Here is a 219,419-nt window from a genome sequence, read left to right as displayed (position 1 = left end):
TGCGGCAGGTCGCGGCGCCGCGCAGCGGCCGGCAGGTCCGGCGCCTAGGAAAAGACCCTATGGCACGACGCTTGCGACGGGTTAGGCTGCGCCGTCCGAGACCCGGAAGACATATCCGGACCGATGGTCAGGCGCGCATCCGCCGCTCCGCACCAGGGTCGAAGGCGGGATCGGATTTCCAGGGGAGTACCACCACGATGGACCGCAGAATTTTCATCAAAGCAGGCGCCGGCGCCGGACTTGTCGCCGCCTCGGGCGGCCTTGCCGCCCCGGCGCTGTCGCAGGGAGCGGCGGCGAAGACGCTGCGCTTCGTGCCGCAGGCCAATCTCGCCAACTTCGACCCGATCTGGGGCACGCAATATGTCGTGCGCAATGCGGCGGCGCTCGTCTGGGACACGCTGTATGGCGTCGACAGTACCCTGACGCCCCAGCGCCAGATGGTCGAGTCGGAGGAGGTCTCGTCCGATGGCTTGACCTGGACCTTCAAGCTCCGCACGGGACTGAAATTCCACGACGGCTCGCCGGTCCTCGCCAAGGACTGCGTGGCCTCGCTCATTCGGTGGTCATTCCGCGACCCCATGGGCCTGATGATCAAGGCCATCCAGGAAGAGATCGTCGCCGTCGACGACCGCACCTTCCGCTGGAAGCTGACCAAACCCTATCCGAAAATGCTCTTGGCGCTGGGCAAGAACAACTCGCCCTGCTCGTTCATCATGCCGGAACGCATCGCCAAGACCGATCCTTTCCAGCAGATCAGCGAGTACATCGGTTCCGGACCGATGAAGTTCGTCCGCAACGAATGGGTTCCCGGCGCCAAGGCGGTATTCGAGAAGTTCGCCGACTATGTGCCGCGCGCCGAGCCCGCCTCGTGGCTCGCCGGCGGAAAGCGGATGCTGGTCGACCGGATCGAATGGGTCATCATGCCCGATCCGGCCACCGCGTCTGCCGCCCTCCAGAACGGCGAGATCGACTGGTGGGAGAACCCGATCGCCGATCTGGTTCCCGTGCTCCGCCGGAACCGCAACATCCGTGTCGACATCGGTGACCCGCTCGGCAATATCGGCGCCTTCCGGCTCAACCACCTGCATCCGCCGTTCAACGATGTGCGCGCCCGTCGGGCCATCCTAATGGCGCTGGATCAGGAGGAGTTCATGCGGGCCATCGTCGGCTCCGATGACAGCCTCTGGAAGCCCCTGCCCGGCTATTTCACTCCCGGTACACCTCTCTACACCGAAGAGGGAGGCGAGATCCTGAAAGGGCGTCGCGACATCGAGGGCGCCAAGCGCCTCCTCGCCGAGAGCGGCTACAAGGGCGAGCCCGTTACGATGGTGGTCGCCCAGGACCAACCCGTGACCAAGGCGCAGGGCGATGTCGCCAACGAGCTGCTCAAGCGGATCGGGATGAATGTCGATTTCGTGGCCACCGATTGGGGGACTACCGGTCAGCGGCGCGCGCTGAAGACGCCTCCGTCCCAGGGTGGCTGGAACATCTTCTTCTCGTGGCACGCCGGTGCCGACTGCACCAACCCGGCGGGCTACACCGCTATTCGGGCCAATGGAGAACGCGCCTGGTTCGGATGGCCGGACGTGCCCGCCGTGGAGGCTGAGGTGACGGCCTGGTTCGAGGCAAAGAACCTCGACGAAGAAAAGGCGGCGATCGCCCGCCTCAATAAGGCTGCGCTGGACAATGTCGTCTTCGTGCCGCCCGGGTTCTTCCTGACCTACACGGCCTGGCGCAGCAACGTGACCGGCATCACCAAGGGGCCGCTGCCGTTCTTCTGGAACGTGGCCAAGGCCTGACGTGGTTTCCCTGAACCGGGGGGCGGCTTCGTCCGCCTCCCGGTTCCTCACATGAGAAGATCCTGTCGATGTTCGTCTACATTGTCCGCCGCATCGTCGCGACGATCCCCGTCATGGCCGTGGTGGCGCTTTTCGTCTTTTCCCTGCTCTACATCGCGCCCGGAGACCCGGCGGCCGTCATCGCCGGCGATCAGGCGACGCCCGATGACGTGGAAAAGATCCGCCAGAGCCTCGGCCTCGACCGCCCGTTCCTGATCCGCTTCGGCGAATGGGTCTGGCAGATCGCCCGCTTCGATCTCGGCACCTCCATCTTCACCGGCCTACCGGTCACGCAGCTCATCGCCCAGCGCATCGAGCCGACGCTGTCGCTCATGGTGGTGACGCTGATCCTCGCCGTCACCGTCGCCGTGCCGATGGGCGTCATCTCCGCCTGGAAGGCCGGGACGCTGATCGACCGCGGCATCATGGCCTTCGCGGTGTTCGGCTTCTCGGTGCCGGTCTTCGTCGTCGGCTACATCCTTGCCTACATCTTCGCCCTCGAGCTCGACTGGCTGCCTGTCCAGGGCTACACGCCGCTCTCGCAGGGGCTCTGGCCCTGGTTCCAGAACCTCATCCTGCCGTCCATCGCGCTGGGCATGGTCTATATGGCGCTGATCGCCCGCATCACCCGCGCCACCATGATGGAGGTCCTGCAGCAGGACTACATCCGCACGGCCCGCGCCAAGGGCATCGGCGAGCGCGGGGTCCTGTTCCTGCACGCACTCAAGAACGCCGCGGTTCCGGTCATCACCGTCATCGGCATCGGCGTCGCGCTGCTCATCGGCGGCGCCGTGGTCACCGAGAGCGTCTTCGCCATTCCCGGCCTCGGCCGCCTAACGGTCGACGCCATCCTCAGGCGCGACTACCCCGTCATCCAGGGCCTCGTCCTGCTGTTCTCCTTCGTCTACGTCCTGGTCAACCTCGCCGTTGACCTCGTCTACACACTCGTCGATCCGAGGATCCGCTATTGACCGCGCATAGCTCCGATACCCCTGCCGCGACGGCGCTGGCCGACGACGCATCCGGCGTCGCTGCCGAGCCGAAGACCCGCGTCGGCCTCGTCCGCCTGGTGCGTCGCTACCCGACCATCACCATCGGCGGCACGCTCGTCATCGCCATCATCCTCATGGCCATCTTCGCGCCCTTCCTCGGAACGAGCGACCCCACGGCCATCTCGACACGTATGCGCACCCGCGAGCCGTCGGCGCAGTTCTGGTTCGGCACCGACATGCTCGGCCGCGACATCTATTCGCGCGTGCTCTACGGCGCCCGCGTCTCGCTGATCGTCGGATTCTCGGTGGCGATCCTCGCCTCCGTCTTCGGCCTCGCCATCGGCCTCATCGCCGGCTACATCCGCGCCGCCGACGCGATCATCATGCGCGTCATGGACGGCATCATGTCGATCCCCTCCATCCTCCTCGCCGTGGCGCTGATGGCGCTGACGCGCGGGTCGGTCGGCAATGTCATCCTCGCCATCACCATCGCCGAAATCCCCCGCGTCTCGCGTCTGGTGCGCGGCGTCGTGCTCTCGCTCCGCGAACAGCCCTATGTCGACGCGGCGGTCGCCGCCGGCACGCGCACGCCGATGATCATCGTCAAGCACATCCTGCCGAACACATTGGCCCCGATCATCGTGCAGGCGACCTATATCTGCGCCTCCGCCATGCTGACCGAGGCGATCCTGTCGTTCATCGGGGCCGGCACGCCGCCGATCATCCCGTCCTGGGGCAACATCATGGCCGAGGGCCGCGCGCTCTGGCAGGTGAAGTTCTACATCGTGCTGATCCCGGCCATCTTCCTGTCGGTCACCGTGCTCGCCGTGAACCTGCTCGGCGACGGCCTGCGCGACGCGCTCGACCCGCGCCTCGCCAAGCAGTTCTGATCTCCCCTGCCGGTGCCCGGGTGCGGATTGCGCCGCGCCCGGGCGCCGTTCCGGCCTGCCGGCGGCAGCGGGAACTGCGGCACGACCGCACGGCGGACTGGCGGCCCGAAAAAAATGCCTTATTTGAGAGGCTCAATACGGTTACACTGACGGTCCGTTCGCGGCATGACGTCATCTGCGACCGGGCGGCCCCTCCAGACGGCGATCATGAACAACGTGTTCGACATCTACACGATCATCTTTTTGGCCCTCGCGGTCTTCATCTTCTTCCGCCTGCGCAGCGTGCTGGGGACGAAGACCGGTAGCGAGCGTGACCCGTTCCAGCCGCGTGATAACAGTCGCGACCTGCCTCCGGGCGCCCGCCCGCCCGCCCAGGGCGGCGAGGTCATCCCCATGCCTGCGCGCAACGGCGCCGCGCCCATGGCGTCCCCGGTCCCCGTCGATCCTGCTGCGCCGCGCTGGGGCGATCTTGCCCTGCCGGGCACGCCGCTCGCCCGCGGCTTCGACGCCATCGCGTCCCGCGACCCTTCCTTCGACCCGGCCGGCTTCATCGGCGGCGCCAAGGCGGCTTACGAGATGATCGTGCTGGCCTTTGCCGGCGGCGACCGCAGGATGCTTCGCGACCTCCTCGCCAAGGATGTGTTCGAGGGCTTCGAGGCGGCCATCCGTGATCGCGAGACGCGCGGCGAGCAGGTCGAGACCCGCTTCGTCGGTATCGAGAAGGCCGAGATCGTCGACGCGCAGCAGCGCGGCGACCAGGCCCAGGTGACGCTGAAGTTCGTCTCCCAGCTCGTCACCGCGACGCGCGACCGGGCCGGCGCCGTCATCGACGGCTCGCCCGACCGGGTCACCGACGTGACGGACGTGTGGACCTACGCCCGCAACGTCACGGACCGCGACCCGAACTGGCGCCTGATCGCCACCGAAGCCGGCGGCTGAGCCGGCCTTCCATCGTCCGGGGGCCAACCATGAGGCATCGCCCGATCCTCCGCCTTGCGGCAGCGGTCTGGGCGGTGGCGGCCCTGACGGCGCCCGGCCCGCTTCATGCCGGCTCCAACGACCTTCTGCTGATCCTGAAGGTTCCGCCCCCCGCCGCGCCGGACGAAGCTTCCGTTCCCGCGAGCCCCGCCGCCGAAGCACCGCCTGCGGCGACCGGCCCTGCGCCCGCTGACCCTTCTCCGGCCGCTGCCATGGCGAGCCCTGCGCCGGCGGAGGCCTCGCCTGCTCCCGCCACCGAGGCGGCCCTGCCGCCGCAGCCCGAGGCCCCTGCCGCGGGCGCCGAGGCGGCGCCGACCGCGCCGCCACAGCCGCACATCTCCGGTTTTCCCTTCGTCTTTCCGGAGACCTGGAGCGAGGCCGGCAGCTTCGCCGCCCTGCCGGGGTGGGCGGAGGACCGCCAGGACCTGACCTTTCGCGCCTTCCGCATCTCCTGCCGGCAGCTCATGGCGGCCCCCAACCCGCCGCGTTCGGCACCTGACATCTGGCGCGCGCTGCGCGATATCTGTCCGCGGGCGCTCGCTCTTTCCGATCCCCTTCCGGTGGAGGCGGCGCGCGCCTTCTTCGAGACCGAGTTCCGCCCGGTGCGCATCGCCCGCTTCGGCGAGCGGATCGAGGAGGACGGCTTCCTCACCGGCTATTACGAGCCGGAGGTCCCGGCATCGCGGGAGAAGACCGAGGTCTTTACCGCCCCCTTCCTGACCAAGCCCGACGACCTCACCTCGGCCCGCGGCCACACGGCAGGGTTTGACGCGCGCTCCGGCGCCGGCCGCTGGGTCGGCAGCCGTTTCCTGCCCTATTTCGACCGCGGCGAGATCGAACAGGGCGCGCTCGACGGCCGCGGCCTCGAGATCGCCTGGGCGCGCGATCCGACCGATGTCATGTTCACCCAGATCCAGGGCTCGGCGCGGTTGCGTTTCCCGGACGGATCGACGCTGCGCATCGGCTATGCCGCCCACAACGGTCACCGCTACGTGCCGGTCGGCCGCGTCATGATCGAGCGCGGCATCGCCACCCGCGAGCAGATGTCGATGGACTTCATCCGCGCCTGGATGGCCGGCAACCCGGACGCGGCGCGCGACGTGCGCTGGCAGAACCGCTCCTATGTCTTCTTCCGGGTCAAGAGCGAGCTTGCCGCCGAGGACGGACCCATCGGCGCCCAGGGTGTGCCGGTGACCGACTGGCGCACCATTGCCGTCGACCGCAACGTCCATGCCTATGGTACGCCCGTCTTCATCGACGCCCTGCTGCCGACCGGCCCGACGGAGACCGGCGAGCCGTTCCGCCGGCTGATGGTGATGCAGGATACCGGCTCGGCCATCGTCGGGCCGGCACGCGGCGATCTCTACATCGGCACCGGCTTCGAGGCCGGCTCGATCGCCGGCCGCATCCGCCACCGCGCCCACTGGCATGTGCTGCTGCCCAGGAGCCTGTCGCCGGAGGCGGCCGTGGTTCCGGTGCCCGAGCCGCGGCCGGAGAGGCCGCGATGAGCCGCAGGCCAAAGGGGCTTTCCGCCGAGGATCGCCGGCTCTGGACCCATGTGGCGGCGAGCGTGAGGCCGCTCGATCCGGCGCGCCGGATCGCCGACGCCGAGCCGGTTCCGGAAGAACCCGTTGCCGCCGCGGCGCCACGTCGTTCGGCGCCGCCGCCGGTGGCCGCAGCGCCGGCCGTGCCCCAGCCGCCGCCGCTCGCCGCCATCGAGAAGGGGTTGAAGCGCAAGCTGGTGCGCGGCCGTCGCGAGGCCGATGCCCGCATCGACCTTCACGGCATGACGCAGGAGGCGGCGCACCAGCGGCTGATCGGCTTCCTGCGGCAGTCGCAGGCCGCGGGCCACGGCCTCGTCATCGTCATCACCGGCAAGGGCGCGCCGAAGCGGCTGCGCGAGCTGGACGAGGACCCGTACCGCCCGGACCCCTATGCCAGCCGCGGGGTGCTGCGGCGCGTCGTGCCGCATTGGCTGGCCCTGCCGGAGATGCGGCCGCTGGTCATCGGTTTCGAGGAGGCGGCCATCGGCCATGGCGGCGCCGGCGCCCTCTATGTCCGCATCCGCCGCCCTTGACGCGGCGGATTTCGCCGCGCTGTGGCCGCCGCGCTCTTGACCGGCGCAGCCTGCGCGTGGATCGTCCCGCCATCTCCCGGACCTTGAGAGAGAGACGACCAGCCATGCGGACCCGCCTTTTCGCCACAGCCGTCGCGACCGCGCTGTGTGCCTCCGCTGCCGGTGCGCAGACCCTCGCCTATCGCGACGCCGGACCGCGCGGCCTCAACGGCTCGACCTACACGACGGGGCGCGTCCCCGGCGATTCCAGCGCCTCTGCCTCCGAGGATCTCAGGCTGCGCGGACCGGCAGGAGCCCTGTTCTTCCGCGATCCGCGTTTCCAGAACCGGCTGCTGCCCTGCGACGAACCGGGGGCGCTGGAGCGCATCCAGGAGACCTTCGCCGAGAAGGAGGCGCGCTTCTGGAATTCGTCGCTCGCCATCCGCGGCTTCGACCGCGTCCGGCTGGTGAGCAGCAATCCCTGGGGTCAGAACAACATACCCCGCCGCTTCTGCTCGGCCCGCGCCCATCTCTCCGACGGCCGCGTGCGCACCGTCAGCTACGCCATCCTTGAGGATCAGAGCATCATCGGCGCCACCTGGGGCGTGGAATGGTGCGTCCACGGGCTCGACCGCGGCCGCAGCTTCGACCCGGCCTGCCGGATGGCGCGGCCCTGAGCGTCAGTCGCGCCAACCTGAAATAAGTTCTTGATTTGTTCTCAATCTGCGGTTAGGGTTGCAGCCGCTGAGAGGGGGAGGTTGCCCATGGTCGCCCGCATGCTCGCATGGTGTCGCGTCGTTGCCGCCGCATCCCTCCTCGCCGCCTCCGCGGCCGCCTCTCCGGCCCTCGCCCAGGCGCGGCCCGGCGCAACGCCCGGCGAGTTCGACTTCTGGGTTCTGGCGCTGAGCTGGTCGCCGTCCTTCTGTGAGGCGACGGGCGAGCGCACGTCACGCTCCATGCAATGTGCCGGCGACCGGCCCTTCCACTTCGTCGTCCATGGCCTGTGGCCGCAGTTCCACCGCGGCTTCCCGGAATATTGCCAGGTGCCTGCCGGCGAGCTGGAGCGGCGCACCGTCAACGCCATGCTCGACATCATGCCGGCCCCCGGCTTGGTGCGCCATCAATGGGCCAAGCACGGCACCTGTTCCGGTGCACGTTCGCCGGGCGCCTATTTCGAGCAGGTGCGGCAGGCGCGCGCCAAGGTGCGCATCCCGACCGAATACGAGAGCATCGCCGAGCCGCGCATGGTGACGCCGGACGAGGTCGAGGAGGCCTTCGTGCGCGCCAATCCCGGACTCACCCGCGAGATGATCGCCGTGCAATGCGACAATCGCCGGCTGCGCGAGGTGCGGGTCTGCATCGGCCGGGACATGAACTTCACCGCCTGCCAGGAGATCGACCGCCGCGCCTGCCGCCGCGACCGCTTGGTGATGCCGCCGGTTCGCCCGGGCCGCAGCTGACGGATATCCGCGCGGCGCGTTAACCCCTGAATCGCACCGGGAACGGACCATGTCCGAATCAGGTCCATGACCCCGTTTCCTGATTGTCCGCTGCGACCTGGGGCTTTTTGGAGGGTTCGGCGGGCCTGACGGTTCCGCCGCGGCACCGTTCCGGTCGCTGCGGGCCATCCGTTCCTGAACCGCCCGTCCCGTTCCGGGAGCCGTAAAGACGCGCGGGCTCGCAACACGGCGAACCCTGCCGGACGCCGCATCGGCCGGTCGCGCACTATGGTGTTAACGCCTGGATCGCGGCGGGAACGGACCATGTCCGAATCGGGTCGCAGGCGACGTTCGCTGTCCGTCCGGCGGGTGCGACAGCCCATCCGGAGGGGCGATGCTCGCACCGGCGCATCATCGTCGCATCGCTGCCCGCAAAAGGCGGCCGTGCCCGTTAACCCATGCGTCCCGCGCCGGGACACCTCAGGCGAGCGCGCTCAGATAGCGCACCGGCCGCTGGCCGATCACCGCCTGCGCCGCGTGCAGGATGGCGTTGGTATCGATGCCGTGGTGCCGGTAGAGATCGTCTACCGTGCCGGTCTGGCCGAAATGCTCGACGCCGAGCGAGCGGACGCGGTGGCCATGCACCGCGCCGAGCCAGGCGAGGGTCGCCGGATGGCCATCGATGACGGTGACGAGGCCGCAGTCGCGCGACAGGGGCGCGAGCAGCCGCTCGACATGGCTCGTCGCGCCGGCATGGCCGCGCTGGCGGGCGCGTTCGGCCGCCGTCCAGCCGGCATTGAGCCGGTCCGCTGAGGTGATGGCGAGCACGCCGACGTCGCGATGCGTCTCGGCGAGCAGTCCCGCCGCCGCGATCGCTTCCGGCGCCACCGCACCCATATAGGCGATGACGACCTCCGCATTGGGGCCGGGCCGGCGCATCCAGTAGCCGCCGTTGATGACGTCGGCCGCAAGCCCCGCGTCCATGGCGCGCTGCGGCTGGTCGATGCTGCGGGTCGACAGGCGCAGATAGACCGATCCGCCGGTCTCGTCGCGCAGCCAGGTCTCCTCGTCCGGGTCGCCCTCGCCGTCGCGCTGCATGTAGTCGAAGCCGAAGCGCATGATGGTGGCAAGTTCGTCGACGAAGGCAGGCTCGAAGGCGGCCAGGCCGTCCTGCGCCATGCCGATCAGCGGCGTGCCGATCGACTGGTGCGCGCCGCCCTCCGGCGCCAGTGTCACGCCGGACGGCGTCGCCACCAGCATGAAGCGGGCGTCCTGGTAGCAGGCATAGTTCAGGGCATCGAGGCCGCGCTGGATGAAGGGATCGTAGAGGGTCCCGACCGGCAGGAGCCGCTCGCCATGGATGGAATGGGCGAGGCCGAGCGCCGAGAGCATGATGAAGAGGTTCATCTCGGCGATGCCGAGTTCCACATGCTGGCCCTTCGGCGAGAAATCCCAGGTGAAGGTGGAGGGAATGCGCTCCTGCCGGAAGGTGTCGGCCAGCGCCTCGCGCGCGAAGAGGCCGCGGCGGTTGACGAAGGCGCCGAGATTGGTCGAGACGGTGACATCCGGCGAGGTCGTGACGATGCGGTCGGCGAAGGGCTCGTTGCCGCGCGCGATCTCGTTGAGGATCAGGCCGAAGCCCTGCTGCGTCGCCATGGCCGGCTGCATCGGCACGGCGAGCGTCGCCGGGATCGGCAGCTTCGCCCCCCGATAGCGCCGGCGTCCGCGCGCCGCGAAGGGCACGGCCTTCAGGAAGGCCTCGATGTCCTTCGCGGCCACATCCAGACCCTCGAACCTCTCCCACTCGAAGCCGGGCCTGACGCCCATGTTGGCGCGGAACGCCTCCATCTGCGCCGGCGTCATCAGCCCGGCGTGGTTGTCCTTGTGGCCCTGGAACGGCAGGCCGAAGCCCTTGATCGTGTAGGCGATGAAGCAGACGGGCCGGTCGTGGTCGATGCTCGCGAAGGCCTCCAGCAGCGAGGGCAGGTCGTGGCCGGCAAGATTGGTCATCAGGCGGGCGAGTTCGGCATCCGACCGCCGCTCGACGAGCGCCGTCACCGCGGCCTGGTCGCCGATGTCGTCGAGGAGACGCTTCCGCCAGGCTGCCCCGCCCTGGTAGCAGAGCGCCGCGTAGAGCTGATTCGGACAGGAATCGATCCAGCGGCGCAGCGCCTCGCCGCCCGGTTCGGCGAAGGCGGCCTCCAGCAGCTTGCCGTACTTCAGGATCACCACGTCCCAGCCGAAGTTGCGGAACATGGATTCGAAGCGTTCCCACAGGCCCTCGCGGACGACGGCGTCCAGGCTCTGGCGGTTGTAGTCGACCACCCACCAGGTGTTGCGCAGGCCGTGCTTCCAGCCCTCGATCAGCGCCTCGTAGATGTTGCCCTCGTCCATCTCGGCATCGCCGATGAGGGCGACCATGCGCCCCTCCGGCCGATCGAGCCCCCAGCCGTGGGCGCGCACATAGTCCTGCGCCAGGGATGAGAACAGCGTCTGCGCCACGCCGAGCCCGACCGAGCCGGTGGAGAAGTCGACGTCGTCGATGTCCTTGGTGCGCGAGGGATAGCTCTGCGCGCCCTTGTAGCCACGGAAATTCTCCAGCTTCTCCCGCGTCTGGTTTCCGAGCAGGTACTGGATGGCATGGAAGTTCGGGCTCGCATGCGGCTTCACCGCCACCCGGTCCTCGGGCCGGAGCACGGCGAAGTAGAGCGCCGTCATGATGGTGGCGAGCGAGGCCGAGGACGCCTGGTGGCCGCCGACCTTCAGCCCGTCGCGGCTGTCGCGCAGGTGGTTGGCGTTGTGGATCGTCCAGGAGGCAAGCCAGAGGATCTTCCGCTCCAGCGCGGCGAGCATCGCGAGGCGGTCGGAGGCAGTGCGTTCGGTCATCGGCGGACATCCTGGAATGGCCGCGCGATCATGCCAAGAAGGCGTCGCAGCCTCCTGCCAAATGTCATCTGACATCTGCGACACAATTGGCAGCATCTGCTAATCAAACCCGAAACACTGGCAGAAAGTACCCATCATGAACCTCGATGCCATCGACCGCCGCATCCTGTCGGAACTCCAGCGCGACGGCCGCATGACCAACCAGGCGCTGGCCGAGCGCGTCGGCCTGTCGCCGACGCCCTGCCTCAGGCGCGTGCGGCGGCTGGAGGAGGACGGGGTCATCGGCGGCTATGTCGCCGTCGTCGACCAGCGCGCCGTCGACCTGCCGGTCAGCGTCTTCATCTCCATCAAGCTGGAGCGCCAGCGGGAGGAGGATCTCGACCGCTTCGCCGAGGCCGTGTCGCGCTGGCCGGAGGTGATGGAGTGCTACCTGATGACCGGCCAGCGCGACTATCTGATGCGCGTCGTCTGCGCCGACCTGCCGGCCTACGAGCGCTTCCTCAAGGCGAAGCTGACGCGGCTCGACGGCATCGCCTCCATCGAATCGAGCTTCGCGCTGGGCCAGGTCAAACACACGAACGTGTTGCCGATCAGCTGACGGCGGGACGGTCGCGCGGCGACATGCGCCTTTGACAGACGGGGGCGAGCCTCTAACCTCGAAGGGCCATCCAGCGAGGTCGAAGCCATGTCGCGCCTGTCCCGCCGCACCGTCCTGACCATGGCCGCCGCCTCGGCGGGCGCCGGCCTGTTCGGCCCCCGCGCCGGGGCGCAGGCGGGCACGGAAAGCCACGGCATCTCCTATTTCGGCGACCTGAAATACCCCGCCGGCTTCGCCCATTTCGACTACGTCAATCCGCAGGCGCCGAAGGGCGGGACCTTCGTCCACACCGCCTCGAGCTGGGCCTTCAACCAGAACCCGACGACCTTCAACACCATGAACACGCTGGTGCTGCGCGGCGACGCGCCTCCCGGCCTCGACGGCATTTTCGCCAGCCTCATGGCCGGCGGCGGCGACGAGCCCGATTCCATGTACGGCCTGGTGGCGGAGAAGGTCGCCATCTCCGAAGACGGCCTCGTCTATCGCTTCACGCTGCGCGACATCGCGACCTTCCACGACGGCTCGCCCGTCACCGCCGAAGACGTCGCCTGGTCGATTATGACCCTGAAGGAGAAGGGCCACCCGCTGTTGCGCGTCGTGCTGCGCGACGTCGCCGGCGCCGGCGCCGAGAGCGCCAAGGTGGTGGCGGTGACCTTCGCCAAGGGCCGGTCGCGCTCGCTGCCGCTCACCGTTGCCGGCCTGCCGATTCTGTCGAAGGCTTGGTACGCCAACCGCGACTTCGAGGCCTCGACCATGGACGTGCCGCTGGGGTCCGCCGCCTACAAGGTCGGGCGCTTCGAGGCCGGCCGCTTCATCGAATACGACCGTGTCAGGGACTGGTGGGGCGAGATGCTCCCGGTCTCGGTCGGCCAGAACAATTTCGACACCCTCCGCGTCGAGTTCTTCCGCGACCGCGACGTCGCCTTCGAGGCCTTCAAGAGCCGCACCTACACCTTCCGCGAGGAGTTCACCTCGCGCGCCTGGGCGACGCAATACGACTTCCCCGCCGCCCGCGACGGCCGCGTGGTCCGCCGCGAGGTCGCCGACGAGACGCCGTCCGGGGCGCAGGGCTGGTTCATCAACACCCGGCGCGAGAAGTTCGCCCACCCGAAGCTGCGCGAGGCGCTCGGCCTCGCCTTCGACTTCGAATGGACGAACAAGAACGTCATGTTCGACAGCTACAGGCGCACCCATTCCTTCTTCCAGAACTCGCCGATGATGGCGGTGGGCAAGCCCTCGCCCGAGGAACTCGCCATCCTCGAGCCCTTCCGCGGCAAGGCGCCGGACGAGGTCTTCGGCGACCCCTATGTGCCGCCGGTCTCCAACGGCTCCGGCCAGGACCGCGCCCTGCTGCGCCGCGCCACGCAGTTGCTGCGCGAGGCCGGCTTCACCCTGAAGGACAACCGCCTGCTCGACCCGGCCGGCAAGTCCATGACGGTGGAGTTCCTCGACTACGACAACTCGCTGGAGCGCCACACCCAGCCCTTCGTCGCCAACCTGAAGCGCCTCGGCATCGAGGCCGCCATCCGTCGGGTCGATTCCGCGCAGTACCAGTCACGCCTGAAGGACTACGACTTCGACCTGACGATCCGCCGCTACTCGCTCTCCCTTACCCCGGGCGAGTCGCTGCGCACCTTCTTCGGCTCCGAAAGCGGCCGGCAGCCGGGCTCGCAGAACCTCGCCGGTATCGCCGATCCCGTCGTCGATGCGCTGATCCAGAAGATCCTCGCGGTGAACTCGCGGCCCGAACTGACGACGCTGTGCCTGTGCCTCGACCGGGTGCTGCGCGCCGGCCGCTACTGGGTTCCGAACTGGTACAAGGCCTCGCACTGGATGGCCTACTGGGACCAGTTCGGCTTTCCCGAGAAGAAGCCGAAATACTCCCGCGGCGTGCCCGCGACGTGGTGGTTCGACCCGGCCAGGGCGGCGAAGCTGGAGCGGCCGTGATCTGCGCCGCTATTCGTGCCGCAGCGCCTCGATCGGATTGAGCCGGGCCGCCCGGCGGGCCGGGAAGAAGCCGAAGACGATGCCGACGAGGGCCGAGAACACGAAGGCGACGGCGACGATGCGGCCATCGACGATGAAGGGCACCTCGAGGAAGATCGCCGCGACATAGGCCATGGTCAGACCGAAGGCGATGCCGACAATGCCGCCGAACAGCGACAGGGCGACAGCCTCGATCAGGAACTGCGACAGCACCTGCCATTCCAGCGCCCCGATAGCGAGGCGCACGCCGATCTCGCGGGTGCGCTCGGTCACCGACACCAGCATGATGTTCATGATGCCGATGCCGCCGACGAGGAGGCTGACCGCGGCCACCGCGCCGAGCAGGGCGGTGAGCATGGCGGTGGTGCCGGCGGCGGTCTGCGCCATCTGCCGCATGTCGCGGACGGTGAAGTCGTCCTCGCGGCCGACCGCGATGTTGCGCCGCTCGCGCAGGAGGCGCTCGATATCGGCCTGGACGCGCTGCGTGTCGACGCCGTCGCGGGCCGAGACGGCGATGCGCGGCACGTCGGTATTGCCGGCGAGCCGGCGCTGGAACATGCGCAGCGGCACCAGCACGACGTCGTCCTGATCCGTGCCGAAACTGCTCTGGCCCTTGGATTCGAGAACGCCGATCACCTCGCAGGAGACGCCGGCGACGCGGATGTTGCGCTCGAGCGGGCTCAGGGGCCCGAACAGCCGGTCCCGCACTGTCTTGCCGAGGATGCAGGCGGCGCGGCCGGCGCGGATGTCGCTTTCGAGGAACGACCGGCCGGCGACCAGCGGCCAGTCCTGCGCGATGAAGAAGGCCTCGTCGGTCCCGGTGACCGTGGTGATGCGGCTCTCCGTGCCGAAGATGACGGTGGCCGACTTCTGCGCCAGCGGCGCCGCCGCCCTGAGGCCGCCGATCTGGGTCTTGATGGCCTCCACATCGCGGATGGTGAAGGCGCGGGCGTCGGAACTGGCGCGGCCGGGGCCCATCTGCCCGCGGTTGACGTGCAGGAGGTTGGTGCCGAGCTTCGACATTTCCTCGGTGACGCGGGCCGTCGTGCCGTTGCCGATGGTGACCATGGCGATGACCGCGCCGACGCCGATGACGATGCCGAGCACGGTAAGGAACGAGCGCAGCGCGTTGCGCATGATCGCCCTGAGCGCCAGCTTGACCGATTCCAGGAACATCAGCCGGCCTCCCCGCGCAGGCGGTCGCTCTCGACGCGGCCGTCGACGAAGCGGACGACCCGCCGCGCATGGGCCGCGATGTCGTCCTCATGCGTCACCATGACCACCGTGATGTGCTGGTCGCGGTTGAGGCTGGTGACGAGCTCCATGATTTCCCGGCTGGTGCGGGTGTCGAGGTTGCCGGTCGGCTCGTCGGCGAGCAGCAGGGCCGGATTGGTGACGATTGCGCGGGCGATGGCGACGCGCTGCTGCTGGCCGCCCGACAGTTCGCCCGAGGTGTGGTGCTCGCGGCCCTTCAGCCCGACCCGGTCGAGGGCGTCCATGGCGAGCGCCCGGCGTTCCGCCTGGGGCGATCCGCGGTAGATCAGCGGCAGCTCGACATTCTCCAGCGCCGTGGTGCGGGCGAGCAGGTTGAAGTGCTGGAAGACGAAGCCGATGAGGTTGCGCCGGATCAGCGCCCGCTGGTTGCGCGCCATCTGGCCGACCTCGACGCCCTGGAACAGGTAGTCCCCGGCGCTCGGCGTATCGAGGCAGCCGATGATGTTCATCGCCGTTGATTTACCCGACCCGGAGGGGCCCATGATGGCGACGAACTCGCCTTCCTCGATGATCAGGCTGACATCGTCCAGCGCGTGGACGGCGACCTCACCCTCGCCGTAGATCTTGCTGACATGCTCCAGCGCAATGAGAGGCGGCGAGCCCGGCGGCACCCTGTCCGGGGCCATCGTCACCGCCCCGTGCCCGCCTGGTCGACAATCACGGCCTGTCCCTCGGCCAGCGGGCCCTCGCGCACCTCGGTGCGCCGGCCGTCGCTGACCCCGATGACGATCGAAACCGTCTCGGGCCCGTTCGCACCCTCGATCCAGACCGTCCGGTTCGGACCCGTTGGATCGCGCGGGCTGGTCGTTCTCTGCGGCGGCCCCGGCATGAGGCGGCTGAGAAAGCCGCGCTGGTCCCGCTGGGTGGTTGGCGGGCGATAACGCAGGGCGGCGTTGGGCACGAGGAGGGCGTTCGCCACCTCGCTCGTGCGGATCTCCGCCGTCGCGGTCATGCCCGGCCGCAGCAGCAGCTCGGAATTGTCGATGACGAGGATCGCCTTGTAGGTGACGACGCCCTGGATGGTCTCGGAGGCGAACCGGACGTCCTTGATCGTGGCGGGAAACTTGCGATCCGAAAAGGCGTCCACCGAGAAGCTGGCGCTCTGGCCCGGCCGGACCTTGCCGACATCGGCCTCGTCGACGTCGATCTGCAGCTCCATCTGCCTGAGGTCCTCAGCGATGGAGAACATGACCGGGGCCTGCATGGTCGCCACCACGGTCTGGCCGGGATCGACGTTGCGCTTCAGCACCACGCCGTTGATCGGCGAGCGGACCACCGCCTTGGCGAGATTGGTCTCGTTCAGCCGGAGCTCGGCCTCGGCGGCGCCGACATCGGCCTGGGCGCTGCTCAGCGTGGCGACGGCCCGGTCATACGTGGCCTGGGCGACGTCGAGATCGTGGGCCGAGGCGATGGAGCGCTGGGCCAGCGTCCTCTTGCGGGTGAGGTCCCGTTCCGTCTGCAGGATGGTCGCCAGCGCCTCGGCGACGCGCGCCTTCGCGGCCTGGAGCTTCGCCCGCGAGTTGTCCACGGTGGCGTTCAGCTTGTCGGTGTCGATCTCGGCCAGCACCTGGCCGACGGTCACCGGGGAATTGTAGTCGACCAGCACGCGGCGGATCATGCCGGTGATCTCGCTGGAGACATCCACCTTCTTGGTCGGCTGCACCGATCCGGTGGCGGTGACGAGCACCACCAGCGTGCCCCGCGCCACCGGCTCGGTGACGTAGCGGACGGCGCTGCCCGCGCCGCGCAGCGTCCAGAATCCCGCGAGCCCGGCGATGGCCAGGGCGCCGATCACGCCGAGGGAGAGGCCCCACAGCCGCAACCGGCCCGATCGTCCGCCGGTGCGGGTGCCGAGAACTGCCTGGATGTCCGGCCGGCCGGGTGTGGTCATCTGTGTCCCTCGGATGGCGGGCGGGAGGCCGGTGACGGCGGTCTGGTCGCCCGAGCCTGTGGTGCTATCCTGGGCGCGCGCCACGTCACCCGCCATTTTGCGGTCTTCTCGCTAGCATTCCTGGTGTCCGCGGCCGTTGATCGAGAACAAAGCCCGCCCCGGATCGGCCGATGCCACCTTGCGCGGCGCGGCCGGCTGGGTCCTCATGGCGTCATGCGTTTCGCCCTGCGTCGGCGGCGCCCCGAACGGATCGCTGGAGGAGCCCCATGTCGAGACCCTGTCGCCTGTCCCGCGCCCGCCCGGGCGCATGGGTCGTCGCCGCCCTGATGGCTGCCGCCGGTCTGACGGCCGGCGACGCCGCCGCCGCCAGCATCCAGCGCGGCCAGACGCTGGCCCGCACCTATTGCGCCACCTGCCACGCCATCGACCGCACCTCGCCGAGCCCGCTGACCATCGCGCCGCCCTTCCGCGAGCTGCATCGCCGCTATCCCGTGGAGAACCTCTCCGAGGCGCTGGCGGAAGGCATCATGACCGGCCACCCCTCCATGCCGCAGTTCCGCTTCGACCCCGACCAGATCGAGGACTTCATCTCGTTTCTGAAGAGCCTCGAGCCGAGGCGCAGGTGAGGGCCCCCTGGTCGCTGATCTGTGTATCAAAGTTGACATTTGGGAGGCGGTCTGTGTATCTTGATGCACATGGTCGAGGTGCGCCAGACGGAGGTCTTCGTTGCCTGGGTGGCGGCGCTTCGTGACCTTCAGGCGAAGGCGCGCATCGTTGCCCGCATTCGCCGGATGGAGCTTGGCAATCCGGGCGATGTGAAGCCGATCGGCGGCGGCGTGAGCGAAATGCGCATCACCCACGGACCGGGCTACCGGCTTTACTTCACCCGCCGGGGCGGGGCGATCGTCATCCTGCTCTGCGGCGGCGACAAGAGCACCCAGCAGGACGACATCAGGCTGGCGCAGCAGATGGCGAGGGAGGTCTGACCATGGCGATCCGGACGATGAAGTTCGACATCCTCGACCACCTGCGGACGCCCGAGGAGCAGGTCGCCTATATCGAGGCGGCACTCGAGGAGGGCGATCCCTCCTTCATCGCGGCGGCCATCGGCGACATCGCACGCGCCCGCGGCGTCACGGCCTTCGCCGCCGAGACCGGCCTCAGCCGCGAGGCCATCTACAAGGCGTTCAGGGTCGGCGGGAACCCGACCCTCGATACGCTGTCGAAGGTGACCTCGGCGCTCGGGCTGCGCCTGACAGTGACGCCGGCGCGCTGAGGCGTTCGATGCGTGCTTGGGAAGAAGATGGTGCTGCGAGAGAGGATTGAACTCTCGACCTCTCCCTTACCAAGGGAGTGCTCTACCACTGAGCTACCGCAGCGAAGGCACCCGAAGCGCGAAACGGTGCGCGGTGCGAACGGGACGCTTCCCTGCCACAGGGGGCGGCGCGATGCAAGGGCCGGGCGGCGCTTTGGCGAAACCGTTGCGCCGGTGCGGTCCCGCGGCCAGATTGGCGCCGGGCGGCCGTCAGCCGGCGGCAAGCCCCGCGGACAGGGATCGGCATCAGGGACCAAGCGGCATGAATGAGGGGCCGGAAGGCGGCGGCGGACCGAAGGTCGGGGACGAGGCAGACGCGCCGGTCTCCGAGACGAAGGCTGCGGGCAGACCCGCCGCAGGCCCTGCCGATGCCCGTGCGGCGCGTCTCGCCGCCCAGCTCAAGGCCAATTTGCAGCGCCGCAAGGCCCAGGCGCGCGGCCGGGCCGCGGGGCCGGACGAGGCCGAATGAGGACACGCGGCGGGCCGCGCCGACGCGCGGCATGTTTCCGCCGCCGGGCCTTCCTTGTTTCGCCCCGTTTGGTCGGCTAGACGAATGCCGGGCCGCGGCGGCACCATCGTGCAAGAGACCTGCGCGATTCGACGCCCGGGGCGACCTCCGCTCCAGCCCTCCCTCCGAGGAGTTCCGCATGGACCGCATCCGCATCACGGGTGGCCGCCCGCTTCACGGCAGCATTCCGATCTCGGGCGCCAAGAACGCCGCGCTGCCGCTGATGATCGCCTCGCTCCTGACCGAGGACGAGCTGACGCTGGCCAATGTGCCGCGCCTCTCCGACGTGTCGAACCTCGCCCGCATCCTCGGCAATCACGGCGTCGACGTCACCATCGCCGGCAAGCGCAACGGCGACGAGGTGCTCACCGGCCAGACCGTGCGCCTCAACGCCCGCTCCATCGTCGATACCACGGCGCCCTACGAGCTGGTCTCCACCATGCGCGCGAGCTTCTGGGTCATCGCGCCGCTGCTCGCCCGCATGGGACGCGCCAGGGTCTCGCTGCCCGGTGGCTGCGCCATCGGCACGCGCCCCGTGGACCTCCTCCTGATGGCGCTGGAGTGCCTCGGCGCGAGGATCGACATCGATGCCGGCTATGCCGTCGTCTCCGCCGAGAAGGGCCTGAAGGGCGCCGAGATCGATTTCCCCAAGGTGACGGTCGGCGGCACCCATGTGGCGCTGATGGCCGCCGCCCTCGCCGACGGCACCACGGTCATCCACAATGCGGCGCGCGAGCCGGAGATCGTCGACCTTGCCGACTGCCTGGTGAAGATGGGCGCGCGGATCCGCGGCCACGGCTCCTCCACCATCGAGATCACCGGCGTGTCGCGCCTGCGCGGTGCGCACCACGCGGTGGTCGCCGACCGCATCGAGACCGGCACCTATGCCATGTGCGTGGCCATGGCCGGCGGCGACGTGCTGCTGGAGGGCGCCCGTCCCGAACTGTTGCAGTCCGCCCTCGATGTGCTCGCCGAGGCGGGCGCGGAGATCTCCTCGACCAACGAGGGCATCCGCGTGAAGCGCAACGGCCACGGCCTCGAGCCGGTGACGGTGACGACGGAGCCCTATCCGGGCTTCCCGACCGACCTGCAGGCCCAGCTCATGGGCCTGATGACGCGTGCCAAGGGCTCCTCGCGCATCACCGAGACGATCTTCGAGAACCGCTTCATGCACGTGCAGGAGCTTGCCCGGCTCGGCGCGCATATCCACCTCGACGGGCAGACCGCGACGATCGAGGGTGTGGAGACGCTGAAGGGCGCCCCGGTCATGGCGACCGACCTGCGCGCCTCGGTGTCGCTGGTGATCGCCGCGCTGGCGGCGCAGGGCGAGACCACCGTCAGCCGGGTCTATCATCTTGACCGCGGGTTCGAGCGCCTGGAGACCAAGCTCGCAGCCTGCGGCGCCGATATCGAGCGCCTCTCCGCCGGCTGAGGCTCACCTTCCGTTACGTCAATATTTTCGCAACCCGACGCTGCGATGATCACCGCCGTTCTGTGAGGTGGCGGCGCCGCGATGGCCAGTGATCGACGATCCAGCATCAAAGACCGGCGCGCCGGCGGCCGCCGCCAGGATCTGCGCTACACGGCGCGGATCGAAAGCCTTGCCGACGGGACGGAAATCCCCTGCACCCTGTTGGACGTGTCGCAGACGGGGGCGCGGCTGGTGGCGCGGGAACCGGAGCTTGTTCCCGACGAATTCCTGCTGAGGCTCGCCGTCGGACGTCAGGCGCTCCGGCACTGTGCCGTGGTCTGGCGCGACGGCGCGAATATCGGCGTGCGCTTCATCGTAGCGCCGGACCCCGAACCCTGACATTCCGCGATGCTCAGGGAAAAGGCGCCCCCTTGCGGGAGCGCCTTCGCCGGCATGGCCGAAATCAGGGTCGAGGTCAGCTGCAGCGGCGCTCGCGGCGGATGACGACGGTGCCGTTCGGGCGCTCTGAGCGCACGGTGATGTCCCGGCAACGCTCGCGGCTGCGGCCGTAACGCTCCGAGCGGCCCTCGCGAATGACGACGCGGTCGGGACCACGGCGCTCGCCGACGATTTCGCGGTCGGGGCCACGGCCGCGGCGATAGCCCGGACGGTCCTCACCGGCGCGCACCGAGATGCCGCTCTCGCCGGCGCGGATGCGCAGGTCCTGTGCGAATGACGGGGTGGCGAAGAGAAGTGTGGCGGCAAGCGCGCCGAGCGACAGATATTTCATGGGGTCCTCCCGATGGTCAGGACACCGATAACGAACGGTATCCCGGAAGGTTCCTCGTGCTGGAAATGCAAATTGTATCGTGCCGTCGAGACAACAACGCCCGCATGCCGGATCGACATGCGGGCGCTAGAAAGTGGTGCCAGACGAGGCGCCACGGCTGCCATACCATCTCGTGTTGGAAAACGATAAATACCCTGAAATGAGACGTCAGGCGCCCTGATGTGGAGTCTCTGTCGCGGACTTGGGCGGCGACGGCCCCATCTGCGCGGAAATCCCTGGAGATTTCGATGCAAGTGCGCCAAGCCTTTAAGGCGGGAACCGACTTGCCAATGGCGGTACCCGACATCATTCTTGGCCTGAAGAGACGATATTCTGGTCAATGTCGGCTAAAGACGCAGGAGACGCGCCATGTTCAAGAAAATCCTCGTGCCCGTCGACATCCACGAGCCGGAAGTCGCAGCACCCGGCGTGATGGCCGCGACCGAACTCGCGAAGACCTATGACGGCGAGATCAGGCTCGTGCATGTGCGCGCGATCCTGCCGACCGGCTCACTCGACTCTGTGCCGCACGACTATTACGCGAAGCTCGAGGCCCATTCGAATGCCGGCCTGGAGGCGGCGGCCACGACGGTGGCGCTGCCCGCCGACCGTGTCTCGACGGCGAGCCGCATGGGGTCGGTCCATGACGAGGTGCTCGACGAGGCGAAGTCCTGGGGAGCCGACCTCATCGTTGTCGGCGCGCACCGGCGCTCCATGGCGAGCTATCTCCTGGGCTCTTCCGCTGCCGCCATCGCCCGCCACGCCACTTGCGCCGTGTTGATCGTGCGCAGCGACAAGGCAGCCAAGCTGTTTGGTTGAGGGGCGGGACCGTCGACGGCGGAGCCGACAGCGCGGAGTTGAGGAAGGCTTGGGACGTTTCAGCCGGAGGCTGAGCGACGTGCTGTTTTGGCATCCGCCGGCTGGCCGTGTTGGGATTTTCGCCCAATGACCACATCGGATACCAACAAATCGGTTGGATGCAACCGGCTGGCGTCGGACCCAGCAGGACCACCAGGCAACAAAAAAGCCCGGCGAACCGGGCTTTTCTGCGGGTTTCTGGACGATCTTTGATCGTCTGAAACATGAAATTGGTGCCCAGAAGAGGACTCGAACCTCCACGCCTCGCGGCGCTGCTACCTGAAAGCAGTGCGTCTACCAATTCCGCCATCTGGGCGAAGGCGGCTCTCTTAGCGAGCCGGGCGGGGCGCGTCAACGTGCCTGTGCATCAAAACGCTCCGGGCGACGTCAGGGCGCGAAGACGAAGACCCGTTTCGGCACGAGTTCGCCGCGTTCCACCTCGCAGAGGGCGATGGGTTCGCCCCCGGCCGAGGCCCAGGCTGCGCCCTCCACCGGGGCGTCGCGGCCGCGCAGGATGGTGCTCTGGCCGCGCATCAGCCGGGCAGCGATGTCGCGGGTGACCTTCACCTCCGGCACCTCGGCCAGCGCGGCCTCTACCGGCAGCAGGGCATCCTCCAGCGTCTGGCCGGCGATCTTCCCGTCGGCGAGCTCGCGCAGCTCCTCCAGCGTCACGGTGTCGTCCTCGCCGAAGGGACCGACGCGGGTGCGGCGGAGCGCCGTCACATGGCCGAGGCAGGCGAGGTCGCGGCCGAGGTCGCGGGCGATCGCCCGGACATAGGTGCCCTTGCCGCATTCGGCCTCGAACTCGGCGGCGTCCGGCGAGAAGGCGGTGAGGCGCAGGCTGTCCACCGTGATCGGGCGGGCCTCCAGCGTCACCTCCTCGCCGTCGCGGGCGAGGTCGTAGGCGCGTTCGCCGTCCACCTTGATGGCGGAGAACTTCGGCGGCACCTGCATGATCGTGCCGGTGTAGCGCGGCAGCAGCGCCTCGACCGCCTCCCGCGTCGGCCTGAGGTCGGAGCGGGCCGTCACCTCGCCCTCGGTGTCGTCGGTCGCGGTCTCGGCGCCCCAGGCCACCGTGAAGCGATAGGTCTTGCGGCCGTCCATGACGAAGGGAACGGTCTTCGTCGCCTCGCCGAGCGCGATCGGCAGGATGCCGGTGGCGCGCGGGTCGAGCGTGCCGGCATGCCCACCCTTCTTCGCGTTGAACAGGCGGCGGACCTGCGACACCGCATGGGTCGACGTCTGGTCGAGATCCTTGTCGAGGACGATCCAGCCGTGGACGTCGATCTTCTTCGAACGGGGCTGGTTCAAGCGCCGTCCTCCTTGTCGATGTCCCGGCGCACCACGTCGCTGTCCAGCAGCCGGTCGATGCGCGAGCCCTCCTCGAAGGAGCCGTCGATGCGGAAGCGCAGGTCGGGGGCGAACTTCAGGTTGGTGCGGTGGGCAAGCTCGCCGCGCAGGTAGCGCTTGTTGCGGGCGAGCGCCTGGATCACCTCCTGCTGGTCCTTGCCGCCGAGCGGCATGACGAAGCAGGTGGCGATCTTGAGGTCCGGCGACATCCGCACCTCCGGCACGGTGACGACGTGCTTCTGCAGGACGGGATCGTGGACCTCGCCGCGGGCGAGAACCTCGGCGAGGGCGTGACGCATCAGCTCGCCGACGCGCAATTGCCGCTGGGACGGGCCGGAGCCCGTTTCGAAACGCTTGGCCATGGGTGTCATGTCCTTCTCCCGGGATCGGACCGGGTGGAAGCTGAAAAGGAGGCGGGCACATACACCCGCGGGAGGGAAAAGGGAAGGGTAGGCCGGGTCTGCGTGCGACCGTTCAGCGATCCTCTCCTGCACGTGGCAGGTGCTTGAGGATCGTCGCGAGCACGGCGTCCATGGCGCCCAAGACATCGGCGTTCCAGAAGCGGACAACTTCGAAGCCTTGCGATCTCAGGAAAGCATCGCGCCGGAGATCATGGGCCGACTCGCTATGCTGGCCGCCATCGACCTCGATGACGAGTTTCATCTCACGGCAGACGAAATCTGCGAAGTAAGGGCCGATCGGTTCCTGCCGAACAAACTTGCGGCCCGCGAGGCGCCGATCCTTGAGCTGGTTCCACAGGCGCTTCTCGGCCTCCGTGGAGACACGACGAAGCTGGCGTGCGCGGCCAGTGGTGAACGGCGAAGGCCCCCGGAAGCGAAGCGACATGGCGTTGCCCCTCACCCTTCCCTCTCCCCGCAGGCGGGGAGAGGGGAACTCCAGCGTCGCGTCCATCGGCTATTCGCGCAATACGGGAACAAACTTATGTTACAATCTTTGGATCGAGCATGAGCCTGCTCAGCATCCGCTGCTCCGTGACAAACGCTTCGGCCATTGGAACCCTCTCCCCGCTTGCGGGGAGAGGGAAGGGTGAGGGGCTGTTTAGCACTTCACCCCGGCCATCGCCCGCTCGGCCTCGCCGATGGCGTCCGCCGTGCCGACGTGCAGCCACAGTCCGTCAAGCACCAGGCCGAAGAGCCGGCCCTGTGCCAGTGAGGCGCTCCAGAGGGCGTTGAGGGAGAACACCTCGCCATCCGTGCGGCCGGCAAAGTCGCTCTTCCGCATGATCGCCGCTCCCGCATAGGCGAAGGGCGCGCGCGGTGCCGCGCCGCGGCGGGTCAGGCGGCCCTCGGCATCACGGAAGAAATCGCCCGGCCCGTCGAAGCCGACGCTCCCCTCGAGTGTCGCGAGCAGCAGGAGGGTGTCCATGCGGGCGGGATCGAAGGCCTCGATCATCCGCGTCAGATTGGAGCGGCCGCGGTCTGTCCAGAAGGAATCGGCGTTGCGGATGAGGAAGGTTTCGCCGAGATGCGGCAGGGCGCGGGCGACGCCGCCGCCGGAATCGAGGATCGCCCGGCGCTCGTCGGAGATGACGATGGCGGGTCGGGTGCGCCCGGCGACCGCGGCCTCGATCTGGTCCGCGAGGTGGTGGACGTTGACGACGGCGCGCGTCACCCCGGCCTCGGCGAGCGGATCGAGCACATGGTCGAGAAGCGTCTTGCCGGCCACTTCCACCAGCGGCTTCGGGATGCGGTCGGTGATCGGCCGCATGCGCGTGCCGAGGCCCGCCGCCAGCACCATGGCCGTGTCGATGGCGCTCACGGCGGCGGCACGCGGTCGTCGACCCAGCGCTTCACCTTGGCGAGCGCAGGATGGGAGAGGCAGCGCTGCAGATAGGCCCAGATGCGCGGCAGGTGGGCGAGGTATTGCGGCTTGCCGTCGCGCTTGTCGAGGCGGGCGAAGATGCCGAGGATCTTCGTCGCCCGCTGTGCCCCCATGATGGCGTAGAGGCGGGCGAACGCGGCCATGTCGAAGCCTGGGTCGTCGGCCCTGCGGGCGGCCGCATAGCGCGACAGCAGCTGCAGCTCGAGCTCCTCGGCAACCGTGACGCGGGCATCCTGCAGGAGCGAGGCGACGTCATAGGCCGCGGGCCCCATCACCGCGTCCTGGAAGTCGATGAGCCCGACGCGCTCGACGCCCTCCCGTTCGGCGAGCCAGATGAGGTTGGGCGAGTGGAAGTCGCGCAGCACCCAGGTCTGGGGCGAGCCGGCCACCTCGTCGAACAGTTCGGCCCAGCGCTGCAGGAAGACGTACTTCTCGCTCGCCGGGATGCGCGCATCCTTCATCGGCAGATACCAGTCGAGGAGCAGTTCAACCTCGATGGTCAGGGCGTCGCGGTCGTAGGGCGGCAGGGTATAGGCGCCCTTCGGCGTGCCGAGGGTCGCCGGCCGTGGCCGGGCATGGATGAGGGCCAGCGCATCGACCGCCGCCATGTAGCGCTCGGCGACAGGCGCTCCATCCTTGACGACGCCGTCGCTGCCGAGGTCCTCGATGATGAGGAAGCCCTGGTCGAGATCGATCGCCTCGATCTCCGGCGTCGACAGGCCGATGTCGCGCAGCCCCTCCGCCATGCCGACGAAGGGCACCATGTCCTCGGCGAGATGGGCGATGCGGCTGTAGGGCAGGCCGTTCTTCATCGGCGGGCCGTCCGGCTTCCTCGGCGCATTCATGAGGACGGCGCGGCGCTGGCCGTCGAGCAGGCGTTCGTAGGAGCGGGACGAGGCGTCGCCCTGCAGATGGCGGCGCAGCGAGCCGCCCCAGCCGGCATTGGTGAGGAAGGCGCGCAGGGCCGTCATGCGGGCGAGCCGGGGCGCCCAGGCGCCATGGCCGGTCAGCACCACGTCGCGGGCGTTGGGGCCGCGGCCGGGCACCAGCGACAGCTCGATCTCCAGCCGGTCGCCCGACAGCGCGCCGCCGAGGCGGTCGGGCCACTCGACCAGCAGCAGGGCCTTGTCGGAAACCTCGTCCCAGCCGAGTTCGGCGATCTCGTCGTGGGAGGAGACCCGGTAGAGGTCGGCATGGACGACGGGCAGGCGCTTCAGGTCGTAGGGCTGCACGAGGGCGAAGGTCGGGCTCGGCACCTCCAGCCGGTCGTCCTCGGCGATGGCGCGGATGAGCGCGCGCGCCAGCGTCGACTTGCCCGACCCGAGGTCGCCCTCGAGCGTGACGATGTCGTGCGGCTGCACCGCCATGGCGAGATCCATGGCGAGCTGGCGCGTCTCGTCCTCGTTGGCCAAAAGGCGGCTGATGCGGAACGGCTCGGTCATTCGGCGGCCTTGGAGAAGTCCTCAAGATGGGCCGGGAACGTGACCTTCACCTGCGTGCCGCTGCCGGGCGCCGATTCCACGTCGATGCGGCCGCGATGCAGATGGACGAAGCTCTGGACGATGGAGAGCCCGAGGCCGGCGCCGCGATGGCGCGTACCGGTGGTGCGGGTCTCGAAGCGTTCGAACATGCGGCCGACCATGTCCGGCGCGATTCCCGTGCCCTGGTCGCGCACCCTGAAGATGATCTCCTCGCCCTCGCGGGCCGCATCGAGGACGACGAGGCCGCCGCGATCGGAAAAGCCGATGGCGTTGGACAAAAGGTTGAACAGCACCTGCCGGACACGCTGGGCGTCGGCGCGGAACGTGCCGATGTCCTTGGCGATCCGCATCTCGATGCGGATCTGGTTCTCCGCCAGGCGGTCGCGGACGGCGTCCACCGCCGCCTGCATGGAGCCGCGGATGTCGACCTCGGACAGTTCGAGCTGCATCACCCCGGCATCGATGGTGGCGAGATCGAGGACATCGTTGATGATCGACAGGAGCGAGGCCGAGGAGGCGCCGATATAGCCGAGATATTCCCGCTGCTTGTCGTTGAGCGGACCGATCGAGGGGTCGTCCAGCACCTGGGCGAAGCCGATGATGGTCGTGAGCGGCGTGCGCAGCTGGTAGGAGACGTGGTGGACGAAGTCGTTGCGCAGCTTGGCTGCCGACTCCAGCGCCTCGTTGCGCTCGGTCAGCGCCCGCTCGACCATCACCATGTTGGTGACGTTCCGGAAGGTGACGAGGGTCGCCCCGCCCGGCAGCGGCGCGGTGATGGTGTCGAGCACCGAGCCGTCGTTGCGCTCGATGCGGACCGCGTGCTGGCGGCGCTCATAGGCGAGGGCGGTGACGGCGGAGCGGATCTCCGTCCAAACGCCGCCGTCCCGGACATAGGGCATGCACAGGGCCGCGATCTGGTCGATCCGCGGCCGGTCGCCGAGCGCCGCTGCATCGAGCTCCCAGAGCATGGCGAAGGCACGGTTGGACAGCGACAGGCGCCCGTCCGGGCCGAACACGGCGACCGCCTCGTCGAGATGGTCGATGGTCTCGCGCTGGACGCGGCCGAGGGCCTGCACCTGTGTCTCCAGCTGCAGGCGCTGGGTCAGGTCCTCGAAAACATAGGTGACGCCGCCGGCCGGATCGGGGTTCTGCACGACGCGCAGGAAACGCCCGTCGGGGAGCGGCCATTCGAGGATTCGCGGCTCGGTGTCCACCGCCTCATAGACCTGATGCAGGGTCTTCTTCCATTCCCGGTAGTTGGGCTGCTCGGGAAGCAGCCGGCGCTCGCGCAGCCGGTCGAGGATGTCGCCGTCGGTCGGCCCTTGGTGCAGGAAGGCCGGCTCCAGGTCCCAGAGCTGGCGGAAGGCCTCGTTGTTGAAGACGAGGCGCTTCCTGGCGTCGAAGATAGCGACGGCGGTGGCGAGCTGGTCGAGCGTGCGTTTGTGCGTCTCCATCTCGACGGAGAGTTCCGCCCGGACCGTCTCGAGCTCGGTGACGTCGATGGCAAGGCCGGCCGCGCCGGTGCCGGCGGGCTTCTCGATGACGTCGAAGATGCGGCGTTCGCCGGCGGCGACGGCCGCCACGCGGCGGGCGAAGGGCATGCGCGCCGTCCTGCAGCGCGCCGCCTCGGCGCGATCGGCGGGATCGAGGAGTTCCGTTCCGGCCGCGACCGCCTGCGGCCCGTTGGGCGCGTCGGTGGCGGCGGCATAGGCCGTGTTGACCCAGGTGATGCGGCCTTCCGCATCGCGCAGCCAGACCGGCATCGCGACGGCGCCGAGGAAGGACCGGATCGCTTCGGTTTCCCGGACCAGCGAGTCGTGGCTGGCGCGCAGCTTGATGAGATCCTCGCGCACCCCGGCGACGAGGCGCAGGCGGAGCACCGCCCGTCCGCCGATCGGCCGGCCCTCGGCCTCGATCGGCTGGCCGGACTGGCTCAGCACATCGAGCCGGAAGGGCGTGCCGGAGACGCGCAGCGCGTCGACGGCCCGCTCCAGTTCGGCCGCCCTGTCGGCCGGCAACCAGGAGCCGAAGGCGAGCACCCGGCGCGGCGCCGGAAGGTCGGTGAACAGCGAGGCGTCGCCAGCGATGTCGGGCTCGTCCCGGTCGCCGCCCCACACGACGACGACGTGCGGGTCGAGAGTGAGAAGCTCGGTGTTGCGGTCGAGCGCCAGCCTGAGCTCGTTGATCTCCTGACGGGCGCGATGGTTGGCGGCCGCGGCGCGCGAGCGCGTGCGCAACAGGGCGATCCCCGTCATCACACCGAAGATGACGACGCCGACATTGAGCCCGAACGCCGCCCATTCATGGGCGCGGATCGTGCCGAGGACGTCGGCGAGGCCGGGCATGCCCTCATTGGCCGAGGCCAGGGCGGTGGTCGCCAGCAGCATGGCCGTCGTTGCCGGAAGGAGCCGTGAGCGCCGCCAGGGGCGGGTCGGCTCCGGCTCGCTCGCCAGTCCGGATGCGTCGTCGACCTGGTCCAGGCCCGGCATCGGGTGTCCTCACGTCCGCGCTACGGCATGCGGACCGCCGAAGCGGGTTCGCGGCGTGCCGCCTCGCCGCGAATCACGACCAATCTAACCCTGCGGTGACTCGCGGTCTAAGAGTCCAGAACGGGAACGGAGCGAGGAAAAGTTGCACTGTGTCGCAAGGGCCGCGGCGCGTCAGATCGCCGGCAGGTCCCGCCGCATCGTCACCGCATCCGCGGCGCCCGCCGCAGACCGGTAATAACCCTTGCGCCGGCCGATCGGCCGGAACCCCTGGCGGGTGTAGAGCCTGATCGCCGCCTCGTTGCCGGCCTCGACCTCGAGGAACAGGCTGCGCACGCCGGCGCGCATCAGGTCGGGCACATGCGCCGCCAGCAGCCTTGCGCCGAAGCCCCGGCCCCTCAGGCGCGGAGCCACGGCCACTGTCAGGATCTCCGCCTCGTCGCCGACGACGCGGCTGAGGATGAAGCCCGCCACCGCCCCGCCCTGCCGTCGCCTGACGACATGGGCGATGATCGCCCGGTCGGCGAGCATGGCCGCAAGGTCCTCGGCCCCCCATCCGCGGTGGAAGGAAGCGGCATGGATGGCGGCGAAGGCGTCGCAGTCGCTGCGGTCGGCGCGCTCGACGACCGGCGCGCTGCTCTGCGGCCACCAGGCGAGGAGGTCATAGATCGAACTCATGCACGCACGCCCTGCGGCCTGGCATCGACAGCCTTGAGGTAGAGCGGCCGACAGGGGAACAGGGCGGGGTCGGCGGCAGCGCCGAGGCGGGCGAGCACGTCGATGTCGGGCGCCGGCCGCGCGTCGAGGATGACCGGTGCGGAAGCCCCGGACGGCCAGGTGCCGAGCACGGCGTCGGCCCCGGGCCCGACCAGGGCCACCGGCTGACCGGAGGCAAGAAGCGCGGCCTCGCCGGCGGCGAGATAGGCCGGCGCGGCAATCACGCTGCGATCGTGGGCGGTGAAGGCGGCATAGACGTGGCCGTGGCGGGCATCGATGGCGGCGAGCACGGCAAGCGGCTCGACGACGGCCAGATAGGGCTCAGACAGCGCGGCGAGGGTCGAGATGCCGACGGCATCGCCCCCTGTCGCGAGCGCCATGGCGCGCGCCGCCGATATTGCGACCCTGAGGCCGGTGAAGCTGCCGGGGCCGGTGGTCGCGACGAAGCGGCGGCAGGCGCCGGGGGCGATGCCGGCGGCGGCGCAGGTTTTCGCCACGAGGGGAATGAGGCGCTCGGCATGGCCGCGCTCCATCGGCTCGCAGGCGCGCGCCAGAACGGTTCCGGACGCACTATCCAGAACCGCGACCGAACAGGCTGCCAGAGCCGTATCGAGGGCGAGAACGAGCATGCGCCGGTGCTACACCTTCCGCGCCGGGGCGGAAAGGGGCGGCGCGCCGTCCCGCGTCAGATCGCCTGCACTTCCCTTACATCGGGAAGGAAGTGGCGCATCAGGTTCTGGATGCCGTGCTTCAGCGTCGCGGTGGATGAGGGACAGCCGGCGCAGGAGCCCTGCATGGCGAGATAGACGATGCCGTCCTTGTAGCCGCGGAAGGTGATGTCACCGCCGTCGGCGGCGACCGCCGGGCGCACCCGCGTCTCCAGGAGTTCCTTGATCGTGTCGACGGTGCCGGAATCGGCGGGATCGAAGAACTCCTCGTCGCCGTCGGGCGCCAGCGAGGTGTCGGCGCGCAGCAGCGGCTGGCCCGACATGAAATGCTCCATGATGGCGCCGAGGATGGCGGGCTTCAGATGCGGCCATTCGGCCGCACCCTTGGTCACGGTGATGAAGTCGTTGCCGAAGAAGACGCCGGCGACGCCGTCCACGGCGAAGAGCTTTTCGGCCAGCGGCGACTGCCGTGCCGCTTCCGGATTGGGCATGTGGAGCGTGCCCGTCTCCAGAACGGTGCGGCCGGGCAGGAACTTGAGGGTCGACGGATTGGGGGTGGCTTCGGTCTGGATGAACATCGCTCTCTCCACGAACGCCCGGTTCAAGGCCGGGGCCGATTGGAATGATTCAATCGAATACTTCCAGACGACATGTGGCCCCGGGAAAGGCCGTCGTCAACCATCCGGTGGCTGGTCTGTCGCGGCACCGGTCAGGCCAGCGCCTCGATCTCCTCGTCGGAAAGCTGGCCGGGCACGATGGCGACCGGAATGGGGTAGGAGCCGGCCGTGCGGGCGAGGCTGGAGACCAGCGGGCCGGGTCCGTCCTTGCCGGAGCCGGCGGCGAGAACGAGGATCGACACGTCCGGGTCTTCCTCGATCTGGGTGAGGATCGCCTCGGCCAGCGTTCCCTCCCTCACGACGAGTTCCGGCTCGACGCCGACAAGCTTCATCGCCCGGTCGGCCGCAGCATCCAGCTTGGCGCGGGCGTCCGCATGAGCCTCGGCGCGCATGACGTCGGCGACGCCGAACAGCGCCTGACCGTCGCCGATCTTCGGCTCGATCACCGCCAGCATCTGCAGCCGGTGGCCGGTGCGCGCGGCGCGCCGCGCCGCGAAGACGATGGCGCGGTCGCATTCCGCCGTGTCGTCGATGACGACCATGAACTTGGGCGTATGGCCGGACTGGTAGGCTTCGCGCTTGCGGGTCATCGGGGCCTCTCTGCACCGCAACAAGCGCTATGTCGCACCCCGGCCCCCGGCTTGGCAAGCGTGGCTCAGCCGACGGCGATCAGTCCCGCGAACAGGGCGAGAGCAGTCGCTGCGACGCGCGAAACGCCCCTGCGGGCAGCGCCGGAGCGCGCAATGCTGGCGCCCAGCAGGATCCACGCGCTTGCGGCGGCAATGATGAGCAGCACGAAGCCGGCAAGATGCAGCCAGGGGGCCGGTTGCGACAGCGGCAGCACGACAAAGGCGAAGACCGCCGCCTTCGGGTTGAGCAACGTGGTCACGAAGACCTTGCCGATGCCGATGGTCCCGGCCGCCGCCGCCAGATCATCGCGCCACTGCCACAGGCGCAGCGCCGCGACGAGCAGGTAGGCGCCGACCGCGAGCCTGAGGACGGCGTTTAGCAGCGGCGTGGTGAGCAGGATCTGCCCGAGGACCAGGTGAAGCATGCCGATGGCCAGGAGATAGCCGGCGATCTCGGCGCCGATGAGCGGCAGTGAACGGCGGAATCCGGACAGCGCCCCGGACGCCGCGAGCAGCGTGTTGGTCGGGCCTGGTGTCGCCAGCAGGGCGATGACGGCCAGGGTGAAGAAGACGGGGTCCTGCATCGGGGGGCTCCAGGGGCGATCGGCGGCGCATGCTCATGCACGCTGTGGGAGCTCAATCGCCCGGGAACCCCTCTCCGGCATTGATGTCGATCAGCCGCGGCGCCTCCGGCGCGGCAATCCTTCCAAAGGACGGGCTTCGCTGCTATGTGCGGGCCATGACCGACACGCCGCTCGACCTCATCCGCAATTTTTCGATCGTGGCCCATATCGACCACGGCAAATCGACGCTTGCCGACCGCCTCATCCAGGTGACGGGCGGGCTGACCGCGCGCGAGATGACCGAACAGGTCCTCGACAACATGGACATCGAGAAGGAACGCGGCATCACCATCAAGGCGCAGACCGTGCGCCTCGACTATCCGGCAAAGGACGGCAAGACCTATGTCCTCAACCTGATGGACACGCCCGGCCACGTCGACTTCGCCTACGAGGTGTCGCGTTCGCTGGCCGCCTGCGAGGGCTCGATCCTCGTGGTCGACGCCTCGCAGGGCGTCGAGGCGCAGACCCTGGCCAATGTCTATCAGGCGCTGGACGCCGGCCACGAGATCGTCCCGGTGCTGAACAAGATCGACCTGCCGGCCGCCGAGCCGGACCGCGTCAAGCAGCAGATCGAGGACGTCATCGGCCTCGATGCCTCCGAGGCGATCGAGGTCTCGGCCAAGACCGGCATCAACATCGAGGGCGTGCTGGAGGCGATCGTCACGCGCTTGCCGCCGCCGAAGGGCGACCGCGCCGCCCCGTTGAAGGCGATGCTCGTCGACAGCTGGTACGACCCCTATCTCGGCGTCGTCGTGCTGGTCCGCATTATCGACGGGGCGATGAAGAAGAACCAGCGCATCAAGATGATGGGCACGGACGCCGTCTACGACATCGACAAGATTGGCGTCTTCACCCCGAAGATGAAGGACGTCACCGATCTCGGCCCCGGCGAGGTCGGCTTCATCACCGCGTCGATCAAGGAGGTCGCGGACACCCGCGTCGGCGACACCATCACCGACGAGAAGAAGCCGACCGCCAAGGCGCTGCCGGGCTTCAAGCCGGCCCAGCCCGTCGTCTTCTGCGGCCTGTTCCCCCAGGACGCCGCCGATTTCGAGGACCTGCGCGCCGCCATGGGTCGCCTCAGGCTCAACGATGCCAGCTTCTCCTTCGAGATGGAGAGTTCGGCGGCGCTCGGCTTCGGCTTCCGCTGCGGCTTTCTCGGACTTCTCCACCTCGAGATCATCCAGGAGCGGCTGGAGCGCGAGTTCAACCTCGACCTGATCGCGACGGCCCCCTCGGTCGTCTATCAGATCCTGCAGCGCGACGGCACGCTGATCGAGTTGCACAACCCGGCCGACATGCCGGACCCGATGAAGATCGAGATCATCTCGGAGCCCTGGATCCGCGCCAAGATCATGACGCCGGACGACTATCTCGGCTCGGTGCTGAAACTCTGCCAGGACCGCCGCGGCGTGCAGATCGACCTCACCTATGTCGGCTCGCGCGCCATGGTCACCTACGACCTTCCGCTGAACGAGGTCGTCTTCGACTTCTATGACCGGCTGAAGTCGATCTCGAAGGGCTATGCCTCCTTCGACTACCAGATCACCGACTACCGCGAGGGCGACCTCGTGAAGATGTCGATCCTCGTCAATGGCGAGCCGGTCGACGCGCTCTCCATGCTGGTCCACAAGAACCGCGCCGAGAGCCGCGGCCGCGCCATGTGCGAGAAGCTGAAGGACCTCATCCCGCAGCACCTGTTCAAGATTCCGATCCAGGCCTCCATCGGCGCCAAGGTCATCGCCCGCGAAACCATTTCGGCCCTGCGCAAGGACGTCACCGCCAAGTGCTACGGCGGCGACATCTCGCGAAAGCGCAAGCTTCTCGACAAGCAGAAGGAGGGTAAGAAGAAGATGCGCCAGTTCGGCAAGGTCGACATCCCGCAGGAAGCCTTCATCGCCGCCCTGAAGATGGATAGCTGAGGCGCGCCTGACCGCGGTTACGGGATGATTGACGGAAGGCGGGCTTTCCCGCCGACCGGTTCACCGATCCTTCGCGGATCCGTGTTTCCCTGCCGTGAATGAGTTCTCCATCCGACCTGCCCGACGACCTCCATCAGGCCATGATCCGCGAGTTTGCCGGCGAGCCGATCCGCTGGTCGGGCCAGCCCTCGGCCCGCTCCGCCTTCTGGCGCTCCGCCGGCGTCTGGCTCTTCGCCGTGCCCTTGACGGTCTTCGCCCTGTTCTGGGAGTGGCTGTCGCTCGGCGGCTTCTTCGGCCTCGGCGGTCCGAAGGGGCAGCAATGGTCGTGGTTCGGCGCCTTCTTCGTGCTGTTCGGCCTGCCCTTCGTCGCTGCCGGCCTCGGCATGATGGCCGCGCCTCTATGGCTCGCGCGCCGGGCGCGGCGCAGCGTCTGGGTGATCACCTCCCGCCGCATCGCCTGCCTGACGCTCGGCCGCCGCGGCGTCACCGTGCGCAGCATCTCGCCGCGCGACCTCTTCGCCGTCGAGCGGACCGAGAAGCCCGACGGCTCCGGCACGCTGAAGCTGATCTTCGGCGAGGGCCGGGATTCGGACGGTGACAAGGTGGAACGGTCGGAGACGCTTCAGGGCATCCGCGACGTGCGTCGGGTCGAGGATGCCGTGCGCCGGTTGATGGAGGAGGGCCGGGTGTCCCCGGCCTGATTCCTCAGCCCCGCCCGCGCCGGCTCTTCGATGGCCGCACCATCGCCGAGAGCCAGTTGGCGATTTCCGTGCGCCGGCGGCCGGTGTCGAGCAGTTCCGCGTCGAGCCCATGGCGCCAGGCGGCCGGCGCGTGCGCGGGATCGGCGTCCAGCGTGTCGAGGTCGGCGCGCCAGCGTGCGAGCGCGTCCATGTCCTCGAAGAAGCCTTCCTCCACCAGGCGCGGGCCGATGGCGCCGCCGATGGCGGCGACCTCGGCGAGCGAGAACTCCGGGTGATATTGCACGGCCCAGGCGACCGCCTCGCCGACACGGATCTCCACCGCCTGCACCTCGCTCATGCCATTGGAGGCGAGCAGGGTGGTGCCCGGCGCCATCGTCTCCACCTCGTCCTGGTGGACGGCGGGTGCGTCGAAGACGATCGGCCGGCCGGCCAGCATGGGATGGGCGCGGCCGGTTTCGGTGGGCATGATCCTGCGGGCGAAGCCCATCTCGCGGCCCTTGGGGTTGCGGCGGACGACCCCGCCGGCTGCCGTTGTGAGGACCTGAAGCCCCCAGCAGGAGCCGAACACCGGCGTTCCCGAGGCGAAGACCTGCCGGGCAAGGTCGATCTGCGCGCGGATCTCCGGCGTCATGTCGTAGATGTTGAGCGAGGAGCCGGTCAGCGCCACGCCGTCATAACTCTCGAGCCCGCCGGCATCGGGGAGATTGGCGCCGGCATCGGCGGGAAAGCAGATGTCGACGACCGCATCTGGCGCCAGCGCCTTGAGAACGTCGGCATAGGCCTGTGATGGGGTCGCGCCGCGGCTCGCGGCATGTCGGGTGCGGTCTGCGGCGGTATTGCCTTCGACGACGAGGATGCGGAGGGACATGAAAGGCCTGCAGCGCGGGAATGGAACAGGTCCTCAGATGGCATATCGCGGCGCCGAGGAAAATGGGGCGAACCCATTGCCGGCGATGCGCCAAAGGAACATTGTGCGGTGAACGCACAGACATATGAGCCATCGTGGACCAGCCGGCCCCTCCCTTTCGCCAGATCGACCGCGATCACATGCTCGGCCTTGAGAAGGGCCTCGCCGTCATCGCCTGTTTCGACGGCGGCCACCCGCGGCTGACGATCGCCGACGTCGCCCGCATGACCGGCCTGACGCGCGCCACCGCCCGGCGCTGCCTCATCACCCTCGCCCGCATCGGCTATGCGGAGACGGACGGGCGCTTCTTCACGCTAACGCCGCGCGTCCTGAGGCTTGGCTATGCCTATCTGTCGTCGACGCCGCTCACTGCGGTGCTCCAGAGCGCGCTGGAGCGGCTGAGCGAGGAGATCGGCGAGAGCTCGTCGGCCTCGATCCTCGACGGCCGCGAGATCGTCTATGTGGCGCGGGCCGCCACCAAACGGATCATGTCGGTGGGCCTCGCCATCGGCGCGCGCCTGCCGGCCACCTGCACCTCCATGGGGCGCGTCCTGCTTGCCGCCCTTCCCGAGGACGAGGCGCGCCGGCGCGTCGAGGCTTCCGACCGTCGGGCGCTCACCGCCCGCACCGTGACCGATGCCGGGGCCATCATGGCGCTGATCGCCGCGGCCCGCGCGGACGGCCACGCCATCATCGACCAGGAGTTGGAGGTGGGTCTGACCTCCATCGCCGTGCCGGTGGTCGACCGCGCCGGCCGGACCCTCGCCGCCATCAATGTCGGCACCCAGGCCGCCCGCTTTCCGCCGGACCTGCTGCGGGCCGGGCTCTTGCCGAAGCTGAAGGCCGTTCAGGCGGATCTCGCCCGCATCCTGTGAGAAACCGCCTGCAAGTCCCCGCCAGGCGAAGCCTGTGGGCTGTGCGGGACTTCCGGTTGAAATCCCCGCCCTCACCTGCGAGCGTCGCCGCCGATGCTCGACGCCGCGAAACCCCAGCCCGCCGTGACCCCGCCCGCCGAGGCGGACAGCCGCGTCACGCCGCTGATGGAGCAGTATATCGAGATCAAGACAGCCAATCCGGACTCGCTGCTGTTCTACCGGATGGGCGATTTCTACGAACTGTTCTTCGACGATGCCGTGCAGGCCTCGCGGGCGCTCGGCATCGCGCTGACCAAGCGCGGCAAGCATCTCGGCGAGGACATTCCCATGGCCGGCGTGCCGGTCCATGCGGCGGACGACTATCTCCAGCGCCTCATCCAGCTCGGCTTCAAGGTGGCGGTCTGCGAGCAGATCGAGGACCCGGCGGAGGCGAAGAAGCGCGGCGCGAAGTCGGTGGTGAAGCGCGACGTCGTCCGTCTCGTCACGCCGGGCACCCTGACCGAGGATTCGCTGCTGGAGCCCCGCCGCAGCAACTTCCTGCTCGCGGTCGCCCGCGCCAGGACCTCCGCGGCCGGCATGGCCGATGCCTATGGCCTCGCCTGGGTCGACATCTCGACCGGTGAGTTCCGCGTCGCCGAGACCGATGGCGGTCGCCTCGCCGCCGACATCGCCCGCATCGATCCGCGCGAGATCGTTGTCTCCGACGCGCTCTATGCCGAACCCGCCCTCGCCGAACTCTGGCGCGGATTCAAGGCCGTATCGCCGACGCCGCGCGACGTCTTCGACGGGGCGATTGCCGAGCGTCGACTCTCCGCCTATTTCAACGTCGGCACGCTGGACGGCTTCGGCGCCTTCTCGCGGCTGGAACTGACTGCGGCGGCGGCCGTCACGACCTATGTCGAGCGCACGCAGATCGCCACCCGCGCGCCCCTGTCGCCGCCGGTCCACGAGCCGGCGGGTGCGGCGATGCTCATCGATGCCGCGACGCGCGCCAATCTTGAGCTCGTCCGCACGCTCGGCGGCGAGCGGCAGGGCTCGCTGCTCTCCGCCATCGACCGCACGGTGACGGCGGCCGGCGCACGCCTGCTGGCGGCGCGGCTCGCCAGCCCGCTGACCGATCCGGCGGCGGTCTCCGTCAGGCTCGATGCGGTCGAGGCGCTGGTCGAGGCGCCGGCGTTGCGGGCCGAGGTGCGGTCGCGGCTGCAGAACGCGCCCGACATGGCGCGGGCGCTCACCCGCATCGCCATGGATCGCGGCGGGCCGCGCGATCTCGCGGCCATCGGCCAGGGCCTCGTCGCAGCGGCGAGTCTTGCGGCCCTCATCGGCGACCTCGGCTCAGGCGAACTCGCCGATGCCGCCGTCGGGCTCTCCTGTCCGGATGATGCGCTGCCGGCTCATCTCGCCGCGGCGCTCGCCGACGACCTGCCGCTGATGAAGCGCGACGGCGGCTTCGTGCGCTCCGGCTTCCTCGCAAGCCTCGACGAGACGCGGGCCTTGCGCGACGAGAGCCGCCGCGTCATCGCATCGCTCCAGACCCGTTATGCAGAGGAGACCGGCATCCGGGCGCTGAAGGTCAAGCACAACAACGTGCTCGGCTATTTCGTCGAAGTGGCGCAGCAGCATGGCGAGACCTTCCTGAAGGCGCCCCTGAACGAGACCTTCATCCACCGCCAGACCATGGCCGGGGCCATGCGCTTCTCGACCACCGAGCTCGGCCAGCTCGAGGCGAAGATCGCTGGCGCCGCCGACCGGGCGCTGGGTCTGGAACTGGAAGTCTTCGCCGACCTGACCCGCCGGGTTCTGGAGCGGGCGGAGGACATCCGCACCGCGGCCCATGCGGTCGCCGTGCTCGACGTCGCGGCTTCCAACGCCACCCTTGCGGCGGAGGAGGCCTATTGCCGGCCGCTGGTCGACACTTCGCTCGCCTTCGCCATCCGGCAGGCGCGCCATCCCGTCGTGGAACAGGCGATCCGCGGCCGCACGCCCTTCGTCGCCAATGATTGCGACCTGTCGGGCTCGGACGGCAAGGGCACGGATCCGCGCGGCCGCATCTGGCTCGTCACCGGTCCCAACATGGCCGGCAAGTCGACCTTCCTCCGGCAGAACGCGCTCGTCGCCGTCCTCGCCCAGTCGGGGGCCTTCGTACCGGCCGCCGCCGCCCATATCGGCATCGTCGACCGGCTGTTCTCGCGGGTCGGCGCTGCGGATGACCTCGCCCGCGGCCGGTCCACCTTCATGGTCGAGATGGTCGAGACGGCGGCGATCCTCAACCAGTCGGGGCCGCGCGCACTGGTCATCCTCGACGAGATCGGCCGCGGCACGGCGACCTTCGACGGCCTGTCGATCGCCTGGGCTGCGGTGGAGCACCTGCACGAGACCAACCGCTGCCGGGCGCTGTTCGCCACCCATTTCCACGAGCTCACCGTGCTGTCGCGCCGGCTGGAGCGGCTCTCCAACGCGACGATGCGGGTGAAGGAATGGCGCGGCGACGTCATCTTCCTGCATGAGGTGACGGAGGGCGCCGCCGACCGCTCCTACGGCATCCAGGTTGCGAAGCTGGCCGGGCTTCCCGCCACCGTCGTCGAGCGCGCCAAGCAGGTCCTTGCCGAGCTCGAGGCGACCGACCGGTCCGCGCCGACGCGGCGGATGGTTGACGACCTGCCGCTCTTCGCAGTCGCGCCGCGTCCCGCCGCCGCGCCGCTCCCGCCCGATCCGGCCCTCGACCTTCTCGATGGCATGGACCCTGACGACATGACGCCGCGCGAGGCGCACGAGGCGCTCTATGCGCTGAAGGCGAAACGCGTCAGGACGCCCTGATCCGGTTCAGCGCCAGCAGCAGCGCCGACCAGCACAGGGGAATGGCAAGGCCGAGGATCATGCCGGTCCACACCCGGCCCTGCAGGGCGAAGAGGTGCATGACGAGCAGGTAGCCGGTGAAGCCGAAGATCATGGTCATGCCGTTGATGAAGGCGGCGGCCACCGCGGGGCCGCCGAGGCGCCGGTGCATCAGCAGGATGAAGCTCGAAAAGCTCGCCGGAAAAAGGGCCACGATGCCAGTGGCGGCCGGCCCGACGCGCTCGGAGACCAGGATGACGCCGACCACGACGGAGACGACGATGGCGGCGCGCAGCGGCACGTCGTACCACCGCCGCCGAACCGGCGGCGGCCGGTCGCCCCTGCGCCAGGACCATGTCAGCGCGCCGGCGGCGGCGAAGACGACGAGGTTGAGGACGAGAGCCGAGGCGATGGTCCAGTCGAAGGCCCTGACCGCCAGCACGGCGGCGAGCCAGGCGGCGACCATGCCGGCATAGGCGGCGACGAGGCCGGCGCCGCGGCGGGCGAGGAACGCATAGGCGAGCGCTGCCGGCACGATGGCGACATTGCCGGCAAGGCTCGACAGGGCTGCCTGCGCGATGAAGGCCGCGTCATGGTCGAGGGCGAGGAGCACATAGGCCGGACCCGTCGACACCGGGAGCGCGAGAACCAGGGCTGCGATGAACGGCCGGGTCCGCTCGGCGACCAGCGATGCTGCGACCACGATGATCGCCGTCGTCAGAGCCTTGAGGATGAGAGAGACGATGAACACGGATGCGGGCGCCGGCGGGGATGGGTCCGAGGCTCTACCCGTTTCGTGCGTTTGCAGGCAGCCGTCTCAGTGCAGGACCCGCCCGCCATTGGCGTGCATCTCCGCGACGAGGGCGGCGACGCCCTCCAGATGCGGATTGAAGGCCAGCGCCGCCTCGAAGGCGATCAGGGCCTCGGTCTCGCGGCCGTGCTTCAGGCAGATCTGGGCAAAGCCCGACAACGCGCCGAAATGCCGCGGCTCGCGGGTCAGGGTTTCCATGACGTCACGCACCGCGCGGGCGTCGTCGCCGCGGATGAAATGCAGCGTAGCGCGCTTGTTCCAGGCCTCGGACCATTCGGGGCGGGCATCGACCAGCGCGTCGAGCACCAGTTGCGCGACGTCGTAGTCCTTCAGGGCGATGGCGTTGATCGCCTGCTCCATCGCCTCGTCGGCATAATCGTCCTCGTGATTGGTCCACACGGCCCAGATCAGGTCCTGCAGCTCATAGGCCGGCTGCTGCGGCCGGAACCGCGCCAGATCGCGGAACAGCGCGTCGAGGCGCTTCGGCTGGCCCGGCGCCGGCTTCATGGCGTCGAGCTTCAGCACGAGTTGCAGGCATTCGTCGAAGGCGATCCTCTCGGACACGACAACTCCACCTTGTCCCGGCGGAAACCGGATGGGAACCAGCTTACCCCGGCATCCGCGAAGGGCAAGACATCAGCAGCCTGGCGGCGAATTGCGGCGGATCGTTGCCGCCGCCTCAGGCGGCGTGGGTGGTCGGCGACTGCGCCAGAAGGCCACGCAGCGTGGCCTCGTCACGGGCGGCCCTGAGCTTCTGCGCGTTGGCGGGATCGCGGGTCAGCCGGGCGATGCGGGAGAGGGCCTTCAGGTGGTCGGCGCCGGCGCCCTCCGGCGCGAGCAGCACGAAGACGAGATCGACCGGCTGGCCATCGATGGAATCGAAGTCGACGGGCCGTTCCAGCCGCGCGAAGAGGCCGACCACGCGCTGCAGTTTCGGCAGCTTGCCATGCGGGATGGCGATGCCGCCGCCGGCGCCGGTCGAACCGAGGTTCTCGCGCTCCACGAGGGTGTGGAAGATCTCCTGCGCCGGGCGGCCGGTCAACTGGCCGGCATGGGCGGCGATTTCCTGGAGCAGGTGCTTTTTCGATTCCGCCCGCAGGGCGGGGATGATCGCGCCTTCGGCAATGATGTCAGGAAGCGGCATGGGCTGGCTTCTCGAAAAAGGTGCGGTCCGATTCGTCAGGTCCGCCACTAATCTCCATGCAATGACGGTGCCATGACGGGTTCAGGCGGAGCCATTCGACACGGCTGGCGGATCGATCCAGCCCACATGGCCATCGGCGCGCCTGTAAACCACATTCACGCGGCCGTGAACAGCATGGAGGAAGACCAGAGCGGAAGCGCCCGTTACATCCAGTTCCAGAACCGCGTCGGCGACCGTCATGCGCTTCAGCGACGTGGTCTGCTCGGCGATGATGACCGGCTCGAAGGCGCCCTCCGCCTCGTCGTCCGGCGTTTCCCGCGGCGATTCGATGACCACATAGGGCGTCTCGACGCCGATCTGCTGGGTGTGGTGCCCGGACTTGTCCTTGAGCCGGCGCGCATAGCGCCTCAGCCGCTTCTCGATCTTGTCGACGCCAAGGTCGCACGCGACATAGGCATCGGCCGCGAAGGCCTCGGCCTGAAGAGTCGCTCCGGTGGGCAGATGCAGGGCGGCGATGGTGCGGAAGCCGTGGGCTTCCTTCTCGACGGTCACGTGACCGGATACCCGCCCGTCCAGATATCGCTGTGATGCGTCTCCGACACGTCCTGCGATCCGTTCGCGCAAAGCCTCGCCGATGTCGAGGTTCTTGCCGGAAATGCGCAGAGCCATGGGGCTCCTCCGATGTTCTGTTCGTGTTCAGCACCGCCGAATGGCGGGGCTCCGAAGCCGTCTTCTTATGCTCCATGGGGTAAGGACTGCATGGGGACAAGTCAATGCGACCACCGGTCCTTCCCATGCTGCACTTGCGTCGGCAACCGATGTCGGGCACCGCTGGAGGGCCGCACCGGGTGACCGCAATCCTCGACGGAGGCGCCGCTGGATGACACGCGACAGGGAGCTGTTCGAAAAGTCCTCCGGGAGCCGGTTCGCGCTGCCGGTCTGGCTGGATCGCGCCCTCTCGTGGGGTGTTGTCACGCATGACCCGGAGGTGGCGCGCCGCCAGCGACTGACCAATGTGGCGACCTACGCGACCATGGCCAATGCCGGCTCGCATCTCGTGTCGAATGCCCTCCACGACCTCACGGGCATGATGGTCATTCACATCTACAATGCGCTGGTGGTGCTGGCGGTGATGGGCGTTCCGCGGCTGCACCGCCGCGGCCCGCATGCCGGCGCCATGGCGCTCCTGGCGCTGATCACCCTCGGCAACACCTTCGTGGCCGTCATGATGGGGCGGGACAGCAGCCTGCAGGTCTATTTCACGTTCATGCCCGCCGGCATCATGCTGCTGGTCGGTGTGGAGAACCGGCGCATATGGCTGCCCTTCGTGGTCGCCGCCGCGGGCGCCCTGCTGGCGACCCTCTATCTGTTTCCAGCCGAGGGGTTCGTGGTGCGCGGCGACACGGTCATCCGCCGGTCGCTGGCCAGCCACGCCATGATCAATGCGATGCTGGTCAACGGCGTGCTGATCTTCTACGCGCTGACGGTCCTCCGTCGCGCCGAGGCCGATCTCAAGCAGGCGCTCGGCCGCTCGGACTCGCTGCTCTCCATCCTCATGCCGAAGCCGATCGCCGAGCGACTGAAGGGCGATCCGGAGCGACCCATCGCCGACCGGCTTGACGACGTCACCATCCTGTTCGCGGACCTCGTCGGCTTCAGCGAGGCGGCGCATGACCAGCCGCCGGAGGATGTCGTCGCCTGGCTCGACGGGCTGGCGCGGGCCTGGGACGAGGCCTGCGAGGCCGAGGGCATCGAGAAGATCAAGACGATCGGCGACAGCTACATGGCCGCGTCGGGCATCGGCGAGAAGCGCGGCGATGCGACGCTGCGCATGGGGCGCTTCGCCCTCGCCATGATCGCGCGCCTCGAGGTGCATCCGCCGCTCGGCGGCCGGCGGCTGGCGCTGCGCGTCGGCATCCACCGCGGCTCCGCCACCGCCGGCGTCATCGGGCGCTCGCGCATGGGCTACGACCTGTGGGGCGATGCCGTGAACACGGCATCGCGCATGGAATCGACCGGGTCGCCCGGTCGCATCCATGTGAGCGAGGCGTTCCGCAGCGCCGCGGGCGAGGCCTTCCTGTTCGAGGACCGTGGTCTGGTCGAGGCCAAGGGCATCGGCCCGATCCGGACCGCGTTTCTTCTCGGCCCGGCGGCGTGACGCCTTATCCGGCGGCCTGCTCGATCGCAGCCGGACGCTCGATGCAGTAGTAGCCAGCCAGCCGGCTGACATCGCCCTTGCGCAGCCAGTCGTTGAGAACGCGGCTCGCGGTCTCGCGTGACACACCGGCCATGGCCGCGATGTCGCTCTGGCTCAGTTTGACCTTGATGAGCGTCCGCCCCGGCCCCACCGGCTGGCCGAAACCTTCCGCAAGGGCCACCAGGGCAACCGCAACGCGGCCCTTCACCGGCATGAAATTGGAGCTGGCGAGCGCCAGATTGGTGTCACGCAGGCGGCCGGCGAGCAGGGCCGCCACCATCCGCATGCTGGCGAGATCACCCGCCACGAGGTCGTCGAAGACGGCGCGCGAGATGAAGCGCAGCCTGGAGGCCCTCAGCGCCGCGACGGAGGCCGAGCGCGGCCGGCCGTCGATGAGCGAGAGTTCCCCGACCACCGTGCCGGGCCGCAGGATGGCGAGGATGCGGTTGATCCCCGATTCCGACGCCATCTCCACCTTGAGAATGCCCTCGTCGATCATGTAGCAGCCGTCGCCGGGGTCGCCGGCGATAAACAGCGTCTGGTCGGGATTGAGCTTCACCGGCGTCGCGCGGGCGACGAGCCGGGCCGTGACATCGGCCGGCAGGGCCGAGAAGAACTCGGGTCGTCGGGGCGGTTCCGGTTTCATGCCGCGAGGCTACAGCGTGGTTCGCCCGTGGCAAGGGCCGGCGCGGCGAGCGTGGGCGGCCGGATGGCCACCCACGCCGCGGACCGGAGGGCGTCAGATCCCGGCGGCAACCGTCGCGCCATGATGCGGCAGGTGCCATGCCGCGGGCGGCGGAGCCGGGCGCCCCTCCGGAGCCGGAGGGAGCAGGTCCTGGAAAGGTCCTGCGAGCGAAAGGGCAGGCGGAGGGCCTCGCCCACCGCCTGCCGTCATGTCTGGCGGTCAGTTGCAGACCTGAACGCGCCGGTAGATGCCGTAGGCCGGGTCGAACTGGCGAACCCAGCCGCAGGCGACGATCGGCGCGCCGATCGCGACGCCGTAGCCGAAGTGGCGGTGACGCCAGTGGCGGTGACCGTGGTGCCAGGGGCGGTGGAACCCGCCGTGGCGATGGAAGCCGCGATGGCCGTGGAAGCCGCCGCGGAAGCCGCCCATGCCGCCGCCGCGGAAACCGCCGCCGCCGCCTCCGCCGTGGAAGCCGCCGCCTCCGCCTCCGCCGTGGAAGCCGCCGCCTCCGCCTCGCCCGCCACGGGCCTCGACCTCGGTCATGGCGAAGCCGACGGTGCCGACGATGGCGAGGGCGGCGGCGGCGAGGATCCTGGTGCGCGTGCTGGTCATGAAACTCTCCTGGTGGTTTGGCCGAAGCCCGATTGCTTTCGGTGATCGGACAGTCGCAGGAGAGAGGGTGCCGTGATGTGATCGCCGTCACGCTTCGGACGTTTGCCGGCAGCGGGCGTCAGCGGTCGGGAACGAAGGGCGTTCCGAGTGCGGCAGGCGTCTGACTGCCGCCCCGACGCCCCAGGCTGATGGCGACCAGGACGAGGATGGTCGCGACATAGGGCAGTGCCGACATGGCCTGGCTGGGGACGCCCCAGCCGCGCGCTTGGGCGTGGAGTTGCAGCACCGTGACCCCGCCGAAGAGATAGGCGCCGATGACGGCCCTCAGCGGCAGCCAGCTCGCGAAGACGACGATGGCGAGCGCGATCCAGCCGCGCCCGGCCGTCATGCCGGGCGACCAGAAGGGCGTATAGGCGAGCGACAGATAGGCTCCTGCAAGGCCGGCGCAACCGCCGCCGAACAGCACGGCGAGGAAGCGGATCCTCAGCACCGGATAGCCGAGCGCATGGGCTGAGGCATGGCTCTCCCCGACAGCCCGGAGCACCAGCCCGGCGCGGCTCTTCCACAGAAACCACCAGACGCCGACGGCAAGAAGCACCGAGGCATAGACGACCGGATCCTGGGCGAAGACGACCTTGCCCACGATCGGCAGGTCGGAGAGCCAGGGCACGACGATCTTCGCCATCGGGTCGCGCCGGGCGCCGACGAAATCGCGACCGATCAGGCCGGAGACGCCGATGCCGAGGATGGTCAGGGCAAGGCCCGTCGCCACCTGGTTGGCGGCCAGTCCGAGGGCAAGCACGGCAAAGACGGCGGCGAGGATCATGCCCGCCGCGATGCCGGCGAGGACGCCGACCAGCGTCGAGCCGGTGAGAACGGCAGCGGCAAAGCCGGTGGCGGCTCCGACGATCATCATGCCCTCGACGCCGAGGTTCAGGACGCCCGCGCGCTCGACCACGAGTTCGCCGAGGGCGGCGATGAGCAGCGGCGTCGCGGCGGTAATGATGGTGAGGAGGATCGCCTCGGTCATGCCCATCAGGCAGCCCTCGCGGAGGACACGAGGCGCAGCCGGTAGAGAAGGAACGTGTCGCAGCCGAGCACAAAGAAGAGCAGGAGCCCCTGGAAGACGCGGGTCACGTCGAGGGGAATGCGCATGGCGATCTGCGCGTTCTCGCCGCCGATGAAGGTGAGCGCGAGGAAGAGGGCGGCGACCAGCGCGCCGAGCGGGTTCAGACGGCCGAGGAAGGCGACGATGATGGCGGTGAAGCCGTAGCCGGGCGAGATGGAGGGCTGGAGCTGGCCGATTGGTCCCGCAACCTCGATGATGCCGGCCAGCCCGGCGAGCCCGCCCGACACGGCGAAGACGAAGAGTGTCGTCTTCGCGGGGTCGAAGCCGGCAAAACGGGCGGCGCGCGGCGCCTCGCCGACGAGGCGGATCTCGAAGCCCTTGAGCGTGCGCGCCATCATCAGCGCTGCGACAAGCGCCACCGCCACGGCGATCAGGAAGCCGGCATGCATGCGGCCGGCCTCGAAGAGCAGTGGCATGGTGGCTTCCGGCTCGAAATTCACCGACTGCGGGAAGTTGAAACCCTTGGGGTCGCGCCAGCGTCCGCGCACCAGATAGTCGAGCACGAGTTCGGCGACATAGACCAGCATCAGGCTGGTCAGGATCTCGTTGACCCCGAGCCGCGCCTTGAGAAGCGCCGGGATCAGCGCCCAGGCCATGCCGCCGAGAACGCCGAGGGCGAGCATGGCCGGCAGCACCCAGGGGCCGTTCGGTGTGCCGTGGGTGGCGAGCGCCAGCCAGGAGCCGAAGACGGCGCCCATGACGAGCTGGCCCTCGGCGCCGATGTTCCAGGTGTTGGCGCGGTAGCAGAGCGTCAGGCCGACGGAGATCAGGACCAGCGGCGTCGCCTTGACGGCGAGCTCCTGCAATGCCCATCCGTCGCTCAAGGGGTCGATGAAGAACACCTTCAGCGCCGCAAGCGGGTTCTTGCCGAGCAGGGCGAAGAGGATGGCGCCGGCAACCAGCGTCAGCGCCACCGCCGCCAGAGGCGAGGCGAGCGAGAGCCAGGCCGGGCGTTCGTCGCGGCGTTCGAGGATGAGCCTCATGCGAGCGCCCCGTGGATGCCGCCCATCATCAGGCCGACGGTCTCCCTGTCGAGGTCGGCGGTCGGCTTCGCCGCGCTGAGCCGCCCTTCGGAGATGACGGTGAGCCGGTCGGCGAGTGCGAAAAGCTCGTCGAGGTCCTGGCTGATGGCGAGGACCCCAGCCCCGCGCGCCGCAAGGTCGATCAGGGCCTGTCGGATGGTCGCCGCGGCCGCGGCATCCACGCCCCAGGTCGGCTGCGCAACGACCAGCAGCGAGGGGTCGCGCAGAATCTCGCGTCCGATCACGAATTTCTGGAGGTTGCCGCCGGACAGCGCCTGCGCCTCCGGGTTCTCGCCGCTCATCCTGACGTCGAAGGCCTTCACGACCCGCCGGACCCAGGCCGAGACGGCGGCGCCGTCGATCAGTCCGCGCCGGAGGAAGCCGTTCGTCGCATGGCCCGAGAGTAGGGTGTTCTCGGTCAACGCGAAGCGCGGGGCGCAGGCATGGCCGAGCCGCTTCTCCGGCACGAAGGCGGCGCCCATCCTGCGGCGGGCGGTGATGCCGAGCCCGCCGACCGGGCGGCCGTCGATGGTCACAGCCTCGGGGGCGCTCGCCTGTTCCCCCGACAGGGCGGCGAAGAGCTCGTCCTGGCCGTTGCCGGCGATCCCGGCGATGCCGACGATCTCGCCGGAGCGCACGGTCAGCGCGATGTCCTTCAACGTCGTGCCGTGGGTGTCGGCCGAGGCCAGCGACAGGCCCCGCACCACCAGCCGGTCGGGGCCGGTCACGTGGGCCTTGGCGCGCACCTCCTTCACCTCCGTGCCGACCATGAGGCGGGCAAGGCTCGCCGCCGTCTCCGCGCGGGGACTGGCGGCCGCTACCACCTTGCCGAGGCGCAGGATGGTGGCCCGGTCGCAGAGCCGGCGCACCTCGTCCAGCTTGTGCGAGATGTAGAGGATGCTGCGGCCTTCCGCCTTCAGCGTCTCGAGCGTGATGAACAGACGGTCCGCCTCCTGCGGGGTCAGCACCGAAGTCGGCTCGTCGAGGATGAGCAGCTTCGGGTTCTGCAGCAGGGCGCGGACGATCTCAATGCGCTGCCGCTCGCCGACCGACAGCCGCCACACCTCGCGCTTTGGCTCCAGCGGCAGTCCATAGGCGCGCGACAGGCGCGCAACGTCCTGTTCGATGGCCGCCATGGGCGTGCCCGCGGGCAGCGACAGGGCGACGTTCTCGGCCACTGTCAGTGCCTCGAACAGCGAGAAATGCTGGAACACCATGCCGATGCCGAGCCGCCGGGCCTCGGCCGGGCTGGCGATGGTGACCGGCCGGCCCTCCCAGGCGATGCTGCCCTCCGAGGGTTGCAGCAGGCCGTAGAGGATCTTCACAAGCGTCGACTTGCCGGCGCCGTTCTCGCCCAGCAGGGCATGGATCTCGGCGGGGGCGACGGAGAGGTCGACATGGTCGTTGGCAAGAAGCGCGCCGAAGCGCCGGACGATGCCCCGCGCCTCCAGCAGCGGCGCCATCAATAGACGACCTTGTCACACTTGGCGGCCCATTCAAGGAAGACGCCGCGCGCCTCCGCGGAAGGCTGGTGGTCCATCCGCGCCATGGTGATGGCCGGGGCGCGCTTCATCTCCTCGTAGAAGGGCGCGTCGTCGAAGCCGATGGCGGCCGCGTCTTCGCGGGTATTGGCATAGACGATGCGGTCGAGCCGGGCCCAGAGCGCCGAGGAGAGGCACATGGGGCAGGGCTCGCAGCTCGAATAGAGCGTCGCGCCCCTGAGGTCGAAGCGGTTCAGCGCCGTGCAGGCGCGGCGGATGGCGACGACCTCGGCATGGGCGGTCGGGTCGTTGGTGGAGGTGACCTGGTTCCAGCCCTCGGCCACCACCTTGCCGTCCATCACGACGACGGCGCCGAAGGGTCCGCCGTGGCCGGCCTGCATGTGGGTTCGCGACAGGACGACTGTGCGGGCGATGAACAGGCTGTCGAGATCGGCGCTCATGACGCGATCTCACGCGGGCGGCGGAGCGAAGTCAATTCGTGGGATCGTTTGAGTGCGTTGGAGCCCTGCACAGCGTGAAGTGCGTCCTTCGAGGCTCGCCTTGCAGGCTCGCACCTCGGGATGAGGGCGGTGGAGACCGGCATCGGCCCTCTCGACGGGACAGCGGTATTGCAAAGCGCTTCCTTCCTCATCCTGAGGTGCGAGCACAGCGAGCCTCGAAGGACGCACTTGGCTGCTGCAGCCGAAATCAACCCGGAAGGCGTGCCTCCGCGCCCGCCAGCCTGCCCTTTCAGAGCACCCCGCCCTCGCGCATCGCGGCGATCTCGGCCTCCGAATAGCCGGCCGCCTTCAGCACGTCCTCCGTATGCTCGCCGAGCCTTGCCCCCGTCCAGCGGATGGCGCCGGGGGTGCGGGTGAGCTTCGGCACGATGCCCTGCATCAGCATGCGGCCGAAGTCCGGGGTGTCGACCTCCATCACCATGTCGCGGGCGCGGAAATGCGGATCGGCGGCCACAGCCGCCGCGTCGTTGACGCCGCCCGCCGGAACCGAGGCGCCGTCGAGAAGCGCGAGCAGTTCGTCGCGCGGCTTCGTGCTCGTCCAGTCGCCGATGATGCGGTCAATCTCGGTCTGGTTGTCCGGATGGCCGCGCGCGCCGTGGGTCGAGAAGCGCGGGTCGTCCATGAGGAAATCCATGCCCATGACGGCGAACAGCCGCTTGCAGATCGTGTCGGCATTGGCGCCGATGACGATGTGGTGCCCGTCGAGGGTCGGATAGATGTTGGAGGGGGCAAAGCCCGGCGACGTCAGTCCGGTGCGGCCGCGCACATGGCCCGTCACCGAATATTCCGAGATCACCCCCTCGATGGAGGCAAGGATCGCATCGGTGAGGCCGACGTCGATCACCTGCCCCCGTCCGTCGCGCGTGCGCTGGTGGAGCGCCGCGAGAATGCCGAAGGCGGTGTAGATGCCGGCCAGCGTGTCGCCGATGGACAGGCCCGTTCGGGTCGGCAGCCGGTCCGGATAGCCGTTGATGGTGCGCATGCCGCCCATAGCTTCGGCGACGGCGGCGAAGCCAGCCTTCTCGGCATAGGGGCCGTACTGGCCGTAGCCCGAGACGCGGGCGATGATCAGCTTCGGATTGATGGCGTGCAGCGCCTCGACGGTCAGGCCCCATTTCTCCAGCGTGCCGGGCCGGAAGTTCTCCAGCAGCACGTCGGCATCCTTCAGGAGCCGGCGCAGGATGTCCTGCCCCTGGCTCTTCCTGAGGTCGATGGTGACGCTCTTCTTGTTGCGGCCGATGACCGGCCACCAGACGGAGGCGCCGTCCTTCTTGGCAAAGCCCCACTGCCGCATCGGGTCGCCCTTGCCGGGGTCCTCGAACTTCACGAGATCGGCGCCCATGTCGGCGAGGAGCTGGCCGCAATAGGGCCCGGCGATGAAGGAGCCGAGCTCGATCACCCGGATGTCCGAGAGGGGGCCGGCGGTCGCAGGTTCGGTTGAAGCGGTCATGGCAGGGTCTCTCGCGGCGATGCCGGAGACCTAGCCGCGACCGGGCCGTCGGGCAATGTGCGACCGGCAGGGCACCCGTGCCGTCAGTGCGTCGTCTTGCGGCTGGTTTCCAGGTGCCGCGACCAGCGCGACAGGCCAAAGCAGATGATCCAGTAGATCATGCCGGCAAAGGCATAGGCCTCCATGTTCATGCCGACCCAGGCGGGATCGGCGAGCGAGGCCTGGGCGATGCCGAGCAGGTCGAAGATCGAGACGATGGAGACGAGCGAGGTGTTCTTCACCAGGGCGATGAACTCGTTGGTCATGGCCGGCATGGAGATGCGCAGCGCCTGCGGCAGGACGATGAGGCCCGTGGTCTGCCAGTAGCCGAGCCCCTGCGCCGCCGCGGCCTCCCACTGGCCCTTGGGGATGGCCTGCAGGCCGCCGCGCACGGCTTCGGCCATGTAGGCGGCGATGACGAAGGCAAGGCCCACCAGGGCGCGAATGAGCCGGTCGACATCCCAGCCCGCCGGCATGACCAGCGGCAGCAGGAGCGAGGCGAGGAAGATCACCGTGATGATAGGCACGCCGCGCCAGAACTCGATGAAGATGGTCGCGACGAGCCTGATGACCGGAAGCTCGGACTGGCGGCCGAGGGCCAGGAGGATGCCGAGGGGAACGGCCAGCACGCCGGCATAGATCGACAGGAAGACGGTCAGCATCAGCCCGCCCCACTGGCGCGTCTCGACCCGCGGCAGGCCGATGCCGCCGGCCAGCAGCCAGGCGCCGACGACGAGGAGTGCGGCCCAGAGCAGCGGCACCGTCAGCGCGCGGCGCGGCAGGGCCGGCCAGAACGAGGCGAGGACGGTTCCGATCAGCAGCAGCCCGGCGAGGTTGACGCGCCAGCGTTCGGCCGGCGGATAGAAGCCATACATGAACTGGCCGAAGCGGGCCTTGACGAAGACCCAGCAGGCGCCGCCGCTGGTGCAGTCGGCCCGCGTCGTGCCGGCGATGTCGGCGTTCCAGACGGCCCAGCGCAGGATCGGCACGGCCATGGCGACGATGGCCGCCATGCAGACGAGCGAGACGAGGGTGTTGAGCGCCGTCGAGAAATAGTCGGCCTTGAGGCGGCGCAGGAGCGAGGCGCGGACCGGCATGACGCCGAGAGTGCTGGCGGGGGCTGTCATCGCGTCACCAGCCGCGTCTTCGCGTTGTACCAGTTCATGAAGCCGGACACGGCAAGTCCGAGGGCCAGGTAGATCGCCAGCGTGATGGCGATGATCTCGATCGCCTGTCCGGTATTGGTCAGCGCCGAGCCGACGAAGACGCTGACGAGTTCGGGAAAGGCGATGGCGGCGCCGAAGGAGGAGTTCTTCAGGACGTTGAGATACTGGCTCGTCAGCGGCGGGATCATCACCCGCATGGCCTGCGGGATGACGACGAGGCTGAGCGCCCGGTTGGGCCTGAGGCCCAGCGCATAGGCGGCCTCCCACTGGCCCTTCACCACGGACTGGATTCCGCCGCGCACGATCTCGGCGATGAAGCCGGCGGTGTAGGTGGTGAGCGCCGCGAACAGCGCCACGAACTCCGGCACCAGCACGAAGCCGCCGCGGAAGTTGAAGCCGCGCAGGGCCGGCACGTCCCAGGCGCTCAGGGCCGCGGCGATGCCGAAGGCCGCTGCAGGCAGGGCGACGAGCAGGGCAAGGCCCGTGGCCCAGACCGGGAAGATGATCCCGGTGGCGTCGCGCCGGCGCTTCGCCCAGATCGCGATGGCGGCCTGTGCCACCATCCCCGCCAGCACGACGAGCGCGGCGATGCGGAAGGCCGAGCCGTCGGTCGGCACGGGGATCGTCAGGCCGCGATTGTTGAGGAAGGCGACCGAGAAGATGCCGATGGACTGGCGCGGTCCGGGCAGCGCGGCGATGACGCCGAAATACCAGAACAGCACGAAGAACAGCAGCGGGATGTTGCGGACGAACTCGATATAGGCGCCGGCGAGGCCCGACAGCAGCTTGTTGGTCGACAGCCGGGCGATGCCGACGACAAAGCCGAGAAGCGTCGCCGCGATCACCGCGACGAAGGTGATGACGAGAGTGTTGGCGACGCCGACCCAGAGCAGCGCCAGGATGTTGGAGGCCGGCGTGTAGTTCGTCAGCACGAAGGACACGTCGATGCCCGACGTGCGCCACAGGAAATCGAAGCCGGAGGCCATGCCGGCATTGACCATGTTCTGCGAGGCGTTGCGCACGATGAGGACGATCGCGCCGGCAAGACCGAGCAACAGGGCCGCCTGCCAAAAGATCTCGCGCACGCGCTTGTCGTAGAAGTAGCGGGTCACGTCACCGGGCCGGGCAGCTGGGAGGGAACGTGGCCTCCCGCCGGAGCGGGAGGCCTGTCAGGAGCGGCTCAGGCAGCGGTCCTCACTGGAACGGCGGCGTGAACAGCAGTCCGCCGCGGGTCCACAGGGCGTTCTGCCCGCGCTCCAGGCCGAGCGGCGATCCCTTGCCGACGGTGCGCTCGTAGCTTTCGGCATAGTTGCCGACCTGCTTGATGACGTTGAACATCCACTCGTTCGGCACGCCGAGCATGGCGCCGAAATTGCCGTCGGCGCCGAGCAGGCGGCGGATCTCGGCATTCTTCGAATTGGCGCGCATGTCGTCGACATTCTTGCTTGTCACGCCGAGATACTCCGCGGCGATCATGCCGTTCAGAACCCAGCGCACCACGGCCTGCCAGCGCTCGTCGCCCCAGCGGGTGACCGGACCCTGCGGGTCGTTCGAGATGGTCTCGGTCATGATGAAATGCTCGCCCGGCGTCTTCAGCTTGATGCGCTGGCCGGCGAGCGCGCCGACGCCTGCGGTGTAGCTGTCGCAGCGGCCGGCATCATAGGCGGCGATGGCGTCGTCGTTCTTCTGGAAGTTGATGATCGAGACCTTGATGTTGCGCTCGCGGAAATAGTCGGCGGCGGTGCGCTCCTCCGTCGAGCCGGCAGCGACGCAGATCGAGGCGTTCTCGAGATCGGTGGGCTTCTTGGCGCCCGAGGCGGTGCGCACGATGAAGGTCTGGCCCTCGTAGAAATTGATGCCCTGGAAGTTCACGCCGAGGGTGGCGTTGCGCGAGTAGGTGATGGTGGTGTTGCGCGACAGGAGGTCGACCTGGCTCGACTGCAGCACCGGCCAGCGCTGCTGCACGGAGGTAGGCGTATAGCGGACCTTGTTGGCATCGCCGAGCACGGCGGCGGCCACCGCGCGGCAGAAGTCGACGTCGAGGCCGGTCCACTCGCCCTTGTCGTTGGCAAACGAGAAGCCGGGGATGCCGAGATGGACGCCGCACTCCAGGTGGCCGCGGGCGCGGATCGCGTCGAGGGTCGGCGAGGGGGCGAGCTGCTGGGCGGCGGCAGCGCCGGCGCCGAGCGCGAGGATGGCGGCAGCGAGGGCGCCGCGGGACAGGGTGGTCATGGGACGGACTCCATCAGAACTCCGGCCGAAGGGACTGCCGGAGAATAACTGTCGTCACAGTCGGAACGGGCGAGGAAAGAGTCAACTGTCTCGCGTGCTGTGACGACAGCGCTTTTCACTTCCGGCGCGCGGGACATTCAGCTCCGTACAAAGCCGACGATGTCCTTGACTGAATCCATCACCGGCCGGGCGATGGCGCGGGCGCGCTCAGCGCCAGTCGCGAGGATACGGTCGATCTCGCCGGGATCGGCGACGAGGCGCTTCATTTCGGCGGTGATCGGCGAGAGCTTGGCGACGGACAGGTCGGCCAGCGCCACCTTGAAGGTGGAGAACTGGCCGCCACCGAACTCGGCGAGGACCTCCGCCTTGGAGCGGCCGGACAAGGCGGCAAAGATACCGACGAGATTGTCGGCCTCGGCGCGGCCCTTCAGGCCGGCCTCCTCCGAAGGCAGCGCCTCCGGGTCGGTGCGCGCCTTGCGGACCTTCTGCGCGATGGTGTCGGCGTCGTCGGTCAGCGCGATGCGCGAATAGTCCGACGGGTCGGACTTCGACATCTTCTTGGTGCCGTCGCGCAGGCTCATGACGCGCGTCGCCGGCCCGATGATCACCGGTTCGGTGACCGGGAAGAAGGCGTCGCCATGCCCAAGCTCGGCGATGCGCCCGGCGTAGTCGTTGTTGAACTTGATGGCGATGTCGCGGGTCAGTTCCAGGTGCTGCTTCTGGTCTTCGCCAACCGGCACGTGGGTGGCGCGATAGGCGAGGATGTCGGCGGCCATCAGGCTCGGATAGGCGAAGAGGCCGAGGGAGGCGTTCTCCTTGTCCTTGCCGGCCTTGTCCTTGAACTGCGTCATGCGGCTCATCCAGCCGATGCGCGCGATGCAGTTGAACACCCAGGCGAGCTCGGCGTGCTCGTGGACCTGGCTCTGGTTGAACAGGATGGAACGCTTCGGATCGATGCCGGCGGCGATATAGGCGGCGGTCACCTCGCGGATCGCCTTTTGCAGCGCCTTCGGGTCCTGCCAGACGGTGATCGCGTGCATGTCGACGACGCAATAGATGCAGTCGTGCGTCTCCTGCATCGCGACCCAGTTCACCAGGGCGCCGAGATAGTTGCCGAGGTGCAGGTCGCCGGAAGGCTGCATGCCCGAGAAGACGAGCGGCTTGAAGGTCGCCATGGTGGTGGAATCCCAGAGCAGGGGCGGCCGTCTGCCGCTCCGAAGGCGCGCTTCCTCGCATGGCCTGCGGGGCGATTCAAGGCTGACGGATCAGCCGTGGTTCGCCTGGCATGGCAGGACAAGCAGCCATGTGGTAATACATCCCTTGTATGAAGTATTACTGGAGGCCTGCCGATGGCGACGACGGTGACGCAGAAGGGTCAGGTGACCATCCCGAAACGGGTGCGCGACGCGCTCGGCATCGTGCCTGGCAGCAAGGTCGAATTCGCCCGCACCGCGGATGGCCAGATCATCATGATGAAGGCCGGACAGGCTTCCGCCCGGAGCGTCCTTGCCGGCCTGCGCGGCAGCGCTGGGCCCGGCTTGACCACCGACGAGATCATGGCCATGACCCGTGGCGATCCCTCTGAATGATCCTCGTCGACACGAATGTCCTTCTGGACATTGTCACCGACGATCCGGTCTGGGCGTCATGGTCGACGGCCCGACTCGACGCGGCCCTGATTTTCGGGCCGGTCGCAGTCAATGATGTGGTCTATGCCGAACTGTCCGTCCGCTTTGCGCAGATGCAGGACGTGGACCGGGTGCTGGAAACCGCAAGGCTGACCCTCGACCCCATCCCGCGCAACGCCCTCTTTCTCGCCGGCAAGGCCTTCGAGGCCTATCGGCGCGCGGGCGGAATGCGAACCGGAGTGCTGCCGGACTTCTTCATCGGCGCCCATGCCGCCGTGCGCGGCTGGCCAATGCTGACGCGCGATGCCCGCCGCTACCGACGCTATTTTCCGGAACTGGAACTCATCGCCCCGGGTTGAGGCTATTCCGCCAGCACGCGCGTCGGCGGGAAGACCACCTCGACCAGCGTTCCCTGGTTCGGCGTCGAGGAGATGCCGAAACTGGCGCGGTTGGCCTCCACCAGCGCCTTGGTCAACGGCAGGCCGAGGCCAGTGCCCTTCGCAGCGCGCGGATTGGAGGTCGCCACCTGCCGGAACGGCTCCATCGCGGCCCTGAGCTCGCTTTCCGTCATGCCGATGCCGGTGTCGCGCACCCTGAGCACGGCCTCGCCGGCATCCGACAGCCCCGTCGAGACGATGATCTGGCCGCCGGCCGGCGTGAACTTCACCGAGTTGGACAGGAGGTTCAGAACGATCTGCCGCAGCGAGCGGGCATCCGCCACCACATTGGGCAGGCGTGGCTGCAGCGAGGAGCGGATGATCACCCGGTCGCGGTTGGCCTGCGGCTGCATGGTGGCCACCGTCGACTGCACCATCTCGTTGAGGTCGACGCTGGTGAAGGCGAGTTCCAGCTTGCCGGCCTCGATCTTGGACAGGTCCAGAAGGTCGTTGATCAGCGACAGGACATGGCCGCCCGAGGCGTGGATGTCCTTCAGGTAATCGCGGTAGCGCTCGTTGCCGACCGGGCCGAAGCGCTCCTCCATCATCACCTCGGAGAAGCCGATGATGGCGTTGAGCGGTGTGCGGATCTCGTGGCTGATCTTGGCGAGGAAGTCGGATTTCTGCGACGAGGCCTGCTCGGCCTGCCGCTTGGCGGCGATGAGGTCCTCCTCGGCCTTTTTCCACTGCGTCATGTCGCGGAAGACGGCGGCGAGCTTCGGTTTCGACGCGGGGCCGGTGCGGCCCATGGTCATGTAGAGCGGGATGAGGCCGCCCTGCTTGACACGGCCGATGATCTGCCGGCCGTCGTTGAGCACGCTGGCGACACCGTTGGACAGCAGGCCGTCGCAATAGTCGAGCGCCGAGCGGTGGCTCTCGGGGGCGAACAGCGCGGTGATGGAGCGGCCCTTCACCTCGGCGGATTCGTAGCCGAACAGCGCCTCCGCCGAGCGGTTCATGCTCTCGATGGCGCCGTCGGCCGTGACGATGACAATGCCGTCGGTCGCCGTATCGAGGATCTGCTCGACCTCGTCGAGCCGGCCGCGCAACTCGCTCAGGGTCGCCGATTCGTGGTCGGCCACAGTCTCGAGGACGGGCTCCACCCGGCGCAGCGAGAACAGGAAGGCGGAATCTCCGGCCCAGGCGATGCGCGAGAGGTTCACCTCGACGGGAACGGCCGAGCCGTCCTCGGTGGTCAGCGTCACCGCGTCGCTGCCGGTGTCGTCCGGGCCTCCGGCGAACAGACGGGAAATGCCCCCTGCGCGTTCCAGGTCGGCGGCATCGGCGAAGCCGATCCAGTCCAGCAGGGTGCGGTTGGCGAAGAGGATGGCGTTGCCGCGATGGACAACGAGGCCGGCCGGAACGCGGTCGAGCAGGCTCGCGAGATCGCCGGAGGGGTCCTGCTGCGGGACGGCATCGGCGCCGAAAGCGCTCGGCAGGGGTCCGAAGGGTGTGCCGGACTCGACGAAGCGGGCCACAGGGACGTCTTCCGCAGGGGTCGCCGGGGCCTCCGCGGTGTCGGCGACCGCACCATCCGGCAGCGCTTGGGCCGCGGGCTGGTCGATCGGCGTCGGGGTCGTCTCGTCGGTCGGGGCGGTCGGGACAACGTCGACCTCGGCCCTGACCTGCTCGACCGGAGGCGGCAGCGGCTCCGGGACCCTGGTCGCGGCCGGATCGGTCGTCGCCTGCTCCTCATCGGTGCGGGCGCCGAGGGCGCGCGCGATCTCGCGGAAGGCGTTGCGCTCGCCCGGAGAGAGTTGCGGGCGCTTGAGATCCTGGCCGATCGACGTCCTGAGGGCGACGACATTGGGCGGATTGGTGTGGACGGTGAGGATCGGACGCGTCTCCGCCGGCGGCGCGCGGGGGCTCTCCGGTTCCGCCGGGCTCTTTTCGGCAGGCTGATCCGGCAGGCTCTGCGGCGCAGCCGCAGAATCGTCAAGAGCCGCATCGGCCGTCTGGTCCGGGCGGTCGTCAGTGTCAGTGTAGGAGACAGTCTCCGACGCATCGACGGCTGGCTCGTCCTGCACCGGTTCAATTTCGGCCGGAACCGGATCGTCTGTCGCGGGCAGAGCATCGGTGTCACGATTTTCGACAGATTCGGTCGGGGTGGACTCACCCGGAGCCTCGCCGTCGGAAGCCTCGTTCACGGCGGCTTCGGGAGCATCGACCGGCGCGGCCACGACAGGCTCTTCGATCGCATCGGGCGCGGCTTCTGCTTCCGGATTTTTTTCGGCAGGCGTCACGACGGCCAGGGCCGCCGCCGTCGTCGCCGGTTCCACGGCGGCCAGTTCCTCGACAATCAGTCCGAAGCCGGCATAGCCCTGGAAGCCGCCGTCGCGCAGGGTCGGAAAGGCCGCGAGCGTCACGGCGAGGCGCCGCCCGCCCGAGCCGAGGGGCCAGATGGCGGGCACACCGCTGAAGGGGCGCCGCGCCGCCACCGCCTCGGCGAGAGCACCCTGCGGATCGAGACCGAAGCGGCGCACCGCGTCATCGAAGGTGGCATCCGCAGGGGCAGCCACGCTCTCGGGCGCAATGGCGTGGAACCGCAGGTCGGCGTCGAGGCGCCAGGAGAAGCGCTGCGGCACCGCGAGATCGTCGACATGGTTTGCCGGCGCGGCGATCTCTTGCGGCTCCTTCTGGGCGGCTTCGGATGGAGCGGGCCCGGTGGCCGTCTCTGCCTCGACCTGCACGGGCGTGGCGATGGGCGCTGCGGCCAGCGTTCCAGCCTCGGGCTCGGGCTCAAGCACTGTCGCGACCGGATCGACTTCGGGGGCCTTAATCGCGGTCGGCTCGGGCGCTCCAGGCTCCCCGACCGGCACCGCGATGGTTGGGGCATCAGGCGCCTCGGGCGTCGGGGCATCGGTCGCGGCGAGGGCTTCTTCCGCCAGGGCCTCCTGCCCGGGAGCATCGGCGGCGGCCGGCGGTTCAGCGTCCGCTTGAGACGCGGCGGCTGGAGCGGCCGTCTCCTCCGCCCGAGCATCGGCGACCGATGCAACGAGGCGCAGCCCCTGCACGGTGGTGGCTTCGGATGATGCCGCGAGGACTGCCACCGTCGCATCGGCGCCGGGAACGGCGACGAGCGTCATCGGCCCGTTGACGAGTTGGATGGTCGCGCGCCCCGTGGCGGTTATCGCGGCGAGGGACGTGTCCGTGTCAGGTCCGAGGAGGTCGCGCAGCGGCGTCGACGCGAGCGCGGCAGCGCCCCCGCTTGCTGCGAGCGGCGTCCCGGCGGCGTCGAAGGCCAGCGCCGGCAGCTTGAAATCGGTTACGAAGGCGATCACCGCCTCGCGCGGCGAGCCCCGGCGCATCGAGGGCAGGCGCAGGGCGATCAGCCCGACATCGCCGGCCCGCAGCCGCCAGGCTTCCGCCGCGACACTCTCGGAACCGAAACGGCCGGCGACACGCATGCGCTCGGTCCGCGGCGTTCCGTCAGCCGGCAGCAGTGGCGCGAGCCGGGCGACCTGGCCGGCAAAGGCATGGGTCGTGGCATAGTCGCGCTCCATGGCGATGGCGACGCCGGTCGCCCCCATGGCGCGCGCGCCCGACAGATTGGCAAGGATGAGCTTCGAGGCGTCGGACGACCAGATCCACCAAGGACCGGGTTCGCCGATGAGACGCGCGACATCCGGCTCCGACAGGATCGTCGACAGACTGGAAATCTGGGATGTCATGCAGTCGATCCCGTGCGCGAGGCGCGGCGCGCCACCCGGGCGTCCGCATTGGTGAAGGATGTGTTGACAGATTGTGTCGGAACAGAGCCGAAACGTCCACGCCGGGCAGGACGTTACCGGACGTCAACCGGTCGTTAGGGTTAATCCGGCCGGCGACACCGACCGTCAGATGGCACTGCCGTAGCGTCACGCCGCGCGGCCATGCTAGGGGAGCGCGCCTCACCCATGAAAGCCGCGCTTCCCATGATCGACAAGCTCCGATCCCTGATCGAACACCCCCGGTTCGAGCCGTTCATTGTCGTCCTCATCGTCATCAATGCCGTGACGCTCGGTCTGGAGACGAGCCCGACGGTCATGGCGAACGCGGGCGGACTGCTGCACCTCATCGACAACGTGATCCTTGCCGTCTTCGTGGCCGAGATCGCCGCGCGCATTCTGGTGAAGCGGGGCGCCTTCTTCCGCGATCCCTGGAGCCTGTTCGACCTCTTCGTGGTCGGCATCGCGCTGGTCCCGACGACCGATTCCCTCTCGGTGCTGCGCGCGCTGCGCATCCTGCGCGCGCTGCGCCTCGTTACCGCTGTGCCGTCGCTGAAGCGGGTCGTCGGCGGCCTCATCGCCGCCCTGCCGGGCATGGGGTCGATCAGTCTCTTGCTCGGGCTGATCTTCTATGTCTTCGCGGTGATCGTCACCAAGCTCTACGGCGAGGCCATGCCGGAGCAGTTCGGCTCCATCGGCGCATCCGCCTACACCCTGTTTCAGGCCATGACCTTTGACGACTGGTCCAACGGCATCGTCAAGCCGCTGTCGGACAAAGGCTTCGCCAGCGGCTGGTTCGTCATGATGACCTTCATGATCGTCTCCGCCTTCATGGCGCTGAACCTGTTCATCGGCGTCGTGGTCACCGCCCTCGATGCGGAGACTGACGAAACGCAGCCGAAGCTGACCCACCCCGCCGGATCGGCGGCGGAGATTGCGCGGCGTCTCGACGCAGTCATGCAGGAACTCGCGGCGCTGAGGAGCGAACTCGGGAGCCGGAGCCAGACCGGCTGATAGCGCCTGCGATCCGCCGGGGCCCTTGCGGCGTATTTCCGGCTATCCACAGGCTGCGGCGTCCCGCTTTCGCCCGGGCGCTGTCAGGATTACAGATGAAGGTCGGAAGCGCCGCACACGCCGGCGATTCGGGAGGTTTGCATGACCGGCAAGACCCCTGGTTCCTATGAAATCCCCCAGGAAATGCGGGAGTTCGCCGAAAAAAGCGTCGAGCAGGCGCGCAAGGCCTTCGACGGCTTCGTCGGGGCGGCGCACCGCACGGTGTCCGGGATGGAGGATTCCGCCGGGACGGTGCAGTCCAGCACCCAGGATGTCGGCCGCAAGGCCATCGCGTTTGCCGAGACCAACGTCGCTGCCAGCTTCGTCTACGCCCAGCGTCTCGTTCAGGCGCGCGACGTGGCCGAGGTCATGCAGATCCAGAGCGAGTTCCTGCGCGACCAGATGAAGACCATGACGGAACAGGCGCGCGAACTGGGGACGTCCCTGACGCCGCGGGCGAGCGACCGCAAAGTCTGATACCGGCTCAGTGCCACATTGTGCGCTGCAATATATTGTTGCAATGCACAAGGCGATGGTCTATGTAACGACCATACCGGATCCGCCAGCGTGGAGTCCGGGCGCCACTGTCAACTCCAGCGGGGAAGAGGCAGCGGCGGCAAGACCGTTCAAGCGTCCCCGCGAGGAGACCACCATGACTCAGGCTGCTAAAGCGCCGAAGACCGACAAGCCGGTTGCCGCTTCCCAGACGTTCCCCTTCGCGACCTTCGACATCGCCAAGTTCGAAATGCCCAAGTTCGAGATGCCGAAGTTCGACGGTGCCGCCTTCGACCTCTCCAAGGTCGAGGTTCCCGCCGCCATGCGCGAGGCCGCCGACAAGGCCGTCGCGCAGCTGAAGGACGGCTACGCCAAGCTGAAGGCCGCTGCCGAGGAGACCACCGATCTCGTCGAGGACACCTACACGACGGCCTCCGCCGGCGTGAAGGACTTCAATCTCAAGGCGATCGAGGCCGCTCGCATCAACATGAACGCCGGCTTCGATCACGCCCGTGACCTGATGGGCGCCAAGTCGCTCGCCGAGGTGATCGAGCTGCAGTCGACCTATGTCCGCAAGGTGTTCGAGGCGATGCAGACGCAGGGCAAGGATCTTTCGGCCGTCGCCCAGAAGACCGCGACCGACACCATCGAGCCGGTCAAGGAGAAGGTCGGCAAGGTGATCAAGACCGCGACCGTCAACTGATTTCGCTGTCCGCCCCGGCGGACGCGCGCATTCCTCCCCGGTCGCGTCCTTGCAGCTGCGACCAGAACCTTGAGCCCGGGCTTCGGCCCGGGCTTTTTCATCTCCGGTTCTTCGATTCCCTCTTCCTCTCAGAGGCTTGAAGAAATCGGCCAATCCGTGACGAAGGTCACGCGGCGCGCCTTGCATTGCCCGGACCTTCGGACTAGGTTGCGCGCCGCTCGGGAGGGTTTCCCTTCCCCGCATGTGCAGCCGTAGCTCAGTTGGTTAGAGCGCCAGATTGTGGCTCTGGAGGTCCCCCGTTCAATTCGGGGCGGCTGTACCAAACTTCCCGAAAGCCTGTGTCGGTCGGCCGCGTCGTCGCGCCGAATCCGCCATCGCCCGGGCCGAGAGCCATGGCGTGCATGCATCTGCAGGAGCCCGCCACCGGAATGATGGCGGGCCCACGGCTTGCAAGAAGGACGTCTGTCCCCGCAACCTCGATCAGGGTCTGAACTCGTAGCCCGGTCCGATGGCCGCGTCCGCCGGGATCGGCGGCAGGTCGCTGAACAGGGCCGGATGGTCCTGCATCACTTTGACGATGTGCTTCGGTTCGAAATGCTTGTTGACGTCGAAGGTCGCGCGCAGGAAGCCGAGCCGGTGAAGCCTGTCGAGCGCCTCCCACATCGCGCGGTAGTTGTTGGCCGACAGGCGTCGGTCTGCCTGCTGGATGTTGAACTCCATCGCAGTCTCGGCGATGTCCTGCCTCAGTCCCGGAATCCAGCGGGTGGCCACTTGCGCCGCCGGCTTCGGGTTCTTGCGCATCCACTGATCGGCCTCCGACACGGCGATCAGGAACTTCTCAATGGTCGGTCCATTGGCGGCGACCCAAGGCCTGAGGCCGACATTGAAGCCGACATAGGCGATGGCATCACCGCCGCGGATGATCTCCACCGCGCCGGGAACGTCCTTCAGCGCGACGATCGGCCAGGGGTCCCAGCCGGCGAAGGCGTCGATGCCCTTGGCGAGAAGCGCCACCGTCATGTCCGGCGGCGGCGTGTTGACCAACGTCACGTCGGCCGGCGTCAGTCCGCCCTTTTCAAGCAGCGCCAGGACGTAGAGGTGGTTGATGGTGCCGAAGGAGGCGGCGATGCGCTTGCCCTTGAGGCTGGCGAGATTGCCCCTGGTGATTCCGGAATCGCCGCGAGCGACCAGCGCCATTGTGGCGTCCGATCCGCGGGCGGTCGCCTTGCCGGAGTAGTTGCCGAGGGCGACGAGGTCCATGCCGCGCACCACGGCGCCGATCATCGGCACGCCGACCTGCACGATGTTGCTCTCGCCGGCCTGCAGCGCGTTGAGCGCATCGACGCCAGTGGCGTAGGGCCGTGCGATGTCGACGTCGAGCCCCTGCTTCTCGAAGAAGCCGCGCTCGAGCGCGATCGGCAGACCGATCTGGTCGATGCCGGTGACCATGCCGGCCTTGAGCTTGGTCATCTGCTGGGCATAGGCGAGCGCAGGCGCTGCGAGCAGCGTTCCGGCGACAGCCGTCCGTCGGGTAATCATGGTCATCCTCCCTGTTGCAGTGGCTCTATCCGCCTCACCCAGTAGTACCGGGCGATGGCGCCGAGTTGGTTCTTGTCGATGCCGCGCACCTCGACGCTGTTGCCCTCCGTTCCGGAGACGCGCCCGTAGCGCTGGAACACCAGGATATGAAAACGCTCGGGCGCGAAGGGCAAGGTGATCAGCGCGTTGACGCGCTGGCGATCGGGAAAGCCGCCGGCGACCTTGCCCGGCGCAATCGCGAAGAGCCAAGCCTGCCACAGGAGCCATGCGACGGCGAGTCCGAGAAGGATCAGGCCGCGCCTGGAACCGAGCGCCGAGCGGAGCAGCGTCATGCCGACCTCACCAGCCCGAGGACCTTGCCGGACAGCTCCTTGAAAGCATCGTCCACCATCATCCTGTCCCAGACGCGGGGACGCGCCAGCGGCACGTCGACCTCGGCCAAGACCTTGCCCTTCGACAGAACGATCACACGGTTGGCAAGGAACACGGCCTCCGGAACGTCGTGGGTGATGAAGACGACGGTGGGGCGCCGCTCCTCCCAGATGCGCGAGAGTTCGTCCTGCAGCGTCATGCGCGTCTGCGCGTCGACGCTGGCGAAGGGCTCGTCCATCAGGAGGACGTCCGGCTCGTTGGCCAGCGCCCGGACGACCCCGACGCGCTGCTGCATGCCGCCCGAGAGCTCGTTCGGATAGCGATCGGCGGCGTGGGAGAGACCGGCGAGAGCGAGGTATTCGCGCGCGATCGCATCGCGCTCCGCCTTCGGTACGCCGCGCATCTTCGGGCCGAAGCCGACATTGTCGAGAACGGTTTTCCAGGGGAAGAGCGCGAAGGACTGGAACACCACCCCGCGGTCAGGTCCTGGTCCCTTCACTGGTTCGCCGCCGACCAAGATCTCGCCGCCGGAATGCGGGATGAAGCCGGCCACCATGTTGAGGATAGTCGACTTGCCGCAGCCAGACGGACCGACGATGGAGACGAACTCTCCGGCCGGCACCTCCAGCGACACATCGCGGATAGCGGTCACGTGCTCGCCCTTGTAGGCGTCGAAATAGGTCTTCGCGAGATTCTTCAGACTGAGCGACTTCACTGCGTGACCAATCCCCAGCGCCGGCCGGTCGCCCGCTCGATGGGAGCGAGCACCCAGGCATCGACGATGTACCAGAGGATACCGAGCACGATCATGCCCAGCACGATTTCGGTGACCGATCCGGCGCGGCGGGCATCGAACATGAGGAAGCCGATGCCGCTTGTGCCGACGATCATCTCCGCGGCGATCAGCGCCCGCCAGCCGTAGCCGAGGCCGTTGCGCAGGCCCGTCATGATGTTCGGCAGTGCGCCGGGGACCACCACTTCGGTGAGGATGCGCCAGGGCGGCGCGCCGAGGCTCTGGGCGGCCCGGTGGAGCTCGATCCGCACCGAGCGGACGCCGAGCACCGTGTTGAGGATCACCGGGAACAGCACGGTGTAGACAATGACGAAGGTCATGGTCGTCAGGCCAAAGCCGAACCAGATGATCAGGATCGGCAGCCAGGCGATGTCGCCGATGGCCTGGAAGAACAGCAGCACCGGCCAGAGCGCGCGGTGGGCGCCCTTGCTCAAGCCAACCCACAATCCCAGGGGCACGCCGAGCCCGATGCCCACCGCAGCGCCGATCGCGAGCCGCGCGACGCTGTCGCCGAGATAGTCGGGAAGGATGCCCTTCTCCATCAGCGCGACGAACTTGGCCCAGACGTCCGGCGGCGAGGGGAAGAAGGCCGGGGGAAAGGGCCCCCAGGCGGCGACCGCCCACCAGATCGCCACCACCGGAACGAAAGGCGCCAGCGTCTGCAGGACCGGCCATTTCACGGAGGTCCGGAGGCAGAAACTCCAGAGGGGCAGGAGGGCGTTCATGCGCTGACCAGCCCCCAGCGCTCGATGGTCGCCCGCTCGAGCGGCACCAGGATCAGCCTGTCGATCAGCAGCCAGAGGGTGCCGATGACGATCATGCCGAGGACGATGACCTCGGTCTGGTAGAAGTCGCGGGCGACGAACAGCATGTAGCCGAGGCCGACATCGGTGGCGATCATCTCGGCGGCGATCAGGCCGCGCCAGGCGAAGCCGAGGCCGGTGCGGATTCCGGTGACGATGTTCGGCAGCGCGCCGGGCAGCAGCACGTCGGTGAGCATGGCCCCGCGGCGGGCGCCGAGCGAGGCGGCGGCATGGCGCAGCGGCATCGGAATGGTCGAGACGCCGAGCAGCGTGTTGTAGGCGACAACGAAGAAGACGGCGTTGAAGATGACGAAGACGATGGCGCCGAAGCCGTAGCCGAACCACAGCGTCGCGATGGGGATCCAGGCGATGCCGGCGAGTACGGAGAAGAATCGCATCAGCGGCGTGAGGAAGGCGGAGACGCCCCGGCTAACCCCCATCAGGATGCCGAGCGGCACGGCGACCAGCACGGCCAGCACGGTGCCGATGGCGACGCGCGAGACACTGGCGGCAACATGCCGCAGCAGCGTTCCGTCAAGCAGGCTGTCGATTCCCGCCTTGCCGACCGATGCGACGCTGGGGAAGATCTGCGGCCGGACGCCGAGGGCGGGCACGACCACGGCCCACAGGGCAACCAGCACAGCCAAAGGCGCAACGAAGATGAGGGCCGCATTGACGCGGCTTGTCCGTCCCATCCGTCCTCCCATCAGGCGCGGAACGTCCGCGCCCCTGCTGCGCTGCGCTCCCTTTGGCTGGTCCGGTCGAGCGGACCGCGGAGACGTCATGACGCGACACGAGAGACTTCAGGCGAAGCCGCCGGAATGCAAGATGCCGCGGGGCGCATGGCTCACCTGCAGGCCACAATGCCGCACGGCGGCGACCGGCGAGCCCCCGGCAAGCGACGGCTCTATCACACTCTTCAGGACGCGGCCGTGCCCGCCAGATAGGCGACGAGCTTGCGGCCCTCGCTTTCGTTGTGGGTCCAGGCCTCTCTCTGCGCGCGTTCCGGATCGCCGGCGAGCAGCGCCTCTGCCATCGGCGCATGCTGTGCGACGATGGCGAGGAGGTCGTCACCAAGAAGCTGGTTGCTGATGGCGATGACCATCCGCACCTGGTTCTCGACCTGCACATACTGGTTCAGCAGCCGGGCATGGCGCGCCCTCTCGACGATGGCGCGGTGAAAGGCGAAGTCCCTGTCGTTGACGGCGTCGGTGTCGCCGCTCTCGGCGGCGGTGCGCAGATCGGCCATGGCCGCCGCAATGGCCTGCCGCCCCTCGTCGTCCGGATGTTGCGAGACCAGGCGCGCCGCCAGCCCCTCCAGACTGCCGCGCAGCGTCCAGAGCTCCCAGGCGTCCTCCGCCGTGATGCTCGCCACCTGCCAGCCGGTGTAGGGCACCTGGACGAGGATGCCCTCGGCGGCGAGCCGGTGCATGCCGGTGCGGGTCGTCGCGCGAGAAACGCCGAGTTGCCCGGCGAGGGCGGCCTCGGTCAGCCGCGCGCCCGGCGCCGCGCCGCCGGACAGGATGAAGCGACGCAGGTTGTCGACGGCCTGATGCTCGGCCGACTTCTTCTCGACGCGCACCAGGCCGGATTTCAGGGTCATCGGACGCTCCGCTCGCGTGCGCTCAGGCCGCCACCGTCCGCAGCACGGCGTCGAGTTCGGTCAGTAGCCGGTCGGCATGGCTCTTTGCAAACACCAGCGGCGGGCGGATCTTCAGCGTATTGGCGTGGTAGCTGGTCGCCGAGATCAGCACGCGGCGCTCGCGCAGCCCGTTGACCACGGCGAGCGCCGCCTCGCGGTTGGGTTCCTTGGTGGCGCGGTCGCGGACCATCTCGACGCCGATGTAGAGACCGGTTCCCCGCACGTCGCCAATGACCTCGTACTGCTTCGCCAGCGCCGCGAGACCGTCGCGCAGATGGCGACCGACCGCATCGGCATTGGCCATCAGGCCGTCCTCGCGGATGACGTCGAAGGTCGCCTGCGCCGCCGCCACCGCCACCGTGTTGCCGCCGAAGGTGTTGAAGTAGCGCATGTCCTGGCCGAAGCGCTGGATCACCTCGGGCGCCACCGCGATGCCGGCGACCGGGAAGCCGTTGCCCATCGGCTTGCCCATGGTGACGATGTCCGGGTCGATGCCGTGGCGCTGGTAGCCCCACAGATGGGTTCCCGAACGGCCGAAGCCGGACTGCACCTCGTCGGCGATGAACAGGCCGCCGGCCTTGCGCACCACCTCGGCCACCGGCGCCAGCAGCGTCACCGGATCGGAGTAGATGCCGTCGGAAGAGAACAGGGAATCGGCGATGAAGGCCGCGAGGCCCTCGCCGCGGCGCTCCAGCTCGCGCACCTCGTGCGCCACCTGCGCCGCCATGCGTTCACCCAGCGTCGCCGGGTCGAGGCGATAGGAATCCGGGCCGTCGACGCGCCGCACCCAGGTTCCGAGCCGCGATTTCTCGCCCATGGAGGGCGAGAAGCTGGCCGTCAGTTCCGAATTGCCGTGATAGGCCTCGGAGGTGACGATGATGCCGCTGCGGCCGGTGTGGTGCTTGGCGATGCGGACGGCGAGATCGTTCGCCTCCGAGCCGGTGCAGGTCATCATCAGGTGGCCGATGCGGCCGCCGAAGGTCGGCAGGATGGCCTCGGCGAAGTCGAGAATGCCGTCCTGCAGGTAGCGGGTGTGGGTGCACAGGATGCCGAGCTGGCGCGACACGGCTTCGGCGACCTTAGGATGGGCGTGGCCGATGGAGACGACGTTGTTGTAGGCGTCGAGATATTCGTTGCCCTGAGAATCATAGAGCAGCACGCCCTGGCCGCGGCACACCTCGACCGGGTTGGCGTAGAAGAGGCGATAGGCCGGTCCGAGCAGCCGCTGACGCCGCGCGATCATGTCGCGCGTCCGCTGCGGCACGCCGCTCGCATTGTCCGGGTCAAAGGCGTTGACCATATTGCCGGGCTGCCGGGCGGTGGCGGTGGTGTTCATGGCCTTGTCCTTGTCATCCGTGCCGGGGAAGGGGTGAAGCCGTCGTCGACGGCAAGAAGGCCGCGCTGACCTCGTCGGGGTCGCGATCGAGGAACCAGCCGAGTTGCCACCAGCAGGGCGGGGTGTTGCGCAGGATGTAGGTCGCGTTCTGCGGGAAGATGCGGGCGAGCCAGGTCGACAGGAGGATGCGGGCTATCACCCGCCCCATTGTCAGGTGCGGGATCAGCGCGAGTTCCTCCTCGGTCAGGTCCGCCACCGCGAGATAGCCGCGCAGGAGGTCCCGCCCGGCACCGAAGGCGTCCTCCACCGGTGTCAGAGGCAGCTGGTTGAGCAGGGCGGTGGAGACGTCGACGGCGATCGCCGTGCGCACCGCGTCACCGAAATCGATGATGCCGTTCACGAAGGCGGGATTAGCGTGGTCGACGACGATGTTGGAGCGGCTGAAATCGTTGTGCAGCACCTGGCGGCGCAACCGGTCGAGACCGGACGCGGCCGCCGCGAACCTGTCGAGCGCGGTCTCCAGCAGCCTGCGCTCCCCGGCATCGTCGACGCCCGACAGCAGCGGCGCCAGCAGCATGAGGTGCTGCACGTCCCATGCGAGCACCCGGTCCTCCCCGGGATGGCGGAAGTCCGCGGTGGCGAGCCTGAGGCGGGCGAGGATCTCCCCCACCCGCTCGCGCTCCACCGGCGAAGATGTGGTGCTGTCCAGCGGCGTGCCTTCGAGGTAGCTGACCACCCGCACGATACGATCAGTGCCGTCCGATGCACGGTAGAGCGACCGGAGGTCTCCTGCTCGATCGACGAGGACGCGCGGCACGGGCACCCCCGGCGCGTGCCGCTCGATATGGCGGAGAAGGTCGATCTGGAAGTCGATCTCGACCGGTTTTTCCGCGGGATTGGCGATCTTGAGGACATAGGCCTCGCCACCGGCCGTCCTGATCCGGAACGTATCGTCCTTCTCCGTGTCGAAGCGTCGGAATGCACCCTCGAGCCCGTAGCGCTCGCGCGAGACCTGACGCACTTCCGCCTCGCTGAGATGCGCCGCAGAGGTATCGAGGCCGCCGCCCGACAGGATGGAAGGAACAATCATGTGCTCGACACCAGAACCGCTGGCTCGGATAGCCGATTGTCGACAATCGTTCAACTGATGAGGAGCGCCGGCATCGACGGGAGGCAGATCCAACCTCGTTCCCAGGAAGCTCGGTTCTCCGACGCAAGAACGCCGGGGCTCAGCCCCGGCGTTCGATAGGTCAGCGATGTGGTTGTCGGCGTCAGAAGTTGCCGGCCTCGCCCTGGCGATCGGAGCGGGCCTCGCCGGCACGCTCGACGACGACGGGAGCCTGGTAGTCACGGCGGGCGGTGAACTCACGCGGCGCCTCGCTGCGCTGGGTGACGGCGACGTTGGCCGAGGCATCAATCTGGGCGAGAGCCGGGACGGCGGCGGCGAGGGACGCCAGAACGGCGGCGGTGAGGATGAACTTCTTCATGACTGGTCTCCTGGGGGAAGCCGGCGGGCCTTTGGCGGCCCTGCCGGTGAGGATGCGGGCGGACCCGCGTGGGTAGGGACGGCGGCGATCAGAAGTTGCCGGCCGGACCCTGGCGGTCGCTGCGGACCTCGCCCGCACGCTCGCCCATGACGGGAGCCTGATACGCGCGGCGGGCGGTGAACTCGCGCGGCGTCTGGGTCTGGTACTGGGTGACCGTGTTGCGCGGGGTCGCCTCGACCTGGGCGAGAGCCGGGACGGCGGCGGCGAGGGGCGCCAGAACGGCGGCGGTGAGGATGAACTTCTTCATGACTTGTCTCCTGGGGGAAGCCGGCGGGCCTTTGTCGGCCCAGCCGGTCGGGATGCGGGCTGACCCGCATGGGTAGGGACGGCGGCGATCAGAAGTTGCCGGCCGGGCCCTGACGGTTGATCCGGACCTGCTCGCCACGGTTCAGCGCGGCGGGAACCTCGATGACGCGGCGGGAGGTGAACTCGCGCGGCGCCTCGCTGCGCTGGGTGACGGCGACGTTGGCCGAGGCATCGACCTGGGCGAGAGCCGGGACGGCGGCGGCGAGGGGGGCCAGCAGGGCGCCGGCAAGGATGAGCTTCTTCATGGTCATTCTCCGTTCGAACCCGGGCGGGGAGGGACACGCGCCGCCCGGAAAGTGTTGCTGTGTCGGCGGGAGGTGTCCGCCGTCGACACCGCTGAATTGGGCCCTCAGCCTTTCACTTGCCAATCACGAGATTGAGAAATTGCAATGTTGGGAGCATCGATAGATTTGCATCATTGCACAGTCGCAATTTCGTGAGGATAAATCGCGAGGCCGTGATCGACGGCATCTTGCGGCGCAGCAGAACGTGCCAGGTGCTGCGGAGGCTGCCGCGGGATGCGATGAAGGCACTCTGCCGGACGCCGTCCCGAAAACGAAAAAGGGCGGCCCGCCGGGCCGCCCTTTCGTGATCTGGTCTGAAGGTGCGTCTCAGGCTGCGCCGTAGCCGACCGTGCCCTTGATCTCGAGGAACTCCTCAAGGCCGAACTCGGCATATTCGCGGCCGTTGCCAGACTGCTTGTAGCCGCCGAACGGCGCACCGGCATCCCAGGCGGGATAGTTGATGTAGACATTGCCTGAGCGCATCTGCGCGGCGATCTTGCGGGCCTTCTCGAGCGATCCGGACTGCACGTAGGAGGCAAGCCCATAGGGCGTGTCGTTGGCCCGCGCGACGATCTCATCCTCGCTCTCGTAGGGAAGGATCGCCAGGACGGGTCCGAAGATCTCCTCCTTCGCGATGGTCATGTCGTCGGTGACGCCGGCGAAGACGGTCGGCCGCACATAGTAGCCGCGGTTGAGGCCCTCGGGCCGGCCGGTGCCGCCGGTCACCAGCTCGGCGCCCTCCTTGATGCCGCTCTCGATCAGCTTCTGGATCTTGTTGAACTGGATCTCGCTGACCACCGGACCCATCCAGCTGTCGTCCGCCGAGGCCGGTCCCACCTTCAGCTTGTCGGCGACCTCTTTCGCGACCTGCTTGGCCTCGTCGTGCTTGGCGGCCGGCACGAACATGCGGGTCGGCGCGTTGCAGGACTGGCCGGAGTTGCGCATCATCCCCTCGACGCCGAGCTTCACCGCCTTGGCGAGGTCGGCGTCGGGAAGGATGATGTTGGCCGACTTGCCGCCGAGCTCCTGATGGACGCGCTTGACCGTGTCGGCCGCCGCCTTGGCGACGAGCACGCCGGCACGGGTCGAGCCGGTGAAGGACACCATGTCGACGCCGGGATGGCGGGCGATCGCCTCGCCGACGGTGGGACCATCGCCGTTGACGAGGTTGAACACGCCCTTCGGTACGCCGGCCTCATGCATGATCTCGGCGAAGATGATGCCGTTGAGCGGTGCGATCTCGCTCGGCTTCAGCACCATGGTGCATCCGGCGGCGAGCGCCGGGGCGACCTTGCACATGATCTGGTTGATCGGCCAGTTCCACGGCGTGATCATGCCGACGACGCCGATGGGCTCCTTGGAGATGAGGGTCGTGCCGCGCAGCTCCTCGAATTCGAAGGTCTCCAGCGTCTCGATCATCTTCGACAGATGCGCCGTGCCCATGCCGGCCTGCGCGGTGTGCGCCAGCTTCTTCGGCGCGCCCATCTCGCGCGAGAGCGCATCGGCGACGTCCGCGAAGCGCTTGTTATAGACCTCCAGCAGCTTGCGCATCAGCGCCAGGCGCTCGGCCTTGGTGGTCTGGGAAAACGTCTTGAAGGCCTCGCGCGCGGCCTTCACCGCCTTGTCGACGTCAGCCTCGGTGCCGAGAGCGATCTTGGTGAAGGGCTCTTCCGTCGAGGGGTCGATGACGTCGAGCGTCGCCGTGCCGGTGGGGGCGACCCATTCGCCGTCGATATAGAATTTGAGATTGTTGGACATCGCGTTCGTCCTCCGAAACTGCCAGACGCGGGAACCAGATTCCGCAAACAGAACTGGCCGGGCGCGCAAACTGCCACCATTCCCCCGTATCGCGCCAGCCCCGGTTCCGGCAGGGCTCCCTTTCCGGTCCGATCCGAGCCAAAGAGAAAGGCCGCGCCCTTGCGGACGCGGCCTTGGCTTGTCGCGGATGTGAGACGATTAGCGGCCGGCGCGTGCGCGGGCGCGGATCATGAAGGCGTCGAAGGTGAACTCGGCGACCTGCCACCACAGATACTGCTCGGAGCGCGTCGCCTGCATCGCGTCGATGATCTTCTTGAAATCGGCGTTCCGGGCGCTGATCTCGCCGTAGAGCTGGTTGGTCGCAGTAAAGGCCGCTTCCATCACCTCCTGCGGGAAGGGACGCAACTGCGTGCCGGCGGCGACGAGGCGGCGCAGGGCGGCCGGGTTCTGCAGGTCGTACTTGGCCTGCATGACCGTGTTCGCCGTGGCGCAGGCGTTGTTGAGGGCCGCCTGGTATGACTTCGGCAGGGCGTTCCACTTCTCCAGGTTGATCATGGCGTGGACGGTCGGGCCGCCTTCCCACCAGCCGGGATAGTAGTAGAACGGCGCCACCTTGTTGAAGCCGAGCTTCTCGTCGTCATAGGGGCCGACCCACTCCGCCGCGTCGATGGTGCCCTTCTCCAGCGCCGGATAGATGTCGCCACCGGCGACCTGCTGCGGCACGACGCCCATCTTGGCCATGACCTGGCCGGTGATGCCGGCGATGCGCATCTTCAGGCCCTGCAGGTCGGCGACCGTCTTGATCTCCTTGCGGAACCAGCCGCCCATCTGCGCGCCGGTATTGCCGGCCGGGATCGCGTGGATGGTGTACTTCTTGTAGAACTCGTTGAAGAGCTCGTTGCCGCCGCCCTGATACAGCCAGGCGTTCATCTGGCGGGCGTTGAGGCCGAAGGGCACGGCCGTACCGATGGCGAAGGTCGGGTCCTTGCCGACATAGTAGTAGGAGCAGGTGTGGCACATCTCGACCGTGTTGTTGGACACGGCGTCGAGGGCCTGCAGGCCGGGGACGATCTCGCCGGCGGCGAAGACCTGGATCTGGAACCTGTTGTCGGTCAGTTCGGCGACCTGCTTGGAGATGGTCTCGGCAGCGCCGTAGATCGTGTCGAGCGACTTCGGGAAGCTGGACGTCAGGCGCCACTTGATCTCGGGCGAGGACTGCGCGACGGCGGGAGCGGCGACTGCCGCTGCAGCGGCAAGGCCGGCACCCGAAGCGGCGAGGAAATTGCGGCGTTTCATGCGTATCCTCCAGGGGGAATGGCAGCGAAATCTCAAGGTTCCGCCGAAGGCGCCATAAGCCGAAGGTCGCTGCACCGGAGCAACGCCTTTGCTGCAATGCAGCTTCGCGTTAGCCTTCCGGCCAATAACAGGGCGCGAACGTGAAAAGGCGCTTTGTCGGCCCTTGCGGCTGTGACCATCGGCAAGGTGGCGCCGCAGCCTGACCGGGCTATAGTTGAAAAAAGAACGACATATCCGGGGGAAGCTGCATGCAGGGTTCACAGGCCTGTTCCGAACGCTTCATGCTCGTGGGGCCTGAACGTGTCTTCTATGCGGGCCTTCTCGGCCGGCCGAAACGGCGCACCCTCGGGTCATTCATCGTTTTTGCGAGCATGCAGGGGGGGTTGAGGCTTTCGGTCGCAGGCGAGCCCGACCGTCTGGTCGAGGCGGCCGTCATGCCGGCCTATCGCGAGCACAGCATCGAGCCGGAACATCCATCGGTCATCGGCGTCCTCGTCGAGCCGGATTCGGTCGACCCCGCGGCTCTGGACCGCATGGCCGCCGAACTCGGTGCCCTCGCGGAGGGGGACCTCGCCGACCGCCTGCGGGCCGCCCATCGGCGCCTGCGGGCGATGCCCCTTAAGCACCGGATGGGAGCGGCCGACTTCGACACCGCGGTCTTTGGCGCGCCTCTGGCGCCCCGTGTGCTCGATCGCCGCATTGCACGCGTTCTCGCGGCCCTGCGCGACCAGCCGGGGGAGGCCTTCACCGCCGCCGACTGCGCCGCGATGGCGAACCTGTCGGTCTCCCGCTTCCTGCATCTGTTCAAACAGGAAACGGGCATCGCCTTCCGCGCCTGCCGGGCCTGGAAGCGGGCGCGGCACCTCCTCAACTTCGCCAACGAGACCATCAACATGGCGCATCTGGCGCTCGACATCGGTTATCCGGACTCGACCCATTTCTCCCACTCGATCCGCCGCTTCTACGGCCTCAAGCCGCGCGCCATTTTCTCCGGCTCGCGCCAGCTGGAGATCTTCCGCAGCGAGGCGGCCGCGAGCGCGTGACCAGTTCACGCAAGCAGGGCGTGCCACGGAGCCCTTAGCCTTGCGGGCATCAGACCGACGATAGGGACAAGGCGCCATGCTGTTCACGGCCGAGCACGAGGAGGTCAGGCGCAGCCTGCAGAGGCTGATCGCCACCGAGATCAACCCCTATGTGGACGCGTGGGAGGAGGCCGGACGCTTCCCCGCCCACACCGTCTTCAAGAAGCTGGGTGAGGCCGGCTATCTCGGCCTCAACAAGCCGGTCGAATATGGCGGCATGGGCCTCGACTATTCCTACGCCCTGCTGATGGCGGAGGAGGTCGGCGGCATTCACTGCGGCTCGGTGCCCATGGCCATCGGCGTGCAGACGGACATGGCGACGCCGGCGCTCGCCCGCTTCGGGTCGGACCATGTGAAGGCGGAGTTCCTGGCCCCCGCCATCGCCGGCGATCACGTCGCCTGCATCGGCGTTTCCGAGCCGGGCGCCGGCTCCGACGTCGCCTCGATCAAGACCACGGCGCGGTCCGACGGCGACGACTACGTCATCACCGGCGGCAAGATGTGGATCACCAACGGCGCCCAGGCCGACTGGATCTGCCTCCTCGCCAATACCGGCGACGGCCCGGCCCATCGCAACAAGTCGCTGATCTGCGTGCCGATGAAGGAGAAGGGCGTCACCGTCGCCCGCACCCTCGACAAACTCGGCATGCGCGCCTCCGACACGGCGCAGATCTTCTTCGACGAGGTCCGGGTCCCCAAGCGCAACCGCATCGGCGAGGAGGGCAAGGGCTTCACCTACCAGATGATGCAGTTCCAGGAGGAGCGGCTGTGGGGCGCCGCGGCGGGGCTGAAGCCGGCCGAATGGATCATCGACCAGACCATCGAATACACCCGCGGCCGGCAGGCCTTCGGCAAGTCCATCCTCGATAACCAGGTCGTGCATTTCCGCCTCGCCGAGCTGAAGACGGAAGTGGAGATGCTGCGCGCCCTCATCTACCGCGCCGCCGAGATGATGATCGCTGGCGAGGACATGACGACGCTCGCCTCCATGGCCAAGCTGAAGGCCGGCCGCATCGGCCGCGAGGTGGCGGACGCCTGCATGCAGTACTGGGGCGGCATGGGCTACATGAACGAGACCCCGGTGACGCGCTACTACCGCGACGCCCGCCTCACCTCCATCGCCGGCGGCGCCGACGAGGTCATGCTGTCCATCATCTGCAAGGCCATGGGCACGCTTCCCGGCATGAGCAACCGCCAATGATCCTCTATCACTGCCTCTCCGCCCGCTCCTTCCGACCCCTCTGGACGCTGGAGGAGATGGGCCTCGCCTACGAGCTGAAGGTGCTGCCCTTTCCGCCGCGCGCCTTTGCCAAGGAGTATTTCGACGTCAATGTGCTGGGCACCGTGCCCTTCCTGATCGACGGCGATACGCGCATGACCGAGTCGGCGGCGATCTGCGAATATCTCGCGGTGCGTCACGGTCCCACGCCTCTGGCGGTCGCGCCGGCCGAGCCCGACTATGGGCTCTGGCTTAACTGGCTGCATCACAGCGACGCGACGCTCACCTTTCCGCAGGCTCTGGTGCTGCGCTATTCCCGCTTCGAGCCGCCGGAGCGCCGCCAGCCCCAGGTGGCCGAGGACTATGCCAAGTGGTTCCTCGGCCGGCTGCGCATGCTCGACGCCCATCTCCTGAAATATGACTGGCTGGCGGGCGGCCGCTTCACGGTCGCCGACATCGCCGTCGGCTATGCGCTGATGCTGGCCGAGGTGCTCGGTCTGTCGCGGGAGTTCCAGCCGCAGACGTCCGCCTACTGGGCGCGGCTGAAGGAGCGCGACGGCTACCGCCGTGCCCTGGCTGTCCAGGACGAGGTGGCGGCGCAACAGGGCGTGAAGCCGATCTTCTGACGCGCCGCACCGGCGCGAGAGGCGGGGTCCGCGACCAGCCACTCCGCACAAGACGATCCCCTCGCAGCGGGCCAGTGTGACGGCCAGTTCACAGGGGACATACCTCTCCATGGCCGTGATCGAGAGCCGCATCTCTCCGACGAGCGAGACCTTCCGGGACAATCGCGCCGCTATGCTGGCGCTCATCGCGCGCCAGTCCGGCCTCGAGGAGCGCGCCCGACGCGCCTCGGCCTCCGCCGGCCCCCGTTTCCACGAGCGCGGCCAGCTCCTGCCGCGCGAGCGCATCGCGCTGCTCCTCGATCCGGGCGCGCCGTTCCTGGAACTCGCCACCCTCTCCGGCTTCATGATGGACGTGCCCGACGCCGAGAAGAGCGTGCCGGGCAGCGGCGTCATCGCCGGCATCGGCTTCGTCGCGGGCGTGCGCTGCATGATATCGGCGTCCGATTCCGGCATCGATGCCGGCGCGCTACAGCCCATGGGCCTCGAGAAGCAGTTGCGCGTGCAGGAACTGGCGCTGGAAAACCGCCTGCCCTTCATCCAGTTGGTCGAGAGCGCCGGCGCCAACCTGCTGCGCTACCGGGTCGAGCATTTCATCCATGGCGGCCAGATCTTCCGTAATCTCGCGCGTCTCTCGGCAGTGGGCCTGCCGGTCATCACCGTCACGCATGGATCCTCGACCGCCGGCGGCGCCTACCAGACGGGGCTGTCCGACTACATCGTCATGGTGCGCGGCCGCACCCGCGCCTTCCTCGCGGGACCTCCGCTGCTGAAGGCCGCCACCGGCGAGATCGCCACCGAGGAGGAACTCGGCGGCGCCGAGATGCACACGACCATCTCCGGCCTCGGCGACTACATGGCGGAGGACGACCGCGATGCCCTGCGCATCGCCCGCGAGATCGTCGCCGCGCTCGGCTGGGACCGGGATCAGCCGCGGCAGGTGGCATCGACCTTCGACGGGCCACGCTACGACGCCGAGGACCTTCTTGGCATCATGCCGGCGGATCTGAAGCGCCCGGTCGATATGCGCGAGGTCATCGCCCGCATCGTCGACGGCTCGAACTTCCTCCCCTTCGGCGAGGACTACGGCCCGGCCACCGTCTGCGGCCACGCGGCGATCGAGGGATTTCCCGCCGGAATCATCACCAACAACGGTCCCCTCGATCCGGCCGGCGCGAACAAGGCAACGCATTTCATCCAGGCCTGTTGCCAGTCGGGGACGCCGATCCTCTATCTCAACAACACCACGGGTTTCATGGTCGGCCGTGCCTATGAGGAGGCCGGCATGATCAAGCACGGCTCCAAGATGATCCAGGCGGTGACGAACGCCACAGTGCCGCAGATCACCCTCTACTGCGGCGCCTCCTATGGCGCCGGCAACTACGGCATGTGCGGCCGCGGCTTCCATCCGCGCTTCTGCTTCTCCTGGCCGAATGCGCGCACGGCGGTGATGGGTGCCGAACAGGCGGCGGAAACCATGGCGATCGTCGCGCGCGCCGGAGCGGTCCGCCGCGGCAGGGAAGCGGACGAGGCCCAGATCGGCGCGATGAAGGCGCAGATCACCGAGCTGTTCGAGAGCCAGATGGACGTCTTCACGACGTCCGCGCGCCTGCTCGACGACGGCGTCATCGATCCCCGCGACACCCGCGCCGTGCTGGCCGAGGCGCTGGCGATCTGCCGGGAGGCGGAGCGACGCAAGCCAGTACCGATGCAGTTCTCGGTGGCGAGGCCGTGATGACGACCGCCACACCCTTCCGTACGCTGCTGGTCGCCAATCGCGGCGAGATCGCGCTGCGCGTCATGCGTACGGCGCGCCGCATGGGTCTTGGCACCGTCGCCGTCCACTCGACGGCCGACGCAGCCGCAGCTCATGTCGGCTACGCCGACCGGGCCGAATTGATCGGCGGGCCGCTGCCGGCCGAATCTTATCTGAACATCCCGGCCATCATCGCTGCGGCGAAGCGCGCGGGCGCCGATGCGATCCATCCCGGCTACGGTTTCCTCGCCGAGAATGCCGCCTTCGCCATGGCCTGCCGCGAGGCGGGGCTGGTCTTTGTCGGTCCCTCGCCGGAATCGATCGAGGCCATGGGCCACAAGGCCGGCGCCAAGACCATCATGCAGGCGGCCGGCGTGCCGACCGTCCCGGGCTGGCAGGGTGACGACCAGAACGAGGAAGGCCTGGCGGCGGAAGCTGGGCGCATCGGCTTCCCGGTGATGATCAAGGCAGTGGCCGGCGGCGGTGGGCGCGGCATGCGCCTCGTCACCGAGGCCTCGCAGTTCCCGGCAGCGCTCAGAAGCGCGCGATCCGAGGCCGCCAACGCCTTCGGCGACCCGACAGTCCTGCTCGAACGAGCGGTGGTGGAGCCGCGCCATATCGAGGTTCAGATCTTCGGCGATCGCCACGGCAATGCCATCCATCTCGGCGAGCGCGACTGTTCCGTGCAGCGCCGTCATCAGAAGCTGGTGGAGGAGGCGCCCTCTCCTGCCGTTTCGCCGGAGCTTCGCGCCCGCATGGGCGAGGTGGCGGTGAAGGCGGTGCAGGCGCTGGGATACGAGGGCGCCGGCACCCTCGAGTTCCTGCTCGACCGCGACGGCGCCTTCTACTTCATGGAGATGAACACCCGCCTGCAGGTGGAGCATCCGGTCACCGAAGCGATCACCGGCCTCGACCTCGTCGAATGGCAATTGCGTGTGGCGGCGGGCGAACCCCTGCCGCTCTCCCAGCACGAGATCCGCTTCGCCGGCCATGCCGTCGAGGTCAGGCTCTGCGCCGAGGACCCGGAGCAGGACTTCGGGCCGCAGGCGGGGCGCTTCGGACGCTGGGCGATGCCCGAAGGCATCCGCGCCGACACCGCCATGTCGGTGGGCGCCGAGGTGCCGCCCTACTACGACTCGATGGTGGCCAAGCTCGTCGCGCATGGAGAGACGCGCGACGCGGCGCGTCTTGCTCTGGCGAGCGCGCTCGACCGCGCGGTCGCTCTCGGCATCGCCACAAACCAGGGTTTCCTCGCGAGGGTCCTCACCCACCCGGTCTTTGCCCGGGGCCAAGCAACGACCGGCTTCATCGCGGCCCATGCCTCGGAACTCGCACCACCTGCCGACGAGACCCTGCCGGACGCGGTGATCGCCGCGCTGGCACTGTTCGTGACGGCGGCCGATCCGCGCCACCGGTCGGCGTCGCGCCACCTTGGTCCGCCCCTGCCACTCCCGATGGTGTTCGAGATCGCCGGCGCCCGCCACACGGCCGCGATCCACCGTGACCGCGACGGCAGCTATCACGTCGCCTCTGGCGATGGCCGCTTCGTGCTCACCGTCGACGCGGTGACGGACGACGTCATCCGCCTGCGGCAGGACGGCTCGGGGCGCACCCTGCCCTGGCTGCGCCGCGGCGACGATCTGTTCCTGCAGCGCGGCGCCGACCAGATCATCGTCCGTGATCTCACCCGCGCACCTGCACGGCGCACCAGGTCCGACGGCTTGGACGGCCGGGTTCTCGCCGCGATGAACGGCCGCGTCGTCGCCGCGCATGTCCAGCCCGGCGAATCGGTCGTGGCGGGACAGCCGGTCGTGACGCTGGAAGCCATGAAGATGGAACATGTCCATGTCGCCGCCGTCGCCGGCGCTGTCGGAGAGATCGCCGTTGCCGTCGGCGATCAGGTGACCACCGGCCGGCTGCTCGCCACCGTCGACAAGGCCGCCGGCTGAAGGAGCGAAGCGATGACCGATGCCGTCCTGACCGCGAAATCCGGCCATGTCCTCACCATCACCATCAACCGGCCCGACAAGCGCAACGCCATGAATGCCGAGGTCGTCGCCGGCATCGCGGCGGGCTGGCGCGCGGCCCATGACGACCCGGATGTCCGCGCCATCGTGCTGACCGGTGCCGGCGACAAGGCCTTCTGCGCCGGGGCCGATCTCGGCGGCGGCCAGAGCTTCTTTCAGGACGCGTCGAAACCCAACAGCGACTATGCCGACCTCCTGCGGCTTGCCCAGAACGCCACCAAGCCCTCGATCGCCCGCGTCAACGGCACCTGCATGGCCGGCGGCATGGGCCTTCTCTGCATGACCGACATGGCGGTCGCGGCCGAGGACGCGGTGTTCGGCCTGCCGGAGGTGAAGGTCGGCGTCTTCCCCATGCAGGTACTGAGCCTCCTGCAACTGACCGTGCCGCGTCGCCTCGTCGCCGAATGGTGTCTCACCGGCGAGCCGTTCACGGCAACGGAGGCGAAGGCGGCAGGATTGGTCAATCACCTCGCGGCGGCGCAGGAACTGGACGCGAAGGTCGACTGGCTGATCGGCAGGATCGTCGACAAGTCTCCTGCCGCGATCCGGCGGGGCAAATATGCGATGCGCGCCATCCACGCCATGAGCTTCGACGAGGCCATCGCCTATACCGAGGGCCAGATTGCGCTGACCGCCGCCACCGAGGACGCGAAGGAAGGCATCCGCGCCTTCCAGGAGAAGCGCAAGCCGGTGTGGACGGGCCGATGAGCGCAGCGGCTCAACGCAAGACCGCATGTCCCGGCGCTGAAACCATGGCCTCCTCGATCATGGACAAGGCTCCCCGATGAGCGACAAGGCCATCATCACCTGCGCCCTCAACGGCGTGCTGACCGACCCGAAGCAGCATTCGGTACCGGTCACGCCGTCCGAGATGGCGGCTGAGGCGAAGCGCGCCTATGACGCCGGCGCCTCGGTCATGCACATCCACCTGCGCCAGCAGGGCGAGGGCAAGGGGCACCTGCCGTCCTGGGACCCGAAGCTGTCCTCCGAGGTGCAGGCGGCCATCCGTGCCGCCTGCCCCGGCGTGGTCATCAATCACACCTCCGGGGTCGTCGGACCCGACTATGCCGGGGCGCTCACCTGCATCCGAGATACGAATCCGGAGATCGCCGCCTGCAATGCCGGCTCGCTGAACTACCTCAAGGTCAAGGCCGATGGGACATGGGCCTGGCCGCCCATGCTGTTCGACAACCCGGTCGAGAAGGTGAAGGCCTATCTCGACGCCATGGTCGGCACCGGCACGCTTCCCGAGTTCGAGTGTTTCGACACCGGCATCGTCCGCTGTGTCGGCATGTACCGCGATGCCGGACTGTGGACAGGACCGCTCCAGTACAACTTCGTCATGGGGGTCGAATCCGGCATGCCAGCCGACCCGGACCTCCTGCCGATCCTCCTCAAGCTGAAGGCGCCGGAGGCCAACTGGCAGGTCACCGCCATCGGCCGTGCCGGCATCTGGTCGCTGCACCAGCGTTGCGCCGAACTCGGCGGCCATATGCGCACCGGCCTTGAGGACACGTTCTACCGCGCCGACGGCAGCAAGGTGACGTCCAACGGACCGCTCATCGAGGCGATCGCCGGCCTCGTCCGCGCGGCCGGGCGCACGGTGGCGAGCCCCGCCGAGGCGCGGTCCATTCTGAGGCTTGCGGCCTGAGCCGATTGGGGCAAGGCTTCAGGTCCGAACGTGCATGCGAGCCGGAAAACCGGCCGTGAAAAAAAGTCAGAGGAAACGCCGTCCAGGGAGAGGGCAGGTGCAGTTCATCCAGCTGGTGATCAGCGGGCTTGCGCAGGGGTGCATCTACGGCCTCATCGCGCTCGGCTTCGTGCTCATCTACAAGGCCACCGAGACGGTGAATTTCGCCCAGGGCGAGTTGCTGATGATCGGCGGCTTCGCCGGCCTGTTCGCCGCAACCACGCTGGGCATGCCCTACTGGGCGGTGATCATCGTCGCCATGGCGGTGACGGCCCTGATCGGCTTCCTCAACGAGCGCATCATCCTGCGCCCCATCCTCGGACAGTCCGCCGTCGCCATCGTCATGGTGACCATCGGCTTCGGCTACATGGCGCGCGGTCTCGTCACCATGATCCCGGTGATCGGCACCGACACCCACACCCTGCCCGTGCCTTTCCGCGGCGAGGTGTTCCGCTTCGGTGGCCTCGTCATCTCGGCCGAGCATATCGTCATCATCGCGGTGACGGTGGTGCTCTGCGCCCTTCTCGCGGCCCTCTTCCGCTACACCAAGATCGGCATCGCCATGCAGGCGATGAGTCAGAACCAGCTGGCGGCCTACTACATGGGCATTCCGGTGAAACGGCTCTCCAGCCTCATCTGGGCGATCTCGGCTGCGGTCGCCGCCATTGCCGGCATCCTCCTCGCGCCGCTCACCTTCATCCATGCCAATATGGGTTTCATCGGCATCAAGGCCTTCCCCGCAGCGGTGATAGGCGGGTTCACCTCGCTCCCCGGCGCTATCGTCGGCGGGCTCATCATCGGCGTCGTCGAGCAGCTCGCCGGCTTCTACCTGATGGAGGGCTTCAAGGACGCCGCGCCCTTCCTCGTCGTCCTCGCCATGCTCGTGCTCAAGCCGAACGGCCTGTTCGGCGAGCGTCTGGCCAAGAAGGTCTGAGGCCATGCGCTTCATCTTCAAGACCCGCTATGAGCAGGACATCGAGCTCGTTCAGCATGGTGGCCAGGTCTTCTGGTACGGCCTGCTCATGGCGGTGCTGCTGGTCGCCCCGATGCTCGTCTCGCCCTATGTGCTGACCCAACTCTCCCAGGTCTGCATCTACGCCATCGTCGCGCTCGGCCTGATGCTGCTCGCCGGCTTCACCGGCCAGCTTTCGCTCGGCCATGCCGCCTTCATGGCGGTCGGCGCCTATACGCAAGGGGTACTGGTGACGGCGGGCGTGCCGTTCTTCGTGGCAATCCTCGCCGCCGGCGCATTCGCGGCGGTCGTCGGCATCATCGTCGGCCTGCCGGCGCTCAGGGTGAAGGGGCTCTATCTCGGCATCGCCACCCTCGCCTTCGGCACGATCATCGAGGAAATCATCGCCCGCGCCGAGCCGGTCACCGGCGGCAATGCCGGCCTGATGGTGCCGCCGGTGAGCCTGTTCGGCTGGCGCTTCGCCGACGGGCCGAGCTTCTACTATCTCTGTCTCGCCTTCGCCGTTGCGGCAACGCTGATCATTGTCAACCTGCTGCGTTCGCCGACCGGGCGCGCCTTCGTCGCCATCCGCGATTCGGAGATCTCGGCCCAGTCGATGGGCGTCAACCTCGCCTTCTACAAGACGCTGTCCTTCGCCATCTCGGCGGCATTTGCCGGCGTCGCCGGCGGGCTTTACGCCCACAACATCCGCTTCCTGTCGCCCGACCAGTTCACCGTGGTGCAGTCGATCGAACTCGTCATGATGGTGGTGATCGGCGGCCTCGGTTCGGTCCACGGCGCCATCTACGGGGCGGCCTTCCTCATCGCGTTGCCGCAGGCGATCAACGCCGTGAAGCCCTTGCTGCCGGCCTTCCTCTCCGAAGCCACCGGCCTGCAGCCGACCGTGTTCGGTGCCGTGCTGATCCTCGTGGTCCTGTTCGAGCCGCTCGGCATCTACGGCGCCTGGCTGAAGACGCGCACCTATTTCGACCTCTTCCCCTTCTACCGGAAAGGCATGTTCCGCCGGCAGAAGGCCTTCCAGAAATCGGACCGGCTGAAATGAGCGCCCCCTTCTTCCAGGCCGACGCCATCTCGGTGCAGTTCGGCGGCCTCAAGGCCGTCGACGGGGTCAGCTTCACCGTCGACAAGGGCGAGGTCTTCACCATCATCGGCCCCAACGGCGCGGGGAAGACCACCGTCTTCAACATCATCAGCCGCATCTACAATCCGACCGCCGGGCGCGTTCTGCTGGAGGGCGAGGAGATCACCCGGCTTCCGGCGCACCGCGTCGCCGGCCTCGGCATCGCGCGCACCTTCCAGAACATCGAGCTGTTCGAGCACGCGACCGTGCTGCAGAACCTCCTGATCGGCGCCCATGTGCACCGCACGACGAATCCCTTCGCCGAGGCGCTGTTCCTGCCCTCGGTGAAGCGCGCGGAGGTGGCGTTGCGCGAGAAGGTGGAGGAGGTGATTGACCTCCTCGATTTGGCCGTCCACCGGGACGCGACCGTTGCTGGCCTGCCCTATGGCGCGCGCAAGGTGGTCGAACTCGGCCGGGCGCTTTGCACCCGTCCGAAGCTGCTCTTGCTCGACGAACCCTCCTCCGGTCTCAATGTCGAGGAGACCGAGGACATGGCTTTCTGGATCGAGGACATCAGCCGCGACCTCGACGTCACCGTCATCATGGTCGAGCACGACATGACCCTTGTCTCCCGCGTCTCGGACCGGGTCATGGCGATGAACCAGGGCCGCGTTCTCGCCATGGGGTCGGCCGTCGAGGTGCAGCGCCACCCGGCCGTGGTCGAGGCCTATATCGGTACGCCGGCAGAGGCGACCGAGACGGTCGAAAGGGCCGCCTCATGAGCGACGCGATCCTGACCCTCGCCAATGTCGAAGCAGCCTACGGGGCGGTGAAGGCCATTCGCGGTGTCTCCCTCGCGGTGCCGAAGGGCTCCATCGTCACCGTGCTGGGGGCCAACGGCGCCGGCAAATCAACGATCCTCAAGACCATCTCGGGGATACTCGATCCGCAGAAGGGGTCGATCGTCTTCAAGGGCGAGAACATCGAGCGGCGCGATCCCGCCGATATCGTCCGTCGCGGCCTCAGCCACGCGCCCGAGGGCCGCGAGGTCTTTCCGCTCCTCTCCGTGCGCCACAACCTCCTGATGGGCGCCTACACCCGCTCGGACAAGGACGAGGTCGCCCGCGACATCGAGCGGATGGAACGCTACTTCCCGATCCTGAAGGAGCGCGCCGACCAGGACGCGGGCCTCCTGTCCGGCGGCCAGCAGCAGATGCTGTCGATCGCCCGCGCCCTCATGTCCCGGCCCGACCTCCTGCTCCTCGACGAGCCCTCGCTGGGCCTGTCGCCGAAGCTGACGCAGGAGATCTTCGCCATCGTGAAGCGGGTCAACCGCGAGCAGGGCGTGACCATCCTCCTCGTGGAGCAGAACGCGGCGCTGGCTCTGGCGACGGCCGATTTCGGCTACATCCTCGAGCTCGGCCGCATCGTCATGGAGGACAAGGCGGCTGTGCTCGCCGAGAAGGACGACGTCAAGGAATTCTATCTCGGCCAGAAGGAGGCCGGCGTGCGCGGCGAGCGACGCTGGAAGAAGAAGAAGATGTGGCGGTGAGGACGATGGGCATGTTCGACATCTGGCCAAACCAGAACATCGCCCCGGCTGCCATCCCGCCGGGCGAGACCGTCTCCGCCGTCTTCGACGCCGCCGTGCGCCAGCGCGCCGGAAGGGTGGCCGTCCGCCAGAAAGACTTCGGCCTCTGGAAGGAGACGACCTGGGCCGAGATGGGTGCGATCGTGCGCGAGATCGGCATGGGCTTCGTCGCCCTTGGCCTGAAACCCGGCGAGGTCGTCTCCATCCTCGCCAACACCCGGCAGGAATGGTCCTTTGCCGACTATGCGATCATCGGGGCCGGTGGCGTCTCCAACGGTATCTACCCGACCGATGCGCCGACGCAATGCGAATATCTGCTCACCGACTCGTCCTCCCGCTTCGTCGTGGTTGAGGACGAGGAGCAGCTCGACAAGATCCTCACCGTGCGTGCCGACGTGCCCTCGCTCGAGAAGATCATCGTCGTCGAGACCGAGGGCCTCGTCCATTTCGCCGATCCCCAGGTCATGACCCTACATGACCTGCGCGCGCTCGGGCGCAAGGCCGACGCCGCCGATCCCTCCGAATGGGGCCGCCGCCTCGTCTCGCGCGCGCCCGACGACCTCGCGATCCTCGTCTATACCTCGGGCACGACGGGCAAGCCGAAGGGGGCGATGATCACCCATCGCAACATCCTCTCGGCCATCGCCGTCATCTCCAACGAGTCGATCCGCCAGAACGAGGACGACCAGCGCATGGCCTTCCTGCCGCTCTGCCACGTGGCGGAGCGGGTCGGCGGTCAGTTTCTGGCGCTCTATTCGGGGGCGACGCTGAACTTCGTGGAGAACCCCGAGACGGTGCCCGACAATGTCCGCGAAATCGCCCCGACCATCTTCTTCGCCGTGCCGCGCATCTGGGAGAAGTTCTACTCGGCGGTGATGATCCGGTTGAAGGAGGCGACGGGTATTCAGCGCGCCGCCTATGGCTGGGCCATCGCCCAGGGACAGGCCGCAGCGGACCTGATGATCGACGGCAAGGAGATCCCGTTCGGCCTGCGCCTCAAAGTGCTGGTCGGCCGCTGGCTCGCGCTGGACAATGTGCGCAAGGCGATCGGCATCCATCGCTGCCGCTTCCTCGTCACCGGCGCGGCGCCGATCTCGCCGGACCTCATCCGCTGGTACCTCGCCCTCGGCGTGCCGATGCTGGAGGTCTGGGGCATGACGGAGACGTCCGGCGCCGGCTCCGTCGTCCCTGTTGAGAAACTGAAGCCCGGAACGATCGGGCGGCCCACCAGCGCCATCGAGATGAGGATCGGCGAGCACGGCGAGATTCTCGCCCGCGGCCCGACCATCATCAAGGGCTACCTCAACCAGCCCGAGAAGACTGCCGAGACGATCCGCGACGGCTGGCTCCACACCGGCGACGTCGGCATGGTCGACAATGAGGGCTTCTTCCGCATCACCGACCGGATGAAGGACATCATCATCACGGCCGGCGGCAAGAACATCACGCCGTCGGAGATCGAGAACGAGCTGAAGTTCTCGCCCTATGTCACCGACGCGGTGATCATCGGCGACAAGCTGCCCTATCTCACCGCCCTCGTGATGATCGACCAGGAGAACGTCGAGAAGTTCGCCCAGGACAACGACATCCCCTTCTCGAACTACGCGAGCCTGTGCCGCGCGCCGGAGGTCATCGCGCTTATCCAGTCGGAATTCGACCGGGTGAATGCGAAATTCGCCCGCGTCGAGCAGGTGAAGAGCTTCCGCCTTATCGAGCAGCGCCTCACCGCCGAGGACGAGGAACTGACCCCGACCATGAAGCTGAAGCGCAACCTCGTGCAGAAGAAATATGCCGACCTGATCGCCGGCATGTACCGCAGCGCCGCCGCCTGAGACCGCTACCGGCGTCCCGGGCTTTGGATTAGCATTCGTTCAGGGCTGCGCCAGCGGCCGCATAGAAAAGCCCCGGATCAACCGGGCTCACCAGACGGAGGAAACCATGAAGTCGACATCTACCGCATGTCTTGCGCTGGCCGCGACGCTCGTCGCCGGCGCGGCGCTCGCCCAGACGCAGGGCGTCACCGCCAACCAGATCACGCTCGGCTCGATCCAGGACCTGTCGGGTCCGATCGCCGCCTATGGCAAGCAGACCCGCAACGGCCTGCAGCTCTACTTCGAGGAACTGAATGCCCGCGGTGGCATCAACGGCCGGCAGGTGCGCCTCATCGTCGAGGACAGCGCCTACGACCCGCGCAAGGCGCTGCTCGGCGCGCAGAAGCTCGTGAATTCCGACCGCATCTTCGCGATGATCGGCCACATCGGCACGGCGCAGAACATGGCGGCCATGCCGGTGCAGTTCGAGCGCAACGTGCCGAACTTCATGCCGGTCACCGCGGCGCGCGAGATGTACATGCCGCCGACGCCGCTGAAGCTCGCCTTCGCCGCCTCCTATTTCGATCAGGTCCGCACCATGCTGCCCGAACTGATCAAGGAGAAGAGCGCCAAGCGGGTATGCGTCGTCTATCAGGACGACGAGTTCGGCCTTGAGGTCATGCGCGGCGGCGAGGCGGCCCTCGGCGTCGTCAACCAGACCTATGTCGAGCGCACCACCTACAAGCGCGGCGCCACCGAGTTCTCCTCGCAGGTCGCGCGCATGAAGGCCGCCAACTGCGATCTCGTCCTGATGGGCACCATCATCCGGGAGACGGTCGGCGTGCTGGCGGAGGCCCGCAAGATAGGGCTCGAGGCGACCTTCGTCGGCACGTCCGCGGCCTATACCCATCTCATCCCGGCGCTCGGCGGCCCGGTTGCCAACGGCTTCTACGCCATGATGACCACTGCCCATCCCTATCCGGATGACCCGAGCCCGCAGATCCGCGACTGGGCCGCCCGCTACAAGGCGAAGTTCGGCGAGGATCCCACGGTCTTCTCCGCCTATGGCGTGCAGATCGCCGACGCCTTCACCCAGGCCGCCCTCAAGGCCGGGCAGGACCTGACGGTGGAGAGCTTCATCCGCGCGGTGGAGACCAACCCTCCCTCGCAGGTGCCCTTCGAGACGCGCGGCTGCAACATCACGCCGCAGAACCGCCTGTGCAGCAACGACGCGCGCCTGTCGCAGGTGCAGAACGGCCGCTGGGTGGTGACCCGCGGCTGGGTGCAGGGCGCGACGCCCTCGACGCATTGACGGCCAGAAGAGCAAGGCCGCCGGCATTCGTGCCGGCGGCTTTTTCGCGCAGCACGACTGCAGTATTCCAGCGGGAGGCCGCCATGGCGCACCCCTTCTACACCGCCGAGCACGAGGCGTTCCGCGACCAGGTCCGCCGCTTCGTGGCGCGCGAGATCGAGCCTTTCGCCAGCCAGTGGGACGAGGCGGAGGTGTTCCCGCGCGACCTCTACCGCAGGGCCGCGGAGATGGGTCTCATCGGCCTGGGCTTTCCCGAAGAGCATGGCGGCGTCCCGGCCGACCGCTTCATGTGGATCATCGCGACCCAGGAACTGGCGCGGCCCGGCGCCGGCGGCATCAGCGCGAGCCTGATGAGCCACGCCATCGGCACGCCGCCCATCGTCAATGCGGGATCGCCGGAGCTGAAGGCGCGGGTCCTGCCCGGCATTTTTGCCGGCGAGACCATCTCGGCCCTCGCCATCACCGAGCCGGGCGGCGGCTCGGACGTCGCCAATCTGCGCACTACGGCCCGTCGCGACGGCGACCACTATGTCGTCAACGGCGAGAAGACCTTCATCACCTCGGGCATGCGCGCCGACTGGTACACCGTTGCGGTGCGCACCGGCGGCGAGGGACCCGGCGGCGTCAGCCTTCTCCTCATCGGGCGCGACAGCGACGGCTTCACCCGCACGCCGCTGAAGAAGATGGGCTGGTGGGCGTCCGACACCGCGACGCTTCATTTCGACGACGTGCGCGTTCCCGCCGGCCATCTCCTCGGCGCCGAGGGCGAGGGCTTCAAGATCATCATGCGCAACTTCAACCACGAGCGCCTGACCATGGCCGCCGGCTGCATCGCCATGGCGCGCGTCTGCCTCGACGAGGCGACGGCCTATGCGAAAGAGCGCGTCACCTTCGGCCGGCCGCTGACCCAGCACCAGGTCATCCGCCACAAGCTGGTCGACATGCACCAGAAGATCGAAACCTCGCAGGCCTGGCTCGAGATGCTCACCTGGCGGCTTGAGCAGGGCGAGAACCCGGTCGCCGACATCTGCCTGCTGAAGAACCAGGCCACCCAGACCATGGCCTTCTGCGCCTCGGAGGCGGTCCAGATCTTCGGCGGCGCCGGCTACATGCGTGGCGCCAAGGTCGAGCGCATCTACCGCGAGGTGAAGGTCAACGCCATCGGCGGCGGCACCGAGGAGATCATGAAGGATCTCGCCAGCCGCCAGATGGGTCTGTGACCGCCTCCCGCAGCCCGGACGGCCTCTCGCCGGCCGTCAGTGATGGTGGTGTTCGCTGGCGCGGTGCGGCCTCCGAGATTTCCGACGCTGAAATCGAGTTCCACTCGGCCGGCCCTCTCGAACTCCAGCGTGACCTTCACGCTCTGCCCTTCGGCGAGCGGCGACCTCAGGCCCATGAACATCACATGCAGGCCGCTTCAGTTCCACGGTCCGGCCCGGCGCGATAGTGAGACCCCGCGGCAGGGCCCGCATGGTCGTGACGCCGTTGGTCGTGGCCATCTCTGTCAACGGAAGGCAATGGGAACGGTAAGAGCCATGGTCTCCGGGGCATATTCCGGCGGAAGAGGCGGGAACGGAGCGGCGCGGCGCACCATGGAGAGCGCCGCCTGGTCGATGGCGGCATTGCCGGACGATGAGGCCAGCGCCACGCCCCCGGCCGCGCCGGAGCGCTGGATGGCGAAGCGGACGACGGCGCGTCCCTGCTGGCCCGATCCGGCAGGCTTGGCGCGGTGGAGCTGCGCGATGACGCGGGCAAGATAGGTCGGCGGCGGAGACGAGGTTCGCGCCGATTGCCGGGACGTGACGCCGCGACCGGCCGAGGCTGCCGAAGGCGGGGTCACGGGGCGCGGGGTCAGCGGCCTGCGCGGCGCCTCCCTGACCATCTCCTGTCGTCGCGGTTGCGGTTGCGAGCGTGCCTCGTGGCGGGGCCGCTCCTCGACCGTCCGGCGCGGCGGGGCAGGCGGTGGCGGCAGCAACTCGGCCGGCAACGGCAGTTCGGACAGCGGCGGCGGCGCGATGACGATGGGTGTCGGCTCGACGGCTGCAACTACAGGCTGCGGCCGCAGTTCATCGGGCAACGCCGCCTGCGGCTCGGGTGGCGGAGGAAGCTCGATCGGCTGCGGTTCCTCTGCGACCGGCTCGGGAGGCAGCAGTTCCGGTGGCAGCGGCAAGTCCTTGAGCGGCGGTGGCTCGATCTCGACGGGAGGCGTCTCTGTGGCGGCGACCTCCTGTGGCGGGGCCGCAGCGGCAGGCGGTGGCTCTGCCTCCGGCTCGACCATCTCGATCTCGATGGCGGGAAGATCACCGCGCGGAGGGCTTGGCGTCGGATAGGTGAGGAATGGAGCGACGAGCGCGCCATGGAGCGCGAAGGAGGCGATGGCGGTGGCAACCGTCCGCAGCCGGCCCGCCGCAGCCGTCGAGATGGTGACGCCTGCGGGCACAACTGACAGGGGCGGTGCGGCAGTAGTTTCGCCCGACGCCGGCAGAACGACCGGCGGCGGCGTCGAGGTTGTGGGCCAGTTGAGCGCGACAGCCGGCGCCACCGCGCCGGTGGGCGCGGGTGGGTCGAGCATGGCGATGTCGCTGTCCAGGGGCATGGACCTGCCGGGAATCTGTCGGTTGGACAAGGAGAGGCGGACTGGGACCCGGAAGCCCCAAAACGCAACGCTATAACATCAGAACGTGAAGCGGACGCCACCATAGATGCTCCCGCCGGCGCCAGGATAGAAGGTCGCGGTCGTGGCCGGATTGTAGAGCACTACAGGTCCGAAATCGGCGACATAGCGGCTGTCTGCGATGTTGCGCACATAGACGAATGCCTCGCCGCCGTTCGACAGCCTGGCGCTGGCGCCGACGCTGAACAGCGCATAGCCGGGTACGCGGAACGTGTTCGCATAGTCGACGAAGGCGCCCTGCGGAACGATGTCCAGAACTGCTTCAGCGTCAGGCGGTCGTCATTGCGGTCAGGTTCCGCGACAGGTCGGCGAAGGGCAGCCGCGCCTAGCCTATTTGATTCCCGCGCGCATGAAGCTCTGCACGAACTGGCGCTGGAACAAGAGGAAGCCGATCAGCAGCGGCGCCGAGGTCATCAGGGTCGCCGCACAGATGATGGCCCAGTCGATGCCCTGGTCGGTCGAGGAGAAGACCTGAAGGCCGACCGTCAGCGGGCGGGATTCCACCGAATTGGTGACGATCAGCGGCCAAAGGAAGTTGTTCCAGTGATAGCTGACCGAGACGAGGCCATAGGCGATATAGACCGGCCGTCCCAGCGGCACATAGACCCGCCAGAGCACCTGCATCGGGCTCGCGCCTTCGACCCGCGCCGCATCGTCCAGTTCCTTCGGCACCATTTTGAAGGTCTGGCGCAGCAGGAAAATGCCGAAGGCCGAGGCCACATAGGGCAGGCCGATGGCGGGAATGGAATCGAGGATGCCGAGGCGGCTCATCGTCTTGTAGTTCTCGACGATCAGCACGTCCGGCATGATCATGAGCTGCGCCAGCACCAGCGCGAAGACGATCGTCGCCCCTGGAAATTCGTAGCGGGCGAAGGCGAAGGCGGCGAGCGTGCAGAGGACGAGCTGGCAGACCAGCACTCCGCTCACCAGCAGGAAGGTGTTGAGGAAGTAGCGCGCGAAAGGCGCCGCCTCCCAGGCCCGCTTGAAATTGTCGAGCGTGAGCGGGGCAAAGAGCTCGAAGCGGGTCGAGAACTCGGACGGATGGAAGGCCGTCCATACCGCATAGGCGAGCGGCGCGATCCAGATCAGCGCCAGCAGCCAGGCGCCCGCCGTCTCGGCCACCTTGCCCCATCCCCGCGGTGCATAGACCTCGCTCATGCCGCGCTCACCGGTAATGCACGCGGCGTTCGAGCACGCCGTACTGGATGAGCGCGAGGAGCCCGAGGATGGCGAGAAGCACCACGGTCAGCGCCGCCGCATAGGTCGTGTCCCAGAACGAGAAGCCGACCTGATAGATGTAGAATAGCAGCAGGGCGGTGGCGTTGTCCGGTCCGCCGCGCGTCATGACGAAGATGTGGTCGATGGTGCGGAAGGCGCCGATGACGGCGTTGACCAGCACGAAGAGCGTCGTCGGCATGAGCAGCGGGAACTGGATGCGCCGGAAATAGGTCCAGCGCGAGGCGCCCTCCAGTGCTGCCGCCTCGGCAAGGCTCGGCGAGATGGTCTGCAGCGCCGCGAGATAGAAGATCATGAAGAAGCCGGCCTCCTTCCACACCGCGACGACGGTGACGGCAAAGAGCGCGGTCTCGTTGGAGCCGAGCCAGTTCGGGCCGTTGATGCCGAAGGCGCCGAGGATCTGGGCGAGAAGCCCGTATTGCGGGGTGTAGAAGAACAGCCAGATGTTGGCGACCGCGATCATCGGCAGCACGGTCGGCGTGAAATAGGCCATGCGGACGAGGGTGCGGCCGGCGATGCGGTCGTTGACCCAGACGGCCATAAGCAGGGCAAGCGCGATCGAGGTCGGGATCGTGCCGAGCGCGAACCACAGGTTGTTCCACATCGCCTGCCAGAAGATGGGGTCGGCCATCATCTGTTCGAAATTGGCGGGTCCGACGAAGCGCGACGGCCGGCGCGGCCTGGGAGTCGAATAGACGCTGTCAATGATCGTGCTGACCGCCGGCCAGTGCGTGAACAGGATGAGCAGGGCGAGCGAAGGCCCCAGCATCAGCCAGGCATGGATCCAGGTGCGGCTCTGGGACGAACGGTGCTGCAATCGGCTCACGGCAGGTCAGGCGGGCGGCCGCAGGAAACGGCCGCCCGGCGTGTCATCAGCGGTAGGGACGCAGGATGCGCTCGGCCTCGGCCTGCGAATCCTTCATCGCCTGCTCCGGCGTCTTGGTGCCGTTCAGCGCGGCCTGCAGGCCGTCGTTGAGGGCCTTGGTGACGCGCTGGTTCTCGTGGGTCGAGAGCTCGGCGATGGCATACTGGAGCTGGTCGCGGGCGACCGCCGCAGCCGGGAAGCCGGCGACGTATTCCTTCATCATCGGCGTATCCCACGAGTCCTTGCGCACCGCGACATAGCCGGTGTCGATGCCCCACTTGGCGGCGCGCTCGGGGGTGGTGATCCACTGGATGAACTTGAAGGCGGCCTCCTGCTCGGCGCGCGAGGCCTTCTTCGACAGATAGAAGTTGCCGCCGCCCGTCGGGGTGCCGCGCCGCTTGCCCGCCGCCAGCATGCCGACGCCGAAGGGGAACTTGGCGTTGGTGCGCACATTGGTGAGGTTGCCGGTGGTGGTCCACATCATCGCGCACTTCTTTTCGAAGAAGTCGCGCGGCGTGGTGCCCCACTCGACGATGCCGGTCGGATGCACCTTGTGCTTGCGGGAGAGGTCCACCCAGTACTGCAGCGCCTCGATGACGCCGGGGGCGTCATAGGCGGTGCGGGTGCCTTCCTTGTTCATCAGCACGGAGTCCGCCTGGATGGCGAGCGCCTGGAACAGCCAGTAGGGGAAGCCGGAGGAGGGGATCTGCAGGCCCCACTGGGTGGTGTTGGCGCCGTCACGCTTGGTCAGCTTCTCGGCGAAGGCGACCTGCTCGGCCCAGGTCTGCGGCGGCTTCTCGGGGTCGAGGCCGGCCTCCTTGAACAGGTCCTTGTTCCAGTAGAGCACGATGGTCGAGCGCTGGAAGGGAATGCCCCAGGTCTTGCCGCCGGTCTGGCTGTTTTCCATGAAGCCGGGGAAGAAGCTCGCCAGCCACGCCTTGTCGGCGTCGGTCTTGATGAAGTCGTCGAAGGGCGTGATCGCGTCCTCGTCAATCAGCGTGAACATGTCGGTCGACAGCAGCACGGAGGTGACCGGCGGCGTGCCGCTCTTGTGCGCGGTGATCGCCTTGACGATCGTCTCCTGATAGGTGCCGGCATAGATCGGCTTCACCGTGATCGCCGGGTTCTCCTTGGAGAAATCGGCGGCATAGGTGTCGATCAGACGGGTGATCGGGCCGCCGACGGCGACCGGGTAAAAGAACGAAACCTCGACCTTGCCCTGCGCCAGAGCAGGGGCGGCCAGGAAGGAGCCGCCGAGCGGCGCTGCGGCCAGCGCGCTGCCGGCCTTCAGGATCGTACGACGGTCGATGGTCGTGGTCATGGCAGTTTCTCCCTGAACATTGTTGTTATGCGCCGGCTCATGATAGCCGCTTGCCGGTGGCCGTGTCGAAAAAATGCTCATGGTCGCTGTCCCAATCCAGGCCGATGGTCCGACCCTCATCGAGCCCGATCTTGCCGGGCACCCTGACGATCAGCGGCTGGTCCGCGACACGGGCTTCGACGAGGCTGTCCGCCCCGAGGTATTCGACCGATGTGACGGTTGCATGAATTCCGTCATCGCTGAGCCGCATGTGCTCCGGGCGGATGCCGAGCGACAGTGTGGACGGAGCATGGCCCGACGGCGCGCGGGCTTCCAGCGCCGGGCCGAACGCCGACAGCGGCACCACGTTCATCGGCGGCGTGCCGACGAAGCGGGCGGTGAAGATCGTCGCCGGGCGGTTGTAGAGCTCCTCCGGACTGCCGTGCTGCTCGACATGGCCGGCGCGCATCAGCACGACACGGTCGGCCATGGTCATGGCCTCCACCTGGTCGTGGGTCACGTAGATCATGGTCATGCCGAGCCGGCGCTGCAGGCCGCGGATTTCGCGCCGCATCTCGAGGCGCAGCTGCGCATCGAGGTTGGAGAGCGGCTCGTCCATCAGGCAGACGGGGGTCTCCGCGACGATGGCGCGTCCGAGCGCCACGCGCTGCTGCTGGCCGCCGGAAAGCTGCGAGGGCTTGCGACCCAGCAACTGCGTCAGTCCGAGAATGCCGGCGGCCCTGTCCAGCCGCCTGAGCCGTTCCGCCTTCGGGACCTTGCGCACCTCGAGACCGAACAGGATGTTCTGGGCGACGGTGAGGTGCGGAAACAGGGCGTAGCTCTGGAACACCATGGAGACGCCGCGCTCGGCGGGAGCGGCCCGGGTGACGTCGCGGTCGCCGATGCGGATTGTCCCGCCGGTGGTGTCCTCGAGCCCTGCGATCAGCCGCAGGGTGGTCGATTTGCCACAGCCCGAGGGGCCGAGAAGCGCGACGAGATGCCCGGGCTCCACGGTGAAGGAGACATTCGCCACCGCATTCTGCGTGCCGAAGGCCTTGCTGACATAGTCCAGAGAAACCTCGGCCACCTGTCCCCTCGCATGTCCTCGCCCGCCGGTTCAGCGCCGGACGGGAGTTGAGCCATAGCGAAAGGCGCGGCCGGCTCCAAGGCCTTCCGCCCCCGCTGCGCCGCCTTGCCGTGCCTTTCTGCGATACTGTTCCGGCTCAGGGTCGACGGTCAGGCCGCCACGCAGCCATTGAGCAGCGCGCGGGCCTCTGCCGGATCGATCCGCCCCATCTCCGCGATCAGCACGAGCCGCACCGCCTCTCCGTCGGCAGCCCCTGGCGCATGTCCGAGGGTCGCCCTGTCGCCGACGAGCTGGAACAGCATGGGCCTGCCTGGCTGCTCGCGAAAGGTGACGAAGCCCTTGGCGCGCACCAGTTTCGGCGCCAGCCGGCCGATCGCCGCCTGGAAGGCGCCCATCGTCAGGGGGCGGTCCGAGGTGAAGGCCAGCGTCTCGAAGCGCGGCGTGGCGAAGCGGGTGCGCGCCATGGCCTGCGGGTCGGGCGCGATCGGTTCGTGACCGCCGCCGGCAAAGGCGAGTTCCGGGGCGATGCGCCCCTCCACCACGGGAAAGATGACCCGCTCCGGCTTTAGCGCGGCCACGGCGACGCGCGCCCGCGCCAGATGGGTCTCATCGACCAGATCGGCCTTGTTGAGGACGACGATGTCGGCGCTGGCGATCTGCGAACGGCAGAGCCTGTCCTCGAGCAAGGCCGCATCGTCGGCGAGCGCGCGGGCGTCGGCCACCGCGATCACCGTCTCCAGCGCCGCATCCTTCCAGATGACGGGGTCGAGCAGGTTCTGCACGATCTCGGCGGGATCGGAGACCCCGCTCGTCTCGATGACGATGCCCTCCGGTGGCGGCTCCCGCTTCAGGAGGCTCGACAGGGTGCGCAGCAGGTCGCCCTGCAGCGAACAGCAGATGCAGCCGTTGGCGAGGCTCACCACCCCGTCGGCATTCTCCGCGATGAGGTCGGCATCGATGTTGATGGCGCCGAAATCGTTGACGACGGCAGCGAGCCGCCGCCCCCCATTGGCGGTGAGAAGGTGGTTGATCAGTGTCGTCTTGCCCGCCCCGAGAAAGCCGGTGACGAGGATGACGGGAACCGCCACGGCGGCCTCAGGCCCCCTTCACGGGGCGCCGCACCGGCCGGCCCGGCCGCGCGGCCCTCACCAGCTCGCCCCCCGCGATGACTACCTCGCCGTTGACGAGGACATGGCGCATGCCCTCGGACGCGCGGTTCATCGCCTTGAACTCGGCCCGGTCGGTCAGCGTGTCGTAGTCGAAGACGACGATGTCCGCGTCGGCGCCGACCTTCAGGCGGCCCTTCGACCGCATCGCCGGAGTGCTCTCCTCCAGGATCTGCGCCGGAATGAGGGTGCATTTCGCGAGGCCGTCGATGAGGGGAAGCATGTCGCGCTCGCGCACGTACTGGCGCAGGAAGCGGGTGAACGTGCCCGACGAGCGCGGGTGCGACGAGGTGCCCTCCGGCAGCGGCCAGTCCTCGCCGTCATAGACGGAGCCGTCCGGATTGGTCCACGGCATGGCGTCGGAGGCGATCGCCCCACCCGGATAGAGCACCGAGACGTCGAGCAGGTCGCTGTGGCGCGGATTGGCCTCGACGTCGAGGAAGTGCCAGAGCACGAGCGAGCCCGGGTCCTGCGCCTGTGCCGCCAGCAACTCGTCGCGGTTGTGGAAGGTGCGCCCCGTATCGACCATCTCAATGGACTCGTAGGGTCCGCCGGTGCGCTCGCGGAAAGCCGGGTCGGCGAAGAAGGTGGCGCCCAGCACGGTCGAGCCGGTGCCATAGGGATAGGCCTCGACGGTGATCTTCAGGCCGAGGTCCTGCGCCTTCCGGATCAGCGCCGCCGCCCGTTCGACGTCCTGCAGGCTGGTGCTGTTGAAGTGGCAGATGTGCATGTGCGCGCCGGTCGAGCCGGCATAGCCGACGAGCCGCGTATAGGCCTCGATCGAACTCTTCGGGTCGATGTTCGAGGCATAGGCGACGTGGGTATAGGTCGGCACGGCATATTCCGCGGCGAGCGAGCAGACGGCCGACATCTCCTTCACGCCGGCGCCGGGCGCATAGGCGTTGAGGATGCCGATGCCGATGCCGCCCTCGTCGAGCCCCTGGCGGATGCGCCTGAGGATCTCGGCCATCTCCGCGTCGGTCGCGACGTTCTCGATCCAGCGCTTGTCGTTGGAATTGCGCCCCATGAAGCCGAGATTGGCCTCCGGCTCGGCGCCGATCATCGCGGCGATGCGGGCGAAGACCCAGTTGGCCGCGGTGCCGTAGTTGAGGACCCGGCCGTTCCTCGCCTGGTTCTCGTACCACAGTGCCACCGGCAGAACGCCGGCCTCCAGTTCCAGTGTCGTGGTGACGCCGTCGAAGGCCTGCATGCGGTCGGCGGCGACCGTCTGGCCATGGGCATGAAGGTCGATGAAGCCGGGGGCGACGACGAGGCCTTTCGCGCCGATCTCGCGGCTGCCGTCGCCACGGACCGCGCCGATAGCTGCGATGCGGCCGTCCTTCACGGCGACGTCGCAGACGGCGTCGAGGCCGCTTTCCGGGTCGATGACTCGCCCGCCACGGATGACGCAATCGAAGGGACCGGCGAAAGTGGAGGCAAGGGTCATCACGAACTCGATGCAAGGCGTGGACAGGCGCGGGGGGCGGGAACAGCGCGGCGGCGATCTTAAGGGCGGCTTCACCCAAGTCGAGACGGCGCGGCGGGCATCAGCCGCGCGGCATCCGCATCTCCGGCTGACGCCGTTTTGCCCCGGTCGGGAACCTTGTGATCGCCCGCGGGCTTGATCCCCGGCCAATCTCCGCCACCCTTTACCCAATGTGCCTCACCTCCCGCTCCGGATCTCCGATGCTTCGCCTGATCCTCGCCCTCGTCGCCATGTTCGCCGCGCCTGCCGCCGCGCAGGAGTTGCGCGGCCATGGCGGGCCGGTGCGTGCCCTCGCAGTCGCCCCCGACGGGCGCATCGCCCTGTCAGGCTCGTTCGATACCTCTGCCATCCTCTGGGACATCGAGCGCGGACTGGCGATGGCGGTGCTGCGCGGCCACGAGAGCTCGGTGAATGCGGTGCTGGCGCTGCCCGACGGCCGTTTCGTGACGGGCGGGGAGGATGGCCGCATCCTTCTCTGGCGCATCGGAAAGGCTGAGCCAGAGGCGCGGATCGAGGGCCATTCTGGGCCCGTTGCAGGGCTCGCCCTCTCCCCGGACGGGCGGTTGATGGCCTCCGCGTCCTGGGACGGCACGGCGCGGGTCACACCGCTTGGCGGTGGCGAGGCCCGCGTCTTCACCGGGCATGCCGGCCCGCTCAACGCCGCCGCCTTCACGCCGGATGGCGGTGCGATTGTCACCGGCGGCCATGATGCGACGATCCGCATCGCCCCGCTCGGCGAGGGTCATGCCCGCAGCATCGCCGTCGGTTCGCCGGTGGCGGGCCTCGTCGTCGCGGCCGATGGCGAGATCATTGCCGGTGGGGCGGACGGCTGGCTGCGCTTCTTTGCCGCCGACGGAACCCACAGCGGCGAAGTGGTCGCAGCCGAGACGCCGATCGTCGCGGTGGCGCTCTCACCGGATGGCCGCCGCGTCGCGGCAGCCGGCATCCGCGGGTCGGTCGCGCTGGTCGACCGCCAATCCCGCACCGTCGAGCGCGTGCTGGTCGGCCCCGGCCTGCCGGTCTGGTCGCTCGCCTTCCGTCCCGGAACGGAGGAACTGATGACCGGCGGCGGCGATCGCCTCGTGCGGCGCTGGCTCGCCGCCACGGGCGAGCATCTCGGCGCCGTCGTCATGGCGCGCCCATCGGAGGCGCTGACGCGGCTCGCAGATCATCCCGGGGCCGAGGTCTTCCGCGCCTGTTCGGCCTGTCACACGCTGGATCCGGACGGCGGCAACCGCGCCGGCCCGACACTGCACGGGGTCATCGGCCGGAGGATCGCCACCGCGCCCGGCTACGACTACTCGCCGGCGCTGCGCGGCATGGACATCGTCTGGACGAAGGAGACGATCGCGAAGCTGTTCGAGGTCGGCCCCAATACCTACACGCCGGGCACCAAGATGCCGGAGCAGCAGGTCACCGACCCCGACGACCTGAAGGCCCTCGTCGATTTCATCGCGCGGGCGACCGGGGCGGAGTAGGAGTAGCGGCGGACCTCAGTTCAGCCCGTCCTTGCCCGCCGCCTTTTCGGCGAGATAGTCCTCGGCGGTGCGCACGCGCGGGCGCTCCTGCGCCGCGTAGGGGTCGAAGCCCTCGTTCACCACACGCTCCACGCGGCAGTCCTCGCACATGAACAGGGCCTCCCGCCGCGCCGCATTGGCGCCGGTGAACATCCAGTGCCCTTCCAGCTTGGCAGCGATGCGCTCGATGGTGGATTTCGTGCCGAAGGCCTTGCCACAGGCGGTGCAGTGGAACGGCTCCTCCTCCTTCACCACCCGCTTCGGCTCGCGCCAGGCGACGAAATCGAGCTGCGGAATGAGGGCGATGGCGTCCTCCGGGCAGGTCTGCTCGCACAGCCCGCACTGCACGCAGAGGCTCTCGGTGAAGCGCAGCATCGGCTTGTCGGGATTGTCGGACAGCGCCCCGGTGGGGCAGGCGGAGACGCAGGCAAGGCACAGCGTGCAGGCCGCGACATTGACGTCAGCCTTGCCGAAAGGGGCACCCTTCTCCAGCGCGATCCGGTCGACGGGAGCCGGAGCCGCGGCGTGCAGTTCGACGAAGGAAAGCTCAAGCAGGCCGCGCTTGGTTCCCATCGGCAGGAAGGCGGAGGGCCTCGCGGCGGGCTTTCCCGCAAAGGGCCGGGCGAGGGCCACGGCCAGCGCATCGGGATCGTCGGTCTCGACCAGGCGCACCAGGTCGTCGCCGTAGCCGAGCCCCGCGGCGATGGTCCGCGTCGTGTCGAGGGTCCGCGTCAGGCCGAGCAGGTCGTGCTTCGGCTTCGCCCGCCCGAGGATGGCGATGCCCGTCGCGCCATAGGCCAGTGCGCTGGCGAGGACCTCCGGGCCGACTTGCGTGATTTCATTCACCTGCAGCGGCAGCACGTGTGCTGGCAACCCGGCACCGAAGCGCGCCATTGCGTCGATGAGCGGCAGGCCGTGGTCGCCGTCGTGGACGAGCACCACGGCGCCCGCGCCGCCGGCCGCCGCATAGGTCGTCAGCAGGGTACGCAGGCGGCGGATAAGGGCATCCACCGGCGGCAGCGCATAGGCGGCGGCTCCGGTCGGACAGGCGGCGGCGCATTGCCCGCAGCCGGCGCAGATGGCCGGGTCGATCGCGACATGGTCGCCGTTCGGCGTGATGGCTCCCGTCGGGCAGAGGTCGAGGCAGCGCGTGCAACCGGTGATCTTGTTGCGCGAATGGGCGCAGAGATCGGCCGTGAAGGTGACGAAGCGTGGTTTGTCGAAAGTGCCGACGAGGCCGCTCGCCTCGCCGATGAGCTTTTCGACCGCAGCCGCGTCGCGTGGATCGGCGCGCAGATAGCCCGGCCTGAGCTCCGGCGTCGGAAACAGGGCCATCCCTCCGGACAGGTCGATGACGAGATCGGAGGTGGATGACGCCCCGTTGCGGGGCGCCTGCCACAGATAGGTCCGCCGCGACGACGGCGAGGCGAGGGCGTAGTCGTCGACGTCGACAGAGAAGGCGCCGAGATGGCCGTGGGCGGCCGTGATCGTTCCCTTGACCACGGGAAAGGCGGTCTCCCGCTGCGGTGTCACGTCGCCGGGACGTGTGAGGAGAACGGTGACGTCCAGCGTGTCGGAGAGCCGGCGTGCGACCTCGATGGCGACCTCGTCGCGGCCATAGACCAGCGCGACGCCCTTGGATTCGAGCGAGACCGCCTGGATCGGCGGCATCTCCTCGGCCGCGGCCGCGAGGAGCGCCGCCGTCTTCGGACCGGCCTGCCTCGCCTCGACGGACCAGCCGGCCTGTTCGCGCACATTGGCGAAGACGAGGCGGCCGCCAAAGCCGAGATCCTCGGCGACCTCCGAGAAGAGCGGCGCCTCCTGCGTGCAGGCCACCGTGACGTCGGTCTCCTGGCCGAGAACGGCCTTGAAGAAATCGAGTTCCTTGCGGCACAGCTGGTCGGCCGTACGGACCTTCGTCCGGCAGGCCTTCGCCACCGTTTCCCCATGCAGCGGCATGGTTTCCTCGCAGGAGCAGAGGAATGTGGTGCCTGCCGTCATTGTGCTCTCCGGTGTGCGGCTCTTTCCGCCGCGCGTCATCCTCATATATTGGAAGCGGTCAAAAGAACCAGACCGGGCCGCCGTCGCGCCCCGAACCCAAGGACTCCATGGCCCTCGTCACGCTTCGCGCACCGTCGACCCTCGATCTGCCGCCCGGTTTTCGGGCCGTGGCCCTGCGCGAATCGGGCGACGCCTTCGCCCATGCCTGCCGCACGGCCGCCGAGGAGGGCGCCGGCACGCTGGTCTGGGTGCGACGTTTCGACCTCGCCGAATTCGCCGTCATTCTTGAGCCGGAGGCGCCGCTGGCCGAGGCGCGCAAGGCCTTCTTCCTCGGCATGAACGCCACCGCCGACGCCATTGCGGCCCTCTGTCCGCCCGAGCGCAGCGTCTCATTCGCCTATCCCGACGGAATCCGGTTCGACGGCGGCCTCGTCGGCGGCGGCCGCCTCGGCTGGCCGAAGCGCTGCCGCGAGGACGAGGTGCCCGACTGGCTGGTCTTCGCGGCCTCGATCCGCGTCGCCTTCTCCGGGCTCGTCGAGCCGGGTCACGCGCCGACCGCGGCCGCGCTGGACGAGGAGGGCTTCGAAGGCGTCGGTCCCTCCATGCTGATCGAGAGCTTCGCCCGCTTCTTCCTGCGCCTCGTCGATGTCTGGCAGCATCACGGTTTCGACCCGATCCTCCCCGACTATTGCGCCAGGGTCGATAAGGATCGCCCGGGCGACAGCCTGTCGCTGTCGCCTGCCGGAGACCTCGTCATTCGCCCGGCTGTGGGCGACCTTGAGCGCCGGATCGCATTTCTCGATGGCCTGAAGGCCGCCGCCTGGCTCGACCGCGAGACCGGAGGGCCGAAGCTGTGAAGATGCTGCGGACCATCCGGCTCGATCCCTCCGACACCTTCGTCTTTCCGCATGCGGCCGAACCGGGCGAATGGGCGGTCACCGGTTCCTTCCTGTTCTGGGGACGTGATGTCGCGGCGCTCGCAGGAAAGGAGCGCGCCGCCTTCCGCTCCGGCTTCGTCGGCGTGGCCTCGCTCGGCTTCTCGACCCTCGTGGTCGCGCAGCCGATCCGCCCCGAGGAGCAGGCTGCGGCGGTGGACAGCCTCGCCCGTCACCTGATGGACCGCCTCGGTGCGCCCGACATGGATACGGCCCGTGCCGCCGCGTCGGAGGAGATCGCCTTCGCCGCCTCGCTGGCGGAGCACGACGAGGGCACCCTCGTCGCCATGCATCGCGCCTTCGAGGGCGGCGAGATCCGCGAGCAGTTCCGCACCCTGGCAGCGCGCGAGAAGTCTGCCGGCGCCGACAGCCTGCACGCACAGGCCCGTGCCTTCACCTTTCACGAGGTGGTGGACGATGACGCCCCGAACGAGCGGGTGGACCTGATCGACATGATGGCGGCGCGCAAATGACCACCGACACCCGTACAGTCACCGAATTCTGGGTCTCGTCCGGCCACCACATGACGCGGCGGGTGGACGGCGGCGGCCTCGCGGTCAGCGACGAGATGATCCTCGCCTATCTCGCGCGCCCCGAACTGGTGCCGCCGGAGGAGGCCTGCGACGCCGAGCGGGAGCTGCACGCCCTGCTCATGGCCGAGCCGCGGCGTCCGGTGACCGCCGCCATGATCGCCGCCATCAGGGACGAGGACGCCCGCGAGAACTGGCAGTTCATGACCGGATTCCGCGACCGGCTCATGGCCCATCCGAGCATCGAGGCGGCCTATCTCGCCATCGTCCGCAAGGGCGCGCAGGGCGTCCCGCCGCTCTTCCTCAATCAACTCGTCCACCTTATCCTGCGCAATGCGCTCGACGGCTGCACCGACCCCTTCGTGTTGCGCGCCGCCGAGCTCCTGTTCCGCCCGCAGAAGGGCTCGCTGAAGGACGGGGCCCTCCTGCTCGCCGACCAGGAACTGATCGAGGAGTTCGAGGCCGAGCGGAAGGCGCTCCTCCACACCGCGCCGCTGGCCGCCATGATGGGTCAGGACGCCATGGGGGACCTCGAGGTGATGACGGACGAGACCGCGCCCTCCTACTGGTCGCGCTCGGACGCCTTCTCGATGGTGTTCAATCTCGGCGGCGATCCGCGATCGCGCGACGCCTTCTGCCGCGCGCTGGAAACCTGGATCGCCCACATGCTGGGCGTCGAGACGCGCATCGCGGCCATCGAGCGCATCGAGGATGCCGACTGGCGCTGGTTCGTCGGCCTCGATGCCGAGGCCACCGCCATCGGCAACCGGCTGTGGCGCGGCGAGGTGATCGACCCGGCCGACCAGAGCCGTATTTGCGGCCTGTTCCGTCTCGATTTCGCCGATCCGCGCATGGTCGACCCGAAACTCGCCGGAAAGCCGGTCTATCTCATCATGGCGTTGACCGGGGACATGATCCTCAGGGTCAAGCCGCAGAACCTGATCGTCGGCCTCCCGCTCGTCGGCCGGCAGGCGGCCTGAGGAGAGACCAATGCCCGTGCAGCACCTCACCGTCGGCATCGTCGCCGTGAAGCGCAAGCTGAACAATCCCTGGGTCGATTTCGAATGGCTGCCGGAGGCGGTGCTGCCGGGCCTTCCCGCCGTCGAGCCCGGCACGCGGATCGGCGCGGAAGGCTCCGTCGAGCGCTGGTATCTCGGACCAGTGGAAATGACCTTCCATTCCGGCGAAACGTCCCACTACCGCGACAATCTCGTCTCGGGCAGGCCGGCCGTCTGGGTGGCGCTGCGCGAGACCGCCGAAGGTGCCTGGCAGGTCGCCGGCGCGACCGTCGACCCTTATGAGGGAGAGGCCTTCGTCGACGTGGTGACCGACAAGGTGGAGGCGCTCGCCATGCCGCACGAGATCGCGGTCGAGCTTCAGGCTTTCGTCGACGCCCACCACGTCGAGCAGGCCTTCTTCAAGCGCAAGCGCGACCGCAAGGATCCCCATGCCGAGCCGGACTATGGAATCGGCCATCCGGCCCGACAGCCGGGGAGGCGGTCGTGAGCGGCGGGCGCGAGGGCTTTCTCTCCCGCTGGTCGCGGCTGAAGCGCGAGCCCGACCCTCCAGCGGCCCAGCCGGACCCGTCGGCCGACGTGCAGGCGACGCCCTCGCTTCCCGATGGCAAGGCGCTGGACGACCTCATCGCAGAACTGCCGCGCCTCGAGGACCTCGTGCCGGGCCAGAGCCTGACCGCCTTCATGCAGCCCTGGGTTCCCAATGGCGTGCGCAACGCGGCGCTCCAGCGCATGTGGCTGCTCGACCCGGCTATCCGCGACCATGTGAGCCCGGCGCTGGACTATGCCTACGACTACAACACGCCCGGCGGGGCTCCCGGCTTCGGCACGATGGAGACCTCGCAGGACGCCATCCGCGAGGTCGCGGAGATGTTCGACCGCGCGCTCGGAAAGACGGCTTCGGAGACACCCACCGAGACCCGCGCCGACCTTCACGACAATTTGTCGCAAGCGGCGCGTGAAATGCCTGCCGCTCCGGGTTCTGTTGCAGCGCAACAGGGCGATGCCGGCCCCATTCCGGCGCAGAAACAGGATGCGGGATTTTCGGCTGAAGACCTGCCTCAATCAGGGCTTCTGCCGCGGGAGCCGGCAAGCGAAGTCCATGTTGCGACGCACAATAATCCAAGCGAACCGAAGGACTTGCGCCCGGTGGGCCGTCGTCACGGCGGGGCTCTTCCGGGCTGAGGCGCCAGAGTTTCGCCTTGTCTTCGCGGGTCATAGCTTGTAGCTATTCTAAGGCAAATGTGGGAAGGCTATGACCCCAAGGCGCGCTCACAAGCGCCAGGTCGGATGCCAGAGGCGGGAGTGACCGCGGCAGTGCGTGAACGGGGACTTGAGGAGGCGATCAAGGCGGTCGGCGGGGTTGGTGCCCTGGCGAGGGCGCTCGGCATTTCGCAGCCTTCCGTATCGAGCTGGAACCGCGTCCCGTCCGAGCGGGTCATCGCCGTCGAGAAGGTGTCCGGCGTCGGGCGCCACGTGCTGCGGCCCGACCTCTATCCCGAGGCGCGGTCAAGCATCGCCGTCGCTATGGAGGCGGCACAGGAGAAGTCCGGCGCCGTTGACGAGATGGACCAGCTCCGCGCCGTCGAATACGGCCTTCTCGCCCTTCTCCTCTTTCGCGTGCCAACCGCCGACGTCCTGCGGCAGGTTGCCGACCTGAAGGGCGATGCCTCGCCGCTCGGCATGGCGCATCTGGCGCTGGCAAGAGCCGCCTCCGAGACCGACGTGGATGCGGTCGGGCGCGAATTCTTCGATCTCTTCGTCGGCGTCGGGCGCGGCGAGCTCCTGCCCTACGCCTCGTACTATCTCACCGGCTTCCTGCACGAGCGTCCTCTCGCCGCAGTGCGCCAGTCCTTCGTCGATCTCGGCATCGTCCGTGAGGACGATTCGCGCGAACCGGAAGACCACATCGCCCTGCTCTTCGACGTGATGGCGAATCTCGCCCGACGCGAGATCGGCAGCGGCTACGACACCGAGAAGGCCTTTTACGAGGCGCATCTGAAGCCCTGGGCGGGGCGCTTCTTCTCGGATCTGGAATCCATGCGGAACCGACCCTTCTACGCCGCCGTCGGCGCGGTCGGCCGCCTTTTCATGGACATTGAAAACGAGGCTTTCTCCTTCGACGCCTGACGGCGCGAGGGACGGAATGGAGGACACGACCATGTCGGGTAATGCCAGGAACCAAGGAAACGCCGCCGCTCCGGCCCGCCGCGATTTCCTCAAGGCGATGACCGGGGCCTCGGCCGCCGCTGCTGTGGTTGTGGTCGGCGCCGAGCCAGCGGAAGCCCAGGCCAACACGCGCGAAAGCCGCGACGAGCGCACCAAGGCCCGTTACCAGGCCAATTCCGCGCATGTCCAGGCCTTCTATCGCACCAATCGCTACTGAGGACGCCCCCCATGCTCATCAAGCGCAAGTCCCAGGACGCCGCCCGCACCCGCCTCGCGGGCCTCGCCGGTGGTCTGACCTCCGGCGTGATGGATCGTCGTACTTTCCTCGCCCGCTCGGGCCTCACCGCCGCCGGCGCCATCGCCGTCGGCTCGCTGACGCTCGGCGCGGTGCGCCGGGCGGAAGCCGTCGCCGCGCCTCAGCCGGGTGTCGCCATCACGGTGAAGAAGAACCTCTGCACGCACTGCTCGGTCGGCTGCACCATCCGCGCCGAGGTACAGAACGGCGTCTGGACCGGCCAGGAGCCGGCCTGGGAGAGCCCGATCAACCGCGGTACCCATTGCGCCAAGGGCGCCGCCTCCCGCGAGCTCGTCTTCGGCGAGCGCCGCGTGAAGTATCCGATGAAGCTCGTCGGCGGCCAGTGGCAGCGCCTCTCGTGGGACCAGGCGTTCAACGAGATCGGCGACAAGATGATGGAGATCCGCGGCAAGTCCGGCGCCGACTCCGTCTACATGCTCGGTTCGGCCAAGTTCACCAACGAGGCAGCCTACCTGTTCCGCAAGTTCGCCGCCTTCTGGGGCACGAATAACGTCGACCATCAGGCCCGCATCTGCCACTCCACCACCGTGGCCGGCGTCGCCAACACCTGGGGCTACGGCGCCCAGACCAACTCCTACAACGACATCCGCAATTCCAAGACCATGATCATCATGGGCGGGAACCCGGCGGAGGCGCACCCCGTGTCGCTGCAGCACGTGCTGAGCGGCAAGGAGCTGAACCGCGCCAACATGATCGTCATCGACCCGCGCATGACCCGCACCGCGGCCCATGCGACGGAATATGTGCGCATCCGTTCCGGCACCGACATTCCGGTGATCTGGGGCATCATGTGGCACATCATCAAGAACGGCTGGGAGGACAAGGACTTCCTCGCCAAGCGTGTCTACGGCATGTCCGAGGCGCTGAAGGAGGTCGAGAAGTGGGACCCGAAGACGGTCGAGGACGTGACGGGTGTCCCCGGCGCCCAGCTTGAGCGGGTCGCCAAGCTCTTCGCCACCGAGAAGCCCTCGACCCTGATCTGGTGCATGGGCGCCACCCAGCACACGGTCGGCACCGCCAACGTGCGCGCCTACTGCACCCTGCTGCTGCTCACCGGCAATGTCGGCGCGCCCGGCACCGGCGCCAATATCTTCCGCGGCCACACCAACGTGCAGGGCGCGACCGATCTCGGCCTCGATGTCGGCAACCTGCCGCTCTATTACGGCCTGGTCGAGGGCGCCTGGCGGCACTGGTCGCGCGTCTGGGAGGTCCCCTACGACTATTTCGTCTCGCGCTTCGACGACGTGCCGGCCAAGGGCGGCCGCGCGGCCCGCACCGGCAAGCAGAACATGGAGGTGTCGGGAATTCCCTCGACCCGCTGGTTCGACGCGACGCTGCTGCCCGGCGAGCAGGTCGACCAGAAGGACAACATCAAGGCCATGTTCATCATGGGCCATGGCGGCAACACCATTCCGCGCGTGCCCGGCGCGGTCGAGGGTCTTGGGAAGCTCGACCTGCTCGTCGTGGTCGATCCGCATCCCACGAACTTCGTCTCGCTCGGCAACCGGCGCGACGGCACCTACATCCTGCCCGCCTGCACCAACTTCGAGTGCGACGGGTCGCGCACGGCCTCCAACCGCTCCATCCAGTGGGGCGAGAAGGTGGTCGAGCCGATCTTCGAATCGGCCAACGACTACTGGATCATCTACAAGTTCGCCCAGAAGCTCGGCTTCGCCAGCGAGATGTTCAAGAATATCAAGCTGGTGAAGGGCAAGTTCGGCGACGAGCCGGAGGCCGAATCCCTGCTCCGTGAGATCAATCGCGGCGGCTGGTCGACCGGCTACACCGGCCAGTCGCCGGAGCGCATCAAGGCGCACATGGCGAATCAGGACAAGTTCGACATCGTCACCCTGCGCGCTCCGAAGGAACTCGCCGACATCGGCGGAGACTTCTACGGCCTGCCCTGGCCGTGCTGGGGCAAGCCGGAGGTGCGCCACCCCGGGACGCACATCCTCTACAACACCAACGTCAGGATGATGGATGGCGGCGGAGCCTTCCGTCCGCGCTTCGGCCTCGAACGCAACGGCGAGACGCTGCTGGCGCAGAACTCCTGGAATCTCGACTCCCCGATCCAGGACGGCTATCCGGAATTCACCTATGCGATCTTCCAGCGTCTCGGCTGGGACGCCGACCTGACGGCGGAGGAGAAGGCGCAGATCGAGCGCCAGGGCGGTGCCAATCCCGGCGCAGTCAGCTGGGCCACCGACCTGTCGGGCGGCATCCAGCGCGTCTGCCTCCAGAGGAACGTCGTGCCGTTCGGCAACGGCAAGGCCCGGGCCATCGCCTGGAACCTGCCCGACCCGGTGCCGATCCATCGCGAGCCGATCTACACGCCGAGGCCCGACCTCGTCGCCAAGTATCCGGCCCGCGCCGACGAGCGGAACCTGCGCATGCCCAACCTCCACACGACCTATCAGAAGGGCGCCGTGGACAAGGGCATCGCCCGCCAGTTCCCGATCATCCTCACCTCCGGCCGTCTCGTCGAATACGAAGGCGGTGGCGAGGAGACGCGGTCCAACAAGTGGCTCGCCGAGCTGCAGCAGGACATGTTCGTCGAGATCAACCCGCGGGACGCCGGCCAGCGCAGCATTGCCGATGGCCAGTGGGTCTGGGTGGCTGGTCCCGAGGGGGGCCGGGCGCGCGTCAAGGCGCTCGTCACCGAACGTGTCGGACCGGGCGTCGCCTGGATGCCGTTCCACTTCGGCGGCTGGTACCAGGGCGCCGACCAGCGCGGCAACTATCCGCAGGGGACCGATCCGATCGTCCTCGGCGAGAGCGTCAACACCGTGACCACCTACGGCTATGACCCGGTAACGGGCATGCACGAGGGCAAGGCCACGCTCTGCCAGATCCAGGCGGCGTGAGAGGGAGGACCTGATCCATGGCCCGTATGAAATTCCTCTGCGACGCCGATCGTTGCATCGAGTGCAACGCCTGCGTTACCGCCTGCAAGAACGAGCACGATGTCCCCTGGGGCATCAACCGCCGGCGCGTCGTCACGCTCAATGACGGCAAGCCCGGCGAACGCTCTATCTCCATGGCCTGCATGCACTGCACGGATGCGCCCTGCGCCGCCGTCTGCCCCGTCAACTGCTTCTACACGACGGCGGACGCGGTGGTGCTGCACTCCAAGGAGCTGTGCATCGGCTGCGGCTACTGCTTCTACGCCTGCCCCTTCGGCGCGCCGCAGTATCCGCGGGTCAGCAACTTCGGCACGCGCGGCAAGATGGACAAATGCACCTACTGCGCCGGCGGCCCGCTCGCCGACGGTTCGACGGCCGAGTACGCCGCCTATGGCTCAAACCGTCTCGCCGAGGGCAAGCTGCCGCTCTGCGCCGAGATGTGCTCGACCAAGGCGCTTCTGGCCGGCGACAGCGACATGATCGCGACCATCTACAAGGAGCGCGTCCTGAAGCGTGGCTACGGCTCCGGCGCCTGGGGCTGGCAGACGGCCTACAAGGAAACCATCGCCATCTGATCCGCACGGCGGCGGGCCATTCCGCCGCCTTACTGCCTCGTCAATTCCGGGAGGCCGCCAGGGGCGGACCATCCCGCAGGGAGGACCATCCGATGCGCTTCTCGCTTCGGTCTCTGGTTGCAGCTTTCGCGGTCGCGATGGCCTTGTTCGTTGCAGCGCCCGCCTTCGCCCAGCAGCCGTCTTCGGTCAATCCGACGGCGGCCTCGGTGAACGAGGCCCAGCTCATGCAGGCCCTTCAGACGGGTACGCCGGGTTCGGGATCGACCCTCTCGGGTCGCATCACCATTCCCGACGCCAATGCCCGCAACCTGATCCAGCCTCAGGGTCAGGCCTGGCGGGTCTTCCATCAGGGTACCATGCACTGGATCGGCGGCGTCGCCATACTCGGCATGTTGGCGTTGCTCGTTGTCTTCTACCTGACGCGCGGTCGCATCATGATCGATGCCGGGCGTTCGGGCATCAATATCCTGCGCTTCTCCACCTTCGAGCGCTTCATTCACTGGCTGACGGCGCTCTGCTTCATCGTCCTCGCGCTTTCGGGCCTGAACGTCACTTTCGGCAAGTTCATCCTGGCGCCGCTCTTCGGCGAGGGTGCCTTCGCGACGATGTCGCAGCTGGCGAAATATGCCCACAACTACCTCGCCTGGCCCTTCATGCTCGGCCTCGTCTTCATGTTCGTGACCTGGGTCGTCCACAACATCCCGACCGGCGGCGACCTCGCATGGATCCGGCAGGGAGGCGGCCTCATCGGCGGCGGCCATCCGCCGGCGAAGAAGTTCAACGCCGGCCAGAAGCTCATCTTCTGGTCCGTGATCATCGGCGGCGGACTTCTCTCGCTGTCGGGCGTCTATATGCTGTTCCCCGAAGCGGCTGGTGGCGTGCTTGCCCTGCAGTTCTGGAACATCGTCCACGGCCTCGTGGCGGTTCTGCTGATCGCCGTGATGCTCGCCCACGCCTATATCGGCTCGGTCGGCATGGAAGGTGCTGCCGACGCCATGACCACCGGAGAGGTCGATCTCAACTGGGCCAAGGAGCATCATTCGATCTGGGTCGAGGAGGAGATGGCCAAGGGAACGCTGCATCCGCATGCGGTCGGGCAGCCCGCCGAATAGGTCGATCCATTCATGAAAACACAGCGCCCGGCTCAAAGCCGGGCGTTGTCGTTTCAGGGCTGGAGAAGCGGCGACCACCGCACTAGTTTGCGCTCGCGAATGCGTTGGCGGGCAACACGGGAGCCGACATGAAGGTCGTTGGACTTGCCGGGTGGAGCGGCGCGGGAAAGACCACGCTGCTGACGCGCGTGCTGCCCCTGCTCACGGCACGCGGCCTCAGGGTCTCGACCCTGAAGCACGCCCACCACGCCTTCGACATCGACCATCCCGGCAAGGATTCCTTCGAGCACCGTGCTGCCGGCGCCGGCGAGGTGCTGATCGTCTCCGGCCGGCGGTGGGCGCTCCTGCACGAACTGCGCGGCGAGGTCGAGCCCCGGCTCGCCGAGCTCCTCGACAAGCTCACACCCTGTGACCTCGTCATCGTCGAGGGCTTCAAGCGCGCCGTCCATCCCAAGGTGGAGATCAACCGCGCCGCCAACGGCAAGCCCTTCCTCTATCCGGAGATGGCGGACGTGCGCGGCCTCATCTGCGATGCTCCTCCCGCCGACTGGAGCGGTCCTCTCGCCCACCCGGACGACATCGAGGCCGCGACCGCGCTGCTGCTCGCCGCCGCCGCTCCGCTCCCGCTGGTGCAGGACGCACTGCGGACCGAACGTCCGCTCGCCCACGAGGCGCCGCCGCAACCCGTGGGGTGAATGTCCGTGGCCCAGCTGTCCTCCGACCAGTTCGCCTTCAAGGAACGCCTCCTCGCCGTCGAGGAGGCCCTCGCGCGCGTCGCTGAGGGTCTCATCCCGGTCGCGGGCATCGAGGAGGTCTCCCTCCTCGACGCCGACGGCCGCATCCTCGCCGCCGGACTGACCGCGCCTGTCGACCTGCCGCCCTTCTTCAACTCGGCCGTCGACGGCTATGCCGTCCGCTTCGCCGATCTCGCCCCGCACGGGGAGACGCGCCTGCCGGTCGGCGGCCGTATCGCGGCCGGCGCGGCCGCTCTGCCGCAGGGCCGAGGCCAGGCGGTCCGCATCTTCACGGGCGCGCCGATGCCCGACGGCTTCGACACGGTCTTCATGCAGGAGGACGTCCGGCAGGACGGCGATGCGGTCGTGCTGCCCGCCGGTCTCGCGCCCGGCGCCAACTGCAGGCCGGCCGGCGAGGATCTGGCGAAGGGGTCGCCTGCGCTTGCCGCCGGGCGGCGCATGACGCCCGAGGCCATCGCGCTGGCGGCGGCGCTCGGCGTGACGCGGCTCGCCGTGCGGCGGCGGGTCCGGGTCGCCGTCTTCTCCACCGGCGACGAGATCGTCTCTCCCGGCATGCCGCTGGGTCCCGCCCAGCTCTATGATTCCAACCGCTTCACGCTCCAGGCGCTGCTGCGGCGCCTCGGCGCCGAGGTCACCGATCTTGGCATCCTCCGGGACGAGCGGCCCGCCGTCGCCGCGGCCCTCCGCGAGGCGGCATCGGGGCACGACCTCATCCTCACCTCAGGCGGCGTCTCGACTGGCGAGGAGGATCACGTCAAGGCGGCGGTTGAGGAGGTCGGCAGCCTCACCTTCTGGCGGCTCGCCATCAAGCCGGGCCGGCCGGTCGCCATGGGGGTCATTCCCTCGGCCGTGCCGGGGGAATCCGCGGCCTTCATCGGCCTGCCGGGAAACCCGGTCGCGGTCTTCGTCACCTTCGCCCATGTGGTCAGGCCGTTCCTGGCCGTGCTCGGCGGCGGCGAGGCCTTGCCGCTCCTCGCCCTGCCGGTTCGCGCCGCCTTCGCCTACCGGAAGAAGCTCGGCCGCCGGGAATATGTCCGCGTCTCGCTGCGGCGCGCTGACGACGGCGTCATCGAGGCGGTGAAGCACCCGCGCGAGGGCGCCGGTGTCATTACCTCGCTGACGGAAACCGACGGCCTTCTCGAACTGCCCGAAGCCGTCGAGCGCGTGGCGCCCGGTGATCGGGCGGGTTTCCTGAGCTACGCCCTGCTGCGCTGATCGTCAGGCCTGCGGATGGCGGGCGAGAATCGCCTCGGCCTCCGCCAGATCTTCGGGGCGGTTGGCGTTGAAGAAGGGGTCGTAGGGCTCTGTCGGCCAGACCGCTTCGGCGATGCCGTGGCGCGCCGTCCAGCGGTCGATCTTGCGCATGTCCTCGACGACGAGCGCGTGCCTGAGGTCTGCCGACAGCGTCACCGGCCAGAGGCCAACCACGGGATGGGTCTGGTCCCCCGAACGGGCGCAGGCGAGCGGCAGGTCCGCCGCGGCGCGGGCTTCGTGCAGCCGGGACACGAGGTCACTCGGCAGGAAGGGCGAATCGGTGGGGATTGACAGCACCCAGCCGATGTCCGGGCGGTTCGCCGCGACCCATTCCAGCGCAGCGAGGATGCCGGCGAGCGGCCCGGCAAAGCCCTCGACAGTGTCCGCCACCACCGGCAGGCCGAACGTGGCAAAGCGGGCGGGATCGCCATTGGCATTGACGATGAGGCCGTCGCACTGCGGGGCGATGCGGTCGATGGCACGGTCGATGAGCGTGCGTTCGCCGATCGCGCGCAGAGGCTTGTCGCCGCCGCCCATGCGGCGGGCAAGTCCCCCGGCGAGCAGCACGCCGAGGGTCGGCGGGTGATGCGGCACGGTCATCGCTCAGTCCTCGGCGCCCTTGCGGCGATGGCGGGCGCTCTCCTCCTCGACATAGGCGAGGTCCTGGTCGAAGACGATGCGGTCCTCGCCGGCGAGGGCAACGAAACGCTTGCCCTTGGCGCGGCCAATGAGGGTGAGACCGCACTGGCGGGCGAGCTGCACGCCCCAGGCGGTGAAGCCCGAGCGCGAGACGAGGATGGGAATGCCCATGCGCACGGTCTTTATCACCATCTCGGAGGTCAGTCGGCCCGTCGTGTAGAAAATCTTGTCGGCGCCGCTCTCGCCGTGGCGGAACATCCAGCCGGCGATCTTGTCCACCGCATTGTGGCGACCGACATCCTCCATATAGACCAACGGCTTGTCCTCGCGACAGAGCACGCAGCCGTGGATCGCGCCCGCCTCCAGATAGAGCGAGGGCATGGTGTTGATGGCGTGGGTCAGCCGGTAGAGCCACGAGGTGCGGAACTCCGCCTTCGGCAGGGTGATCTCCGACAGGGCCTCCATCAGGTCGCCGAAGGCGGTGCCCTGCGCACAGCCCGAGGTCTGGGTGCGCTTCTTCAGCTTTTCCTCGAAATTGGTGTGCTCCTCCGTGCGCACCACCACAACCTCGAGGTCCTCATCATAGTCGACGCCGGTCACCACGTCGGTGGGCTTCAGCATGTTCTGGTTGAGCAGGTAGCCGATCGCCAGATAGTCCGGGTAGTCGCCGATCGTCATCATGGTGACGATCTCCTGCGCGTTCAGATAGAGCGTCAGCGGACGCTCGACGGTCACCGACGTCTCGATCCTCTCGCCCTTCTCGTTCACGCCGGTGACCTTTTCGGTCAGGCGCGGATCGGCGGGATTGGGAACGATGAGGGGGGCGGAATTCGACATGGCACCGGGATGCTGATCCATGCCAAGTGAATAGCACGGCGCCGGGGCGCGGTGCCAACGGGCCTTGCGATCATCCTTGGCCTCTCTGCCTGCCTCGGCACCACGCGGAGCCTCAAGCCCCCGTGTCCGAGGCATTGGCGAAGAACAGCTGCTGGCCGTTGACTGTATAGTCCGCGATGGCCTTCTGCCCCTCCGGTCCCACCACCCAGTCGATGAAGGCCTGCGCGTCGGCCTGCTTCACGTGCGGGTGGCGCTGCGGGCTTACCAGCATGATGCCGTACTGGTTGAACAGGCGCCGGTCGCCCTCGACGAGAATGTCGAGATCGCCGCGGTTGCGGAAGGACAGCCAGGTGGCCCGGTCGGACAGCACATAGGCGTTCATGCCGCCGGCCGTGTTGAGGGCCGCGCCCATGCCCTGGCCGATCTCGCGATACCAGGACCCACGCGTCGCGGTCAGGTCGATGCCCGCCGTGCGCCACAGCGCGAGTTCCGCCTGGTGGGTGCCCGACCGGTCGCCGCGCGAAACGAAGGGCACAGCCTTCGTCTGGATCGCCCTGAGCGCTGCGGCAATGTCGCGCGAGCCACGGATGTCGGCCGGATCCGACTTCGGGCCGATCAGCACGAAGTCGTTGTACATGACCGGGCGGCGCGGGCCGCCATGGCCGTCGGCGACGAACTTCTCCTCGGCCGCGCGCGCGTGCACGAAGACGACGTCCGCATCACCCCGCCGGCCGGTGTCGAGCGCCTGGCCCGTGCCCTGGCTGATGACGCGCACGTCGATGCCAGTCTTCGTCTTGAACAGCGGCAGGAGGTGGCTGAACAGGCCGGAATCGACTGTCGATGTCGTCGAGGCGACCGTGATGAAGCGCGCACCGGCCACGTCTGTGGCAGTCGCCGCCGGCCGCGAATCCTGCGCCAGCGCCGTCGCGCCCAGGGCGAGAAGCGCAGCGCTTCCAGCGAGCAGGTGTCTCCTGGTCGGCATGACCGTCTCCTCGGGGTCTTGGTTTGGTGTCACCAGATGAGATCCCCGGCGACGAAGGCCGGGGCCTCCGCGCTCACCGGTGCGTCGAAGAATGTCTGTGTCGCGGCGTCCTCGACGAGGCGACCGCGGTTGAGGAAGAGGACGCGGTCGGCGAGCCTGCGCACCTGGCCCATGTCATGGGTGGCCATGGCCAGGGTGACGCCCTCGGCCTTCAGGGCCGCCAGCATCTCCTCGATCTGCCGCGTGGCTCCGGGGTCGAGCTGCGAGGTCGGCTCGTCGAGGAAGAGGACTTCAGGTCTGAGGGCCCAGGCCCTGGCGATCGCCAGCCGCTGCTGCTCGCCGCCAGACATCAGCCGGGCAGGCCGGTCGGCGAGTGCTGCCAATCCGAAGCGCGCCAGCGCCTCGTCGCTGCGTGCGCGTCGCTCGCGCCAGGAAGCCCCTGATGCGGCGAGGGCATGGATGATGTTGGCGCGGGCCGAGCGGCGCAGCATGACCGGCTTCTGGAAGACCATGCCGTGGCGCTTCGCGCCGCCGATCTCCCCGGCCGGAGAGGCCCAGCCGATATGGCCGCCGGTGGGAGCGATGAGGCCGTGACAGAGGCGCAGGGTCAGCGATTTTCCGGAGCCGTTGGGACCGATGATGGCCGTGACCCCGCCGCGGTGGAGGGTGAAGGACACCTCGTCCACCAGACGCCGGCCCCCGGCGTCGAAGCAGAGCCCCTCGACGCGCAGCGGCAGGATGGAAGCCGTGTCGCGCATCGCCGTCATCCGGCGAACCGCGCGCCGACGCGGCTCGCCGCGTAGGTGACGGCGTTGATCGTCAGCGTCAGCAGGATGAGGACGATGCCGAGGCCGAGCGCCAGAGGCAGGTCGCCCTTCGATGTCTCGAGGGCGATGGCCGTGGTCATGGTCCGCGTGTAGCCGGCGATATTGCCGCCGACGATGAGCACCGCGCCGACCTCGGCGCTGGCCCGGCCGAAGCCCGCCAGGATGGCGGTCGCCAGCGCGAACCGCCCGTCCCACAGCAAGGTCGGAATGGCTCTGAACCCCGTTTGTCCAAGGGAGGCCAGATGCTCTCGGTATTCGCCGTGCAGGTCCTCGACGAGCTGGCGCGTGATGGCGATGATGATCGGCAGGACGAGGAGCGTCTGCGCCACGACCATGGCGGCTGGCGTGAACAGCAGGCCGAGGGACCCAAGCGGCCCCGACCGGGACAGGACCAGAAAGACAACCAGCCCGGCGACGACAGGCGGCAGTCCCATCATGGCGTTGACCAGCACGACCAGCGCGCCGCGGCCGGGAAAGCGCGACAGCGCCAGAAGCGCGCCGAGCGGCAGGCCGATGAGGGCGGCGATGGACACGGCCGAGAGCGTCACGGAGAGCGACAGCCCGACGATGGCAAGGAATGCGGGGTCGCCTCCCAGCATGAGCCCGAGCGCGGCCGAGAAGGATTGGGTGACATCCACGATGCGCGAGCCAGATGCGTAGGTGGGAAGCGATTTTGCGTATGATACGGATTTCAAATACCGTTCGACAAACGTGGAATTTATGCGCCCAGGAGCATCCATATGCAGGATGACGTATTCCTCACGACGGAAGAGGCCGCCACCTATCTGCGGCTGAAGGAGCGCAAGCTGTATGAACTCGTGGCCCATGCGGCCATTCCCTGCTCGAAGGTCACGGGCAAGTGGCTGTTCCCGCGCGCCGCGCTCGATCGCTGGGTGTCGGCCGGTCTCGCCCGGCCCGATGGCTTCGTCGCCGAGCCCGTGCCGCCGATCATCGGCGGCAGCCACGATCCGCTTCTGGAATGGGCGGCGCGGCAGTCTGGCTCCGGTCTCGCGCTGCTGGCCGAGGGCTCCGAGGCAGGGCTGGACCGGCTCGAGCGCAACGAGGTCGCCGCCGCGGCCATCCACCTGCACGGCCAGGGTGACGATGATCGCGCCAATGTCGACGGCGTGGCCGCACGCGCCGGCCTCCATGACGGCGTGCTGATCGCCTTCGCCCGCCGCGAGCAGGGGTTTGTCGTGGCCGCGGGGAATCCGCTGGGCATTGGATCGCTGGACGATGTCGCGCGCACCAGCGCGCGGATCGGTCTGCGCCCGAAGGCTGCGGGGGCCCAGATGTTGCTCGAGGCCATCGTCGCCCGCGCCGGGCTGCCACACGACCGCCTGCAGCGCGCACCCGGAACCTTCCCGACAGGCCCGGACCTCGCCCTCGCCGTCAGGGCCGGCGAGATCGACTGCGGCATCGCAACCCGGGCCGTTGCCGCCATGCACGGCCTCGATTTCGTGGAGATCGTCTGGGAGCGTTTCGATCTGGCCTTGCGCCGGCGCAGCTATTTCGAGCCCGCCATGCAGAGGCTCGTCGCCTTCATCCGCAGTCCGGCCTTCGCGCAGCGCGCTGCGGCGCTCGGTGGCTATGACCTCGCCGAAACGGGTAGCGTGCGCCTCAACCGATGACGCCGGGCGATCCCGCCCCATATGAGAACCATGGTCAATCCACCGACATTGACGCCTCTCGCCGCTATGCTCTCCCGCCTTCTGGCCGGTGGCAATGCCGTCGCGCCGTCGCTGGTGCCTGTCGCAGAGGCCGTGGGGCTGGTGGCGGCCGTGACGGTCAGGGCCGGGCATCCGCTGCCGGCGCAGGCAGAGGCGTTACGGCGAGGCATCGCCGTGGCAGCGTCCGATGTCGTCGGGGCATCGCCCTATGCCCCGGCGCTCCTGGCCTCAGCGCCCGTCGAGGTCGGGGCCGGCGACACGCTGCCGTCCGGCTGCGATGCCGTCCTGCCCGCCGACGCACTTCAGTCGACGGGGCCGCTGCACGAGATTGGCCAGTCGGCCTATCCGGGCGAGGATGCGGTCCTTGCCGGCGGCGATCTCGGCAGCGATACCGTCATCGTCGCGGCGGGCGAGACGGTGACGCGCGAGGCCGTGCTGGCGCTGACGCTCGCCGGAGAGACCGCCATTGCCGTCCGCCGCCCGGCTGTCGCGGTTGACGGGCCAGATCCCGCCGCCGCCGTCCCGTCCGACTGGTTGCAGACGGCTCTGATCGCCGCTGGCTGCCGGATCGCCGGTGACGAGCCGGCGGCGCTCTCCATCCGGATCGCTCGCGACGGCGGGGCGGGCGGCCTTGCCCTCAATCCCGGCCGGGATATCCGGCTGGACGATGGTACCGGTAGCCCCGTTCTTGTCCTGCCGGCGCGCTTCGACTCGGTCGTCGCGGGGTTCTACGCCCTCGTCCTGCCCGTGGTCGCCGCCCTCACCGCCCGCCGGCTGCGCCGGATCGACCGGCCCCTGACGCGCAAGCTGGTCTCCCAGGTCGGCGTCGCCGACATTGCCCTGCTGCGTAACACCGAAGCCGGCTACGAACCGCTCGTGGTGGGGCGCATCACCCTGTCCGCCCTGCTGGCAGCCGACGCCGTGGCTGTCATCGACCCCTTCAGCGAGGGCGCCGCCGCCGGCGAACCGCTCTCCGCCATCTCTCCTCCGGAGCCGTTCGAACCGCAATGACCACTAACCCGGCCGTCGTCCAGGACCAGTTCCTGCAAGTGCTCTCGCGCGAGGATGCCATCGCGCGATTCCGCGCCGCGCTGTCCCTGCACCCGCTGGGGGCCGAACGCCTGCCGCTTGAGAACCTGATCGGGCGGGTGATCGCCGAGACGGTGGCCGCGCCGGTCGATGCGCCGCCCTTCGACCGGTCAGTGGTCGACGGCTTCGCGGTGCGCGCCGCCGACGTCGCCTTGGCGTCCGAGACAGCGCCCGCTTGGCTCTCCCTGACCGCCGAGACCATTGCCTGCGGCACCGAGCCGAAGCTGTCGGTCGAGGGCGGGTTCGCAACGCCGATCGCCACCGGTGGCCCTATCCCCCGCGGGGCGGATGCGGTGGTGATGATCGAGCACACACGCTTCGAGCCCGGCGCGGGCCTTGCCGTGACGCGCCCCGTCGGTCCCGGGCAGAACATCGCCTTTGCCGGATCGGACATCGCGCGAGGCGAGACGTTGCTGCGGCGGAGCACCATCCTGACGTCGCGCGAGATCGGCATGCTGGCCGCGGTCGGCGCTGCCTCTGCCTCCGTCTGGCGAAAGCCGAGGGTCGCCGTCATCTCCACCGGCGACGAACTGGTGGCGCCGGGCGAAGCGCTGCGGCCGGCAGCGATCTATGATTCCAACGGCCCGATCGTCGCCGCGGCCCTGGAAGAGAATGGCTGTGAACCCGTCCGCTTCGGCGCCATCCCCGACGAAGCCGCGAGCCTGCAGGAGGCCGTCCGCAGGGCGCATGAGACCTGCGACGCGGTCATCCTCTCGGGCGGCACCTCCAAGGGCGCCGGCGATCTGACCTACCGCATCGTCGAGCAACTCGGCGCGCCGGGCATCCTCGCCCACGGGGTCGCCCTCAAGCCGGGCAAGCCATTGTGCCTTGCGGTCTGCGACGGCAAGCCGGTGGTGATCCTGCCGGGCTTCCCGACCTCGGCCATGTTCACCTTCCATGACATCGTGGCGCCGGTGCTGCGCATCCTCGCCGGCTTGCCCGAGCGGGCCGACGTCCGGGTTCCCGCCCACGTTCCCGCCCGCATTCCTTCCGATCTCGGCCGCACCGAGTTCGTCATGGTCGCCCTCGCTGCCGGCGCGGATGGCATGGTCGCCTATCCCGTCGGCAAGGGATCGGGCGCGGTGACGGCCTTCAGCCAGGCCGACGGCTTCCTGACTATCGATGCCCTGGGAGAATCCCTGCCCGCCGGCGCCGCCGTCGAGGTGACGCTGTTTGCGCCGCATGTCGCGGTGCCAGACCTGTCCATCATGGGCAGCCACTGCACCGGCCTCGACGCCGTCGTCTCGGTCCTCTCCGATCGCGGACTGACGGCGCGCACCCACGCGATGGGTAGTCTCGGCGGCCTCGCGGCGCTGAAGCGCGGCGAATGCGACATCGCTCCGATCCACCTGCTCGATCCGCAGTCGGGCCTCTACAACACGCCCTTTCTCACCGAGACGATGCGACTGATCCCCGGTTGGCGGCGCATGCAGGGTCTCGTCTATCGCCCGGACGATGTCCGCTTTGCCGGCTGCACAAGCGCAGAATCGGCGGTCGCCGCGGCCCTTGCCGATGACGGTTGCCTGATGGTGAACCGGAACCAGGGTGCAGGAACGCGGGTCCTGATCGACCTGCTGCTGAAGGGCTGCAAGCCGCCCGGCTACTGGAACCAGCCGCGGTCGCACAATGCGGTGGCCGCCGCTGTCGCGCAGGGGCGCGCCGACTGGGGCGTGGCCATTGCCCCCGTGGCAGCCGCTTCGGGCCTGGAATTCCTGCCGCTCGCCGAGGAGCACTATGATTTCGCGGTGGCGCGCACTCCCCGCGCGCCCGGCGCTATCGCCGCTTTCGAGGATGCGCTCCTCGCCGCCCATGCGCATCTCGGGCGCCTGGGATTCGTGCCGGCCGGCCCTGCGCCGGAGGGCGCCATCGCCAGGTCCTGACGGCTGCATCCGCGGCCTCCGAGCCGCCGATTGCGACCCGCGACTGGCTTCAGGGCTGATTAAGATATCTGCGGCATTCTTCGGCTCCAAAGGTCACAGAGAATGACATCGCGGATCGAAGACGCCCTCCAGCCGATCAATTCGATGATCGGCGCTCTCGCGCCCAAGCTGCGCGGAGCGCTGGTGGAGGAGCTCGTCGAGGAGATCTCCCGCGAGCGCCCCGATGCCGAATCGCGCAAGGCGCTGGTTCTCGACAACATCGTGGCCCAGGCCCTCACCAACGCGCCGCTCCCGAGCCGTGTCCGCGCTTCGCCGCGCCTGGCGCGCTGCGCGGGCACGCTGCCGGAAGCGACCGCGACGCTGGCCTGCGACGTCATCGCCGTCGCGGAGGCCATCCTCTCGTCTCCGGAATTGCCGGACACCATCCTGTTGCGGGCCTGCGCCGAGGATCGCCAGGAGCACATGCAGATCATCGCCAAGCGCGCGCGCGTATCGGCGCTGATCGCCAGCGCCATCGTCCGCCTCGGCGAAGCCGCGACCGTCCTGACTCTGGTGCGCAATGCCGGGGCGCAACTCTCGGCGGAAGGGTTCGCCGAGATCATCGCCCGCCATGGCAGCGACCCCTCGGTCCGGTCGCTCGTCGCGCAGCGCGCGGATTGTCCGCCCGATATCGTGTCGAAGTTCGCCGTTCACGCCAGCCGCGACGTGCCGACCGGGGACGAACTCCTCCGGCAACTCCAGAGCCTCGCCGAGGAGCGCCAGATGGTTCCCGCCATGGACCTCCTGATGCGCTGCATCGGCCGCGACCGCGATGCCGGCCGCAAGATTCTCGAGCGCGACGACGAGAAGGCGCTGGGCGCCATCTGCCACATCGCCGGGGTGGATGCCGAGACCTACGAGGCGCTGGTCGCAGCCTGGCGCATCAATGCCGGCAAGCCGATGACCGACGTGCACAAGGCTCCCGTCCGCTTCCGCCTCATGCGGCCCGCCGAAATCGACCGGGTGATCGCGCGCCTGCCGCTCGCGCGCATGCGCACGGGCGAGGCCGTCCCCGCCTGACGCGTCGATCCTATTCCGCCGCCGCCTGATAGCGCTGCAGCGGCAGGTCGAGATCCAGCCAGACCTGGACGAGAGCCGCGGCGAGATCGTCGATCATCGCGTCCGTATGGGCTGGCCCCGGCGTGATCCTGAGCCGCTCCGTGCCCTTCGGCACGGTCGGGTAGTTGATCGGCTGGATATAGATGCCGTGGCGGGCGAGCAGCATGTCGCTCGCCGCCTTGCAACGCTCGGCATCCCCCACCAGCACCGGGACGATGTGTGTCTCGGACGCCATCACCGGCAGGCCCGCCAGAGACAGGACGCGCTTGGCGCGCGCCGCCTGGCGCTGCTGCATGTCGCGCTCGATCGAGGATGACTTGAGGTGGCGGATGGCGGCCGTCGCCGCGCTCCCCACGGCCGGCGGCAGGGCGGTGGTGAAGATGAAGCCGGGCGCATGGCAGCGCACGGCATCGACCAGCGCCGCCGAGCCCGCGATATAGCCGCCCATGACACCGAAGGCCTTGCCGAGCGTGCCCTCGATCACGTCGAGACGCTGCATCTGGCCGTCGCGCTCGGCAACGCCCGCGCCGCGCGGCCCGTACATGCCCACCGCATGCACCTCGTCGATATAGGTCATCGCCCGGTAGCGCTCGGCGAGATCGCAGATTTCGCGGATCGGGCTGACATCGCCGTCCATCGAATAGACGCTCTCGAAGACGATGAGCTTGTTGCGGTCACGGCCTGCGGCGGCCAGCAATTCCTCCAGATGTACGAGGTCGTTGTGGCGGAACACCTTCCGCTCGCATCCGGCCTGGCGCACGCCCTCGATCATCGAATTGTGGTTGAGCGCGTCCGACAGGATCAGGCAGTCGGGCAGCAGCTTCGCGATGGTCGAGATACCGGCCTGGTTGGAGACGTAGCCGGAGGTGAAGACGAGAGCGGCCTCCTTGCCGTGGAGGTCGGCGAGTTCGCGCTCCAGTTCGACGATAGGGTGGGACGTGCCGGAAATGTTGCGCGTGCCCCCGGCGCCGGCGCCCATCGCGCGGGCCGTGCCGGCCATCGCCTCGACGACCTTGGGATGATGACCCATGCCGAGATAGTCGTTGGAGCACCAGATGACCACGTCGCGGTCGCCGTCCGGGCCATGCCAGGTGGCATGCGGGAAGCGGCCGACATGACGCTCGAGGTCGGCAAAGACGCGGTAGCGGCACTCGTCCTTCAGGCGGGACACGGCCGTTTCGAAAAACTGGGCGTAGGTCATGGCTCGTCCGGTTCAGCGAGCCCCGGCGACAGGTCGGGGGGAATTGGAATGTGCCTCAGCACATCCGTCCGGGCTTTGACGTCGATCAAGGCCCGATCCGCTCTCTAGCATCGTTCCAATCTGCCACGCCACCGTCCGGGCGCCGCGGCCGATCACAGCCCGTTGAGCCGCATCAGCGCCTCGAAATGCTTCGTCGCCTGATAGTCGAGGACCTGCATCCACTCGCGCGCCGTCTGCCTCGCTTGATCGTCCGGGATGATCTTCAGCGGCAGGCCGGTCGACAGGGCGAGGATCTGCTGCCGGCAGGCGCGCTCCAGATAGTAGAGGTCGTCGAAGGCGACGGCGACGGTGGGGCCGCCGATGGTCACGCCGTGGTGGTCGAGGAAGATGACGTCGGCGTTCGGATTGTCCTTCTGCGCGCGGGCGATGCGCTCGCCCTCCTCGGCGTTGAGGGCGACGCCGCCGAAGCCCTGATAGGCGGTCCTGTCGAGGAACCGGCAGGCCGTCTGGTGCGCCATCTCCAGCTTGCCGCCCTCCACCATGGTCAGCGCGGTCGCATGCGGCATGTGGACGTGGAGGATGGCCTGGTGGCGGGGATTGGCGCGGTGTCCGGCGATATGGATGTTGCGCGCAGTGGCCTCCACCTCGCCCCATCCTTCCAGGATCGCCCCGGTTTCGTCGATCATCAGCAGGTCGTCGGGGCGCATTTCACCCCAATGAATGCCATAGGGATTGATCAGATAGCGCTCGCCGGCGCCCGGCACTGCGACGGAGAAGTGGTTGCAGATGCCCTCGTTGAGGTCGAAGCGCGCAGCCAGCCTCAGGGCTGCGGCCAGTTCGCGACGCAAGGTCCGGATATCGGCGGTGGCGGCCATCGTCTGCTCCCTCCAGATCACGATCGGATTGGGTCCCGAAAATGAAAACGCCTGCGATCATCTCGCAGGCGTTGGTCACAATGCCGGGTGCTGCCGGATGCCGGCAAGCCTCATTTCGGCGCGAGCACCATGATCATCTGGCGACCCTCGAGGCGCGATTCCTGCTCCACCTTGGCGATGTTGACGGTATCCACCTTCACGCGGTCGAGAACCTTCACGCCGAGATCCATATGGGCCATCTCGCGGCCGCGGAAGCGCAGGGTGACCTTCACCTTGTCGCCCTCCTCGAAGAACCGCTTCATCGCCTTCATCTTCGTATCGTAGTCGTGATCGTCGATGCCGGGACGCAGCTTGATCTCCTTGACCTCGACCGTCTTCTGGTTCCGGCGGGCCTCGGCGGCCTTCTTCTGCTCCTGGAACTTGAACTTGCCGTAGTCCATGATCTTGCAGACGGGCGGGACGGCGTTCGGCGCGACCTCGACGAGGTCAAGTCCTGCCTCGACGGCCATCAGGACGGCATCGCGGGTCTGGATCACGCCGCGGTTCTCACCTTCGGCGTCGATCAACTGGACTTCGCGGACACGGATCATCTCGTTGATGCGCGGCCCGTCGCGTTCGACGGGGGCGGCGGCTCTCATGGGTCTGCGAATGGGGGCGTCTCCTGTAACGTTGCCGGGACCGGATCGCCGTGGTCTGCGCCCCTGCCCGACAGGGAAAGACGCTTGACGACCACGGACCATCCGGAAGCTGGCGAAGATCGGTAGAAATGCAGAGGAAGTCAATGGTTCGGCAGATTTTGCCGCGCGATCTTGTCCTCATGCCACAGCAGGAGCTAGGCAGGGCCCGGCGCCGCCCGCCCCAGACCGGAGAAACCCGCTCATGACGACCCTGCCACTTCCCGCGTTCCTCACGGTCGGAGAGGGACCCGCAGCCCGCCGCATCGCCTGGCGTCGGGTCGATGGGCGAGGCCCCACCATCGTCTGGCTCGGCGGCTTCAAGTCCGACATGAAGGGCACCAAGGCCGAGGCGCTGTCGGAGTTTGCGGCCGCCACGGGCCGCGCCTTCCTGCGCTTCGACTATTCGGGCCATGGCGAATCGGACGGCGCCTTCGAGGACGGCACCGTCTCGCGCTGGGCAGAGGAGGCTGCGGCCATGGTGGCGCTCGCCGGCGAGAGGCCGCTTCTGGTCGGCTCCTCCATGGGCGGGTGGATCGCCCTGCTCGTGGCGCGGCAGATGGCCACGCCGCCGGCCGGCATGGTGCTCATCGCGCCCGCGCCCGATTTCACCGAGGCGCTGATGTGGCCGTCCTTCCCCGACGCGGTGAAGCGCCAGATCGAGACCGAGGGCCGCTGGGTTCGCCCGTCCGCCTATGACGAGGGCGGCTATCCCATCACCCGTGCGCTGATCGAGGACGGAAGGCGCAATCTCGTGCTGACGGGGCTGGTCGAGACCGGCTGTCCCGTCCACATCCTGCAGGGTATGGAAGACCCGGACGTGCCCTGGCGCCATGCCATGCTGCTGGCCGAGAAGATGGCGCGCGACGATGTCGTCGTCACCCTGATCAAGGACGGCGATCACCGCCTGTCACGCGAGGAGGACCTCCAGCGGCTCCGCGATGCCGTGGAGACCCTGGCCAGCTGATTCACAGAGCTTGATTCTACTATCCGAGAATGATAGTCTCGAATCATGGAAACCGCTGCCGATCTGGCCGACAATCTCGACCTCACCGTCGCCCAGCGAGTGCGCGACCTGCGGGCCGCCAAAGGCCTCACCCTCGACCAGCTCGCAGCCCTGTCCGGTGTCTCGCGCGCCATGATCTCGCGCATCGAGCGCGCCGAGGCGAGCGCCACGGCCGTGCTGCTGGTCAAGCTCGGAGCTGCCCTCGGCGTCACCCTCGGCGCCCTGTTCGAGAGGCCCGAGCCGAAGCCCAATCCGGTGCGCCGCGCCGCCTCGACGCCCGTGCGCACCGATCCGGAGACCGGCTACACGCGGCGCAACGTCGCGCCGCCGAACGCGTCGGGAACCGACATCGTCGAGGTGATGCTGCCGGCCGGCAAGCGCGTCGCCTACGACAACATCGTCGTCATTCCGGTGGAACAGTTCGTCTGGGTCTTCGAGGGCACCCTGACCCTCTCCTATGACGGCCTGACCACCGATCTCGGTCCGGGCGACTGCCGCGTCATGCGGCTCGACACTCCGCTCGTCTTCGAGAACCGCACGCAGGCGCCGGCGCGCTACTGCGTCGTCCTCGTGCCGCATTCGGGTGTTCTGGGACAGCGGCGATGATCACCATCGAGACCCTCGACGCCGCAGCGGCGGCCCGCCACGCTCCGGCCCTTGCCGAGGTGCTCGCCGATTGCGTCGGCAACGGCGCCTCGGTCAGCTTCATGAACCCCTATACCCAGGCGGACGGCGAGGCCTTTTTCATGCGGGTCGCCGACAGCGTCGCCGCGGGCGACACGGTGCTGGTGGTGGCCTTTCTCGGCGAGCGCATCATCGGCACGGCGCAGCTCGGCCTCGACATGCCGCCGAACCAGCCGCATCGGGCCGAGGTCAAGAAGATGCTGGTCCACACCGACGGGCGGCGGCAGGGCATTGCAGCCTCCCTGCTGCGGCGGGTGGAGGAGGAGGCGCTGGCGCGCGGCCGCACCCTCCTGATCCTCGACACCGGTAGCGAGGAGGCGCGGCGCGTCTATGAGCGCGGCGGCTGGTCGCGCTTCGGCTTCGTGCCGGATTTCGCGCTGCTGCCGGATGGTGGCTTCTGCGACACGACCTTCTACCTCAAGGATCTCTCGCCGCCCCGCGGCACGCCGGTCTCGGCCGTCACAGTGCGCGACGCGACTGAGGGCGATCTTCCCGCCATTCTCGCCATCGTCAACGAAGCCATCGCCAACACGACCGCCGTCTGGTCGGACGATCCGGTCGATCTCGACAGCCGGCGCGCCTGGCTGGACGCGCGTCGGCAGGCGGGAAACCCCGTGCTGGTCGCGCTGGACGGGGGCGATGTGGTCGGCTTCGGCACTTATCTGCAGTTTCGCGCCTGGGACGGATTCCGCAATGCCGTGGAGCACTCAGTCTATGTCCGCTCCGATCGGCGGGGCTCCGGCGTCGGCTCGGCCCTCGTCGACGCGCTGATCGTGCGGGCGAAGGCCGACGGCAAGCATGTCGTCATCGGCGGCATCGAGGGGAAGAACTTCGCCTCCCTACGGCTGCATCGGCGCGCCGGCTTCATCGAGGTCGGTCGCATGCCGGGCATCGGCGAGAAGTTCGGCCGCCGCCTCGATCTCGTCTTCGTGCAGAAGCAGATCGCCTGAAAGCTCAATCCGACCCGTATCGGTGCAGGTGGGCGCCGTTGACGCGCAGCCACGCCTTGGCGGGCTCCATGCCCGGGCACAGATCCCTGACGATGCGCCAGAAGCGGACCGAATGGTTCATCTCGCGCAGATGCGCCACCTCATGGGCGGCGAGATAGTCGAGCACGAAGGGCGGCGCCAGGATGAGCCGCCAGGAGTAGTTGATGGCCCCGGTGGACGAGGCCGAGCCCCAGCGGCTCGACTGGTCGCGAATGCCGATGCGCGTCACCTTGACGCCGAGATAGGCCGCATGACGGCGGGTTGCGGCCTCAAGGTCCTTGCGGGCCTCGCGCTTGAGGAAATCCTGGACGCGCCGCGTGACGAAGGCGGCATCGCCCGCCACGAGGATCGCGCCGTTCTCCACCCAGACCGTGCCCCGGCGGTCCGGCCGGTGCTGGACGAGGTGCGCCACGCCGCGCAGGGGGATCTCCGCGCCGGGTACGAAGCCGAGGGCCTCCGGGATGCGGTTCAGGCGGGTGGCGATCCAGGCGCCGTGCCGCTCGGCAAATCCGATGGCATCGGTGAGACGGGCGCGCGCCGGCATGGACAGCACGGCGTCGCGGTTCGCCGCGCGGACGCGCAGCGTGAAGCGCCGCGCCTGCGGCAGGCGGCGCAGGGCCACCGAATAATCGACGCCCTCGTGCGAGACGGTGATCGCCTCGGGATCGGGCTCGCGCTGAAACAGCCTGCGGATCACGGACATGGGCACAGGATAGACGAGTCGCCGGGTTCGAGGCCAGCAAGCACCGCGTGATCAGCCGGCTCCGCATGAAGCCTGCTGACACGGAGCCGCCGGGGGCTCAGTCCTTCTTCGGCGCCTGGACAGCGGCGACGCCGGCGCGACCGCCGCGGATCATCTTCAGCACCGTCTCCTTCGTCGACGGCTTCGCCTTCGAGGCGTTGGCCTTGCGGTAGGCGTGCGTGCGCATGAAGTCCATGACGCGCGGGGCGATGTCGGCGCGGAACCGCGAGCCGTTGAAGACACCGTAATGGCCCACCGCAGGCTGCAGGTGGTGATGGCGCATGTCCTCGGGGATCGAGGTGGCGAGGCCATGGGCGGCGAGCGTCTGGCCGCCGCCGGTGATGTCGTCCTTCTCGCCTTCGACGGTGAGCAGCGCCACCCGGCGGATCGCCTTCGGGTCCACCGGCCGGTCGCGGTGCATCATGATGCCACGCGGCAGGTGATGCTCGACGAAGACCCGCTCGATGGTCTGCAGGTAGAACTCGGCCGTCAGATCCATGACGGCGAGATACTCGTCGTAGAACTCGCGGTGCTTCTGGGCGCTGTCGCCGTCGCCCTTGACGAGGTTGCGGAACAGCTCGCGATGGGCGTCGACGTGCCGGTCGAGGTTCATCGTCATGAAGCCGGTGATCTGCAGGAAGCCCGGATAGACCGGGCGCATCATCGCCGGGTGCGGGAAGGGCACGGTGGTGATGACATTGCGGCGGAACCAGTCCGTGCCGCGTTCCTCGGCCAGCTTATTGACGGCGGTGGGGTTGGAACGGGTGTCGATCGGGCCGCCCATCAGCGTCAGCGTCGTCGGCACATAGGGGTCGTCCTCGGCTTCCATCCGCGCGACGGCCATGAAAACCGGCACGGCCGGTTGGCAGACGGCCATGACATGGGTGTCGGGGCCGAGGAAATGCAGCATCGAGATGATGTAGTCGACGTAGTCGTCGAGGTCGAGGCGGCCCTCCGCCATCGGCACCATGCGGGCGTCGGCCCAGTCGGTGACGAACACCTCGTGGTTCGGCAGGAAGGTCTCGACCGTGCCGCGCAGCAGAGTCGCATAATGGCCCGACATCGGCGCGACGATCAGCACCTTCGGATCGGGCTTGTGGCGCTGCGGCAGGGCGCGCTGGAAATGGATGAGGTCGCAGAAGGGGCGCTGCCAGACCACCTTCTCGGTGATGCCGACACGCTCGCCGCCGACCAGCGTCGTCGGCAGGTTGAACGGCGGCTTGCCGTAGCGCCGCGTCGTCCGCTCGAACAGCTCGGCCGCCGCGGCCATCTGCTTGGCGAGAGGGAACTGCCCGAAGGGATTGATGGGATTGGTCAGCGCCGACTTGGTGGCATCCGCCATGGCCCGGTAGGGCGAGAGCATGGCGTGGGTGGCTTCATACCAGTGATACAGCACGCGGATGCCTCCAGGATGCAGGAGAGGGATCGGTGGAATCACCCGTCGGAGACGGGCCTCTCAGGCTAACGGTAGACGTGCTGTCCACCCGCAAGGTTCCATTCCGAATGCTGCACTGCCGAAATTTGTAATCGACTTGTGACAGTCGGGGCAACACTACGGTGAGGAACAACAGGTTAACCGTGGCTTAACGTGGCATTCGGGTGACATTGGCCTAAAGCACGAGATCGGCCGCGCCTACTCGCCGCTGGAGAGCAGCGACCCGGCGTCGCGCGCCTGGTTGAGCAGGGCAATGAAGGCGTAGGAGGCCACCGCCATCCACAGGACGTTGAGGCCCGCGGCCGCCGCAAGGTGATCGAGCCGCAGGACGCCGTCGGCGAGAACGCCCCGCATGCCTTCGAACACATGCGTCGGCGGCAGGGCGAGCGCGAAGGGCTTGAGCCAGGCAGGGAGCACGCTAAGCGGGTAATAGACGCAGCACAGGGGCCAGAACACGAACATGATGGTCCAGGCGAGGCTCTCGGCGCCGAGGCCGTGGCGCAGGATCAGGCCGGCGACGACGAGCCCCACGGCCCAGCTGGTCATCACCAGGAGGGCGAAGAAGGCCACGAAGCCGATCCCGAGCCGGGCGAGGTCGAAGCCGAAGAAGGCGATGGCGAGGATCGTGGCGGGGATCATGCCGACCGCGAGGCGCGCGAGACTCATCACCATCAGCGCAACGACGAACTCCAGCGGCCTGAGCGGGCTCATCAACAGGTTGCCGAGATTGCGCGACCAGAGCTCCTCGAGGAACGAGACCGAAAAGCCGATCTGCCCGCGGAACAGGATTTCCCAGAGCAGCAGCCCCGACACCAGCGCCCCGCCGACGAACAGCGTGCGGTTGGACGAGGCCATGGCGTAGTTCTGCAGGAAGCCCCAGGTCAAGAGGTTGAGGATCGGCCAGTAGACGAGTTCCAGCAGCCGCGGCCAGGACGAGGCGATCAGATAGACATAGCGCAGGCAGAGGGCGCCGACGCGGTGAACGGAGAAGCTCATGCTGACGCTACCGCGGTCATGAAGGCGTCGAGCTTGGCCTGGTCGAGACGGCCGTCGGTCCTGACCCCCGAGCACAGGTCCACGCCGAAGGGGCGGACCAGGCGGATCGCCTCGCCGACATTGCCGGCAGTCAGCCCGCCCGCGAGGAAAACCGGCCGGATCGTGCGCTGGACGAAGGCGCGGCTCACATCCCAGTCATGGGTGCGTCCGGTGCCGCCGAGTTCGCGCATCGTGCCGCCCGGCTTGCCGGAATCGAGCAGGAAGGCATGCACATAGGGTTCGTAGCGTGGGATCAGGTCGAGGGCCGACGGCCCCTCGACGTGGATGACCTGGACGCGGCGCGCCAGGGGCAGTGATACCGCGAGCACGGCAAGTTCGGCCGGGTCGATATGGTCGACGATCTGGATCGTGTTGGTGCCGCATCGGCGCATGTGGCCCGCCATATCGACGCCAGAGCCGCGCGCCGTGAGCAGGAAGGTCGCCAGTGGCGGCGGCACGTCCGTCGTGATCGCCCGGATCGTGGCGTCGTCGACGAGGCCGGGCTCGGAGGCCATGGCGGCGACAAAGCCGAGGGCGTCCGCGCCGGCGGCAATCGCCATCCGCGCCTCGTCGAGGGACGAGATGCAGCAGATCTTCACGCGTGTGCGGGCGGTCATGTCGTGGCCTCCCGGCGCCCGCGGGCGACATCGAGGAAGACCTCCTCCAGGTTCGACCGCCCGAACCGGCGAATGAGTTCGCCGGGCGCCGCGTCATCCTCGATCCGACCCTGCTTCAGCATGATGACCCGGTCGCACAGCCGTTCCACCTCGCCCATGTTGTGCGAGGCCAGCAGGATCGCCGCGCCGCGCCGGTCGCGGTAGCGCTCGAGATGGCCGCGGATCCAGTCCGCGGTATCGGGGTCGAGCGATGCGGTCGGCTCGTCGAGCAGCATCACCTCGGGCTCGTTGATCAGGGCCTTGGCGAGAGCCACGCGCGTCTTCTGGCCGGCCGAGAGCCGGCCCGAGGGCCGGTCGAGGATCTCCATGAGGTCGAGGTCGGCGGCGAGCTCCGCAATCCGCCCCGCAAGGTCATTGACGCCGTAGAGCATGCCGAAGACCTTGAGGTTCTGCCGCACGGTGAGGCGATGCGGCATGTCGACATAGGGGCTCTCGAAGTTCATCCGGTGCAGCACGTCGTGGCGACGCCGCACCATGTCCGTGCCGAGCACCCGCACCTCGCCGGAGGTCGGCAGCACCAGGCCCATGATCATGCCGATGGTCGTCGACTTGCCGGCGCCGTTGCCGCCGAGCAGGGCCGTGGTCGAACCCTGGGCGACGGCGAAGGAAATTCCCGCCACGGCGCGCACCGCGCCGTAGGTCTTGACCAGATCCTTCACGTCGATGGCGGCGGGGGAGGAAGCCATTCCGATGACATGGGGCGGAATGCCCGCCGCGGCAAATCAAAAGCCGTGATGGCGGCGTTCACCCCGCGCAATGCCGCCCTGCTCACTGGCGCTTGACCGGCCGTCGGGCGCAGCGCAAGCGTTGCGTCCCTTGCCTCGTCATCTCCCATGATCGTCGTCTTCGGTTCCATCAACATCGACCTTGTCGCGAGCGTGCCCGCCCTGCCGCGCGCCGGCGAGACCGTGGCGGGACCGGACTATCGGGTGATCCCGGGCGGCAAGGGCGCCAACCAGGCGCTCGCCGCACGGCGCGCCGGTGCCGATGTCGTCATGGTCGGCGCCGTGGGTCGCGACGGCTTCGCCGGGCCTGCCCTGTCCGTCCTGTCGGCTGAGGGCGTGGACGTCTCGCGTGTCGCGTCTGTCGATGCCCCCACCGGTGCAGCCTTCATCGCTGTGGACGGCGAGGGGCAGAACCAGATCGTCGTCGCTGCAGGGGCGAATGCGGCCGTCCGGGCCGCCGCACTCGATGGACTGGCCGTGTCGCCACGCGACATCCTGCTGCTGCAGTGGGAGGTTCCGGAGCGCGAGATCCTGGCAGCCGCCGGCTGGGCGAGGGCGCGGGAGATGCGCGTCATGCTGAACCGCGCGCCGGCAGGGCCGATCTCAGCCGAACTTGCCGCGCTTCTCGATGTCGTCATCGTCAACGAGCACGAGGTTCTGTCGCTCGCCGCGGGCTTCGGCTTCGCCGATCAGGACGCCGACACCGTCGCAGCCGCGATGTCCGAACGCCATGCGCTGGCCGTCGCCGTCACCCTCGGCGCGGAAGGCGCCATCTGCTGGACCGATGGCATCCGCCACGAATCGCCGGCCTATCCCGTCGAGGTGGTCGACACGACGGCGGCCGGCGACACGTTCTGCGGCGCCCTCGCAGCCGCCCTCGACCGCCGTCGCGGCCTCGAGACAGCCGTCGAGTTCGCCGCCGCGGCCGGCTCGCTCGCCTGCACCCGCTTCGGCGCCCAGTCCAGCATTCCCGACCGTGCCGCCATTGAGGCGGCCGCTGCCGTCCTCGCGGACCAGCGCAATCCACACCACCGGAGGACGATCCCATGATCCGCAACCGCATCAAGCGCCGCGCCCAGGCCGGCGAGAAGCTCCTCGGGGCCTGGGTCTTCACCGGTTCGCCGACGGTCTGCGAGATCTATGCGCTGTCGGGCTACGACATCGTCCTCATCGACACCGAGCACACGCCGCTCGACGTCAAGGACGTGCTGGAATGCGTGCGCGCGGTGGAAGCCGGCGGCGGCGACGCCATGGTGCGCGTTCCGGGCCACGACTTCAGCCACTTCAAGCGGCTGCTCGATGCCGGCATCCATTCCTTCATGGTGCCGATGGTCGACACGGTCGAGCAGGCGCATTCGGTGATCCGCGCCTGCCTCTATCCGCCGCGCGGCCGCCGCGGCTTCGCCGCCACCGCAGCCCGCTCCGGCCTCTACGGTTTCCACGAGAATTATGCCGACGTCGCCCACGAGGAGACTTTCCTCGCCCTGCAGGTGGAAAGCGTCGAGGCGGCACGGGATGCCGGCACTATCGCCTCCATCGATGGCGTCGACTGCCTGTTCATCGGCCCCAACGATCTCGCCGGCTCCATGAACAAGCTGGGCAAGCTCACCGATCCGCAGCTCCTCTCGACCATCGACGATGCCGCCGCCGCCATCCACAAGGCCGGCAAAATCTCCGGCATCATCCCATTGCCGACCCGCGACGCCTCGGACTGCGCGGCGCGCGGCTTCGGCATCGTGATCGGCGAATGCGACGTGCCCACCCTGAAGGCCGGTGCGCTCGCCGACATCGCCCGCCACCGCAAGGCCTTTCCCGGCCGGCGCTGATCCCGCGCTGTCAGCCGGCGCGCAACAGCGTCAGGGCTTCGCTGACGATGGCGTCCGGGGCGGCATCGATCGGGACCCGGACGGCATTCTCGTCGGCCGTCGGCTCCTCGAGTGTCGCGAACTGGCTCCGGAGCAGGCTCGCCGGCATGAAATGGTCGCGGCGGGCCTTCATCCTCCCGTCGATGAGGTCGAACGAGCCCGCAAGGTGGACGAACCGCAGGCGTGCACCGCTCGTCCGGAGGCGGTCGCGATAGGCCCGCTTCAACGCCGAGCAGGCGATGACGACATGGCCGCCCCCGCGCTCCAGTTCCGCGACATGGGCGGCGATGGCATCGAGCCAGGGCCAGCGGTCATCGTCGGTCAGCGGCGCGCCGGACTTCATCTTCGCGACGTTGGAGGGCGGGTGGAAGGCGTCGCCGTCGCGAAAGTCCCAGCCGAGGGCATCGGCAAGTCCGATGCCGATGGTCGACTTCCCCGAGCCGGACACGCCCATGACGATGAGCGCGGTGGGCAGGGGCGGGTTCGCGGCTGCGGCCGCTCCGGCTGCGGCGCTCACTTCTGCTCCTGATGGCCGCCGAAGCCCTTGCGCATGGCGGAGAGTACCTTCTCGGCGAAGGTATGGTCCTGCCGTGAGCGGAAGCGGGTGTAGAGCGCCGAAGTCAGCACCTCGGCCGGCGTGGCCTGCTCGATGGCGGCCTCCACCGTCCAGCGCCCCTCGCCGGAATCGGAGACGTGGCCTGAATACTCTGCCAGCGCCGGGTCGGCGGCCAGCGCCTCGGCGGTGAGGTCGAGCAGCCAGGAGGTGACGACCGAGCCGCGCCGCCAGACCTCGGCGATGTCGGCGACGTCGAGGTCGAGCCTGAGGTCTTCCGAAAGGCGCGGCGATGAGGCGTTCCTCAGGATGTCGAAGCCCTCGGCGAAGGCCTGCATCATGCCGTACTCGATGCCGTTGTGGATCATCTTGACGTAGTGGCCGGCGCCGCTCGGCCCGCAGTGCAGATAGCCCTGCTCAGCCGTGCCGGTGCGGTCCTCGCGGTGGCGGGTCGCCGGGATGTCGCCGCGGCCGGGCGCCAGTGCCGCAAAGATCGGGTCGAGCCGCGCGACCGCCGCCTTCTCGCCGCCGATCATCAGGCAGTAGCCGCGCTCGAGCCCCCAGACGCCGCCGGACGTGCCGATGTCGAGATAGCAGATGCCGCGCGCCGCCAGCGCCTTGGCGCGGCGGATGTCGTCCTTCCAGAAGGTGTTGCCGCCGTCGATGATGGTGTCGCCGGGCGACAGAAGATCGGCGAGCGCGGAGACGGCGTTTTCCGTCACCGCGCCCGCGGGCAGCATGACCCAGACGGCCCGCGGCGTGGCGAGGCTGCTGCACAGGGCCTCAAGCGAGCCCGCGCCCGACGCGCCCTCCGCGGCGAGTTTCTGCGTTGTGGCCGGATCGGCATCATGGACGACGCATGCATGACCCGCCCGCATCAGGCGGCGGGCGATGTTCGCACCCATCCGGCCGAGCCCCAGCACGCCGATCTGCATGGACGTCCCCTCGCGTCTTTCTTTTTCGTTCCTCCGAACCAACCGAACTTCGGCGAGAAGTCAATGCCGCGCCGTTGCCCGACGGGGCTCCAGCGTGTAGAGGGCCGGGACTTTTCCGGAGAGAATGTTCATGTCCCAGCCCCGCTACGACGTCGCCGGCATCGGCAATGCCATCGTCGACGTGCTCGCCCGCACCGAGGATGACGTGCTCGCCCGGCTGGACGTGCCGAAGGGCGCCATGATGCTCATCGACGAGCCGCGCGCCGAGGCGATTTATGCCGCCATGGCGCAGACCGTGGAGATGTCGGGCGGCTCGGCCGCCAACACCATCGTCGGCTGCGGCATGCTGGGCCTGAAGCCGGCCTTCATCGGCAAGGTCCGCAACGACCAGCTCGGCGGCTCGTTCAACCATGGCATCCGCGCCGCTGGCGTTGACTTTCCGACCGCGGCCGCGACCGACGGCCCGGCGACGGCGCGCTGCTACATCCTGGTGACCCCGGACGGCGAGCGCACCATGAACACTTATCTCGGCGCGGCGCAGAACCTCTCGCCGGCCGATGTCGATGCCGAGACCATCGCCGTCTCGGGCGTCACCTATCTCGAGGGCTATCTCTGGGATCCGCCGGAAGCCAAGAAGGCCTTCCTCAAGGCCGCCGAGATCGCCCACGGCGCCGGCCGCAAGGTGGCTCTGACCCTCTCCGATTCCTTCTGCGTCGACCGCTACCGGGACGAGTTCCTCGGTCTCATCCGGGCCAAGACGGTCGACATCGTCTTCGCCAACGAGAGCGAGCTGAAGTCGCTCTACCAGACGGCGGATTTCGCAACCGCGCTCGATGCGCTGCGCGCCGACGCCTCCCTCGCCATCGTCACCCGCAGCGAGCAGGGGGCGATCGCCATCGAGGGCACGAGCCTCGTCTCCGCGCCGGCCTACCCCGTGGATAGGGTGGTCGACACGACCGGCGCCGGCGATCTCTTCGCCGCCGGCTTCCTGTCGGGCCATGCGCGCGGCCTCGGCCACGAGATGTCGCTGCGCCTCGGCGCTCTCTGCGCCGCCGAGATCATCAGCCACATGGGCGCCCGGCCCGAGGCCAACCTGAAGGCGCTGGCGGCCGAGAACGGCTTCGCGCTCTGAGGGCTTAGGCGCCGAGGAGCTTCAGCGTCGCCGGGTCGGGGGCGCCCCCGTAGAAGGCATCAAGCACCGCGACGAAGGGCTGCGGGTCGGCGGAGGCCAGCGCGAACAGTGTCATGGATGACCGCAGCTTGGCGGCATCCACCGGGCCGAGGATCGCCTCGGCGCTCTTCGGCCGGGCGGCCATCATCATGGCCATGGCCATCAGCAGCCGCGGCCCGAGCACCGGATGGGCGAGATAGGCCTCGGCCTCCTCGAGCCCCGACAGGGCGTAGCGCTGCGCCATGGCGCTGGTGCCGAGCCCGGCGATTTGCGGAAAGACGAACCACATCCAGTGCGAGGTCTTCGCGCCGTTGGCGAGTTCGGCGATGACCTGCTCGAACACCGGGTCCTGCGCCGCAACGAAGCGCTGGAGGTCGAAGTCCATCGCCCTAGCGCTCCCAGGCCATCTTGGCCCCATAGGCCATCATGACGACGCCGGTGCCCATGGCGAGGACCCGCCCGGTGGCGCCGGGCCGGCGGGCGAAGGGCAGTTTTCGCAGCGCGACGCCGAGGATCACGTAGTAGAGCGTCGACAGGGTGATCATCACGCCGACACCGGCGAGGCCGACCATGAGCGGCTGTTCGGCGAGACGCGTGACGGCGAACAGCGAGGACACGAAGACCAGCGACTTCGGGTTGCCAAGGGCGGTCGCAAGGCCGGTGAGAAAGGCCCGTCGCGGCGAGAGGGTGGCAGCGGGCGCGCGGGTGGTCTCGGCCGGGGGGCTGAAGTTGCGGCGGACGAGGCCGAGACCCATCCAGGCGAGATAGAGCCCGCCCGCGACCTTCACTGCCACCGCAGCCGCGGGGAACAGCTCGAACAGCCAGAACAGTCCGAAGAGGCCTGCAAGGCCCCAGCACAGCGTACCGATGACGATGGCGGCGGCCGATGCGATCACCGAGGCCGTCGGCGATGACAGGCCGATGGCCATGAACAGGATCATGTTCGGGCCGGGGGTGATGACCGCGATGAGCCACAGGCCGGCCAGGGCGAAAAGCGTGTCGGCGGGGCTCATGATCGGTCGCGCCTCAGCCGGTGATCCCGTCCATGCGCACGGCGAGGCCGGCCGCCTTCATGTGCCGCTTCACCTCGCCAATGGTGAAGGTGCCGAAATGGAAGACCGAGGCTGCGAGGACGGCGGTGGCGCCGCCCACGGCGATGCCCTCGACGAAATGGTCGAGGGTGCCGACCCCGCCCGAGGCGATGACCGGAACCGGAACGGCGTCGGCAATGGCGCGCGTCAGCTTCAGGTCGAAGCCGGACTTGGTGCCGTCACGATCCATGGAGGTCAGCAGGATCTCGCCGGCGCCCAGCGCCACCACCTCGCGGGCATAGGCGACCGCGTCGATGCCGGTCGGCTTGCGGCCGCCGTGGGTGAAGATTTCCCAGCGGTCCGCCTCGCCCTCGCCCGAGACCTTCTTGGCGTCGATGGCGACGACGATGCACTGGTCGCCGAACTTGTCGGCGGCACGTCCCACGAAGGCGCAGTCGTTCACGGCTGCCGTGTTGATCGACACCTTGTCGGCGCCGGACTGGAGCAGGGCCCGGATGTCCTCGACGGTGCGCACGCCGCCGCCGACGGTGAGCGGCATGAAGCAGGCCTCCGCCGTGCGGGTCACCACGTCGAACATGGTGCGGCGGTCGTCGGAGGAGGCGGTGATGTCGAGGAAGGTCAGTTCGTCGGCGCCAGCCGCGTCATAGGCCTTGGCGGCCTCGACCGGGTCACCGGCATCGATGAGGTCGACGAACTGCACGCCCTTGACGACGCGGCCGTCTTTCACGTCGAGGCAGGGGATGATGCGCACCTTGAAGGTCATGCGGCTGTCGCTCCCCGGATCAGCGCGATGGCCTCGGCCGGGTCGAGCCGGCCGTCATAGAGCGCCTTGCCGGTGATGGCGCCCTCGAGCTTTGCGGCACGCGGCGACAGGAGTTGGCGCACATCGTCCAGCGAGGCGAGGCCACCCGAGGCGATAACGGGAATGGCGACGGCATCGGCCAGCGCAATCGTGCCGTCCCAGTCGATGCCGGTCAGCATGCCGTCGCGGGCGATGTTGGTGTAGACGATGGCGGCGACGCCGGCATCCTCGAAGCGGCGGGCAAGGTCGTGCGCGGCAAGGCTCGATGTCTCGGCCCAGCCCTCGACAGCCACCCAGCCGTCGCGGGCGTCGATGCCGACCGCCACCTGGCCGGGAAAGGCTTTCGCGGCGGTCCTGACGAAGTCCGGATCGCGCACCGCCGCCGTGCCGATGATGACGCGCGAGACGCCCTTGCCGAGCCAGCCCTCGACGGTCGTCATGTCTCTGATGCCGCCGCCCAGCTGGACCGGGAAGGAGGTCGCCGCGCGGATCGCCTCGACGGCAGCTGCATTCACCGGCTTGCCGGCGAAGGCGCCGTCGAGATCGACGACGTGAAGATAGTCGAAGCCCTGCGTCTCGAAGGCGCGCGCCTGGGCCGCGGGGTTGTCGGCATAGACGGTCGCCTGTGCCATGTCGCCCTGGCGCAAACGCACACAGCGGCCTTCCTTGAGGTCGATCGCGGGGAAGAGCCTCACGGCCGCCACTCCAGGAAATTGCCGATGAGGGTCAGGCCGAGGCGCTGGCTCTTCTCGGGATGGAACTGCGTGCCCACCATGGTGTCGCGGGCGATCATCGCCGTGACCTTCGCGCCGTAGTCGGCATCGGCGAGGATCACGTCATCCGCCGTCGCGGTCAGGTGGTAGGAATGGACGAAGTAGGCGTGCAGGCCGTCCGGCCCGGTCGGAATGCCCGCGAGGACGGGATGATCGCGCGTGACGTTCAACGTGTTCCAGCCCATGTGCGGGATCTTCAATGTCGCGTCCGCCGGGCGGATCAGGTCGATGTCGCCGGGCACCCAGCCGAGGCCCGCCGTCGTGTCCTTCTCCAGCCCGCGTCCGGCCATCAGCTGCATGCCGACGCAGATGCCGAGGAAGGGCCGTCCGCGGCCACGCACGGCCTCGGTCAGGGCTTCCACCATGCCGGGCACGCCGATCAGCCCCGCCTTGCAGTCGGCGAAGGCGCCGACACCCGGCAGCACGATCCGGTCGGCCTTGCGCACGAGATCGGGATCGGCCGTGACGAGCACAGGCGTGTTGAGCCCGCGCTCGCGGGCCATCCGCTCGAAGGCCTTCTGCGCCGAGTGCAGGTTGCCCGAGCCGTAGTCGACGATGGCGACGCTCACCTTGCGCCCCGCCCGCCAGGCTCCGCTTCGGGAAAGAGGCCGATGACGGGCTGCGAGGCCTGCATCTGCGCTGGCGCAAGGGGGCGCCCCGGCGACGGCGAGTCTGTCCGTGTCGCGGCGCCGGTGGTCCGCTCGGCGAAATAGTGGCGCTCGGCGTCTCCGCGCGACGTGGCGACGACCACGGCCACCTCGCGGAAGCCACGGCGGCGCAGCGTCCAGCGCTTGAGGTTCGTCGCCTCGAGGCCGATCAGCAGGCTGAGGGCCGAGGTGATCAGTGTGCGCATCATCGGCGACAGGCCGGCCAGGATGAGCCCGAGGACCAGGAGCCCGATGACGGCGAGATAGGCGAAGGTCACCAGCCACATGCGGTTCCACGCGAACCACGCCCAGGGGGCCAGGAACGCGATGGGGGAAAAGGAATCGGGCACGAACTCGATGGCCTCGTCCTTGTCGAGCCCCGCTGGCGGCAGGTGGACGGTGAAGCTCGTCTGTCGGGCCATCAGAGCACACCCTTGGTCGAGGGAACCTCGTTCGCCCGTCTGGCATCAATGGCGAAGGCGGCGCGCAGCGCGCGCGCGAGGCCCTTGAAGCAGCTTTCGGCGACGTGGTGGGCATTGTCGCCGTAGAGCGTCTCGACATGCAGGGTGATGCCGGCATTCATGGCGAAGGCCTGGAAGAACTCGCGCACCAGCTCGGTGTCGAAGGTACCGATCTTGTGGCGGGCGAATTCGGTGCGGAAGACGAGGAAGGGCCGTCCCGACACGTCGACGGCGACGCGGGTCAGCGTCTCGTCCATCGGCAGGTGGACGTCGGCATAGCGGGTGATGCCCTTCATGTCGCCGAGCGCCTGGCGCACCGCCTGTCCGAGCGCGATGCCGACATCCTCCACCGTGTGGTGGTCGTCGATGTGAAGGTCGCCCGTCGCCTTCACGGTCAGGTCGATCATCCCATGACGTGCGATCTGGTCGAGCATGTGGTCGAAGAAGCCCACCCCGGTCGCGACCTCGGCGCGGCCGGAGCCGTCGAGGTCGACGGACACCGCAATGTCCGTTTCCTTGGTGGTGCGGGTGATCTGGCCCTTGCGCATGGCTCTCTCCGGACGATGGGGCGACTTCTATCAGCCGCGCGACCGGTTTGGAAAGGCGAAGCGCGCGGCTTGGTTGCCGGCTTCTGGCGCTGCTGACGCGGGCAGGCCGTCGCCATGGCATGATGAGGCGCAAACTGCCTTGGGAAAGTCCCCATGACCCACGATGATGCATTCGCCTGCGCCCTCGCCATGCCCGAGGCAGCCGCCCATCCCCATTTCGACCGCACCGCGGTCAGGGCGGGCAAGGGCCGGATTTTCGCGACATTCGGCGCAACCGGCGACATGAATGTCAGGCTGACGCCTGACGAGCAGGCGTTCTTCATCGAAAGCGCCCCCGCGATCGTCGCCCCCGTCGCCGGCGGCTGGGGCAGGCAGGGCTGGACCACGGTTTCGCTCCGGGCGGCCGACAAGGCCCTGGTGATGTCGATCCTGACCGCCGCCTGGCGTGGCGCGGCCTCGAAGAAGCTGCTCGCCGCGCATGGCGGCTGAGGACGGCCTGATGCCCCGCCTTGCGTCCGTCGGCGATCAGCCTACATCTCCCCTTCCCGGAGGTTCCATGAATTCCACCAGCGACAACGCCTTTCCCGGCTGGCACGCCACCACCATCTGCTCGGTCCGCAAGGACGGAAGGGTCGTGATCGGCGGCGATGGCCAGGTCAGCCTCGGCCAGACAGTGATCAAGGCCAACGCCCGAAAGGTGCGCCGCCTCGCCAAGGGCGACGTGATCGGCGGCTTTGCCGGCGCCACGGCCGATGCCTTCACGCTGTTCGAGCGGCTGGAGGCGAAGCTCGAGCAGTTTCCTGGCCAGCTCACCCGCGCGGCCGTGGAACTCGCCAAGGACTGGCGCACCGACCGCTACCTGCGCCGTCTCGAGGCGATGATGATCGTCGCCGACAAGGACGTCTCGCTGATTCTGACCGGCACGGGTGACGTGCTGGAGCCCGAGAACGGCATCGCCGCCATCGGTTCCGGCGGAAACTATGCCCTCGCCGCGGCGAAGGCGCTGGTCGATACCGACCACGATGCCGAGCAGATCGTGCGCAAGGCGATGAAGATCGCCTCGGAGATCTGCGTCTATACCAACGGCAACGTCGTCATCGAGAGCATCGGCTGAGGCGCCGGCCGTGCCGACCTACGATTTCCGCCCTCTCGTCCGCGCCGACCTGTCCCTCGTCAGGACCTGGCTCGGCAGGCCGCATGTCGCACGCTGGTGGGGCGAGGTCGACCGCGAGATGGCCGAGATCGAGAGCATCCTGACCGATCCGCATGTCGAGGCCTATTGCATGCTCCTCGACGGGCGGCCCGTCGGCTATTTCCAGCACTATGATCCCAATGCCGAGGACGACCACCCGTTCCGCGGCGAGCCGCCGGGCACCCTCGGTCTCGACCTCTCCATCGGCGCGGCGGACCTGATCGGCCGGGGCCATGGCTCCGCCTTCATCCGCACTTTCGCCGATGGAGCCTTCGCGAGGGGCGTGCCGCGCCTCATCACCGACCCGCACCCGGACAACTCCGCCTCCATCCGCGCCTTCGAGAAGGCCGGGTTCGTCCGGCGCTGGGTGCGCGACCTGCCACAATTCGGCCCCGCCCAGTTCATGACTTGCGACCCACCGGCGGTTAAGGTCGCAGAATGACCATGACATCCAGCCCCTTCCAGCGCATCTCCCCGACCATCGGTACGGCCCCCGCGCACAGCCCACAGGGCGGAGGGTTTCCGCTCTGGCAGGCGCTCCCGCTGATCCTGCTGCTGCTCGCGATCCAGGCCGGCGTCCTCTACGCCATGGGCCGGGTGCCGATCTGTACCTGCGGCACGGTGAAGCTCTGGCACGGCATCGTCATGAGCTCGGAGACCTCCCAGCACATCACCGACTGGTACACGGCGAGCCATGTCGTCCACGGTTTCCTGTTCTATTTCCTCGCCTGGCTCGTCCTGCCGAAGAGCTCGATCTGGACCCGGCTCGTTCTCGCCGTCGTCGTCGAGGGCGCCTGGGAGATTGCCGAGAACACGCCGACCATCATCGAGCGCTACCGCGCCACCACCATCTCCCTCGGCTACAACGGCGACAGTATCGTCAACTCGATCTCCGACACGCTCGCCATGATCGTCGGCTTCCTCATCGCCGCGCTGCTGCCGGCCTGGGCGACGCTGGGGCTTGCCATTGCGCTGGAGGTGGGGCTTGCCGCCCTCATCCGCGACAATCTGATCCTTAACATCATCATGCTGGTGCATCCCATCGATGCGATCCGGCTCTGGCAGCAGGGTGGCGGCTGAGCCGGGGTCCTTGATCTCGCCGCACCAGTCGCCATCTCTCCGCACTTCCGATCCGCATCGATCCAGGGTCCCGATGACCGACTTTTCCCCGCGCGAAATCGTCTCCGAACTCGACCGCCACATCATCGGGCAGAAGGACGCCAAGCGCGCCGTGGCCATCGCCCTGCGCAACCGCTGGCGTCGCCTGCAGCTCGACGAGAGCCTGCGGGAGGAGGTGCTGCCGAAGAACATCCTGATGATCGGCCCGACCGGCGTCGGCAAGACCGAGATCTCCCGCCGCCTGGCGAAGCTCGCCAACGCGCCCTTCCTTAAGGTGGAGGCGACCAAGTTCACCGAGGTCGGCTATGTCGGCCGCGACGTCGAGCAGATCGTCCGCGATCTCGTCGAGGTCGGCATCGGCCTCGTCCGCGAGACCAAGCGCCGCGACGTGCAGGCCAAGGCGCATCTCGGCGCCGAGGAGCGCGTGCTCGACGCCCTCGTCGGCAAGACCGCCTCGCCGGCCACCCGCGAGAGCTTCCGCAAGAAGCTGCGCGACGGCGAGATGGACGACAAGGAGATCGACATCGAGGTGTCGGCGGGCAATCCGCAGGGCCTGCCGATGATGGACATTCCCGGCATGCCCGGCGGCCAGATCGGCATCGCCAATCTCAACGACATGCTCGGCAAGATGATGGGCGGGCGCACCAAGCAGCGCCGCACGACGGTAAAGGAAGCCTACGACCCGCTGGTGCAGGAGGAGGCCGACAAGCTGGTCGACCAGGACAATCTCGTGCAGGAGGCGATCCATCTCGTCGAGAACAACGGCATCGTCTTCCTCGACGAGATCGACAAGATCTGCGGCCGTGAGGGCGCCCGGGGCGGCGAGGTTTCCCGCGAGGGTGTGCAGCGCGACCTGCTGCCGCTGATCGAGGGCACGACGGTCGCCACCAAGCACGGGCCGGTGAAGTCGGACCACATCCTGTTCATCGCCTCCGGCGCCTTCCACGTCGCCAAGCCCTCGGACCTTCTGCCCGAGCTGCAGGGCCGCCTGCCGATCCGCGTCGAGCTGAAACCGCTGACGCGCGAGGACCTGCGCTCCATCCTGACCGAGACGGAAGCGAGCCTGACCCGCCAGTCCATCGCCATGATGAAGACCGAGGGTGTTGATCTCGTGCTGACCGACGACGCGGTGGACGCCATCGCCGACCTGGCGGTCGAGGTGAACGCCTCGGTGGAGAACATCGGCGCGCGGCGGCTGCAGACCATCATCGAGCGGGTGCTGGACGACATCTCGTTCACGGCCACCGACCGGGCCGGCGAGACGGTGACGATCGACGGCGACTATGTGCGCAAGACGGTCGGAGATCTCGCCAAGAACGCCGACCTCAGCCGGTTCATCCTGTAGGCGGCACTCCCTGGAGACCGGACCGTTCTACCCGATCAGTTCGGGCCGGTATTCGAAGTGCATCGTGTCGTAGTGATACCACTTGCCGCCCCAGATGAACCGCTCCGCCTCGAAGACCTCGGCGATCTCGTAGGGAATGCGGTTGCGGTAGGGGATCTCGCCACGCGCCCGGGCCCACGACCAGTAGTCGGACTGGGCCACCGCGATGTCGATGGCCGCAGCATAGGCGTGCATGCTGAGCAGTCCGGTATCGGCCACCGCGCGGCAGTTGAACGTGCCGCCCGAGGGCACGAGATAGGCCTTGAGCCGGTCGGGCAGGCCCTCGAGCCCGTCGATGACACGCTCGAGCCGTGTCGCCACGTCGTTCACGGTTGTCATAGGCACGCGCTGCGGCTTCGTCTGCGGCATCCAGGTGACGCTGCGCTGGCGCCCGGCAGCCCCGCCGCGCCGGCAGTCGTCATACATCTTCACGAAAAAGGCGGTGTTGCGAAGCCGGCCGGGGCTGTGATCGCGTGCGGGAGCCCCGGAAGGACGTCCCGCCTCGTAGGGCTGGCGCAACTGGTCGGCGAGCGTCGCATCGCGCAGCATGGTCTCGAAGGGACGGGCCGGCAGGTCGGCGCCGGTGGGCATGCGCGCCCCGTCCCTCCAGACGAGGTCGGCGCCGTCGATCCCGGACAGATGGTCGGGATAGGCTGAGACAAGCCGGGCAAGGTTCGTCTCTTCCGCCGCTGCCGCAGCGCCGCGCGCCAGCAGAACCGGCGCCGCGAGGACGCCGAGGACCGCGCGCCGCGATGGGGCCGAGATCACAGGACGGCCGTCAGTCGGTGCAGCCGTTGAATCGCTCGGCCCGGATGATGGCCTGGATGATACGGCGCTGGGTGTTCGACAGCGGCACGTCGCCCTGACGGTCATAGACGCAGCCGGCGTTGCCGAAAGCGCGAACGGCGCGCGGCGTCGAGAAGCAGTATCCGGCGTCCTTGTAGATCTGGTTGCGCTCGTACCAGAGGTCCCGGCAGGACCAGGCGCCGTAGTCCTGGGCGGCGAGCCCGGCGGTGGAGGCGAGAAGCACGAGGACGGCGGCTGCAATCTTGGCAGGTGAGCGCGACATGGCTTGACCCTGTGACGAGACGAGGAACGTCGTCACCTTACGGCGACGACGTCCGGCCTGCCAATGATCCATGCCAAAGAGCGCGTCAGCGCGCCGCGTGGGTGGCGCGGGACAGATGGGCGGCGGCGCCGTCGGGGGTCGCCCGCAGCGGCATGCGCGCAATCGCCTCGTGGGCGGTGATGAAGGTGGCGATGGCCTGCGTGCGCCGCTCGACGCCGAGCTTCCGCAGGATCGAGGAGACGTGCGACTTCACCGTGCCCTCGGAGATGCCGAGGTCATAGGCGATCTGCTTGTTGAGGCGGCCGCGGCTCATCAGGTCGAGGACCTTGAACTGCTGGCCGGAGAGGGCGTCGAGCTTGCGCGACGAGGACAGGTCGCCCTCGGGATCGACGGCGATCACCACCGGCCACCAGGTGCGCGCCGAGAGGACGCTCGCCAACGCGGCGCGCAGATGATCGGCGGGCAGGTCGAGCGGAAGCGCCGCCACCGCTCCGCGGCTGCGCGCTTCCTGCACGGGACGGCGGTCCGCATGGTCGATGAGGACGGCGACGCGCGCTTCCGGCGCCAGATCGAGCGTGTCGAGATCGGCGAGCGTGGCGATGACGAGCATCGCCTTGGCCGGGTCGGTGGCGAGCGCGCCGGGATGGCCGGCGCGCACGAGGGCCTCGATCGTCTCGGCGACGATGGGGAAGGGGTGTCGCACGGCGAACTGAAGCGTGTCGCGGGTGCTGGCGAGAGTGTCGGCGGTCATGGTCGTGTCCTCCAGGAGCCAGTTGGCGCGTCGTTTGTTTCGATCTTGATTGGGACAAAGGCTAGCACCGCCCGAGCCGGCGTCAAAATGCGAAAGGTCATGCTGCGAAATTGCAAAATTTTTGCATTTCCACCTTATGACCGATATGGATCGGACTATGCCGAACGGTCGGGACAGGAGGCCGCGCCATGTCGAGGAAGGTTTTCGTCGGGCCCGCCCTGCGCAGGTTGCGTGAAGAGACGCGCCTGACACAGACCGCCTTTGCGCAGAGGCTGGGCCTGTCGGTCAGCTATCTCAACCAGATCGAGAACAACCAGCGCCCCGTCACGGCGAGTGTCCTGGTCGCGCTCGGCCAGACTTTCGGGGTGGATCTGGCGACCTTCGCCACCGACGACACCGACCGGCTCGTCACCGACCTGCGCGAGGCCTCGGCAGACCCTCTCCTGACCGACACGGCGCCCAGCCTGCAGGACCTCAAGCGCGTCGCCTCCGACAGTCCGGCCTTCGCCCGCGCCTTCCTGAGGCTGCACCAGACGGCCCGCCGCCTCGGCGAGCGCCTGCAGGCGGCAGGCGATACGCCCATCCTGCCGCCCTCGGGCGAGGAGACGGCGGGCGCCCTGCTGCCCTACGAGGAGGTGCGCGACTATTTCCACTACGTCGACAACTATGTCGACGACCTCGACCGGGCCGCCGAGGACCTCGCCGAGCGCCTCGGCCTCGCCGCCGCCAGCGACCGGCTTCAGGTTCTCGCCGGTTATCTCGCCGCCCGCCATGGCCTCAACGTCGATGTCAACGGCAACCTCGGCGACGACATCCTCGAGCGCTACGAGGCCGGTCCCAACATCATCGTCCTCGATGGCTCGCTCGACTCTTCCACGCGCGCCTTCCTGCTCGCCAACCGCATCGCCCGGCTCGAGCAGTCCGACACCATGGCGGGCATCGTGTCGGGGGCGGGCTTCCGCTCGCGCGCGGCCGGCGACATCGGCCGCGTCGCCCTGGCCAACTACTTCGCCGGGGCGCTGCTGCTGCCCTACCGGCGCTTCCTCGCCGCGGCCAAGGACACCCGCCACGACCTCGACTGGCTCGGTCGGATCTTCGGCGCCAGCCTGGAGCAGATCTGCCATCGCCTGTCGACGCTGCAGCGTTCCGGCCAGCGCGGTATCCCCTTCTACTTCGTCAAGGTCGACCGGGCCGGCAATGTCATCAAGCGCCACTCGGCAACGCGATTCCAGTTCGCCCGCTTCGGCGGCGCCTGCCCTCTGTGGAACGTTCACGAGGCCTTCGAGCAGGCCGGGCGAACCTTCGTCCAGGTCGCGGAGATGCCGGATGGCATCCGCTATCTGTCGCTCGCCCGTGCCGTCACCAAGGGCGCTCCCCACTGGCGCGCGCCGGTGCGCCGCTATGCTTTCGGGCTCGGCTGCGAGACGTCCTATGCCGGCGAGATCGTCTATTCCGAGGGCATCGATCTCAAGGCCGACGCCCATGTCGCCAAGATCGGCGTCTCCTGCCGCATTTGCGAGCGCGCCAACTGTCACCAGCGTGCCGTGCCGCCGATCGACCGCGAGATCCGCGTGCCGACCGACCGCCGCAAGGTCGTGCCCTTCGATCTGAGCTGACAGTCACCGCCTCGTCAGCGTGCGCGCCACCGCGTCCTTCCAGCGAGCCAGCTTCGCCTGCCGCGTCTCCGCGTCCATCCTCGGCGTGAAGCGCCGGTCCAGCGCCCAGCTCTTGGCGAACTCCGCCGGCGGCGGGCAGACGCCCTGCGCGAGGCCTGCGAGATAGGCGGCGCCGAGGGCGGTCGTCTCCAGAACCTTCGGCCGGTCGACGGGGGAGTCCAGAATGTCGGCGAGGCGCTGCATGGTCCAGTCGGAAGCGACCATGCCGCCATCGACGCGCAGCACCGTTCCCGAAGCCCCGGCCCCTGGCCAGTCCGCCTTCATGGCGCCGAGCAGGTCCGAGGTCTGGAAGCAGACGCTCTCCAGCGCCGCCCGCGCCATCTCCTTCGGTCCCGTGCCGCGCGTCAGGCCGAAGATGGCGCCGCGGCAGTCGGCGTCCCAGTAGGGTGCGCCGAGGCCGACGAAGGCCGGCACCAGGATCACCTCCTGGTTGGGATCGGAGGCAGCCGCCAGCGCCCCCGTCTCGCCCGCCATCTTTACGATCCCCAGTCCGTCGCGCAGCCATTGCACGGCGGCGCCGGCGACGAAGATCGAGCCTTCCAGCGCATAGGTCCGCTGGCCGTCCAACTGGTAGGCGATGGTGGTCAGCAGCTTGTTGCGTGAGGTCACGGCTTCCGGACCCGTATTGAGCAACGCGAAGCAGCCGGTGCCGTAGGTCGACTTCATCATGCCCGGCGTAAAGCAGGCCTGGCCGACCGTCGCCGCCTGCTGGTCGCCGGCCATGCCGCCGATGGCGATCGCGCCGCCGAAGAGGGCGGGGTCGGTCGTGCCGAAGGCGGCGGCGCAATCCTTCACCTCGGGAAGCATCGCCATGGGTACGTCGAGGAGCCGGCAAAGGTCGGTGTCCCATTCACCGCGATGGATGTCGAAGAGCATGGTGCGCGATGCATTCGTCGCATCCGTCGCATGGACCCTGCCGCCGGTCAGGCGCCAGAGCAGGAAGGAATCGATGGTGCCGAAGGCGAGTTCGCCACGCGCGGCACGGGCGCGGGCGCCCGGAACGGTGTCCAGGATCCAGGCGAGCTTGGTGCCGGAGAAATAGGGATCGATGACCAGCCCCGTCCGCGACTTGACCAGTGCTTCGTGGCCCTCTTCCCGCAGGCGCGCACAGGTCGTCGAGGTGCGCCGGTCCTGCCAGACGATGGCCCGGTGGATCGCCTTTCCCGTCGCCCGGTCCCAGACGACGACGGTCTCGCGCTGGTTGGTGATGCCAATGCCGGCGACGTCGGCCGTCGTCACGCCGGCCTTGGCCAGCGCCTTGCGGGTGGTGGCGACCACGCCTGACCAGATGTCTTCCGGCTCGTGCTCGACCCAGCCCGAGGCCGGGAAGTGCTGCGTGAACTCCTGCTGGGCGACAGCCACGACGCTGAGATCGGCCGCGAAGACGATGGCCCGCGACGACGTCGTGCCCTGGTCGATGGCGACAATGACGGGACGGTGTCCGGTGGACGGCATGCGCGTTTCCCCATGCGATGGCGCGGCTGGAGCCGCGTCGGTTGCCAGCCATAGTGCCACCGTCGGCCCTTGCGGCGGAAGGCAAAAGGCGTCAGACGAAGGTCAAGGGCGCCGGGCGCACGGGGAATAGCATGGCCGATGGAACGGTCGACCTTCTGGTGGTCGGCGGAGGCATCAACGGAGCCGGCATCGCGCGCGATGCCGCCGGGCGCGGCGCCAGCGTCATGCTGGTCGAGCAGGACGATCTCGCCAGCGCGACCTCGTCATGGTCGACGAAGCTGATCCATGGCGGCCTGCGCTACCTCGAATTTTACAAGTTCCGCCTCGTCCGCGAGGCATTGATCGAGCGCGAGGTGCTCTGGGGCATCGCGCCGCACATCATCCGGCCGCTGCGCTTCGTGCTGCCGCACCACAAGGGCCTGCGCCCGGCGTGGCTGCTGCGGCTCGGCCTGTTCCTCTACGACCACCTCGGCGGCCGCAAGCGCCTCTGGCCGACCCGCACGCTGGACCTGACGACCGATGCTGCTGGCCAGCCCTTGAAACCCGGCTTCTGTAAGGGCTTCGAATATTCCGACTGCCGGGTCGACGATGCGCGGCTGGTGGTGCTGAACGCGCGCGACGCGGCTGATCGTGGTGCCGTCATCCGCACCCGCACGCGGGCCGTGGCCGCTGCGCGTGAGGATGGGCTGTGGCGCGTTACGCTTGAGGACCGGGCGACCGGTGGCCAGGAGACGGTGACGGCGAAGGCGCTGGTCAACGCAGCCGGCCCCTGGGTCGAGAGCTTTCTCACCGGTGTCGCCGGAACGACGCCGCCGGCGAAGGTCCGGCTGGTCCAGGGCTCGCACATCGTCGTGCCGCGCATCTTCGACCACGACCGGGCCTACATCTTCCAGAATTCCGACAACCGCATCATCTTCGCGATCCCCTTCGAGCAGGATTTCACGCTGATCGGCACCACCGATCAGGACTATGCCGGCGACCCGGCGGCGGTGAAGGCGAGCGATGCGGAGATCGCCTATCTCTGCGCGGCGGCGAGCGAGTATTTCCGCCAGGGGGTGACCGTGGGCGATGTCGTCTGGACCTATTCCGGCGTCCGTCCGCTCTACGACGACGGTGCCTCAGCCGCGCAGGAAGCGACGCGCGACTACGTCCTGCACAAGGACGGCGGCGGCACCGTTGCGCCGCTTCTCTCCGTCTTCGGCGGCAAGATCACCACCTACCGGCGTCTCGCCATCAGCGCCCTTGAGCAATTGGCCGCGGACCTGCCGGTGCTGCGCGACCGGATCGGCTGGACCGGCAAGGCGGCGCTGCCGGGAGGCGACTATCCGGCCGACCTTCCCTATTCCTGTGGCGAGGGGCTGTGGCGCAGCCATCCCTTCCTCGATCCGCAGGTGGCCGCGCGCCTCGCCCGGTCCTATGGCACCCGCGCGAAGGCGATCCTCGATGGCGCGACCTCCATGTCCGATCTCGGCCGCGACTTCGGTTGCGGCCTGACGGAGGCCGAGATCGCCTATCTGAAGCGCGAGGAATGGGCGGTGACGGCCGACGACGTGCTGTGGCGGCGCTCCAAGCTCGGCCTGCATCTCGATGCGGGGCAGCGCGCCGCGGTCGCGGCGCATCTCGGCGGATGAGCGGCGGCCGGCCTGCGGTCATGGTCGTCGGGGCCGGTCCGGCCGGCCTCTACGCGGCGGAACGGCTGGCCGCGGCCGGCGCCACGGTGACGGTCTTCGACCACATGGCCTCGCCGGCGCGCAAGTTGCTCCTCGCCGGCCGGGGAGGGCTCAACCTCACCCATTCGGAGCCACGCGAAGCCTTCCTCGCGCGCTATGGAAACCTGCCGCCGCTGTTGCGGGCAGCGCTCGAGGCCTTTCCCCCGCCAGCGCTGCGGGCCTGGGTCGAGGGCCTCGGCCAGACGACCTTCGTCGGCTCATCAGGCCGGGTGTTCCCGGTCGCGTTCAAGGCCTCGCCGCTGGTCCGCGCCTGGCTCGCCCGCCTCTCCGACCTCGGTGTGACGCTGGCGATGCGGCATCGCTTCGTCGGCTTCCCGGCGGACGGCAGCCTTGCGGTCGTCGGTCCGGAAGGTCCACGCGCGGTGCCCTGTGACGCCGCCCTCCTCGCGCTCGGCGGCGCGAGCTGGCCGCGCATGGGCTCCGACGGCGGCTGGACGGCGATCCTGAGAGGCAAGGGCATCGCCGTCGCGGACCTGCGCCCGGCGAATATGGGGATCGAGATCGACTGGACAGCCGATTTTCGCGATCGCTTCGCGGGTCAGCCGCTGAAGCCGATCGCGCTGACAGTCGTCGGCCAGACCAGCCGCGGCGAGGCGGTCATCACCACCCATGGGCTGGAAGGGGGCGCCGTCTATGCCCTCACTGCCGTGATCCGCGACGCCGTGGCGGCGGAGGGAAGCGCCGTCATCCATATCGACCTCAAGCCGGATGCGGCGGTCGAGATACTGCGGACCAGGCTGGACCGGGCGCGGGCGAAGGACTCGCTTTCCAGCATCCTAAAGAAGCAACTCTCCCTGCCCCCCCAGGCCATCGGTCTGCTGCGCGAGGCGACGGGCGGCCCGCTGCCGCGCGACGCGGAGGCCCTCGCGTCGCTGATCAAGGCCGTTCCCCTCGGGGTGACCGCGGTGCGCGCCCTCGACAGGGCCATCTCCACGGCCGGCGGCGTCCGCTTCGACGAGGTGGGGGACGGTTTCGCGCTCACGAAGATGCCCGGGGTTTTCGTCGCCGGCGAGATGCTCGACTGGGAGGCTCCGACAGGGGGCTATCTGCTGCAGGCGACCTTTGCCTCAGCCGAGGCGGCCGCACAGGGAATGGCCCGGCGGCTGGGGCTCGCTCTGCCGCGTCTGCCCGCCAGCCGTTGGTAGGTCAGATACAGCCCGAACCCTGGTTCGGCGTCCGGCTGACAGTCTCGCCGATGCGGGGGCGGGTATAGAGGCGGTCGGACAGCGTGATGGTGCCCGAGATCAGATAGGCGACTGTCGGCGTGTAGTAGAACTTGACCTCGGCGAGCACCAGGAAGCCGGCGGTGCCGATAGCCGGCTTCAGTTCTGTCGGAACCGTCATGGTCTGGCCGCATGTGTAGCGGGTGGTGTTGCGGGCATCGCTCCACACGACGCGCGAGACGCCGAGAATGTCCGTCTGGATTCCGGTGACGACGACCTGCGCCTGCGTCATGGCGAAGGGCGCGATGATATCGGCTGTCGCATCCATGATGTTGCTCATGTCGGTGTTGGAGATCACCGTTGCCTGCGACGAGAGGTCGGACAGGGTGCGGGCAGCGAGCGACACCTTGCGGTCGGCCTGCAGACCCTGCGTCGTCTCGACGGTGGCGAGGAACAGCGTGACCATGAGCGGCAGGATGAGGGCGAATTCCACGGCCGACACGCCGCGGCGGTCGCGGCGCAGGGCGCTGACGGTGTCAGCCGCGCGCCGGGCGAGGGTCGCGGCTTTGCGGATCGGCGATACGGCGATCATCCGACGCTCCATCAGAACGGTTCGTTGCGGAAGGCGGCTGTGGCCATGAGCAGGCGCTTGCCGTTGGCGAGGTCGCCGATGGTCAGGCCGAAGGTCGGCATCAGGACCGGCCATTCATAGACCGCGCGCACCACGACGATGTCGCCGCCGGTACCCTGATTATAGGTCATGCTGCCGTAGTTCACCGTGCCGCCCGAGACGGGCTTGGAGGTGCTGGCCGAGCCGAAGTTCGAATAGGTGCGGACATCGACCGCGATCCCGGCGCAGTTCATCAGGGCATTGGTCTTGTTGCAGATCTCGTTCTTGAACGCCGTCTGGTCGAAGTTCTGGGTCTGCGCCTGCCCGGTCATGATGAGGCGCGAGGCGCTGGCCGTGGCCGTCTCCAGCACCTGACCGGCGAAGAAGACCATCGAGACCTCGATGATGGCGAAGAGCAGGAACAGGAAGGGCCCTGCCACCAGCGCGAACTCCACCGCGGCGACGCCGTCCTGCCGGCGCCCGAAGCGGCGCACGATCCGCGGCCGGACGAAGCCGAGGCGGATCAGGGTCCGGCGCAACCTGGCGATCCTGTCGCCGATCGTCGAGCCAATCCACGCACCAGACATGCCCAAGCCTCCGCCGTTCCCTGTCGGGATTTCCACGACCTCAAGGCGGCTATCCTGACGTAAACCTCTTGACGAACCCTTGCCCTGAGCCCGGGAATTTACGGAATCTGAAGACGGCCCTTGGTCGAGGGCTCAGCGCGGAGTAATGCCGCTTGCGGCACCGTCGCGCGACCGCGAATTGCCGAGGGCGGTGTCGAAGAAGGCCTTCGAGTCGCCGACCGCGATGGTCCTCTCGCAGGTGGGCGAGCAGGAATAGGTCTCGCGGTCGACGCCGCGATAGACCTGCACGACGGCATCGTTCTGCGGACGCACCCGGATCTGGATGGTCAGCAACTGCTCGCCGCGCCCGTCGAGCGCGATCAGGTTGGTCGAGCCGACACTCTTGCCGGTCAGCACCATCAGTCCGCCGCGCTGGACCGTGGCATCGGCGATCAGCGGATTGCCGATGACGAGGGTCGATACGTGCGCGGGCAAGCGCATGACGCGCGCCTGATCCATGGTGACGGTCATGCCCTGGGCCACGACCGCGGCGAGATCCGGCGAGGCGGCGCCGGCGAGCGGGGTTTCCGTGGCGGAGGCTCTGCCACCGGCCACGAGGGCGAGGCACAGCGCCGCGACGGTGACGCCGATGCGCGAACGGGTGTCGAACGGGCCAGTGCGCCGTATCATTGTGTTCATCGAAGCTCTCGCTCGGAGGGCGGACCTGATTGCGCGTCCCAGACAATCAGAAAATGGTGAATGAATTGCCAATTCCGAGATGTGTCTCGCCACGGCATTCTTTCCCGAACAGACCGGTCAGGACGTCCCAGATGATGGCTTCTCATTGCTTCGCACACCATCGCGCATCGAGCGTATATTCCAGCAAGATGCAGAGGATTACGAGGGAAATAATATTGTTTAAAATTGAAACTATCGAATTCAAGTGCGATAAATCGTAGAATATGGGGAAACATAGCGAATGACCGCCATCGATTTAACTGGGCTTCAAGAGTTCGCCTGCATGATCACGACAGTTCGACCGGGTCCTTTCAGTGACCGGCGGGCGACGCCGAATGGCGCTTTCACCACGTGGACACCAGGAGCCAGCCATGAAGACCCTCTTTGCCCGTTTCGCCAAGGACAACTCGGGCGCCACCGCCATCGAGTACGGCCTGATCGCCGCCGGTATCGCCGCCGTCGTGATCACCGCCGTCTACAACCTCGGTTCCAAGGTCAACACGACCTTCACCAACATCGAAGCCGCCATCAAGTAGGCTGTGCGCCCCTCGTCGGGCGGCCATCCATGCCAGTGCGACCAGGCGCGAAACCGTGCCTGGTCGCTGAGCCTTGCAGCCATAGAAGGACAGGTCGACTGTCCTGAGAAATGTCTGGTCTGTCTGTTATCGGATCCTGACATCAACGGGCGGACTGATGGGCAGCCGGGACATCTATTGATGGCGCGCAATGCCGCTCTGATCTGCCCGACACTCAGCAAATTACTCGAACTGTCTCACAAGCAACCTAAGGTAATGTGCAGGAACGTTTCAGAGTTTTCCGTATAACTTTCCATTTGTCGAATAATGACGCGATAATTAATGGAATTAAACCATATTCGACACGGGTCAAGCCCACATTAACCAAGTTTTCGACGGTAGGCTGTTACGGAAATTCAGCAACTCGATTTAACGAAGGCGCAAGACGTGCCTGCTAGTGTGCTTCCAGTTCGAACGGATCATGAAAAGACCGGCGGACAGCGCGTCACAGCGCAACGTGGACACTAGGAGTCAGCCATGAAGAGCCTCTTCGCTCGTTTCGCCCAGGACAACTCGGGCGCCACCGCCATCGAGTACGGCCTGATCGCCGCCGGCATCGCCGCCGTCGTCATCACCGCCGTCTACAACCTCGGTTCCAAGGTCAACACGACCTTCACCAACATCAACACCGCGCTGAAGTGATCGCGAGCTTTGCCCAATCTCAATGGCCCGCCACCGGCGGGCCATTGGCCTTTCCAGGGACATAACGATGAGCGGCATTCCGGCTCCCATCCAGACACGGCGCAGGGCGGTTCCCGCGACGCTGGATACCTCGCCGCTCGCGGCGCTTCGACATGAGCAGGGCCGTGATGTCCGTCTTGTCGCCATGGTCCTTGCCGCCGGCGTGCTCACCGGTCTGACGGCACTGCTGCATTCACTGTCCTGAAACCGGCTGGCCTCCATGGTCGGGCTGCCGATGTCTGAGAGAGGCCCATGTTCGAGTTCGCGATCCTTCTGATCTTTCCGGCGATGATGGCGTTCGCGGCGGCGAGCGACCTCTTCACCATGACCATTTCGAACAGGGTTTCGCTGGTTCTCATCACCGGCTTCTTCGCGATGGCGCTGTTCACCGGCATGGCCTGGCCGATCATCGGCATGCATGTGGCCGCCGGCTTCCTTGTCCTGTCCGTCGGCTTCGTCTGCTTCGCGCTCGGCTGGATGGGCGGCGGCGATGCCAAGCTCGCCGCATCGACGGCCCTGTGGCTCGGCTGGAGCCAGCTCCTGGAATATGCGGTCTTCGCCTCGATCTTCGGCGGCCTTCTCACCCTCGGACTTCTCGCCCTGCGCGGATCTCCGCTCCACCCGCCCTTCCTTCTGCGCGAGGGCTGGTACGCCCGGATCACCGATGCACGCACCGGTATTCCCTATGGCATCGCCCTCGCGGCCGCCGGCCTGATGCTCTACCCGTCCAGCTTCTGGATGACGGGTGCCTTGCGCTGACGGAGCCGGCGTCAGGTGGGCTGTGGCGCGATCATCTTTCGTTAAGTCAACTTGCTCACCGGCAATTAACCATAAGTTGACCTTTCCCTGATCGAATCCGGCTTCAGACAGGGCGACGTGCGCCCGGTCGCGTGTCGAGGGTTCGTGGGATGCGTTTGAAGCCTGCACAGATCGTTGTCATAGCCGTCGCCCTCGGCGCCGGCGGTCTTGCCGCGATGCTGATGGGCGACCGCCGCCCGCCGGCTCCCACGCCCCAGCAGGCGGCTGCCCCTGCGCCGGCCATTCCGACCGTCGAGGTCCTCGTCGCCGCGGTCGACCTGCCGCTCGGCAAGATCGTCGCACCGGGCGAGGTGATGTGGCGCCGCTGGCCGGAAGAGGCCGGAACCGGCAACTTCGTCGTGCGCCGCAGCGGCGACAGCGGAACCGCCGCCATGGATGAGGTGGTCGGCTCCATCGTGCGCACCACCTTCGTCGCCGGCGAGCCGATCCGGCCCGCCCGCCTGGTCAAGGGCAATCGCGGCTTCATGTCGGCGATCCTGACGCCTGGCATGCGCGCCATCGCCGCCCCGATCGACGACCCCTCGCGCGGCGCCGGCGCCTTCATCCTGCCGAACGACCGCGTCGACGTCATTCTGGCGCGCCGCATCGGCAATGCCGCCGCCCAGGCCGAGGGCATGACCCACTCGACCTCGACGGTGCTGCGCAACGTCCGCATCCTCGCGATCGACCAGGTGGTCGAGGAGCGCGGTGGCGAGAAGACCATCGTCGGCCGCACCGCGACACTCGAACTGACGCCTGGTCAGGCCGAGACCCTGGCGCTGGCGCGCGAACTGGGAACCCTTTCCCTGTCGCTGCGCAGCCTTGCCGATTCCGCCGTTTCCAATCTCGCCGGCGAGGCGGCCGGCTCCGGCGATGCCCTGTTCGGCGGCAACGAGGGCCGCATCGCCATCGTCAGGCACGGCGTACGATCCGTCGCCGGTGGCCAGGGACCCGAATGATGTCGCAGCGCCCGCAGTCCGCACCCCCTTCGAAAGACACCCCGATGCACACCATGATGCGATCCTCGGTCATGGCCGGCCGGACCTTCTTCGTCGCCCTGGCGGCGTTCGTCGCGGTGATCCCGCAGGTCGCGGCGCAGACGGCCCATGCGCCGCGCCAGCAGACGACGGTCGCGCGCCAGCCGGCCTCCACGGCGGGCTCCCATACGATTGTCCTGGGCGTCGGCAAGTCGCTTCCCGTGGAACTGCCGCGCGATGCCCGCGACGTCATCGTCGCCAATCCGGCCATCGCCAACGCGGTCGTGCGCTCCGCCCGCCGCGCCTTCCTCATCGGCGTTGCCGTCGGCCAGACCAACGTCTTCTTCCTCGACGGCGAGGGCCGGCAGATCGCCTCCTACGACATCGAGGTCGGCCGCGATCTCGTCGGCCTCCGGCAGACGCTCCGCTCGGCCCTGCCGCACGGCAATATCGAGGTCCGCTCGGTCAACGATTCCGTCGTCGTGTCGGGATCGGTGGCAACCCCCCTCGAGGCGCAGCAGGCGATCGACATCGCCGCGCGGCTCGTCGGCGACGAGAAGAAGGTGGTCAACGCCATCGCCATCCGCGGCCGCGACCAGGTCCACCTGAAGGTGACCGTCTCGGAGATCCAGCGCACCGCCATCAAGCAGCTCGGCGTCAATCTCGGCGCTTTCGATCCGACGTCGACCCTCACCGGCGCCACCGGCAATCTCGGCAATGCGGGCGGCTTCGTCTACGGCCTGCTGACGGCCGGCAGCTACAACGCCACGGGCACCGCGCCGGCCAATTCCGCCGTCATCGGCACACGCGTCGGCAACAACGTCTTCACGAGCACGATCCAGGCCTTCGAGGAGAACGGGCTCGTGCGCACGCTGGCCGAGCCGACGCTCACCGCCATTTCCGGTGAGCAGGCGAAGTTCCTGGCCGGCGGCGAGTTCCCCGTCCCCACCGGTCGCGACCTGTCGGGCAACGTGACGATCGAGTTCAAGCCCTTCGGCATCGGCCTCGCCTTCACGCCGGTCGTCCTGTCGGAGGGGCGCATCAGCCTGCGCGTCGGTGTCGAGGTCAGCGAGATCGACAATCAGCTGACCGTGCAGCTCACCAACATCACGGTGCGCGGCCTGCGCACCCGCCGTGCCGACACGACGGTCGAACTGCCCTCCGGCGGCACCATGGTGATGGCGGGCCTCCTGCAGGAGCAGACCCGGCAGAACATCTCCGGCACGCCGGGTCTTCTCAACGTCCCGGTGCTCGGCGCGTTGTTCCGCTCCCGCGACTACCAGCGCGGCCAGACCGAGCTCGTCGTCATGGTGACGCCTTACATCGTGCGGCCGACGACCGCCAACCAACTCGCTCGCCCGGACGACAATTTCCAGGATGCCTCGGATCCGGCCGGCATTCTCATCGGTCGTCTCAATCGCATCTACGGCTCGGGCCAGGCAGCGCCCGCCCGCGGTCGCTTCAACGGTCCCGTGGGGTTCATCCGTGACTGACCGCCTGACATTCCAGAGGGGTAGCATCATGTCGTTCGGGACCACGGCCAGGCTGGCCCTTCTCGGCGCGGCCATCGCGCTTGGCGGCTGCAAGTCGGTCGCCACGATGCATGACCCCTATCCGCACGACTATCGCGTCCGCCATCCCATCGTTGTCGGGCCGCAGGGCGCCTACGTCGCGACCCAGTGCGGCCAGTGGCCGGAGGATCTCGGCGCCGGGCCGGGCACCACCAACCCGCTGAACCGGCCGAACTGGAACCACGGCTGCGCCACCCAGCACAATCTGGCCTCCATCGTCGCCAACCCGAACGACCTGCTGCAGCCGCGCGCCGAGACCCGACCGGATTCCGCACGCCGCCAGACCGTGCTCGGCCGGTACCGCCGCGGCGATGCGCCCGGTCCGCACACCGTCCACACCCCGATGCAGCCGCTCACCGACATCAAGAGCGCCGTGCGAGGCGGAGGCTGATCCCGTGACAGACGACGTCATCCAGTCCGACGAGGCCGCAGGCGATCAGATCGCCGCGGTGCCGCGCATTTCGCTCCAGGCCTTCTGCGAGACGGCGGAACTGGCCTCCGTCATCGCCGACGCCGCCGAGGACCGGCGCATGGACAAGGCGCATGTCCGTGTCCAGATGGGCGGCGCGCCCGGCGCCGTGGAGGCCTACCGTTCGGCGCCGACCCCCAATGTCGTGATTCTCGAGACCCTCGGTCGCAAGGGCGAGATCCTCGGCTATCTCGACGAACTGGCCGAGGTCTGTGACGCCACCACGAAAGTCATCGTCGTCGGTCAGGTCAACGACATCGTCCTCTATCGCGACCTGATGGGGCGCGGCGTCAGCGACTATCTGATCGGCCCCATCGGCGTGCTCGACGTGATCCGCGCCGTGTCGAACCTCTATGCCACAGAGGGCGCCAAGCCGGTCGGCCGCATCATCGCCGTCATCGGCGCCAAGGGCGGCGTCGGTGCGTCCAGCATCGCCCACAACCTCGCCTGGGCGATCTCGCGCGACATCGGTGTCGATACCTGCATCGCCGACATGGATATCGCCTTCGGCACCGGCGGCCTGGACTTCAACCAGGACCCGCCGCAGGGCATCGCCGATGCGGTCTTCTCGCCCGACCGTGTCGATACCGCCTTCGTCGACCGCCTGCTGTCGCGCTGCTCGGACAACCTGTCGCTGCTGTCGGCCCCGGCGACGCTCGAGCGGGTCAGCGACCTCGGCCCGGAGGCCTTCGACCCGCTGCTCGACATCCTCAAGTCGACCATCCCCTCGATCGTCCTCGACCTGCCCCATGCCTGGACCGGCTGGACCCGCCGCAGCCTGATCACCGCCGACGAGATCCTCGTCGTGGCGACGCCCGACCTCGCCAACCTGCGCAACGCCAAGAACCTGATGGATCTGCTTCGGGCCTCGCGGCCGAACGACGCGCCGCCGCGCTACGTGCTCAACCAGGCGGGAGTCGCCAAGCGGCCTGAGATCAAGCCGGCGGATTTCGCCAAGGCGCTCGAGGCCGAGCCGGTGGCCGTCATTCCCTTCGATCCGCAGCTCTTCGGCACGGCCGCCAACAACGGCCAGATGATCGCCGAGATGGAGCCGGGCCACCGCATCGCCCAGCAGTTCACCGACCTCGCCCTCGCCCTCACCGGCCGCCATGACACGCGCAAGGCCAGGTCCGGGTTCCTCGGTCCACTGTCGCCCCTCCTCGAGAGGCTCACGCAACTCCGCAAGAAGGCCTGACGGTCGATCGAAACCACCTGAGGCAGCATGTTCGGCAAGCGCGGCAATTCCGGTTCAGGCTTCGGGCGTCAGCCACCCGCAGGGGCGGCGACGCTCGAGCGCACCCCCGCGCCCGCGGCGGCGCCCGCGCGCGCGACGGAGCCCGCCCGCACTCCCACCGTCGCATCGCCGCCTCTCGCACCTCCCGCGCCGCCTCCGCCGCAGCCGGAGGAACGCCAGCGCTCGACCAGCTTCTACGAGACCAAGAGCCAGGTCTTCGGCGCCCTGATCGAGGCGATCGACCTCTCCCAGCTCGCCAAGCTCGACGCCCAGTCGGCGCGCGAGGAAATCCGCGACATCGTCAACGAGATCATCACGATCAAGAACATCGTGATGTCGATCGCCGAGCAGGAGGACCTGCTTGAGGACATCTGCAACGACGTGCTCGGCTATGGCCCGCTTGAGCCGCTGCTCGCCCGCGACGACATCGCCGACATCATGGTCAACGGGCCGAACACGATCTACATTGAGGTCGCCGGCAAGATCTCGAAGACCGGCATCCGGTTCCGCGACGGCGCGCAGCTGATGAACATCTGCCAGCGCATCGTCAGCCAGGTCGGCCGCCGTGTCGATGAATCCTCGCCCATCTGCGACGCCCGCCTTCCGGACGGCTCCCGCGTCAACGTCATCGCTCCGCCGCTGTCGATCGACGGCGCAGCGCTCACCATCCGCAAGTTCAAGAAGGACAAGCTGACGCTCGAGCAGCTGGTCAAATACGGCTCGATCTCGCCTGAGGGCGCCGAGATCCTCAAGATCATCGGCCGCGTCCGCTGCAACGTCGTGGTCTCCGGCGGTACCGGTTCGGGCAAGACGACGCTGCTCAACTGCCTGACGCGCTACATCGATTCCGACGAGCGCATCATCACCTGCGAGGACGCTGCGGAACTTCAGCTGCAGCAGCCGCACGTGGTCCGCCTCGAAACGCGGCCGCCCAACCTCGAGGGCGAGGGCCGCGTCACCATGACCGACCTCGTCAAGAACTGCCTGCGTATGCGCCCCGAACGCATCATCGTCGGCGAGGTCCGCGGCCCGGAGGTCTTCGATCTCCTGCAGGCCATGAACACCGGCCATGACGGCTCGATGGGCACCATCCACGCCAACTCGCCGCGCGAATGTCTGTCCCGCATGGAATCGATGATCGCCATGGGCGGCTATTCGCTGCCCGCCAAGACGGTGCGCGAGATCATCGTCGGCTCGGTCGACGTCATCGTCCAGGCGGCGCGCCTGCGCGACGGTTCGCGCCGCATCACCCACATCACCGAGGTTCTCGGCCTCGAAGGCGATACGCCGATCACGCAGGACCTCTTCGTCTACGAGATGCTCGGTGAGGACGAACACGGCAAGATCGTCGGCCGTCACCGTTCCACGGGCATCGGCCGGCCGAAGTTCTGGGACCGCGCCCGCTACTACAACGAGGACAAGCGTCTGGCCGCCGCGCTCGACGCCGCCGATGTCGGCGAGCCGATGAGCTGAGCCCATGCCGGAACTCGATACGCTTGCCATCATTGGACTTGCCGTCATCTGCGCCGGCGGCCTCGCCTATGCGCTGATCTATCCCCTGATGTCGGGAGAGGCGAAGGCCGACAAGCGCCGGGAGGCCGTGGCGCAGACCGCGGCCCGGCCGATCCGCGCCAAGGTCGACGATGTCAGCGCCAAGCGCGCCAGCGTCGAGGACACGCTGAAGGAGCTGGAGCGCCGGCAGAAGAACTCGTCCAGGCCGCCGCTGCAGACCCGCATCGCCCAGGCCGGCCTCACCTGGTCGAACCGCAAGTTCTACGTCATCTCGGCGGCGCTCGGTGTCGTCGGCTTCCTGACGCCCCTGATCATGGGGTTGTCGCTGCTGCCCGCGGCCGCCTGCGCCGTCGCCTTCGGGTTCGGCATCCCGCAATGGTTGCTGAACTTCCTCAAGAAGAGGCGCATGGTCGCCTTCCTCAACGAACTCGCCAATTCCGTCGACGTCATCGTCCGCGGCGTGAAGGCCGGTCTGCCACTGGGGGACTGCCTGCGCATTATCGCCCACGAGGCGCAGGAACCCGTCCGCGGCGAGTTCCGTTTCATCGTCGAACAGACGACCCTCGGAATTCCCCTCCACGAAGCGGTCATGAAGCTTTACGAGCGCATGCCGGTGCCCGAGGCGAACTTCTTCTGCATCGTCGTCTCCATCCAGCAGAAGGCCGGCGGCAATCTGTCGGAGACGCTCGGCAACCTCTCCAAGGTGCTGCGCGACCGCAAGAAGATGAAGTCCAAGATCGTCGCCCTGTCCCAGGAGGCGAAGTCGTCGGCGGCCATCATCGCCTGCCTGCCTCCGGCGGTGATGTTCTTCGTCTATATCTCGACGCCGCAATACATCTCGCTGCTGTGGACAACCGACATGGGGCGGCTGCTGCTGGCCGGCTGCCTGTTCTGGATGTTCACCGGCGTCATGGTCATGCGCAAGATGATCAACTTCGACTTCTGATGGGAGGGCGGAAGCCATGCTGAAGCTCGTCATCGAGAAGCTCCACGACCGCGACTTCGTGATCCAGATGCTGATCGCCATCGCGGTCTGCGCCACCGTGCTGACCTTCGCCATGCCGCTGCTGGCCGGCGACAATCTCGGCCGCCGCATGAAGGCCGTCTCGGTCGAGCGCAACAAGATCCGCGAGCGCGAGAGGGCAAGGCTCGCCAAGGGCGAACGCATCAGCGTGCGTCGCACGCCGAAGGCCTGGATGATGCAGATCGTCGACGGCCTGCAACTCGGCAAGCACCTGGCGCAGGAAGAGGCGCGCGAGAAGCTGATCCAGGCGGGCTATCGCGGCCAGGCGCCCTACATCGTCTTCCTGTTCTTCCGCCTGGTCGTGCCGATCGTCACCGCCCTGGCCACCCTCGTCTATCTCTTCGCCGTCAACGATCTCGGTCAGCCGACGATCGTCCGGATCCTGGCCGCGCTGTTTGCCGCCTATGTCGGCCTGCAACTGCCGATGCTGTTCCTCAAGAACAAGATCGACAAGCGCAAGACCTCGATCCGCCGCGCCTTCCCGGACTCGCTCGACATGCTGCTCATCTGCGTGGAGAGCGGCATGTCGATCGAGATGGCCTTCAAGCGCGTCAGCCAGGAGGTCGGCACCCAGTCGATCCCGCTGGCCGAGGAACTGACGCTGACCACCGCCGAGCTCAGCTACCTGCAGGACCGGCGCATGGCCTACGAGAACCTGGCGAGGCGCACCGACCTCGACGGCGTGCGCGCGGTCACCATGGCGCTCATCCAGTCCGAGCGTTATGGCACGCCGCTCGCCCAGACGCTGCGCGTCATGGCGCAGGAAAACCGCGACATGCGCATGTCGGAGGCCGAGAAGAAGGCGGCGTCCCTGCCGCCGAAACTGACCGTTCCGATGATCGTCTTCTTCCTGCCCTGTCTCTTCGTCGTCATCATGGGTCCGGCCGCCATTCGCCTCACCGGCGCCAACTGAGCGTCAGGTGGGCCCGGCGCCCATCGGCATCGTCCCGAGGGCGGCCACTTCTTCCGCCGGCCCGGCACTTCTTCCGGGGCCGCCGGCGATGACCTTCGCCGTGGCGAGCCGGCGGTAGAGGTTGCGCGAGCGCCTGACGGGCCACCAGTCGTAGAAGAGAATCTGCGTCGGCCGCCAGTTCGCCACCCATCCGAACACCGAAATGCCGTCTCGGAGGCCCTCGCGCCAGCCATCGGGAAGGGGCGAATTGTCCACCGCCCGCGACAGCACGGTGCACAGGGCGAGCACGCAGATGCCGATGGCGAGCGAGATCACGCCGGTGCGGATCAGCTTGCGGAAATTCTGGTCCTCGCCCGCCGCCTGACGGGCGAAGTGCATTTGCAGCACATCCTGGAGCCGGGCGGTGTCCGCCGCGGTGGCCGGCTTGCCACGGATGCTGAGGGCGACGACGAACCGGCTTCGCCGCGGTGCGTACCAGGCCTCCGATGCGATGTATTGCGCCGCCGTCGTGTTCAGGCTGTTCTCGGTGAACGGAGACGGGTCGAACGTCGAGAACAACTGCTTGACGTCGTGGACGTCGAGCGCGATCCGGGTCTGCCTTGCCATCACTTGTGTCCTCAATGGCCCGATCCGCGCCAGGATGAGGGGACCGGTCCTTGCCGTCGAGAGCCGTCAGGCCCGCGCCAGACGTTCACGCCGCATCAGAAGCCAACCAACAATGGCGAGGTTCACCAGGTTCCACAGGATCCCGTTGACGAAGGCGGCGTGGTAGGAGCGGGTGATGTCGTAGATGACGCCGGAGATCCAGCCGCCGAAGGCCATGCCGAGCAGCGTCGCCATCAGCGCGATGCCGACGCGGGTGCCGGCCTCGCCGGGCGAGAAGTACTCGCGCACGATGATCGCGTAGCTCGGCACGATGCCGCCCTGGAACAGGCCGAACAGGATGGAGAAGATGTAGAGCGGCGTCAGCGCGTCCGAGGTCAGGAACAGGACGAGGGCCAGTCCCTGCAGCGCCGAGCCGAGCAGGAGTGTGGCGAGCCCGCCGATGCGGTCGGCGACGAAACCCGATCCGACGCGGCTGATGATGCCGAAGGCCAGCATCAGCGACAGCATTTCCGAGCCGCGCGCCACGCCGTAGCCGAGATCGGCGCAATAGGCGACGATATGCACCTGCGGCATGGACATGGCGACGCAGCAGGCGACGCCGGCGACAGCCAGCAGCAGCGTCAGCATGTTTGGCGACAGGCCGAGCGCGGCCGGACTCGCCGAGCGCGCCAGGCTGGTCGAGCCCGCCGCGACGACAGGTGGCGGCCGGCGCAGGAGGAGGGCGAGCGGCAGCATCAGCACCACGACGGAGACGGCGATGATGAGATGCGTCGTCCGCCAGCCGACACTGTCCAGCGTGAAGCGCACGATTTGCGGCCAGACCGCCCCGGCGAGATAGTTGCCCGATGCCGCGATGGCGACCGCGATGCCGCGCCGCCGGTCGAACCAGAACGACACATGGGCGAGGAGCGGGCCAAAGACTGCCGCCGAGCCGAGCCCGATCAGCAGGCCGTGGGCGATGGCGAAAACGTAGATCGACGGCGACAGGGCCGCGGCGACATAGCCTGCGCACAGGAGAAGGCTGCCGCCGATGACGGGCGCCATGATGCCGTATCGGTCAGAGAAGCGGCCCATAAGCACGCCGCCGCCGGCGAATCCGAGCATGGCGAAAGTGTAGGGCAGCGAGGCCTCGCCCCGCCCGACGCCGAAATCGGCCTGAACGGCCGGCATGACGACCACCACCGACCACATGCCGACGCCGCCGATCGTGCCGAGGGCGAGCGCGATGCCGAGCCGCATCCAGGCGGCCGGCCCGTCGATGGCCGATTCCGGGGTCGAGTGGTCGTCGCGAAGGGATTGATGCACCGGGGGAGCCTGCCTGCCAGACGGACGGGCCGGGACGCTAGCATTCTCCGTTTGCACAAAACAGCGGCAGTGCTGCGCGGCGGCCGTGCATCACCCGGTGGCGCCAGCCCCTTCAGTCGGCCCGCGTGCCGCCCGCGGCGCCCGCCCCCGCCACCCCGATCCAGGCCGCGATCATGAGGCTGCCGCCGATCGGAGCGGCCATCGGAAACAGCCCCGCGCCCATGAAGGCGCGCATCGCGAGGTCCCCGCAGAAGAGCACCGTGCCTGCCACGAGGCCCCAGGCGGAGATGCGGGCGCCAAGATTATGCATCACGCCGGCCTTGCGTCCGACAGCGACCGCGATGACGGCCGGGGCGTGCAGCGACAGCATGCTGGCCGCAACCGACAGGCTGGTGCCGGCATAGGTATGGCTGGCGAGCGCCGCGAAGACGACGCCGGCCGCGCCCATGAGGCCGGCGACGATAAGGAGGAGGCGGGTAGCTGTCATGACGAACCGGAGCGATGGGGGACCGGGCGCCACCATGCAGGTGCCAAGGGCCGGGTCAATGCACCGCGGTGCGCCTCAGCCGACCGCGACGGTCATGGGAATGGGCATGGCCGGCTGTTCCCTGGCGACGGGGAGCTTCCGGGCGGTCCCACGCAGTTGCGCCAGTTCGGCGTCGATCTGCTTGTCGGTCAGGGCACGGTAGCGGCGCGAGATACCACGGGGGTCGGGCGCCGGCCTGCGCCAGCGGCGGCAGAACGCGGTGACGAGCGGGATGAAGATGTTCTCGTCGAGGGCGACCGCCCGGGCCATGGCCTCGAACGGCTCGATCCTCCCGCGCGCCAATGCCGTGATGAGGGCCTCGCGCGCGATGCCGAGCGTGGCGCCGAGCATTTCGATCGCCGGGATGACCTGGTCGGTCGCGGCGAACAGCGTCAGCGCCTCGCCGAGCGATTTGGTGCCGGCCTTCACGTCGCGGCGGACGTCGTGGGCGCTCGCGAGGGAATCCTGGTGCAGCCGCATGCGCCGGATCTTCTCGGGGATCGCCTCGGAGGCAACCTTCTGCGCCTGCAGCACGGCCTCGCGGTCGAGGCGCTCGAACAACGCCGCCTTCAGGTGATCGGGAACCACCAGCGCGAGGCGGAGGGCGTCCTCCGGATCGAGTTCGGGCCGGTTGCACAACTGGATCTGCAGCGGCAGGTCGTGCGAGGCGCGCGTCACGAGGCGCGAGAAGGCCTTGCGGGACAGCTTGACGAATGTGTTCGCGGAGAGCGTGCGCACGGTCCGGGCATCGCCCGCTTCGGCCAGCGCCTCGGCCGCCTCGCTGGTCAGGTCCTCGCGCTCGGCCATGATGCGCGTATCGATGAAGCGCCGCTGCTTGCCGAGGTTCAGGATGGTCGCCGGCTCTGGGGTCGCGTGGCCGAGCGAGATCTCCGCGACCAGTTCCTCGTCCTTGTCGATGACCGCGAAGGTGCGCGGCAGATCGAGATCGAGCGCGCCGAAGCTGCGGGCGAAATAGACGCGCCGCTCGATCGGCATCGGCGGCAGGAGATGGGCGACGATACGGTCGAGGCGCTCCTGGGCCTTGGCGGACGGGCGCGGCTGGTCCGGACCGAACTGCCCGAGAATGCCGGTCACGATGGCCTGCTGGGCCACCGGCGGCAGTTGCTCGACCGCAGCGAGAACCTGTTCGACGGGATTTTCGAGCGACGGGAGCATGTCGAACCGCGAGGGGGAAAGCTGACGGTACGAGGATGCCTCCACTTCGATAACGTTACGTAAACGGGAATGCTCGCGCCTTCCGAAGCCTGTCATCCGCGTCAGTTCAATATTCAACCGATGGGTTGACAAACGGATCTTGCAGAACAATATTCAACTGCATGGTTGAATTAATGCCCGCCCACCTCGACACCGTCTTCCACGCCCTCGGCGATTCCACCCGGCGCCAGATGCTGCGCCGGCTCGCGGACGGGGACCGCACCGTCGGCCAGTTGGCCGAGCCCTTCGCCATCTCCCTGGCAGCGGCCTCCAAGCACATCAAGGCGCTGGAGCGTGCGGGCCTGATCGCACGCGAGGTGCGCGGCCGCACGCACTGGTGCCGCCTCGCGCCCGGTCCTCTCGCCGGCGCCCATGAATGGCTCGGCTTCTACGAGCGGTTCTGGACGGGCCGCCTCGACGTCCTGGAGCGCCTCCTGCGCGACGAGGACTCCGGCAAGACTTCCCAACCTCCCCAAGGAGACGAACCATGACGGACCTTGCGACCCTCGATCCCTATGGCGCGCTGACCGAGCCCGCGACGCTCACCATCCGCCGGCTGTTGCCGGGGCCGGCAGAGCGCATCTGGGAGTATCTCACCAACAGCGACCTCAGGCGGAAATGGCTGGCGGCCGGCGTCATGGAGAGCGAGGTCGGATCTTCCTTCGAATTCGTCTGGCGCAATGGCGAACTCGACGATCCGCCGAGCCCGCGTCCCGAAGGCTTTCCGGAGGAGCACCGCATGGCCGGCCGCATCCTCGAGATCGATCCGCCGCGCCGTCTCGTCATCACCTGGGGCACGGAGGGCGGTTCGGTCGCCTTCGACCTGGAACCGAAGGGCGGCGAGGTGCTGCTGACCATCACCCATCATCGTCTCGCCGACCGCAATTCCATGCTCAACGTCTCGGCCGGCTGGCACATGCACCTGGACGTCCTGTTGGCCCGCGTGACCGGAACGCCCCACGAACCCTTCTGGTCCGGCTGGACCCGCCTCAAGGGCGAGTACGATCGGCGCCTGCCCGTCTGATCTGACCCTCGCGCTCCGCTACCGGCCGATCTGCGTCGCCCGGCTTCGCAATGTCACAGTGCGCCCTGGCCCGAGCCGTCGGGTCAGGGCCTTTTCGCTCTGAGGGCCCGGTCCATGACCGCCGAGATCGCGGTAGTGGTCGCGCGACAGCAGAAGCCCCTGATCCGGTTCGGCCCCGCGGCCGAGCATGAACCGGAGGCGGGCGCGCGCCAGCCGCACCTTCGCGGCCAGCCCGTAGTCATCAACGCCGAGGGCGAAGACGGCGGCGCGTCGGCCGCTCTCGCCCCGCCGGTTCACCTGGTCGAGAAAGCCGCGCACCTCGCGAATCCAGCCCTCGTCGAGCACCACACCCGGGCGAACGAACATCAGCCAGGACGCTTTCGTCGTGGCCGCCGTCGCCGCGAGTCTCGCGCCGATCGCGGCCGGTCCCTTGAGGAACCTGCAGCCGGCGACATCGGCGACCGCTTCCGTGCCATCATCCGAGCCGCCATCGGCAATGATGGCCTCGACGATCAGCCCGTCGGCCGCGCCGGCGACCAGCGCGGCGAGGGTCGGCATAAGGCGGCGCTCGTCGTTGAGGGTGGGGATGATGACGCTGATCACGGCGGGGGAACATTCCTTTCGCAGTGCAGTATAATCGTGCGGCGCGGCGTTCATCCAGCCTTCATCGCGCCGTCACGAAACCGCCCTGCGGGCTTGATGAGTGGCGTCGCGGTTGAAATCCAGCCGCGAAAGCGCCTAAAGAAACGCGCCGCAGCAATCGGCCCCGTCCGGCGTCGGTGCAGCGCAAGACAAGACCGGGAATACGACCATGACGCAATGGGTCTTCACCTTCGGCGATGGCAAGGCCGAGGGGCAGTCGAGCATGCGCGACCTGCTCGGTGGCAAGGGCGCGAACCTCGCCGAGATGTCCAACATGGGCCTGCCCGTGCCGCCCGGCTTCACCATCACCACCGGGGTCTGCACCTGGTATTACGCCAACGGGCGCAGCTATCCGGCCGAACTCGCCACCCAGGTCGAGGCGGGCCTCGCCCAGATCGGCGCCCTGACCGGCAAGCTCTTCGGCGATTCGGCGAACCCGCTGCTGGTCTCGGTGCGCTCCGGCGCCCGCGCCTCCATGCCCGGCATGATGGACACGATCCTCAATCTCGGCCTCAACGACACCACGGTCGAGGCTGTCGCGGCGGGCTCCGGCGACGCCCGCTTCGCCTATGACAGCTACCGCCGCTTCATCCAGATGTACTCCAACGTCGTGCTCGACGTGGACCACCACAATTTCGAGGAGATCCTCGAGGTCTACAAGGAGCGCAAGGGCCTGACCCTCGACACGGACCTGTCGGCCGAGGATTGGAAGCACCTGGTCGGCGAATACAAGCGACGTGTCGAGGAAGAGACCGGCGCCGCCTTCCCGCAGGACCCGCGCGAGCAGCTGTGGGGCGCCGTCGGCGCGGTCTTCTCGTCCTGGATGAACCAGCGCGCCATCACCTATCGCCGCCTGCACGCAATCCCCGAGAGCTGGGGCACGGCGGTCAACGTCCAGGCCATGGTCTTCGGCAACATGGGCGAGACCTCGGCCACCGGCGTCGCCTTCACCCGCAACCCCTCCACCGGCGCAAAGGAGCTCTACGGCGAGTTCCTGATCAACGCCCAGGGCGAGGACGTGGTCGCCGGCATCCGCACGCCACAGAACATCACGGAAGCCGCCCGCATTGCCGCCGGCTCGGACAAGCCCTCCATGGAGACGGCGCTGCCCGAGGTCTACCGGCAGTTCATCGAGGTCGCTGCGACGCTGGAGAAGCACTACCGCGACATGCAGGACCTCGAGTTCACCGTCGAGCGCGGCAAGCTGTGGATGCTGCAGACCCGCAACGGCAAGCGCACGGCGAAGGCGAGCCTCAGGATCGCCGTGGAACTCGCCAATGAAGGCGTCCTGACCCGCGAGGAGGCCGTCTCCCGCGTCGAGCCTTCCTCGCTCGACCAGCTCCTGCACCCGACCATCGACCCCAAGGCCGAGCGCCGCGTGCTCGCCACCGGCCTGCCCGCCTCGCCGGGCGCCGCACAGGGCGAGATCGTCTTCTCCTCCGACGAGGCCGAGGCCATGAAGGCGGCCGGTCACAAGGTCATTCTGGTGCGCGTCGAGACGAGCCCGGAGGACATTCACGGCATGCACGCCGCCGAGGGCATCCTGACCACCCGCGGCGGCATGACCAGCCACGCGGCGGTCGTCGCCCGCGGCATGGGCAAGCCCTGCGTCTCCGGCGCCGGTTCGCTGCGCGTCGACTACGCCGCGCAGGCCATGTCGATCGCCGGCAAGGTGCTGAAGAAGGGCGACGTCGTCACCATCGACGGTTCGACGGGGCAGGTCCTGCTCGGCGAGGTGCCGATGCTGCAGCCGGAACTGTCGGGCGAGTTCGCCACCCTGATGGGCTGGGCCGACGCCGTCCGCCGCCTCAAGGTTCGTACCAATGCCGAGACGCCGGCGGATGCGCGCGTCGCCGTGACGTTCGGCGCCGAGGGCATCGGCCTCTGCCGCACCGAGCACATGTTCTTCGACGAGGACCGCATCGTTGCCGTGCGCGAGATGATCCTCGCCGATGACGAGAAGGGCCGCCGCGCGGCGCTCGCCAAACTGCTGCCGATGCAGCGTTCGGACTTTGTCGAGCTGTTCGAGATCATGGCGGGACTGCCGGTCACCATCCGCCTGCTCGACCCGCCGCTGCATGAGTTCCTGCCGCATACCGACGCCGAGATCGCCGAGGTAGCCGCCGCCATGGGCGCCGACCCCAAGAAGCTGAAGGCGCGGGCCGAGGAACTGCACGAGTTCAACCCGATGCTCGGCTTCCGCGGCTGCCGCCTTGCCGTCGCATTCCCTGAGATCGCCGAGATGCAGGCCCGCGCCATCTTCGAGGCCGCCGTGCAGGCGGCACAGAAGAGCGGCAGGCCCGTCGTTCCCGAGGTCATGGTGCCGCTGGTCGCCACCAAGGCTGAGTTCGATCTGGTCAAGGCGCGCATCGTCGCCATGGCGGATGCGGTCATCAAGGAGACGGGCGCGAGCCTCGACTACATCGTCGGCACCATGATCGAACTGCCGCGCGCCGCGCTGCAGGCCGGCAGGATCGCCGAGACCGCCGAGTTTTTCTCCTTCGGCACCAACGACCTGACGCAGACGACCTTCGGCATCTCCCGCGACGACGCCGCGAGCTTCCTCAACCCCTATCTCGCCAAGGGCATCATCGAGGTCGACCCCTTCGTGACGCTCGACCAGGAGGGCGTCGGCGAACTCGTCCAGATTGCCGCCGAGCGCGGCCGCAGGACGCGGCCCGACATCAAGCTCGGCATCTGCGGCGAGCATGGCGGCGACCCCGCCTCGATCCACTTCTGCGAGAAGGTCGGCCTCGACTACGTCTCCTGCTCGCCCTTCCGCGTGCCGATCGCGCGGCTTGCGGCGGCGCAGGCCGCTCTCGGCAAGGCGGCGGCGGGGCAGGCGTGACGCCGTCCTCGATCGCCGAGGTCAGGGCCGGCGGCAAGCGCGCGCTTGCCGCAGCGCTGGCGGCGATCGAGACGGAAGCCGGCACCGAAGCTCTGGCCTGTTTCCTCGACGAGGCCTGCCGCCATGCACGCGGCGCGACGCTCGGCCTCACCGGCCCGCCCGGCGTCGGCAAGTCCACCCTCACCAATGCCCTCGTCGCCGGCTGGCGCAGGGCCGGGGAGACGGTCGGCGTCATTGCCGTCGATCCCTCTTCCCGCCGCACCGGCGGGGCTCTCCTCGGCGACCGTGCGCGCATCTCCACCGATCCCGGCGACCGCGGCGTCTTCGTCCGCTCCATGGCGGCGCGCGACCGCCTCGGCGGGCTTTCCGACCAGACGGTCGCGGCCATGGTCATCATGCGCACCGTCTTCGACCGGGTGCTGATCGAGAGCGTCGGCATCGGCCAGTCTGAGGCGGATGTCGCGATGGTGGCGGACACCGTCGTGCTCTGCATCCAGCCCGGCTCCGGCGACAGCCTGCAGTTCATGAAGGCGGGCGTGATGGAACTGCCCGACGTCATCATCGTCACCAAGGCCGACATGGGCGCGCCGGCGCAGCGCGCCAAGGCCGATGTCGAGGGCGCGCTGACGCTGGTGGCGCGCGACCCCGGAAGCTGGGCGGCGCCGGTGGTCCTCGTCTCCTCGACGACCGGAGAGGGGCTCGACGCTCTCGCAGCCGCGATCGGCGCCCACCGGCGCTGGCTCGGGGCCGGGCGTCTGGCCGCACGCCGCGCCGCGCAGCAGGACCAGTGGGTCGAGGAGGCGCTGCGCACGCGCTTCGGCACGGCGGGTCTGGCTCTGGCGGCGGCCATGGAGGCGGAGGGCGCGGCGGCTGGCCCGTTCGGTCGCGAGCATCGCCTCGCAGCCGGGCTTGAGGCCCGGCTCGCCTGAATCGGCGGGCATTAACCCGCTCTCAACGTTACCTCGGCGATAAGGTTAGCAGTCGGTGACCTGTGTCTCGGGTTCCGGCGGGTTCGGTGGCGTTTGCCCAGTAGCGTTTGCGTGGAGTGCGTTCGGTATGCGTGCGTTGCGTCGGCGTTCGTCGCCAGTCCTCGGGGTCTCCGTGCTCGTGCCGGGCCTCGCCGCCTCGTTCCTTCTCCTGTCGTCTCAGCCTGTCGCCTATCAGGACCTCGTCAGCCACCTGGCGATACGCGCCGGCGCGGACCAGACCTGGCGCCGCCATGTGGCGAGCCTTGTGCGGCCCTCCACCACGGTCGCCGGCTTCGTCTTCAACCGCCCGATCCCCCGCGATCCCGACGCCCCACGCCTCGTCATGGCGAGCCTGAGCATGGAGGCCGCCGGCGATCTGCGTCGCGCCGGCTCCCGGCCGGGTCCGGCCCTGGGAGCGGGCATGGATCGCGCCGTCCTCTATCCGGTGCCCAACCGCGAGGCGAAGGGCGACCTGCTGCTGGCGCATCGGGTGCTGAGACCCAGCATCGGCTCGCTGCAGCCGGCACCCGGCCTGCCGCGGCCGGCGGGCGATTTCGCGGAGTCTTCGCCGTCGGCGCCGGTCCCTGCAGAGGAGAGGGCCGATGCCGGGCATTCGCCGCTCGCCGTCGGCGGCATGCAGCTGGCCTCCGTCTCACCCTCCGCCGTGCTCGACGACCGGTCGCCTGTCGCCCGCCTCGGCATCGCGGCACCGCCAGCCGACCTCGTCGTCGAAGAGGAGGCTCCCGAGGGCCGCCGCTTCGCCGCCGAACTCGAGGACAACAAGGCCGGCATCGCCATCGGCGGCGACGGCCCCATCGCCCGGGCCGCCGCCGGCTTCGGCGCGCCGTCCATGCCGGTCGAAAGTGCGCCCTTCCGCGTCACGGCCACCCATGAGGCCGTGCCCGGCTTCGATCCGGTGCTCGGGCCCTTCGCAACCGACACGCGCGGCGACCGGCAGGACTCCCTGCTCGCCCGCCTGCTGCAGCGGCCGGTCGCGCCGACGCTCGAGACGCCGTCCGAGGATCGTTCGCCCCCCCGCATCGGATCGACCGCCCATCCCGCCGTCGCGCTGGGGCTCAGCGGCCCCGCCCATGCGCGAGCCGAACGCTGCCTCGCCGAGGCGATCTACTGGGAGGCGCGCTCGGAGCCCGAGCGTGGCCAGATGGCGGTCGCCCAGGTCGTGCTCAACCGGTCGGTGTCCGGCTTCTACCCGCGCGACGTCTGCGGCGTCGTCTACCAGAACGCCCACCGCTACCTCGCCTGCCAGTTCACTTTCGCCTGCGAGGGCCGCCGCAGCCTGGTTCCCACCGAGGCGGGCCCCTGGTCGCGCGCCAGCCACATCGCCAAGGAGATGATGGCGGGGCGCCTCTGGCTGCCGGAAGTCGGCCATGCCACGCACTATCACGCGACCTATGTCAGCCCCTGGTGGGCGCGGTCGATGAACCGCCTGCAGCAGATCGGCATCCACGTCTTCTATCGGCCGCGCAACTGGGGCTCAGGCCCGCAGGTCCAGCTCGCCCGCCCGGCCAGCAACGACAGCTGATCCTGGGCCTCGCGCGATCCGACGCCTGCGCCCCGGCCGCAATGATCCGCGCTTCGGGCGGGCCTCGCGATTGGCAACTGCCACGTCCCGGCATCTGCAAATCGTATGGGAGCCATCACGGCTTATCGCTTCTGCGGCACGTCCCGGAGCACTAGATTGGCCGACGTGTAGCTGCACGATGCCTGTCCGGAGCTTCCCCCGATGACCGCAACGACCTCCCCCGATCGTCCGGATACGTGGCGTACGCCCTTCGTCATCATCCTGTGCGGCTGCCTGATCGGCCTCCTGTCCTTCGGCCCACGCTCGGTCGTCGGCATGTTCCTCATGCCGGTCTCCACCGAGAACGGCTGGACCCGTGACGTCCTCTCCCTGACCATCGCCATCCAGAACCTGATGTGGGGCGTCGGTCAGCCCTTCGCCGGCGCCATCGCCGACCGGTTCGGCACGCTCAAGGTCTTCTGGGTCGGCGCCATCATGTACGGGCTGGGCCTTGCCTGCATGGCGCTGCCGCTGCCGCCGCTCGCCATGCACCTCATCTCCGGCACGCTCGTCGGTCTCGGCCTCGCAGGCGTGTCCTTCAACCTCGTGCTCGCCTGTTTCGCCAAGCTTCTGCCGGAAAGCCGGCGCGCCTCGGCCATGGGCATGGGCACCGCCGCGTCCTCGTTCGGCCAGTTCGTCTTCGCGCCGCTGACGCCCTTCCTCATGGACCTCGTCGGCTGGAAGGTGGCCCTCCTGATCTTCTCGTGCGTGCCGCTGGTCATCATCCCGCTGTCCTTCGCGCTGGCCACCCGTCCCTCATCCGGCGTCGGCCAGGGCAGCGGCGCGGAGATGAGCATCGCCGCAACCCTGAAGCAGGCCTTCGCCCACCCGAGCTACGTCTATCTGGTCATCGGCTTCTTCACCTGCGGATTCCAGTTGGCCTTCATCACCACGCACTACCCGACCTACCTAAAGGACCTGAACATCGAGGCCTGGGTGGCCGGCGCCGCCCTCGCCCTCATCGGCCTGTTCAACATCGTCGGCTCCCTCAGCGCCGGCTGGCTGTCGTCGCGCATGTCGAAGCGCTGGCTGCTGGTGTGGATCTATTTCTCGCGTGGCGCGGCGGTGGTCCTGCTCTTCGTCTTCCCGCCGAGCACGGCGCTCGCCCTCATCTTCGCCGCGCTGATGGGCCTGTTGTGGCTCTCCACCGTGCCGCCGACATCAGGCCTCGTCGCCCTCATGTTCGGCACGCGCTACATGGCGATGCTCTACGGCTTCGTCTTCTTCTCGCACCAGGTCGGCGGCTTCCTCGGCGCCTGGCTGGGCGGCGTCATGTACGAGCGCACCGGCTCCTATGAAGTCATGTGGTATCTCTCGATCCTGTTCTGCATCGGCTCGGGCCTGATCAACATCCCGATCAAGGAGCGCCCCGTGGAGCAGCCCATCGCGGTGCCGGCCGAGTAGGGCCAAGGCCCTACCGGAATCTCCCGGCCCTACCGCGCCACCAGCACCTGGCGGCAGGCCTCGGGGAGCCCCGCCATGGTAATCGGTGGCGGCGGCCGCCAGTTCGGGTTCGGCCGCGGATTGAGCACGGCCTCGGTGAACCACCAGTCGAGCTCGGCGCCGCAGCCGTCGCTGGTCGGCGGCGGGTCCTGCGGCCGGCAGCCGGGGCTTCCCGCCGGACAGCGGATGCGGATGTGCATGTGGTAGTTGTGGCCCGGCACCGGCCTGACGCGCGACAGCCAGGAGCGGTCGCTGCCGGCCTCGCGGCAGAGCGCCTTCTTGATCGCCGCATTGACCAGCACGCGCTCGACGACCGGGTCCTGCGCCGCCGCCTTGATGACGCGCAGGTGGTCGGCCGTCCAGACGGCCGGATCGATGTCGCGGCGGTCGGCGCGCACCATGTTGACGGCCGAGGTCGCCTCCCGCTCCTCGCGGGTGAGCTGGCGGCGCGGCATGGGGGTAAGCCAGATGTCGGCGTCGAGGCCGATCTGGTGGGAGGCATGGCCGGTGAGCATCGGGCCGCCGCGCGGCTGGGAAATGTCGCCGACGAGGATTCCGGGCCAGCGCGACACCTGCGGCACCTTGCGGGCGAAGCGCTCGAGGAAGCCCATCATGTCGGGGTGGCCCCACATGCGGTTGCGCGACAGGCGCATCACCTGCCAGGTCTCGCCGTTGACGGGCAGCGCCACGGCGCCCGCCACGCAGCCGCGCGAATAGAAGCCGAAGGCGCGGGCCTCCATCGGAGCGCCGGTGGTGGCGCGGCCGAAGAGCTCCTTGGCCGGCAGGTTCGGATCGTTGGGATTGGCGAGCGGCGGCAGCGCCCGCGGGGTGACCGTGCCGGGGGTCTGGGCCGTTGCCGAGCCGGCGAGAACGGTCAGGAGGGCGGCGATGAGGAGGGGGCTTTTCATGGTCGCGGTGCGGCTCGTGAAGGGCTGGACCTTACACTAGGCAGGATGTCGTTAACCATTCCTGTCCGCTGCGCCGCCCGGTCGCACCGCGGCAACGGTGCGGAGACACCGCGCCAGGACGCAAGGAGCCGCGGCCACGGCCTCTTAAGGTGAATCCCGCATCGGCCTTTACAGCGGACAGCAGATTCGGAATCACTTTGTCCCGGCCCGCAAGGGAACGTCTGTCTGTTTCGCGTCGGAGGGGAATTCCATGCGTGCGATTCCTTGCGTGGCCGCCCTGCTCGCCAGCCTGTTCTTCTCGACCGCGCAAGCCGCGGCCTCCATCGTCGTGCGCATCGACAAGACGACGCAGACCATGCGCGTCGTCGTCGACGGCGAGCATCGTCACACCTGGGCCGTGTCCACCGGCCGCGCCGGCTACAACACGCCCAACGGCTCCTACCGGCCGCAGCGCCTCGAACGGCACTGGCGCTCGCGCAAGTACGGCATGGCGCCGATGCCGCATTCCATCTTCTTCCGCGGCGGCTACGCCATCCACGGCACCAACATGGTGAGCCGCCTCGGCAGCGTCGACAGCCATGGCTGCATCCGCCTCGCCCCCGCCAATGCGCGCATGCTCTTCGAGATGGTGGCGCGCCAGCGCGGTGCGACCCGCATCGTCATCGAGGGCGCCTCGCCGCGCCGCCCTCCGCCGTCGATAGTCGCCAGCCGCGGGGCAGGCCGCGTGGCGGCGGCATCGCCCTCCGGAACCGCGCAGATGCGACTTGCCATGCAGAGCGACCGGCAGTCCGCGGCCCTACCGACCGGTGGCCGTGCCGATCGGGTGTCCGCCCGCCCGGCACAGACGCGGATCGCCGCGCGCACGCAAGCCCCTCGCGCGGCAGCACCCGCCCCGCGCGACGCCAATCGCCATTTCACCGAATGGTTCCTGCGCCGCTAGGTGCAGGTCTCGCCCCGGCTGTTCGGCCGCGAGCCCTGCGGTCTGCCCGCCTTGCAATTCCCGGCGGGCGCCTTTATGCAGCGCCTCTCGTGGACAGGTGGCCGAGTGGTTGAAGGCGCACGCCTGGAAAGTGTGTATACGGGGAACCGTATCGCGGGTTCGAATCCCGCCCTGTCCGCCAATAATTCAAGTAAAGCATTGAAATAAAAACGAATTTTCCGATCACGGCAACTGTCTCGCAGATCGGCCCACAGATCTGTCAGCGCTGCGAGGGCAGCGGCGACTTTGGGTGGCCGAGGTCTCTGTATCGGATCCGACTCGCCAGGTAGCATGGCGACTGTGCCAATGCGGTTGGCGCGGCGATCGCCCAGGTCTCCGGCGAATGCGACCCGATTCCCGCGACATGACCCGCAACGATGGCTGGATCCGGCGGCGGCCATCGCATCGGATCGCGCGGTCACGGCCGGTGCCGACAGGTCCACGCTCAAGATGATCGAGATCGAGGACATGCCGATCGCCTATCTGCCGGACACCTCGCTGAGGTGCGTGTGCGCGTCATCGGTGCCGTGGCGAGCGGCTGACCGGAACGGCCCGGACTTGCCGGAGGCTTGGCCTAGCGAGTCTCCACCGGCACCTGAACCGCAGCTCAGACCCGCGAGCTCGGCCGGTAGAACGGCTCGTGGCGGGAGGGGTCGATATAGTCCGCATAGAAGCGCCGCACATGCGGGAGCAGGGCCTTGGAGAGGTGCCGACGCTCGACCTCGTCGTGAGACAGGGCCTTGGCGAGATCGTCGTGCAGGGCCTTGAGGGCGGCATCCTTGTCGACCCGCGTGAACCGGCCGTCGGCATAGAGAATCTCGCCGTCGCACATGACCGCCTTGACGCCCTGGGCCTTGGCTCGCTGGATGAAGGCGTCAAGAACCGGGGTCTCCGCGTCGAGATAGGGATAGGCGATGGCGTTCCAGTCGTGCAGCGACAGGTCGGCGGCCTTGCCCACCTCGAGGCTGCCGATGCTGGTGCCATAGGGCGTTGTTCGCGCGCCGCCGGTGGTCGCCATGCGCAGCACCTGCGCCATGGTCGGCACATCCGCCTCCACCATGCCGGGCACCCGATGGGCACGCAGCACGAGCCGGAGCTCCTGAAGCATGTCGCGGTCGTCGTTGATGCCGGCCTCGTCGAGCCCGATCGCCGTGTTCATGCCTTTCGCCTCGAAGGCATTGAGGGCGGCGACGCCCGAGCGCAGGCGGAAATTGGAGGAGCAGTTGTGGCAGACGCAGCCGCCGGCGCTGGCCAGCCGCTCGATGTCGCTCTCGTTGAGCCAGACGCCGTGGCCGAGAGTGAGCCGCTCGTTCACCATGTCGAAGCGGTCGATATATTCGAGCGCCGTGCACGCGCCGCGCCGCCAGGCGTATTCCTTCTGGTAGGCCGTCTCGAGCAGGTGCATGTGCATCGGGACGTCGAACTTCTTCGACGTCTCCGACAGCGCGGCGAGCGCCTTGTCGGAGCACCAGTGAAGATTGGCGGGCGCGAGCTGGATCTTCACGCGGCTCTTGGTCTGGTGCTTGCGGTAGAGGCTTTCGAACAGGCCCATGACCTCGTCGAGGCCAGCCTTGAAGCGGTCGAAATAGCGCTTCATCGGATCGCGCAGCTCGGCCGGCAGGCTGGCGATGAAATCGGCATCGGCCTGGTAGACGAGCCGGTTCTGGTCGCGCACGGCGTAGCAGTAGGACACCCGCATGCCGATGTCCTCGTAGGCGCGGATGACGTCGGAGCTCTTGGCCTCCACCTCCTCGAGGGTGCCGGGCATCCAGCCGTGAATGTGCTGGACGGTCGTGATGCCCGAGCCGATCATCTCGAAGGCCGAGTAGAGCGTGTCGAGATAGAGATTGAGGTTGCGGATCACCAGGCGGGTGATGAACCACAGTTCCAGCGGCATGTCGGGCGAGCCGAGCTGGACCGGCGTCAGCCCGACATGGTGGTGTCCGTTGACGAAGCCGGGCAGCACGATCTCCTCGCCGGACCCGATCACCGGCACCGTGGGATGGCGGGCGTGGAGATCGGCATAGGTGCCGATGGCGGTGATCACCCCGTCCTCCTGCAGGACGGCGCCGTCGTCGATCTGGTTCCAGGTGAAACGGTCGACGACGCCGGTGATCAGCGTGCGGCTGCGGACGAGGGACGTGGCCATGGCAGGTTCCAGGGTGGGAGAGGGAAACGGGGAACGTGTGGCGGGAACGCCGCCGCATGAGGTCAGGCGGCCGGGACCAGCCCTTCCTGTTCGGCGAAGGCACGATCGACCTCGTCGCGCAGGAGATCGGTCAGGTGAATGCGCAGAGCCTCGCTCTCGCGCGAAAACAGGTTGCGCGGCCGCGGCAGGGGGTTGGTGACGATCGTCTTGATCCGTCCCGGACGGGCGGTGAACACGACGATGCGGTCCGACAGGGCCACCGCCTCGTCGATGGAATGGGTGACGAAGAGCACCGAGGCGCCGCTGTCGCGCCAGACGTCGAGCAGGAAATCCTGCATCTTCTGGCGCGTCTGGACATCGAGGGCCGCGAAGGGCTCGTCCATCAGCAGGACCTTGGGGCGCATCGACAGGGCCCGCGCCACCGCCACGCGCTGCCGCATGCCGCCGGACAGTTCGTCCGGCCGCTTGTTGATGGCCTCTGCCAGCCCGACGCGCTGGAGCGCATCCGCCGCGATGGCCTTGCGCTCGGCCTCCGGCACGCCGCGGATGGCATGGCCGAAGGTGACGTTCTGCCAGACGTTCAGCCAGGGGAAGAGCGACGTCTCCTGGAAGATCAGGCTGCGATCGGGCGATGGGGTCTCGACGCGGTCGCGGAACGACCAGATCTCTCCCGCGGTGGCAGGTTCCAGCCCTGCGATCAGGTACAGCAGCGTGGACTTGCCGCAGCCCGACGGGCCGAGAAAGACCACGAACTCCCCGGGGCTGATGTCGAGGTCTATATCGCGCAGCGCCTCATGCGCGCGGCGGGTTCCCGCGGCCCAGATTTTCGAGACGTCGCGGCAGACCACGCTGTCCTTCGACGAGTAGGCTTTGGGTGTCTCAGAGGCCACGCAGGACTCCCGTCGTTTCAGGCACCCAGTAGAGGATCCGCTTCTGGACCATGCGCAGGATCCAGTCTGAAGCGAAGCCGAGGAAGCCGATGAGGGCGATGCAGAAGAAGACCAGCGACGGATTGAACGTGTTGCGCGCCAGCATGATCACCTGGCCGAGCCCATAACCGACGCCGGTGGTCTCGGCGATCAGCACCACCATCCAGGCGCCGAACATGTTCAGCCGCAGGACCATCAGCAGGCCGGGCAGGATGGCCGGCACGATGACGCGCAGATAGATCTGCCGCTTGGTCGCTCCCATGGTCCGGGCGACGTTGATCAGGTTCCTGTTCACCCCGTCGATCTGCGCCACCGTGCCCAGCACCATATGGAAGAACAGGGCGATGACGACCATGAAGATGGCCGGCGCGTTGCCGATGCCGAAGATGAAGATGGCGACGGGAAGCCAGGCGATCGGCGAGACCGGCGACAGCAGGGTGATCGTCGGCAGCGTCAGCTTCTCGAACAGATGGAAGTAACGGATCAGCACGCCCACCGTGACCGCCAGAACCGAAGCGATGAGGAGCCCGGAGAAGACGCGCCCCATGGTGGCCCCGATCGTGATGAACATGGCCTGCCGGGGGCTCGGGCCATCGGCCGGATTGAGGCCGATGGACCACCGCGTGGCCGTGTTGAAGAACTTGGCCTGGTCGGCGAAGGCGCCGAGAAAGACGTGCGGTGGCGGCAGGAGCTTGGGGTCGGCGACACCCGCCGCCCAGAGCAGTTCCCAGATCCCGGCGAAGAGCCCGACCGAGACCAGCGTCCAGCCGATCCGCGGCGCGGATTCGGCCAGGTTTTCCCTCAGGCGCGTGCTCCAGGTCTCCGCCGTTCCCTGAGGAACGGCGGACCCCTTGGCGGCGGCCGGCGGCGCGTGATCGGCGATGGCGGCGTCTGTCATCGCCGCCTCACGCCGACTTGTATTTCAGCTTGGCATAAAGGTCGGCGTTCTCCGCGATGACCTGCTCGAGCAGGGTCCAGTCGATGGCGTCCCGCGTCGGCTTCTTCTTGATGTAGCCCATCTCGACCAGGCTGTCGGTGCGCTCCAGGATGAAGTTGGTCTGGGATCTCGCATCGACGACCGCGGGCTGCTTGCCCATGGCGAGGACCGCGTTCTCCATCGAGGTCTTGTAGTAGGTGCCGACCAGCTTCGTCAGCGTCTCCTGTTGCTGGCTTTCCGCCATGGCCTGGGCCTGCATCATCCCCTTGATGATGGCCTTGAGCCCCTTCGGGTTCTCGGCGATGAGGCTGGACCGGGCCGCGAGCACGCAATCCGTGTAACCCTTGCCGTAGATGTCGGTGCCGTCGGAGAGCTTGTGCGCCCCCGGCACGTCGCGCAGCAGGGCGGTGCCATAGGGCTCGATGGTGCAGATCCAGTCGATGGCGCCGGCCTTGAAAGCCTCGACGGCTTCGGGCGTGGAGCCCATGTAGCGCACCGTCACGTCACGGAAGCTGATGCCGTTCTTCTTCAGGTAGTCGTACGGCATGACCTCCAGCGTATCGAGCTGGAAGGTGCCGAGCGTCTTGCCCTTCAGCTTCTGCGGCGTGTCGAGGCCCGGCCGCGATACGATCACGCAGCCCTCGACACCGCCGCCGGCCACCACCTTGACCGGCGCACCGGCATCGAACAGCGCCATGAAGCTGGTGTATGGCATCAGCCCGACATCGACCTGGCCCATGCCGAGGAAGGTCACCTGCTCGGCGAAGGTCGGCGTGTTGATGAACTGCAGGTCAGTGCCCTCGGCCCGGGAGAACTGCATGGCGTGGGCGAGGAAGATGTTGAGGTTGCAGAAGCCGGTTCCGTGGGTCGACTTGATCGGCCTGCCCTGGGCCAGCACAACGCCGGGGCCGACCGCCATGGTGATGGCGGTGGCTGCTGCGCCGGCGCGGAGGAATCCGCGCCGCGAGAAATTCATGGCCTGGAGGTTCGGCAGGTGCATGCAGCCATGGCGGTCACACATGGGAGACTCCACTGAAGATCGGTTGTTGGGGATGATGCGGATACGGGACGGTCGCGCCCTGCGGCGCGTGGCTCGGCAGCCGGGCGGCAAAGGCCCGTCCGGTCTGCAGCTCTGGACTGTTGTGGTGGGGACGACCAGCCGTCGGCCGGCTTGCGCATGGTGCGACCGCCGGTTCCTGCCCTTGATCCACGCTCGTTGACATCGGCCGCGAGCAGCCGATGAGGTCGAGGATTGCGATCATCGCAATCTCCACAACAACAAGGCGGCACGCCAACCTGAAGTCCTCGCCCTTCGGCGGGGGCTGCGCTGAACTTCGAAAATGCAAGGGTGATGCCAAACCATGGGATGGCACCGGAAGGCCGGGATTCCGCGGTTTCGACGATCGGTGCGGGCAACCCGCATTCGCAAGTTGCCCAGAAGCCGTGCAGCATTGCAGCGAATGTCAGCAGAGAAAGACGGCAGGCGTCTGAATTGGCCGCCAGTTGTCCGGACACACCCCATAGCCGTCCGTCTGAATCGGAAAATCTCCTGGCGTCGTCGGCCGCGCCTCTTGCATCCCAGCGGATACCGACGATCGACGTCGATCGACGAGCTGACAGGACCCTCGACCGTCGCGCCGGAATCGCAGGCGGGAGGCTCCCGCCTGTTGGCTCAGCAGGTCGGATGGAAGCCCCGGCGCCTCGGCCGTGGCCTCACGGGAATGCAGGAAGGGCGGGCCGGCCCCTCACCTGAACAGCACGACCGGGATTTTGCACGAGCGGATCATCTCGGTGGTGGTGCTGCCGATGATGAGGTTGCGGATGCGGGAGTGGCCGTAGGCGCCCATGACGAGGAGGTCGATCCCGTCCTTCCCGACGATGCCGGCGATGACGGCGTCGGCCTGCCCCAGCTCGACACGCGCGGTCGCCTGAAGGCCACCGGCCTTGAGCTGCGCCACGGCATTGTCCAGCTTTCGCTGGTTCTCCGGCGACGGCGCGCCGGCCATGACGATATCGACCGCAAGACCCGCAAACAGCGGCGAGCGCGACACGTGGTCGACAGCCTTCAGGGCGCTCGGGCCGCCGTCGAAGGCGATCAGGATCCGATGGATCGGCCTGAAGGCGCGTGACGCGACGAGGATCGGCTTGTGAGTGGAGCGGACGACCCGTTCCAGGTTCGAGCCGAGGTGCAGGCTGGCGAAGTCGGCGGCCTCGCCGCGCTTGCCGATCACCACGAGGGCGGCGTCCGGCTCACGTTCGGTGATCGCCTCCAGGAGATCGCCATGGCGCAGGGAGATGGTCACGTCGGCGACGCCGGCGGCAACCAGGCGCTCGCGGGCGGCATCGAGGATGAGGCGGCCGCGCTTCTGCACGAGCTTGGCCCGGTCGGCGTCGAGCGCCGCAAGCTCGGCAAGCAGGTGCTGCTGCGCGTCGGCGGCGATGCTGCCGCTCAGATCGGGCGCTGCCGTCGAGACGTCGCGGCGCCCGAGCACGTGGAGCAGTTCGACCGAGGCCTTCAGACTCAGGGCAGCCCAGGCCGCGTGGTCGGTGACGCTGTCGGCATAGACCGAGCCGTCGAGGCACGAGAGAACCTTGGTCATGGTGTTTCCCCTCAATGGCCCATGAGGCGCTCCATGGCGCCGGGCTTGTCGTGAATGGCAAGGCGGTCGACGATCGTGGAGCTTGCCTCGTTCATGCCGATCAGTTCCACCTCCGCGCCCTCGCGGCGGAATTTCAGCACCGCCATGTCGAGCGCCGAGACGCTGGAAATGTCCCAGATATGCGCCTTGCTGACGTCGATCACGACCTTTTCCAGGACCTCCTTGAAATCGAAGGCGGCGGTGAAGTCGTCGGCCGAGGCGAAGAACAGCTGACCCTCGACATGGTAGGTGCGCATCGTGCCGTCCGCCGAGGCGATGGAGGTGACGCGGAACAGCTGCGCGATCTTCCAGGCGAAGAAGATGCCCGACAGGAGCACGCCCAGCAGCACGCCGATGGCGAGGTTGTGGGTCAGCACCACGCCGCCGACAGTCGCCAGCATCACGACGCTGGACGAGCGCGGATGGTCCCTGAGGTTGCGGATGGAGATCCAGCTGAACGTGCCGATGGAGACCATGATCATGATGGCGACGAGGGCCGGCATGGGGATGCGGCTGACCATGTCGCCGAGAACAACGATCAGGAACAGGAGAAGCGTGCCGGCCACGAAGGTCGACAGCCGTCCGCGCCCACCCGATTTGATGTTGATGACCGACTGGCCGATCATCGCGCAGCCGGCCATGCCGCCGAGGAAGCCGGTGGCGATGTTGGCGACGCCCTGGCCGACGCATTCGCGGTTCTTGTCGCTCGGCGTGTCGGTCAGTTCGTCGACGATCTGAGCCGTCATCAGCGATTCCAGCAGGCCGACGGCCGCCACGGCGGCTGAATAGGGCAGAACGATCAGCAGCGTCTGAAGCGTCCACGGCACGTCCGGCAGCAGGAAGACCGGCAGGGTCGAGGGCAACTGGCCCATGTCGCCGACGGTGCGGACATTGAGACCGAAGGCCATGGCCGCCGCCGTCAGGACGACGATGCAGACGAGCGGCGAGGGAATGGTCTTCGTGATGTAGGGGAAGCCGTAGATGATGCCCAGGCCGGCGGCGACCATGACATAGGTCAGCCATGGCACGCCGATCAGTTCGGGAAGCTGCGCCATGAAGATCAGGATGGCGAGCGCATTGACGAAGCCGGTCATCACGGACCGCGACACGAAGCGCATGACATAGCCGAGCCTGAGATAGCCGGCCGCGATCTGCAGGATGCCCGCAAGGATCGTCGCGACGAGGAGATACTGCAGCCCGTGCTGCTTCACGAGCGTCACCATCAGGACGGCGGTGGCGGCGGTAGCGGCGGAGATCATGCCCGGGCGGCCGCCGACGATGGCGATGATCACGGCGATGGAGAACGAGGCGTAGAGGCCGACCTTCGGGTCGACGCCCGCGATGATCGAGAAGGCGATGGCCTCGGGGATGAGCGCCAGGGCGACGACCGTACCGGCGAGGATGTCGCCACGGATGTTGCCGAACCATTCGGCGCGGAGCCGCGAGAGATTGATTGTCATGGGGGAATGATCACCTGGGGCGTCGCGCCGAATGGCACGGGTCGCCTGATCGAGTTCTGGAAAGGCAGGAAGCCATGGCTTGGTACGGGCCAGCTCAATCCATAGCGAAGCCCGGCCAGGGGCCGGGGGGCAGGATTGGCGCGCGTGATCGACAAGCTACAATGGAGTCACTCTGCTGGGCCGCAACACACGGATGCTGCGATGCACAACGCACCTAACATGCAATCTCAGGGCGAGCAACCTGCGTTCCTGAGGGAACGGCCATGAGCGGGACCGGCCGATGAAGAAGGACAATCCTGATCCCATCCCGCGCGATGTCGAGGCTCTCTGCCGTCGTTTTCGGCCTGTTCTCGAAAAGGAGCTCGCCGAGATCGAGGCCATGCTCGCCGATCATGCCGCGAATGCCGCTCCGGTCGCCCTCGACCAGCAGAGCGTCGGTCGGCTGGCACGGATGGACGCGATGCAGGTTCAGGCCATGGCCCAGAATGCCGAGGCGCGGCGGAAGGTTCGCAGACTTCGCATCCTCCGCGCGCTCGACCGGATGGCTGACGGCACGTTCGGCACCTGCTGCGATTGTGACAACCCGATCAGCCCCGGCCGGCTGGCCGCCGACCCCACTGCGCCCCAGTGCGTCGGCTGCGCGTCGTAGGATCTGCGCCGGTCACGCGAAGGAATGGGCATCGGCGTCCGCCCGGCGTCCGACACCGCGTTCCCGCCCTTCGGCACGCCATCAACTCACGACCGAAGCCGTGGTCCGGCCGGTGAAGCGGGTCACCTCCGCCATCGCCATGGCGGTGTCCCGCACCGCGGCCAGCGCCTCGGACGTCGGCAGATGGTGATGGTCCGCGCGCGGCTCGAAGCGCTCGAGATAGACCCGCAGCGTCGCGCCGCGGGTTCCCGTTCCCGACAGGCGATAGATGATGCGGGCATCGTCGGACACGATCTGGATGCCCTGTTTGGTCGCCACCGATCCGTCCACCGGGTCGGTGTAGGCAAAATCACTCGCGTCGGTGACGGTGAAGGGTCCGGCGCGGGTCCCCGCGAGCGTGGGGAGCCTGCGCCGCAGGCTCTCCATCAGGTCCTCGGCCGCGCTCGCATCGACCTCCTCGAAATCGAGCCGCTGGTAATAGTCGCGCCCATAGGTCCGCCAGTGCTCGCCGAGGATGTCGCCGATCGACAGCCGCCGCTCGGCAATGATGCTCAGCCACATCATCACCGCCCACAGGCCGTCCTTCTCGCGCACATGGTCCGATCCCGTGCCGGCGCTCTCTTCGCCGCAGATCGTGATCAGGCCGGCCTCGAGCAGATTGGCGAAATATTTCCAGCCCGTCGGCGTGACATGGGCCGGAACGCCGAGCGCCGCGGCGACGCGGTCGAGCGCGCGGCTGGTCGGCATCGAGCGCGCGACGCCGGCGAGACCCTGGCGATAGCCGGGGACGAGGCGGGCGTTGGCGGCGATCACGGCGAGGCTGTCGCTCGGCGAGACGACGAGGCCGCGGCCAACGATGAGGTTGCGGTCGCCATCGCCATCCGACGCCGCGCCGAAATCGACCTCGGAGCGCCCCGCCACCATATCGACCAGCGCCGCCGCGTGGTGCGGATTGGGGTCGGGGTGCAGGCCGCCGAAGTCGGGCTTCGGCGTCTGGTTCATCAGGCTCGCTTCGGGCAGTCCGAGGCGGCGGTGAAAGAGCTCGGTGGCATAGGGTCCGGTGACCGCGTTCATCGCATCGAAGCGCATGGTGAAGCCCGACCGGAACAGCTCCGCGATACGGTGGAAGTCGAACAGGGTCTCCATGAGGCCGACATAGTCCTGGACGCTGTCCACCACCTCGACCAGACAGCCTTCAACATGCTTCCGGCCCACGTCCGCGAGCGGAAACTCGCCCGCCTCGAGGATTTGGTAGCGGCTGCAGGTCCGGCTTCGCTGGTGGATGGCGTCGGAGACCGAAACGGGGATGGGCCCGCCGTGGGCGGCATTGATCTTGATCCCGAAGTCGCCGTCCGGGCCGCCTGGATTGTGGCTCGCCGAGAGGATGATCCCGGCCTTCGCCTTGCGGGCGCGGATGAGCGCCGAGGCAGCCGGCGTCGACAGCAGTCCGTCGCGGCCGACGATGACATGGCCCACCCGGTTGGCAGCGGCCATCTTGAGGATCGTCTGGATCGCCTGGTCGTTGAAGAACCGACCGTCGCCACCCAGCACCAGCGTTGCCCCGGCGACATCCAGCACGTCGAAGACCGACTGCATGAACAGTTCGACGTAGTGGGGCCGCATGACATGCGGGACCGGCTTTCTGAGCCCCGACGTGCCGAGAGTCTGGTCGGGGTATGGCCGGGCGTCCACGGACAGGATCACGTGCGTCTCCAGGGTTCGGCGAGGGGAAAGTGGTGAGAACGGGCTTCGCGTCAGAACCGGACGGTTGCGCGAATGTTCAGGAGCGTCGCGGCGAGAAGATGGACGGCGGCCACGACGCCAATGGGAGCAATACCTATTCCGGCATCGAATGCGTAACCCATCAGGAAGGGAGTGAGGGCCGAGGCTATCACCATGACCGATGCCGCGACAGCCCGCACCGTCGTGATCTGCATCGTGCCTGCCGGCGCGTCCCCTCCGCACAGGCGGCGGACCGCAGCGATCAGGTAGGGGCTCCATCGACCCCGGTGCGCGCCAGATAGACCGTCTGTGTATAGGGCTCATCGAGCAGCGGATTGTGAAACGTGACCGGCTCCGCAGAGGCCCCGGCGAAAACGCCCGCCAGCCGGTCGACGAAGGCCGGATCGGGCAGGGCATCGGACCACAGGCCGAAGATGCCGCCGGGCCTGACATGACGCGCAACGGCGGTGAGGCCTTCGGTCGTGTAGAAGCCGGTGCTGCGCTCATCGAGAAGCGCATCGGGCGAATGGTCGATGTCGACCAGCAAGGCATCGAACTGGCGCTGCGGCTCCATGGGGTCGAGGCCATCGCGGCTCGCCGCCAGCGCGAAGAAGTCGCCGGGGATGAAGCGGCAGCGCGGATCGTCGGCGAGAGCCGTTCCGAGCGGCAGGAGACCCTTCCGGTGCCAGCCGATCACGGGTTCGAGCATTTCGACGACGACGAGCGAGGCCACGTTGCCGTGGTCGAGGACGGCTTTCGCCGTATAGCCGAGGCCGAGGCCGGCGACTGCGACGTCGATCGCCCGGTCCGCAAAGGGTTTGAGGCCGAGATCCGCGAGGGCGATCTCGGAGGCGGTGAACAGGCTGGACATGAGAAATTCATCGCCGAGCTTGATCTCGTAGACATCGGTCCCGAGCCGGTGCTCCCGCCTTCGTCTCAGGCTCAGGCCGCCGATGGGCGTGTCCCGATAGTCCAGTTCCTGGAAGTATGCGTTCAATCGATTGATCCCTCTGCGCCCGGGCAGCGCGGGGGCGAGCCTACACGATCAGGGCAGGGGATTGGCCACAATCGCAGCAGCGCTCCCGCACTCCTCGCCACCGGCTTCGCGAGGGACCCGGCCGAGGGCGAAGGCCGCGGCAGACGGAGCGCGCCCGGGATGGCTCTTCGGTCGGCTCGCGTCAGCAAGGGGAGGGAACGGGTGGGGCATCTGTCGACCCGCATGCCCAGGCTGCGGAAGCCGGCGCAGGCTTCTTCGCTCCTCCGGGTCGCCGAACGATCGGCGGTGCCGCCTTCACGCCGCTTCCACCACCAGCACCGCGCCCTGGAAGTCGGTGACGCGGACGCGGGCGCCCGAAGCGAGGTCGGGCCCGGTCACCAGCCAGACCGAATCGGCGACGCGGACGCGCCCCCGCCCCGACTGGATCGGTTCGTCGAGAACGAATTCGCGGCCGACCATCGCCTCCATCCGGCGGTTGAGATCCGGCTTGTCACTTGCCGTCCCATTGCTGGCCTTCATGACCTTGAACCAGCCGTAGAGGCTGAACAGCGACAGCACGGCGAAGACTGCGAGCTGCGCCTGCCATGGCCCGGCGATGACCAGGAAGATCAGGCCGGTGACAGCGGCGGCGGCGCCGAGCCAGATGAGGAAGTAGCCGGGCACCAGAATTTCCAGCCCCATCAGGATGGCGGCGAGGATGATCCAGCTCCAGGGGCCCGCTGCGACGATGGTCGAGACGATCATGTCAGCCCCCTGCGCTCGGCACGCTGCCGCCGCGCATCGGCGGGCGTGGCGGAGCGCCGTCCTGGCCGAAGGCGGCCTTGGCGATCTCGCCGATGCCGGCCAGCGAGCCGAGGATCTGCGTCGCCTCGATCGGCAGGATCAGCGTCTTCTGGTTGGGCGACAGGGCAAGGCCCTCCAGCGCCTTCAGGTATTTCTCGGCAATGAAGTAGTTGACCGAGAGGGCATTGCCGCCCGCGATCGCCGCCGAGAGCATCTCGGTCGCCTTGGCCTCGGCTTCGGCCTGCCGCTCGCGCGCCTCGGCGTCGCGGAAGGCGGCTTCCTTGCGGCCCTCGGCCTCGAGTATCTGCGACTGCTTCTCGCCCTCCGCCCGCAGGATCTCGGACTGACGCTGTCCCTCGGCCTCCAGGATCACCGCGCGCTTCTCGCGCTCGGCCTTCATCTGCCGGCCCATGGCAGCGACGAGATCGGCCGGGGGCGCGATGTCCTTGATCTCGATGCGGTTGACCTTGATGCCCCACGGCGCGGCCGCCTGGTCGACGACGCGCAGCAGGCTCTCGTTGATCGTGTCGCGGTTGGACAGCAGTGCGTCGAGGTCCATCGACCCCATGACGGTGCGGATATTGGTCATGGCGAGGTTCATCAGCGACTGGTCGAGCCGCGTGATCTCGTAGGACGAGCGGGCCGCGTCAAGCACCTGGAAGAACAGGACGCCGTCCACGGTGACCTTGGCGTTGTCCTTGGTGATGACCTCCTGGCTGGGAACGTCGAGCATCTGCTCCATCACGTTCACCTTGTGGCCGACGCGGTCGATGAACGGCACGATCAGCTTCAGGCCCGGGTCGAGCGTCCGCGTGTAGCGGCCGAACCGCTCGACGGTCCAGTGATAGCCCTGCGGAACCGTCTTGATGCCGGCGAACAGGAACAGGATGACCACGATGACGACGCCGATGAGGGCGATGTCGCTGCCGGCGAATGGGAACATGATCTCTCTCCGTTGCGGTCGCCACAGCCTAGGCCGGCCAGGGTCGCGGCTCAATGATGGAGTCACCAGACCATGGCCGTATTGCGTGGCGATGGCGTGAGGACCCGGAAACGTTTCGCGACGCTCTCTGGAATGAGAATTCTTTGCAACTGGCTTGACAGATGCCTCGGCGGCCCCCACCTTGTTGCAAATGACTTGCAAATGCGCATCCCGTCCCGATCCGTCACCCAGGCAAAGATGATGTCCCCCCGTCTGTCGCGCCGCAGTCTGCTCGCCGCCGCCACCACGCTGGCGCTTCCTGCCCCGCTCTTCGCCCAGACCCCCCGCCGGCTGCGCGTCGTCACCACCACCGCCATGCTGGCCGACACCGTCCGCATGCTTGCGGGCGAGCAGGTCTCGGCGGAGGCCCTGATGGGCGAGGGCGTCGACCCGCATCTCTACCGGCCGACCCGGTCCGATATCGTCAAGCTGACCCAGGCGGATCTCGTCATTGCCCATGGCCTCGGCCTCGAGGCGCAGTTCCGCGAGACCTTCCTGCAACTGGCGCGCCGCCGCGCTCCTGTTCTCGCCGCCGAGGCCATCGCGAAGGACCAGTTGCTGAAGGATGCGGAGGTCGCCGACAAGCCCGACCCCCATGTCTGGATGGACCCGAGGCTCTGGACCGTCGTCGTGCGCGCCGTGTCCGGCGCACTGGTCGCGGCCAGCGTGCCGGGTCAGCCGCCCATCACCCCCGACCTCGAGCCGGTCGTCGCCAAGATGAACGCACTCGGCGCCTATGCCGGCCAAGTGCTGTCCTCCGTGGCAGCCGAGCGGCGCGTCCTCGTCACCGCCCACGACGCCTTCGGCTATCTCGCCCGCGCCTATGGCTTCGAGGTCCACGGCATCCAGGGCCTGTCGACGGAAAGCGAGGCCGGGCTGAAGGCGATCGAGGCGACGGTCGATCTTGTCGTCAATCGCAAGCTCCCCGCGATCTTTGTGGAGAGTTCGGTGTCCGATCGCAACGTGCGCGCCGTCATCGAGGGCGCCGCCCGCCGCGGCCACCGTGTGGTCGTCGGAGCCGAGCTCTTCTCCGACGCCATGGGCAAGCCCGGCACCTATGAGGGCACCTATGTCGGCATGATCGACCACAATGTCACAGCCATCGCCCGGGCACTCGGCGGAACGGCGCCCGAAAAGGGCATGACGGGCCGTCTCGGCCTGACGGGCTGAGGCGTGGACATGCTCGCGCGCACGCCCCCCGAAACGCTTGCCGGCATCACCGGCCTGCTGGCTGTCGAGAATCTCTCCGTCAGCTATCGCGGCGTTCCCGCACTCGTCGGCGTGACCTGGACGGCGCCGGCCACCGGCCTCACGGCCATCGTCGGCCCGAATGGCGCCGGCAAGTCGACGCTGATCAAGGCCATTCTCGGCCTCGTTCCCTCCACCGGCCGCATCACAATCGGCGGCCGGCCGTTCGACGACGCCCGCGACGCCACCGCCTATGTGCCGCAGCGCGCCTCCGTCGACTGGGACTTTCCCGCCAGCGCCCTCGACGTCGTGCTGCAGGGCATGGTGCGGGAGCCCGGATGGTTCCGCGGCTACGGCCGCGCCCGCCGCGACCGGGCCCTCGGCCTTCTCGACCGCGTCGGCCTCGCCGATCTCGCGGGACGGCAGATCGGCCAGATGTCGGGCGGCCAGCAGCAGCGCGTCTTTCTCGCCCGTGGCCTCGCCCGCAACGCCCGCATCCTCTTCCTCGACGAGCCGCTCGCCGGTGTCGATGCGGCCTCCGAGCACATCATTCTCGACGTCTTCGATACCCTCGATCGCGAGGGCCGGCTCGTCATCTGCGTCCACCACGATCTCGGCACGGTCGCCGAGCGTTTCCGCGACGTGCTGGTGCTGAACCGCAAGGTCATCGCTGCGGGAACCGTCGCCGAGGCTTTCACGCCGGCGGTGCTCGCGCGTGCCTATGGCGTCCCCATGGCGGTCTGAGGCATGGACCGCACGCTGGCCGACATTGTGGCCATCCTCACCTTCCAGGCCGGGTTCAACACGACGGTGGTGATGCTCGGCGCCGCGGCGCTTGGCTGCGCCGCCGGCGCTGCCGGCACTTTCGCCATGCTGCGCCGCAAGGCCCTCGTGTCGGACGCGGTCGCCCACGGCACCCTGCCGGGGATCGCCACGGCCTTTCTCGTCGCCGCCCTGCTCGGCTACGCGCCGCGCCAGGCCGGCTGGCTGATGGGCGGAGCGGGGATTGCCGCCGCCATCACGCTCGTCGCCATCGAGTGGCTCGGCCGCCGGTCGAAGGTCGGCCACGACACGGCGACGGCGGCGGTGCTCGCCTGCGGCTTCGGCCTCGGCCTGTCGCTGATGTCGGTGGTGCAGACGCTGTCGGTCGGTCGGCAGGCGGGGCTCGAGACGCTGCTCTTCGGCTCGGCGGCGGGCATGCTGCCCGGCGAGGCGCAGGCCATGGCCGGCCTTGCCGTGCTCGTCCTCGTGATCATCGCCCTGGTGCTGAAGGAACTCGCGGCGGTCGCCTTCGATCCGGACTTCGCCGCCACGACGGGCCTTCCCGTCGCGCGCCTCGATGCCCTCGTGGCGCTCGTCTGCGCCGTCGTGGTCGTCGCCGCCCTGCCGATCGCCGGCTTCGTCCTCGCGGTTGCACTCGTGGTCATTCCCCCGGCCGCCGCCAGATTCTGGAGCGACCGGGCCGGGACGGTGGTGGTCATCGCCGCCGCCATCGGAACGGTCTCCGCCCTGTCGGGCGCCGCCATCTCGGCCGTCGTCACCGACACCCCGACGGGGCCTGCCATCGTCATCGTCGCCGCCACCCTCTTCGCCGTCAGCTTCGTCTTCGGGCGGGCGCGCGGCCTCCTGGCCGGAGGCGCATGATGGCCGAGTTCTGGACCGTCGATTTCGTGCCGCTGCTCGCCGCCAGCCTGTCGGCGCTCGCCTGTGCCCTCGTCGGCAACCTGCTGGTCCTTACCCGGCGGGCCATGGCGGCGGATGCGCTCAGCCATGCCGTCGTGCCGGGCGTCGTCATCGCTGTGGCGCTGACCGGCCTGTCGGGGAGCCTCGTCGTCCTCGCCGGCGGTCTCGCCGCCGCCTTCGCAGCAAGCGGCCTCGTTGCCTTCCTCGTCCGCGTCGGCAGGGTCGAGGAGGGCACCGCACTCGGCATCGTCTTCACGACCTTCTTCGCGGTCGGCATTCTCGTCCTCGAATGGTCCGGCCTGTCGCGCACCGGGTTCGACATCCATCACGTGATCACGGGCTATCTGGAAGGGCTCATCTGGGTCAGCGACGACCCTTCGGGCGGCCAGACCCTGATGCAAATGATCGCCACCCTGCCGCAGGTCGTGTTCGAACTGGCGCTCGTGCTGGTGCTGGTCGCCATCATCCTCGTCGCCTTCCGCAAGGAACTGGCGCTGCTCGCCTTCGATCCGATCTTCGCCCGCGCCAGCGGCCTGCCGGTCGGCCTGCTCGAGGCGGCGCTGCTGACAGCCACGGCGCTCGCCTGCACGGCGGCCTTCAAGTCGGTCGGTGTCGTCCTCGCCGTGGCGATGATCGTCTGCCCGGCCGCCGTCGCCCGCCTGCTGACGACGCGGCTGTCCCACCAGGTGGCTCTCTCGGCGGGCATCGCCCTCGCCACCGTCTTCACCGGCTATGCCGTGGCGGTCTTCGGGCCGCGCCTCTTCGGTTCGACGCTCGCCCTCAACGCCGCCGGAACCATCGGCGCCGTCGCCGGCCTGGCGCTGGTGACGACCGCCGCGCTCAGGGCCCGGGCCTGATCCACCGCAAATCCGTTGCCGGTGTGGCGGCGTATCACCTTTCAACCCTTCAAGATCGGGCGTATCACGCCCCCGACCCCGTCTGACTGCCGCGAGCCCCCATGCGCGAAATGAAACTCCCCGCCGGCCACGTCCCCGTCAAGACCGGCAAGATCGGCGTGCTCTTGATGAATCTCGGCACGCCCGACGCCACCGACTACTGGTCGATGCGCCGCTACCTCAAGGAGTTCCTCTCCGACCGCCGCGTCATCGAGACATCGCGCGCCATCTGGTGGCCGATCCTCAACCTGATCATCCTGCAGACCCGCCCGCAGAAGAAGGGCAAGGACTACGAGACGATCTGGAACACCGAGAAGAATGAGAGCTTCCTGAAGACCATCACCCGCAACCAGGCGGAGAAGCTCGCCGCCCACCTGAAGACGATCAGCCCGGACATTCATGTCGAATGGGCCATGCGCTACGGCAATCCCGCCATCAAGCCGGCCGTCGAGCGGCTGATGGCCGAGGGCTGCGACCGCATCCTCGCCTTCTCGCTCTATCCGCAATATGCCGCCGCCACCACGGCGACCGCCAACGATCACCTGTTCCGCGCCCTGATGCAGATGCGCTGGCAGCCGACTATCCGCATCGCGCCGCCCTATCATGACGAGCCGGCCTATATCGCAGCCCTGGCCCAGTCTGTGCGCAACCACCTCGCGACCCTCGACTTCGAGCCCGAGGTGATCCTCACCTCCTTCCACGGCATGCCGAAGGAGTACCTGCTGAAGGGCGATCCCTATCACTGCCACTGCGCCAAGACCTGGCGGCTGCTGCGCGAGGAACTGGGCTATTCGCCCGAGCGCATGATGATGAGCTTCCAGTCGCGCTTCGGTCCCGACGAATGGCTGAAGCCCTATACCGACGAGACCGTCGAGACGCTGGCGAAGAAGGGCGTGAAGAAGCTCGCCATCATCGCCCCGGCCTTCTCCGCCGACTGCCTGGAGACGCTGGAGGAGCTCGACGGCGAGAACCGCCACATCTTCGAGAACAATGGCGGCGAGAGGTTCACCTACATCCCCTGCCTCAACGAGTCGGACCTCGGCATGAGCGTCATCAACACGGTGGTGGAGCGGGAGCTGAAGGGCTGGGTCTGAGGACGTAACCGGGGCAGGGGCACCGCGACGCAAAGGCGAAACGGTCGACCGCCAGACAGGCGCGCTTCCGCGCCAAGCGGCGCTCCATTGCCTTTGCAGGACCCCATGTCGACCTTTTTCCTGATCCACGCCCCCCGAACCGTTCTGGGGCTTCTCTTCCTCGTCAGCGCCGTCGACGGCTTCTGGGCCATGGCCACCGGCAATCACCTGATCCACCCGCCGGTCTCGCCTTCCGGCCGCCTCTTCGAGCAGGGGCTTCAGGCCTCCGGCTTCTTCTGGCCCTTCCTCAAGCTGATCAACCTGATCGGTGGCCTCAGCCTTGTCCTCAACGTCGCGCCGGCCTTCGGTCTTGTCCTCATCGCCCCGGTCATGGCGACGATCGTGCTGTTCCACGCCTTCCTCAACCCGCAGGGCCTGCCGGTAGCGGGCATCCTCGTCGTCACCGGCCTGATGCTGGTCTGGGCCTATCGCGACCGCTACGCGCCGATGTTCCGCGCGGCGTGAGGCGAGAGGACGCGTCGTCCTGTGGGCGGCGCGTCCGTCTGGTCGGGGCCTTGCGCCCGGCCTATCCGACCGGGCGGGTGTCCTCGATGACCTTTCCGTCATTCGGCAGCGAGCCGGGCTTCACGGCCTCCACGCCGCCCTTGAGCTTCATCACGGACAGAAGGCTCTCGCCTACCGCATGTACGAATTCGGGCGAACGGGCGCGCGACTCCACCTTCAGCGTCATGGCGTCGGACTCGCCGTTGCGGGCGACGACGAGCCGCGCCCGCGCGATCTCCGGATGGCGGCGCACCACCTCGGCGACCTGCTCGGGGCGCACGAACATGCCCTTGACCTTGGCGGTCTGGTCGGCGCGGCCGAGCCAGCCCTTGATGCGGCTGTTGGTCCGCCCGCAGGGCGAGGCGTCCGGCAGGATGGCGGTGAGGTCGCCCGTCGCGAAGCGGATCAGCGGATGGTGCGGATCGAGAACCGTGACAACGATCTCGCCGACCTCCCCCGGCGCGACGGGGTTGCCGGTGCCTGGCCGCACGATCTCCAGGATGATGTCCTCGTTGAGGATCAGGCCCTGGCGTGCCTCGCTCTCGTAGGCGATGACGCCGCATTCGGCGATGGCATAGGTCTGGTAGGCATCGACGCCGCGCGCCGCGACCTCCTTCTGCAGGCTGGCGGGGAAAGCCGCGCCGCCCACCAGAGCCCGCTTGATCGAGGAGGCGTCGCGTCCCTTGTCCTTCGCCGCGTCGAGGAGGATCTTCAGGAAGTCGGGCGTTCCGGCGTAGCAGCTCGGCCGGTAGGCTTCGATGAGATCGAGCTGGGCGTCGGTGTTGCCGGGACCCGCCGGGATCACCGCGCAGCCGACGGCCCGGGCGCCCGAGTCGAAGCACCATGCGCCCGGGGTGAGGTGGTAGGACAGCGTGTTCAGCACGATGTCGCCGCGCCGGAAGCCGGCCGCCGACATGGCGCGGCCGACGCGCCAGACGTCGTGGCCAATCGCCTCGGGCTCGAAGATGGGACCGGGCGACATGAACAGTCGCCCGAAGGAACTCGCCTTGCCGGGCACGAAGCCACCGAAGGGCGGTTGGGCCTTCTGCAGCGCGGGCATGTCGGACTTCCGCTGCACCGGCAGCTCGGCCAGCGCAGACCGCGTCGTGATGGCCCGCGGGTCGATCTTGCCGAGGTGGCGGCGCCAGGCTGGCACCTTCATCGCCGCCGCTATGACCTGCGGCAGTCGTTTCATCAGGTCCTTCTCGCGCGCGCTGTCGTCGCGCGTTTCGCGCTTGTCGTAATGCCCAGCCATGACGGTCTCCCTCTGGCAGCGAGTATCCCGCCCGCCCGCCGCCGCGCCAAGTCCGACTTAGGTCCGAACGATACCGGACGCGCGCGGTCCCTCGTCGTCACACGCGGAGGTAGCCGGCAACGGGGCTCAGCCGTTCCAGCCGCAGGCGGCGAGGGCCTCGTGCATCGCCTCCGGGGGCGGCGCTTCCGCCGTGATGGCGGGCCGCTTCGGATCGAAGGGCACCGCGATGGCGCGCGCGAGCAGGTGCAGTCCCGGCCCGCCCTGCCGCGGCGCGCTGCCGTAGATCGTGTCTCCGAGGATGGGAAAGCCGCTCTCCGAGCAGTGCAGCCGGAGCTGGTGGGTGCGCCCGGTGACCGGCTCCAGCGCCAGCCAGGCGCGGCCCTCGCTGCGTCCGAGCACCCGGAACCGCGTCAGCGCCGGCTGGCCCTTCGGATCGGCCTTCATCCACCAGCCGCGCTTCGGATCGCGCGGGCTCATGGAGATCGCGATCTCGCCCTCCTCGGCGGCCGGCCCGCCTTCGACCACCGCCCAGTATGTCTTCTTCACCTCGTTGCGCTTGAACAGCTGCCCGAGCCGCTCCAGCGCCCGGCGGTGGCGGCCGAGCACAAGGCAGCCGGCGGTATCCTTGTCGAGGCGGTGGGCGAGTTCCGGGGCCCGCGGCAGGCCGAAGCGCAGCACGTCGAGATGGTCGGCGAGCGTCTCCCCGCCGCCCGCACCCTTGTGGACCGGCAGGCCCGCCGGCTTGTTCAGGATCAGCACGCTCGCGTCCCGGTGGAGGAGGCGCGGGATGAGGCCGAGCGGGTCGGGGGGCACGGGATGCGGCGAGGCGGAGGTCATGTCCTCCCATACGGCGAAGCCATCGCCTTCGCCAGCCGGCGCCGCCGCAGCCCTAGCCATTCCCGGCCAGCCGGCCTAAATGCCGGGGGTTGCGCCCGCCCATTCGGGCTGCGCGCCGCGCCAGACAGCGAGATCCTTTGCCGATGACCGACCAGCCGAAGTCCGACGAGCCGAAGCGGCCGGGTTTCTTCCAGCGGCTGTTCGGTCAGGACGCGCCGGCGGGAACGCCGGCTGCAGCGGAGACGGCGGCTCCCGCAGCGGCCGAAACGCCTGCCGCTCCGAAGAGCTGGTGGCGGCGGCTGACGGAAGGCCTGTCGCGCACCTCCTCGAAGCTCGGCACGGGCGTGACCGAGCTCTTCACCAAGCGCAAGCTCGACCATGCGACGCTGGAGGAGCTCGAGGACCTGCTGATCCAGGCCGATCTCGGCGTCGAGACGGCGGGGCGCATCGCAGGTGCGCTGTCGAAGGGCCGTTTCGGCAAGGACATCGCGCCGGAGGAGGTGCGGGCGATCCTCGCCGCCGAGATCGAGGCGGTGCTGGCGCCCGTCGCGCGGCCGCTGACGGTGGACGCGGAGCGCAAGCCCTTCGTCATCATGGTCGTCGGCGTCAACGGAGCCGGCAAGACCACCACCATCGGCAAGCTCGCCGCCAAGTTCCGCGCCGAGCACCGCTCCGTCATTCTCGGCGCGGGCGATACGTTCCGCGCCGCCGCCATCGAGCAGCTGAAGGTCTGGGGCGAGCGGACCGGCGCACCCGTCGTCGCGCGGCCGCAGGGGTCTGACGCGGCGGGCCTCGCTTTCGACACGGTGAGGCAGGCGCAGGAGGCCGGCACTGACGTCGTCATCCTCGACACGGCCGGCCGCTTGCAGAACAAGGCCGAGCTGATGGCCGAGCTCGAAAAGGTCGTGCGGGTCATCCGCAAGGTCGACGAGGCCGCCCCGCACGCCGTGCTGCTGGTGCTCGACGCGACCACCGGCCAGAACGCGCTGACGCAGGTCGACGCCTTCACGAAGACGGCCGGTGTTACCGGCCTCGTCATGACCAAGCTCGATGGCACGGCGCGCGGCGGCATCCTCGTCGCGGTCGCCGCCCGCACCGGCCTGCCGGTGCATTTCATCGGCGTCGGCGAGGGTGTCGACGACCTCGAACCCTTCGCCGCGCGGGATTTCGCCCGCGCCATCGTCGGTCTGGATGAGGGCTGAGGGGCTCAGCGCGCCTGGCGATGATGATGGCGGCCGTGCCGGTGCCCGTGATGGCGGGCCGGGACAACCTCGACCGCACCGGCGGGAGCGAAGTAGTAGGTGCGGGGCGTCACGATCGGGCGATAGATCACCGGCCTGTCATGTCCCGCCCAGCCGAACCAGAAGGGTGTCGCCAGCGCCTCGCCCGATGGCGCCAGGACCGTCATCAGTGCTGCCGCTGCCAGGGTGGGGACGTTGCGATGTGGAAGGGGGCGGGTCATGGCGATACTCCGGTACCCACCGCAGCCTGGCAGATCATGGTGACCAATCCGTTGCCGCCTGCGGCGTCCCGCCGGTCTGGTCATGGCGGGTCGAAGCGGTCAGAGTGAGCCCATGACCGCCGACCGCAACCGCAGCGACGACGACATCCGCAGGCAGGAGGAGGCAACACGCATCCTCGACCGCACCCATCGCGATTCCGCGCCGATCCTGGATTCCGCCATGCAGCGGGCGGGCGATTTCTTCACGGCGCGCGGCGAATCCGACGATCCCGCCGAGATCTGGGGCAAGCGCGCCGGCCGTGGCCTCGCGGTTCTCGCCGGCATCGGCTGCCTCGTCTATCTCGCCGTCACCTATCTGCGTTGACCAGCATGACCGCCTCGCCACCCCCCGCCCTCTACGCCGTCAAGGCGCCCGATCTCGAGGCCTTCGAGGCAATGGCCGCCAGGGCCTACGAGGACCTGCCCGCGGACTTCCGCAATCTGTGCAAGGGGCTCGTCATCCGGGTCGAGGATTTCCCGACCGACGAGGTGCTGAAGGAGATGGAGGCCGAGACCGACTTCGACCTGCTCGGCCTGTTCCAGGGCACCGGCATGCCGTTCCAGTCCGTGCAGCATTCCGGCGCCATGCCCAACATGATCTGGCTCTACCGCCGCCCGATCCTCGACTACTGGGCCGAACACGAAGAGACGCTCGGCGCGGTCATCGCCCACGTGCTGATTCACGAGATCGGCCACCATTTCGGCCTGTCGGATGAGGACATGGAGGCGATCGAGAAGCGCGGCGAGTGAACGCCGCCCTGTATCGGGGACGCCGCTTCAGGCCTGCGATCTCAGCCCTTCTTGCCGAACTTCCACCACTTCTTCTTCTCCTCCGGCATCTCTTCGCCGGGAGCGGGCGGGGCGACGACGTTGCTGAAGCTCTCGAAGAACTCGCCCGCCAGTTTCTTGGCGGTGGCGTCGATCAGGCGTGAGCCGAGCTGGGCGATTTTGCCGGAGATCTGGCTCTTCACGTCGTAGGTCAGAAGCGTGACGCCCTCGCTCTCCTCGGTGAGCTTCACCGTGGCGCCGCCCTTGGCCATGCCGGCGACGCCGCCATTGCCCTCGCCGGAGATGGTGTAGCCGTTCGGCGGATCGATATCGGAGAGCGTGACGCTGCCCGAAAAGCTCGCCTTCACCGGACCGATCTTGAGCACCGCCTTGGCGGCGAAGCCATTGTCGCCGGTGCGTTCCATGCTCTGGCAGCCGGGAATGCACTGGCGCAGAACCTCGGGATCGTTCAGCGCCGCCCACACCACTTCGCGCGGGGCCTCGATGCGCTGCGTGCCGGTCATGTCCATGGGGCGGGCCTTCGAATCTCAGGGGCGGGGAGCGGAGACTAGGGCGGCGCGGGCTTTTCTGTCGAGCCCGTCGTCGGTGCGTGCGGAGATCAGCCGGAGGGCTTCTCGCCCGCGGGCATCTCGATGGCCCTCAGCGCGTCGGCGAGCCGCGCCTTGGCCGATCCCGGCTTCAGCGGCTTCTGCTGGCTTTCGTGCGGCGCCCAGCCCGACAGGGTGATGACCTGGAAGGTGGCCCGGATGCGTCCGTCGGGGTCGCTGAAGCGCTCGTGGTAGATCGCCGCCATGCGCAGCAGCGTCGCCCTCTTGAGGGGCACGCGCCGCCGCGCCACGAGCGGGTTGGTCGCGCCCATGGCGCGAAGGTCGCGCATCAGCGCGAAGACGTCGCCGTAGCGCACGGTGAGACGGTCGGAATCCGTCACCGGCAGGGCGAAGCCCGCCCGCTGCAGCAGCGCGCCGACATCGCGGACATCGGCGAAGGGCGCGACCCGTGGCGACAGGCCGCCATCGATCTCGCTCTCGGCCGCAGCGAAGGCCTGCCGCAGTTCGGTCAGCGTGTCGCCGCCGAGCAGGGCGGCGAGGAAAAGTCCGTCCGGCTTCAGCGCCCGGCGCACCTGCACGAACAGCCCCGGCAGGTCGTCGACGAACTGCAGTCCGAGCGCCGAGATGGCGAGGTCGAGGCGCTCCGCGGCGAAGGGCAGGGCATCGACCGGGGCGACCAGGACCGGTCGCGCACGATGCCGCGCCAGCGCTTCCACCGGCTCGAGTGCGATCGGCATGGACAACCCGCGACGCACGATCGCCTCGCGCAGGGCATCGGCCGGCGACCCGATATCGGCGATGGTGGCGAAGCTGCGCTGCACCAGCGTCAGGCGGTCGGCGAGATCCTCCGCCACATTGCGCAGCAGAAAATCCGCAGGTTCGCCGGCCGCGGCGCGAACCCGGCGGCGTCCGATGAGTTGCTGATCGAAATGCTGCGACGTCATGGCCGGCATATGGGCGCTGGCAGGCAGGGCGTCAAATTGGATGCTTGACCTTGCCCTCCGGCGTCTTTGCCGCAAAGGTCCCGCGGCGCGAAGAAGGATTGTCGATGTCGAAGGCTTGGCGGATCGCCTGGGATGCCCTGGAGCGCTTTCTGGAAGACGATGGCTGGGCGATTGCCAGCCACATCGCGCTCAACGGGCTGATGTCGCTCTTTCCGTTCCTGATCGTGGTCACCTCGCTGGCGAGCTTCGCCGGGGCCCGCCCCTATGGCGACGAGGTGACGCGGATCCTGCTCGAGGCCTGGCCGGAGGTTGTCGCAAGGCCCATCGCCCACGAAATCGAGGCGGTGCTGACCACCTACCGGACCGATCTCCTTACCATCGGCGTCCTTCTCGCGGTCTATTTCGCGTCGAACGGCGTGGAGGCGCTGCGCACGGCGCTGAACCGCGCCTATGAGGTGCGCGAGACGCGCTGGTGGTACATGTGCCGCCTGGAATCGATCGCCTACGTGCTGATCGGCGCCCTGGCGCTGCTCGCCGCCGCCTTCCTGGTGGTGCTCGGACCGCTGATCTGGGCCACTGCCGTGCGCATCGTGCCCGGGCTCGCCCCTTTCGGCTGGATCGTCCTGTTCGCCCGCGTGACGGCGGCCTCCGTCGTCATCGTCATCGCGCTAACCGTCGTCTATCTGTTCCTGCCGGCTGGCCGGCGCCGCTTCCTCGACGTGCTGCCGGGCATCGTGGCGACGCTGGTGCTCTGGCTGATCGGCGGCACGCTGTTCGGCACCTATCTCGCCAGTTTCGCGCAGAACTACGTCAACACCTATGCGGGTCTTGCATCCGTCATGGTGGCGCTGGTCTTCCTCTACTATTCGGCGGCCATTTTCGTTTACGGAGGCGAGCTCAATGCCGCCATCTGGCGGGCGAACGGGCGGATCGTGTGAGGGCCGTCACACCGTCCTCAGCGCCGTGATCGGGTCGAGCAGGCTGGCGCGCTTGGCCGGGTACCAGCCGAAGAAGACGCCGACGAGGCCGGAGAACAGCACCGCGCCGATGATCGATTGCGGCTCGACCAGCAGCGGCCAGCCGAATCGCGCGGAGACGGCCAGCGCCGCACCCAGCCCCACCATGATGCCGATGATGCCGCCGATCGCGGCGAGCGACGTCGCCTCGATGAGAAACTGCCGCATCACGTCGCGCCGCCGCGCGCCGACGGCGAGCCTCAGGCCGATCTCGCGGGTGCGTTCCGTCACGCTGACCAGCATGATGTTCATGATGCCGATGCCACCCACCGCCAGCGAGATGGCGGCCACCGCCGCGAGCAGCAGCGACAGCGTCGTCGCCGCCCCGGCGGCGGTATTGGCGATCTCGGTCAGGTTGCGGATCTGAAAGTCGTCCTCCTGCCCCGGCTGCAGCCGGTGACGCTGGCGCAGCAGCTGGCGCATGTCGTCCTCGGCCTGCGCCATGCTCTCGCCCTCGCGGATCTTGACGTGGATGACGCCGACGGAGCGGGCATTGGCGCGGTTCACGCCGACGAGGCGCTGGCGGATGGTGGGAAGCGGCACGAAGGTCGTGTCGTCCTGGTCCTGCCCCATCATGGACTGGCCCTTGGCCTCCATCACGGCGATGACGGTGAAAGGCACCGCGCGGATGCGGACAGTCTCGCCGATGGGGTCGACGCCTTCGCCGAAGAGGTTGCGCGCCACGGTCTGGCCGAGGATGACGACCTGGCCGCCGCGCGCCGTCTCTTCCGGCTCGAACAGGCGGCCGGAGGCGATGGTCCATTCGCGCGCCTCGAACCAGCCGAGATCGACGCCGACGACTTCCGTGAACCAGTTGTTGCCGCCGGCCACCACCTGCGTGCGGGTGCGGCTGTTGGGCGCCGTCACCTGGACGGAGGCGATCTCCGTCTCGATGGCGCGGGCGTCGTCCTCCGTTAGCGAGGAGGAGGCGCCGAGCCCGAGCCTGACGCCGCCCTGGGTCACGTTGCCGGGCAGCACGATGAACAGGTTGGCGCCGAGCGATTTCACCTGGGCGAGCACGCGGTCGCGGGCGCCGCCGCCGATCGCCACCATGGCGATGACGGCCGCAACGCCGATCACCATGCCGAGCATGGTCAGCGCCGAGCGCAGCTTGTGCGCGCGCAGGGCCGACAGGGCTTCGCGGATGGCTTCCATCAGGCTCATTGGACTAGTTTATCATCATGGAATCGTTTGCCACATGAAATGCTCGTCATGATTCCGGAGGCAGGAAAATGCACAGCGAGCGCCGGTGATTTCCGATTTCTTTAGAGTGCCCCATTACCTATGGGGACCCGAAAGGCAGATCATGGGCGAGACATGGATGGATTGACGGCGCCCAGCGAGCCCGCTGCGCGACCGGCGCGTCGAGGCCTGCGATCCTATCTCGCCGCGCTGCTTCTCGTCGCGCTGCTGCCGATGATCGTGGCCGCGGCCGTCGCGGTGATGCAGGCCCGGCGCGCCTTTGAGGCGGAGACCTCGACCCGGCTGATGGAGACGGCCCGCACCCTCATGCGTGCCGCCGAGAGCGAGCTGGAAGGCGGCGCGACCCTTCTCGGCCTTCTCGCCCAGGTGCCGCATGCCGGATCGGTCCCGGGCGCGGTCGACCCCTGGTCGGCGGCGGCCGAACGGCAGATCGGCGGGCGTCTCGTGGAAGAGGTCTTTGCGCCGAACGAAACGATTCCGGACGGCCCTGGCCTGTCGCATCACGGTGTGCCGTTCGAGACGATCCGGCGCGCCATGCAGACCCGGAGGGTCGCCGTCTCCAATCTCTTCATCGATCCGGGAACCAACCAGCCCCGTATCGCCATGGTGATGCACATCGCGCTGTCCGACGAAGGGTCGCGCTTTGCGGCGCTGGTGGTGCCGCCGGACCGGCTGGTGCAGGTGCTTCAGGGGCGCCGGCCGGATGCCGGCGATCTTCTCGTCGCGGTGACGGATGGGCAGGGGCTGATCGTCGCTCGCACGCGCGACGCTGCGCGGTTCATCGGCCGGCCCGCTCCCAACTGGGACAAGCTCAAGGCTTTGGGGCGGGAGAGCGGCGTGATCGATGCGGTGACCTCGGAGGGGAACCCCATCGTGCTGGCCTTCCAGGTTCTGCGGGGCACGCCGGGCTGGGTCCTGGCGGTGGCGGAGCCGCGCGACGCCTTCCGCGCACGCGCGCGCGGACCCTTCATCGGCCTCGTGACCGGCGCCCTGGTCGCCGTCGTTCTGGGGCTGCTCGTGGCCATCTGGGTCGGCCGCACCATCCTCACCCCCGTCGTGGCGCTGGCGCACCGTGCCAGGCAGATCGCGACGGCGGCCGGGACCGCGCCGACCACCGAGGTCGAGCCCTCCCACATCGCCGAGTTCGAAGCCCTGCGGGTGAGCCTCTGTCAGTCGGAAGCCGCGTTGAGACGGCGGGCGGAGGCGGAGGCCGAGGCCGCCGCCCGGCTGGCGCGCAGCGAGAGGCGCTACCGCGTGCTCGCGAGCACAGGCGCCCTCGTCTTCTGGCGCCGCGATCCTGCGGGCGTCGTCACCGCCACGGGTTGGGATCTGCTGACCGGCAAGTCTGCCGCCTTCGATGCCTCGTGGGTGGCCTTCGACGCCTCCTGGTACGACAACCTGCATCCGGACGATGCCCCGGTGGTGCGCGCAGCCTGGCGGGAGGCGCAGCAAAGCCGCGACCACTACGACATCGAGTATCGCGTGCGCCGTTCCGACGGCATCTGGCACTGGGTCCGCTCGCGCGGCTCGAAGGTGGAAAGCGAGGACGGGACGGGCGAGGAATGGATCGGCGTCATCGAGGACGTCGACGCCCGGCGCGAGGCGCAGGCGCGCGCCGCCCACATGGCCCACCACGATGCCCTGACGGGGCTCGCCAACCGTGCTCTCTTCCAGGAGAAGCTGCTGGACGCGGTCGGTCAGGCAGGAGAACCGGCCGGTTGCGCCGTCCTTTGCATCGACATCGACCGGTTCAAGGTGGTCAACGACACGCTCGGCCATAGCGTCGGCGACGCGCTGCTCGTGGCGGTCAGCGAGCGTCTGCGGGCCTGCCTCCAGGACGGCGACGTGCTGGCGCGGCTCGGCGGCGACGAGTTCGGCATCATCCAGAGGAGCCAGACGCAGCCGGCGGCCGCCTCGACCCTTGCGGGCCAGGTCATCGATGCCCTCGGCGCACCCTACGATATCAGGGGCCAGAGCGTCATCGTCGGCGCCAGCGTCGGCATTGCACTCGCCGACGGCGAGGGCGCGGACGCCGTCCTCAAGAACGCCGACATGGCGCTTCATCGCGCCAAGGAGGACGGCCAGGGCCGCTTCTGCTTCTTCGAGCCGGCGATGAATGCGCGCATGCACCAGCGGCACCGGCTCGAACGCGACCTGCAAAGGGCCCTGGCGGAGGAACAGTTCGTGCTCTTCTACCAACCGGTGGTCACCGTCGCGAGCGGCGCCATCGCCGGCTTCGAGGCGCTGGTGCGCTGGCGTCATCCGGAGCGCGGTCTCGTTCCCCCGAACGAGTTCATTCCCGTGGCGGAGGAGACCGGGCTCATCGGCCCCCTCGGCCGATGGGTCCTGGAGCAGGCCTGCGCACAAGCGGCCGGCTGGCCGCAGGGGACCAGGGTCGCCGTCAATGTCTCGCCGAAGCAACTCGCCGACCGCCAGTTCCCCGATATCGTCGAGGCGGCGCTGAGACATGCGGGCCTGCCGGCATCGCGGCTGGAACTCGAGATCACCGAAAGCACGCTCATGGCCGATGTCGAGGGCGCCACCAGCGCCCTGCTGCGGTTGAAGATGATCGGCTGTGCGCTGGCCATGGACGACTTCGGCACGGGCTATTCATCGCTCGGCTATCTGCGCACCTTTCCCTTTGACAAGGTCAAGATCGACCGCTCCTTCGTCCAGGATCTGTCGGCGACGCGCGAGAGCAGCGCCATCGTCCGCGCGGTCACGGGGCTCTGCGACAGTCTCGGCATCGTCAGCACCGCTGAGGGGGTGGAAACGGAGGCGCAGCTTGCCTTCCTGCGCAGCGAGGGGTGTACCGAGGCGCAGGGATATCTCTTCGGCCGGCCCGGCCCCGCCGAGGACATCGCCGCCCTTTTCGCGGCCTTTCAGGCCTCGCCCTCATGGCGGCAGGGCGAGCCATCCGGCACGGTGGTGACCGTCGGGAGCGAGGCCGCGCGGCGGACGGCGCGCGATCGCGCGTGACCTGCGGGCGATCCATGCGCGGCGACCGGCTTCCCGTCGCGCGGCGCTTGGGCTAAGGGCAGGGAAAACCGCCCTGTCGCGGCAAGCCCGAGGATCGCCATGGCCAAGTTCGTGCCCCCCGTCTCCCCGCTCGCGCCGAAGACGGTGCCCGTCCTGCCGCCGCTCGACGGCGTGACGCTGGCGACCGCCGAGGCGGGCATCCGCTACAAGGGACGCACCGACGTGCTGGCCGTCGGCCTCGCGAAGGGAACCACGGTGGCCGGCGTGTTCACGCGCTCCAAGTGCCCCTCGGCGCCGGTCGACTGGTGCCGGGACAATCTCCCCGGCGGTCAGGCGCGGGCGCTGGTTGTCAATTCGGGCAATGCCAACGCCTTCACCGGCAAGAAGGGCCGCGAGGCCGTGGCGCTGACCGCGAAGATCGCCGCCAAGGCCGCCGGCTGCAAGCAGTCGGAGGTCTTTCTCGCCTCCACCGGCGTCATCGGCGAGCCGCTGGATGCGACCAAGTATGACGCCGTGCTCGATGCGACCTTCGCCGCCGGCAAGGCGGATGGCTGGCTCGATGCCGCCAAAGCCATCATGACCACCGACACCTTCCCGAAGGTGGCGACCGCGACGGCTACGCTCGGCGGCGTCACGGTGACCGTCAACGGCATGGCCAAGGGCGCCGGCATGATCGCGCCCGACATGGCGACCATGCTCTCCTTTGTCTTCACCGATGCGCCGATCGACGCGCCGGCCTTGCAGGCGCTGCTGTCCAGGGGCGTCAAGACCACCTTCAACACCGTGACGGTGGACAGCGACACGTCGACCTCGGACACGCTGATGCTGTTCGCCACAGGGGCTGCCGAGAGGCGCGGTGCGCCGCGCATCGCCAGCGTCACGGACCGTCGCCTCGCCGGCTTCCGCAAGGCGCTCCAGGCGGTTCTCGCCGATCTCGCCGAGCAGGTGGCGCGTGACGGCGAGGGCGCCCGCAAGCTGGTGCATGTCGTGGTCAAGGGCGCGGTGTCCAACGCCTCGGCCTTCCGTGTCGCCAAGTCGATCGCCGACTCGCCGCTGGTGAAGACGGCGATTGCCGGCGAGGACGCCAACTGGGGCCGCGTGGTGATGGCCGTCGGCAAGGCGGGGGAGCCGGCGGAGCGCGACCGGCTGTCGATCTCCTTCGGCGACATCCGTGTCGCCCACGAGGGCGAGCGCGACCCGGCCTATGACGAGGCGGCCGCCAGCGCGGTGATGAAGGAGGACGTGATCACCGTGACAGCGGACCTCGGCCTCGGGCGCGGCACGGCGCGGGTCATGACCTGCGACCTGACCAAGGACTATGTCGCCATCAACGGCGACTATCGGTCGTGAGCGGAGTGTCCGATTCCGCCACCGCTCCGGGATCGCGCACCGCAAACGTTAACTTCTGTCGGCTAGAAGGGGATCTGCCATGACCCTGAGGCTCGTCTTCGTGGCCGCCTGCGCTCTGGTCGATCCGGACAACCGGATCCTCCTGGCGGAACGGCCGGCAGGCAAGCCTCTCGCAGGTCTTTGGGAGTTTCCCGGCGGCAAGGTCGAGCCGGGCGAGAGGCCGGAGGAGACGCTGATCCGCGAGCTTCGCGAGGAGCTCGGTATCCGCGTCGATGAACCCTGTCTCGCGCCCCTGACCTTCGCCAGCCACGCCTACGAGACCTTCCAGCTGTTCATGCCGCTGTGGGTCTGCCGGCGCTGGCAGGGCAACGTCCAGGGTCTCGAGGGTCAGAAACTCGCCTGGGTCAAGCCGGGCCGGCTGCGGGATTACCCGATGCCGGCTGCGGACGAACCCCTGATACCCTTCCTCACCGAGTTGCTCGGCGAGGCGCGCGACTGACAGGAGAGGCCAGGATGGCTCGCAGCTTTCGCAGGATGACGTCCCTGGCGACCCGCTTTGCCGCGGACCGGGCAGGCGCGACCGCGATCGAATATTCGGTCGTTGCCGCGGGAATCGCCGGAGCTGTGATCCTCGCCGTCTATTCCCTCGGCAGCACCGTCGACAGCACCCTTTACGCCAAGATCTCCGGCGCCTGGCAGTAGCCCGCTCCCGCGTCGTCCCGTCGCGCCGCGGCACGGCCCGCGGCGCGCGTCGGTGTGACGTCGGATCAGCTCAGATCATGTACTGGCCGCCATTGATGGCCAGCGTCGAGCCCGTGATGAAGCCGCCCTCGTCGGATGCGAGGAACAGCACGGCGCGGGCGATCTCGTCGACCTCGCCGAGCCGGCCGACCGGGATCTGGGCGATGATCGATTCACGCACCTTCTCCGGCACGGCCATGACCATGTCGGTCGCGATGTAGCCGGGGCAGATGGCATTGACCGTGATGCCGGCCTTCGCGCCTTCCTGCGCCAGGGCCTTGGTGAAGCCGAGATCGCCGGCCTTGGCGGCGGAATAGTTCGCCTGGCCCATCTGGCCCTTCTGGCCGTTGATCGAGGAAATGGTGATGACGCGGCCGAACTTGCGGTCACGCATGCCGGTCCACAGCGGATGCGTCATGTTGAAGACACCGGACAGGTTGGTGTCGATGACCTCCTTCCACTGGGCGGGCGTCATCCGGTGGAACATGGCGTCGCGCGTGATGCCGGCATTGTTGACCAGCACGTCGACGGGGCCGAGTTCGGCCTCCACCTTGGCGATGCCGGCGGCACAGGCCTCGTAGTCGGCGACCGACCACTTGAACACCGGAATGCCGGTTTCCGCCTTGAAGGCCGCGGCGGCCTCGTCGTTGCCGGCGTAGTTGGCGGCCACCGTGTAGCCGGCGGCTTTCAGCGCCTTGGAGATGGCGGCGCCGATGCCGCGCGACCCTCCGGTGACCAGTGCGACTCGTGCCATGTATGAACTCCCTCTGGTGGTTCCCTTGGAATGACGGTCCATCGCTCCCGGCATCTGGTGTGCCAGGTTGCATGTATCTTCATCGGGGGATGAAGCAGGCACCGGAGGCGGACCCGTCTCCGGCGTAAGTCAGGACGAAGGTGCCCGTCCGTGGACGCGCTCAGCGCTCCACGCACATGGCAACGCCCATGCCGCCGCCGATGCACAGCGTGGCGAGGCCCTTCTTGGCATCGCGCTTCTGCATCTCGTGCAGCAGGGTGACCAGGACACGGGCACCGGAGGCGCCGATCGGGTGGCCGATGGCGATGGCGCCGCCATTGACGTTCACCTTCGTGGTGTCCCAGCCCATGTCCTTGTTCACGGCGATGGCCTGCGCGGCGAAGGCCTCGTTGGCCTCGACGAGATCGAGGTCCTTCACGGTCCAGCCGGCCTTTTCCAGCGCCTTGCGCGAGGCCGGGATGGGGCCGGTGCCCATGACCGCCGGGTCAACGCCCGCGGTCGCCCACGACCTGATCGTGGCGAGCGGCTTCAGGCCGCGCTTCTCGGCTTCCGAGCGCGTCATCAGGACGATGGCAGCGGCACCGTCATTGATGCCCGAGGCGTTGCCGGCGGTCACCGTGCCGTCCTTCTTGAAGGCCGGCTTCAGCTTGCCCATCGCCTCGATATTGGCACCGTCACGAATGTACTCGTCGGTGTCGACCACGATGTCGCCCTTGCGCGTGCTGATGGTCACCGGGACGATCTCGTCCTTGAACTTGCCGCCGTTGCGGGCCGTCTCGGCCTTGTTCTGGGAGGCGACGGCGAACTGGTCCTGCTCCTCCTTGGTGATCTGCCACTTCTCGGCGACGTTCTCGGCGGTGATGCCCATGTGATAGCCGTGGAAGGCGTCGATCAGGCCGTCCTTCAGCATGGTGTCGACCATCTCAAGCGAGCCCATCTTCGTACCGTTGCGCAGATGCGCGACATGCTGGGCCTGGCTCATGCTCTCCTGGCCGCCGGCCACGATGATCCTGGCGTCGCCGTTGGCGATCTGCTGCATGCCGACGGCGACCGTGCGCAGGCCCGAACCGCAGAGCTGGTTGAGCGCCCAGGCGGTCTTCTCGGCGGGGATGCCGGCCTTCATCGCGGCCTGGCGGGCGGCGTTCTGACCGACGCCGGCGGTGAGGATCTGGCCGAACACGACCTCGTCCACCTCCTCGGGCTTCACCCCGGCGCGATCGAGCGCGGCCTTGATCGCCACCGCGCCGAGCTCGTGGGCGGGAAGGGACGACAGCGCCCCGTTGAACGAGCCGACGGCCGTGCGGGCGGCGCCGACGATGACAACGTCCTCGGACATGGAAACCTCCTGGTGCGTGGCGCCTGCCGAGTGCGGCGGCGACCCTCGATCTGACCTTGTCTGCGGCAGCCGGCGCCTGTCAACCGCGCCCAATTGCCAATGCGCGATGCGTTCGGCGGGGTGGCGGCAGCGGCGGTGCACAAAACCGTGGCAGCGCCTGCCAAAACCCCCTATCGTGACGGTATCATGGCGTCCCTGGGGAGAGACGCCAGCGAGTATGTCCAGGGGGAACGATGGCGAAGAATGATCCGGTGACCATCAAGAAGTACGCGAACCGGCGTCTCTACAATACCGGGACCTCGACCTATGTGACCCTCGAGGACCTGGCCAGCATGGTGAAGGCGGGCGACGACTTCCTCGTCTACGACGCCAAGTCGGGCGACGACATCACCCGCTCGGTGCTGACGCAGATCATCTTCGAGCAGGAGAACAAGGACGGGCAGAACCTGCTGCCGGTGTCGTTCCTGCGCCAACTGATCCGCTTCTACGGCGACAGCATGCAGCTCCTCGTTCCCCGCTACCTGGAGCTCTCCATCGATACACTGTCGAAGGAGCAGGACCGCCTGCGCCAGCAGCTCTCCACCGCCGTCGGCGTCAATCCGCTGGTGGCGCCGTTCGAGCAGCATATCCGGCGCAACATGGACCTGTTCGAGAAGGCCTTCACGATGTTCTCGCCCTTCGCCAGGCGCGAGGACGCCGAGGCGGTGGCCGAGGGCAAGGCGCAGGCAGCCGAATCCACCGCGACTCCGGCGCCAGCGCCTGCGGCCGGCGATCTCGACGAGTTGAAGAACCAGCTCGCCGCCATGCAGAAGAAGATCGAGAGCCTGTCGCGCAAGTGACGGCGCGGCGGGGCCGCCTCCCGGCCCCGCTCGTCAGGCGATCCGCGCGAGCGGGTCGTCCGCCTGCGCCGCGTCCCGCCACGGGCGCGCTTCGCAGGCCGGTCCCGTATGGTCGCCCTGCAGATAGTCACAACCCAGTTCGGCGAGCCGTGCCGCGACGTCTTCGTTGGGGACCCACTCGGCGATGGTCGTCAGCTTCATGTGGCGGGCGAGGCTGAGCAGCGTCTGGACGAAATGCCGGTCGTCCTCGCTGCCGTGGAAGGTCGCCACATAGGCCCCATCGATCTTGACGCAGTCGACCCCGAGTTTGCGCAGGTTGCGGAACGAGGTGTGTCCGGCGCCGAAATCGTCGATCGCCACCAGGCAGCCGAGGTTCTGAACCCGGGCGACGAAGCGCCGGGTGTCCTCGACATCGGCAATGGCTGATGTCTCGGTGATCTCGACCATCAGCCTCTCGACCGCGCCGGGATGCGTCCGATGATAGGCTTCCAGCGCCCTCAGCCATGACATGTCCATCGTCGTCGCGGGCGAGACGTTGACCGAGAGCTTGAGGTCCGGGGCTGAGATCAACTCAGCCATGGTCAGTTCCAGCACGCGCGCATCGACGAGGCGCACGAGGCCGAGCTTCTCGGCCAGCGGCACGATGGCGGCCGCCGGCAGCAGCGAGCCATCGGGGCGGCGGATACGCAGCAGGCATTCGTAGTAGGCGGTGTGCCTGTCGGGCCCGGTGGTGACGATCGGCTGGAAGGCGAGGCTGATCCGCCGGTCGTTGAGCGCCGAGACGATCTCGTCGGTGATCTTCAGGTTCTCCTGCCGCGCCCGTTCGCGCTCCAGGCTCGGGGCGTAGATCTGGAAGGCGCCGCGCCGGCGCACCTTGATGCCGTCGAGCGCCTCCTGCGCCCGCCCCATCATGGCGGCGAGCGTGTCGGCGTGTCGCGGGGCGATGACGCCGCCGAGTGTCACGCTGACGGCGACGGGGCCTGCGCGCGTCAGGAAGATGTCCTCGCGCACCGCGTTGAGGATGCGCTCCGCGGCGACCTCCATCTCCTCCGGCTGGCAGTTGCGCATCAGCAGGCCGAACTTGTTGCCCGACAGCCGGCCGAGCAGGTCGCCGCCGCGCAGGCGCGAGCGGATGCGCCGGCCGGCGCCGGCGATGATCTGGTCGGCGATGTCGAAGCCATAGGCCTCGTTGACATGGGCCAGATTGTCGACGGCGGCGATCAGGAGGCCGATGGAGCCGCGCACCTTGCGCGCATCGTCGAGCGCGTCCTCCAGCACCTCGCAGAAGCGATGGCGCGAGAGCTGGCCCGTCAGCGGATCGATCTCGCTCGCCTCGATGAGGCGGCGGCGCATCTCGTAGCTTTCCGTGATGACCCGGACGGCGCCATGGGCGCGCAGCGGCCGGCCGTCGGAGGAGGCGAACCAGCGGCCCGAATCCTCGACCCAGTGGACGGCGCCGCCCTCGGCGCGCACGGCATATTCGATGCAGTAGGCGACGCCCTCGCCGCGGTCGACGTGAGGAGAGTTCACCACGGCCTCGAAGCGGCCGGCGGGGGACTCAGGCGCCATGATCTGGGCATAGGCCCGTCCGGAGGCGAGGCCGCGGGGATCAACCCCGAGGACGCTGCCAGCGTTTTCGCTCCAGCTCAGCCTGTCGGAGGGGATCGCCCATTCATAGGTCGCTGTGCCGACCGACGACAGGATGTCGCTGGTGGCCGCAGGATTGGCATGCGTGTCCAGGTCATGACCGCCTTCTGCGATCAGGGTGTGGGGGCGCTCCACAGTGCTTCTGCCTGCTTGAGGTCGTTCCCATCAATAGGCCGGAAAACAATGAACGAAATGTATCGAAATCAACGGGGTTCGGAAGGAATTCCGTAGCGTCACTCGCGTAACGTCAGGCGACTGGCCTGATGCCGCCAGTGTTCCGAACTGGAACACCGCAGGCGGCACAGGTGTTGCTCTTGTCATCCTGCCGACCGGCGTGAGCCGGTCCGAAAGCCGGGAGCTGGACATGACGACGGTCAAGGCAGCAGGTTCGAGCCAGCCGCTTCGCTGGCGTCGCCGCAACGACGAGCGGTTCGCGGGATCGCGGCGCTCCGAGACAGCCTCGTTTCGTGACACGCTGGGCGCCCTGCCCGTCCCGGTCCGCCAGGAGCATTCCCCGGAGGACCGCTGGACGCGCAACCGGCCTGCGGCGGCGTTCGTGGCGCAGCTTCTCGCCAATCGCTTCAACATCGCGGCCACGCCGCGCCGTCGCCGCGCCGACCGTGAAGAGGTCGATGCGCGCTATCACGACGCCGACCCGGATTCCCGTCCGACGGCCAGCGGTTCGCTGGTCCACCGCGACATCTGACGGCCGGGTGGCCGCTCAGTAGCCGAGCGCCATGCCGTCCTTGCGCGCGTCGGAGCCGCCGACGAGGAAGCCCGACTTCTCGATGCGGATCATCTGCCCGCCGCCGATCGGCTTCACCGTGACATCGACGTCGTGGCCCATGGCGCGGACCTTCTCGATGGTCGCCGCCGGCCAGGTCGGCTCCACCGTCGTCTTCTCGCCCTCGAAGAAGGCCCGCGGCGAATCGATCGCCGCCTGGGGGTCCATGCCGTAGTCGACCGTGTTGCAGACGACGTGGGCGTGGCCGGAGGACTGGTAGCTGCCGCCCATGACGCCGAACGAGCAGGTGACCTCGCCCTTCTCCAGCATCATCGCCGGGATGATGGTGTGCATCGGCCGCTTGCCGGGGCCGATGCAGTTCGGGTGGTCGTCGTTGAGGTTGAAGCTGGAGCCGCGGTTCTGCAGCAGGATGCCGGTCTCCGGCGTGCAGATCTTCGAGCCGAAATGGTGGAAGATCGAGTTGATGAAGGACACGGCCATGCGGTCGCGGTCGACGATCGAGCAATAGATCGTGTTCGTGCCGGGCGGCGGCGGGATGAGGCGGGGCGTGCGCTTGCCCGGATCGATCATGCCGGCGAGGACCTTCGCGAAATCCTTCGAGACGAGCTGCTCGACCGTCACCTTCATGTGCGCGGGATCGGCGATGTGGCTGTCGCGCAGCGAATAGGCGAGGCGCGCCGCCTCGATGCCGAGATGCAGGCGCTCGGGCGAGGTCGGATCGAGACTCTTGATATCGAACTGCTCGAGGATGTTGAGGATGATCAGCGCCGTGATGCCCTGCCCGTTGGGCGGCAGTTCCGCGACGCCGGTGCCCTTGTAGTCGCCGATCACCGGCGCCTCCACCGTGCCGCGGTGGGAAGCGAGATCCTCGAGCGTCAGGAGCCCGCCCTTGGCCTGCACCGTCCTGACGATGTCCTCGGCGACGCGGCCCTCGTAAAAGCCCTTCGCACCCTTGGCGGCGATCTCCTCCAGCGTGGCGCCCAGCGCCGCGCTGGTCATGCGCTCGCCGGCGGTGGGCGCGCGCCCGTCGAGCAGGTAGTGGCGCGATGCGCCGGCGTCCTTGGCCAGCGCCGCGGCATCGGTCGGCCAGTCGAAGGCGACGCGCGGCGTCACCGGCCAGCCATGCTTGGCATAGCGGATGGCGTGCTGCAGCACCCGGCCGAGGTCGAAGCGGCCATGCGTCTTCAGGATCGTCTCCCAGGCCTCGATGGCGCCGGGAACGGTGATGGCATGAACGGAATCCGGCGGGACCGAGGTCAGGCCCTCCGCCCGCAGCTTCTCTGCGGTCGCGGCCTTGGCGGCGCGGCCCGAACCGTTATAGCCCCAGATCGGCTGGCCCGGCTTCGAGATCAGCGTGAAGCAGTCGCCGCCGATTCCGGTCATGTGCGGCTCGACGACCGCCATGACACCGACGGCGGCGATGGCCGCATCGGCGGCGGTGCCGCCAGCCTTGAGGATGTCGATGGCAGCGGCCGTCGCCAGCGGATGGGACGTGGCCGCCATCGCCTCCGTGGCATAGGCGGGCGAGCGTCCGGGATTGTGGAAGTCACGCATCTGGTAGGTCACGGCAAATATCCTTCCCCGGGGTCCGGTCTGGCGCGGACCCGGTTCACGTCCTGCGCCCTGGCTGCGCATTTGTCCCGCTTCTAACACAAAGGAACTGGGGACAGCCACGTCCGCCCGTGAAGGCGGACCCTGCACATCGCGCACGGCTGTGCCTAGGATGCGGCACCGGAAACCGCAACACCCAGAGGGCTCCCATGACCGCGCTGACACTCGACGCCTGCCGCACCATCGCCGATACGGCGCTCGCCACCGGGCGCGAGAAGGGCATGAAGCCCCTTGGCATCGTCATCGTCGACGCCCGGGGCGCGGTGCGGCTGACGCTGGTGGAGGACGGCAATGCCCTGCTGCGCGCCGACATCGCCCACGGCAAGGCCTTCGGCTGCGTCGCTGTCGGCGTCGGCGGTCGCACGCTGGAGCGCATGGCCAAGGAGCGCCCGCATTTCATGGGCGCCCTCGGCGGGCTGAGCCGGGATCGCCTGACCCCTGTCCCCGGCGGCGTGCTCATCCGCAACGAGGCCGGGGCCCTGCTCGGGGCTGTCGGCGTGTCGGGCGACACCTCGGACAATGACGAGGTCTGCGCGCTCGCCGGCATCGCGGCGGCGGGCCTCAAGGCCGACCCGGGCGCCTGACGGCAAGACGGCCTCCGAAACAGAAAAAGCCGGTCGCGAGACCGGCTTTTTTGCAAGGGGAAATGGCCCGACGATCAGTCGTTGGTCGTCGTCTTCGGCTTCAGGATCTGCTTGCCGCGATACATGCCGGTCTTCAGGTCGACATGGTGCGGGCGACGCAGGTTGCCCGAGTCCTTGTCCTCGACATAGGTCGGGGCAACGAGGGCATCGTGCGAGCGGCGCATGCCGCGACGCGAGGGCGACGTCTTTCTTCTCGGAACGGCCATGGAACTCTCTTCTGGCGGGGCCGCAGGAGGAAGCCCCCCGGGCGATCGATGAAATCGTGAGACGCGGGCCTATACACGCTTTTGCCGGGCCATGCCAGAGGCTGGGTCGGCTTTTGTGAATCATGCGTGACGGGATGCAAATCGGAAAGTGCGTCCTTCGAGGCTCGGCCGTCCCGGTCTCGCACCTCAGGATGAGGAGGTGTGTGAATGGCACCTCGGCTGAAGAAGCGGGACGGCCGCGCTTCCATCGATCCCGATGCCAATCTCAACGCTCCGCATCCTGAGGCGCGAGCTGCAGGCGATGCGTCAGCATCGACCGGAGGCGAGCCTCGAAGGACGCACTGCCGCAGTGCAGCCCTTACCCGCGATAGGCGAACTGCAGCATGAGGGTGCGCTGCAGGAAGGAGAAGTTGTTGTCCGAGACGATGGTGACGATCGTCTCGCCCTCGCCGTTCCGGTGCACCGCGATGCCCTCCATGTTGTCGATCTGCGACGACATGTCGGCGGACAGGATGATCGGCCCGTCGAGCGTCGCTCCGGCGCGGATCGTCGCCAGATCGATGCGACGGATGCGGAAGGCGACGCCGCGCCAGGCGGAGAACCAGCGCTCCAGCAGCAGCACGTCCCCGCCGGGCAGAAAGGCGAGGTCGGTGACGTCGAAGTCGTTGGTGCGCTTGACGAAGATCTCGCGCGCCGGACCCTGGCCGATGAGGAAGCCGCGAATGTCGCCGGCCGGGTTCAGCGCCCGCTCGGAAATGGCGAGCAGCGTGCCGGCGAGCGGCGAGGGTCGCGGCAACAGGCCCAGCGCCTCGATGCCGCGGTTGGACGGCATCCGGTCGGACCCCATGGGAACCGGTGTCGGATTGCCGCGCGCCAGCAGGCCCTCGCGGCCGAAGGTGTCGAAGCGGAAGATGCGGTGGGTGCGCTCGACCCCGATCCAGGCGGTGCCGCCCTCGATCCAGAGGGCCTCGGTGTCCCAGTTGCCGGTCTGGGCGAGCGGGCGGCCGCCGGGCCCGAGAACAGCCGCCATGCGCGCCTGGGAGAGGCCCGAGAGGCGCTGGCCCTC

The 219,419-nt window shown here is 68.3% G+C and carries 222 protein-coding genes, 4 tRNA genes and 1 pseudogene (1 of these 227 cut by a window edge); 111 read left to right on the top strand and 116 right to left on the bottom strand.

Annotated features, from left to right (window positions below; translation table 11 throughout):
* The first annotated feature begins 197 nt into the window (after window positions 1-197).
* From ACJ4V0_RS06415 to ACJ4V0_RS06380, 8 genes are all read left to right on the top strand, one after another.
* Window positions 198-1,799 (top strand): ABC transporter substrate-binding protein, encoded by a 1,602-nt coding sequence (locus ACJ4V0_RS06415; RefSeq protein ID WP_448298726.1) that lies wholly within the window; start codon window positions 198-200, stop codon window positions 1,797-1,799.
* A gap of 68 nt (window positions 1,800-1,867) precedes the next feature.
* Window positions 1,868-2,809 carry an ABC transporter permease gene (locus ACJ4V0_RS06410; protein WP_305679030.1) on the top strand — a complete coding sequence of 314 codons (942 nt, stop codon included), beginning with the start codon at window positions 1,868-1,870 and terminating at the stop codon, window positions 2,807-2,809.
* A 35-nt stretch (window positions 2,810-2,844) separates the two neighbouring features.
* The gene (locus ACJ4V0_RS06405) at window positions 2,845-3,720 is read left to right on the top strand and encodes an ABC transporter permease (protein WP_448298943.1); all 876 of its coding nucleotides are present in this window, start codon (window positions 2,845-2,847) and stop codon (window positions 3,718-3,720) included.
* Window positions 3,721-3,927: 207 nt separating this feature from the next.
* Window positions 3,928-4,659, top strand: coding sequence for a Tim44/TimA family putative adaptor protein (locus tag ACJ4V0_RS06400; RefSeq protein ID WP_448298725.1), 732 nt, complete (start codon window positions 3,928-3,930; stop codon window positions 4,657-4,659).
* A gap of 29 nt (window positions 4,660-4,688) precedes the next feature.
* Complete coding sequence (mltA, locus tag ACJ4V0_RS06395) at window positions 4,689-6,206, top strand: murein transglycosylase A (protein ID WP_448298724.1); 1,518 nt, start codon at window positions 4,689-4,691, stop codon at window positions 6,204-6,206.
* Entirely contained in the window at window positions 6,203-6,775 is a 573-nt protein-coding gene (locus ACJ4V0_RS06390) for a Smr/MutS family protein (RefSeq protein WP_448298723.1), read from the top strand. The genes mltA and ACJ4V0_RS06390 overlap by 4 nt, the downstream gene beginning before the upstream one ends.
* Window positions 6,776-6,879: 104 nt before the next feature.
* Window positions 6,880-7,431, top strand: a complete 552-nt coding sequence (locus ACJ4V0_RS06385) for a hypothetical protein (protein ID WP_448298722.1) — start codon at window positions 6,880-6,882, stop codon at window positions 7,429-7,431.
* 87 nt (window positions 7,432-7,518) lie between these two features.
* Window positions 7,519-8,214 carry a ribonuclease T2 family protein gene (locus tag ACJ4V0_RS06380; RefSeq protein ID WP_448298721.1) on the top strand — a complete coding sequence of 232 codons (696 nt, stop codon included), beginning with the start codon at window positions 7,519-7,521 and terminating at the stop codon, window positions 8,212-8,214.
* Between the two features lie 459 nt (window positions 8,215-8,673).
* On the opposite strand, the gene ACJ4V0_RS06375 is transcribed toward ACJ4V0_RS06380, so the two are convergent.
* Window positions 8,674-11,079: a thiamine pyrophosphate-binding protein gene (locus tag ACJ4V0_RS06375; protein WP_448298720.1), complete on the bottom strand. Its 2,406-nt coding sequence runs from the start codon at window positions 11,077-11,079 to the stop codon at window positions 8,674-8,676.
* 136 nt (window positions 11,080-11,215) lie between these two features.
* On the opposite strand from ACJ4V0_RS06375, the gene ACJ4V0_RS06370 reads away from it, so the two are divergent.
* A complete protein-coding gene (locus tag ACJ4V0_RS06370) occupies window positions 11,216-11,677 on the top strand; it encodes an Lrp/AsnC family transcriptional regulator (protein ID WP_448298719.1) in 462 nt (153 codons plus the stop codon).
* An 87-nt stretch (window positions 11,678-11,764) separates the two neighbouring features.
* Window positions 11,765-13,624 carry an extracellular solute-binding protein gene (locus ACJ4V0_RS06365; RefSeq protein ID WP_448298718.1) on the top strand — a complete coding sequence of 620 codons (1,860 nt, stop codon included), beginning with the start codon at window positions 11,765-11,767 and terminating at the stop codon, window positions 13,622-13,624.
* A 9-nt stretch (window positions 13,625-13,633) separates the two neighbouring features.
* Here the strand turns inward: ACJ4V0_RS06365 and ACJ4V0_RS06360 are convergent, their stop codons facing one another.
* The 3 genes from ACJ4V0_RS06360 to ACJ4V0_RS06350 are packed head-to-tail and all read right to left on the bottom strand — an operon-like array spanning window position 13,634 to window position 16,829.
* Entirely contained in the window at window positions 13,634-14,839 is a 1,206-nt protein-coding gene (locus ACJ4V0_RS06360; RefSeq protein WP_448298717.1) for an ABC transporter permease, read from the bottom strand.
* Entirely contained in the window at window positions 14,839-15,564 is a 726-nt protein-coding gene (locus ACJ4V0_RS06355; protein WP_448298716.1) for an ABC transporter ATP-binding protein, read from the bottom strand. Before ACJ4V0_RS06355 ends, ACJ4V0_RS06360 begins: the two co-directional genes overlap by 1 nt.
* Before the next feature lie 2 nt (window positions 15,565-15,566).
* Window positions 15,567-16,829, bottom strand: a complete 1,263-nt coding sequence (locus ACJ4V0_RS06350) for an efflux RND transporter periplasmic adaptor subunit (protein ID WP_448298715.1) — start codon at window positions 16,827-16,829, stop codon at window positions 15,567-15,569.
* A 326-nt stretch (window positions 16,830-17,155) separates the two neighbouring features.
* On the opposite strand from ACJ4V0_RS06350, the gene ACJ4V0_RS06345 reads away from it, so the two are divergent.
* The 3 genes from ACJ4V0_RS06345 to ACJ4V0_RS06335 all read left to right on the top strand — a co-directional run bounded on the left by ACJ4V0_RS06345 (window position 17,156) and on the right by ACJ4V0_RS06335 (window position 18,105).
* A complete protein-coding gene (locus tag ACJ4V0_RS06345) occupies window positions 17,156-17,455 on the top strand; it encodes a c-type cytochrome (protein ID WP_448298942.1) in 300 nt (99 codons plus the stop codon).
* A 69-nt stretch (window positions 17,456-17,524) separates the two neighbouring features.
* Window positions 17,525-17,815: a type II toxin-antitoxin system RelE/ParE family toxin gene (locus ACJ4V0_RS06340; RefSeq protein WP_448298941.1), complete on the top strand. Its 291-nt coding sequence runs from the start codon at window positions 17,525-17,527 to the stop codon at window positions 17,813-17,815.
* A 2-nt stretch (window positions 17,816-17,817) separates the two neighbouring features.
* A complete protein-coding gene (locus ACJ4V0_RS06335) occupies window positions 17,818-18,105 on the top strand; it encodes an addiction module antidote protein (RefSeq protein WP_448298714.1) in 288 nt (95 codons plus the stop codon).
* A 28-nt stretch (window positions 18,106-18,133) separates the two neighbouring features.
* On the opposite strand, the gene ACJ4V0_RS06330 is transcribed toward ACJ4V0_RS06335, so the two are convergent.
* Window positions 18,134-18,208, bottom strand: a tRNA-Thr gene (locus ACJ4V0_RS06330).
* A gap of 198 nt (window positions 18,209-18,406) precedes the next feature.
* On the opposite strand from ACJ4V0_RS06330, the gene ACJ4V0_RS06325 reads away from it, so the two are divergent.
* The 3 genes from ACJ4V0_RS06325 to ACJ4V0_RS06315 all read left to right on the top strand — a co-directional run bounded on the left by ACJ4V0_RS06325 (window position 18,407) and on the right by ACJ4V0_RS06315 (window position 20,462).
* Window positions 18,407-18,613, top strand: a complete 207-nt coding sequence (locus ACJ4V0_RS06325) for a hypothetical protein (protein WP_448298713.1) — start codon at window positions 18,407-18,409, stop codon at window positions 18,611-18,613.
* Window positions 18,614-18,791: 178 nt separating this feature from the next.
* Window positions 18,792-20,084: a UDP-N-acetylglucosamine 1-carboxyvinyltransferase gene (murA, locus tag ACJ4V0_RS06320; protein WP_448298712.1), complete on the top strand. Its 1,293-nt coding sequence runs from the start codon at window positions 18,792-18,794 to the stop codon at window positions 20,082-20,084.
* Window positions 20,085-20,165: 81 nt separating this feature from the next.
* A complete protein-coding gene (locus ACJ4V0_RS06315; protein WP_448298711.1) occupies window positions 20,166-20,462 on the top strand; it encodes a PilZ domain-containing protein in 297 nt (98 codons plus the stop codon).
* 76 nt (window positions 20,463-20,538) lie between these two features.
* Here the strand turns inward: ACJ4V0_RS06315 and ACJ4V0_RS06310 are convergent, their stop codons facing one another.
* Window positions 20,539-20,853: a hypothetical protein gene (locus ACJ4V0_RS06310; RefSeq protein WP_448298710.1), complete on the bottom strand. Its 315-nt coding sequence runs from the start codon at window positions 20,851-20,853 to the stop codon at window positions 20,539-20,541.
* 408 nt (window positions 20,854-21,261) lie between these two features.
* On the opposite strand from ACJ4V0_RS06310, the gene ACJ4V0_RS06305 reads away from it, so the two are divergent.
* Window positions 21,262-21,711, top strand: a complete 450-nt coding sequence (locus ACJ4V0_RS06305) for a universal stress protein (RefSeq protein WP_448298709.1) — start codon at window positions 21,262-21,264, stop codon at window positions 21,709-21,711.
* A 270-nt stretch (window positions 21,712-21,981) separates the two neighbouring features.
* Here the strand turns inward: ACJ4V0_RS06305 and ACJ4V0_RS06300 are convergent.
* The 12 genes from ACJ4V0_RS06300 to ACJ4V0_RS06245 form a co-directional block, all read right to left on the bottom strand.
* A tRNA-Leu gene (locus ACJ4V0_RS06300) sits at window positions 21,982-22,066 on the bottom strand.
* Between the two features lie 71 nt (window positions 22,067-22,137).
* Window positions 22,138-23,061: a tRNA pseudouridine(55) synthase TruB gene (gene truB / locus ACJ4V0_RS06295; RefSeq protein ID WP_448298708.1), complete on the bottom strand. Its 924-nt coding sequence runs from the start codon at window positions 23,059-23,061 to the stop codon at window positions 22,138-22,140.
* Entirely contained in the window at window positions 23,058-23,462 is a 405-nt protein-coding gene (gene rbfA / locus ACJ4V0_RS06290) for a 30S ribosome-binding factor RbfA (protein ID WP_448298940.1), read from the bottom strand. Before rbfA ends, truB begins: the two co-directional genes overlap by 4 nt.
* Before the next feature lie 112 nt (window positions 23,463-23,574).
* Window positions 23,575-23,946 carry an endonuclease domain-containing protein gene (locus ACJ4V0_RS06285; protein WP_448298707.1) on the bottom strand — a complete coding sequence of 124 codons (372 nt, stop codon included), beginning with the start codon at window positions 23,944-23,946 and terminating at the stop codon, window positions 23,575-23,577.
* Between the two features lie 213 nt (window positions 23,947-24,159).
* Entirely contained in the window at window positions 24,160-24,858 is a 699-nt protein-coding gene (locus tag ACJ4V0_RS06280) for a nucleotidyltransferase family protein (RefSeq protein ID WP_448298939.1), read from the bottom strand.
* 17 nt (window positions 24,859-24,875) lie between these two features.
* Window positions 24,876-26,384, bottom strand: coding sequence for a tRNA (adenosine(37)-N6)-threonylcarbamoyltransferase complex ATPase subunit type 1 TsaE (tsaE, locus tag ACJ4V0_RS06275; RefSeq protein ID WP_448298706.1), 1,509 nt, complete (start codon window positions 26,382-26,384; stop codon window positions 24,876-24,878).
* Window positions 26,381-28,912, bottom strand: coding sequence for a PAS-domain containing protein (locus ACJ4V0_RS06270; RefSeq protein WP_448298705.1), 2,532 nt, complete (start codon window positions 28,910-28,912; stop codon window positions 26,381-26,383). Before ACJ4V0_RS06270 ends, tsaE begins: the two co-directional genes overlap by 4 nt.
* A 171-nt stretch (window positions 28,913-29,083) precedes the next feature.
* Window positions 29,084-29,587, bottom strand: a complete 504-nt coding sequence (gene rimI / locus ACJ4V0_RS06265; RefSeq protein ID WP_448298704.1) for a ribosomal protein S18-alanine N-acetyltransferase — start codon at window positions 29,585-29,587, stop codon at window positions 29,084-29,086.
* Window positions 29,584-30,255: a tRNA (adenosine(37)-N6)-threonylcarbamoyltransferase complex dimerization subunit type 1 TsaB gene (tsaB, locus tag ACJ4V0_RS06260; protein WP_448298703.1), complete on the bottom strand. Its 672-nt coding sequence runs from the start codon at window positions 30,253-30,255 to the stop codon at window positions 29,584-29,586. The genes rimI and tsaB overlap by 4 nt, the downstream gene beginning before the upstream one ends.
* 56 nt (window positions 30,256-30,311) lie before the next feature.
* Window positions 30,312-30,872, bottom strand: coding sequence for a NifU family protein (locus ACJ4V0_RS06255; RefSeq protein ID WP_448298702.1), 561 nt, complete (start codon window positions 30,870-30,872; stop codon window positions 30,312-30,314).
* Between the two features lie 131 nt (window positions 30,873-31,003).
* A complete protein-coding gene (locus ACJ4V0_RS06250) occupies window positions 31,004-31,501 on the bottom strand; it encodes a universal stress protein (protein WP_448298701.1) in 498 nt (165 codons plus the stop codon).
* 65 nt (window positions 31,502-31,566) lie between these two features.
* Window positions 31,567-32,124, bottom strand: a complete 558-nt coding sequence (locus tag ACJ4V0_RS06245) for a LysE family translocator (RefSeq protein ID WP_448298700.1) — start codon at window positions 32,122-32,124, stop codon at window positions 31,567-31,569.
* A 155-nt stretch (window positions 32,125-32,279) separates the two neighbouring features.
* Here ACJ4V0_RS06245 and lepA point away from each other — a divergent pair, with 155 nt between their 5' ends.
* Together lepA and ACJ4V0_RS06235 are read left to right on the top strand one after the other, a co-directional pair.
* A complete protein-coding gene (gene lepA, locus ACJ4V0_RS06240) occupies window positions 32,280-34,085 on the top strand; it encodes a translation elongation factor 4 (RefSeq protein ID WP_448298699.1) in 1,806 nt (601 codons plus the stop codon).
* Window positions 34,086-34,183: 98 nt separating this feature from the next.
* Window positions 34,184-34,786 carry a hypothetical protein gene (locus ACJ4V0_RS06235; protein ID WP_448298698.1) on the top strand — a complete coding sequence of 201 codons (603 nt, stop codon included), beginning with the start codon at window positions 34,184-34,186 and terminating at the stop codon, window positions 34,784-34,786.
* Window positions 34,787-34,790: 4 nt separating this feature from the next.
* Here the strand turns inward: ACJ4V0_RS06235 and ACJ4V0_RS06230 are convergent, their stop codons facing one another.
* Entirely contained in the window at window positions 34,791-35,654 is an 864-nt protein-coding gene (locus ACJ4V0_RS06230) for a type 1 glutamine amidotransferase (RefSeq protein WP_448298697.1), read from the bottom strand.
* Between the two features lie 134 nt (window positions 35,655-35,788).
* Between ACJ4V0_RS06230 and ACJ4V0_RS06225 the strand changes: the two genes are divergently transcribed.
* Both ACJ4V0_RS06225 and mutS read left to right on the top strand, forming a co-directional pair.
* A complete protein-coding gene (locus ACJ4V0_RS06225) occupies window positions 35,789-36,568 on the top strand; it encodes an IclR family transcriptional regulator domain-containing protein (protein WP_448298696.1) in 780 nt (259 codons plus the stop codon).
* 93 nt (window positions 36,569-36,661) lie between these two features.
* Window positions 36,662-39,385, top strand: a complete 2,724-nt coding sequence (gene mutS / locus ACJ4V0_RS06220; RefSeq protein ID WP_448298695.1) for a DNA mismatch repair protein MutS — start codon at window positions 36,662-36,664, stop codon at window positions 39,383-39,385.
* Here the strand turns inward: mutS and ACJ4V0_RS06215 are convergent.
* The 4 genes from ACJ4V0_RS06215 to hpf all read right to left on the bottom strand — a co-directional run bounded on the left by ACJ4V0_RS06215 (window position 39,372) and on the right by hpf (window position 42,027).
* A complete protein-coding gene (locus ACJ4V0_RS06215; RefSeq protein ID WP_448298694.1) occupies window positions 39,372-40,154 on the bottom strand; it encodes a hypothetical protein in 783 nt (260 codons plus the stop codon). The two genes, mutS and ACJ4V0_RS06215, sit on opposite strands and share 14 nt — an antisense overlap.
* Window positions 40,155-40,220: 66 nt before the next feature.
* Window positions 40,221-40,778 carry a tetratricopeptide repeat protein gene (locus ACJ4V0_RS06210; RefSeq protein ID WP_448298693.1) on the bottom strand — a complete coding sequence of 186 codons (558 nt, stop codon included), beginning with the start codon at window positions 40,776-40,778 and terminating at the stop codon, window positions 40,221-40,223.
* Between the two features lie 115 nt (window positions 40,779-40,893).
* Window positions 40,894-41,358 carry a PTS IIA-like nitrogen regulatory protein PtsN gene (gene ptsN / locus ACJ4V0_RS06205; RefSeq protein ID WP_448298692.1) on the bottom strand — a complete coding sequence of 155 codons (465 nt, stop codon included), beginning with the start codon at window positions 41,356-41,358 and terminating at the stop codon, window positions 40,894-40,896.
* Window positions 41,359-41,439: 81 nt separating this feature from the next.
* Entirely contained in the window at window positions 41,440-42,027 is a 588-nt protein-coding gene (hpf, locus tag ACJ4V0_RS06200) for a ribosome hibernation-promoting factor, HPF/YfiA family (protein ID WP_448298691.1), read from the bottom strand.
* A 211-nt stretch (window positions 42,028-42,238) separates the two neighbouring features.
* Here hpf and ACJ4V0_RS06195 point away from each other — a divergent pair, with 211 nt between their 5' ends.
* On the top strand, window positions 42,239-43,516 hold the full coding sequence (locus tag ACJ4V0_RS06195; protein WP_448298690.1) for an adenylate/guanylate cyclase domain-containing protein: 1,278 nt from the start codon (window positions 42,239-42,241) through the stop codon (window positions 43,514-43,516).
* Window positions 43,517-43,520: 4 nt separating this feature from the next.
* On the opposite strand, the gene ACJ4V0_RS06190 is transcribed toward ACJ4V0_RS06195, so the two are convergent.
* The 11 genes from ACJ4V0_RS06190 to trpS form a co-directional block, all read right to left on the bottom strand.
* Entirely contained in the window at window positions 43,521-44,201 is a 681-nt protein-coding gene (locus ACJ4V0_RS06190) for a Crp/Fnr family transcriptional regulator (RefSeq protein WP_448298689.1), read from the bottom strand.
* A 258-nt stretch (window positions 44,202-44,459) separates the two neighbouring features.
* Window positions 44,460-44,852, bottom strand: a complete 393-nt coding sequence (locus tag ACJ4V0_RS06185) for a hypothetical protein (protein ID WP_448298688.1) — start codon at window positions 44,850-44,852, stop codon at window positions 44,460-44,462.
* A gap of 118 nt (window positions 44,853-44,970) precedes the next feature.
* Entirely contained in the window at window positions 44,971-45,888 is a 918-nt protein-coding gene (locus ACJ4V0_RS06180) for an ABC transporter permease (protein ID WP_448298687.1), read from the bottom strand.
* Window positions 45,888-46,964 (bottom strand): ABC transporter permease, encoded by a 1,077-nt coding sequence (locus tag ACJ4V0_RS06175; RefSeq protein WP_448298686.1) that lies wholly within the window; start codon window positions 46,962-46,964, stop codon window positions 45,888-45,890. Before ACJ4V0_RS06175 ends, ACJ4V0_RS06180 begins: the two co-directional genes overlap by 1 nt.
* Window positions 46,961-48,466: an ABC transporter ATP-binding protein gene (locus ACJ4V0_RS06170; RefSeq protein ID WP_448298685.1), complete on the bottom strand. Its 1,506-nt coding sequence runs from the start codon at window positions 48,464-48,466 to the stop codon at window positions 46,961-46,963. Before ACJ4V0_RS06170 ends, ACJ4V0_RS06175 begins: the two co-directional genes overlap by 4 nt.
* Window positions 48,466-48,945: a nucleoside deaminase gene (locus ACJ4V0_RS06165; RefSeq protein ID WP_448298684.1), complete on the bottom strand. Its 480-nt coding sequence runs from the start codon at window positions 48,943-48,945 to the stop codon at window positions 48,466-48,468. The genes ACJ4V0_RS06170 and ACJ4V0_RS06165 overlap by 1 nt, the downstream gene beginning before the upstream one ends.
* Window positions 48,946-49,234: 289 nt before the next feature.
* Window positions 49,235-50,455: a CaiB/BaiF CoA transferase family protein gene (locus ACJ4V0_RS06160; protein WP_448298683.1), complete on the bottom strand. Its 1,221-nt coding sequence runs from the start codon at window positions 50,453-50,455 to the stop codon at window positions 49,235-49,237.
* An 83-nt stretch (window positions 50,456-50,538) separates the two neighbouring features.
* Window positions 50,539-51,621, bottom strand: a complete 1,083-nt coding sequence (locus ACJ4V0_RS06155) for an amino acid ABC transporter permease (protein ID WP_448298682.1) — start codon at window positions 51,619-51,621, stop codon at window positions 50,539-50,541.
* Complete coding sequence (locus tag ACJ4V0_RS06150; protein ID WP_448298681.1) at window positions 51,618-52,772, bottom strand: amino acid ABC transporter permease; 1,155 nt, start codon at window positions 52,770-52,772, stop codon at window positions 51,618-51,620. Before ACJ4V0_RS06150 ends, ACJ4V0_RS06155 begins: the two co-directional genes overlap by 4 nt.
* Before the next feature lie 82 nt (window positions 52,773-52,854).
* On the bottom strand, window positions 52,855-53,892 hold the full coding sequence (locus ACJ4V0_RS06145) for an amino acid ABC transporter substrate-binding protein (protein WP_448298680.1): 1,038 nt from the start codon (window positions 53,890-53,892) through the stop codon (window positions 52,855-52,857).
* Window positions 53,893-54,029: 137 nt separating this feature from the next.
* Window positions 54,030-55,067 carry a tryptophan--tRNA ligase gene (gene trpS, locus ACJ4V0_RS06140; RefSeq protein WP_448298679.1) on the bottom strand — a complete coding sequence of 346 codons (1,038 nt, stop codon included), beginning with the start codon at window positions 55,065-55,067 and terminating at the stop codon, window positions 54,030-54,032.
* 174 nt (window positions 55,068-55,241) lie between these two features.
* Between trpS and ACJ4V0_RS06135 the strand changes: the two genes are divergently transcribed.
* Both ACJ4V0_RS06135 and ACJ4V0_RS06130 read left to right on the top strand, forming a co-directional pair.
* The gene (locus ACJ4V0_RS06135) at window positions 55,242-55,481 is read left to right on the top strand and encodes an AbrB/MazE/SpoVT family DNA-binding domain-containing protein (protein WP_448298678.1); all 240 of its coding nucleotides are present in this window, start codon (window positions 55,242-55,244) and stop codon (window positions 55,479-55,481) included.
* On the top strand, window positions 55,478-55,879 hold the full coding sequence (locus ACJ4V0_RS06130; RefSeq protein WP_448298677.1) for a type II toxin-antitoxin system VapC family toxin: 402 nt from the start codon (window positions 55,478-55,480) through the stop codon (window positions 55,877-55,879). The genes ACJ4V0_RS06135 and ACJ4V0_RS06130 overlap by 4 nt, the downstream gene beginning before the upstream one ends.
* A gap of 2 nt (window positions 55,880-55,881) precedes the next feature.
* On the opposite strand, the gene ACJ4V0_RS06125 is transcribed toward ACJ4V0_RS06130, so the two are convergent.
* Window positions 55,882-59,628: a PAS domain-containing sensor histidine kinase gene (locus ACJ4V0_RS06125; RefSeq protein ID WP_448298676.1), complete on the bottom strand. Its 3,747-nt coding sequence runs from the start codon at window positions 59,626-59,628 to the stop codon at window positions 55,882-55,884.
* A gap of 225 nt (window positions 59,629-59,853) precedes the next feature.
* Between ACJ4V0_RS06125 and ACJ4V0_RS06120 the strand changes: the two genes are divergently transcribed.
* The 4 genes from ACJ4V0_RS06120 (at window position 59,854) to ACJ4V0_RS06105 (ending at window position 62,237) form a co-directional block, all read left to right on the top strand.
* Complete coding sequence (locus tag ACJ4V0_RS06120) at window positions 59,854-60,678, top strand: ion transporter (protein ID WP_448298675.1); 825 nt, start codon at window positions 59,854-59,856, stop codon at window positions 60,676-60,678.
* A gap of 141 nt (window positions 60,679-60,819) precedes the next feature.
* Window positions 60,820-61,194 (top strand): phasin, encoded by a 375-nt coding sequence (locus ACJ4V0_RS06115; RefSeq protein WP_448298674.1) that lies wholly within the window; start codon window positions 60,820-60,822, stop codon window positions 61,192-61,194.
* 175 nt (window positions 61,195-61,369) lie between these two features.
* Window positions 61,370-61,915 (top strand): phasin, encoded by a 546-nt coding sequence (locus ACJ4V0_RS06110; protein ID WP_448298673.1) that lies wholly within the window; start codon window positions 61,370-61,372, stop codon window positions 61,913-61,915.
* Window positions 61,916-62,160: 245 nt separating this feature from the next.
* Window positions 62,161-62,237, top strand: a tRNA-His gene (locus ACJ4V0_RS06105).
* 158 nt (window positions 62,238-62,395) lie between these two features.
* Here the strand turns inward: ACJ4V0_RS06105 and ACJ4V0_RS06100 are convergent.
* From ACJ4V0_RS06100 to ACJ4V0_RS06040, 13 genes are all read right to left on the bottom strand, one after another.
* Window positions 62,396-63,454 carry an ABC transporter substrate-binding protein gene (locus tag ACJ4V0_RS06100; protein WP_448298672.1) on the bottom strand — a complete coding sequence of 353 codons (1,059 nt, stop codon included), beginning with the start codon at window positions 63,452-63,454 and terminating at the stop codon, window positions 62,396-62,398.
* A gap of 2 nt (window positions 63,455-63,456) precedes the next feature.
* Window positions 63,457-63,786 (bottom strand): hypothetical protein, encoded by a 330-nt coding sequence (locus tag ACJ4V0_RS06095; protein ID WP_448298671.1) that lies wholly within the window; start codon window positions 63,784-63,786, stop codon window positions 63,457-63,459.
* Window positions 63,783-64,541: an ABC transporter ATP-binding protein gene (locus ACJ4V0_RS06090; RefSeq protein WP_448298670.1), complete on the bottom strand. Its 759-nt coding sequence runs from the start codon at window positions 64,539-64,541 to the stop codon at window positions 63,783-63,785. Before ACJ4V0_RS06090 ends, ACJ4V0_RS06095 begins: the two co-directional genes overlap by 4 nt.
* On the bottom strand, window positions 64,538-65,344 hold the full coding sequence (locus ACJ4V0_RS06085; RefSeq protein ID WP_448298669.1) for an ABC transporter permease: 807 nt from the start codon (window positions 65,342-65,344) through the stop codon (window positions 64,538-64,540). The genes ACJ4V0_RS06090 and ACJ4V0_RS06085 overlap by 4 nt, the downstream gene beginning before the upstream one ends.
* Entirely contained in the window at window positions 65,341-66,117 is a 777-nt protein-coding gene (locus ACJ4V0_RS06080; RefSeq protein ID WP_448298668.1) for an ABC transporter permease, read from the bottom strand. The genes ACJ4V0_RS06085 and ACJ4V0_RS06080 overlap by 4 nt, the downstream gene beginning before the upstream one ends.
* Window positions 66,118-66,341: 224 nt before the next feature.
* Entirely contained in the window at window positions 66,342-67,025 is a 684-nt protein-coding gene (locus tag ACJ4V0_RS06075) for a GntR family transcriptional regulator (RefSeq protein ID WP_448298667.1), read from the bottom strand.
* A 22-nt stretch (window positions 67,026-67,047) separates the two neighbouring features.
* Entirely contained in the window at window positions 67,048-68,400 is a 1,353-nt protein-coding gene (locus tag ACJ4V0_RS06070; RefSeq protein ID WP_448298666.1) for an aspartate aminotransferase family protein, read from the bottom strand.
* Window positions 68,401-68,413: 13 nt separating this feature from the next.
* Complete coding sequence (locus ACJ4V0_RS06065; RefSeq protein ID WP_448298665.1) at window positions 68,414-69,490, bottom strand: phosphotransferase; 1,077 nt, start codon at window positions 69,488-69,490, stop codon at window positions 68,414-68,416.
* Between the two features lie 181 nt (window positions 69,491-69,671).
* Window positions 69,672-69,887: a hypothetical protein gene (locus ACJ4V0_RS06060; RefSeq protein ID WP_448298664.1), complete on the bottom strand. Its 216-nt coding sequence runs from the start codon at window positions 69,885-69,887 to the stop codon at window positions 69,672-69,674.
* An 88-nt stretch (window positions 69,888-69,975) separates the two neighbouring features.
* Entirely contained in the window at window positions 69,976-70,194 is a 219-nt protein-coding gene (locus ACJ4V0_RS06055; protein WP_448298663.1) for a hypothetical protein, read from the bottom strand.
* 88 nt (window positions 70,195-70,282) lie between these two features.
* Window positions 70,283-70,498: a hypothetical protein gene (locus ACJ4V0_RS06050; protein WP_448298662.1), complete on the bottom strand. Its 216-nt coding sequence runs from the start codon at window positions 70,496-70,498 to the stop codon at window positions 70,283-70,285.
* Window positions 70,499-70,864: 366 nt separating this feature from the next.
* Entirely contained in the window at window positions 70,865-72,295 is a 1,431-nt protein-coding gene (locus tag ACJ4V0_RS06045; protein WP_448298661.1) for an aldehyde dehydrogenase family protein, read from the bottom strand.
* A 198-nt stretch (window positions 72,296-72,493) separates the two neighbouring features.
* Window positions 72,494-73,591 carry a TRAP transporter substrate-binding protein gene (locus tag ACJ4V0_RS06040; protein WP_448298660.1) on the bottom strand — a complete coding sequence of 366 codons (1,098 nt, stop codon included), beginning with the start codon at window positions 73,589-73,591 and terminating at the stop codon, window positions 72,494-72,496.
* Window positions 73,592-73,839: 248 nt separating this feature from the next.
* Between ACJ4V0_RS06040 and ACJ4V0_RS06035 the strand changes: the two genes are divergently transcribed.
* The 14 genes from ACJ4V0_RS06035 (at window position 73,840) to ACJ4V0_RS05970 (ending at window position 89,955) form a co-directional block, all read left to right on the top strand.
* On the top strand, window positions 73,840-74,634 hold the full coding sequence (locus tag ACJ4V0_RS06035) for a helix-turn-helix domain-containing protein (RefSeq protein ID WP_448298659.1): 795 nt from the start codon (window positions 73,840-73,842) through the stop codon (window positions 74,632-74,634).
* A 76-nt stretch (window positions 74,635-74,710) separates the two neighbouring features.
* Entirely contained in the window at window positions 74,711-75,874 is a 1,164-nt protein-coding gene (locus tag ACJ4V0_RS06030; protein ID WP_448298658.1) for an acyl-CoA dehydrogenase family protein, read from the top strand.
* On the top strand, window positions 75,871-76,518 hold the full coding sequence (locus ACJ4V0_RS06025; protein ID WP_448298657.1) for a glutathione S-transferase family protein: 648 nt from the start codon (window positions 75,871-75,873) through the stop codon (window positions 76,516-76,518). Before ACJ4V0_RS06030 ends, ACJ4V0_RS06025 begins: the two co-directional genes overlap by 4 nt.
* A gap of 109 nt (window positions 76,519-76,627) precedes the next feature.
* Complete coding sequence (locus ACJ4V0_RS06020; RefSeq protein ID WP_448298656.1) at window positions 76,628-78,250, top strand: acyl-CoA carboxylase subunit beta; 1,623 nt, start codon at window positions 76,628-76,630, stop codon at window positions 78,248-78,250.
* On the top strand, window positions 78,250-80,220 hold the full coding sequence (locus ACJ4V0_RS06015) for an acetyl/propionyl/methylcrotonyl-CoA carboxylase subunit alpha (protein ID WP_448298655.1): 1,971 nt from the start codon (window positions 78,250-78,252) through the stop codon (window positions 80,218-80,220). Before ACJ4V0_RS06020 ends, ACJ4V0_RS06015 begins: the two co-directional genes overlap by 1 nt.
* 12 nt (window positions 80,221-80,232) lie before the next feature.
* A complete protein-coding gene (locus ACJ4V0_RS06010; protein ID WP_448298654.1) occupies window positions 80,233-81,006 on the top strand; it encodes an enoyl-CoA hydratase/isomerase family protein in 774 nt (257 codons plus the stop codon).
* Window positions 81,007-81,082: 76 nt separating this feature from the next.
* Window positions 81,083-81,949 carry a beta-keto acid cleavage family enzyme gene (locus ACJ4V0_RS06005; protein ID WP_448298653.1) on the top strand — a complete coding sequence of 289 codons (867 nt, stop codon included), beginning with the start codon at window positions 81,083-81,085 and terminating at the stop codon, window positions 81,947-81,949.
* 97 nt (window positions 81,950-82,046) lie between these two features.
* Window positions 82,047-82,922 carry a branched-chain amino acid ABC transporter permease gene (locus ACJ4V0_RS06000; RefSeq protein ID WP_448298652.1) on the top strand — a complete coding sequence of 292 codons (876 nt, stop codon included), beginning with the start codon at window positions 82,047-82,049 and terminating at the stop codon, window positions 82,920-82,922.
* 4 nt (window positions 82,923-82,926) lie between these two features.
* On the top strand, window positions 82,927-84,003 hold the full coding sequence (locus tag ACJ4V0_RS05995; RefSeq protein WP_448298651.1) for a branched-chain amino acid ABC transporter permease: 1,077 nt from the start codon (window positions 82,927-82,929) through the stop codon (window positions 84,001-84,003).
* Window positions 84,000-84,803 carry an ABC transporter ATP-binding protein gene (locus tag ACJ4V0_RS05990; RefSeq protein WP_448298650.1) on the top strand — a complete coding sequence of 268 codons (804 nt, stop codon included), beginning with the start codon at window positions 84,000-84,002 and terminating at the stop codon, window positions 84,801-84,803. Before ACJ4V0_RS05995 ends, ACJ4V0_RS05990 begins: the two co-directional genes overlap by 4 nt.
* Window positions 84,800-85,573, top strand: coding sequence for an ABC transporter ATP-binding protein (locus ACJ4V0_RS05985; RefSeq protein WP_448298649.1), 774 nt, complete (start codon window positions 84,800-84,802; stop codon window positions 85,571-85,573). The genes ACJ4V0_RS05990 and ACJ4V0_RS05985 overlap by 4 nt, the downstream gene beginning before the upstream one ends.
* A gap of 11 nt (window positions 85,574-85,584) precedes the next feature.
* Complete coding sequence (locus ACJ4V0_RS05980; RefSeq protein WP_448298648.1) at window positions 85,585-87,444, top strand: AMP-dependent synthetase/ligase; 1,860 nt, start codon at window positions 85,585-85,587, stop codon at window positions 87,442-87,444.
* A 106-nt stretch (window positions 87,445-87,550) separates the two neighbouring features.
* The gene (locus ACJ4V0_RS05975) at window positions 87,551-88,735 is read left to right on the top strand and encodes an ABC transporter substrate-binding protein (RefSeq protein WP_448298647.1); all 1,185 of its coding nucleotides are present in this window, start codon (window positions 87,551-87,553) and stop codon (window positions 88,733-88,735) included.
* Between the two features lie 83 nt (window positions 88,736-88,818).
* Window positions 88,819-89,955 (top strand): acyl-CoA dehydrogenase family protein, encoded by a 1,137-nt coding sequence (locus ACJ4V0_RS05970; RefSeq protein ID WP_448298646.1) that lies wholly within the window; start codon window positions 88,819-88,821, stop codon window positions 89,953-89,955.
* Here the strand turns inward: ACJ4V0_RS05970 and ACJ4V0_RS05965 are convergent.
* From ACJ4V0_RS05965 to ACJ4V0_RS05925, 9 genes are all read right to left on the bottom strand, one after another.
* Complete coding sequence (locus tag ACJ4V0_RS05965) at window positions 89,871-90,137, bottom strand: copper chaperone PCu(A)C domain-containing protein (protein ID WP_448298645.1); 267 nt, start codon at window positions 90,135-90,137, stop codon at window positions 89,871-89,873. The genes ACJ4V0_RS05970 and ACJ4V0_RS05965 overlap by 85 nt on opposite strands.
* Before the next feature lie 102 nt (window positions 90,138-90,239).
* Window positions 90,240-91,331 carry an energy transducer TonB family protein gene (locus ACJ4V0_RS05960; protein ID WP_448298644.1) on the bottom strand — a complete coding sequence of 364 codons (1,092 nt, stop codon included), beginning with the start codon at window positions 91,329-91,331 and terminating at the stop codon, window positions 90,240-90,242.
* Between the two features lie 78 nt (window positions 91,332-91,409).
* Window positions 91,410-91,541: a hypothetical protein gene (locus ACJ4V0_RS05955; protein ID WP_448298643.1), complete on the bottom strand. Its 132-nt coding sequence runs from the start codon at window positions 91,539-91,541 to the stop codon at window positions 91,410-91,412.
* Between the two features lie 198 nt (window positions 91,542-91,739).
* Window positions 91,740-92,567, bottom strand: a complete 828-nt coding sequence (locus tag ACJ4V0_RS05950) for a carbohydrate ABC transporter permease (RefSeq protein WP_448298642.1) — start codon at window positions 92,565-92,567, stop codon at window positions 91,740-91,742.
* 7 nt (window positions 92,568-92,574) lie between these two features.
* Window positions 92,575-93,414, bottom strand: a complete 840-nt coding sequence (locus ACJ4V0_RS05945) for a carbohydrate ABC transporter permease (protein ID WP_448298938.1) — start codon at window positions 93,412-93,414, stop codon at window positions 92,575-92,577.
* Window positions 93,415-93,517: 103 nt separating this feature from the next.
* Complete coding sequence (locus tag ACJ4V0_RS05940) at window positions 93,518-94,831, bottom strand: ABC transporter substrate-binding protein (RefSeq protein WP_448298641.1); 1,314 nt, start codon at window positions 94,829-94,831, stop codon at window positions 93,518-93,520.
* Between the two features lie 37 nt (window positions 94,832-94,868).
* Window positions 94,869-95,897 (bottom strand): ABC transporter ATP-binding protein, encoded by a 1,029-nt coding sequence (locus tag ACJ4V0_RS05935; RefSeq protein WP_448298640.1) that lies wholly within the window; start codon window positions 95,895-95,897, stop codon window positions 94,869-94,871.
* 149 nt (window positions 95,898-96,046) lie between these two features.
* Window positions 96,047-96,985 carry a CobW family GTP-binding protein gene (locus tag ACJ4V0_RS05930; protein WP_448298639.1) on the bottom strand — a complete coding sequence of 313 codons (939 nt, stop codon included), beginning with the start codon at window positions 96,983-96,985 and terminating at the stop codon, window positions 96,047-96,049.
* A 7-nt stretch (window positions 96,986-96,992) separates the two neighbouring features.
* On the bottom strand, window positions 96,993-98,510 hold the full coding sequence (locus ACJ4V0_RS05925) for an amidohydrolase family protein (protein WP_448298638.1): 1,518 nt from the start codon (window positions 98,508-98,510) through the stop codon (window positions 96,993-96,995).
* Between the two features lie 239 nt (window positions 98,511-98,749).
* Here ACJ4V0_RS05925 and ACJ4V0_RS05920 point away from each other — a divergent pair, with 239 nt between their 5' ends.
* Window positions 98,750-100,027: a WD40 repeat domain-containing c-type cytochrome gene (locus ACJ4V0_RS05920; protein WP_448298637.1), complete on the top strand. Its 1,278-nt coding sequence runs from the start codon at window positions 98,750-98,752 to the stop codon at window positions 100,025-100,027.
* Between the two features lie 15 nt (window positions 100,028-100,042).
* On the opposite strand, the gene ACJ4V0_RS05915 is transcribed toward ACJ4V0_RS05920, so the two are convergent.
* On the bottom strand, window positions 100,043-102,067 hold the full coding sequence (locus ACJ4V0_RS05915) for a 4Fe-4S binding protein (RefSeq protein ID WP_448298636.1): 2,025 nt from the start codon (window positions 102,065-102,067) through the stop codon (window positions 100,043-100,045).
* Between the two features lie 107 nt (window positions 102,068-102,174).
* Between ACJ4V0_RS05915 and ACJ4V0_RS05910 the strand changes: the two genes are divergently transcribed.
* From ACJ4V0_RS05910 to ACJ4V0_RS05855, 12 genes are all read left to right on the top strand, one after another.
* Window positions 102,175-102,924 (top strand): biotin/lipoate--protein ligase family protein, encoded by a 750-nt coding sequence (locus ACJ4V0_RS05910; RefSeq protein ID WP_448298635.1) that lies wholly within the window; start codon window positions 102,175-102,177, stop codon window positions 102,922-102,924.
* Window positions 102,925-102,926: 2 nt separating this feature from the next.
* Window positions 102,927-103,475 (top strand): DUF6505 family protein, encoded by a 549-nt coding sequence (locus ACJ4V0_RS05905; RefSeq protein WP_448298634.1) that lies wholly within the window; start codon window positions 102,927-102,929, stop codon window positions 103,473-103,475.
* The gene (locus tag ACJ4V0_RS05900; RefSeq protein ID WP_448298633.1) at window positions 103,472-104,512 is read left to right on the top strand and encodes a DUF6352 family protein; all 1,041 of its coding nucleotides are present in this window, start codon (window positions 103,472-103,474) and stop codon (window positions 104,510-104,512) included. Before ACJ4V0_RS05905 ends, ACJ4V0_RS05900 begins: the two co-directional genes overlap by 4 nt.
* Window positions 104,513-104,522: 10 nt before the next feature.
* On the top strand, window positions 104,523-105,038 hold the full coding sequence (locus ACJ4V0_RS05895) for a DUF3305 domain-containing protein (RefSeq protein ID WP_448298632.1): 516 nt from the start codon (window positions 104,523-104,525) through the stop codon (window positions 105,036-105,038).
* Window positions 105,035-105,733: a DUF3306 domain-containing protein gene (locus ACJ4V0_RS05890; RefSeq protein WP_448298631.1), complete on the top strand. Its 699-nt coding sequence runs from the start codon at window positions 105,035-105,037 to the stop codon at window positions 105,731-105,733. The genes ACJ4V0_RS05895 and ACJ4V0_RS05890 overlap by 4 nt, the downstream gene beginning before the upstream one ends.
* A gap of 132 nt (window positions 105,734-105,865) precedes the next feature.
* Window positions 105,866-106,678 carry a Cro/CI family transcriptional regulator gene (locus ACJ4V0_RS05885; RefSeq protein ID WP_448298937.1) on the top strand — a complete coding sequence of 271 codons (813 nt, stop codon included), beginning with the start codon at window positions 105,866-105,868 and terminating at the stop codon, window positions 106,676-106,678.
* 16 nt (window positions 106,679-106,694) lie between these two features.
* Window positions 106,695-106,934, top strand: a complete 240-nt coding sequence (locus ACJ4V0_RS05880) for a twin-arginine translocation signal domain-containing protein (protein WP_448298630.1) — start codon at window positions 106,695-106,697, stop codon at window positions 106,932-106,934.
* A gap of 11 nt (window positions 106,935-106,945) precedes the next feature.
* Window positions 106,946-109,897: a formate dehydrogenase subunit alpha gene (locus ACJ4V0_RS05875; RefSeq protein ID WP_448298629.1), complete on the top strand. Its 2,952-nt coding sequence runs from the start codon at window positions 106,946-106,948 to the stop codon at window positions 109,895-109,897.
* 17 nt (window positions 109,898-109,914) lie between these two features.
* Window positions 109,915-110,511: a formate dehydrogenase FDH3 subunit beta gene (fdh3B, locus tag ACJ4V0_RS05870; RefSeq protein WP_448298628.1), complete on the top strand. Its 597-nt coding sequence runs from the start codon at window positions 109,915-109,917 to the stop codon at window positions 110,509-110,511.
* Window positions 110,512-110,603: 92 nt separating this feature from the next.
* Window positions 110,604-111,623, top strand: coding sequence for a formate dehydrogenase subunit gamma (locus ACJ4V0_RS05865; protein ID WP_448298627.1), 1,020 nt, complete (start codon window positions 110,604-110,606; stop codon window positions 111,621-111,623).
* A gap of 128 nt (window positions 111,624-111,751) precedes the next feature.
* Window positions 111,752-112,318: a molybdopterin-guanine dinucleotide biosynthesis protein B gene (gene mobB, locus ACJ4V0_RS05860; RefSeq protein ID WP_448298626.1), complete on the top strand. Its 567-nt coding sequence runs from the start codon at window positions 111,752-111,754 to the stop codon at window positions 112,316-112,318.
* 6 nt (window positions 112,319-112,324) lie between these two features.
* A complete protein-coding gene (locus ACJ4V0_RS05855) occupies window positions 112,325-113,593 on the top strand; it encodes a molybdopterin molybdotransferase MoeA (RefSeq protein ID WP_448298625.1) in 1,269 nt (422 codons plus the stop codon).
* 3 nt (window positions 113,594-113,596) lie between these two features.
* Here ACJ4V0_RS05855 and mobA read toward each other — a convergent pair whose 3' ends face one another.
* From mobA to ACJ4V0_RS05830, 5 genes are all read right to left on the bottom strand, one after another.
* A complete protein-coding gene (mobA, locus tag ACJ4V0_RS05850) occupies window positions 113,597-114,232 on the bottom strand; it encodes a molybdenum cofactor guanylyltransferase MobA (protein WP_448298624.1) in 636 nt (211 codons plus the stop codon).
* Between the two features lie 3 nt (window positions 114,233-114,235).
* Window positions 114,236-115,108, bottom strand: a complete 873-nt coding sequence (gene fdhD / locus ACJ4V0_RS05845; RefSeq protein WP_448298623.1) for a formate dehydrogenase accessory sulfurtransferase FdhD — start codon at window positions 115,106-115,108, stop codon at window positions 114,236-114,238.
* 112 nt (window positions 115,109-115,220) lie between these two features.
* Window positions 115,221-116,090 carry an ABC transporter substrate-binding protein gene (locus ACJ4V0_RS05840; protein WP_448298622.1) on the bottom strand — a complete coding sequence of 290 codons (870 nt, stop codon included), beginning with the start codon at window positions 116,088-116,090 and terminating at the stop codon, window positions 115,221-115,223.
* 29 nt (window positions 116,091-116,119) lie between these two features.
* Window positions 116,120-116,848, bottom strand: a complete 729-nt coding sequence (locus ACJ4V0_RS05835; protein WP_448298621.1) for an ABC transporter ATP-binding protein — start codon at window positions 116,846-116,848, stop codon at window positions 116,120-116,122.
* A gap of 5 nt (window positions 116,849-116,853) precedes the next feature.
* On the bottom strand, window positions 116,854-117,516 hold the full coding sequence (locus tag ACJ4V0_RS05830; protein ID WP_448298936.1) for a TupB family ABC transporter permease: 663 nt from the start codon (window positions 117,514-117,516) through the stop codon (window positions 116,854-116,856).
* A gap of 141 nt (window positions 117,517-117,657) precedes the next feature.
* Here ACJ4V0_RS05830 and ACJ4V0_RS05825 point away from each other — a divergent pair, with 141 nt between their 5' ends.
* The 4 genes from ACJ4V0_RS05825 (at window position 117,658) to ACJ4V0_RS05810 (ending at window position 122,615) form a co-directional block, all read left to right on the top strand.
* Window positions 117,658-118,548 (top strand): substrate-binding domain-containing protein, encoded by an 891-nt coding sequence (locus tag ACJ4V0_RS05825; protein ID WP_448298620.1) that lies wholly within the window; start codon window positions 117,658-117,660, stop codon window positions 118,546-118,548.
* A 30-nt stretch (window positions 118,549-118,578) separates the two neighbouring features.
* Complete coding sequence (locus tag ACJ4V0_RS05820) at window positions 118,579-119,598, top strand: MoeA family protein (protein ID WP_448298619.1); 1,020 nt, start codon at window positions 118,579-118,581, stop codon at window positions 119,596-119,598.
* The gene (locus ACJ4V0_RS05815; RefSeq protein ID WP_448298618.1) at window positions 119,595-121,556 is read left to right on the top strand and encodes a molybdopterin biosynthesis protein; all 1,962 of its coding nucleotides are present in this window, start codon (window positions 119,595-119,597) and stop codon (window positions 121,554-121,556) included. Before ACJ4V0_RS05820 ends, ACJ4V0_RS05815 begins: the two co-directional genes overlap by 4 nt.
* Window positions 121,557-121,658: 102 nt before the next feature.
* Complete coding sequence (locus tag ACJ4V0_RS05810; RefSeq protein WP_448298617.1) at window positions 121,659-122,615, top strand: DUF2336 domain-containing protein; 957 nt, start codon at window positions 121,659-121,661, stop codon at window positions 122,613-122,615.
* Between the two features lie 10 nt (window positions 122,616-122,625).
* On the opposite strand, the gene hemA is transcribed toward ACJ4V0_RS05810, so the two are convergent.
* The 3 genes from hemA to infC all read right to left on the bottom strand — a co-directional run bounded on the left by hemA (window position 122,626) and on the right by infC (window position 125,368).
* Window positions 122,626-123,855, bottom strand: a complete 1,230-nt coding sequence (gene hemA / locus ACJ4V0_RS05805) for a 5-aminolevulinate synthase (protein ID WP_448298616.1) — start codon at window positions 123,853-123,855, stop codon at window positions 122,626-122,628.
* A 152-nt stretch (window positions 123,856-124,007) separates the two neighbouring features.
* On the bottom strand, window positions 124,008-124,730 hold the full coding sequence (locus ACJ4V0_RS05800; RefSeq protein ID WP_448298615.1) for an aldolase: 723 nt from the start codon (window positions 124,728-124,730) through the stop codon (window positions 124,008-124,010).
* Between the two features lie 110 nt (window positions 124,731-124,840).
* Window positions 124,841-125,368, bottom strand: a complete 528-nt coding sequence (infC, locus tag ACJ4V0_RS05795; RefSeq protein ID WP_448298614.1) for a translation initiation factor IF-3 — start codon at window positions 125,366-125,368, stop codon at window positions 124,841-124,843.
* A gap of 241 nt (window positions 125,369-125,609) precedes the next feature.
* Here infC and ACJ4V0_RS05790 point away from each other — a divergent pair, with 241 nt between their 5' ends.
* From ACJ4V0_RS05790 to ACJ4V0_RS05775, 4 genes and pseudogenes are all read left to right on the top strand, one after another.
* Window positions 125,610-126,371, top strand: coding sequence for an alpha/beta hydrolase (locus ACJ4V0_RS05790; protein ID WP_448298613.1), 762 nt, complete (start codon window positions 125,610-125,612; stop codon window positions 126,369-126,371).
* A 45-nt stretch (window positions 126,372-126,416) separates the two neighbouring features.
* Window positions 126,417-127,016 carry a helix-turn-helix domain-containing protein gene (locus ACJ4V0_RS05785; RefSeq protein ID WP_448298612.1) on the top strand — a complete coding sequence of 200 codons (600 nt, stop codon included), beginning with the start codon at window positions 126,417-126,419 and terminating at the stop codon, window positions 127,014-127,016.
* A pseudogene (locus ACJ4V0_RS05780) lies at window positions 127,013-127,525 on the top strand (GNAT family N-acetyltransferase); the annotation flags it as partial. The gene ACJ4V0_RS05785 and the pseudogene ACJ4V0_RS05780, both read left to right, overlap by 4 nt.
* 33 nt (window positions 127,526-127,558) lie before the next feature.
* A complete protein-coding gene (locus ACJ4V0_RS05775) occupies window positions 127,559-128,044 on the top strand; it encodes a GNAT family N-acetyltransferase (protein ID WP_448298935.1) in 486 nt (161 codons plus the stop codon).
* Window positions 128,045-128,048: 4 nt separating this feature from the next.
* Here ACJ4V0_RS05775 and ACJ4V0_RS05770 read toward each other — a convergent pair whose 3' ends face one another.
* The 5 genes from ACJ4V0_RS05770 to ACJ4V0_RS05750 all read right to left on the bottom strand — a co-directional run bounded on the left by ACJ4V0_RS05770 (window position 128,049) and on the right by ACJ4V0_RS05750 (window position 132,658).
* A complete protein-coding gene (locus ACJ4V0_RS05770; protein ID WP_448298611.1) occupies window positions 128,049-128,786 on the bottom strand; it encodes a M48 family metallopeptidase in 738 nt (245 codons plus the stop codon).
* 97 nt (window positions 128,787-128,883) lie between these two features.
* Window positions 128,884-130,221 carry a polyhydroxyalkanoate depolymerase gene (locus ACJ4V0_RS05765; RefSeq protein ID WP_448298610.1) on the bottom strand — a complete coding sequence of 446 codons (1,338 nt, stop codon included), beginning with the start codon at window positions 130,219-130,221 and terminating at the stop codon, window positions 128,884-128,886.
* 237 nt (window positions 130,222-130,458) lie between these two features.
* Window positions 130,459-131,256, bottom strand: coding sequence for an ABC transporter permease (locus ACJ4V0_RS05760; protein ID WP_448298609.1), 798 nt, complete (start codon window positions 131,254-131,256; stop codon window positions 130,459-130,461).
* Window positions 131,253-131,912, bottom strand: coding sequence for a phosphoribosylanthranilate isomerase (locus ACJ4V0_RS05755; RefSeq protein ID WP_448298608.1), 660 nt, complete (start codon window positions 131,910-131,912; stop codon window positions 131,253-131,255). The genes ACJ4V0_RS05760 and ACJ4V0_RS05755 overlap by 4 nt, the downstream gene beginning before the upstream one ends.
* Window positions 131,909-132,658: an ABC transporter ATP-binding protein gene (locus ACJ4V0_RS05750; RefSeq protein WP_448298607.1), complete on the bottom strand. Its 750-nt coding sequence runs from the start codon at window positions 132,656-132,658 to the stop codon at window positions 131,909-131,911. The genes ACJ4V0_RS05755 and ACJ4V0_RS05750 overlap by 4 nt, the downstream gene beginning before the upstream one ends.
* Window positions 132,659-132,805: 147 nt before the next feature.
* Between ACJ4V0_RS05750 and ACJ4V0_RS05745 the strand changes: the two genes are divergently transcribed.
* Both ACJ4V0_RS05745 and ACJ4V0_RS05740 read left to right on the top strand, forming a co-directional pair.
* Complete coding sequence (locus ACJ4V0_RS05745; protein ID WP_448298606.1) at window positions 132,806-133,747, top strand: ribokinase; 942 nt, start codon at window positions 132,806-132,808, stop codon at window positions 133,745-133,747.
* Window positions 133,744-134,523, top strand: a complete 780-nt coding sequence (locus ACJ4V0_RS05740) for an HpcH/HpaI aldolase family protein (protein ID WP_448298605.1) — start codon at window positions 133,744-133,746, stop codon at window positions 134,521-134,523. The genes ACJ4V0_RS05745 and ACJ4V0_RS05740 overlap by 4 nt, the downstream gene beginning before the upstream one ends.
* A gap of 10 nt (window positions 134,524-134,533) precedes the next feature.
* Here the strand turns inward: ACJ4V0_RS05740 and ACJ4V0_RS05735 are convergent, their stop codons facing one another.
* Window positions 134,534-135,079, bottom strand: coding sequence for a gluconokinase (locus ACJ4V0_RS05735; protein WP_448298604.1), 546 nt, complete (start codon window positions 135,077-135,079; stop codon window positions 134,534-134,536).
* The gene (gnd, locus tag ACJ4V0_RS05730; protein WP_448298603.1) at window positions 135,076-136,050 is read right to left on the bottom strand and encodes a phosphogluconate dehydrogenase (NAD(+)-dependent, decarboxylating); all 975 of its coding nucleotides are present in this window, start codon (window positions 136,048-136,050) and stop codon (window positions 135,076-135,078) included. Before gnd ends, ACJ4V0_RS05735 begins: the two co-directional genes overlap by 4 nt.
* A 130-nt stretch (window positions 136,051-136,180) precedes the next feature.
* Here gnd and ACJ4V0_RS05725 point away from each other — a divergent pair, with 130 nt between their 5' ends.
* Window positions 136,181-137,182 carry an adenosine kinase gene (locus tag ACJ4V0_RS05725; protein ID WP_448298602.1) on the top strand — a complete coding sequence of 334 codons (1,002 nt, stop codon included), beginning with the start codon at window positions 136,181-136,183 and terminating at the stop codon, window positions 137,180-137,182.
* A 4-nt stretch (window positions 137,183-137,186) separates the two neighbouring features.
* Here ACJ4V0_RS05725 and ACJ4V0_RS05720 read toward each other — a convergent pair whose 3' ends face one another.
* The 7 genes from ACJ4V0_RS05720 to hisB are packed head-to-tail and all read right to left on the bottom strand — an operon-like array spanning window position 137,187 to window position 141,504.
* Window positions 137,187-137,606: a DUF1810 domain-containing protein gene (locus tag ACJ4V0_RS05720; RefSeq protein WP_448298601.1), complete on the bottom strand. Its 420-nt coding sequence runs from the start codon at window positions 137,604-137,606 to the stop codon at window positions 137,187-137,189.
* 4 nt (window positions 137,607-137,610) lie between these two features.
* Window positions 137,611-138,234: a LysE family translocator gene (locus tag ACJ4V0_RS05715; RefSeq protein ID WP_448298600.1), complete on the bottom strand. Its 624-nt coding sequence runs from the start codon at window positions 138,232-138,234 to the stop codon at window positions 137,611-137,613.
* Window positions 138,235-138,247: 13 nt separating this feature from the next.
* Entirely contained in the window at window positions 138,248-139,036 is a 789-nt protein-coding gene (gene hisF / locus ACJ4V0_RS05710) for an imidazole glycerol phosphate synthase subunit HisF (protein ID WP_448298599.1), read from the bottom strand.
* The gene (gene hisA, locus ACJ4V0_RS05705) at window positions 139,033-139,779 is read right to left on the bottom strand and encodes a 1-(5-phosphoribosyl)-5-[(5-phosphoribosylamino)methylideneamino]imidazole-4-carboxamide isomerase (protein WP_448298598.1); all 747 of its coding nucleotides are present in this window, start codon (window positions 139,777-139,779) and stop codon (window positions 139,033-139,035) included. The genes hisF and hisA overlap by 4 nt, the downstream gene beginning before the upstream one ends.
* On the bottom strand, window positions 139,767-140,417 hold the full coding sequence (hisH, locus tag ACJ4V0_RS05700; RefSeq protein WP_448298597.1) for an imidazole glycerol phosphate synthase subunit HisH: 651 nt from the start codon (window positions 140,415-140,417) through the stop codon (window positions 139,767-139,769). The genes hisA and hisH overlap by 13 nt, the downstream gene beginning before the upstream one ends.
* Window positions 140,414-140,917 carry a DUF2628 domain-containing protein gene (locus ACJ4V0_RS05695; protein WP_448298596.1) on the bottom strand — a complete coding sequence of 168 codons (504 nt, stop codon included), beginning with the start codon at window positions 140,915-140,917 and terminating at the stop codon, window positions 140,414-140,416. Before ACJ4V0_RS05695 ends, hisH begins: the two co-directional genes overlap by 4 nt.
* The gene (hisB, locus tag ACJ4V0_RS05690) at window positions 140,917-141,504 is read right to left on the bottom strand and encodes an imidazoleglycerol-phosphate dehydratase HisB (protein WP_448298595.1); all 588 of its coding nucleotides are present in this window, start codon (window positions 141,502-141,504) and stop codon (window positions 140,917-140,919) included. The genes ACJ4V0_RS05695 and hisB overlap by 1 nt, the downstream gene beginning before the upstream one ends.
* Window positions 141,505-141,657: 153 nt before the next feature.
* Here hisB and ACJ4V0_RS05685 point away from each other — a divergent pair, with 153 nt between their 5' ends.
* The 5 genes from ACJ4V0_RS05685 to hslU all read left to right on the top strand — a co-directional run bounded on the left by ACJ4V0_RS05685 (window position 141,658) and on the right by hslU (window position 145,160).
* Window positions 141,658-141,993 carry an MmcQ/YjbR family DNA-binding protein gene (locus tag ACJ4V0_RS05685; protein ID WP_448298594.1) on the top strand — a complete coding sequence of 112 codons (336 nt, stop codon included), beginning with the start codon at window positions 141,658-141,660 and terminating at the stop codon, window positions 141,991-141,993.
* A 67-nt stretch (window positions 141,994-142,060) separates the two neighbouring features.
* Window positions 142,061-142,618, top strand: coding sequence for an ATP-dependent protease subunit HslV (gene hslV / locus ACJ4V0_RS05680; protein ID WP_448298593.1), 558 nt, complete (start codon window positions 142,061-142,063; stop codon window positions 142,616-142,618).
* A 10-nt stretch (window positions 142,619-142,628) separates the two neighbouring features.
* Window positions 142,629-143,138 (top strand): GNAT family N-acetyltransferase, encoded by a 510-nt coding sequence (locus ACJ4V0_RS05675; protein WP_448298592.1) that lies wholly within the window; start codon window positions 142,629-142,631, stop codon window positions 143,136-143,138.
* A 38-nt stretch (window positions 143,139-143,176) separates the two neighbouring features.
* Window positions 143,177-143,776 carry a DUF2585 domain-containing protein gene (locus ACJ4V0_RS05670; RefSeq protein WP_448298934.1) on the top strand — a complete coding sequence of 200 codons (600 nt, stop codon included), beginning with the start codon at window positions 143,177-143,179 and terminating at the stop codon, window positions 143,774-143,776.
* A 73-nt stretch (window positions 143,777-143,849) separates the two neighbouring features.
* Window positions 143,850-145,160 carry an ATP-dependent protease ATPase subunit HslU gene (gene hslU, locus ACJ4V0_RS05665; RefSeq protein WP_448298591.1) on the top strand — a complete coding sequence of 437 codons (1,311 nt, stop codon included), beginning with the start codon at window positions 143,850-143,852 and terminating at the stop codon, window positions 145,158-145,160.
* A gap of 27 nt (window positions 145,161-145,187) precedes the next feature.
* On the opposite strand, the gene ACJ4V0_RS05660 is transcribed toward hslU, so the two are convergent.
* The 3 genes from ACJ4V0_RS05660 to ACJ4V0_RS05650 form a co-directional block, all read right to left on the bottom strand.
* Window positions 145,188-145,967, bottom strand: coding sequence for a M15 family metallopeptidase (locus ACJ4V0_RS05660; RefSeq protein ID WP_448298590.1), 780 nt, complete (start codon window positions 145,965-145,967; stop codon window positions 145,188-145,190).
* A 10-nt stretch (window positions 145,968-145,977) separates the two neighbouring features.
* A complete protein-coding gene (locus ACJ4V0_RS05655; protein WP_448298589.1) occupies window positions 145,978-146,268 on the bottom strand; it encodes a YARHG domain-containing protein in 291 nt (96 codons plus the stop codon).
* An 85-nt stretch (window positions 146,269-146,353) separates the two neighbouring features.
* Window positions 146,354-147,019, bottom strand: coding sequence for a response regulator transcription factor (locus ACJ4V0_RS05650; RefSeq protein ID WP_448298588.1), 666 nt, complete (start codon window positions 147,017-147,019; stop codon window positions 146,354-146,356).
* 188 nt (window positions 147,020-147,207) lie between these two features.
* Here ACJ4V0_RS05650 and ACJ4V0_RS05645 point away from each other — a divergent pair, with 188 nt between their 5' ends.
* Window positions 147,208-148,635 (top strand): helix-turn-helix domain-containing protein, encoded by a 1,428-nt coding sequence (locus ACJ4V0_RS05645; protein WP_448298587.1) that lies wholly within the window; start codon window positions 147,208-147,210, stop codon window positions 148,633-148,635.
* Window positions 148,636-148,638: 3 nt separating this feature from the next.
* Here ACJ4V0_RS05645 and glpK read toward each other — a convergent pair whose 3' ends face one another.
* Complete coding sequence (glpK, locus tag ACJ4V0_RS05640) at window positions 148,639-150,150, bottom strand: glycerol kinase GlpK (protein ID WP_448298586.1); 1,512 nt, start codon at window positions 150,148-150,150, stop codon at window positions 148,639-148,641.
* 131 nt (window positions 150,151-150,281) lie between these two features.
* Between glpK and glpD the strand changes: the two genes are divergently transcribed.
* Complete coding sequence (glpD, locus tag ACJ4V0_RS05635; protein ID WP_448298585.1) at window positions 150,282-151,781, top strand: glycerol-3-phosphate dehydrogenase; 1,500 nt, start codon at window positions 150,282-150,284, stop codon at window positions 151,779-151,781.
* On the top strand, window positions 151,778-153,025 hold the full coding sequence (locus ACJ4V0_RS05630; protein WP_448298584.1) for a TIGR03862 family flavoprotein: 1,248 nt from the start codon (window positions 151,778-151,780) through the stop codon (window positions 153,023-153,025). The genes glpD and ACJ4V0_RS05630 overlap by 4 nt, the downstream gene beginning before the upstream one ends.
* Before the next feature lies 1 nt (window position 153,026).
* On the opposite strand, the gene ACJ4V0_RS05625 is transcribed toward ACJ4V0_RS05630, so the two are convergent.
* The 3 genes from ACJ4V0_RS05625 to ACJ4V0_RS05615 form a co-directional block, all read right to left on the bottom strand.
* Window positions 153,027-153,635 (bottom strand): TadE/TadG family type IV pilus assembly protein, encoded by a 609-nt coding sequence (locus ACJ4V0_RS05625; RefSeq protein WP_448298583.1) that lies wholly within the window; start codon window positions 153,633-153,635, stop codon window positions 153,027-153,029.
* A gap of 11 nt (window positions 153,636-153,646) precedes the next feature.
* Complete coding sequence (locus tag ACJ4V0_RS05620) at window positions 153,647-154,240, bottom strand: TadE/TadG family type IV pilus assembly protein (RefSeq protein ID WP_448298582.1); 594 nt, start codon at window positions 154,238-154,240, stop codon at window positions 153,647-153,649.
* Between the two features lie 132 nt (window positions 154,241-154,372).
* Window positions 154,373-154,918, bottom strand: a complete 546-nt coding sequence (locus tag ACJ4V0_RS05615; RefSeq protein WP_448298581.1) for a pilus assembly protein N-terminal domain-containing protein — start codon at window positions 154,916-154,918, stop codon at window positions 154,373-154,375.
* 410 nt (window positions 154,919-155,328) lie between these two features.
* Here ACJ4V0_RS05615 and ACJ4V0_RS05610 point away from each other — a divergent pair, with 410 nt between their 5' ends.
* From ACJ4V0_RS05610 to ACJ4V0_RS05560, 11 genes are all read left to right on the top strand, one after another.
* Window positions 155,329-155,493, top strand: a complete 165-nt coding sequence (locus tag ACJ4V0_RS05610) for a Flp family type IVb pilin (protein WP_448298580.1) — start codon at window positions 155,329-155,331, stop codon at window positions 155,491-155,493.
* Window positions 155,494-156,009: 516 nt separating this feature from the next.
* A complete protein-coding gene (locus tag ACJ4V0_RS05605) occupies window positions 156,010-156,174 on the top strand; it encodes a Flp family type IVb pilin (RefSeq protein ID WP_448298579.1) in 165 nt (54 codons plus the stop codon).
* Window positions 156,175-156,241: 67 nt separating this feature from the next.
* Entirely contained in the window at window positions 156,242-156,418 is a 177-nt protein-coding gene (locus ACJ4V0_RS05600; RefSeq protein WP_448298578.1) for a hypothetical protein, read from the top strand.
* 47 nt (window positions 156,419-156,465) lie between these two features.
* Complete coding sequence (locus tag ACJ4V0_RS05595; protein ID WP_448298577.1) at window positions 156,466-156,972, top strand: A24 family peptidase; 507 nt, start codon at window positions 156,466-156,468, stop codon at window positions 156,970-156,972.
* A 149-nt stretch (window positions 156,973-157,121) separates the two neighbouring features.
* Entirely contained in the window at window positions 157,122-157,970 is an 849-nt protein-coding gene (cpaB, locus tag ACJ4V0_RS05590) for a Flp pilus assembly protein CpaB (RefSeq protein WP_448298576.1), read from the top strand.
* Window positions 157,971-158,014: 44 nt separating this feature from the next.
* On the top strand, window positions 158,015-159,481 hold the full coding sequence (locus tag ACJ4V0_RS05585) for a type II and III secretion system protein family protein (protein ID WP_448298575.1): 1,467 nt from the start codon (window positions 158,015-158,017) through the stop codon (window positions 159,479-159,481).
* A 28-nt stretch (window positions 159,482-159,509) separates the two neighbouring features.
* Window positions 159,510-159,950 carry a CpaD family pilus assembly lipoprotein gene (locus ACJ4V0_RS05580; RefSeq protein WP_448298574.1) on the top strand — a complete coding sequence of 147 codons (441 nt, stop codon included), beginning with the start codon at window positions 159,510-159,512 and terminating at the stop codon, window positions 159,948-159,950.
* 4 nt (window positions 159,951-159,954) lie between these two features.
* Complete coding sequence (locus ACJ4V0_RS05575) at window positions 159,955-161,223, top strand: CpaE/TadZ family protein (RefSeq protein WP_448298573.1); 1,269 nt, start codon at window positions 159,955-159,957, stop codon at window positions 161,221-161,223.
* Window positions 161,224-161,250: 27 nt separating this feature from the next.
* Window positions 161,251-162,735, top strand: a complete 1,485-nt coding sequence (locus ACJ4V0_RS05570) for a TadA family conjugal transfer-associated ATPase (RefSeq protein WP_448298572.1) — start codon at window positions 161,251-161,253, stop codon at window positions 162,733-162,735.
* A gap of 4 nt (window positions 162,736-162,739) precedes the next feature.
* Window positions 162,740-163,720 carry a type II secretion system F family protein gene (locus ACJ4V0_RS05565; protein ID WP_448298571.1) on the top strand — a complete coding sequence of 327 codons (981 nt, stop codon included), beginning with the start codon at window positions 162,740-162,742 and terminating at the stop codon, window positions 163,718-163,720.
* A gap of 16 nt (window positions 163,721-163,736) precedes the next feature.
* Entirely contained in the window at window positions 163,737-164,711 is a 975-nt protein-coding gene (locus ACJ4V0_RS05560; protein WP_448298570.1) for a type II secretion system F family protein, read from the top strand.
* 3 nt (window positions 164,712-164,714) lie between these two features.
* Here the strand turns inward: ACJ4V0_RS05560 and ACJ4V0_RS05555 are convergent, their stop codons facing one another.
* The 4 genes from ACJ4V0_RS05555 to ACJ4V0_RS05540 all read right to left on the bottom strand — a co-directional run bounded on the left by ACJ4V0_RS05555 (window position 164,715) and on the right by ACJ4V0_RS05540 (window position 168,324).
* Window positions 164,715-165,317, bottom strand: a complete 603-nt coding sequence (locus tag ACJ4V0_RS05555; protein WP_448298569.1) for a hypothetical protein — start codon at window positions 165,315-165,317, stop codon at window positions 164,715-164,717.
* A gap of 66 nt (window positions 165,318-165,383) precedes the next feature.
* Entirely contained in the window at window positions 165,384-166,556 is a 1,173-nt protein-coding gene (locus tag ACJ4V0_RS05550) for an MFS transporter (RefSeq protein WP_448298933.1), read from the bottom strand.
* 178 nt (window positions 166,557-166,734) lie between these two features.
* The gene (locus ACJ4V0_RS05545) at window positions 166,735-167,109 is read right to left on the bottom strand and encodes a DUF423 domain-containing protein (RefSeq protein ID WP_448298568.1); all 375 of its coding nucleotides are present in this window, start codon (window positions 167,107-167,109) and stop codon (window positions 166,735-166,737) included.
* Window positions 167,110-167,184: 75 nt separating this feature from the next.
* On the bottom strand, window positions 167,185-168,324 hold the full coding sequence (locus tag ACJ4V0_RS05540; RefSeq protein ID WP_448298567.1) for a DUF2336 domain-containing protein: 1,140 nt from the start codon (window positions 168,322-168,324) through the stop codon (window positions 167,185-167,187).
* A 161-nt stretch (window positions 168,325-168,485) separates the two neighbouring features.
* Here ACJ4V0_RS05540 and ACJ4V0_RS05535 point away from each other — a divergent pair, with 161 nt between their 5' ends.
* On the top strand, window positions 168,486-168,854 hold the full coding sequence (locus tag ACJ4V0_RS05535; RefSeq protein ID WP_448298566.1) for an ArsR/SmtB family transcription factor: 369 nt from the start codon (window positions 168,486-168,488) through the stop codon (window positions 168,852-168,854).
* Window positions 168,851-169,387, top strand: a complete 537-nt coding sequence (locus ACJ4V0_RS05530; RefSeq protein WP_448298565.1) for an SRPBCC family protein — start codon at window positions 168,851-168,853, stop codon at window positions 169,385-169,387. The genes ACJ4V0_RS05535 and ACJ4V0_RS05530 overlap by 4 nt, the downstream gene beginning before the upstream one ends.
* Window positions 169,388-169,405: 18 nt before the next feature.
* Here ACJ4V0_RS05530 and ACJ4V0_RS05525 read toward each other — a convergent pair whose 3' ends face one another.
* Window positions 169,406-170,044, bottom strand: coding sequence for a glycosyltransferase (locus ACJ4V0_RS05525; RefSeq protein ID WP_448298564.1), 639 nt, complete (start codon window positions 170,042-170,044; stop codon window positions 169,406-169,408).
* A gap of 154 nt (window positions 170,045-170,198) precedes the next feature.
* On the opposite strand from ACJ4V0_RS05525, the gene ppdK reads away from it, so the two are divergent.
* From ppdK to ACJ4V0_RS05505, 4 genes are all read left to right on the top strand, one after another.
* On the top strand, window positions 170,199-172,877 hold the full coding sequence (ppdK, locus tag ACJ4V0_RS05520; RefSeq protein WP_448298563.1) for a pyruvate, phosphate dikinase: 2,679 nt from the start codon (window positions 170,199-170,201) through the stop codon (window positions 172,875-172,877).
* Window positions 172,874-173,806, top strand: coding sequence for an ArgK/MeaB family GTPase (locus ACJ4V0_RS05515; RefSeq protein ID WP_448298562.1), 933 nt, complete (start codon window positions 172,874-172,876; stop codon window positions 173,804-173,806). The genes ppdK and ACJ4V0_RS05515 overlap by 4 nt, the downstream gene beginning before the upstream one ends.
* A 127-nt stretch (window positions 173,807-173,933) precedes the next feature.
* A complete protein-coding gene (locus ACJ4V0_RS05510) occupies window positions 173,934-175,388 on the top strand; it encodes a cell wall hydrolase (RefSeq protein WP_448298561.1) in 1,455 nt (484 codons plus the stop codon).
* Window positions 175,389-175,589: 201 nt separating this feature from the next.
* Window positions 175,590-176,831: an MFS transporter gene (locus ACJ4V0_RS05505; RefSeq protein ID WP_448298560.1), complete on the top strand. Its 1,242-nt coding sequence runs from the start codon at window positions 175,590-175,592 to the stop codon at window positions 176,829-176,831.
* 29 nt (window positions 176,832-176,860) lie between these two features.
* Here the strand turns inward: ACJ4V0_RS05505 and mepA are convergent, their stop codons facing one another.
* A complete protein-coding gene (gene mepA / locus ACJ4V0_RS05500) occupies window positions 176,861-177,778 on the bottom strand; it encodes a penicillin-insensitive murein endopeptidase (protein WP_448298559.1) in 918 nt (305 codons plus the stop codon).
* 250 nt (window positions 177,779-178,028) lie between these two features.
* On the opposite strand from mepA, the gene ACJ4V0_RS05495 reads away from it, so the two are divergent.
* Window positions 178,029-178,718 (top strand): L,D-transpeptidase, encoded by a 690-nt coding sequence (locus ACJ4V0_RS05495; RefSeq protein WP_448298558.1) that lies wholly within the window; start codon window positions 178,029-178,031, stop codon window positions 178,716-178,718.
* 91 nt (window positions 178,719-178,809) lie between these two features.
* A tRNA-Ser gene (locus tag ACJ4V0_RS05490) sits at window positions 178,810-178,899 on the top strand.
* A gap of 465 nt (window positions 178,900-179,364) precedes the next feature.
* On the opposite strand, the gene ACJ4V0_RS05485 is transcribed toward ACJ4V0_RS05490, so the two are convergent.
* The 6 genes from ACJ4V0_RS05485 to ACJ4V0_RS05460 form a co-directional block, all read right to left on the bottom strand.
* On the bottom strand, window positions 179,365-180,906 hold the full coding sequence (locus ACJ4V0_RS05485) for an amidohydrolase family protein (protein ID WP_448298557.1): 1,542 nt from the start codon (window positions 180,904-180,906) through the stop codon (window positions 179,365-179,367).
* A gap of 62 nt (window positions 180,907-180,968) precedes the next feature.
* Window positions 180,969-181,796, bottom strand: a complete 828-nt coding sequence (locus ACJ4V0_RS05480) for an ABC transporter ATP-binding protein (protein ID WP_448298556.1) — start codon at window positions 181,794-181,796, stop codon at window positions 180,969-180,971.
* Window positions 181,786-182,733: an ABC transporter permease gene (locus ACJ4V0_RS05475; protein WP_448298555.1), complete on the bottom strand. Its 948-nt coding sequence runs from the start codon at window positions 182,731-182,733 to the stop codon at window positions 181,786-181,788. The genes ACJ4V0_RS05480 and ACJ4V0_RS05475 overlap by 11 nt, the downstream gene beginning before the upstream one ends.
* A gap of 7 nt (window positions 182,734-182,740) precedes the next feature.
* Window positions 182,741-183,793 (bottom strand): ABC transporter substrate-binding protein, encoded by a 1,053-nt coding sequence (locus ACJ4V0_RS05470; RefSeq protein WP_448298554.1) that lies wholly within the window; start codon window positions 183,791-183,793, stop codon window positions 182,741-182,743.
* 724 nt (window positions 183,794-184,517) lie between these two features.
* The gene (locus ACJ4V0_RS05465; RefSeq protein WP_448298553.1) at window positions 184,518-185,372 is read right to left on the bottom strand and encodes a universal stress protein; all 855 of its coding nucleotides are present in this window, start codon (window positions 185,370-185,372) and stop codon (window positions 184,518-184,520) included.
* An 11-nt stretch (window positions 185,373-185,383) separates the two neighbouring features.
* Window positions 185,384-186,871, bottom strand: a complete 1,488-nt coding sequence (locus ACJ4V0_RS05460; protein ID WP_448298552.1) for a SulP family inorganic anion transporter — start codon at window positions 186,869-186,871, stop codon at window positions 185,384-185,386.
* 280 nt (window positions 186,872-187,151) lie between these two features.
* Here ACJ4V0_RS05460 and ACJ4V0_RS05455 point away from each other — a divergent pair, with 280 nt between their 5' ends.
* Window positions 187,152-187,520, top strand: a complete 369-nt coding sequence (locus ACJ4V0_RS05455) for a TraR/DksA family transcriptional regulator (RefSeq protein ID WP_448298551.1) — start codon at window positions 187,152-187,154, stop codon at window positions 187,518-187,520.
* Window positions 187,521-187,601: 81 nt separating this feature from the next.
* Here ACJ4V0_RS05455 and ACJ4V0_RS05450 read toward each other — a convergent pair whose 3' ends face one another.
* From ACJ4V0_RS05450 to ACJ4V0_RS05430, 5 genes are all read right to left on the bottom strand, one after another.
* Entirely contained in the window at window positions 187,602-189,224 is a 1,623-nt protein-coding gene (locus ACJ4V0_RS05450; RefSeq protein WP_448298550.1) for an alpha-D-glucose phosphate-specific phosphoglucomutase, read from the bottom strand.
* Between the two features lie 50 nt (window positions 189,225-189,274).
* On the bottom strand, window positions 189,275-189,457 hold the full coding sequence (locus tag ACJ4V0_RS05445) for a hypothetical protein (protein WP_448298549.1): 183 nt from the start codon (window positions 189,455-189,457) through the stop codon (window positions 189,275-189,277).
* A 47-nt stretch (window positions 189,458-189,504) separates the two neighbouring features.
* Window positions 189,505-190,239 (bottom strand): polyamine aminopropyltransferase, encoded by a 735-nt coding sequence (locus tag ACJ4V0_RS05440; protein WP_448298548.1) that lies wholly within the window; start codon window positions 190,237-190,239, stop codon window positions 189,505-189,507.
* 294 nt (window positions 190,240-190,533) lie between these two features.
* On the bottom strand, window positions 190,534-190,983 hold the full coding sequence (locus ACJ4V0_RS05435) for an NfeD family protein (protein WP_448298547.1): 450 nt from the start codon (window positions 190,981-190,983) through the stop codon (window positions 190,534-190,536).
* A 1-nt stretch (window position 190,984) separates the two neighbouring features.
* Window positions 190,985-191,965, bottom strand: a complete 981-nt coding sequence (locus ACJ4V0_RS05430) for an SPFH domain-containing protein (RefSeq protein WP_448298546.1) — start codon at window positions 191,963-191,965, stop codon at window positions 190,985-190,987.
* Between the two features lie 240 nt (window positions 191,966-192,205).
* Between ACJ4V0_RS05430 and ACJ4V0_RS05425 the strand changes: the two genes are divergently transcribed.
* From ACJ4V0_RS05425 to ACJ4V0_RS05400, 6 genes are all read left to right on the top strand, one after another.
* The gene (locus tag ACJ4V0_RS05425; protein WP_448298545.1) at window positions 192,206-193,174 is read left to right on the top strand and encodes a metal ABC transporter solute-binding protein, Zn/Mn family; all 969 of its coding nucleotides are present in this window, start codon (window positions 192,206-192,208) and stop codon (window positions 193,172-193,174) included.
* A 9-nt stretch (window positions 193,175-193,183) separates the two neighbouring features.
* Window positions 193,184-193,936 carry a metal ABC transporter ATP-binding protein gene (locus tag ACJ4V0_RS05420; protein ID WP_448298544.1) on the top strand — a complete coding sequence of 251 codons (753 nt, stop codon included), beginning with the start codon at window positions 193,184-193,186 and terminating at the stop codon, window positions 193,934-193,936.
* Window positions 193,937-193,939: 3 nt separating this feature from the next.
* Window positions 193,940-194,836 (top strand): metal ABC transporter permease, encoded by an 897-nt coding sequence (locus tag ACJ4V0_RS05415; protein WP_448298543.1) that lies wholly within the window; start codon window positions 193,940-193,942, stop codon window positions 194,834-194,836.
* The gene (locus ACJ4V0_RS05410) at window positions 194,836-195,732 is read left to right on the top strand and encodes a metal ABC transporter permease (RefSeq protein ID WP_448298542.1); all 897 of its coding nucleotides are present in this window, start codon (window positions 194,836-194,838) and stop codon (window positions 195,730-195,732) included. Before ACJ4V0_RS05415 ends, ACJ4V0_RS05410 begins: the two co-directional genes overlap by 1 nt.
* A gap of 101 nt (window positions 195,733-195,833) precedes the next feature.
* Entirely contained in the window at window positions 195,834-196,865 is a 1,032-nt protein-coding gene (hemH, locus tag ACJ4V0_RS05405; RefSeq protein WP_448298541.1) for a ferrochelatase, read from the top strand.
* Between the two features lie 105 nt (window positions 196,866-196,970).
* Entirely contained in the window at window positions 196,971-197,369 is a 399-nt protein-coding gene (locus ACJ4V0_RS05400; RefSeq protein ID WP_448298540.1) for a hypothetical protein, read from the top strand.
* 61 nt (window positions 197,370-197,430) lie between these two features.
* On the opposite strand, the gene ACJ4V0_RS05395 is transcribed toward ACJ4V0_RS05400, so the two are convergent.
* Both ACJ4V0_RS05395 and ACJ4V0_RS05390 read right to left on the bottom strand, forming a co-directional pair.
* A complete protein-coding gene (locus ACJ4V0_RS05395; protein WP_448298539.1) occupies window positions 197,431-198,663 on the bottom strand; it encodes a phenylacetate--CoA ligase family protein in 1,233 nt (410 codons plus the stop codon).
* A gap of 126 nt (window positions 198,664-198,789) precedes the next feature.
* Window positions 198,790-199,500, bottom strand: coding sequence for an RluA family pseudouridine synthase (locus ACJ4V0_RS05390; protein WP_448298538.1), 711 nt, complete (start codon window positions 199,498-199,500; stop codon window positions 198,790-198,792).
* Between the two features lie 89 nt (window positions 199,501-199,589).
* Between ACJ4V0_RS05390 and ftsY the strand changes: the two genes are divergently transcribed.
* The gene (gene ftsY / locus ACJ4V0_RS05385; protein ID WP_448298537.1) at window positions 199,590-200,702 is read left to right on the top strand and encodes a signal recognition particle-docking protein FtsY; all 1,113 of its coding nucleotides are present in this window, start codon (window positions 199,590-199,592) and stop codon (window positions 200,700-200,702) included.
* Window positions 200,703-200,707: 5 nt separating this feature from the next.
* Here ftsY and ACJ4V0_RS05380 read toward each other — a convergent pair whose 3' ends face one another.
* Window positions 200,708-200,962 carry a hypothetical protein gene (locus tag ACJ4V0_RS05380; RefSeq protein ID WP_448298536.1) on the bottom strand — a complete coding sequence of 85 codons (255 nt, stop codon included), beginning with the start codon at window positions 200,960-200,962 and terminating at the stop codon, window positions 200,708-200,710.
* 112 nt (window positions 200,963-201,074) lie between these two features.
* On the opposite strand from ACJ4V0_RS05380, the gene ACJ4V0_RS05375 reads away from it, so the two are divergent.
* A complete protein-coding gene (locus ACJ4V0_RS05375) occupies window positions 201,075-201,326 on the top strand; it encodes a hypothetical protein (protein ID WP_448298535.1) in 252 nt (83 codons plus the stop codon).
* Window positions 201,327-201,331: 5 nt separating this feature from the next.
* Window positions 201,332-201,751 carry a metallopeptidase family protein gene (locus ACJ4V0_RS05370; protein ID WP_448298534.1) on the top strand — a complete coding sequence of 140 codons (420 nt, stop codon included), beginning with the start codon at window positions 201,332-201,334 and terminating at the stop codon, window positions 201,749-201,751.
* Between the two features lie 41 nt (window positions 201,752-201,792).
* Here ACJ4V0_RS05370 and ACJ4V0_RS05365 read toward each other — a convergent pair whose 3' ends face one another.
* Both ACJ4V0_RS05365 and ACJ4V0_RS05360 read right to left on the bottom strand, forming a co-directional pair.
* Window positions 201,793-202,299 (bottom strand): SRPBCC family protein, encoded by a 507-nt coding sequence (locus tag ACJ4V0_RS05365; protein ID WP_448298533.1) that lies wholly within the window; start codon window positions 202,297-202,299, stop codon window positions 201,793-201,795.
* Between the two features lie 89 nt (window positions 202,300-202,388).
* Entirely contained in the window at window positions 202,389-203,282 is an 894-nt protein-coding gene (locus tag ACJ4V0_RS05360) for a methyltransferase domain-containing protein (RefSeq protein ID WP_448298532.1), read from the bottom strand.
* Between the two features lie 104 nt (window positions 203,283-203,386).
* Between ACJ4V0_RS05360 and ACJ4V0_RS05355 the strand changes: the two genes are divergently transcribed.
* Window positions 203,387-204,220, top strand: coding sequence for a YihY/virulence factor BrkB family protein (locus ACJ4V0_RS05355; RefSeq protein WP_448298531.1), 834 nt, complete (start codon window positions 203,387-203,389; stop codon window positions 204,218-204,220).
* Between the two features lie 6 nt (window positions 204,221-204,226).
* Here the strand turns inward: ACJ4V0_RS05355 and ACJ4V0_RS05350 are convergent, their stop codons facing one another.
* The gene (locus ACJ4V0_RS05350; RefSeq protein ID WP_448298530.1) at window positions 204,227-205,462 is read right to left on the bottom strand and encodes an ABC transporter permease; all 1,236 of its coding nucleotides are present in this window, start codon (window positions 205,460-205,462) and stop codon (window positions 204,227-204,229) included.
* Window positions 205,463-205,615: 153 nt separating this feature from the next.
* On the opposite strand from ACJ4V0_RS05350, the gene ACJ4V0_RS05345 reads away from it, so the two are divergent.
* The 4 genes from ACJ4V0_RS05345 (at window position 205,616) to ACJ4V0_RS05330 (ending at window position 210,532) form a co-directional block, all read left to right on the top strand.
* Window positions 205,616-208,480 (top strand): bifunctional diguanylate cyclase/phosphodiesterase, encoded by a 2,865-nt coding sequence (locus ACJ4V0_RS05345; protein ID WP_448298529.1) that lies wholly within the window; start codon window positions 205,616-205,618, stop codon window positions 208,478-208,480.
* A 99-nt stretch (window positions 208,481-208,579) separates the two neighbouring features.
* Window positions 208,580-209,830, top strand: a complete 1,251-nt coding sequence (gene argJ, locus ACJ4V0_RS05340; protein ID WP_448298528.1) for a bifunctional glutamate N-acetyltransferase/amino-acid acetyltransferase ArgJ — start codon at window positions 208,580-208,582, stop codon at window positions 209,828-209,830.
* 79 nt (window positions 209,831-209,909) lie between these two features.
* On the top strand, window positions 209,910-210,329 hold the full coding sequence (locus ACJ4V0_RS05335) for a (deoxy)nucleoside triphosphate pyrophosphohydrolase (RefSeq protein ID WP_448298527.1): 420 nt from the start codon (window positions 209,910-209,912) through the stop codon (window positions 210,327-210,329).
* 35 nt (window positions 210,330-210,364) lie between these two features.
* Window positions 210,365-210,532: a Flp family type IVb pilin gene (locus ACJ4V0_RS05330; protein WP_448298932.1), complete on the top strand. Its 168-nt coding sequence runs from the start codon at window positions 210,365-210,367 to the stop codon at window positions 210,530-210,532.
* A 70-nt stretch (window positions 210,533-210,602) separates the two neighbouring features.
* On the opposite strand, the gene ACJ4V0_RS05325 is transcribed toward ACJ4V0_RS05330, so the two are convergent.
* Together ACJ4V0_RS05325 and ACJ4V0_RS05320 are read right to left on the bottom strand one after the other, a co-directional pair.
* Window positions 210,603-211,325 carry a beta-ketoacyl-ACP reductase gene (locus ACJ4V0_RS05325; RefSeq protein ID WP_448298526.1) on the bottom strand — a complete coding sequence of 241 codons (723 nt, stop codon included), beginning with the start codon at window positions 211,323-211,325 and terminating at the stop codon, window positions 210,603-210,605.
* A gap of 160 nt (window positions 211,326-211,485) precedes the next feature.
* Window positions 211,486-212,661 (bottom strand): acetyl-CoA C-acetyltransferase, encoded by a 1,176-nt coding sequence (locus ACJ4V0_RS05320; RefSeq protein WP_448298525.1) that lies wholly within the window; start codon window positions 212,659-212,661, stop codon window positions 211,486-211,488.
* A gap of 233 nt (window positions 212,662-212,894) precedes the next feature.
* Between ACJ4V0_RS05320 and phaR the strand changes: the two genes are divergently transcribed.
* Entirely contained in the window at window positions 212,895-213,500 is a 606-nt protein-coding gene (phaR, locus tag ACJ4V0_RS05315; RefSeq protein WP_448298524.1) for a polyhydroxyalkanoate synthesis repressor PhaR, read from the top strand.
* Between the two features lie 33 nt (window positions 213,501-213,533).
* Here the strand turns inward: phaR and ACJ4V0_RS05310 are convergent, their stop codons facing one another.
* A complete protein-coding gene (locus tag ACJ4V0_RS05310; RefSeq protein ID WP_448298523.1) occupies window positions 213,534-215,282 on the bottom strand; it encodes an EAL domain-containing protein in 1,749 nt (582 codons plus the stop codon).
* A 229-nt stretch (window positions 215,283-215,511) separates the two neighbouring features.
* Between ACJ4V0_RS05310 and ACJ4V0_RS05305 the strand changes: the two genes are divergently transcribed.
* Window positions 215,512-215,853, top strand: coding sequence for a hypothetical protein (locus ACJ4V0_RS05305; RefSeq protein WP_448298522.1), 342 nt, complete (start codon window positions 215,512-215,514; stop codon window positions 215,851-215,853).
* 15 nt (window positions 215,854-215,868) lie between these two features.
* Here the strand turns inward: ACJ4V0_RS05305 and ggt are convergent, their stop codons facing one another.
* Window positions 215,869-217,458 (bottom strand): gamma-glutamyltransferase, encoded by a 1,590-nt coding sequence (gene ggt / locus ACJ4V0_RS05300; RefSeq protein ID WP_448298521.1) that lies wholly within the window; start codon window positions 217,456-217,458, stop codon window positions 215,869-215,871.
* Between the two features lie 194 nt (window positions 217,459-217,652).
* On the opposite strand from ggt, the gene ACJ4V0_RS05295 reads away from it, so the two are divergent.
* Complete coding sequence (locus ACJ4V0_RS05295) at window positions 217,653-218,087, top strand: GlcG/HbpS family heme-binding protein (protein WP_448298520.1); 435 nt, start codon at window positions 217,653-217,655, stop codon at window positions 218,085-218,087.
* Between the two features lie 74 nt (window positions 218,088-218,161).
* Here the strand turns inward: ACJ4V0_RS05295 and rpmF are convergent, their stop codons facing one another.
* The gene (gene rpmF / locus ACJ4V0_RS05290; RefSeq protein WP_106750512.1) at window positions 218,162-218,353 is read right to left on the bottom strand and encodes a 50S ribosomal protein L32; all 192 of its coding nucleotides are present in this window, start codon (window positions 218,351-218,353) and stop codon (window positions 218,162-218,164) included.
* A 358-nt stretch (window positions 218,354-218,711) separates the two neighbouring features.
* Window positions 218,712-219,419: the 3' portion of an esterase-like activity of phytase family protein gene (locus ACJ4V0_RS05285; protein WP_448298519.1), read on the bottom strand. 324 nt of this gene lie beyond the right edge of the window; the window shows 708 of its 1,032 coding nt (coding positions 325-1,032); the start codon falls outside the window, past its right edge — the gene reads right to left on this strand; its stop codon occupies window positions 218,712-218,714.

The sequence above is a fragment of the Phreatobacter aquiterrae genome (genome assembly GCF_053471285.1).
Note: the sequence above shows the minus strand (reverse complement) of the source record. Positions and strands in the feature narration are given on the sequence as shown.

Excerpts from the sequence above, each read along its gene's own strand:
- ACJ4V0_RS06415 (WP_448298726.1), top strand. The coding sequence starts at position 198 with ATGGACCGCAGAATTTTCATCAAAGCAGGCGCCGGCGCCGGACTTGTC.
- ACJ4V0_RS06410 (WP_305679030.1), top strand. The coding sequence starts at position 1,868 with ATGTTCGTCTACATTGTCCGCCGCATCGTCGCGACGATCCCCGTCATG.
- ACJ4V0_RS06400 (WP_448298725.1), top strand. The coding sequence starts at position 3,928 with ATGAACAACGTGTTCGACATCTACACGATCATCTTTTTGGCCCTCGCG.
- mltA (WP_448298724.1), top strand. The coding sequence starts at position 4,689 with ATGAGGCATCGCCCGATCCTCCGCCTTGCGGCAGCGGTCTGGGCGGTG.
- ACJ4V0_RS06390 (WP_448298723.1), top strand. The coding sequence starts at position 6,203 with ATGAGCCGCAGGCCAAAGGGGCTTTCCGCCGAGGATCGCCGGCTCTGG.
- ACJ4V0_RS06385 (WP_448298722.1), top strand. The coding sequence starts at position 6,880 with ATGCGGACCCGCCTTTTCGCCACAGCCGTCGCGACCGCGCTGTGTGCC.
- ACJ4V0_RS06380 (WP_448298721.1), top strand. The coding sequence starts at position 7,519 with ATGGTCGCCCGCATGCTCGCATGGTGTCGCGTCGTTGCCGCCGCATCC.
- ACJ4V0_RS06375 (WP_448298720.1), bottom strand. The coding sequence starts at position 11,079 with ATGACCGAACGCACTGCCTCCGACCGCCTCGCGATGCTCGCCGCGCTG.
- ACJ4V0_RS06370 (WP_448298719.1), top strand. The coding sequence starts at position 11,216 with ATGAACCTCGATGCCATCGACCGCCGCATCCTGTCGGAACTCCAGCGC.
- ACJ4V0_RS06365 (WP_448298718.1), top strand. The coding sequence starts at position 11,765 with ATGTCGCGCCTGTCCCGCCGCACCGTCCTGACCATGGCCGCCGCCTCG.
- ACJ4V0_RS06360 (WP_448298717.1), bottom strand. The coding sequence starts at position 14,839 with ATGTTCCTGGAATCGGTCAAGCTGGCGCTCAGGGCGATCATGCGCAAC.
- ACJ4V0_RS06355 (WP_448298716.1), bottom strand. The coding sequence starts at position 15,564 with ATGGCCCCGGACAGGGTGCCGCCGGGCTCGCCGCCTCTCATTGCGCTG.
- ACJ4V0_RS06350 (WP_448298715.1), bottom strand. The coding sequence starts at position 16,829 with ATGACCACACCCGGCCGGCCGGACATCCAGGCAGTTCTCGGCACCCGC.
- ACJ4V0_RS06345 (WP_448298942.1), top strand. The coding sequence starts at position 17,156 with ATGGCTGCCGCCGGTCTGACGGCCGGCGACGCCGCCGCCGCCAGCATC.
- ACJ4V0_RS06340 (WP_448298941.1), top strand. The coding sequence starts at position 17,525 with ATGGTCGAGGTGCGCCAGACGGAGGTCTTCGTTGCCTGGGTGGCGGCG.
- ACJ4V0_RS06335 (WP_448298714.1), top strand. The coding sequence starts at position 17,818 with ATGGCGATCCGGACGATGAAGTTCGACATCCTCGACCACCTGCGGACG.
- ACJ4V0_RS06325 (WP_448298713.1), top strand. The coding sequence starts at position 18,407 with ATGAATGAGGGGCCGGAAGGCGGCGGCGGACCGAAGGTCGGGGACGAG.
- murA (WP_448298712.1), top strand. The coding sequence starts at position 18,792 with ATGGACCGCATCCGCATCACGGGTGGCCGCCCGCTTCACGGCAGCATT.
- ACJ4V0_RS06315 (WP_448298711.1), top strand. The coding sequence starts at position 20,166 with ATGGCCAGTGATCGACGATCCAGCATCAAAGACCGGCGCGCCGGCGGC.
- ACJ4V0_RS06310 (WP_448298710.1), bottom strand. The coding sequence starts at position 20,853 with ATGAAATATCTGTCGCTCGGCGCGCTTGCCGCCACACTTCTCTTCGCC.
- ACJ4V0_RS06305 (WP_448298709.1), top strand. The coding sequence starts at position 21,262 with ATGTTCAAGAAAATCCTCGTGCCCGTCGACATCCACGAGCCGGAAGTC.
- rbfA (WP_448298940.1), bottom strand. The coding sequence starts at position 23,462 with ATGGCCAAGCGTTTCGAAACGGGCTCCGGCCCGTCCCAGCGGCAATTG.
- ACJ4V0_RS06285 (WP_448298707.1), bottom strand. The coding sequence starts at position 23,946 with ATGTCGCTTCGCTTCCGGGGGCCTTCGCCGTTCACCACTGGCCGCGCA.
- ACJ4V0_RS06280 (WP_448298939.1), bottom strand. The coding sequence starts at position 24,858 with ATGGTGCTGGCGGCGGGCCTCGGCACGCGCATGCGGCCGATCACCGAC.
- tsaE (WP_448298706.1), bottom strand. The coding sequence starts at position 26,384 with ATGACCGAGCCGTTCCGCATCAGCCGCCTTTTGGCCAACGAGGACGAG.
- ACJ4V0_RS06270 (WP_448298705.1), bottom strand. The coding sequence starts at position 28,912 with ATGCCGGGCCTGGACCAGGTCGACGACGCATCCGGACTGGCGAGCGAG.
- rimI (WP_448298704.1), bottom strand. The coding sequence starts at position 29,587 with ATGAGTTCGATCTATGACCTCCTCGCCTGGTGGCCGCAGAGCAGCGCG.
- tsaB (WP_448298703.1), bottom strand. The coding sequence starts at position 30,255 with ATGCTCGTTCTCGCCCTCGATACGGCTCTGGCAGCCTGTTCGGTCGCG.
- ACJ4V0_RS06255 (WP_448298702.1), bottom strand. The coding sequence starts at position 30,872 with ATGTTCATCCAGACCGAAGCCACCCCCAATCCGTCGACCCTCAAGTTC.
- ACJ4V0_RS06250 (WP_448298701.1), bottom strand. The coding sequence starts at position 31,501 with ATGACCCGCAAGCGCGAAGCCTACCAGTCCGGCCATACGCCCAAGTTC.
- ACJ4V0_RS06245 (WP_448298700.1), bottom strand. The coding sequence starts at position 32,124 with ATGCAGGACCCCGTCTTCTTCACCCTGGCCGTCATCGCCCTGCTGGCG.
- lepA (WP_448298699.1), top strand. The coding sequence starts at position 32,280 with ATGACCGACACGCCGCTCGACCTCATCCGCAATTTTTCGATCGTGGCC.
- ACJ4V0_RS06235 (WP_448298698.1), top strand. The coding sequence starts at position 34,184 with ATGAGTTCTCCATCCGACCTGCCCGACGACCTCCATCAGGCCATGATC.
- ACJ4V0_RS06230 (WP_448298697.1), bottom strand. The coding sequence starts at position 35,654 with ATGTCCCTCCGCATCCTCGTCGTCGAAGGCAATACCGCCGCAGACCGC.
- mutS (WP_448298695.1), top strand. The coding sequence starts at position 36,662 with ATGCTCGACGCCGCGAAACCCCAGCCCGCCGTGACCCCGCCCGCCGAG.
- ptsN (WP_448298692.1), bottom strand. The coding sequence starts at position 41,358 with ATGCCGCTTCCTGACATCATTGCCGAAGGCGCGATCATCCCCGCCCTG.
- hpf (WP_448298691.1), bottom strand. The coding sequence starts at position 42,027 with ATGGCTCTGCGCATTTCCGGCAAGAACCTCGACATCGGCGAGGCTTTG.
- ACJ4V0_RS06195 (WP_448298690.1), top strand. The coding sequence starts at position 42,239 with ATGACACGCGACAGGGAGCTGTTCGAAAAGTCCTCCGGGAGCCGGTTC.
- ACJ4V0_RS06190 (WP_448298689.1), bottom strand. The coding sequence starts at position 44,201 with ATGAAACCGGAACCGCCCCGACGACCCGAGTTCTTCTCGGCCCTGCCG.
- ACJ4V0_RS06185 (WP_448298688.1), bottom strand. The coding sequence starts at position 44,852 with ATGACCAGCACGCGCACCAGGATCCTCGCCGCCGCCGCCCTCGCCATC.
- ACJ4V0_RS06180 (WP_448298687.1), bottom strand. The coding sequence starts at position 45,888 with ATGGGCATGACCGAGGCGATCCTCCTCACCATCATTACCGCCGCGACG.
- ACJ4V0_RS06175 (WP_448298686.1), bottom strand. The coding sequence starts at position 46,964 with ATGAGGCTCATCCTCGAACGCCGCGACGAACGCCCGGCCTGGCTCTCG.
- ACJ4V0_RS06170 (WP_448298685.1), bottom strand. The coding sequence starts at position 48,466 with ATGGCGCCGCTGCTGGAGGCGCGGGGCATCGTCCGGCGCTTCGGCGCG.
- ACJ4V0_RS06165 (WP_448298684.1), bottom strand. The coding sequence starts at position 48,945 with ATGAGCGCCGATCTCGACAGCCTGTTCATCGCCCGCACAGTCGTCCTG.
- ACJ4V0_RS06160 (WP_448298683.1), bottom strand. The coding sequence starts at position 50,455 with ATGACCGCTTCAACCGAACCTGCGACCGCCGGCCCCCTCTCGGACATC.
- ACJ4V0_RS06155 (WP_448298682.1), bottom strand. The coding sequence starts at position 51,621 with ATGACAGCCCCCGCCAGCACTCTCGGCGTCATGCCGGTCCGCGCCTCG.
- ACJ4V0_RS06145 (WP_448298680.1), bottom strand. The coding sequence starts at position 53,892 with ATGACCACCCTGTCCCGCGGCGCCCTCGCTGCCGCCATCCTCGCGCTC.
- trpS (WP_448298679.1), bottom strand. The coding sequence starts at position 55,067 with ATGGCGACCTTCAAGCCGCTCGTCTTCTCGGGCATGCAGCCTTCCGGC.
- ACJ4V0_RS06135 (WP_448298678.1), top strand. The coding sequence starts at position 55,242 with ATGGCGACGACGGTGACGCAGAAGGGTCAGGTGACCATCCCGAAACGG.
- ACJ4V0_RS06130 (WP_448298677.1), top strand. The coding sequence starts at position 55,478 with ATGATCCTCGTCGACACGAATGTCCTTCTGGACATTGTCACCGACGAT.
- ACJ4V0_RS06125 (WP_448298676.1), bottom strand. The coding sequence starts at position 59,628 with ATGACATCCCAGATTTCCAGTCTGTCGACGATCCTGTCGGAGCCGGAT.
- ACJ4V0_RS06120 (WP_448298675.1), top strand. The coding sequence starts at position 59,854 with ATGAAAGCCGCGCTTCCCATGATCGACAAGCTCCGATCCCTGATCGAA.
- ACJ4V0_RS06115 (WP_448298674.1), top strand. The coding sequence starts at position 60,820 with ATGACCGGCAAGACCCCTGGTTCCTATGAAATCCCCCAGGAAATGCGG.
- ACJ4V0_RS06110 (WP_448298673.1), top strand. The coding sequence starts at position 61,370 with ATGACTCAGGCTGCTAAAGCGCCGAAGACCGACAAGCCGGTTGCCGCT.
- ACJ4V0_RS06100 (WP_448298672.1), bottom strand. The coding sequence starts at position 63,454 with ATGATTACCCGACGGACGGCTGTCGCCGGAACGCTGCTCGCAGCGCCT.
- ACJ4V0_RS06095 (WP_448298671.1), bottom strand. The coding sequence starts at position 63,786 with ATGACGCTGCTCCGCTCGGCGCTCGGTTCCAGGCGCGGCCTGATCCTT.
- ACJ4V0_RS06085 (WP_448298669.1), bottom strand. The coding sequence starts at position 65,344 with ATGAACGCCCTCCTGCCCCTCTGGAGTTTCTGCCTCCGGACCTCCGTG.
- ACJ4V0_RS06080 (WP_448298668.1), bottom strand. The coding sequence starts at position 66,117 with ATGGGACGGACAAGCCGCGTCAATGCGGCCCTCATCTTCGTTGCGCCT.
- ACJ4V0_RS06075 (WP_448298667.1), bottom strand. The coding sequence starts at position 67,025 with ATGACCCTGAAATCCGGCCTGGTGCGCGTCGAGAAGAAGTCGGCCGAG.
- ACJ4V0_RS06070 (WP_448298666.1), bottom strand. The coding sequence starts at position 68,400 with ATGAACACCACCGCCACCGCCCGGCAGCCCGGCAATATGGTCAACGCC.
- ACJ4V0_RS06065 (WP_448298665.1), bottom strand. The coding sequence starts at position 69,490 with ATGATTGTTCCTTCCATCCTGTCGGGCGGCGGCCTCGATACCTCTGCG.
- ACJ4V0_RS06060 (WP_448298664.1), bottom strand. The coding sequence starts at position 69,887 with ATGAAGAAGTTCATCCTCACCGCCGCCGTTCTGGCGTCCCTCGCCGCC.
- ACJ4V0_RS06055 (WP_448298663.1), bottom strand. The coding sequence starts at position 70,194 with ATGAAGAAGTTCATCCTCACCGCCGCCGTTCTGGCGCCCCTCGCCGCC.
- ACJ4V0_RS06050 (WP_448298662.1), bottom strand. The coding sequence starts at position 70,498 with ATGAAGAAGCTCATCCTTGCCGGCGCCCTGCTGGCCCCCCTCGCCGCC.
- ACJ4V0_RS06045 (WP_448298661.1), bottom strand. The coding sequence starts at position 72,295 with ATGTCCAACAATCTCAAATTCTATATCGACGGCGAATGGGTCGCCCCC.
- ACJ4V0_RS06040 (WP_448298660.1), bottom strand. The coding sequence starts at position 73,591 with ATGAAACGCCGCAATTTCCTCGCCGCTTCGGGTGCCGGCCTTGCCGCT.
- ACJ4V0_RS06035 (WP_448298659.1), top strand. The coding sequence starts at position 73,840 with ATGCAGGGTTCACAGGCCTGTTCCGAACGCTTCATGCTCGTGGGGCCT.
- ACJ4V0_RS06030 (WP_448298658.1), top strand. The coding sequence starts at position 74,711 with ATGCTGTTCACGGCCGAGCACGAGGAGGTCAGGCGCAGCCTGCAGAGG.
- ACJ4V0_RS06025 (WP_448298657.1), top strand. The coding sequence starts at position 75,871 with ATGATCCTCTATCACTGCCTCTCCGCCCGCTCCTTCCGACCCCTCTGG.
- ACJ4V0_RS06020 (WP_448298656.1), top strand. The coding sequence starts at position 76,628 with ATGGCCGTGATCGAGAGCCGCATCTCTCCGACGAGCGAGACCTTCCGG.
- ACJ4V0_RS06015 (WP_448298655.1), top strand. The coding sequence starts at position 78,250 with ATGACGACCGCCACACCCTTCCGTACGCTGCTGGTCGCCAATCGCGGC.
- ACJ4V0_RS06010 (WP_448298654.1), top strand. The coding sequence starts at position 80,233 with ATGACCGATGCCGTCCTGACCGCGAAATCCGGCCATGTCCTCACCATC.
- ACJ4V0_RS06005 (WP_448298653.1), top strand. The coding sequence starts at position 81,083 with ATGAGCGACAAGGCCATCATCACCTGCGCCCTCAACGGCGTGCTGACC.
- ACJ4V0_RS05995 (WP_448298651.1), top strand. The coding sequence starts at position 82,927 with ATGCGCTTCATCTTCAAGACCCGCTATGAGCAGGACATCGAGCTCGTT.
- ACJ4V0_RS05990 (WP_448298650.1), top strand. The coding sequence starts at position 84,000 with ATGAGCGCCCCCTTCTTCCAGGCCGACGCCATCTCGGTGCAGTTCGGC.
- ACJ4V0_RS05985 (WP_448298649.1), top strand. The coding sequence starts at position 84,800 with ATGAGCGACGCGATCCTGACCCTCGCCAATGTCGAAGCAGCCTACGGG.
- ACJ4V0_RS05980 (WP_448298648.1), top strand. The coding sequence starts at position 85,585 with ATGTTCGACATCTGGCCAAACCAGAACATCGCCCCGGCTGCCATCCCG.
- ACJ4V0_RS05975 (WP_448298647.1), top strand. The coding sequence starts at position 87,551 with ATGAAGTCGACATCTACCGCATGTCTTGCGCTGGCCGCGACGCTCGTC.
- ACJ4V0_RS05970 (WP_448298646.1), top strand. The coding sequence starts at position 88,819 with ATGGCGCACCCCTTCTACACCGCCGAGCACGAGGCGTTCCGCGACCAG.
- ACJ4V0_RS05965 (WP_448298645.1), bottom strand. The coding sequence starts at position 90,137 with ATGTTCATGGGCCTGAGGTCGCCGCTCGCCGAAGGGCAGAGCGTGAAG.
- ACJ4V0_RS05960 (WP_448298644.1), bottom strand. The coding sequence starts at position 91,331 with ATGCCCCTGGACAGCGACATCGCCATGCTCGACCCACCCGCGCCCACC.
- ACJ4V0_RS05950 (WP_448298642.1), bottom strand. The coding sequence starts at position 92,567 with ATGAGCGAGGTCTATGCACCGCGGGGATGGGGCAAGGTGGCCGAGACG.
- ACJ4V0_RS05945 (WP_448298938.1), bottom strand. The coding sequence starts at position 93,414 with ATGCTGGGGCCTTCGCTCGCCCTGCTCATCCTGTTCACGCACTGGCCG.
- ACJ4V0_RS05940 (WP_448298641.1), bottom strand. The coding sequence starts at position 94,831 with ATGACCACGACCATCGACCGTCGTACGATCCTGAAGGCCGGCAGCGCG.
- ACJ4V0_RS05925 (WP_448298638.1), bottom strand. The coding sequence starts at position 98,510 with ATGACCCTTGCCTCCACTTTCGCCGGTCCCTTCGATTGCGTCATCCGT.
- ACJ4V0_RS05920 (WP_448298637.1), top strand. The coding sequence starts at position 98,750 with ATGCTTCGCCTGATCCTCGCCCTCGTCGCCATGTTCGCCGCGCCTGCC.
- ACJ4V0_RS05915 (WP_448298636.1), bottom strand. The coding sequence starts at position 102,067 with ATGACGGCAGGCACCACATTCCTCTGCTCCTGCGAGGAAACCATGCCG.
- ACJ4V0_RS05910 (WP_448298635.1), top strand. The coding sequence starts at position 102,175 with ATGGCCCTCGTCACGCTTCGCGCACCGTCGACCCTCGATCTGCCGCCC.
- ACJ4V0_RS05905 (WP_448298634.1), top strand. The coding sequence starts at position 102,927 with ATGCTGCGGACCATCCGGCTCGATCCCTCCGACACCTTCGTCTTTCCG.
- ACJ4V0_RS05900 (WP_448298633.1), top strand. The coding sequence starts at position 103,472 with ATGACCACCGACACCCGTACAGTCACCGAATTCTGGGTCTCGTCCGGC.
- ACJ4V0_RS05895 (WP_448298632.1), top strand. The coding sequence starts at position 104,523 with ATGCCCGTGCAGCACCTCACCGTCGGCATCGTCGCCGTGAAGCGCAAG.
- ACJ4V0_RS05880 (WP_448298630.1), top strand. The coding sequence starts at position 106,695 with ATGGAGGACACGACCATGTCGGGTAATGCCAGGAACCAAGGAAACGCC.
- ACJ4V0_RS05875 (WP_448298629.1), top strand. The coding sequence starts at position 106,946 with ATGCTCATCAAGCGCAAGTCCCAGGACGCCGCCCGCACCCGCCTCGCG.
- fdh3B (WP_448298628.1), top strand. The coding sequence starts at position 109,915 with ATGGCCCGTATGAAATTCCTCTGCGACGCCGATCGTTGCATCGAGTGC.
- ACJ4V0_RS05865 (WP_448298627.1), top strand. The coding sequence starts at position 110,604 with ATGCGCTTCTCGCTTCGGTCTCTGGTTGCAGCTTTCGCGGTCGCGATG.
- mobB (WP_448298626.1), top strand. The coding sequence starts at position 111,752 with ATGAAGGTCGTTGGACTTGCCGGGTGGAGCGGCGCGGGAAAGACCACG.
- mobA (WP_448298624.1), bottom strand. The coding sequence starts at position 114,232 with ATGACCGTGCCGCATCACCCGCCGACCCTCGGCGTGCTGCTCGCCGGG.
- fdhD (WP_448298623.1), bottom strand. The coding sequence starts at position 115,108 with ATGTCGAATTCCGCCCCCCTCATCGTTCCCAATCCCGCCGATCCGCGC.
- ACJ4V0_RS05840 (WP_448298622.1), bottom strand. The coding sequence starts at position 116,090 with ATGCCGACCAGGAGACACCTGCTCGCTGGAAGCGCTGCGCTTCTCGCC.
- ACJ4V0_RS05835 (WP_448298621.1), bottom strand. The coding sequence starts at position 116,848 with ATGCGCGACACGGCTTCCATCCTGCCGCTGCGCGTCGAGGGGCTCTGC.
- ACJ4V0_RS05830 (WP_448298936.1), bottom strand. The coding sequence starts at position 117,516 with ATGCTGGGAGGCGACCCCGCATTCCTTGCCATCGTCGGGCTGTCGCTC.
- ACJ4V0_RS05825 (WP_448298620.1), top strand. The coding sequence starts at position 117,658 with ATGCAGGATGACGTATTCCTCACGACGGAAGAGGCCGCCACCTATCTG.
- ACJ4V0_RS05820 (WP_448298619.1), top strand. The coding sequence starts at position 118,579 with ATGGTCAATCCACCGACATTGACGCCTCTCGCCGCTATGCTCTCCCGC.
- ACJ4V0_RS05815 (WP_448298618.1), top strand. The coding sequence starts at position 119,595 with ATGACCACTAACCCGGCCGTCGTCCAGGACCAGTTCCTGCAAGTGCTC.
- ACJ4V0_RS05810 (WP_448298617.1), top strand. The coding sequence starts at position 121,659 with ATGACATCGCGGATCGAAGACGCCCTCCAGCCGATCAATTCGATGATC.
- hemA (WP_448298616.1), bottom strand. The coding sequence starts at position 123,855 with ATGACCTACGCCCAGTTTTTCGAAACGGCCGTGTCCCGCCTGAAGGAC.
- ACJ4V0_RS05800 (WP_448298615.1), bottom strand. The coding sequence starts at position 124,730 with ATGGCCGCCACCGCCGATATCCGGACCTTGCGTCGCGAACTGGCCGCA.
- infC (WP_448298614.1), bottom strand. The coding sequence starts at position 125,368 with ATGAGAGCCGCCGCCCCCGTCGAACGCGACGGGCCGCGCATCAACGAG.
- ACJ4V0_RS05790 (WP_448298613.1), top strand. The coding sequence starts at position 125,610 with ATGACGACCCTGCCACTTCCCGCGTTCCTCACGGTCGGAGAGGGACCC.
- ACJ4V0_RS05785 (WP_448298612.1), top strand. The coding sequence starts at position 126,417 with ATGGAAACCGCTGCCGATCTGGCCGACAATCTCGACCTCACCGTCGCC.
- ACJ4V0_RS05770 (WP_448298611.1), bottom strand. The coding sequence starts at position 128,786 with ATGTCCGTGATCCGCAGGCTGTTTCAGCGCGAGCCCGATCCCGAGGCG.
- ACJ4V0_RS05760 (WP_448298609.1), bottom strand. The coding sequence starts at position 131,256 with ATGAGCTTCTCCGTTCACCGCGTCGGCGCCCTCTGCCTGCGCTATGTC.
- ACJ4V0_RS05755 (WP_448298608.1), bottom strand. The coding sequence starts at position 131,912 with ATGACCGCCCGCACACGCGTGAAGATCTGCTGCATCTCGTCCCTCGAC.
- ACJ4V0_RS05750 (WP_448298607.1), bottom strand. The coding sequence starts at position 132,658 with ATGGCTTCCTCCCCCGCCGCCATCGACGTGAAGGATCTGGTCAAGACC.
- ACJ4V0_RS05745 (WP_448298606.1), top strand. The coding sequence starts at position 132,806 with ATGATCGTCGTCTTCGGTTCCATCAACATCGACCTTGTCGCGAGCGTG.
- ACJ4V0_RS05740 (WP_448298605.1), top strand. The coding sequence starts at position 133,744 with ATGATCCGCAACCGCATCAAGCGCCGCGCCCAGGCCGGCGAGAAGCTC.
- gnd (WP_448298603.1), bottom strand. The coding sequence starts at position 136,050 with ATGCAGATCGGCGTGCTGGGGCTCGGCCGGATGGGTGCGAACATCGCC.
- ACJ4V0_RS05725 (WP_448298602.1), top strand. The coding sequence starts at position 136,181 with ATGTCCCAGCCCCGCTACGACGTCGCCGGCATCGGCAATGCCATCGTC.
- ACJ4V0_RS05720 (WP_448298601.1), bottom strand. The coding sequence starts at position 137,606 with ATGGACTTCGACCTCCAGCGCTTCGTTGCGGCGCAGGACCCGGTGTTC.
- ACJ4V0_RS05715 (WP_448298600.1), bottom strand. The coding sequence starts at position 138,234 with ATGAGCCCCGCCGACACGCTTTTCGCCCTGGCCGGCCTGTGGCTCATC.
- hisF (WP_448298599.1), bottom strand. The coding sequence starts at position 139,036 with ATGACCTTCAAGGTGCGCATCATCCCCTGCCTCGACGTGAAAGACGGC.
- ACJ4V0_RS05695 (WP_448298596.1), bottom strand. The coding sequence starts at position 140,917 with ATGGCCCGACAGACGAGCTTCACCGTCCACCTGCCGCCAGCGGGGCTC.
- hisB (WP_448298595.1), bottom strand. The coding sequence starts at position 141,504 with ATGCGCAAGGGCCAGATCACCCGCACCACCAAGGAAACGGACATTGCG.
- ACJ4V0_RS05685 (WP_448298594.1), top strand. The coding sequence starts at position 141,658 with ATGACCCACGATGATGCATTCGCCTGCGCCCTCGCCATGCCCGAGGCA.
- hslV (WP_448298593.1), top strand. The coding sequence starts at position 142,061 with ATGAATTCCACCAGCGACAACGCCTTTCCCGGCTGGCACGCCACCACC.
- hslU (WP_448298591.1), top strand. The coding sequence starts at position 143,850 with ATGACCGACTTTTCCCCGCGCGAAATCGTCTCCGAACTCGACCGCCAC.
- ACJ4V0_RS05655 (WP_448298589.1), bottom strand. The coding sequence starts at position 146,268 with ATGTCGCGCTCACCTGCCAAGATTGCAGCCGCCGTCCTCGTGCTTCTC.
- ACJ4V0_RS05650 (WP_448298588.1), bottom strand. The coding sequence starts at position 147,019 with ATGACCGCCGACACTCTCGCCAGCACCCGCGACACGCTTCAGTTCGCC.
- ACJ4V0_RS05645 (WP_448298587.1), top strand. The coding sequence starts at position 147,208 with ATGTCGAGGAAGGTTTTCGTCGGGCCCGCCCTGCGCAGGTTGCGTGAA.
- glpK (WP_448298586.1), bottom strand. The coding sequence starts at position 150,150 with ATGCCGTCCACCGGACACCGTCCCGTCATTGTCGCCATCGACCAGGGC.
- glpD (WP_448298585.1), top strand. The coding sequence starts at position 150,282 with ATGGCCGATGGAACGGTCGACCTTCTGGTGGTCGGCGGAGGCATCAAC.
- ACJ4V0_RS05630 (WP_448298584.1), top strand. The coding sequence starts at position 151,778 with ATGAGCGGCGGCCGGCCTGCGGTCATGGTCGTCGGGGCCGGTCCGGCC.
- ACJ4V0_RS05625 (WP_448298583.1), bottom strand. The coding sequence starts at position 153,635 with ATGATCGCCGTATCGCCGATCCGCAAAGCCGCGACCCTCGCCCGGCGC.
- ACJ4V0_RS05620 (WP_448298582.1), bottom strand. The coding sequence starts at position 154,240 with ATGTCTGGTGCGTGGATTGGCTCGACGATCGGCGACAGGATCGCCAGG.
- ACJ4V0_RS05615 (WP_448298581.1), bottom strand. The coding sequence starts at position 154,918 with ATGAACACAATGATACGGCGCACTGGCCCGTTCGACACCCGTTCGCGC.
- ACJ4V0_RS05610 (WP_448298580.1), top strand. The coding sequence starts at position 155,329 with ATGAAGACCCTCTTTGCCCGTTTCGCCAAGGACAACTCGGGCGCCACC.
- ACJ4V0_RS05605 (WP_448298579.1), top strand. The coding sequence starts at position 156,010 with ATGAAGAGCCTCTTCGCTCGTTTCGCCCAGGACAACTCGGGCGCCACC.
- ACJ4V0_RS05600 (WP_448298578.1), top strand. The coding sequence starts at position 156,242 with ATGAGCGGCATTCCGGCTCCCATCCAGACACGGCGCAGGGCGGTTCCC.
- ACJ4V0_RS05595 (WP_448298577.1), top strand. The coding sequence starts at position 156,466 with ATGTTCGAGTTCGCGATCCTTCTGATCTTTCCGGCGATGATGGCGTTC.
- cpaB (WP_448298576.1), top strand. The coding sequence starts at position 157,122 with ATGCGTTTGAAGCCTGCACAGATCGTTGTCATAGCCGTCGCCCTCGGC.
- ACJ4V0_RS05585 (WP_448298575.1), top strand. The coding sequence starts at position 158,015 with ATGCACACCATGATGCGATCCTCGGTCATGGCCGGCCGGACCTTCTTC.
- ACJ4V0_RS05580 (WP_448298574.1), top strand. The coding sequence starts at position 159,510 with ATGTCGTTCGGGACCACGGCCAGGCTGGCCCTTCTCGGCGCGGCCATC.
- ACJ4V0_RS05570 (WP_448298572.1), top strand. The coding sequence starts at position 161,251 with ATGTTCGGCAAGCGCGGCAATTCCGGTTCAGGCTTCGGGCGTCAGCCA.
- ACJ4V0_RS05565 (WP_448298571.1), top strand. The coding sequence starts at position 162,740 with ATGCCGGAACTCGATACGCTTGCCATCATTGGACTTGCCGTCATCTGC.
- ACJ4V0_RS05560 (WP_448298570.1), top strand. The coding sequence starts at position 163,737 with ATGCTGAAGCTCGTCATCGAGAAGCTCCACGACCGCGACTTCGTGATC.
- ACJ4V0_RS05555 (WP_448298569.1), bottom strand. The coding sequence starts at position 165,317 with ATGGCAAGGCAGACCCGGATCGCGCTCGACGTCCACGACGTCAAGCAG.
- ACJ4V0_RS05550 (WP_448298933.1), bottom strand. The coding sequence starts at position 166,556 with ATGCGGCTCGGCATCGCGCTCGCCCTCGGCACGATCGGCGGCGTCGGC.
- ACJ4V0_RS05545 (WP_448298568.1), bottom strand. The coding sequence starts at position 167,109 with ATGACAGCTACCCGCCTCCTCCTTATCGTCGCCGGCCTCATGGGCGCG.
- ACJ4V0_RS05540 (WP_448298567.1), bottom strand. The coding sequence starts at position 168,324 with ATGCTCCCGTCGCTCGAAAATCCCGTCGAACAGGTTCTCGCTGCGGTC.
- ACJ4V0_RS05535 (WP_448298566.1), top strand. The coding sequence starts at position 168,486 with ATGGTTGAATTAATGCCCGCCCACCTCGACACCGTCTTCCACGCCCTC.
- ACJ4V0_RS05530 (WP_448298565.1), top strand. The coding sequence starts at position 168,851 with ATGACGGACCTTGCGACCCTCGATCCCTATGGCGCGCTGACCGAGCCC.
- ACJ4V0_RS05525 (WP_448298564.1), bottom strand. The coding sequence starts at position 170,044 with ATGAACGCCGCGCCGCACGATTATACTGCACTGCGAAAGGAATGTTCC.
- ppdK (WP_448298563.1), top strand. The coding sequence starts at position 170,199 with ATGACGCAATGGGTCTTCACCTTCGGCGATGGCAAGGCCGAGGGGCAG.
- ACJ4V0_RS05510 (WP_448298561.1), top strand. The coding sequence starts at position 173,934 with ATGCGTGCGTTGCGTCGGCGTTCGTCGCCAGTCCTCGGGGTCTCCGTG.
- ACJ4V0_RS05505 (WP_448298560.1), top strand. The coding sequence starts at position 175,590 with ATGACCGCAACGACCTCCCCCGATCGTCCGGATACGTGGCGTACGCCC.
- mepA (WP_448298559.1), bottom strand. The coding sequence starts at position 177,778 with ATGAAAAGCCCCCTCCTCATCGCCGCCCTCCTGACCGTTCTCGCCGGC.
- ACJ4V0_RS05495 (WP_448298558.1), top strand. The coding sequence starts at position 178,029 with ATGCGTGCGATTCCTTGCGTGGCCGCCCTGCTCGCCAGCCTGTTCTTC.
- ACJ4V0_RS05485 (WP_448298557.1), bottom strand. The coding sequence starts at position 180,906 with ATGGCCACGTCCCTCGTCCGCAGCCGCACGCTGATCACCGGCGTCGTC.
- ACJ4V0_RS05475 (WP_448298555.1), bottom strand. The coding sequence starts at position 182,733 with ATGACAGACGCCGCCATCGCCGATCACGCGCCGCCGGCCGCCGCCAAG.
- ACJ4V0_RS05470 (WP_448298554.1), bottom strand. The coding sequence starts at position 183,793 with ATGTGTGACCGCCATGGCTGCATGCACCTGCCGAACCTCCAGGCCATG.
- ACJ4V0_RS05465 (WP_448298553.1), bottom strand. The coding sequence starts at position 185,372 with ATGACCAAGGTTCTCTCGTGCCTCGACGGCTCGGTCTATGCCGACAGC.
- ACJ4V0_RS05460 (WP_448298552.1), bottom strand. The coding sequence starts at position 186,871 with ATGACAATCAATCTCTCGCGGCTCCGCGCCGAATGGTTCGGCAACATC.
- ACJ4V0_RS05455 (WP_448298551.1), top strand. The coding sequence starts at position 187,152 with ATGAAGAAGGACAATCCTGATCCCATCCCGCGCGATGTCGAGGCTCTC.
- ACJ4V0_RS05445 (WP_448298549.1), bottom strand. The coding sequence starts at position 189,457 with ATGCAGATCACGACGGTGCGGGCTGTCGCGGCATCGGTCATGGTGATA.
- ACJ4V0_RS05435 (WP_448298547.1), bottom strand. The coding sequence starts at position 190,983 with ATGATCGTCTCGACCATCGTCGCAGCGGGCCCCTGGAGCTGGATCATC.
- ACJ4V0_RS05430 (WP_448298546.1), bottom strand. The coding sequence starts at position 191,965 with ATGTTCCCATTCGCCGGCAGCGACATCGCCCTCATCGGCGTCGTCATC.
- ACJ4V0_RS05425 (WP_448298545.1), top strand. The coding sequence starts at position 192,206 with ATGTCCCCCCGTCTGTCGCGCCGCAGTCTGCTCGCCGCCGCCACCACG.
- ACJ4V0_RS05420 (WP_448298544.1), top strand. The coding sequence starts at position 193,184 with ATGCTCGCGCGCACGCCCCCCGAAACGCTTGCCGGCATCACCGGCCTG.
- ACJ4V0_RS05415 (WP_448298543.1), top strand. The coding sequence starts at position 193,940 with ATGGACCGCACGCTGGCCGACATTGTGGCCATCCTCACCTTCCAGGCC.
- ACJ4V0_RS05410 (WP_448298542.1), top strand. The coding sequence starts at position 194,836 with ATGGCCGAGTTCTGGACCGTCGATTTCGTGCCGCTGCTCGCCGCCAGC.
- hemH (WP_448298541.1), top strand. The coding sequence starts at position 195,834 with ATGCGCGAAATGAAACTCCCCGCCGGCCACGTCCCCGTCAAGACCGGC.
- ACJ4V0_RS05400 (WP_448298540.1), top strand. The coding sequence starts at position 196,971 with ATGTCGACCTTTTTCCTGATCCACGCCCCCCGAACCGTTCTGGGGCTT.
- ACJ4V0_RS05395 (WP_448298539.1), bottom strand. The coding sequence starts at position 198,663 with ATGGCTGGGCATTACGACAAGCGCGAAACGCGCGACGACAGCGCGCGC.
- ACJ4V0_RS05390 (WP_448298538.1), bottom strand. The coding sequence starts at position 199,500 with ATGACCTCCGCCTCGCCGCATCCCGTGCCCCCCGACCCGCTCGGCCTC.
- ACJ4V0_RS05380 (WP_448298536.1), bottom strand. The coding sequence starts at position 200,962 with ATGACCCGCCCCCTTCCACATCGCAACGTCCCCACCCTGGCAGCGGCA.
- ACJ4V0_RS05375 (WP_448298535.1), top strand. The coding sequence starts at position 201,075 with ATGACCGCCGACCGCAACCGCAGCGACGACGACATCCGCAGGCAGGAG.
- ACJ4V0_RS05370 (WP_448298534.1), top strand. The coding sequence starts at position 201,332 with ATGACCGCCTCGCCACCCCCCGCCCTCTACGCCGTCAAGGCGCCCGAT.
- ACJ4V0_RS05365 (WP_448298533.1), bottom strand. The coding sequence starts at position 202,299 with ATGGACATGACCGGCACGCAGCGCATCGAGGCCCCGCGCGAAGTGGTG.
- ACJ4V0_RS05360 (WP_448298532.1), bottom strand. The coding sequence starts at position 203,282 with ATGACGTCGCAGCATTTCGATCAGCAACTCATCGGACGCCGCCGGGTT.
- ACJ4V0_RS05355 (WP_448298531.1), top strand. The coding sequence starts at position 203,387 with ATGTCGAAGGCTTGGCGGATCGCCTGGGATGCCCTGGAGCGCTTTCTG.
- ACJ4V0_RS05350 (WP_448298530.1), bottom strand. The coding sequence starts at position 205,462 with ATGAGCCTGATGGAAGCCATCCGCGAAGCCCTGTCGGCCCTGCGCGCG.
- ACJ4V0_RS05345 (WP_448298529.1), top strand. The coding sequence starts at position 205,616 with ATGGATGGATTGACGGCGCCCAGCGAGCCCGCTGCGCGACCGGCGCGT.
- argJ (WP_448298528.1), top strand. The coding sequence starts at position 208,580 with ATGGCCAAGTTCGTGCCCCCCGTCTCCCCGCTCGCGCCGAAGACGGTG.
- ACJ4V0_RS05335 (WP_448298527.1), top strand. The coding sequence starts at position 209,910 with ATGACCCTGAGGCTCGTCTTCGTGGCCGCCTGCGCTCTGGTCGATCCG.
- ACJ4V0_RS05330 (WP_448298932.1), top strand. The coding sequence starts at position 210,365 with ATGACGTCCCTGGCGACCCGCTTTGCCGCGGACCGGGCAGGCGCGACC.
- ACJ4V0_RS05325 (WP_448298526.1), bottom strand. The coding sequence starts at position 211,325 with ATGGCACGAGTCGCACTGGTCACCGGAGGGTCGCGCGGCATCGGCGCC.
- ACJ4V0_RS05320 (WP_448298525.1), bottom strand. The coding sequence starts at position 212,661 with ATGTCCGAGGACGTTGTCATCGTCGGCGCCGCCCGCACGGCCGTCGGC.
- phaR (WP_448298524.1), top strand. The coding sequence starts at position 212,895 with ATGGCGAAGAATGATCCGGTGACCATCAAGAAGTACGCGAACCGGCGT.
- ACJ4V0_RS05305 (WP_448298522.1), top strand. The coding sequence starts at position 215,512 with ATGACGACGGTCAAGGCAGCAGGTTCGAGCCAGCCGCTTCGCTGGCGT.
- ACJ4V0_RS05295 (WP_448298520.1), top strand. The coding sequence starts at position 217,653 with ATGACCGCGCTGACACTCGACGCCTGCCGCACCATCGCCGATACGGCG.
- rpmF (WP_106750512.1), bottom strand. The coding sequence starts at position 218,353 with ATGGCCGTTCCGAGAAGAAAGACGTCGCCCTCGCGTCGCGGCATGCGC.